This is a genomic window from Variovorax sp. FW301-JW7 (assembly GCF_058788795.1).
The window spans coordinates 54,817-276,732 of record NZ_JBYTBC010000006.1 but is presented as its reverse complement, the minus strand read 5'-3'; the positions used below and the strand labels follow the sequence as shown (position 1 = coordinate 276,732).

Annotated in this window: 204 protein-coding genes, 3 tRNA genes and 3 pseudogenes (2 of these 210 cut by a window edge); 95 read left to right on the top strand and 115 right to left on the bottom strand. The window is 69.6% G+C overall.

All coding sequences use genetic code 11. The features are described from left to right. Positions 1 to 231, bottom strand: the start of a protein-coding gene (gene gcl, locus AC3WQM_RS18655) for a glyoxylate carboligase (RefSeq protein ID WP_062473376.1). The gene continues 1,563 nt to the left of window position 1, outside the view; 231 of the gene's 1,794 nt are visible here — the first part of the coding sequence; it begins with the start codon at positions 229 to 231; the stop codon falls past the left edge of the window. Between the two features lie 111 nt (positions 232 to 342). Here gcl and AC3WQM_RS18650 point away from each other — a divergent pair, with 111 nt between their 5' ends. Then, complete coding sequence (locus AC3WQM_RS18650; protein WP_070062397.1) at positions 343 to 1,245, top strand: LysR family transcriptional regulator; 903 nt, start codon at positions 343 to 345, stop codon at positions 1,243 to 1,245. A gap of 158 nt (positions 1,246 to 1,403) precedes the next feature. Here AC3WQM_RS18650 and AC3WQM_RS18645 read toward each other — a convergent pair whose 3' ends face one another. Further along, positions 1,404 to 2,756 carry an LLM class flavin-dependent oxidoreductase gene (locus tag AC3WQM_RS18645; RefSeq protein WP_492680775.1) on the bottom strand — a complete coding sequence of 451 codons (1,353 nt, stop codon included), beginning with the start codon at positions 2,754 to 2,756 and terminating at the stop codon, positions 1,404 to 1,406. Continuing rightward, the gene (locus AC3WQM_RS18640) at positions 2,753 to 3,586 is read right to left on the bottom strand and encodes a MetQ/NlpA family ABC transporter substrate-binding protein (protein ID WP_492680773.1); all 834 of its coding nucleotides are present in this window, start codon (positions 3,584 to 3,586) and stop codon (positions 2,753 to 2,755) included. The genes AC3WQM_RS18645 and AC3WQM_RS18640 overlap by 4 nt, the downstream gene beginning before the upstream one ends. 132 nt (positions 3,587 to 3,718) lie before the next feature. Between AC3WQM_RS18640 and AC3WQM_RS18635 the strand changes: the two genes are divergently transcribed. Both AC3WQM_RS18635 and AC3WQM_RS18630 read left to right on the top strand, forming a co-directional pair. Further along, the gene (locus AC3WQM_RS18635; protein WP_492680771.1) at positions 3,719 to 4,420 is read left to right on the top strand and encodes an aspartate/glutamate racemase family protein; all 702 of its coding nucleotides are present in this window, start codon (positions 3,719 to 3,721) and stop codon (positions 4,418 to 4,420) included. Between the two features lie 4 nt (positions 4,421 to 4,424). Further along, positions 4,425 to 5,513: a serine hydrolase domain-containing protein gene (locus AC3WQM_RS18630; protein ID WP_492680769.1), complete on the top strand. Its 1,089-nt coding sequence runs from the start codon at positions 4,425 to 4,427 to the stop codon at positions 5,511 to 5,513. Positions 5,514 to 5,516: 3 nt separating this feature from the next. On the opposite strand, the gene AC3WQM_RS18625 is transcribed toward AC3WQM_RS18630, so the two are convergent. Next, positions 5,517 to 6,446: an alpha/beta fold hydrolase gene (locus AC3WQM_RS18625; protein WP_492680767.1), complete on the bottom strand. Its 930-nt coding sequence runs from the start codon at positions 6,444 to 6,446 to the stop codon at positions 5,517 to 5,519. 118 nt (positions 6,447 to 6,564) lie between these two features. Between AC3WQM_RS18625 and AC3WQM_RS18620 the strand changes: the two genes are divergently transcribed. The 4 genes from AC3WQM_RS18620 (at position 6,565) to AC3WQM_RS18605 (ending at position 9,205) form a co-directional block, all read left to right on the top strand. Further along, entirely contained in the window at positions 6,565 to 7,626 is a 1,062-nt protein-coding gene (locus tag AC3WQM_RS18620) for an aldo/keto reductase (protein ID WP_487848170.1), read from the top strand. Between the two features lie 17 nt (positions 7,627 to 7,643). Further along, positions 7,644 to 8,135 carry an aminoacyl-tRNA deacylase gene (locus AC3WQM_RS18615; RefSeq protein WP_369629714.1) on the top strand — a complete coding sequence of 164 codons (492 nt, stop codon included), beginning with the start codon at positions 7,644 to 7,646 and terminating at the stop codon, positions 8,133 to 8,135. 73 nt (positions 8,136 to 8,208) lie between these two features. Beyond that, entirely contained in the window at positions 8,209 to 8,844 is a 636-nt protein-coding gene (gene plsY, locus AC3WQM_RS18610) for a glycerol-3-phosphate 1-O-acyltransferase PlsY (RefSeq protein WP_070062403.1), read from the top strand. 7 nt (positions 8,845 to 8,851) lie between these two features. Further along, a complete protein-coding gene (locus AC3WQM_RS18605) occupies positions 8,852 to 9,205 on the top strand; it encodes a RidA family protein (RefSeq protein ID WP_070062404.1) in 354 nt (117 codons plus the stop codon). Between the two features lie 19 nt (positions 9,206 to 9,224). Here AC3WQM_RS18605 and AC3WQM_RS18600 read toward each other — a convergent pair whose 3' ends face one another. Both AC3WQM_RS18600 and AC3WQM_RS18595 read right to left on the bottom strand, forming a co-directional pair. Beyond that, positions 9,225 to 9,869 (bottom strand): retropepsin-like aspartic protease family protein, encoded by a 645-nt coding sequence (locus AC3WQM_RS18600; protein WP_492680765.1) that lies wholly within the window; start codon positions 9,867 to 9,869, stop codon positions 9,225 to 9,227. Between the two features lie 7 nt (positions 9,870 to 9,876). Beyond that, positions 9,877 to 10,362, bottom strand: a complete 486-nt coding sequence (locus AC3WQM_RS18595) for a YajQ family cyclic di-GMP-binding protein (protein ID WP_099791661.1) — start codon at positions 10,360 to 10,362, stop codon at positions 9,877 to 9,879. A 43-nt stretch (positions 10,363 to 10,405) separates the two neighbouring features. Between AC3WQM_RS18595 and murB the strand changes: the two genes are divergently transcribed. Beyond that, positions 10,406 to 11,458 carry a UDP-N-acetylmuramate dehydrogenase gene (gene murB / locus AC3WQM_RS18590; RefSeq protein ID WP_492680763.1) on the top strand — a complete coding sequence of 351 codons (1,053 nt, stop codon included), beginning with the start codon at positions 10,406 to 10,408 and terminating at the stop codon, positions 11,456 to 11,458. A gap of 4 nt (positions 11,459 to 11,462) precedes the next feature. Then, positions 11,463 to 12,296, top strand: a complete 834-nt coding sequence (locus AC3WQM_RS18585) for a glycine-rich domain-containing protein (protein ID WP_492680761.1) — start codon at positions 11,463 to 11,465, stop codon at positions 12,294 to 12,296. 100 nt (positions 12,297 to 12,396) lie between these two features. Here the strand turns inward: AC3WQM_RS18585 and argG are convergent, their stop codons facing one another. The 4 genes from argG to AC3WQM_RS18565 form a co-directional block, all read right to left on the bottom strand. Further along, on the bottom strand, positions 12,397 to 13,737 hold the full coding sequence (gene argG / locus AC3WQM_RS18580; protein ID WP_159273312.1) for an argininosuccinate synthase: 1,341 nt from the start codon (positions 13,735 to 13,737) through the stop codon (positions 12,397 to 12,399). Between the two features lie 15 nt (positions 13,738 to 13,752). Next, positions 13,753 to 14,079 carry a pyrimidine/purine nucleoside phosphorylase gene (gene ppnP / locus AC3WQM_RS18575; RefSeq protein WP_119553910.1) on the bottom strand — a complete coding sequence of 109 codons (327 nt, stop codon included), beginning with the start codon at positions 14,077 to 14,079 and terminating at the stop codon, positions 13,753 to 13,755. 126 nt (positions 14,080 to 14,205) lie between these two features. Continuing rightward, the gene (locus AC3WQM_RS18570; protein ID WP_492680759.1) at positions 14,206 to 14,823 is read right to left on the bottom strand and encodes a hypothetical protein; all 618 of its coding nucleotides are present in this window, start codon (positions 14,821 to 14,823) and stop codon (positions 14,206 to 14,208) included. A 58-nt stretch (positions 14,824 to 14,881) separates the two neighbouring features. Then, complete coding sequence (locus AC3WQM_RS18565; protein WP_492680757.1) at positions 14,882 to 15,235, bottom strand: ArsC family reductase; 354 nt, start codon at positions 15,233 to 15,235, stop codon at positions 14,882 to 14,884. Between the two features lie 36 nt (positions 15,236 to 15,271). On the opposite strand from AC3WQM_RS18565, the gene folC reads away from it, so the two are divergent. The 10 genes from folC (at position 15,272) to AC3WQM_RS18515 (ending at position 23,574) form a co-directional block, all read left to right on the top strand. Next, positions 15,272 to 16,579 carry a bifunctional tetrahydrofolate synthase/dihydrofolate synthase gene (gene folC / locus AC3WQM_RS18560; RefSeq protein WP_492680755.1) on the top strand — a complete coding sequence of 436 codons (1,308 nt, stop codon included), beginning with the start codon at positions 15,272 to 15,274 and terminating at the stop codon, positions 16,577 to 16,579. A 72-nt stretch (positions 16,580 to 16,651) separates the two neighbouring features. Beyond that, positions 16,652 to 17,527 (top strand): SPOR domain-containing protein, encoded by an 876-nt coding sequence (locus AC3WQM_RS18555; RefSeq protein WP_492680753.1) that lies wholly within the window; start codon positions 16,652 to 16,654, stop codon positions 17,525 to 17,527. Between the two features lie 35 nt (positions 17,528 to 17,562). Then, positions 17,563 to 18,048, top strand: a complete 486-nt coding sequence (locus AC3WQM_RS18550; protein WP_492680751.1) for a CvpA family protein — start codon at positions 17,563 to 17,565, stop codon at positions 18,046 to 18,048. 12 nt (positions 18,049 to 18,060) lie between these two features. Continuing rightward, positions 18,061 to 19,563, top strand: coding sequence for an amidophosphoribosyltransferase (gene purF / locus AC3WQM_RS18545; RefSeq protein ID WP_489058104.1), 1,503 nt, complete (start codon positions 18,061 to 18,063; stop codon positions 19,561 to 19,563). 21 nt (positions 19,564 to 19,584) lie between these two features. After that, on the top strand, positions 19,585 to 20,808 hold the full coding sequence (locus AC3WQM_RS18540; RefSeq protein WP_492680749.1) for an O-succinylhomoserine sulfhydrylase: 1,224 nt from the start codon (positions 19,585 to 19,587) through the stop codon (positions 20,806 to 20,808). Positions 20,809 to 20,819: 11 nt separating this feature from the next. Continuing rightward, on the top strand, positions 20,820 to 22,208 hold the full coding sequence (gene gltX / locus AC3WQM_RS18535) for a glutamate--tRNA ligase (protein WP_492680747.1): 1,389 nt from the start codon (positions 20,820 to 20,822) through the stop codon (positions 22,206 to 22,208). 36 nt (positions 22,209 to 22,244) lie between these two features. Continuing rightward, positions 22,245 to 22,320, top strand: a tRNA-Ala gene (locus tag AC3WQM_RS18530). 51 nt (positions 22,321 to 22,371) lie between these two features. Beyond that, positions 22,372 to 22,447: transfer RNA gene (locus AC3WQM_RS18525), tRNA-Glu, on the top strand. A gap of 69 nt (positions 22,448 to 22,516) precedes the next feature. Next, positions 22,517 to 22,593 (top strand) — tRNA-Asp (locus tag AC3WQM_RS18520). A gap of 363 nt (positions 22,594 to 22,956) precedes the next feature. After that, the gene (locus tag AC3WQM_RS18515) at positions 22,957 to 23,574 is read left to right on the top strand and encodes a DUF4337 domain-containing protein (RefSeq protein ID WP_492680745.1); all 618 of its coding nucleotides are present in this window, start codon (positions 22,957 to 22,959) and stop codon (positions 23,572 to 23,574) included. Here the strand turns inward: AC3WQM_RS18515 and AC3WQM_RS18510 are convergent. The 5 genes from AC3WQM_RS18510 to AC3WQM_RS18490 all read right to left on the bottom strand — a co-directional run bounded on the left by AC3WQM_RS18510 (position 23,571) and on the right by AC3WQM_RS18490 (position 28,512). Further along, positions 23,571 to 25,337, bottom strand: a complete 1,767-nt coding sequence (locus AC3WQM_RS18510; protein ID WP_492680743.1) for a sensor histidine kinase — start codon at positions 25,335 to 25,337, stop codon at positions 23,571 to 23,573. The genes AC3WQM_RS18515 and AC3WQM_RS18510 overlap by 4 nt on opposite strands. 50 nt (positions 25,338 to 25,387) lie before the next feature. Next, positions 25,388 to 25,651 (bottom strand): hypothetical protein, encoded by a 264-nt coding sequence (locus tag AC3WQM_RS18505; protein ID WP_492680741.1) that lies wholly within the window; start codon positions 25,649 to 25,651, stop codon positions 25,388 to 25,390. A 76-nt stretch (positions 25,652 to 25,727) separates the two neighbouring features. After that, the gene (locus AC3WQM_RS18500) at positions 25,728 to 26,243 is read right to left on the bottom strand and encodes a hypothetical protein (RefSeq protein ID WP_489058110.1); all 516 of its coding nucleotides are present in this window, start codon (positions 26,241 to 26,243) and stop codon (positions 25,728 to 25,730) included. Beyond that, positions 26,233 to 27,183 (bottom strand): universal stress protein, encoded by a 951-nt coding sequence (locus AC3WQM_RS18495; protein ID WP_489058112.1) that lies wholly within the window; start codon positions 27,181 to 27,183, stop codon positions 26,233 to 26,235. The genes AC3WQM_RS18500 and AC3WQM_RS18495 overlap by 11 nt, the downstream gene beginning before the upstream one ends. Positions 27,184 to 27,480: 297 nt before the next feature. Beyond that, on the bottom strand, positions 27,481 to 28,512 hold the full coding sequence (locus AC3WQM_RS18490) for an AraC family transcriptional regulator (RefSeq protein WP_492680739.1): 1,032 nt from the start codon (positions 28,510 to 28,512) through the stop codon (positions 27,481 to 27,483). Positions 28,513 to 28,696: 184 nt separating this feature from the next. Here AC3WQM_RS18490 and AC3WQM_RS18485 point away from each other — a divergent pair, with 184 nt between their 5' ends. The 5 genes and pseudogenes from AC3WQM_RS18485 (at position 28,697) to AC3WQM_RS18465 (ending at position 33,826) form a co-directional block, all read left to right on the top strand. Further along, positions 28,697 to 29,491, top strand: coding sequence for an SDR family oxidoreductase (locus AC3WQM_RS18485; protein WP_369629700.1), 795 nt, complete (start codon positions 28,697 to 28,699; stop codon positions 29,489 to 29,491). A gap of 47 nt (positions 29,492 to 29,538) precedes the next feature. Further along, positions 29,539 to 30,786: a styrene monooxygenase/indole monooxygenase family protein gene (locus tag AC3WQM_RS18480; protein ID WP_492680737.1), complete on the top strand. Its 1,248-nt coding sequence runs from the start codon at positions 29,539 to 29,541 to the stop codon at positions 30,784 to 30,786. A gap of 13 nt (positions 30,787 to 30,799) precedes the next feature. Continuing rightward, positions 30,800 to 32,035: pseudogene (locus AC3WQM_RS18475) on the top strand (styrene monooxygenase/indole monooxygenase family protein); the annotation flags it as partial. A gap of 9 nt (positions 32,036 to 32,044) precedes the next feature. Beyond that, positions 32,045 to 32,533 (top strand): annotated as a pseudogene (locus AC3WQM_RS18470) (flavin reductase family protein); the annotation flags it as partial. Between the two features lie 51 nt (positions 32,534 to 32,584). Beyond that, complete coding sequence (locus AC3WQM_RS18465; RefSeq protein ID WP_492680735.1) at positions 32,585 to 33,826, top strand: dienelactone hydrolase family protein; 1,242 nt, start codon at positions 32,585 to 32,587, stop codon at positions 33,824 to 33,826. A gap of 21 nt (positions 33,827 to 33,847) precedes the next feature. Here the strand turns inward: AC3WQM_RS18465 and AC3WQM_RS18460 are convergent, their stop codons facing one another. Further along, a complete protein-coding gene (locus AC3WQM_RS18460; protein WP_492680733.1) occupies positions 33,848 to 34,924 on the bottom strand; it encodes a helix-turn-helix transcriptional regulator in 1,077 nt (358 codons plus the stop codon). Positions 34,925 to 34,983: 59 nt separating this feature from the next. On the opposite strand from AC3WQM_RS18460, the gene AC3WQM_RS18455 reads away from it, so the two are divergent. From AC3WQM_RS18455 to AC3WQM_RS18440, 4 genes are read left to right on the top strand one after another with little or no spacing between them, the layout of a single operon-like run. After that, positions 34,984 to 35,970, top strand: a complete 987-nt coding sequence (locus AC3WQM_RS18455; RefSeq protein ID WP_492680731.1) for a Bug family tripartite tricarboxylate transporter substrate binding protein — start codon at positions 34,984 to 34,986, stop codon at positions 35,968 to 35,970. A 13-nt stretch (positions 35,971 to 35,983) separates the two neighbouring features. After that, a complete protein-coding gene (locus AC3WQM_RS18450) occupies positions 35,984 to 36,688 on the top strand; it encodes an aspartate/glutamate racemase family protein (protein WP_492680729.1) in 705 nt (234 codons plus the stop codon). 40 nt (positions 36,689 to 36,728) lie between these two features. Beyond that, the gene (locus AC3WQM_RS18445) at positions 36,729 to 37,121 is read left to right on the top strand and encodes a Rid family hydrolase (protein WP_492680727.1); all 393 of its coding nucleotides are present in this window, start codon (positions 36,729 to 36,731) and stop codon (positions 37,119 to 37,121) included. Next, positions 37,118 to 39,469, top strand: a complete 2,352-nt coding sequence (locus AC3WQM_RS18440; protein ID WP_492680725.1) for a penicillin acylase family protein — start codon at positions 37,118 to 37,120, stop codon at positions 39,467 to 39,469. The genes AC3WQM_RS18445 and AC3WQM_RS18440 overlap by 4 nt, the downstream gene beginning before the upstream one ends. 42 nt (positions 39,470 to 39,511) lie before the next feature. On the opposite strand, the gene AC3WQM_RS18435 is transcribed toward AC3WQM_RS18440, so the two are convergent. The 5 genes from AC3WQM_RS18435 to AC3WQM_RS18415 all read right to left on the bottom strand — a co-directional run bounded on the left by AC3WQM_RS18435 (position 39,512) and on the right by AC3WQM_RS18415 (position 42,835). Continuing rightward, a complete protein-coding gene (locus tag AC3WQM_RS18435; RefSeq protein ID WP_095746312.1) occupies positions 39,512 to 39,871 on the bottom strand; it encodes a hypothetical protein in 360 nt (119 codons plus the stop codon). Positions 39,872 to 39,974: 103 nt separating this feature from the next. Further along, a complete protein-coding gene (locus AC3WQM_RS18430) occupies positions 39,975 to 40,358 on the bottom strand; it encodes a roadblock/LC7 domain-containing protein (RefSeq protein ID WP_062469906.1) in 384 nt (127 codons plus the stop codon). 51 nt (positions 40,359 to 40,409) lie between these two features. Beyond that, on the bottom strand, positions 40,410 to 40,934 hold the full coding sequence (locus AC3WQM_RS18425) for a GTP-binding protein (RefSeq protein WP_062469903.1): 525 nt from the start codon (positions 40,932 to 40,934) through the stop codon (positions 40,410 to 40,412). Continuing rightward, the gene (locus AC3WQM_RS18420; RefSeq protein ID WP_492680723.1) at positions 40,931 to 41,647 is read right to left on the bottom strand and encodes a hypothetical protein; all 717 of its coding nucleotides are present in this window, start codon (positions 41,645 to 41,647) and stop codon (positions 40,931 to 40,933) included. Before AC3WQM_RS18420 ends, AC3WQM_RS18425 begins: the two co-directional genes overlap by 4 nt. A gap of 348 nt (positions 41,648 to 41,995) precedes the next feature. Further along, entirely contained in the window at positions 41,996 to 42,835 is an 840-nt protein-coding gene (locus AC3WQM_RS18415) for a plasmid replication/partition related protein (protein ID WP_492680721.1), read from the bottom strand. 175 nt (positions 42,836 to 43,010) lie between these two features. On the opposite strand from AC3WQM_RS18415, the gene AC3WQM_RS18410 reads away from it, so the two are divergent. The 10 genes from AC3WQM_RS18410 (at position 43,011) to AC3WQM_RS18365 (ending at position 76,238) form a co-directional block, all read left to right on the top strand. Next, positions 43,011 to 43,544, top strand: a complete 534-nt coding sequence (locus AC3WQM_RS18410) for a sigma-70 family RNA polymerase sigma factor (protein WP_492680719.1) — start codon at positions 43,011 to 43,013, stop codon at positions 43,542 to 43,544. Positions 43,545 to 43,583: 39 nt separating this feature from the next. Beyond that, positions 43,584 to 43,832 (top strand): FecR/PupR family sigma factor regulator, encoded by a 249-nt coding sequence (locus AC3WQM_RS18405; RefSeq protein WP_492680717.1) that lies wholly within the window; start codon positions 43,584 to 43,586, stop codon positions 43,830 to 43,832. A 160-nt stretch (positions 43,833 to 43,992) separates the two neighbouring features. Continuing rightward, a complete protein-coding gene (locus tag AC3WQM_RS18400; protein WP_492680715.1) occupies positions 43,993 to 44,241 on the top strand; it encodes an MbtH family protein in 249 nt (82 codons plus the stop codon). Positions 44,242 to 44,246: 5 nt separating this feature from the next. Next, positions 44,247 to 44,993 carry a thioesterase II family protein gene (locus tag AC3WQM_RS18395; RefSeq protein ID WP_492680713.1) on the top strand — a complete coding sequence of 249 codons (747 nt, stop codon included), beginning with the start codon at positions 44,247 to 44,249 and terminating at the stop codon, positions 44,991 to 44,993. Continuing rightward, positions 44,971 to 45,672 (top strand): 4'-phosphopantetheinyl transferase family protein, encoded by a 702-nt coding sequence (locus tag AC3WQM_RS18390; protein WP_492680711.1) that lies wholly within the window; start codon positions 44,971 to 44,973, stop codon positions 45,670 to 45,672. The genes AC3WQM_RS18395 and AC3WQM_RS18390 overlap by 23 nt, the downstream gene beginning before the upstream one ends. Before the next feature lie 5 nt (positions 45,673 to 45,677). Next, positions 45,678 to 50,945: an amino acid adenylation domain-containing protein gene (locus AC3WQM_RS18385; protein WP_492680709.1), complete on the top strand. Its 5,268-nt coding sequence runs from the start codon at positions 45,678 to 45,680 to the stop codon at positions 50,943 to 50,945. After that, a complete protein-coding gene (locus AC3WQM_RS18380) occupies positions 50,945 to 57,991 on the top strand; it encodes an SDR family NAD(P)-dependent oxidoreductase (protein WP_492680707.1) in 7,047 nt (2,348 codons plus the stop codon). Before AC3WQM_RS18385 ends, AC3WQM_RS18380 begins: the two co-directional genes overlap by 1 nt. 5 nt (positions 57,992 to 57,996) lie before the next feature. Next, entirely contained in the window at positions 57,997 to 61,101 is a 3,105-nt protein-coding gene (locus AC3WQM_RS18375; RefSeq protein WP_492680705.1) for a non-ribosomal peptide synthetase, read from the top strand. Then, the gene (locus tag AC3WQM_RS18370) at positions 61,098 to 68,861 is read left to right on the top strand and encodes an amino acid adenylation domain-containing protein (protein ID WP_492680703.1); all 7,764 of its coding nucleotides are present in this window, start codon (positions 61,098 to 61,100) and stop codon (positions 68,859 to 68,861) included. The genes AC3WQM_RS18375 and AC3WQM_RS18370 overlap by 4 nt, the downstream gene beginning before the upstream one ends. Next, positions 68,862 to 76,238, top strand: a complete 7,377-nt coding sequence (locus AC3WQM_RS18365; protein WP_492680701.1) for an amino acid adenylation domain-containing protein — start codon at positions 68,862 to 68,864, stop codon at positions 76,236 to 76,238. A 92-nt stretch (positions 76,239 to 76,330) separates the two neighbouring features. Here AC3WQM_RS18365 and AC3WQM_RS18360 read toward each other — a convergent pair whose 3' ends face one another. From AC3WQM_RS18360 to fhuF, 6 genes are all read right to left on the bottom strand, one after another. Further along, entirely contained in the window at positions 76,331 to 78,778 is a 2,448-nt protein-coding gene (locus AC3WQM_RS18360; RefSeq protein ID WP_492680699.1) for a TonB-dependent siderophore receptor, read from the bottom strand. A 205-nt stretch (positions 78,779 to 78,983) separates the two neighbouring features. Next, positions 78,984 to 80,012 (bottom strand): FecR family protein, encoded by a 1,029-nt coding sequence (locus AC3WQM_RS18355; protein WP_492680697.1) that lies wholly within the window; start codon positions 80,010 to 80,012, stop codon positions 78,984 to 78,986. Beyond that, the gene (locus AC3WQM_RS18350; RefSeq protein WP_492680695.1) at positions 80,009 to 80,587 is read right to left on the bottom strand and encodes an RNA polymerase sigma factor; all 579 of its coding nucleotides are present in this window, start codon (positions 80,585 to 80,587) and stop codon (positions 80,009 to 80,011) included. Before AC3WQM_RS18350 ends, AC3WQM_RS18355 begins: the two co-directional genes overlap by 4 nt. Positions 80,588 to 80,748: 161 nt before the next feature. Continuing rightward, positions 80,749 to 82,068, bottom strand: coding sequence for a lysine N(6)-hydroxylase/L-ornithine N(5)-oxygenase family protein (locus AC3WQM_RS18345; protein WP_492680693.1), 1,320 nt, complete (start codon positions 82,066 to 82,068; stop codon positions 80,749 to 80,751). Further along, positions 82,055 to 83,161 (bottom strand): GNAT family N-acetyltransferase, encoded by a 1,107-nt coding sequence (locus AC3WQM_RS18340; RefSeq protein WP_492680691.1) that lies wholly within the window; start codon positions 83,159 to 83,161, stop codon positions 82,055 to 82,057. Before AC3WQM_RS18340 ends, AC3WQM_RS18345 begins: the two co-directional genes overlap by 14 nt. A 68-nt stretch (positions 83,162 to 83,229) precedes the next feature. Further along, positions 83,230 to 84,015 carry a siderophore-iron reductase FhuF gene (gene fhuF, locus AC3WQM_RS18335; RefSeq protein WP_492680689.1) on the bottom strand — a complete coding sequence of 262 codons (786 nt, stop codon included), beginning with the start codon at positions 84,013 to 84,015 and terminating at the stop codon, positions 83,230 to 83,232. Between the two features lie 162 nt (positions 84,016 to 84,177). Here fhuF and AC3WQM_RS18330 point away from each other — a divergent pair, with 162 nt between their 5' ends. The 3 genes from AC3WQM_RS18330 to AC3WQM_RS18320 all read left to right on the top strand — a co-directional run bounded on the left by AC3WQM_RS18330 (position 84,178) and on the right by AC3WQM_RS18320 (position 87,501). Beyond that, entirely contained in the window at positions 84,178 to 84,411 is a 234-nt protein-coding gene (locus tag AC3WQM_RS18330) for a hypothetical protein (RefSeq protein WP_492680687.1), read from the top strand. 85 nt (positions 84,412 to 84,496) lie between these two features. Continuing rightward, positions 84,497 to 86,176, top strand: a complete 1,680-nt coding sequence (locus tag AC3WQM_RS18325) for a cyclic peptide export ABC transporter (RefSeq protein WP_492680685.1) — start codon at positions 84,497 to 84,499, stop codon at positions 86,174 to 86,176. Between the two features lie 74 nt (positions 86,177 to 86,250). Then, positions 86,251 to 87,501: a glutamate carboxypeptidase gene (locus AC3WQM_RS18320; protein WP_492680683.1), complete on the top strand. Its 1,251-nt coding sequence runs from the start codon at positions 86,251 to 86,253 to the stop codon at positions 87,499 to 87,501. Positions 87,502 to 87,518: 17 nt separating this feature from the next. Here AC3WQM_RS18320 and AC3WQM_RS18315 read toward each other — a convergent pair whose 3' ends face one another. The 3 genes from AC3WQM_RS18315 to AC3WQM_RS18305 are packed head-to-tail and all read right to left on the bottom strand — an operon-like array spanning position 87,519 to position 89,919. After that, positions 87,519 to 88,223 carry a glutathione S-transferase N-terminal domain-containing protein gene (locus AC3WQM_RS18315; protein WP_307637852.1) on the bottom strand — a complete coding sequence of 235 codons (705 nt, stop codon included), beginning with the start codon at positions 88,221 to 88,223 and terminating at the stop codon, positions 87,519 to 87,521. Positions 88,224 to 88,277: 54 nt separating this feature from the next. After that, entirely contained in the window at positions 88,278 to 89,240 is a 963-nt protein-coding gene (locus AC3WQM_RS18310) for a TIGR03571 family LLM class oxidoreductase (RefSeq protein WP_492680681.1), read from the bottom strand. Positions 89,241 to 89,247: 7 nt separating this feature from the next. Beyond that, complete coding sequence (locus AC3WQM_RS18305; protein ID WP_492680679.1) at positions 89,248 to 89,919, bottom strand: TetR/AcrR family transcriptional regulator; 672 nt, start codon at positions 89,917 to 89,919, stop codon at positions 89,248 to 89,250. Positions 89,920 to 90,121: 202 nt separating this feature from the next. On the opposite strand from AC3WQM_RS18305, the gene AC3WQM_RS18300 reads away from it, so the two are divergent. From AC3WQM_RS18300 to AC3WQM_RS18290, 3 genes are read left to right on the top strand one after another with little or no spacing between them, the layout of a single operon-like run. After that, the gene (locus AC3WQM_RS18300; RefSeq protein WP_139702900.1) at positions 90,122 to 90,925 is read left to right on the top strand and encodes an SDR family NAD(P)-dependent oxidoreductase; all 804 of its coding nucleotides are present in this window, start codon (positions 90,122 to 90,124) and stop codon (positions 90,923 to 90,925) included. Between the two features lie 22 nt (positions 90,926 to 90,947). Next, complete coding sequence (locus AC3WQM_RS18295; RefSeq protein ID WP_492680677.1) at positions 90,948 to 92,081, top strand: DUF5938 domain-containing protein; 1,134 nt, start codon at positions 90,948 to 90,950, stop codon at positions 92,079 to 92,081. A 5-nt stretch (positions 92,082 to 92,086) separates the two neighbouring features. Continuing rightward, positions 92,087 to 93,631 carry an acyl-CoA synthetase gene (locus tag AC3WQM_RS18290; RefSeq protein ID WP_492680675.1) on the top strand — a complete coding sequence of 515 codons (1,545 nt, stop codon included), beginning with the start codon at positions 92,087 to 92,089 and terminating at the stop codon, positions 93,629 to 93,631. A 7-nt stretch (positions 93,632 to 93,638) separates the two neighbouring features. Here AC3WQM_RS18290 and AC3WQM_RS18285 read toward each other — a convergent pair whose 3' ends face one another. Both AC3WQM_RS18285 and AC3WQM_RS18280 read right to left on the bottom strand, forming a co-directional pair. Continuing rightward, positions 93,639 to 95,246, bottom strand: coding sequence for a class I adenylate-forming enzyme family protein (locus tag AC3WQM_RS18285; protein WP_492680673.1), 1,608 nt, complete (start codon positions 95,244 to 95,246; stop codon positions 93,639 to 93,641). Positions 95,247 to 95,361: 115 nt separating this feature from the next. Further along, the gene (locus AC3WQM_RS18280; protein WP_492680671.1) at positions 95,362 to 96,210 is read right to left on the bottom strand and encodes a hypothetical protein; all 849 of its coding nucleotides are present in this window, start codon (positions 96,208 to 96,210) and stop codon (positions 95,362 to 95,364) included. Positions 96,211 to 96,396: 186 nt separating this feature from the next. On the opposite strand from AC3WQM_RS18280, the gene AC3WQM_RS18275 reads away from it, so the two are divergent. Beyond that, positions 96,397 to 97,050, top strand: a complete 654-nt coding sequence (locus tag AC3WQM_RS18275; protein WP_492680669.1) for a DUF1345 domain-containing protein — start codon at positions 96,397 to 96,399, stop codon at positions 97,048 to 97,050. A gap of 6 nt (positions 97,051 to 97,056) precedes the next feature. On the opposite strand, the gene AC3WQM_RS18270 is transcribed toward AC3WQM_RS18275, so the two are convergent. From AC3WQM_RS18270 to AC3WQM_RS18260, 3 genes are all read right to left on the bottom strand, one after another. Beyond that, complete coding sequence (locus AC3WQM_RS18270; RefSeq protein ID WP_492680667.1) at positions 97,057 to 98,019, bottom strand: DMT family transporter; 963 nt, start codon at positions 98,017 to 98,019, stop codon at positions 97,057 to 97,059. A 76-nt stretch (positions 98,020 to 98,095) separates the two neighbouring features. Next, positions 98,096 to 98,593 (bottom strand): methylated-DNA--[protein]-cysteine S-methyltransferase, encoded by a 498-nt coding sequence (locus AC3WQM_RS18265; RefSeq protein ID WP_492680665.1) that lies wholly within the window; start codon positions 98,591 to 98,593, stop codon positions 98,096 to 98,098. Beyond that, positions 98,590 to 100,194: a DNA-3-methyladenine glycosylase 2 family protein gene (locus AC3WQM_RS18260; protein WP_492680663.1), complete on the bottom strand. Its 1,605-nt coding sequence runs from the start codon at positions 100,192 to 100,194 to the stop codon at positions 98,590 to 98,592. The genes AC3WQM_RS18265 and AC3WQM_RS18260 overlap by 4 nt, the downstream gene beginning before the upstream one ends. A 110-nt stretch (positions 100,195 to 100,304) precedes the next feature. Here AC3WQM_RS18260 and AC3WQM_RS18255 point away from each other — a divergent pair, with 110 nt between their 5' ends. Further along, complete coding sequence (locus tag AC3WQM_RS18255; RefSeq protein WP_492680661.1) at positions 100,305 to 101,687, top strand: phosphomannomutase/phosphoglucomutase; 1,383 nt, start codon at positions 100,305 to 100,307, stop codon at positions 101,685 to 101,687. A 7-nt stretch (positions 101,688 to 101,694) separates the two neighbouring features. Then, positions 101,695 to 103,089, top strand: coding sequence for a 3-deoxy-D-manno-octulosonic acid transferase (locus AC3WQM_RS18250; RefSeq protein WP_492680659.1), 1,395 nt, complete (start codon positions 101,695 to 101,697; stop codon positions 103,087 to 103,089). A gap of 132 nt (positions 103,090 to 103,221) precedes the next feature. On the opposite strand, the gene AC3WQM_RS18245 is transcribed toward AC3WQM_RS18250, so the two are convergent. The 4 genes from AC3WQM_RS18245 to AC3WQM_RS18230 form a co-directional block, all read right to left on the bottom strand. After that, positions 103,222 to 104,751, bottom strand: coding sequence for a TolC family outer membrane protein (locus AC3WQM_RS18245; protein ID WP_492680657.1), 1,530 nt, complete (start codon positions 104,749 to 104,751; stop codon positions 103,222 to 103,224). Positions 104,752 to 104,775: 24 nt separating this feature from the next. Continuing rightward, positions 104,776 to 105,129: a rhodanese-like domain-containing protein gene (locus tag AC3WQM_RS18240; RefSeq protein WP_492680655.1), complete on the bottom strand. Its 354-nt coding sequence runs from the start codon at positions 105,127 to 105,129 to the stop codon at positions 104,776 to 104,778. A 16-nt stretch (positions 105,130 to 105,145) separates the two neighbouring features. Then, positions 105,146 to 105,823 (bottom strand): protein-L-isoaspartate O-methyltransferase family protein, encoded by a 678-nt coding sequence (locus AC3WQM_RS18235; RefSeq protein ID WP_062469799.1) that lies wholly within the window; start codon positions 105,821 to 105,823, stop codon positions 105,146 to 105,148. A 94-nt stretch (positions 105,824 to 105,917) separates the two neighbouring features. Continuing rightward, complete coding sequence (locus tag AC3WQM_RS18230; protein WP_492680653.1) at positions 105,918 to 106,595, bottom strand: TetR/AcrR family transcriptional regulator; 678 nt, start codon at positions 106,593 to 106,595, stop codon at positions 105,918 to 105,920. 103 nt (positions 106,596 to 106,698) lie between these two features. Here AC3WQM_RS18230 and msrA point away from each other — a divergent pair, with 103 nt between their 5' ends. The 6 genes from msrA to AC3WQM_RS18200 all read left to right on the top strand — a co-directional run bounded on the left by msrA (position 106,699) and on the right by AC3WQM_RS18200 (position 112,677). Continuing rightward, positions 106,699 to 107,250 carry a peptide-methionine (S)-S-oxide reductase MsrA gene (msrA, locus tag AC3WQM_RS18225; RefSeq protein WP_070062460.1) on the top strand — a complete coding sequence of 184 codons (552 nt, stop codon included), beginning with the start codon at positions 106,699 to 106,701 and terminating at the stop codon, positions 107,248 to 107,250. A 58-nt stretch (positions 107,251 to 107,308) separates the two neighbouring features. Further along, positions 107,309 to 107,671, top strand: coding sequence for a hypothetical protein (locus AC3WQM_RS18220; protein WP_492680651.1), 363 nt, complete (start codon positions 107,309 to 107,311; stop codon positions 107,669 to 107,671). Between the two features lie 83 nt (positions 107,672 to 107,754). Next, complete coding sequence (locus AC3WQM_RS18215; protein ID WP_492680649.1) at positions 107,755 to 109,851, top strand: TonB-dependent receptor; 2,097 nt, start codon at positions 107,755 to 107,757, stop codon at positions 109,849 to 109,851. A 147-nt stretch (positions 109,852 to 109,998) separates the two neighbouring features. Then, the gene (locus tag AC3WQM_RS18210; protein ID WP_159270838.1) at positions 109,999 to 110,949 is read left to right on the top strand and encodes an AEC family transporter; all 951 of its coding nucleotides are present in this window, start codon (positions 109,999 to 110,001) and stop codon (positions 110,947 to 110,949) included. 133 nt (positions 110,950 to 111,082) lie between these two features. Beyond that, positions 111,083 to 111,466 carry a hypothetical protein gene (locus tag AC3WQM_RS18205; RefSeq protein ID WP_492680647.1) on the top strand — a complete coding sequence of 128 codons (384 nt, stop codon included), beginning with the start codon at positions 111,083 to 111,085 and terminating at the stop codon, positions 111,464 to 111,466. After that, positions 111,466 to 112,677, top strand: a complete 1,212-nt coding sequence (locus AC3WQM_RS18200; protein ID WP_492680645.1) for an OmpA family protein — start codon at positions 111,466 to 111,468, stop codon at positions 112,675 to 112,677. Before AC3WQM_RS18205 ends, AC3WQM_RS18200 begins: the two co-directional genes overlap by 1 nt. 7 nt (positions 112,678 to 112,684) lie before the next feature. On the opposite strand, the gene pdxH is transcribed toward AC3WQM_RS18200, so the two are convergent. Further along, positions 112,685 to 113,341, bottom strand: coding sequence for a pyridoxamine 5'-phosphate oxidase (pdxH, locus tag AC3WQM_RS18195; RefSeq protein ID WP_354343788.1), 657 nt, complete (start codon positions 113,339 to 113,341; stop codon positions 112,685 to 112,687). A gap of 29 nt (positions 113,342 to 113,370) precedes the next feature. On the opposite strand from pdxH, the gene AC3WQM_RS18190 reads away from it, so the two are divergent. After that, positions 113,371 to 113,940 carry a nucleotidyltransferase family protein gene (locus AC3WQM_RS18190; RefSeq protein WP_492680643.1) on the top strand — a complete coding sequence of 190 codons (570 nt, stop codon included), beginning with the start codon at positions 113,371 to 113,373 and terminating at the stop codon, positions 113,938 to 113,940. Positions 113,941 to 113,948: 8 nt separating this feature from the next. Here AC3WQM_RS18190 and AC3WQM_RS18185 read toward each other — a convergent pair whose 3' ends face one another. Together AC3WQM_RS18185 and AC3WQM_RS18180 are read right to left on the bottom strand one after the other, a co-directional pair. Next, a complete protein-coding gene (locus AC3WQM_RS18185) occupies positions 113,949 to 114,488 on the bottom strand; it encodes a superoxide dismutase family protein (protein WP_307696057.1) in 540 nt (179 codons plus the stop codon). Then, positions 114,485 to 115,189, bottom strand: coding sequence for a gamma-glutamylcyclotransferase (locus AC3WQM_RS18180; RefSeq protein ID WP_492680641.1), 705 nt, complete (start codon positions 115,187 to 115,189; stop codon positions 114,485 to 114,487). Before AC3WQM_RS18180 ends, AC3WQM_RS18185 begins: the two co-directional genes overlap by 4 nt. A gap of 135 nt (positions 115,190 to 115,324) precedes the next feature. On the opposite strand from AC3WQM_RS18180, the gene AC3WQM_RS18175 reads away from it, so the two are divergent. The 4 genes from AC3WQM_RS18175 (at position 115,325) to AC3WQM_RS18160 (ending at position 119,311) form a co-directional block, all read left to right on the top strand. After that, positions 115,325 to 115,873 carry an OmpA family protein gene (locus tag AC3WQM_RS18175; RefSeq protein WP_489058173.1) on the top strand — a complete coding sequence of 183 codons (549 nt, stop codon included), beginning with the start codon at positions 115,325 to 115,327 and terminating at the stop codon, positions 115,871 to 115,873. A gap of 200 nt (positions 115,874 to 116,073) precedes the next feature. Continuing rightward, positions 116,074 to 117,903: a phosphogluconate dehydratase gene (gene edd, locus AC3WQM_RS18170; protein WP_492680639.1), complete on the top strand. Its 1,830-nt coding sequence runs from the start codon at positions 116,074 to 116,076 to the stop codon at positions 117,901 to 117,903. A gap of 41 nt (positions 117,904 to 117,944) precedes the next feature. Continuing rightward, positions 117,945 to 118,580: a bifunctional 4-hydroxy-2-oxoglutarate aldolase/2-dehydro-3-deoxy-phosphogluconate aldolase gene (gene eda, locus AC3WQM_RS18165; RefSeq protein ID WP_390342293.1), complete on the top strand. Its 636-nt coding sequence runs from the start codon at positions 117,945 to 117,947 to the stop codon at positions 118,578 to 118,580. A 2-nt stretch (positions 118,581 to 118,582) separates the two neighbouring features. Beyond that, positions 118,583 to 119,311 carry a haloacid dehalogenase type II gene (locus AC3WQM_RS18160; RefSeq protein ID WP_492680637.1) on the top strand — a complete coding sequence of 243 codons (729 nt, stop codon included), beginning with the start codon at positions 118,583 to 118,585 and terminating at the stop codon, positions 119,309 to 119,311. Positions 119,312 to 119,315: 4 nt separating this feature from the next. On the opposite strand, the gene AC3WQM_RS18155 is transcribed toward AC3WQM_RS18160, so the two are convergent. The 9 genes from AC3WQM_RS18155 to AC3WQM_RS18115 form a co-directional block, all read right to left on the bottom strand. Further along, entirely contained in the window at positions 119,316 to 119,879 is a 564-nt protein-coding gene (locus AC3WQM_RS18155; protein WP_492680635.1) for a DUF1697 domain-containing protein, read from the bottom strand. A gap of 25 nt (positions 119,880 to 119,904) precedes the next feature. Continuing rightward, positions 119,905 to 120,318, bottom strand: a complete 414-nt coding sequence (gene gloA / locus AC3WQM_RS18150) for a lactoylglutathione lyase (RefSeq protein ID WP_139702878.1) — start codon at positions 120,316 to 120,318, stop codon at positions 119,905 to 119,907. Positions 120,319 to 120,375: 57 nt separating this feature from the next. Continuing rightward, the gene (locus tag AC3WQM_RS18145) at positions 120,376 to 121,056 is read right to left on the bottom strand and encodes a glutathione S-transferase family protein (protein WP_492680633.1); all 681 of its coding nucleotides are present in this window, start codon (positions 121,054 to 121,056) and stop codon (positions 120,376 to 120,378) included. Between the two features lie 101 nt (positions 121,057 to 121,157). Continuing rightward, complete coding sequence (locus AC3WQM_RS18140) at positions 121,158 to 122,414, bottom strand: hypothetical protein (protein WP_492680631.1); 1,257 nt, start codon at positions 122,412 to 122,414, stop codon at positions 121,158 to 121,160. 14 nt (positions 122,415 to 122,428) lie between these two features. Then, on the bottom strand, positions 122,429 to 123,112 hold the full coding sequence (locus AC3WQM_RS18135) for an ABC transporter ATP-binding protein (protein ID WP_492680629.1): 684 nt from the start codon (positions 123,110 to 123,112) through the stop codon (positions 122,429 to 122,431). After that, positions 123,109 to 124,794, bottom strand: coding sequence for an ABC transporter permease (locus tag AC3WQM_RS18130; RefSeq protein ID WP_492680627.1), 1,686 nt, complete (start codon positions 124,792 to 124,794; stop codon positions 123,109 to 123,111). Before AC3WQM_RS18130 ends, AC3WQM_RS18135 begins: the two co-directional genes overlap by 4 nt. Before the next feature lie 35 nt (positions 124,795 to 124,829). Beyond that, complete coding sequence (locus AC3WQM_RS18125; RefSeq protein WP_492680625.1) at positions 124,830 to 125,891, bottom strand: Fe(3+) ABC transporter substrate-binding protein; 1,062 nt, start codon at positions 125,889 to 125,891, stop codon at positions 124,830 to 124,832. 167 nt (positions 125,892 to 126,058) lie between these two features. Continuing rightward, positions 126,059 to 128,767 (bottom strand): phage head spike fiber domain-containing protein, encoded by a 2,709-nt coding sequence (locus AC3WQM_RS18120; protein WP_492680623.1) that lies wholly within the window; start codon positions 128,765 to 128,767, stop codon positions 126,059 to 126,061. Between the two features lie 60 nt (positions 128,768 to 128,827). Further along, positions 128,828 to 129,394: a PaaI family thioesterase gene (locus AC3WQM_RS18115; RefSeq protein WP_492680621.1), complete on the bottom strand. Its 567-nt coding sequence runs from the start codon at positions 129,392 to 129,394 to the stop codon at positions 128,828 to 128,830. Positions 129,395 to 129,469: 75 nt separating this feature from the next. Between AC3WQM_RS18115 and AC3WQM_RS18110 the strand changes: the two genes are divergently transcribed. The 4 genes from AC3WQM_RS18110 (at position 129,470) to AC3WQM_RS18095 (ending at position 133,535) form a co-directional block, all read left to right on the top strand. Continuing rightward, positions 129,470 to 129,925: a MarR family winged helix-turn-helix transcriptional regulator gene (locus tag AC3WQM_RS18110; RefSeq protein ID WP_307696068.1), complete on the top strand. Its 456-nt coding sequence runs from the start codon at positions 129,470 to 129,472 to the stop codon at positions 129,923 to 129,925. Positions 129,926 to 130,035: 110 nt separating this feature from the next. Further along, positions 130,036 to 131,352 (top strand): MFS transporter, encoded by a 1,317-nt coding sequence (locus AC3WQM_RS18105; RefSeq protein WP_492680619.1) that lies wholly within the window; start codon positions 130,036 to 130,038, stop codon positions 131,350 to 131,352. A 15-nt stretch (positions 131,353 to 131,367) separates the two neighbouring features. After that, entirely contained in the window at positions 131,368 to 132,792 is a 1,425-nt protein-coding gene (locus AC3WQM_RS18100; RefSeq protein WP_070062482.1) for an MATE family efflux transporter, read from the top strand. 35 nt (positions 132,793 to 132,827) lie between these two features. Further along, on the top strand, positions 132,828 to 133,535 hold the full coding sequence (locus AC3WQM_RS18095) for an SDR family oxidoreductase (protein ID WP_492680617.1): 708 nt from the start codon (positions 132,828 to 132,830) through the stop codon (positions 133,533 to 133,535). Between the two features lie 6 nt (positions 133,536 to 133,541). On the opposite strand, the gene AC3WQM_RS18090 is transcribed toward AC3WQM_RS18095, so the two are convergent. The 5 genes from AC3WQM_RS18090 to AC3WQM_RS18070 all read right to left on the bottom strand — a co-directional run bounded on the left by AC3WQM_RS18090 (position 133,542) and on the right by AC3WQM_RS18070 (position 138,344). After that, positions 133,542 to 133,868, bottom strand: a complete 327-nt coding sequence (locus AC3WQM_RS18090; RefSeq protein ID WP_492680615.1) for a hypothetical protein — start codon at positions 133,866 to 133,868, stop codon at positions 133,542 to 133,544. A gap of 113 nt (positions 133,869 to 133,981) precedes the next feature. Next, the gene (locus tag AC3WQM_RS18085; RefSeq protein ID WP_492680613.1) at positions 133,982 to 134,719 is read right to left on the bottom strand and encodes an aldolase; all 738 of its coding nucleotides are present in this window, start codon (positions 134,717 to 134,719) and stop codon (positions 133,982 to 133,984) included. A 44-nt stretch (positions 134,720 to 134,763) separates the two neighbouring features. Beyond that, positions 134,764 to 135,405 (bottom strand): 2-dehydro-3-deoxy-6-phosphogalactonate aldolase, encoded by a 642-nt coding sequence (locus AC3WQM_RS18080; RefSeq protein WP_492680611.1) that lies wholly within the window; start codon positions 135,403 to 135,405, stop codon positions 134,764 to 134,766. After that, entirely contained in the window at positions 135,402 to 136,313 is a 912-nt protein-coding gene (locus AC3WQM_RS18075) for a 2-dehydro-3-deoxygalactonokinase (protein WP_492680609.1), read from the bottom strand. The genes AC3WQM_RS18080 and AC3WQM_RS18075 overlap by 4 nt, the downstream gene beginning before the upstream one ends. 294 nt (positions 136,314 to 136,607) lie before the next feature. Further along, on the bottom strand, positions 136,608 to 138,344 hold the full coding sequence (locus tag AC3WQM_RS18070; protein ID WP_492680607.1) for an IlvD/Edd family dehydratase: 1,737 nt from the start codon (positions 138,342 to 138,344) through the stop codon (positions 136,608 to 136,610). Positions 138,345 to 138,492: 148 nt separating this feature from the next. On the opposite strand from AC3WQM_RS18070, the gene AC3WQM_RS18065 reads away from it, so the two are divergent. From AC3WQM_RS18065 to AC3WQM_RS18045, 5 genes are all read left to right on the top strand, one after another. Next, positions 138,493 to 139,236, top strand: coding sequence for a FadR/GntR family transcriptional regulator (locus tag AC3WQM_RS18065; RefSeq protein ID WP_489058195.1), 744 nt, complete (start codon positions 138,493 to 138,495; stop codon positions 139,234 to 139,236). A gap of 120 nt (positions 139,237 to 139,356) precedes the next feature. Continuing rightward, positions 139,357 to 140,742, top strand: a complete 1,386-nt coding sequence (locus AC3WQM_RS18060; protein ID WP_492680605.1) for an ABC transporter substrate-binding protein — start codon at positions 139,357 to 139,359, stop codon at positions 140,740 to 140,742. A gap of 43 nt (positions 140,743 to 140,785) precedes the next feature. Further along, positions 140,786 to 141,658 (top strand): carbohydrate ABC transporter permease, encoded by an 873-nt coding sequence (locus AC3WQM_RS18055; protein WP_489058199.1) that lies wholly within the window; start codon positions 140,786 to 140,788, stop codon positions 141,656 to 141,658. Beyond that, the gene (locus AC3WQM_RS18050) at positions 141,655 to 142,506 is read left to right on the top strand and encodes a carbohydrate ABC transporter permease (protein WP_489058200.1); all 852 of its coding nucleotides are present in this window, start codon (positions 141,655 to 141,657) and stop codon (positions 142,504 to 142,506) included. The genes AC3WQM_RS18055 and AC3WQM_RS18050 overlap by 4 nt, the downstream gene beginning before the upstream one ends. Positions 142,507 to 142,525: 19 nt before the next feature. Then, positions 142,526 to 143,596: an ABC transporter ATP-binding protein gene (locus AC3WQM_RS18045; RefSeq protein WP_492680603.1), complete on the top strand. Its 1,071-nt coding sequence runs from the start codon at positions 142,526 to 142,528 to the stop codon at positions 143,594 to 143,596. Between the two features lies 1 nt (position 143,597). Here AC3WQM_RS18045 and AC3WQM_RS18040 read toward each other — a convergent pair whose 3' ends face one another. Both AC3WQM_RS18040 and AC3WQM_RS18035 read right to left on the bottom strand, forming a co-directional pair. Continuing rightward, positions 143,598 to 144,641: an endonuclease/exonuclease/phosphatase family protein gene (locus tag AC3WQM_RS18040; protein WP_492680601.1), complete on the bottom strand. Its 1,044-nt coding sequence runs from the start codon at positions 144,639 to 144,641 to the stop codon at positions 143,598 to 143,600. A gap of 114 nt (positions 144,642 to 144,755) precedes the next feature. Continuing rightward, positions 144,756 to 146,564 (bottom strand): DEAD/DEAH box helicase, encoded by a 1,809-nt coding sequence (locus AC3WQM_RS18035; protein ID WP_492680599.1) that lies wholly within the window; start codon positions 146,562 to 146,564, stop codon positions 144,756 to 144,758. A 290-nt stretch (positions 146,565 to 146,854) separates the two neighbouring features. Between AC3WQM_RS18035 and ettA the strand changes: the two genes are divergently transcribed. Further along, positions 146,855 to 148,516 carry an energy-dependent translational throttle protein EttA gene (gene ettA, locus AC3WQM_RS18030; RefSeq protein ID WP_062475998.1) on the top strand — a complete coding sequence of 554 codons (1,662 nt, stop codon included), beginning with the start codon at positions 146,855 to 146,857 and terminating at the stop codon, positions 148,514 to 148,516. A 75-nt stretch (positions 148,517 to 148,591) separates the two neighbouring features. Here the strand turns inward: ettA and pabB are convergent. The 15 genes and pseudogenes from pabB to AC3WQM_RS17955 form a co-directional block, all read right to left on the bottom strand. Then, positions 148,592 to 150,348: pseudogene (pabB, locus tag AC3WQM_RS18025) on the bottom strand (aminodeoxychorismate synthase component I). Positions 150,349 to 150,368: 20 nt separating this feature from the next. Further along, complete coding sequence (locus AC3WQM_RS18020; RefSeq protein WP_492680597.1) at positions 150,369 to 151,751, bottom strand: TAXI family TRAP transporter solute-binding subunit; 1,383 nt, start codon at positions 151,749 to 151,751, stop codon at positions 150,369 to 150,371. A gap of 27 nt (positions 151,752 to 151,778) precedes the next feature. Further along, entirely contained in the window at positions 151,779 to 152,807 is a 1,029-nt protein-coding gene (locus AC3WQM_RS18015; RefSeq protein WP_492680595.1) for a P1 family peptidase, read from the bottom strand. A 97-nt stretch (positions 152,808 to 152,904) separates the two neighbouring features. Further along, positions 152,905 to 153,888 (bottom strand): acetyl-CoA carboxylase carboxyltransferase subunit alpha, encoded by a 984-nt coding sequence (locus AC3WQM_RS18010; RefSeq protein ID WP_489058212.1) that lies wholly within the window; start codon positions 153,886 to 153,888, stop codon positions 152,905 to 152,907. Positions 153,889 to 153,958: 70 nt separating this feature from the next. Beyond that, entirely contained in the window at positions 153,959 to 154,249 is a 291-nt protein-coding gene (locus tag AC3WQM_RS18005; RefSeq protein ID WP_492680593.1) for a copper-binding protein, read from the bottom strand. A gap of 37 nt (positions 154,250 to 154,286) precedes the next feature. Beyond that, positions 154,287 to 154,736, bottom strand: coding sequence for a DUF411 domain-containing protein (locus tag AC3WQM_RS18000; RefSeq protein WP_492680591.1), 450 nt, complete (start codon positions 154,734 to 154,736; stop codon positions 154,287 to 154,289). 31 nt (positions 154,737 to 154,767) lie between these two features. Beyond that, complete coding sequence (locus AC3WQM_RS17995; protein ID WP_492680589.1) at positions 154,768 to 155,280, bottom strand: cupredoxin domain-containing protein; 513 nt, start codon at positions 155,278 to 155,280, stop codon at positions 154,768 to 154,770. A gap of 32 nt (positions 155,281 to 155,312) precedes the next feature. Next, the gene (locus AC3WQM_RS17990; RefSeq protein ID WP_492680587.1) at positions 155,313 to 156,701 is read right to left on the bottom strand and encodes a multicopper oxidase family protein; all 1,389 of its coding nucleotides are present in this window, start codon (positions 156,699 to 156,701) and stop codon (positions 155,313 to 155,315) included. A 1-nt stretch (position 156,702) separates the two neighbouring features. After that, a complete protein-coding gene (locus tag AC3WQM_RS17985) occupies positions 156,703 to 158,079 on the bottom strand; it encodes a TolC family protein (RefSeq protein WP_492680585.1) in 1,377 nt (458 codons plus the stop codon). Positions 158,080 to 158,279: 200 nt separating this feature from the next. Further along, entirely contained in the window at positions 158,280 to 158,690 is a 411-nt protein-coding gene (locus AC3WQM_RS17980) for a hypothetical protein (protein WP_492680583.1), read from the bottom strand. Between the two features lie 40 nt (positions 158,691 to 158,730). Beyond that, on the bottom strand, positions 158,731 to 159,006 hold the full coding sequence (locus AC3WQM_RS17975; RefSeq protein ID WP_492680581.1) for a hypothetical protein: 276 nt from the start codon (positions 159,004 to 159,006) through the stop codon (positions 158,731 to 158,733). Then, entirely contained in the window at positions 159,003 to 160,007 is a 1,005-nt protein-coding gene (locus AC3WQM_RS17970; protein ID WP_492680579.1) for a glycerophosphodiester phosphodiesterase, read from the bottom strand. The genes AC3WQM_RS17975 and AC3WQM_RS17970 overlap by 4 nt, the downstream gene beginning before the upstream one ends. Next, entirely contained in the window at positions 160,004 to 160,585 is a 582-nt protein-coding gene (locus AC3WQM_RS17965) for a YceB family lipoprotein (protein WP_062475964.1), read from the bottom strand. The genes AC3WQM_RS17970 and AC3WQM_RS17965 overlap by 4 nt, the downstream gene beginning before the upstream one ends. Before the next feature lie 72 nt (positions 160,586 to 160,657). After that, positions 160,658 to 161,146 (bottom strand): GNAT family N-acetyltransferase, encoded by a 489-nt coding sequence (locus AC3WQM_RS17960; RefSeq protein ID WP_492680577.1) that lies wholly within the window; start codon positions 161,144 to 161,146, stop codon positions 160,658 to 160,660. Between the two features lie 20 nt (positions 161,147 to 161,166). Further along, entirely contained in the window at positions 161,167 to 161,664 is a 498-nt protein-coding gene (locus tag AC3WQM_RS17955) for a P-loop nucleotide/nucleoside kinase family protein (RefSeq protein WP_492680575.1), read from the bottom strand. A 526-nt stretch (positions 161,665 to 162,190) separates the two neighbouring features. On the opposite strand from AC3WQM_RS17955, the gene idi reads away from it, so the two are divergent. After that, a complete protein-coding gene (idi, locus tag AC3WQM_RS17950) occupies positions 162,191 to 162,736 on the top strand; it encodes an isopentenyl-diphosphate Delta-isomerase (RefSeq protein ID WP_492680573.1) in 546 nt (181 codons plus the stop codon). A 399-nt stretch (positions 162,737 to 163,135) separates the two neighbouring features. Then, positions 163,136 to 163,459, top strand: a complete 324-nt coding sequence (locus tag AC3WQM_RS17945) for a LysR family transcriptional regulator (RefSeq protein ID WP_492680571.1) — start codon at positions 163,136 to 163,138, stop codon at positions 163,457 to 163,459. Positions 163,460 to 163,474: 15 nt separating this feature from the next. Here AC3WQM_RS17945 and AC3WQM_RS17940 read toward each other — a convergent pair whose 3' ends face one another. The 9 genes from AC3WQM_RS17940 to AC3WQM_RS17900 form a co-directional block, all read right to left on the bottom strand. Further along, entirely contained in the window at positions 163,475 to 164,257 is a 783-nt protein-coding gene (locus tag AC3WQM_RS17940) for an amino acid ABC transporter ATP-binding protein (RefSeq protein ID WP_492680569.1), read from the bottom strand. Continuing rightward, entirely contained in the window at positions 164,241 to 164,894 is a 654-nt protein-coding gene (locus AC3WQM_RS17935) for an amino acid ABC transporter permease (RefSeq protein ID WP_095746234.1), read from the bottom strand. Before AC3WQM_RS17935 ends, AC3WQM_RS17940 begins: the two co-directional genes overlap by 17 nt. Before the next feature lie 17 nt (positions 164,895 to 164,911). After that, positions 164,912 to 165,574: an amino acid ABC transporter permease gene (locus tag AC3WQM_RS17930; RefSeq protein WP_062475944.1), complete on the bottom strand. Its 663-nt coding sequence runs from the start codon at positions 165,572 to 165,574 to the stop codon at positions 164,912 to 164,914. A 15-nt stretch (positions 165,575 to 165,589) separates the two neighbouring features. Continuing rightward, positions 165,590 to 166,387, bottom strand: a complete 798-nt coding sequence (locus AC3WQM_RS17925; RefSeq protein WP_492680567.1) for a transporter substrate-binding domain-containing protein — start codon at positions 166,385 to 166,387, stop codon at positions 165,590 to 165,592. After that, positions 166,384 to 167,142, bottom strand: coding sequence for a GntR family transcriptional regulator (locus AC3WQM_RS17920; RefSeq protein WP_492680565.1), 759 nt, complete (start codon positions 167,140 to 167,142; stop codon positions 166,384 to 166,386). Before AC3WQM_RS17920 ends, AC3WQM_RS17925 begins: the two co-directional genes overlap by 4 nt. Positions 167,143 to 167,230: 88 nt before the next feature. Then, the gene (locus AC3WQM_RS17915; protein WP_492680563.1) at positions 167,231 to 168,568 is read right to left on the bottom strand and encodes an MFS transporter; all 1,338 of its coding nucleotides are present in this window, start codon (positions 168,566 to 168,568) and stop codon (positions 167,231 to 167,233) included. A 46-nt stretch (positions 168,569 to 168,614) separates the two neighbouring features. Further along, on the bottom strand, positions 168,615 to 169,688 hold the full coding sequence (locus AC3WQM_RS17910) for an MBL fold metallo-hydrolase (protein WP_492680561.1): 1,074 nt from the start codon (positions 169,686 to 169,688) through the stop codon (positions 168,615 to 168,617). A gap of 44 nt (positions 169,689 to 169,732) precedes the next feature. Then, positions 169,733 to 170,506, bottom strand: coding sequence for an SDR family NAD(P)-dependent oxidoreductase (locus tag AC3WQM_RS17905; protein WP_492680559.1), 774 nt, complete (start codon positions 170,504 to 170,506; stop codon positions 169,733 to 169,735). Beyond that, complete coding sequence (locus tag AC3WQM_RS17900) at positions 170,503 to 171,003, bottom strand: ester cyclase (RefSeq protein ID WP_492680557.1); 501 nt, start codon at positions 171,001 to 171,003, stop codon at positions 170,503 to 170,505. Before AC3WQM_RS17900 ends, AC3WQM_RS17905 begins: the two co-directional genes overlap by 4 nt. A 142-nt stretch (positions 171,004 to 171,145) precedes the next feature. Between AC3WQM_RS17900 and AC3WQM_RS17895 the strand changes: the two genes are divergently transcribed. Then, positions 171,146 to 171,874 carry a Crp/Fnr family transcriptional regulator gene (locus AC3WQM_RS17895; RefSeq protein ID WP_492680555.1) on the top strand — a complete coding sequence of 243 codons (729 nt, stop codon included), beginning with the start codon at positions 171,146 to 171,148 and terminating at the stop codon, positions 171,872 to 171,874. A 25-nt stretch (positions 171,875 to 171,899) separates the two neighbouring features. Here the strand turns inward: AC3WQM_RS17895 and AC3WQM_RS17890 are convergent, their stop codons facing one another. Both AC3WQM_RS17890 and AC3WQM_RS17885 read right to left on the bottom strand, forming a co-directional pair. Further along, entirely contained in the window at positions 171,900 to 172,340 is a 441-nt protein-coding gene (locus AC3WQM_RS17890; RefSeq protein ID WP_489058233.1) for an OsmC family protein, read from the bottom strand. Positions 172,341 to 172,446: 106 nt separating this feature from the next. Further along, a complete protein-coding gene (locus AC3WQM_RS17885; RefSeq protein WP_492680553.1) occupies positions 172,447 to 172,821 on the bottom strand; it encodes a CHRD domain-containing protein in 375 nt (124 codons plus the stop codon). Positions 172,822 to 173,209: 388 nt separating this feature from the next. On the opposite strand from AC3WQM_RS17885, the gene AC3WQM_RS17880 reads away from it, so the two are divergent. Beyond that, positions 173,210 to 174,907, top strand: coding sequence for a long-chain fatty acid--CoA ligase (locus AC3WQM_RS17880; RefSeq protein ID WP_492680551.1), 1,698 nt, complete (start codon positions 173,210 to 173,212; stop codon positions 174,905 to 174,907). A 22-nt stretch (positions 174,908 to 174,929) separates the two neighbouring features. Here the strand turns inward: AC3WQM_RS17880 and AC3WQM_RS17875 are convergent, their stop codons facing one another. After that, positions 174,930 to 175,835 (bottom strand): AraC family transcriptional regulator, encoded by a 906-nt coding sequence (locus AC3WQM_RS17875; protein ID WP_492680549.1) that lies wholly within the window; start codon positions 175,833 to 175,835, stop codon positions 174,930 to 174,932. 102 nt (positions 175,836 to 175,937) lie between these two features. Here AC3WQM_RS17875 and AC3WQM_RS17870 point away from each other — a divergent pair, with 102 nt between their 5' ends. The 7 genes from AC3WQM_RS17870 to AC3WQM_RS17840 all read left to right on the top strand — a co-directional run bounded on the left by AC3WQM_RS17870 (position 175,938) and on the right by AC3WQM_RS17840 (position 183,341). Beyond that, the gene (locus tag AC3WQM_RS17870) at positions 175,938 to 176,687 is read left to right on the top strand and encodes an SDR family oxidoreductase (RefSeq protein WP_492680547.1); all 750 of its coding nucleotides are present in this window, start codon (positions 175,938 to 175,940) and stop codon (positions 176,685 to 176,687) included. A gap of 113 nt (positions 176,688 to 176,800) precedes the next feature. Beyond that, a complete protein-coding gene (locus tag AC3WQM_RS17865; RefSeq protein WP_070062515.1) occupies positions 176,801 to 177,304 on the top strand; it encodes a sigma-70 family RNA polymerase sigma factor in 504 nt (167 codons plus the stop codon). A 61-nt stretch (positions 177,305 to 177,365) separates the two neighbouring features. Then, a complete protein-coding gene (locus AC3WQM_RS17860; protein WP_492680545.1) occupies positions 177,366 to 178,412 on the top strand; it encodes a FecR domain-containing protein in 1,047 nt (348 codons plus the stop codon). Positions 178,413 to 178,482: 70 nt separating this feature from the next. After that, on the top strand, positions 178,483 to 180,972 hold the full coding sequence (gene fhuE / locus AC3WQM_RS17855) for a ferric-rhodotorulic acid/ferric-coprogen receptor FhuE (protein WP_492680543.1): 2,490 nt from the start codon (positions 178,483 to 178,485) through the stop codon (positions 180,970 to 180,972). A gap of 91 nt (positions 180,973 to 181,063) precedes the next feature. Continuing rightward, a complete protein-coding gene (locus AC3WQM_RS17850) occupies positions 181,064 to 181,366 on the top strand; it encodes a DUF3649 domain-containing protein (protein WP_492680541.1) in 303 nt (100 codons plus the stop codon). Next, positions 181,363 to 182,982, top strand: a complete 1,620-nt coding sequence (locus tag AC3WQM_RS17845; RefSeq protein ID WP_492680539.1) for a PepSY-associated TM helix domain-containing protein — start codon at positions 181,363 to 181,365, stop codon at positions 182,980 to 182,982. The genes AC3WQM_RS17850 and AC3WQM_RS17845 overlap by 4 nt, the downstream gene beginning before the upstream one ends. Then, entirely contained in the window at positions 182,979 to 183,341 is a 363-nt protein-coding gene (locus AC3WQM_RS17840; RefSeq protein ID WP_492680537.1) for a DUF3325 domain-containing protein, read from the top strand. Before AC3WQM_RS17845 ends, AC3WQM_RS17840 begins: the two co-directional genes overlap by 4 nt. A 2-nt stretch (positions 183,342 to 183,343) precedes the next feature. Here AC3WQM_RS17840 and AC3WQM_RS17835 read toward each other — a convergent pair whose 3' ends face one another. From AC3WQM_RS17835 to AC3WQM_RS17810, 6 genes are all read right to left on the bottom strand, one after another. Continuing rightward, a complete protein-coding gene (locus tag AC3WQM_RS17835) occupies positions 183,344 to 184,333 on the bottom strand; it encodes a Bug family tripartite tricarboxylate transporter substrate binding protein (RefSeq protein WP_492680535.1) in 990 nt (329 codons plus the stop codon). A gap of 62 nt (positions 184,334 to 184,395) precedes the next feature. Next, complete coding sequence (locus tag AC3WQM_RS17830; protein ID WP_489058245.1) at positions 184,396 to 184,752, bottom strand: cupin domain-containing protein; 357 nt, start codon at positions 184,750 to 184,752, stop codon at positions 184,396 to 184,398. Between the two features lie 18 nt (positions 184,753 to 184,770). Next, a complete protein-coding gene (locus AC3WQM_RS17825; protein ID WP_492680533.1) occupies positions 184,771 to 185,775 on the bottom strand; it encodes a quinone oxidoreductase family protein in 1,005 nt (334 codons plus the stop codon). After that, a complete protein-coding gene (locus AC3WQM_RS17820) occupies positions 185,772 to 186,680 on the bottom strand; it encodes a beta-keto acid cleavage family enzyme (protein WP_492680531.1) in 909 nt (302 codons plus the stop codon). The genes AC3WQM_RS17825 and AC3WQM_RS17820 overlap by 4 nt, the downstream gene beginning before the upstream one ends. Then, entirely contained in the window at positions 186,677 to 187,444 is a 768-nt protein-coding gene (locus tag AC3WQM_RS17815; RefSeq protein WP_095746212.1) for an SDR family NAD(P)-dependent oxidoreductase, read from the bottom strand. The genes AC3WQM_RS17820 and AC3WQM_RS17815 overlap by 4 nt, the downstream gene beginning before the upstream one ends. Before the next feature lie 22 nt (positions 187,445 to 187,466). Then, positions 187,467 to 188,333, bottom strand: a complete 867-nt coding sequence (locus AC3WQM_RS17810; protein ID WP_492680529.1) for a dioxygenase family protein — start codon at positions 188,331 to 188,333, stop codon at positions 187,467 to 187,469. A 130-nt stretch (positions 188,334 to 188,463) separates the two neighbouring features. Between AC3WQM_RS17810 and AC3WQM_RS17805 the strand changes: the two genes are divergently transcribed. Beyond that, the gene (locus AC3WQM_RS17805) at positions 188,464 to 189,495 is read left to right on the top strand and encodes a LacI family DNA-binding transcriptional regulator (RefSeq protein ID WP_492680527.1); all 1,032 of its coding nucleotides are present in this window, start codon (positions 188,464 to 188,466) and stop codon (positions 189,493 to 189,495) included. 96 nt (positions 189,496 to 189,591) lie between these two features. Then, positions 189,592 to 190,158, top strand: coding sequence for a thermonuclease family protein (locus tag AC3WQM_RS17800; RefSeq protein WP_492680525.1), 567 nt, complete (start codon positions 189,592 to 189,594; stop codon positions 190,156 to 190,158). Positions 190,159 to 190,189: 31 nt separating this feature from the next. On the opposite strand, the gene AC3WQM_RS17795 is transcribed toward AC3WQM_RS17800, so the two are convergent. Then, entirely contained in the window at positions 190,190 to 190,441 is a 252-nt protein-coding gene (locus AC3WQM_RS17795) for a hypothetical protein (protein ID WP_101489518.1), read from the bottom strand. A 22-nt stretch (positions 190,442 to 190,463) separates the two neighbouring features. Next, a complete protein-coding gene (locus AC3WQM_RS17790) occupies positions 190,464 to 191,810 on the bottom strand; it encodes an NAD(P)/FAD-dependent oxidoreductase (protein ID WP_492680523.1) in 1,347 nt (448 codons plus the stop codon). Between the two features lie 138 nt (positions 191,811 to 191,948). Here AC3WQM_RS17790 and egtB point away from each other — a divergent pair, with 138 nt between their 5' ends. Then, entirely contained in the window at positions 191,949 to 193,211 is a 1,263-nt protein-coding gene (gene egtB, locus AC3WQM_RS17785) for an ergothioneine biosynthesis protein EgtB (RefSeq protein WP_492680521.1), read from the top strand. A gap of 26 nt (positions 193,212 to 193,237) precedes the next feature. After that, the gene (gene egtD / locus AC3WQM_RS17780; protein WP_139705681.1) at positions 193,238 to 194,236 is read left to right on the top strand and encodes an L-histidine N(alpha)-methyltransferase; all 999 of its coding nucleotides are present in this window, start codon (positions 193,238 to 193,240) and stop codon (positions 194,234 to 194,236) included. A gap of 3 nt (positions 194,237 to 194,239) precedes the next feature. On the opposite strand, the gene AC3WQM_RS17775 is transcribed toward egtD, so the two are convergent. From AC3WQM_RS17775 to AC3WQM_RS17725, 11 genes are read right to left on the bottom strand one after another with little or no spacing between them, the layout of a single operon-like run. Continuing rightward, entirely contained in the window at positions 194,240 to 194,620 is a 381-nt protein-coding gene (locus tag AC3WQM_RS17775) for a GFA family protein (RefSeq protein WP_492680519.1), read from the bottom strand. A gap of 13 nt (positions 194,621 to 194,633) precedes the next feature. Then, entirely contained in the window at positions 194,634 to 196,097 is a 1,464-nt protein-coding gene (locus tag AC3WQM_RS17770; protein WP_492680517.1) for an NAD-dependent succinate-semialdehyde dehydrogenase, read from the bottom strand. Positions 196,098 to 196,109: 12 nt separating this feature from the next. Continuing rightward, positions 196,110 to 197,381 carry a 4-aminobutyrate--2-oxoglutarate transaminase gene (gene gabT, locus AC3WQM_RS17765; protein WP_492680515.1) on the bottom strand — a complete coding sequence of 424 codons (1,272 nt, stop codon included), beginning with the start codon at positions 197,379 to 197,381 and terminating at the stop codon, positions 196,110 to 196,112. Between the two features lie 37 nt (positions 197,382 to 197,418). Further along, positions 197,419 to 198,465, bottom strand: a complete 1,047-nt coding sequence (locus AC3WQM_RS17760; RefSeq protein ID WP_070062533.1) for an ABC transporter permease — start codon at positions 198,463 to 198,465, stop codon at positions 197,419 to 197,421. Then, complete coding sequence (locus AC3WQM_RS17755) at positions 198,462 to 199,970, bottom strand: sugar ABC transporter ATP-binding protein (protein ID WP_492680513.1); 1,509 nt, start codon at positions 199,968 to 199,970, stop codon at positions 198,462 to 198,464. The genes AC3WQM_RS17760 and AC3WQM_RS17755 overlap by 4 nt, the downstream gene beginning before the upstream one ends. Before the next feature lie 7 nt (positions 199,971 to 199,977). After that, positions 199,978 to 201,060 (bottom strand): TMAO reductase system periplasmic protein TorT, encoded by a 1,083-nt coding sequence (gene torT, locus AC3WQM_RS17750; RefSeq protein WP_492680511.1) that lies wholly within the window; start codon positions 201,058 to 201,060, stop codon positions 199,978 to 199,980. A gap of 49 nt (positions 201,061 to 201,109) precedes the next feature. Further along, positions 201,110 to 202,087 carry a 5-oxoprolinase subunit C family protein gene (locus tag AC3WQM_RS17745; RefSeq protein WP_492680509.1) on the bottom strand — a complete coding sequence of 326 codons (978 nt, stop codon included), beginning with the start codon at positions 202,085 to 202,087 and terminating at the stop codon, positions 201,110 to 201,112. Further along, complete coding sequence (locus tag AC3WQM_RS17740) at positions 202,077 to 202,976, bottom strand: 5-oxoprolinase subunit B family protein (RefSeq protein ID WP_492680507.1); 900 nt, start codon at positions 202,974 to 202,976, stop codon at positions 202,077 to 202,079. Before AC3WQM_RS17740 ends, AC3WQM_RS17745 begins: the two co-directional genes overlap by 11 nt. Then, positions 202,973 to 204,367 carry an acetyl-CoA carboxylase biotin carboxylase subunit gene (locus tag AC3WQM_RS17735; RefSeq protein ID WP_492680505.1) on the bottom strand — a complete coding sequence of 465 codons (1,395 nt, stop codon included), beginning with the start codon at positions 204,365 to 204,367 and terminating at the stop codon, positions 202,973 to 202,975. Before AC3WQM_RS17735 ends, AC3WQM_RS17740 begins: the two co-directional genes overlap by 4 nt. Before the next feature lie 11 nt (positions 204,368 to 204,378). Further along, entirely contained in the window at positions 204,379 to 204,627 is a 249-nt protein-coding gene (locus AC3WQM_RS17730) for an acetyl-CoA carboxylase (RefSeq protein ID WP_489058263.1), read from the bottom strand. A 43-nt stretch (positions 204,628 to 204,670) separates the two neighbouring features. Continuing rightward, positions 204,671 to 205,441 (bottom strand): 5-oxoprolinase subunit PxpA, encoded by a 771-nt coding sequence (locus AC3WQM_RS17725; protein ID WP_492680503.1) that lies wholly within the window; start codon positions 205,439 to 205,441, stop codon positions 204,671 to 204,673. Positions 205,442 to 205,675: 234 nt separating this feature from the next. Here AC3WQM_RS17725 and AC3WQM_RS17720 point away from each other — a divergent pair, with 234 nt between their 5' ends. The 4 genes from AC3WQM_RS17720 to AC3WQM_RS17705 all read left to right on the top strand — a co-directional run bounded on the left by AC3WQM_RS17720 (position 205,676) and on the right by AC3WQM_RS17705 (position 208,343). Further along, positions 205,676 to 206,602: a LysR family transcriptional regulator gene (locus AC3WQM_RS17720; protein WP_070062541.1), complete on the top strand. Its 927-nt coding sequence runs from the start codon at positions 205,676 to 205,678 to the stop codon at positions 206,600 to 206,602. Positions 206,603 to 206,741: 139 nt separating this feature from the next. After that, on the top strand, positions 206,742 to 207,026 hold the full coding sequence (locus tag AC3WQM_RS17715) for a DUF427 domain-containing protein (protein ID WP_056579293.1): 285 nt from the start codon (positions 206,742 to 206,744) through the stop codon (positions 207,024 to 207,026). After that, positions 207,023 to 207,772, top strand: coding sequence for a 2OG-Fe dioxygenase family protein (locus AC3WQM_RS17710; protein ID WP_062477608.1), 750 nt, complete (start codon positions 207,023 to 207,025; stop codon positions 207,770 to 207,772). The genes AC3WQM_RS17715 and AC3WQM_RS17710 overlap by 4 nt, the downstream gene beginning before the upstream one ends. 130 nt (positions 207,773 to 207,902) lie before the next feature. Beyond that, entirely contained in the window at positions 207,903 to 208,343 is a 441-nt protein-coding gene (locus AC3WQM_RS17705) for a universal stress protein (protein WP_056579296.1), read from the top strand. Here the strand turns inward: AC3WQM_RS17705 and AC3WQM_RS17700 are convergent. After that, on the bottom strand, positions 208,330 to 209,001 hold the full coding sequence (locus tag AC3WQM_RS17700; RefSeq protein ID WP_070062543.1) for an RluA family pseudouridine synthase: 672 nt from the start codon (positions 208,999 to 209,001) through the stop codon (positions 208,330 to 208,332). The two genes, AC3WQM_RS17705 and AC3WQM_RS17700, sit on opposite strands and share 14 nt — an antisense overlap. Positions 209,002 to 209,126: 125 nt before the next feature. On the opposite strand from AC3WQM_RS17700, the gene AC3WQM_RS17695 reads away from it, so the two are divergent. Next, complete coding sequence (locus AC3WQM_RS17695) at positions 209,127 to 210,323, top strand: MFS transporter (RefSeq protein WP_492680939.1); 1,197 nt, start codon at positions 209,127 to 209,129, stop codon at positions 210,321 to 210,323. Positions 210,324 to 210,326: 3 nt separating this feature from the next. Here the strand turns inward: AC3WQM_RS17695 and AC3WQM_RS17690 are convergent, their stop codons facing one another. From AC3WQM_RS17690 to AC3WQM_RS17680, 3 genes are read right to left on the bottom strand one after another with little or no spacing between them, the layout of a single operon-like run. Further along, positions 210,327 to 210,611 carry a 2Fe-2S iron-sulfur cluster-binding protein gene (locus AC3WQM_RS17690; RefSeq protein WP_492680501.1) on the bottom strand — a complete coding sequence of 95 codons (285 nt, stop codon included), beginning with the start codon at positions 210,609 to 210,611 and terminating at the stop codon, positions 210,327 to 210,329. Continuing rightward, a complete protein-coding gene (locus tag AC3WQM_RS17685; RefSeq protein ID WP_492680499.1) occupies positions 210,608 to 210,898 on the bottom strand; it encodes a VF530 family protein in 291 nt (96 codons plus the stop codon). The genes AC3WQM_RS17690 and AC3WQM_RS17685 overlap by 4 nt, the downstream gene beginning before the upstream one ends. Further along, positions 210,895 to 211,041: a hypothetical protein gene (locus AC3WQM_RS17680; protein ID WP_167395057.1), complete on the bottom strand. Its 147-nt coding sequence runs from the start codon at positions 211,039 to 211,041 to the stop codon at positions 210,895 to 210,897. Before AC3WQM_RS17680 ends, AC3WQM_RS17685 begins: the two co-directional genes overlap by 4 nt. 86 nt (positions 211,042 to 211,127) lie before the next feature. Between AC3WQM_RS17680 and AC3WQM_RS17675 the strand changes: the two genes are divergently transcribed. Then, positions 211,128 to 211,646, top strand: a complete 519-nt coding sequence (locus tag AC3WQM_RS17675) for a GNAT family N-acetyltransferase (RefSeq protein ID WP_062477596.1) — start codon at positions 211,128 to 211,130, stop codon at positions 211,644 to 211,646. Between the two features lie 89 nt (positions 211,647 to 211,735). Beyond that, complete coding sequence (locus tag AC3WQM_RS17670; RefSeq protein ID WP_492680497.1) at positions 211,736 to 212,653, top strand: DUF808 domain-containing protein; 918 nt, start codon at positions 211,736 to 211,738, stop codon at positions 212,651 to 212,653. Positions 212,654 to 212,670: 17 nt separating this feature from the next. Here the strand turns inward: AC3WQM_RS17670 and AC3WQM_RS17665 are convergent, their stop codons facing one another. Next, the gene (locus tag AC3WQM_RS17665; RefSeq protein ID WP_095948954.1) at positions 212,671 to 212,886 is read right to left on the bottom strand and encodes a hypothetical protein; all 216 of its coding nucleotides are present in this window, start codon (positions 212,884 to 212,886) and stop codon (positions 212,671 to 212,673) included. 136 nt (positions 212,887 to 213,022) lie between these two features. Between AC3WQM_RS17665 and AC3WQM_RS17660 the strand changes: the two genes are divergently transcribed. Continuing rightward, entirely contained in the window at positions 213,023 to 213,457 is a 435-nt protein-coding gene (locus AC3WQM_RS17660; RefSeq protein ID WP_492680495.1) for a hypothetical protein, read from the top strand. 77 nt (positions 213,458 to 213,534) lie between these two features. Then, positions 213,535 to 214,332: an enoyl-CoA hydratase/isomerase family protein gene (locus tag AC3WQM_RS17655; protein ID WP_341891515.1), complete on the top strand. Its 798-nt coding sequence runs from the start codon at positions 213,535 to 213,537 to the stop codon at positions 214,330 to 214,332. 16 nt (positions 214,333 to 214,348) lie between these two features. Here the strand turns inward: AC3WQM_RS17655 and AC3WQM_RS17650 are convergent, their stop codons facing one another. Next, positions 214,349 to 215,452, bottom strand: a complete 1,104-nt coding sequence (locus AC3WQM_RS17650; RefSeq protein ID WP_492680493.1) for a M14 family metallopeptidase — start codon at positions 215,450 to 215,452, stop codon at positions 214,349 to 214,351. 46 nt (positions 215,453 to 215,498) lie between these two features. Then, positions 215,499 to 216,821 (bottom strand): MFS transporter, encoded by a 1,323-nt coding sequence (locus tag AC3WQM_RS17645; protein WP_492680491.1) that lies wholly within the window; start codon positions 216,819 to 216,821, stop codon positions 215,499 to 215,501. Positions 216,822 to 216,949: 128 nt separating this feature from the next. Here AC3WQM_RS17645 and AC3WQM_RS17640 point away from each other — a divergent pair, with 128 nt between their 5' ends. After that, entirely contained in the window at positions 216,950 to 217,852 is a 903-nt protein-coding gene (locus AC3WQM_RS17640; RefSeq protein WP_492680489.1) for a LysR substrate-binding domain-containing protein, read from the top strand. Between the two features lie 15 nt (positions 217,853 to 217,867). Here the strand turns inward: AC3WQM_RS17640 and AC3WQM_RS17635 are convergent, their stop codons facing one another. The 4 genes from AC3WQM_RS17635 to AC3WQM_RS17620 all read right to left on the bottom strand — a co-directional run bounded on the left by AC3WQM_RS17635 (position 217,868) and on the right by AC3WQM_RS17620 (position 219,201). Continuing rightward, positions 217,868 to 218,179: a hypothetical protein gene (locus AC3WQM_RS17635; protein WP_492680487.1), complete on the bottom strand. Its 312-nt coding sequence runs from the start codon at positions 218,177 to 218,179 to the stop codon at positions 217,868 to 217,870. Then, on the bottom strand, positions 218,176 to 218,433 hold the full coding sequence (locus tag AC3WQM_RS17630) for a hypothetical protein (protein WP_492680485.1): 258 nt from the start codon (positions 218,431 to 218,433) through the stop codon (positions 218,176 to 218,178). The genes AC3WQM_RS17635 and AC3WQM_RS17630 overlap by 4 nt, the downstream gene beginning before the upstream one ends. Further along, positions 218,430 to 218,720 carry a hypothetical protein gene (locus tag AC3WQM_RS17625; RefSeq protein WP_492680483.1) on the bottom strand — a complete coding sequence of 97 codons (291 nt, stop codon included), beginning with the start codon at positions 218,718 to 218,720 and terminating at the stop codon, positions 218,430 to 218,432. Before AC3WQM_RS17625 ends, AC3WQM_RS17630 begins: the two co-directional genes overlap by 4 nt. A gap of 163 nt (positions 218,721 to 218,883) precedes the next feature. Continuing rightward, the gene (locus tag AC3WQM_RS17620; protein ID WP_307587522.1) at positions 218,884 to 219,201 is read right to left on the bottom strand and encodes a hypothetical protein; all 318 of its coding nucleotides are present in this window, start codon (positions 219,199 to 219,201) and stop codon (positions 218,884 to 218,886) included. A 200-nt stretch (positions 219,202 to 219,401) separates the two neighbouring features. Between AC3WQM_RS17620 and AC3WQM_RS17615 the strand changes: the two genes are divergently transcribed. Continuing rightward, a complete protein-coding gene (locus AC3WQM_RS17615; protein ID WP_492680481.1) occupies positions 219,402 to 221,507 on the top strand; it encodes a TonB-dependent siderophore receptor in 2,106 nt (701 codons plus the stop codon). A 55-nt stretch (positions 221,508 to 221,562) separates the two neighbouring features. Beyond that, a protein-coding gene (locus AC3WQM_RS17610; RefSeq protein ID WP_492680479.1) for a PepSY domain-containing protein crosses the window boundary here: on the top strand, positions 221,563 to 221,916 show its 5' portion. It continues 2,037 nt past the right edge of the window; 354 of the gene's 2,391 nt are visible here — the first part of the coding sequence; its start codon is at positions 221,563 to 221,565; its stop codon lies off the right edge, out of view.

Below are 221,916 nucleotides of genomic sequence, written 5' to 3'. Positions count from 1 at the left end.
GCCCGAGGTGCCGATGCACACGCCGATGTTGCCGGCCACGGCGCGGGTGTAGCCCTCGGCCATGTGCGAGGCGCCCTCGACGTGGCGCGCGAGGATGTGCGAGATGCTGCCGCGCTGGCGCAGGGCCGAGTACAGCGGGTTGATTGCCGCGCCCGGCACGCCGAAGGCCTGCGTGACGCCTTCTTTTTCCATCACCAGAACTGCGGCCTGGACCGCTGTCATCTTTGCCATTTGAAAGTCTCCTTGAGGTGGCCTCACTGTAGGAAGCGGGGGGCATTCCAAGAAGACGGCTGGGGACCATAAAACCTATTCCATGGCGGAATAACTGGCTACCATCCGGCCATGGACCGTCTATTGGCAATGGAAATGTTCGTGCGCGTGGTCGAGACGGGAAGCTTCTCGAAGGCGGCGCGCGAGTTCAACACCACGCAACCCACCGTGACCAAGCAGGTCGCGGCCACGGAGGCGCGCCTGAAGGTGCGGCTGCTCAACCGCAACACGCGCGGCGTGAGCCTCACGGAGCCGGGCGCGCTGTACTACGAGAAGTGCAAGACCATCGTGCGCGACGCCGAGGAGGCCGACAGCATCGTGCAGCTGCGGCAGAACCAGGCGCAGGGCCTCTTGCGCGTGGGCACGTCGGTGGCCTTCGGGCGGCGCGTGGTGGTGCCGCTGGCGCTGGAGTACATGCGCCGGCATCCGCAGGTGCAGCTGGACCTGAGCTTCGAGGATCGCTACGTCGACCTCATCGCGCAGGGCATCGACGTCGCGATCCGCATGGGCAAGCTGGCCGATTCGTCACTGGGCGCGCGCTACCTCGGCGCGAATCCGTGGGTCATGGTGGCGTCGCCGGCCTACCTGAAGAAGCACGGCACGCCCAAGCGCGCGCAGGACCTGAGCGCGCATGTGGCGCTGATCTACAGCAGCGTGGTGGGCGACGAGTTCTGGCGCATGCACACGCCCAAGGGCGATCCGGTGACGGTGCCGGTGTCGGGGCGCTTCCGGTCGAACAACCTGTCGGCGGTGCTGGCCGCGGCGCGCGACGGGTTGGGCATTGCGTTGATGCCGCGCTATGTGGCGAGCGAGTCGCTGGCGGCGGGGAAGGTGAACGCCGTCCTTGGGGACCATGCGCTGCCTGAGCAGGAGATTCACGCGGTCTTTCCTTCGCCCAAGTTGGTGCCTGGGAAGGTGTCGGGGTTCGTGGCGTTTCTGCAGGGGCGGTTTGATGAGGGGTGGTGGGACGCCTGACGGGGTTTGTTCAGGGCGCGTGCACAGGACATCGGGTACTCCCCTCCGCGAATGTCCCCCGGGGCTGCGCCCCTCCTCCTTGATTTCGCTGCGGGGAGCACCCAATGCCCTGCGCACAGGGCACGCTGTGGGTGTTCGCCCAGTGTGAACGGCGGCCGTCAGGCTGCAAGCCGTTGTGCCGCTCGCCCTGCAGGCCGGGCCAATCCCAGGTGATCGCGCAGCGTGCGCCCCTCGTATTCCGTGCGAAAGAGCCCGCGCTTCTGCAGGATCGGCACCACGCCGTCCACGAAGTCCTGCAGCCCGTGCGGCAGCGCATCGGGCATCAGGTTGAACCCGTCCGCCGCGCCACCCCTGAACCAATGCTCGATGTCGTCGGCGATCTGCTCGGGCGTGCCCACGATCACGCGGTGCCCGCCGCCGCCTGCGAGTTCGCGGATCAGCTGGCGCACCGTGTAGCCGTGCGTGCGACCGGCCGCGACCACGGCGTTGAAGAAGGTGTGGTTGCCGTTGCCATTGCCGGGCAGCGGCAGGTCGTCGGGCAGGCGCTCGTCGAGCTTGAGGCGGTCGGGCGTGATGCCCAGCGTGCCGGCCAGGCGCGTGAGGCTGTAGTCCCACGGGATCAGGTCGACCAGCGCATCGCGGCGGCGAAGCGCCTGCGCTTCGGTGGCGCCGACGATGGTGGTGAGGCCGGCCAGCACCTTCACTGCGTCGGGGCCGCGGCCCAGCTCGGCGGCGCGGGTCTTGAGGGCGCGTGCGTAGGCCTGCGATTCTTCGAACGATTGCGAGGCGGAGAACACGGCTTCGGCATGGCGCGACGCGAGCTCGCGCCCGTCGGCCGAGGCGCCGGCCTGCACCAGCACCGGGTGGCCTTGCGGCGGGCGCGGCAGGTTGAGCGGGCCCTGCACCGCGAAGTGCTCGCCGCGGTGCGCGAGGGCATGCACCTTGGCGGGGTCGATGAAGCGGCCGGCGGCCTTGTCGCCAACGAAGGCGTCGTCTTCCCAGCTGTCCCACAGCGCCTTGACGATGTCGGCGAACTCCGAGGCGCGGGCGTAGCGCTTGGCGTGGTCGGGCGTGGTGTCCAGGCCGAAGTTGCGCGCCGAGGGCAGGTCGGCCGTGGTCACCATGTTCCAGCCGGCACGGCCGGCGCTCACGTGGTCGAGCGTGGCGAAGCGGCGCGCGAGGTTGTAGGGCTCGTTGTAGCTGGTGGAGGCGGTGGCGATGAGCCCGATGTGCGTGGTCGCGGCGGCCACGCAGGCCAGCAGGATGGTGGGCTCCAGCGCGGTGATCGGGCGGAAATGGATCTGGTCGACGATGGCGGCGTTGTCGGCCAGGAACACGGCGTCGAGCTTGGCGGCCTCGGCGATCTGCGCGGTGCGGATGTAGTGCTGGATGTCGGCGAACGCCCACGGGGCGCTCTCGGGCAGGCGCCAGGCCGAGGGCACGAAGCCCGAATGCAGGATGTTGACGTTGAGGTGCAGCTGCCTGCGCGGCGCGGTGGTGTTGTTGCTCATTGGTTGAAATAGTCCGGCAGCCGGTAGCCCGCCCACACGGGGTTGGCCTTGAAGAACGTCTGGAACGCGGGCGACTGGTAGGCGGTGGCAATGTCCTTCGCGAACTTCGCGTGTTCGTTGCTGCGCTTGACGGCCACCACGTTGACGTAGGGCAGCGTCATGTCTTCGAGCTTCAGCGCCTCGGTGAGCTTCAGGCCCGAGGCCACGGCGAAGTTGCCCTGCACGGCCGCGAGGTCGGCATCGGCCAGCGAGCGCGGCGCCTGCGCGGCGTCCAGCGGCACGATCTTCAGCCGCTTGGGGTTGCTCGCGATGTCGCGCTCCGACACGCTCAGCGGGCTCACGCCCGGCTTGAGCGTGACCCAGCCGATGGTCGCGAGGATGTTGAGCGCGCGCGCCGCATTCACCGGGTCGGCGGGCAGCGTGACGGTGGCGCCGTCGGGCACGGCGTCGAGCGTCTTGTGGCGGCGCGAATACAGGCCCATGGGCGGCGTCGGCACGTGCACCACGGGCACGAGGTCGAAGCCCTGCTGCTTGTTGGTGGCGTTCAGGTACAGCGAGTGCTGGAAGATGTTGGCGTCGATCTGGCCGCGCTCCACGGCGTCGTTGGGCTGCACGCCCTGGCTGAACTCGACGTACTTGATGCTGTAGCCCAGCTTCTTCAGCTGGGGCTCGATGCCGTGGGTGAAGGCGTCGCGGTAGGGGCCCGGCATGAAGCCGACGCGCAGGTCGTCCGCGCGGGCGGGAGAAAGCAGCAGCAGGCTCAGTGCGAGCCCGCCGGACAGCGGGGCAAGGCGGCGCAGCCACGAGGGGGCGCGCGAAAGGGAAGGCATGGCGACAACTCCGGGAGACGGCAAGGGGAGTCGGGCACTCTAGGACGCAGGCCGCGCGCTGCGAACGAAGATTTGCGCGCTTGCATATCCGCAGGCCGGATAAACCGCGCCGGCTTTTGTAGGATGCGCCCCATGACCCTGCACATCGGAATCGTCGGCTGCTCCGCCGAAGGCGCGGCCCTTTGCTACAAGACCATCTGCATCGAGGGCGCGGCGCTGCTCGGCCCGCACGCGCACCCCGAGGTGTCGATGCACACGCCCTCGCTCGCGGAGTACACGCGCTGCCTGGACGCGGGCGACCTGGCGGGCGTGGGCGAGTTGATGCTCGGCTCCGCGCACAAGCTCGCCGCGGCGGGCGCGGATTTCCTGATCTGCCCCGACAACACCATCCACCAGGCCTTCGACCACGTGGCGCCGCGTTCGCCGCGGCCCTGGCTGCACATCGCCGAGGTGGTGGCCGACGAGGCCGTGCGGCGGGGTTTTCGCCGCATCGGCATCACGGGCACGCGCTGGCTGACCGACAGCGAGGTGTATCCCGAGAAGCTCTCGGCGCGCGGCCTCGAATATGTTCGCCCCACCGTCGAAGAGCGCGCCGAGATCGGCCGGATCATCATGGACGAGCTGGTCTGCGGCATCTTCAAGCCCGAGGCCGTGGCCACCTTCCAGCGCGTGATGCAGCGCCTGAAGGACGCCGAGGGCTGTGACGCGGTCGTGCTCGGCTGCACCGAGATTCCGCTGATCATGAGCGACGCGAATTCGCCGCTGCCGACGCTCGATTCGACGCGGCTCCTGGCGCGTGCGGCCTTGCGCCGCGCGACCGGTGGCGGCAAGTAAGCCGGTGCGCTTCTTCGCGGCCTGCCTCGCGGCGGTTTGCCTGCTGCTCGCAGGCGCATGCACGGCGCCTGCTGCCCGTCATGCAGACGAGGTCGTCTTTCCGCTCTCGTCGTGGGAGGCGATTCCCCGTTCGCAGCTGAGCACCGCGTGCAGCCGCGAGCTCGACGCAACCCGTGCGTATCTGAAGACCCTGGACACCACCGCCCTGATGGCGGTGCGGGACGGGCGCGTGCTGTTCAGCGACGGCCCGGTGGACGCCGTCAGCATCGTGTTCTCCGTGCGCAAGAGCCTGCTGTCCATGATGTACGGAAAGTACGTGGCGGACGGCACCATCGACCTGGATCGCACGCTGGCCGACCTGGGCATCGATGACCTCGGCGGACTGCTTGCCAGCGAGCGCGAGGCACGCTTGCGCGATCTGCTCACGGCGCGGTCCGGCGTCTACCACGCAGCTGCCAATGGCGGGGACGATCTTGCGTTCGCACCCGCGCGTGGATCGCAAGCGCCTGGCCGCTACTTTCTCTACAACAACTGGGATTTCAACGCCGCGGGCACCGCCTTCGAAAAACTGACCGGCCGCAGCATCTACCGGGCGTTTGCCGACGATCTGGCAGCGCCCCTGATGCTCGAGGATTTCGAGCTCGCCCGCCACCAACGCAGCGGCGACGGTGCGAAGTCCGCGCACCTGGCCTATCCGTTCTTCCTGTCGACGCGGGACATGGCGCGCCTGGGCCATCTGATGCTTCGCCAGGGCAACTGGCGCGGGCAGCAACTGGTGCCTGCGGCCTGGGTCACGCAGATCACGCAGCCCGCGACCCCGTCCGCGCAGATGCACCCGCCCCACGTGGCCAGGCGCGGGGTTGGCTATGGCTACCTGTGGTGGCTGCTGGAAGAGCCGTCGGACTCCGCGTTGAGTGGGGCGTACATGGCGTGGGGCGTGCACGGCCAGTACATCCTCGTGATCCCGCGGCGGCACATGGTGATCGCGCACAAGCGCCAGGTGCCGGTGGCGGGCAACTGGAACCCGAGCACGGTGAGACCGGAGGACTTCCTGCGCGCCGCCAGGCGGCTCGCATCGGCGCCCTGCGGCTGAGTTTCAATCGACCAGGAAGTCTTCGATCAGCTGCGCCACGCGCTGCGGCTGGTCGTGGTGCAGCATGTGGCCCGCGTCGTCGAGCTGCGCGATGCGCACCGAGGGCACGGACTTCAGCCGCTCGTGGAACTCGGCGAGCGTGTAGCGCGCCTTCCACCAGCTGTGCAGGCTGTCGTCCGAGGCCTCGACCATCAGCGTCGGTGCGGTGATGCGCGCATAGAGCGCGAGCGTTTCGTCGACGCGGAAGATGTTGGCGTTGATGATCTTGTGCGCGGCCTCGCCGAGGATCTGCCAGCGCGTGCTGCCGTCGGGCTGGGCCAGCGGCGCCGACCAGTGGCCGGCCAGCCAGTCGGCCTTGTCCTGCGTGAGGCGCGGGTTGGTCTTCATGAGGCGGCGCGCCACGCCGTCCACCGCCGAATAGCCTGCGAGCGCCTTCTCTCCGCGGTGCAGGCCCTTGAGCTCGTCGATCCACTGGCCGTAGCGCGCGGGCGCCTCGGCGGGCTGGCGCGCGGGCATGCCGAAGCCTTCGAGGTTGACGAGGCGGCGGATGCGCGCCGGGCGCACGCCCGCGTAGTGCATGGCGACGTTGCCGCCCATGCTGTGGCCCACGAGGTCGACCGGGCGGGCATCGTCACCTTCGCCGGCATAGTGGTCGAGCAGCCATTCGAGGTCGGCCAGGTAGTCGGGCAGCCAGTAGTTGTCGACGCCGCCGCCGTCGGTGAGGCCGAAGCCGCGCCAGTCGGGGGCGATGATGAAGCGGTCGTCCTTCAGCGCATCGACCACGAACTGCCAGGAGGCCGCCACGTCCATCCAGCCATGCACCAGCACCAGCGGCGGGCGCTCGCTCGACGGTTGCCCCCAGAGGCGGACGTGGTAGTTCAGGTTGCGCACGGGCACGAATTCGCTGCGCGAGGGGCGGAGGGCTTGGTACATATGGCGCTCGATGATACGGAGAGGCTGCGTCGCGCGCAGTCCGCCACAGGACAGGGCGGCGCTCGGTTTCTCGGGGCCGGGGCAGCGCCTGCCGCGCGGGCGCGCTAGCATTCCGCGCATGAAAAAGATTCCACTCGGTCAGAGCGACCTCCACGTCACCCCGATCTGCCTCGGCACCATGACTTTCGGCGAGCAGGTCGATGAGCCCACCGCCCACGCCGTCCTGGCCCGTTCGCTCGAGCGCGGCGTTGACTTCATCGACACGGCCGAGATGTACGCGGTGCCGGCAAGCAAGGAAACCTGCGGCGCGACCGAAACCATCATCGGGAACTGGTTTGCGGCCAACCCCGGCACGCGCCAGAAGATCACGCTGGCCACCAAGGTGGCCGGCCCCTCGCGCGGCATGCCCTGGGTGCGCGAAGGCACGGGCATGACGGCGGCCGACATCGAGGCCTCGTGCCACGGCAGCCTGCGCCGCCTGCAGACCGACGTGATCGACCTGTACCAGATCCACTGGCCCGAGCGCCACGTGCCGGTGTTCGGCAACATCCACTATAACCCCGAGAAGGAAACTTCGCAGACGCCGATCCACGACCAGCTCGAGGCGCTGGGCAAGCTGGTGAAGGCGGGCAAGGTGCGCACCATCGGCCTGTCGAACGAGACGCCCTACGGCGTGCACGAGTTCGTGCGGCTGGCCGAGCAGCACGGGCTGCCGCGCGTGGTGTCGGTGCAGAACGTCTACAACCTGGTGAGCCGCGCGCACGAGAACGCGCTCGACGAGACCATGCACCGGCTCGGCGTGTCGCTGCTGGCGTACTCGCCGCTGGCCTTCGGCCTGCTGACGGGCAAATACGACCAGAGCGGCATCGAGGGCCCCGACGCACCCAAGGGCGCGCGCATCTCGAGCTACGAGTCGGTGCGCAAGCAGCGCTGGGGCAAGCCCGACGCGCTGCGCGCGGCGCGGCGCTACAACCAGCTCGCACGCGACCACGGCCTGAGCCCCACGCAGCTCGCGCTGGCCTTCTGCTACACCAAGTGGCAGGTGGCGAGCACGATCATCGGCGTGACCTCGGTGGCGCAGCTCGACGAAGACCTGGACGCCTACGGCACCACGCTGTCGGCCGAGGTGCTGGCCGAGATCGACAAGATCCGCCTGGACATCCGCGACCCCGCCGCCTGACCCGAACAAGTGAGCAAGTGAGCAAGAAAGCCCACGTTTCCGAGACGCCCGCCACCCAGCTGCTGCGGGCGAACAAGGTCGCCTTCACCGAGCACCCCTACGAGTACCTGGAGCACGGCGGCGCCCAGCACAGCGCGCAGGTGCTGGGTTTCGATCCGTTCACCGTGGTCAAGACGCTGGTGATGCAGGACCAGGACGCCAAGCCGCTGATCGTGCTGATGCACGGCAACCGCACGGTCTCGACCAAGAACCTCGCGCGGCAGATCGGCGCCAAGTCGGTCGAGCCCTGCAAGCCCGAGGTGGCGCAGCGCCACAGCGGCTACATGGTGGGCGGCACCTCGCCCTTCGGCACGCGGCGCGAGATGCCGGTCTACATCGAGTCGAGCGTGCTCGAACTGCCGAAGATCGCGATCAACGGCGGGCGGCGCGGCTACCTCGTGGGCATCGATCCGCAGGTGTGCGTGACGCTCCTGGGCGCCAAGCCCGTGCAGTGCGCGCTGGCAGAATAGCCGGCGTTTGCTTTTTCCCGCCGGGCATGCAGGCCGGCGGCGCACAACAACAATCCGTTCCCCGGAGACCGCCTTGAGTTTCGATCTGCCTTCCCTCCTTGCCATCGTGGCGTCGTACCTGATCGGTTCGCTGTCATTTGCGGTCATCGTGAGCAAGTCGCTCGGCATGGCCGACCCGCGCAGCTACGGCAGCGGCAACCCCGGCGCCACCAACGTGCTGCGCTCGGGCAACAAGGGCGCGGCGCTGGCCACCTTGCTGCTCGACGCGGCGAAGGGCTGGCTGCCGGTGTTCCTGATCCGCCAGTTCGGCGCGCAGTGGGGGCTGGGCGAGGGCGTGGCGGCGCTGGCGGGCCTGGCGGCCTTCCTGGGCCACCTGTACCCGGTGTTCTTCAGCTTCCAGGGCGGCAAGGGCGTGGCCACGGCGGCCGGCGTGCTGGTGGGCATCGCGCCCTGGCTGGGGCTGGCCACGGGCGCGACCTGGCTGATCATCGCGATCTTCTTCCGCTACTCGTCGCTGTCGTCGCTGGTGGCGGCGTTCTTCGCGCCGGCCTACTACCTGCTGGGTGGCAACATTGCGTGGCCACTCGACCGCACGGTGCTGATTGCGATCATCATCATGAGTCTGCTGCTGATCTGGCGGCACCGCGAAAACATCCGCCGGCTCGCGGCCGGCACGGAGTCGAAACTCGGCTCGAAGAAAAAGGCTTGAACTCACCATGGCATCCATCACCCGCTTCCACGTCGGCCCGCGTCTGTCCGAGACCGCGGTGCACAACGGCACCATCTACCTCGCGGGCCAGGTGCCCGACGACACCACGCAGGACATTCGCGGGCAGACCGCCCAGGTGCTCGGCATGGTCGACCGCCTGCTGGCCGAGGCCGGCAGCGACAAGTCGCGCATCCTCATGACGCAGATCTTCCTGGCCGACATCGGCGACATCGGCGCCATGAACGAGGTGTGGGATGCGTGGATTCCGGCCGGCAACACGCCGCCGCGCGCGACCGTGGAGGCCAAGATGGCCAACGCGGCCTACAAGATCGAGATCGTGGTCACGGCCGCACAGGCCTGAGACCGGGGCGGGAGCGGTCTCAGTACCGCTTCTCGAGAATCATCTCGTCGGCGTCGCGCCGCATCGAGAAGCGGTTGAGAAAGCTGTTGCCCAGCAGCACGTACGGCATGGGCTGCTGCGAGACGATGGCGTCGATGTCGTAGACCTCGACGTCGCCCACGCGCACGCTCTGCAACCGCAGCCTGTAGCCCGCAGCGTTGCCGTTGGCCGTGCGCATCTGCACCGGCTGCCCCTTGCTGTAGTCGAGCCCGATGCGCTGGGCATCGACCGCCGACAGCGCGATGGTGGTCGCGCCGGTGTCGAGCATGAAGGTGACGGCGCGGCCGTTGATCTGGCCCTGCGTCATGTAGTGGCCCCGGCTGTCGGCCTGCAGCACGATGCGGTTGCCGCCGCTGCCGGCAATGCCGCCCCGGCCGATGCTCACGGGCGAATCCATGCGCAGCGAAAAACGCTTGCCCGCCGATTCGACCACCGCCTGGTCGGCCTGCAGCGACACCAGCTTGACGCCCTGGAAGGTTTCCCCGACCGCCACCGTCTTGGGCGGCGCGCCGTTCACGATGAGGATGGCGCGGCTGCCGATGGAGCCGGTCAGCGTGACCGAGTCGGCGGCGTGCGCCCCCATGGCCGCGACCGAGCACAGCGCCGCGACGAGGAGCGCCTTCATGCGCGGGTCAGTCGCGGAAGTTGTTGAAGGACACCGGCATGTCGGGCACGTCCTTCTTGATGAGGGCCATGGCGGCCTGCAGGTCGTCGCGCTTGGCGCCGGTGATGCGCACGGCATCGCCCTGGATCGCGGCCTGCACCTTGAGCTTGCTGTCCTTGATGATGCGGGTGATCTTCTTGGCCTGCTCGGTCTCGATGCCGTTCTTGATCTTGATGACCTGCTTGACCTTGTCGCCGCCCATCTTCTGGACGTCGCCCTTGTCGAGAAAGCGCACGTCGACGCTGCGCTTGGTGAGCTTGCTGCGAAGGATGTCTTCGACCTGCACGAGCTGGAACTCGGCGTCGCCGATCATGGTGATCTCTTTGTCCTTGAGCTCGACGGCAGCGGCGGTGCCCTTGAAATCGAAGCGTGTGCCGATTTCCTTGGCGGTGTTTTCCACCGCATTCTTCACTTCGGGCAGATTGGGCTCGCAGACGGTATCGAAAGACGGCATGGGCACTCCTGGACGCACGGGGACTGAATGCGACAATTCTCCCATGATCGTGGAGTCCAATGTCCCGCTGCAGCCCTACAACAGCTTCGGCATCGTCGCGCGTGCGCAGCACCTGGCGCGCATCGCCAGCGAGGCCGACCTGGCCGCGCTGCACGCCGACCCCTCCTGGCGCGACGAACCCCGTTTCGTGCTCGGCGGCGGCAGCAACATCGTGCTCACGGGCGACGTCAAGCCGTTGGTGCTGAAGGTCGAGATCAAGGGCCGCCGGCTGGTCGAAGAGACGCCGCGCGCCTGGATCGTCGAGGCCGGCGCCGGCGAAACCTGGCACGACACCGTCGAATGGATGGTGCGCAGCGGCTACCCGGGGCTGGAAAACCTGGCGCTCATTCCTGGCACGGTGGGCGGCGCGCCGGTGCAGAACATCGGCGCGTACGGCGTCGAGCTGCAGGACCGCTTCGATTCGCTCGACGCCTTCGACCTCGAAACCGGCCGCGCCTTCACGCTCGATGCGGCGCAGTGCGCCTTCGGCTACCGCGACTCGGTCTTCAAGCACGTGCGCAGCGGCCCGAACGATTTCGGCCTGGCGGGCCGGGCGGTCATCACACGGGTGCGTTTCCGGCTGCCCAAGCCGTGGAAGCCGGTGGTCGGCTACCTCGACCTCGAGCGCAAGATGGAAGAAACCGGCAATTTCACGCCGAGCGCGGTCGACATCTTCGAGTGGATCTGCGCCATCCGCCGCGCCAAGCTGCCCGACTGGCGTGTGCTGGGCAACGCCGGCAGCTTCTTCAAGAACCCGACGGTCACGCCCGAGCAGTGCGCCGACATCATCGCGCGCGACCCGAAGATCGTGCACTACCCGATGGACGACGGCAGCATCAAGCTCGCGGCCGGCTGGCTCATCGACGCCTGCGGCTGGAAGGGCAAGTCGGTCGGCAACGCCGGCGTGTACGAAAAGCAGGCGCTGGTGCTGGTCAACCGCGGCGGTTCGGCCAACCCGGTGACGGGCGGCGAGGTGATGACGCTGGCCAAGGCGATCCAGACCAGCGTGTACGAGCGCTTCGGCATCCGATTGGAGCCGGAGCCGGTGGTGGTCTGACGCGGTGGATCTCGACTTCCTGCACCTGAACTACCGCCGGCGCATCGCCGTGCTGGGCTGGGCGCAGCTTGTCGTCATCGTGGCGGGCATCGCCTCGGTGTTCCTGGTGCGGGCGGGCTGGTGGGGGTCGGTGCTGCTGATCCTCGCGGCCCTCTGCTTCGCGGTGCTCCTGAGCCAGATCGAACTCAGCCTGCGCCGCCAGTTCATCCGCGAGGCCCGGCTGCCGCCGTTCCTCATCGGCAAGCTGCGCGCGGCGCACCCGCAACTGAGCCGACGCGACGCCGAGCTGGTGCTGCGCGGGCTGCGGCAGTTCTTCATGGCGCACCTGCGCAGCAACCTCAAGTTCGTCGCCATGCCCTCGCGGGTGGTCGACACGGCCTGGCACGAGTTCATCCTGCACACGCAGGGCTACCAGACCTGGTGCCAGGCGGCCTTCGGGCGCATGCTGCATCACAGCCCGGCCGAGGTGCTGGGCCAGGACGCGCGGCGCAACGACGGCCTGCGCCGCACCTGGTACTGGGCCTGCAAGGAAGAAAGCATCGACCCGCGCAATCCGGCGCGACTGCCGCTGCTGTTCGCGCTGGACATCAAGTTTGCGATTGCGGACGGCTTCCACTACATCCCCGATTGCCGGGCGATCGAACGGGCGACCGGTTCCGACGCGCACTGCGGCTCGAGCTTCGGCGATTTGTCGTCCGACGGCGGCAGCTCGGGCGATGCCGGGGGCTTCGGCGGCAGCGAGTCGAGCGGGAGCGGCGATGGCGGCTCCAGCGACGGCGGTGGCGCGTCCGATGGGGGAGGTGGATGCGGCGGCGGGTGCGGAGGGGGCGGCGACTGACGCCGGGGCATTTCCCAAAGTCTCCCAAAGAAAAACGGGCCGCAAGGGCCCGTTTGTCATTGTTGCCCTTGCGCGTGGCAAGGGCAGGGGGATCGATCGATCAGCTGGCGTCGCCGTCGTTCGCCAGCTTCGGCAGCGAGGCGCCTTCGCCCGACGACAGCAGGCCCACGCGGGTGTAGATCGCCAGCTTCTCGCGCGTGTCGACGATGTCGAGGTTGCGCATCGTGAGCTGGCCGATGCGGTCCAGCGGCGTGAACGCGCCTTCGACCTTTTCCATGCTCAGGCGCTCGGGCTTGTACGTGAGGTTGGCCGATTCGGTGTTCAGGATCGAGTAGTCGTTGCCGCGGCGCAGCTCGACCGTCACTTCGCCGGTGATGGCGCGCGCCACCCAGCGCTGGGCCGTTTCGCGCAGCATGATGGCCTGCGGGTCGAACCAGCGGCCCTGGTACAGCAGGCGGCCCAGGCGGCGGCCGTTGTCGCGGTACTGCTCGATGGTGTCTTCGTTGTGGATGCCGGTGACCAGGCGCTCGTAGGCGATGAACAGCAGCGCCAGGCCGGGGGCCTCGTAGATGCCGCGGCTCTTGGCCTCGATGATGCGGTTCTCGATCTGGTCGCTCATGCCCAGGCCGTGGCGCCCGCCGATGCGGTTGGCTTCGAGGATCAGCTCGACCAGGTTTGTGTAGCGCACGCCGTTCAGCGCGACGGGCACGCCTTCCTCGAAGCGCACCGAGACGGTTTCGCGCTTGACTTCGACTTCGTCCTTCCAGAAGGCCACGCCCATGATGGGCTGCACGATCTGCATGCCGCTGTTCAGGTGCTCGAGGTCCTTGGCTTCGTGCGTGGCGCCCAGCATGTTCGAGTCGGTCGAGTAGGCCTTCTCGGACGACATCTTGTAGGCGAAGCCGGCCTTCTGCATGAATGCCGACATTTCGGCGCGGCCGCCCAGCTCGTCGATGAAGACCTGGTCGAGCCAGGGCTTGTAGATCTTCAGCGCCGGGTTGGTGAGCAGGCCGTAGCGGTAGAAGCGCTCGATGTCGTTGCCCTTGTAGGTGCTGCCGTCGCCCCAGATGTGGACGTCGTCTTCCTTCATGGCCGACACCAGCATGGTGCCCGTCACGGCGCGGCCCAGCGGCGTGGTGTTGAAGTAGGTCACGCCGGCGGTGGTCACGTGGAAGGCGCCGGCCTGCAGGGCGGCGATGCCTTCGTTGGCCAGCTGCGCGCGGCAGTCGATGAGGCGGGCGTTCTCGGCGCCGTAGAGCATCGCCTTGCGCGGGATCTCGTCGTAATCGGGCTCGTCGGGCTGGCCGAGGTTGGCGGTGTAGGCGTAGGGGACCGCGCCCTTGAGCTTCATCCAGTGCAGCGCCGCGCTGGTGTCCAGGCCGCCCGAGAAGGCAATGCCGACCTTCTGGCCGGCGGGAACGTTTTGGAGAATGGTCGACATGTCAGGGGTTCCGTTTCAACCGAAGTGGCAGATGTAGCTGTAGGGCTCGCCAGTCACGCGGATCTGGAAGCTGGAGTTGCCGGGGATGCTGAACTTCTGGCCGGGACCCGAGGCGATCCATTCGCTGGTGCCTGCGAGCTGGTATTCGCAGCTGCCGCCGGCGCCTTCCATGATTTCAGGCGCGCCGGTGTTGAAGGTGAGGGTGGAGGGCAGGATCACGCCGACCGATTTCTTGGTGCCGTCCGCCAGCGTGAGGTTGTGGCTCACGCACTTGCCGTCGAAATACACATTGGCCTTGGTGGCCACTGCGGCGCTGTTGATGGTGTCGGTAGTCGTCGTCATTGGATGGATGGCGCCGGCGCCTGCGCGTTCGGCGGATCGAGGGACGCGCCGCGGCAGCAGCACCCCCGGGGTTGGAGAAGCCCTCGATTTTAGGGGCTCGGCAGAGCCGGCCTGCCGTGGGGGAACTCAGTAGCGCCAGCCGTGGCGATAGCCGCCCCATCCGCGGTAGCCACGGTAGTAGCCGCCACCGCCCCAGCCGCGCGAATAGCCCAGGTTCAGCGAGATGCCGACCGGCGGGTAGACGTAGGGCTGCGCATACGGGTAGGGGTAGGCGGGCTGCACGTAGACGGGCGGGGCGTACACCGGGGCCGGCTGCACGTAGACCGGCGCGGGCGCGTTGGACACCACCACGCCGGGTTCGGGCACGACGCTGTCCCACGGGGAGTTGGCGCCTTGCTGGTACTGGTATTGCGCCTGCTCCGGGTACTGCGGGCCGTTGTTGGCCTCGACCGGGTAGGGCTGCAATTGCGACTGCGGCTGGACCGGCGCGGTGGTCACCCCGTACGCGCTGGCCTGGATCGGAATGGTGGCGCCCGGCCGGCTGCTGGTGCGGGTCGTGTACTGGCGGCCCTGGTATTCGTAGGTGACGTTGTAGCTGACGTCGCTGCCGGTCGTTTCGCGGATCGGCGTGGCGGAAATCACGCGCGCCTGGACCACTTGCTGGGCCTGCGCGACGCTGGCGCCCGTGGCCAGCAGGCCGGCCGCCGAAAGCCCCGTGAGGATGCGAAAAACGTGTCTGTTCATGGTGTTCTCTCCTGCAGATCGCGGTTGGAGGCCGGCCGGCGGGACGGGGTTCCGGGGTTTACACGGCGTTCACAGCCCAGCGATCGGCATCGAAACCAGTCGTTACGCCCGTCTTCGGGCCCCAATCGACCACCGGCCGCTTGATCAGGCTGGGGTTGGCCAGCAGCACGGGGCGGGCCGAGGTGGCGTCGACCACCGCGTCGCGGGTGGCCTCGTCGAGCTTGCGCCAGGTGGTGCCCTTGCGGTTCACCAGCGCCTCCCAGCCGGGGGCCTGGAGCCAGCGGTCGAGCTCGGCCTCGGGCACGCCCTGTTTCTTGAAATCGTGGAAGGCGTAGGCCACGCCATGGTCGTCGAGCCAGGCGCGGGCGCGCTTGACGGTGTCGCAGTTCGGAATGCCGTATAGGGTTGTCATGGCCGCCATGATGCCGTGAGCGGCGGGTCGGCGACAATGCCGGCCTCCATGGAAACCCTGAACGACTGGCTCGCGCGCGCCGAGCACCTTCATCCCGACAAGATCGAACTCGGGCTCGATCGCGCCAAAGAAATGGCGCAGCGTCTGGGCCTGCGTTTCGACTGCCCCGTCATCACGGTGGCGGGCACCAATGGCAAGGGTTCGACCTGCGCCATGCTCGAATCGATCCTGACGCACGCGGGCTACCGCACGGCCGTGTTCACCTCGCCGCACCTGGTGCGCTTCGAGGAGCGGCTGCGGCTCAAGGGCGAGGCGGTCGATGCTTCCAAACTGATAGCAAGCTTCGAGGTGGTGGAAAAGGCGCGCGGCGACATGGCCCTGACCTACTTCGAGTTCACCACGCTCGGCATCCTGCATTGCATGATCCAGGAGAAGCCCGATGTGGCGATCCTCGAGGTCGGCCTGGGCGGCCGGCTCGACGCGGTGAACATCGTCGACGCCGACTGCGCGGTCATCACCAGCATCGACCTGGACCACATGGAGTACCTCGGCCCCGACCGCGAAAGCATCGGCTTCGAGAAGGCCGGCATCCTGCGCGCCGGCAAGCCCGCCATCGTGAGCGATCCGGTGCCGCCGCAAAGCGTCATCGACCACGCCAACGCCATCGGCGCCGACCTGTGGCGCTTCGGGCACGACTTCAACGTCTCGGGCGACAAGCAGCAGTGGGGCTGGTCGGGCCGGGGACGGCGCTACAGCGGGCTGGCCTACCCGGCGCTGCGCGGCGCCAACCAGCTGCTCAACGCGGCGGGCGTGCTCGCGGCGCTCGAAGCGCTGCGCCCGCAGCTGCCGATCACGGCGCAGGCGGTGCGCAACGGGCTCGCGATGGTCGAGCTGCCGGGCCGCTTCCAGATCGTGCCGGGCGAGCCCACGCTGGTGCTCGACGTGGCGCACAACGCCCACGCCGTCGCGGCGCTGGCCGAGAACCTCGACGCGATGGGCTTTTCGCCCACCACGCACGGCGTGTTCGGCGTCATGGCCGACAAGGACCTCGCGCCTATCCTGGCGCGCATCGGGCCGCTGATCGACCGCTGGTACTTCACCGACCTGCCCACGCCGCGCGCCGCCAAGGCGGCCGATCTGCTGGCCGCGTGGCAGGCCCAGAACACGCGCAAAGACGCCTCGGGCAGCGTGCACGCGAGCCCGATGGACGCCCTGCGCGCGGCCATCGAGCAGGCAGGTGCCACTGATAGAATCGTGGTCTTCGGATCGTTCTTCACCGTGGGTGGCGTCCTCGAAAACGGCACTCCCCGGCTGCAAGCCAAACACCTGCTGCCAGGCGGCTGATCGTCGGGCTGTCCACACCCCTCCGACACCATCGGGCACCACCTCGCTGCACTCCTCCAGGGATCGAACTTCATGGCGTTTTTCAAGTTCCGCGCGCGCGGCCCACAAGGCAACGAAGGACGCAGCGCCCCCGCGGCGGTGCCGGCGGAAAGTGTCGAAACCATGCGCCGGCGTGCGCGCCATCGGCTGCTCGGCGCGGCGGTGCTGGTGCTGGTCGGTGTGATCGGCTTCCCGCTGTTGTTCGACACCCAGCCGCGACCCGTGCCGGTCGACATCCCGATCGAGATTCCCGACCGCAACAAGGCCAAGCCGCTGCCCGTGCCCGCCACGCCGGCACCCGCAACGAGCAGCGCGCCTTCGTCGTCGTCCGACGGCAGCTCCCGCGTGGCGGCGGCCTCGTCGGCCGGCGGCATGATCACCGAGACCGCCGACGGCACCGTGATCGAGCCGGGCGCGACGGTGCCCGCGACTCCGGCGGCGCCCAAGCCCGCCGTCGAGCCGAGGAAGCCCGAACCCAAGCCGGAACCCAAACCTGAGCCGAAGCCTGAGCACAAACCGGAACCCAAGCCAGAGCCGAAAAAGCCTGAGCCGAAGCCCGAAGCCAAGCCGAAGCCGGAACCCGCCAAGCCCGCCGCGAATGCCGACGACGGCGCCCGTGCCCGCGCGCTGCTCGAGGGCAAGCCGCCCGCCGCCGCGACCAAGCCGGCTGCCGACGACAACGGCCGCTTCGTCGTGCAGGTCGGTGCCTTTGCCGATGCCGACAAGGCGCGCGAAGTGCGCCAGAAGCTCGAGCGCGCCGGCCTCAAGACCTACGTGCACGTCGCCAAGACGGCCGACGGCGAGCGCACGCGTGTGCGTGTCGGGCCGTTCGCCTCGCGCGCCGAGGCCGAGAAGGCTGCGGACCGGGTCAAGGGCTTGTCTTTGGCCGCGGCCATCCTCACGTTGTAAGCACCGTCATCGCCCGCTGCCTGTAGTTCATTGCCGTGGCCCTGCTCGACTGGATCGCCATCGCGCTCATCGTGCTGTCGATGCTGTTCGGGCTGGTGCGCGGCCTCGTGTTCGAAGTGATTTCGCTGATCGGCTGGGTGGCCGCCTTCATCGTGGCCCAGTGGGTGGCCTCCGACGTGGCGGCCTGGTTGCCGTTCGGCGACCTGCAGGCCACCTGGCGCTACCCGCTGGCCTTCGTGCTGGTGTTCGTGGCGGTGGCGTTCGGCGTGGGGCTGGCGGCAGCCCTCACGCGCAAGCTGATCGCCGCGGTCGGCCTGCGGCCGGTGGACCGGATTTTGGGAGCAGCGTTCGGCGCGGCACGGGGGGCGGTGGCCCTGCTCGTGCTGGCGGTCGTTGTTCATTTGCTGGCGTTGAGCGACAGTGCCTGGTGGCACGAATCGCGCAGCGCCATTGTTCTCGATGCGGCATTGCAGGGCCTCAAACCCTCGCTGCCTGAAAAGTTGGCAAGCTACCTGCCCTGAGAGGAATCGTTCATGTGTGGAATCGTCGGCGTTGTCAGCAACGCACCCGTCAACCAGTTGCTCTATGACGCGCTGCTGCTGCTGCAGCACCGCGGCCAGGATGCGGCCGGCATCGTGACCTTGCTGGAACGCAAGTTCTTCATGCACAAGGCCAAGGGCATGGTGCGCGACGTGTTCCGCACCCGCAACATGCGCGCGCTGCCGGGCAACGTGGGCCTGGGCCAGGTGCGCTACCCGACCGCCGGCAACGCCTACAGCGAAGAAGAGGCGCAGCCCTTCTACGTGAACGCGCCCTTCGGCATCGTGCTCGTGCACAACGGCAACCTGACCAACGCGCACGCCCTGCGTGCGGAGCTGTTCTCCACCGATCACCGCCACACCAACACCGAGAGCGACTCCGAAGTGCTGCTCAACGTGCTGGCCCACGAGATCGAGCGTTCCTCGCGCGGCGTGCCGCTGCACCCGGCCGAGGTCTTCGCCGCCGTCAAGAACGTCTACAAGCGCCTGCGCGGCTCGTACGCCGTGGTCTCGCTGATCGCCGGCCACGGCCTGCTGGCCTTCCGCGACCCCTACGGCATCCGCCCGCTGTGCATGGGCCGCAACGCCGACGGCACCGTCATGGTGGCCAGCGAATCGGTCGCGCTCGAAGGCTCGGGCCACGTGTTCGAACGCAACATCGAGCCGGGCGAAGCCGTGTTCATCGACCTCGAAGGCAACGTGCACTCGATGCAGTGCGCCGAGGGCGCGTCGCTCAACCCGTGCATCTTCGAGTTCGTGTACCTCGCACGTCCCGACTCGGTGCTGGACGGCATCTCGGTCTACCAGGCGCGCCTGAACCTGGGCGAAACGCTGGCCAAGCGCGTGGTCTCGACCGTGCCGCCGAACCAGATCGACGTGATCATCCCGATTCCCGAATCGAGCCGTCCGAGCGCCACGCAGCTCGCGCACCTTTTGGGCATTCCGTACCGCGAAGGCTTCGTGAAGAACCGCTACGTGGGCCGCACGTTCATCATGCCGGGGCAGGGCGTTCGCAAGAAGTCGGTGCGCCAGAAACTCAACGTGATCGCCAGCGAGTTCAAGGGCCGCAACGTGCTGCTGGTCGACGACTCGATCGTGCGCGGCACCACCAGCCGCGAGATCGTGCAGATGGCGCGCGACGCCGGCGCCCGCAAGGTCTACCTGGCCAGCGCCGCACCGCCGGTGCGCTACCCGAACGTCTACGGCATCGACATGCCGACCAAGGACGAACTCGTGGCGCACGACCGCACCGTCGAGGAAATCCGCGAGCTCATCGGCTGCGATGCGCTGATCTACCAGGACGTCGACGCCATGAAGCGCGCCATCGGTTCGCTCAACCCGAAGCTCGCCGGTTTCGACGCCTCGTGCTTCGACGGCGTGTACGTGACGGGTGACATCGACACCGAGGCCATCTCGCGCATGAACGGCAACCGCCCGCGCATCGAGGAAAACGAAGAAGACGCTTCGCGCCTCGCCCTGCCGAACCCCAGCGAGTAAGAGAAAGAAGAGAGGGCCGACGTGAGCGACAACGAACGCACCCTGCCGCCCGGCCTGCACCGCGACACCCTCGCGCTGCGCACCGGCCTGGCACCCAGCCAGCACGGCGAGCACTCGGAGGCCCTGTTCCTCACGAGCGGCTTCGTGCAACCCGACGCCGAAACCTCGGCCCGCCGCTTCGCCGGCACCGAGGCCGGCTTCACCTACTCGCGCACGTCGAACCCGACGGTCGCCAGCTTCGAGCAGCGCCTGGCCGCGCTCGAAGGCACCGAGGCCGCCATCGGCGCTTCGACCGGCATGGGCGCGATCCTCATGATGTGCATGGGCCTGCTCAAGGCCGGTGACCATGTGATCTGCTCGCGCTCGGTGTTCGGCTCCACGCTGAACCTGTTCGGCAAGGAGTTCGCCAAGTTCGGCGTCGAGACCACCTTTGTCTCGCAGACCGATGTGGCCGAGTGGCGCACCGCGCTCAAGCCCAACACCAAGCTGCTGTTTGCCGAGACGCCGACCAATCCGCTGACCGATGTCTGTGACATCCGGGCGCTGGCCGACCTGGCGCACGGTGCAGGTGCGCTGCTCGCGGTCGACAACTGCTTCTGCACGCCGATCCTGCAGCGCCCCACCGAACTGGGCGCCGACCTCGTCATTCATTCGGGCACCAAGTACCTCGACGGCCAGGGCCGCGTGATGGCCGGCGCGATCTGCGGACCGTCGAAGCTCATCGTCGACGTCTTCGGCCCCGTGGTGCGCACCGCCGGCATGGCGCTGTCGCCGTTCAACGCCTGGGTCGTGCTCAAGGGCATGGAGACGCTGGGCGTGCGCATGCAGGCGCAGTGCGCGAACGCGCTGGCCGTGGCGCAGTGGCTCGAAACGCAGCCCGGCGTGGCACGCGTGTACTACCCCGGCCTGGCTTCGCACCCGCAGCACGAACTGGCCATGCGCCAGCAGTCGGGCCTGGGCGGCGCGGTCGTGTCCTTCGACGTGGTCGGCAACGACCCCGAGACGGCGCGCGCCAATGCCTTCCACGTGATCAACAGCACGCGCGTGGTGAGCATCGCGACCAACCTGGGCGACACCAAGTCGATCATCACGCACCCCGGCACCACCTCGCACGGCCGCCTCACCGAGGCGCAGCGCCAGGCCGCGGGCATCAGCCAGGGCCTGGTCCGCTTCGCGGTCGGCCTGGAATACATCGACGACATCACGGCCGATCTTTCGCGCGGCCTGAGCACCCTGACTTCCTGATTCTTCATTTCATGACCGGCAAAGTTCGCACCCGCATCGCACCGTCTCCCACCGGCTTTCTGCACCTGGGCACGGCGCGCACCGCACTCTATTCGTGGGCCTACGCGCGCCACCACGGCGGCGAGTTCGTGCTGCGTATCGAGGACACCGACGTGGCCCGTTCCACGCAGGACTCGACCGACCAGATCCTCGCGTCGATGCACTGGCTCGGCCTCGACTACGACGAAGGCCCGATCTACCAGATGCAACGTCTCGAGCGTTACCGCGAAGTCATCGCGCAGATGCTCGCGGCCGGCACGGCCTACCACTGCTATTGCACGCCGGCCGAACTCGACGAGATGCGCGAAGCGCAACGTGCGCGCAACGAGAAGACGCTGTACGACCGCCGCTGGCGCCCCGAGCCAGGCAAGGTGCTGCCACCCGTGCCCGAGGGCGTGCCGCCCGTGGTGCGCTTCTGCAATCCGCCCGAAGGCGACGTGACGTGGAACGACCTCGTCAAGGGCGAGATCACTATCAACAACCGCGAGATCGACGACCTGATCATCCTGCGGCCCGACGGTGTGCCCACCTACAACTTCGCGGTGGTGGTCGACGACTGGGACATGGCCATCACGCACGTGTTCCGCGGCGACGAGCACATCAACAACACGCCGTGGCAGATCAACATCTTCCGCGCGCTCGGCGCACCGCTGCCGCAGTTCGGCCACGTGCCTGTGATCCTCGGTGACGACGGACAGAAGCTCTCCAAGCGCCGCGGCGCCGTGAGCGTCACGGCCTACGAGGACAACGGCTACCTGCCCGAAGCGATGCTCAACTACCTCGCGCGCCTCGGCTGGAGCCACGGTGACGACGAGTTGTTCACGCGCGAGCAGATGGTGAGCTGGTTCGACGGCACGCACCTCTCGAAGAGCCCCGCGCAGTGGGATGCAGCCAAGCTCGCGTGGGTGAATGCGCAGTACATCAAGGCCAAGAGCGGCGATGAGCTCGCACCGCTTGTTGCAGCGCAGTTGCAAAAGCGAGGCATCGTTGCCGATGAGCGTCTGCCTGCGATCTGTGCGCTCTTCAAGGACCGTTGCGATACGACAGTGGCGCTCGCTGGTTGGGCTGCAGCGTTCTATGCGGACATCGAAGTGACCGATGCAGACCGCGCGCAGCACATCACCGATGCAGTGAAGCCTGCAATCGCAACGCTCGTTGAAAAATTGATGACGGTCGCCTGGGAGAGGGCCGAAATCGCAGTTATGATCAAGGAAGTCCTCGCGACACACGCGCTGAAAATGCCCGTGTTAGCGATGCCAGTACGAGTGCTTGTGATGGGAACATCGCAGACACCGTCCCTCGATTCAGTGCTCGAAATTTTTTCCCGCGAAAAAGTTATCGAGCGATTGAAAAAGGCCTGAAAAATCGGGCTATAATTCGAGGCTCGACACCCACACGGGGGTATAGCTCAGCTGGGAGAGCGCTTGCATGGCATGCAAGAGGTCATCGGTTCGATCCCGTTTACCTCCACCATCAAAGTGTCGAGTAGGTTAGAGATGCTGATCGCAGCACGTCCAAGGTTTTGACCCTATCGTCTAGAGGCCTAGGACACCACCCTTTCACGGTGGCTACCGGGGTTCGAATCCCCGTAGGGTCGCCAGTTTCACTTCGGTGAAGTCGGCACGAGTCGTCAACACTCGGTTCCGCAAGGAACGAACGTTGTCTACCAGGAGTGGTAGTTCAGTTGGTTAGAATACCGGCCTGTCACGCCGGGGGTCGCGGGTTCGAGTCCCGTCCACTCCGCCAGTATTTGGAGCTTGCTCCAGCAAAAAAGCCACCTTCGGGTGGCTTTTTTGTTTTCCAGCGCGGTTGGGGCTTGATGGCCCGAATGCACTCCAGCGCTTACGGCGGTTGCCCGTGAGCCGAGCGGAAAAAATCTTCTGTGCGACGAGAGGTCCGACGCGGGCGAGCCCTGCGCAGATCGTGGATTTCTTGGTTGGCCGTGCTGGTCTGGATGTTGGCCGCCATGCCCCTGGAACCACGGCGCACCGGCATCCTGCATGCGCATCCGCAGAGCCGACAGGACTTTCCCCGGGCCATCGACGCGTGAAGTCCGGGCATACTCGCGCGCCCTCCGGGTTTCTTTTCCACAACTCCAAGAAGAACTTCATGTCTGGACACGGTTTTCACGTGCATGGCCCGCACGATCACGAACTCGAACATGCCGCTTCCGGCGGTCACGACCACGGCCACGGCGATGCAGCCTCTTCAGGCAAGGGCATGAGCACGACGGGAAAGATTGCTGTGAGCACCGCGGCCATTGCGACCGCGGGTGCGATCTTCGCGTACATGGGCGGGGCCACGCAGGCCAACGCCGGCCTCTACAAGAACAACGCGGCCATCAAGAAGACCGAGGCCTCCAATCAATGGAATTACTTCCAGTCGAAGAGCACCAAGCAGGCGCTGGCGGAGTTCGCACGCGACACCGCCACCGACGACGGCCGCCGTCAAGGCTGGCAGGTGAAGGTCACTCGTTATGAGCAGGAGAAGACCGAGATCCAGGCCGCTGCCAAGAAGCTCGAGGACGAGGCCAGCCGCTGGGACGCGCAATCCGAGACCCAGATGCACCAGCACCACCGCTGGGCGCAGGCCACCACGGTGCTGCAGGTCTCCATCGCGCTGGCGGCCATTGCGCTGCTCACCCGGAAGAAATGGCTGGAGCGCGCCATGTACGGCGTGGCCGTCGCAGGGATCGCGATCGGCGCGCTGGCGGCGCTGCACATCTAGGACTCGCGGGGGCGATTCACGAGCGCGTGAATCCCGCGAAAGTCCAGCCGTTCCAGCAGGTCCAGAAGCAGGGCCATGAACGCAGCGTAGGTGGCTTCGTCGGCGTGGCGTTCGATCCAGTGCTCGATGTCTGTGACGCGGCCCTGAAGCGCCAGGGTGGCGAGCTCGTCCAGCGCGTGATCCTCCGGCATGACATGTCGAGGGATGGCAGGCATCGGTGACGGCTCGCCGGGCTCTGTCTCCCGCTGCGCGACGAGAGGCCAATCCGCGTCGGATGCATCGACCGGCACCGACAGCGCGAAGGAGAACGTGGCGCCCTGGCCGGCCGTGCTGGCCACGCCCAGCGTTCCACCCATGGCCGAGACGATGCGCTGCGCGATGAACAGGCCCAGTCCCGTGCTGCCGCTCGCGGCGTGCATCTGCTGGAAGGCGCCGAAGATGTCGACGTTTCGGCTCATGTCGACGCCGATCCCGGTGTCACTGACCGCGAAGCTCAAGACACAGGCGCGACCCTCGGGCCGGGCCGTGACCGACAAGGTCACCACGCCGTCGCGCGTGAACTTGGCGGCGTTGGACAGCAGGTTCAGCAGCACCTGCTGCATGCGCTTTCCGTCCAGGCCGATGTGCCGGGGCATTCGCTCGGAAGGGTGATAGCGAAAGCGGTTGTTCTGCTGCGCGCACAGGGCGACGGCGTAGTCGGAAATGTCGTCCAGCAGGTGCGGCAGGTCGGTGGTGACGGGGCGGACCGTCAGCGGTTGAAGCTCCGCCTTGGCGTACTCCAGCAGTTCGTCGATCAGGTGGAGCTGGTACTTGACGCTGCGCTGGATGGTCAGCAGGTGCTTGCGCTGCTTGTCGTGCGCATCGGCGAGCAGGAGAGACGCGTACCCGCCGATCGTCGCAAGCGGTGCGCGCAGGTCGTGGCCGATGTAGCCCAGGATCTCGACTTTCTGATGGGACTTGGCCTCGATGTGGGCGAGGGCCGCGCGCAGATCGGCATGCAAGGCGGCGGCGTGCATGTTGCCGAACGCCAGCGCGTAGCCGATGTGGGTCAGTTTCAAGCCGAAGGCCAGCAGGGTCTGGAAACTCCCCGATGCCAGAAAGTCCTGTGGCACGGGAAAGAAGGGGGTGCCGGCCAGGCGTGCACCATGAACCAGCAACGCCAGCCAGGCAACGACGACCACTTCGGGATTGATCTTCCTCCCGCGCCCACGACCCATCGTGCACAGTGTCTGGAGGGTCATCAGGGCGATCGCGGACTGGGCCGCGCCGTACACGTAGACACGCGCCGAGGTGTCGTAGGTGACATAGGAGAAGCAGGCCAGCAAGGTCATTTCCACAGCCACGACCCCTGCCATCCAGGGCAGCCACGCGCGGCGCCGATCGAAGAACAGGCAGATGCCCACGTAGAGCAGAACCGAACTCAGTGTCGTGAGGAAATTCCCGAGGAGGATGGAGAAGAAGTCCGGGATTCTGTCCCGCAGGATGAACAGCAAAGCGCCGATTCCGAAGACAAGGAAGCCGACGCCCCAGAACACCAGATAGCGTGCGCGTCCCTTCGCCCACAGCGCCAGCATGCCGGCGGCAAGGACGAACTCCACCAGCGCCGTGAAGAACGCAGCAGTTCCCAGATTCAAGTTCATTTGGACTTTGATCGACGCCTGGCGACGGGCGTCGCTCCGATGGGAGCCTGATTCTGCGGACGATCTCGTCAGCCGCCTTTGCCTGGCGGTGCGCCGGTTTTGATCGGGGGCCTGTTCGGTCATTGACCGATCCGCGCCTGCCCTGGCTGCGGAAATTCAGGCGCAGTGCAGCGCTACCCCAGCAGCAGGACCTGCGTGCCGTTGGAGGCCACCATCACGCCCGGCGACGCCGCATCGATCTCGATGCGGATGCCCATGTGCAAGGCCGGGTCCAGGGGGCGCTGGCGGCCCACGTTGAAGAGCGCCACGTCGCGCAGGTAGGTGTCGTGCTGCGCCAGGTTCAGCACGAACTTTTCCGGATAGGCGCCGGTCGCGCTCAGGTGGTCCGAGAATTTCTCGGTCATCGTGACGAAGAGGAACAGCGGGTTGTCGGCCATGCCGCGAATCTAGCTGCGCTGCACGCAATCCGACTCCCGGGTTTGTGGGAGGGGAAGAGGTGCCCGGCCGAAGCCCTCAGGCCATCCCGTAGCGCAGCAGCCAGTTCCAGATCACCGCCGACCCGTTCGACATCGCCAGCGCCGCCTTCGCGTAGCCCATGAGGTCGGCCAGCCGCACCTCGGCGCGGATCACGACGTCGTGGCGCTGCAGGTCTTCCTCCTTCACGTCCGCGCGCCGCCGGTCGAGCTCGTCGCGCAGCACGGTGGCGTAGGCGCGCGGGCTCTTCAGGCGCAGGAACATGATCGGCTCGACCACGGCGTCGAGCGCGGGATCGACGAAGGTATGGATCTCGGGATCGCGCGACACGACCTGGTCGCCGTGCGCGTCCCGGATGAGCTGCTGGGCCTCTTCGAGCGAGGCCTCGTTCGCCGCATAGATCCGGCCGCCGCGCCCTTCGCAGATGAAGATGTACTGGTCGGGGCGCGAGAGCCAGTCGACCGGCCCGCGCTGGGCGAAGACGGCCAGGCCCTCGGCACCGGGCAGCAGCGACTGGCGCAGCGGGTACTTGGTGAGGGGGTCTTCAGCGAACATCTTGCAGCTTCCCCGACATGACGACCGGCGACGCGTCGGCGCGTCGGTCGGAGGGCACCACCAGCACGTCGCCCGTGGCCCAGCACAGCACACGCTGCGCGACGCTGCCGAACAGGAAGTCGGCCAGCGGATGGGCGCGGCGCTTGCCGACCACGAGCAGCTCGGCGCGTGCATGCTGCTGCTGCACCGTGGCCTGCCGCGCCGGGTCGCCGCGGCCGATGGCCGACAGCACGCGGTTGCGCCGTGCGCTCGACGAATCGGTCAGCGAGAAGAGTCGCTCGCGCGCCTGCCGCATGCTGTCGTGGCGGTAGGTCTTGATCGCGTGGTCCGACACCTCCGCATAGCGCAGCTTGCTTTCGTGCATCGTGTTGAGCGCATGGAACAGCTCCAGCGCAGCATTCGGGTCCAGCCCGTGGGCCAGGCTCACGAGCTCGCGCGAGGCGGGCGTGAAGTCGACGGCCACCAGGATGCGGCTGTACCGCAGACGCGTGTCGAGCCGCGTCACGAGCGCCGGGCAGCGCAACTGCCGCAACAGGCGCTCCACGGGCTGGCCGGTGAAGAAGGCGCCGGGCGAGCGGTCGCGTTCGTGGCTCAGCACCACGAGGTCGACGTAGCGCGCCTCGTCCACGATCTGCGCGAGGCCGCCGCTCGGTCCCGCGACCTGCTTGACCAGCACGTCGAAACGCGAGGCCATGGTGCGGGCCAGGCCTGCGAGTGCGGTGGCCGCTTCGGCGTGTGCAAGCGGCGCGAGGTCCGCGGGCGCGTACACGAGCTTCAGCAGCGCGCCATGTTCGGCTGCGAGCAGGGCGGCCCGTTCGACCGCGCGGTTGCCGCGTGCCGTCAGATCGGTGACGGCGAGGATGGATTGAAAAGAAGGCGTGTTGGATGCGACGCCGCCGCCGGGAAGCACGTGCTCCCGCTGAACCTGATGGTGATGCATGACGCACTCCAGTCGAACGCGACCCCGGAGGACGGGGGCGCAGCCGCGCGGGGCGGGTGCCCGGCGGTCGATGGTTTGCGCTGAAAAGAGAGAAGGGAAAGAGGCGGACCGCCGGGCTCAGGAATGTGCGGGCGTCTGCTGGGCCGCCGCTGTCATCCACGCCAACGCAGGCGTGCAACCGCCGGGGCGGGACGTCAAGGTGTGGAGGGAAGGCTGGGCGTTCATGCCGCAGAGTCTAGGCCAGATGCGTGCAGATCCGGTCAGTACCCGCACGATCCTTGCCAGATTGCGGACCCATCACGCCCGGCTTTGTTGACAGGTGTCTTCTTCGGGCGCGCAGCGCGCACGCGTTTCCGACGGCCGCTCGCCGAAGCGCGCTCGGTACTGCGCCGCGAAATGGCCCAGGTGAAGGAAACCGTATTTCTCCGCCACGTCGCGCACACCGGTGCGCGTGGACGCGGCCTGCAGTTCGGCGCGCACCCGGTCCAGCCGCAGCTCGCGCAAGAACTCCATCGGTCCCTGGCCCGCATGCTGGCGGAACGCGATCTGCAGGGCGCGCGCGCTGCAGCCGGCCTCGCGGCACACGTCGGCCAGCGACAGCGGCTGCTCGGCGTGCGCGGCCATGAACTCCTGCGCCTTGCGCACCGCGCGCGGCAGCAGGTGGCGCTGCGCGTCACCGGCGAGCGCGCGTGAGTGGTTGTGGCCGGCCGACATCAGCAGGCTCGACATCAGGTACTCCTCGGCATGCTCGGCCAGGCGCCCGCCGCCTTGCAGCGCATTGCCGGCGTCGAGCGTGAGCCGCAGGTAGTCGATGAAGTGCACCAGCGGCGCGAGCGCGGGGTTGTCCAGCGGCACGCCGAGGTCGAACACCAGGTGCTGGCGCACGGGCGCCTGCAGCAGCGCCTCGAGCCGCGACAGCAGTGCCGCGCGCGCGATGCGCACGATCAGGTGCGGGCTGTCGTCGGCCCAGCGCATCGACAGCAACTCGGTGGGCGAGGGCAGCGAGGCGACGCGCGGCGTGGCTTCGACCTGCTGGCCGCCGCAGCGGATGTCGGCGCCGCCGCGCAACGGAATCTGCAACAAGAAGAAGTCTTGCAGGTAGCCCGGGTCGATCTGCACGCCGGGGCCGTACTGCACGTAATTGAGGCTCACGTCGCGGTGCAGGCGGGCGCTGTGGTGGCAGGCGTCCAGTTCGGTGCGCGGGCGCAGCATCGTGAGGCCGTGGGGGCAGAACACGCGGGCCACGCTCTCGCGCGCCTCGTCCATGTCGTGGCTCTCGAACAAACGGTAACGCTGCAGCGGCAGCCGGGGGGCGGTGGCGGTTTCCATAGGGAAGCGGGCAGACCGTAGCAAAAAGCCTTCCAGCCCACAATTCGGGCCGTCCCTTGGACCCCCCGAAAAAACCTGCGCGGCAGGGACAGCGCCTGCGTTTTCCGGATCGGCCGGCGAGGCCCGGCGCTCTACCTTTGGCCCATTCGCCGAACCGGCGATTCAACCGAGGAGAGCAAGCGTCATGTTCAAGGGACTCGAAGGCAAGAGCGCCATCGTCACGGGTGGTTCGACATTGATAGGCGCCGGCGTGGTGCGCGCCTTCCACGCCGCGGGCGTGAAGGTGGTCATCGCCGACATCGACGCCGACAAGGGCCAGCCGCTGGCCGACGCGCTGGGCGCCGGGGTGCGCTTCGTGCGCACCGACATCACCGACGACGCCCAGGTGAAGGCCTGCGTCGACGAGGCCGCCGCCCGCCACGGCGGCGTGCACTTTCTGGTGAACCTGGCGTGCTCGTACGTGGACGACGGCTTCAAGTCGCCGCGCGCCGACTGGCTCACCTCGTTCAACGTGAACGTGGCCAGCGCCGTGGCCATGCTGCAGGCGGCGCACCCGCACATGGTGGCGGCCGGCGGCGGGGCGGTGGTCAACTTCACCAGCATCTCGTCGCGCGTGGCCCAGACCGGGCGCTGGCTCTACCCCGTGAGCAAGGCCGCGATGGCGCAGCTCACGCGCAACATGGCGATGGACCTCGCCCCCGACCGCATCCGCGTGAACAGCGTTTCGCCGGGCTGGACCTGGTCGGCCGTGATGGACCAGCTGACCGGCGGCGACCGCGCGCGCACCGACCGCGTGGCCGCGCCCTACCACCTGCTGGGGCGCGTCGGCGACCCCGACGAGGTGGCGCAGGTGGTGCTGTTCCTGTGCTCCGAGCACGCGAGCTTCGTCACCGGCGCCGACTACGCGGTGGACGGCGGCTACTCCGCCATGGGCCCGGAGCAGGCCGTGCCCGCGATTCCCCGCCTGATGGAACCCTGATCGGCATTGACAACAACACCACGAGACAACGAAAGAAGGAGCAAGCCATGAAGCGAATCGCCATCGTCGGCGCAGGCCAGTCGGGCCTGCAACTGGGACTGGGCCTGCTGGACGCGGGCTACGAGGTCACGATGTACAGCAACCGCACGGCGGACGACATCCGCCACGGCAAGGTCATGTCGAGCCAGTGCATGTTCCACACCGCGCTGCAGGTCGAGCGCGACCTCGGGCTCGACCATTGGGCCAGCGACTGCCCCACGGTGGACGGCATCGGCTTCGCCGTGCCGCACCCCGAGCAGAAGGGCGCCAAGGCCATCGAATGGGCGGCGCGGCTGAACTCGAGCGCGCAGTCGGTCGACCAGCGCGTGAAGGTGCCGGCGTGGATGACGCTGTTCCAGCAGAAGGGCGGCGAGCTGGTCTTCAAGGACGCGGGCATCGACGACCTCGAGGCCTGCACCCGCAGCCACGACCTCACGCTGGTGGCCAGCGGCAAGGGCGAGATCTCGAAGCTCTTCGAGCGCGACGCCGCCAAGTCGACCTACGACCAGCCGCAGCGCGCACTGGCGCTCACCTACGTGAAAGGCATGCGCCCGCGCACGCCGTACTCGGCCGTGTGCTTCAACCTGATTCCGGGCGTGGGCGAGTACTTCGTGTTTCCGGCGCTCACCACCACGGGCCCGTGCGAGATCATGGTGTTCGAAGGCGTGCCCGGCGGCCCGATGGACTGCTGGTCCGACGTGAAGACGCCGCAGGAGCACCTGGCGCGCAGCAAGTGGATCCTCGACACCTTCACGCCCTGGGAGGCCGAGCGCTGCGCCGACATCGAACTCACCGACGACAACGGCATCCTCGCCGGCCGCTTCGCACCCACCGTGCGCAAGCCGATCGCCACGCTGCCCTCGGGCCGCAAGGTGCTCGGCCTGGCCGACGTGGTGGTGCTCAACGACCCGATCACGGGGCAGGGCTCGAACAACGCGGCCAAGTGCGCCGACACCTACCTGAAAAGCATCCTGGCGCGCGGTGAAGGCGCGGCCGATGCGCCGTGGATGCAGCAGACCTTCGACCGCTACTGGTTCGGCTATGCGCAGTGGGTCACGCGCTGGACCAACATGCTGCTCGCACCGCCGCCGCCCCACGTGCTCAAGCTGCTCGGCAGCGCGGGCGCCGTGGCGCCGATGGCCAGCGCCATTGCCAACGGCTTCGACGATCCGCGCACCTTCTTCCCGTGGTTCGCCGACCCGCAGGAGGCCGACCGCTACCTCGACACCTGCGCGGCCGCCGCGGCGGCTGCGTAGGCGGAGCCAGCGCATGACACGACGCGTGGCCATCGTCGGCGCCGGCCAGTCCGGCATGCAGCTCGCACTGGGCCTGCGGGCCAAGGGGTACGCCGTGACGGTGTATGCGAACCGCACGGCGCAGGAGATCTTCGACGGGCCGGTGATGTCCAGCCAGTGCATGTTCGAGACCGCGCTGCAGACCGAGCGCGAACTGGGGCTGGACAGCTGGGCCGATACCTGCCCGGTGGTCGAGGGCATCGGCATGTCGGTGCGCAGCCCCGAGGGCCAGCGCGCCATCGCGTGGGAGGCGAAGCTCGACGGCCCCGCGCAGTCGGTCGACCAGCGCCTGAAGATTTCTGCGTGGATGCAGCTCTTCGAAGCGCGCGGCGGCCGTCTCGTGCACCAGGACGCCGACCTCGACACGCTGGAAGACTGCGCGCGCACGCACGACCTCGTGGTCGTCGCGAGCGGCAAGGGCGAGATATCGGCGCTGTTCCCGCGCGATGAAGCGCGCTCACCCTTCGACGCGCCGCAGCGCGCGTTGGCGCTCACCTACGTGAAGGGCATGCGCCCGCGCGAGCCGTTCGCGGCCGTGAGCTTCAACCTCATTCCGGGTGTCGGCGAGTACTTCGTGTTCCCGGCGCTCACCACCAGCGGCCCGTGCGAAATCATGGTGTTCGAAGGCGTGCCCGGCGGCCCGATGGATTGCTGGGACGACGTGAAGACGCCGCAGGAGCACCTGGCGCGCAGCAAGCAGATCCTGGCCACCTTCCTGCCCTGGGAGGCCGAGCGCTGCGAACACATCGAGCTCACCGACGACCATGGCGTGCTGCGTGGCCGCGTCACACCCGTGGTGCGCCACCCGGTCGCCACGCTGCCTTCGGGCCGCCAGGTGCTGGGCCTGGCCGATGCGGTGGTGCTCAACGATCCGATCACGGGGCAGGGCTCGAACAACGCGGCCAAGGCCGCCGACATCTACCTCAAGCGCATCCTCGAACATGGAGACGCGCCCTTCGACGCCGCATGGATGCAGGAGACCTTCGACCGCTACTGGGAAGGCTATGCCCGCTGGGCCACCGACTGGACGCACAGCCTGCTCACGCCGCCCGCGCCGCACCTGCAGAAGCTGCTGCAGAGCGCCACGCACAGGCCGGCCGTGGCGAGCGCGGTGGTCAACGGCTTCGACGACCCGCGCAACTTCGCGCCTTGGTGGTTCGACGCGGTCGAGGCCGACCGCTTTCTCGAAGCGAAGGCGCGCGAGGCCGCGGTCGATCGCTTCGACCGGCGCGACTTCCGCAAGGCGCTCGGCCAGTTCAGCACCGGCGTCACCGTGATCACCACGCGCGCGCTCGACGGGCGCCGCGTGGGCATGACGGCCAACTCGTTCTCGTCGGTGTCGCTCGATCCGCCGCTGGTGCTGTGGAGCCTCGCGCGGCAGGCGCCCAGCGTGGCCGACTTCACCGGCGCGAGCCACTTCGCGATCAACGTGCTGGCCGCGCCGCAGCATCATCTGTCGCGCCAGTTCTCGACGCCGCAGGCCGACAAGTTCGGCGGCGTCGACTGCTGCGAGGGCACGGCCGGCGTGCCGCTGCTCAACGGCGTGCTCGCGCGCTTCGTGTGCCGCAACGTGCGCCAGTACGACGGCGGCGACCACCTGATCTTCATTGGCGAGGTCGAAGGCTACGAACGCTTCGACGGCGAGCCGCTGGTTTTTCACTCGGGCTACTACCAGGTCACGACGCGCCATCCAGAATGCGTACAGTGAGCCCCTGGTTCCCCACGTCCACCTTTGAGCATTGAACGGAGTCACACACCCATGCAGAACAAGGCATCCACCTCCTCGTCGCAAGACATCCGCATCCAGGCCGCCGACGGCAGCGGCAGCTTCGGCGCCTACCTGGCCCTGCCGCGCGGCGGCACCGGCCCGGGCCTGGTGCTCGCGCAGGAAATCTTCGGCGTCAACAAGACCATGCGCGATGTGGCCGACTACTACGCCGAGGAAGGCTACGTGGTGCTCGTGCCCGACCTGTTCTGGCGCCAGCAGCCCGACGTGCAGCTGGGCTACACGCCCGACGACTGGCAGCGCGCCTTCGCGCTGTACCAGGGCTTCGACGAAGCGCTCGGCATGCAGGACATGCAGTCCGCGATCACCGCGCTGCGCCAGCGCCCCGAGGTGCCCGGCGGCAAGGTCGGCGTGCTCGGCTTCTGCCTGGGCGGGAAGCTCGCCTACCTGGCGGCCTGCCGCACCGACGCGGATGTGGCCGTCGGCTACTACGGCGTGGGCATCGACGCCGCGCTCGACGAGGCCGACCGCATCCGCTGCAAGCTGGCGCTGCACGTGGCCGAGCTCGACGGTTTCTGCCCGCCCGAGGCGCGCGACCGCATCGTGCAGACCCTGCGCGGCCGGCCGAATGTCGAGGTGCATGTGTACCCCGGCGTCGACCACGCCTTTGCGCGCGTGGGCGGCGAGCACTTCCACCGTGCCTCGGCGCTCATGGCGCACGAGCGCAGCGTGGCCGCGCTGAAGGCGGCCATCGGCCCGAACTACGACCTGGCCGCGCTGTGGGACAAGCACTGCGAGTACGAGTTCGGCACCCGCAACGTCGACGACACCATGGGCACCATGGTGGCCGAGCCCTACGTCAACCACATCCCGACCATGACCGGCGGCGTGGGCTACAAGAACCTGCATGCGTTCTATACGAACCACTTCGTCAACAGCAACCCGCCCGACACCTCGCTGGTGCCGATCTCGCGCACCGTGGGCGCGACGCAGGTGGTCGACGAGATGCTGTTCTGCTTCACCCACACCACCGAGATCCCGTGGATGCTGCCCGGCGTGGCGCCGACCGGAAAGCGCGTGGAGATCCCGCTGCTCGCGGTCATCAAGTTCCGCGGCGACAAGCTCTACCACGAGCACATCTACTGGGACCAGGCGAGCGTGCTGGTGCAGGTGGGCCTGCTCGACGCGGCGCTGCTGCCGGTGGCGGGCGTGGAAACGGCGCGCAAGCTGCTCGACGAGACGCTGCCGTCGAACACGCTGCTGACGCGCGCTTGATGCGCCCGCGCGGCTGATCCCTCAGGCGCCGCTGTTGGCCGGTGGCGCCTGCTGCAAGCGGTAGTCGCGCGGCGCCATGCCGTGCTGCTTGCGGAATGCCGCGGTGAAGCGGCCGTGGCATTCCCACCCCGCCTCGGCCGCGATGGCCTGCACGCTGAGCTGCGTGTCGCGCAGCAGCCGCGCGGCCAGCGCCAGCCGCTCGGCGACGAGCAGGCCGTAGACCGTCGTGCCCTCGGCCTCCTTCACATGGGCCTGCAGCCGCGTGGCGCGCAGGTCGAGCCGCTGCGCGAGCGCGTCGACCGTCCACGCCTGCGCCGGCGCTTCGCCGAGCAGCGCGCGCAGCCTGCGCACCGTCTGTGCCGCTGCGCTGCCGTGGGTGTCTTCCGAACGTGCCGGGCGCAGCAGCTGCGCCAGGTCGAGCAGCACGCAGGTCAGCAGCTCGGTCGCACGCGCGTGGAACAGCGGCACGAAGGCCGGGCGATCGGAGGGCTCGTCGCCGATGCGCGCCAGGCAGTCGCGCACGCGCGGCGTGAGCGCCGCGTTGCACAGCACCCGGCCGTCGTCGCGCTCCACCAGCTCGCTCATCTGCCGCGCGGGCAGCCGAACGCCCAGCGCATGCAGCCAGCGCGGCAGCAGGTCGCGCCGCAGGCGGAACTGCACGAAGTTGTTGCGGCAGGCGCCGGGGATGTGGATCAGGTAGCCGCCGTCGCGGTTCGGCGTGCGCAGCAGCGCGCGGTCGACGCGGAAGTCGAGCGGCCGCCCTTGCGCGCTGCCGATCTCGCCCGTGACGTGGCCCGAAAGAAAGAAGGTCAGCAGCAGCTCGTTGCCGGGTGCCAGCTGCACGTGCAGGTCGTCGTTCAACCTGAAATCGAAATACAGCGCGCTCGCGCCTTCCCAGGGCGTGGTGCGCAGCCGCAGGATGCGGCCCCCGTCGTCGGGCCAGCGCACCTCGCGGCTGGCGCCGTCGTGCAGGGCCGGCAGCGCTAGCGGTCGATCGGCGGGCAGGCGGATCAGCGCGGCGTTGAAGTCGTCCTCGCGCAGCGCGGCGGCCGTGAACGGCGAAGGCTGGATCGGCACAGTCTGCGATGGGATCGGCATAGAAAACCCTGACAGGCGGCGTTAGCGTTGCAACACTTTGGTTTGAACGGAGTTTATGGATGAATGCTCGACGTGTCTGCCGGTTTCTGGGGCTCCTGGCGGCCCTCGCCGCGGGGTGCCTGCCGGCGCTTGCCGGTGCGCAGAGTGCCTGGCCTTCGCGGCCGATTCGCCTCGTCGTGCCCTTCGTGGCGGGCGGCGGTGCCGACGTGGCCGCGCGGCTCATCGCGGCCAAGTTGCAGGTGCAGCTGGGCCAGCAGGTGGTGGTCGACAACAAGCCGGGCGGCAACACGCTGATCGGCGCGCAGGAGATCATGAAGGCCCAGCCCGACGGCTACACGCTGCTGTGGTCCATCGACCAGACCTTCGTGCTCAACCCCTCGCTGTACAACCGGCTGCCCTACGACCCGAGGAAAGACTTCACGCCGGTGGCACTGGCCATCACCTCGCCGACGGCCGTCATCACGCGCACCCAGGCGGGCAGCGTGGGCGACGTGCATGAGCTGGTGAAGCGCGCCAAGGCCGCCCCCGGCAAGATCAACATCGGCGCCGCCGCGATCCTGTCGCAGATGGCGCTGGAAGAGTTCAACCGCAGCGCCGGCATCGAGACCACGCGCGTGCCCTACAAGGGCAGCGCCGAAGTGGCGCAGGCCACCATCGCAGGCGACATCGACGCCGCCTTCGACGGCATGGCGCCCTATGTGCAGTTCGTGAAGGCGGGGCGCGCGAAGATCCTGGCCGTCACTTCGGCCAGGCGCTTCTCGGGCCTGCCCGACGTGCCCACGCTCGACGAGCTGGGCTACAAGGGCGTCGACTTCTCCGTGTGGTTCGGCGTGGTCGGCCCGGCCGGCCTGCCGCCCGAGATCGCGAAGCGTGTGAGCGACGGCGTCGACTGGGCGATCCGCCAGCCCGACGTGGTCGAGAAGCTGCTGGTGTTCGGCTTCGAGCCGGCGGCGCAGAGCAGCGCAAGCGCACTCAAGGGTCGCATCGACAGCGACCTGGTGCGCTACAGCCCGGTGATCCGCAAGCTCGGCTTCAAGCTCGACTGACAGGGTGCGCGCCATGATGAAAACCGCGGGCCTGATCGGAGGCGTCGCGTGGCCTTCCACGCTCAGCTACTACCGCTTGTTGAACGAGCACATCCAGCGCGAACTCGGCGGCCTGCACTCGGCCCGCTGCGTGATCGTGAGCCTGGACTTCGCCGGCGTCATCGCCGCCATGACCGAAGGGCGCCGCGACGATGCACGCGCCCAGATGGAAACCGCCGCGCGCCAGGCCCGTGCAGCCGGTGCGGAACTCATCGCGATCCTGGCGAACACCGGTCACTTCGCGGCCGACGCCGTGCAGGCCGCGGCGGGCGTGCCGCTGGTGCACGTGGCGCGCGAAACCGGTGACGAGATCGCGTCGCGCTTCCCGTCGATGCGCCGCCTCGGCCTGCTGGCCACCAGCTTTGCACTCGACGCGCCGTTCTTCGGCCAGATGCTGGGGGAGGGCGCGGGCTTCGAACTGGTGCTGCCCGATGCGGCGCAGCGGCGCACGCTCGACGCGGCGATCTTCGGGCCGCTCGCGCGCGGCGAGGTCAGCCCGGCCGACGCGGCCGTCATCTCGACGCTGTGCAACGCGCTCGTGGCGCGCGGGGCCGAAGGCATCGTGCTGGGCTGTACCGAGCTGAGCGCCGTGAAGCCCTGGATCGCCTGCACCGTGCCGCTGTTCGATTCCACCGACATCCACGCCCGCGCCATCGTGCGCGAGATGACCCGGGCCTGATTCCATTTCCACACACAGAGAACGAAAGAGAGACCACCGCATGCAGACCGCCGACTTCCCCTTGCCCTTTGTCAATGCGCCCTACAGCCGCGCGATGTTCGACGACGAGTGGATCTTCGTCTCCGGCACCATCGGCATGGACTACGACACGCAGACGCTCGCCGTCAGCGCCGAAGACCAGACCCGCCTGATGGTGCGCAACATCGAGAAGTACCTGGCGGCCTGCGGCGGGCGGCTCGAGCAGGTCATCAACTACACGCTGATCGTGGCCGGCGCCGAGCACCTGGGCGCGGTGGTGAAGACGCTGTCGGAAGTGCTGCCCTGCAAGCCGACCGGCACCGCCATGCTGGCCGGCATCGCCGTGCCGAAGGCCTGGGTGGAGATGCAGGTGATCGCGCGCAAGAGCCAGCCGGTGGTCGGGGCCAGGCCATGACACCGCGCGCCAGCGGGTTGCTGCGCGCGGGCTTCTGCGCGCTCGCCTGTGTCGTGGCCGGCTGCGGCGGCGACAACGGAGGCGGTGGCGGCTTCTTCGGTGGGTTGGCGGTGACGCCGCCACCCACACCACCCGCGTCGAACGACACCTACAGCGCCGAGGTGCGCTGGACGCAATACGGCCTGCCGCACATCAAGGCCAACGACTACGCGGGCCTGGGCTACGGTCATGGCTACGCCGTCGCGCGCGACCACCTGTGCCTGCTGGCCGACCGCGTGCTCACGCTGCGCGGCGAGCGCTCGGAACGCTTCGGCCCGGACGGCCTGGCCACCGTGGCCTTTCTGCAGATTCCCAACTTGGACAGCGATCTGTTCTATCGCGTGCAGCTGTCGGACGACGAGGTCGAGACCGCCTGGCAGGGCCTGTCCACCGATGCACGCCAGCTCGCGCAAGGCTATGCCGCCGGCTTCAACCGCTGGGTGCGCGACCTGCCGCCCGAGGCGCGCCCCGCCGCCTGCAAGGGCCTGGCGCTGCCGCAGATGGAAGCCAGCGATGTGGTGCGCGCCACGATGCAGGTGGGCTCGCTGTGGAAGGCCTTGAGCGTCGCGGCGTACGCCTCGGCATCGAACTGGGACCAGCTGGGCGCGCCACCCGTGGCGAAGGCCAAGGGCGACCGTCCGCCGACGCAGCGCATGGCCAGCAACGCCTGGGCCTACGGCGCCGAGGCCACGGGAACGAACACCTCGATCATGGTCGCCAACCCGCACACGCTGTGGCAGGACCACTGGCTGCTGATGCACCAGATGCACCTCACCATTCCCGGCGAGATCGACGTGATGGGCGCCGACTTCCTGGGCCTGCCGCTGCCGCTGTCGGGCTTCACGCGGCACCTGGCCTGGAGCATCGAGGCGCCCTCGACCGTGACCTATCCGCTGCTGGTGGCGCTGGACGTGAAGCCCGGTGCGAAGCCTTCGTACACGGTGGACGGCGCACCGCGCGAACTGACGATGAAGACTGTCGCGCTGCGCGTGAAGCAGCCCGACGGCAGCGTGCGCACGCAAAGCCACAGCCTGCCGTACTCGCACCTCGGACCGCTGTACCGGTTGCCGGCGGAAGCGGGCCGCCCCGCCGGCTGGCATGCCGTGACCGACCCCAACGTGGCGAATGCGCGCGCGCTGGACCAGATCCTCGCCGTGGCGAAAGCGCGCGACATCGGCGGCTTCGAGCAGGCGGTGGCGCGCAACCGCGGCATCACCGCGCACCTGATCGCGGGCGACAGCCAGGGGCAGGCGATGTACATCGAGTCGGGCCCGTTGCTCGACATCGGCGATGCCGCGTTGCGCGACTGCGCCGTCGTGCCACCGCCCGACGACGCCACCGTGCCGGGCGCACTCGACGGTCGCCGCAGCGCCTGTGCCGTGCGCGATGCCGACGGCCGGCCGCGTCTGGCACCGGCCTCCCGCCTTCCGGCGCTCGCCACGCGCGGCATCGTGCAAAACGCCAACGACAGCTACAGCCTCTCGCTGGTGGGGCGCCAGCTCGATGGCTACCCGCTGCTGCTCGGCAGCGCGAAGGCTGCGCCCAGTGCGCGCACGCTGATGTCGCAACGGCAGATCGAAGACAGCCTGGCCGATGGCCGCATCGATGTGGCCGAGGCCACCGACATGGTGTTCGGCAATCGCAACTACCTGGCCGAGACCATGCTCGATGCCGTGCTGGCCGCCTGCACCAGCGCCAAGGGCGATGCCACGGTGCAGCGCGCCTGCGGCATCCTGGCCGCGTGGGACCGGCGCCACAACGTCGACAGCCGCGGTGCCTTGCTGTTCACCGAGCTGGGTCCCCGGCTCGACAACGTGCCCGGCCTGTATGCCCAGCCCTACGACCCGGCACGTCCGTTTCGCGTGCGGCCGGTGTCGTTGGCGGCGGGCGTGACGGCGGGCATCGTCGCGGCGCTGCGCGACACAGCGGATGCGCTGGCAGCACTGGGGCTGCGTGGCGACGAACGGTGGGGTGACATGCTGGCGCGGCCCACGCCGCGCGGCCGCGTGCCGCTGCATGGCGGACCGGGCGGGCAGGGCGTGCTCAATGCGCTGGAGGGCGCGCCGCTCACGAAAGACGGCTACGGCGACATCATCGCCGGCACCTCGTACGTGCATGTGGTCACGTGGGCGCAGGGCAAGCCGGTGGCGCGCGTGATGGTGGCGGGCGGGCAGTCGGGCGATCCGGCCTCGCCGCACCACGACGATCAGCTCGAATTCTTCTCGCGCAAGCAGCTGGTGACGCCGCCCTTCACCGAAGAGGAGATCGCGGCCGACCCGAAGCTGGAGCGGCGCACGTTGCGCGAGTGACGGTGTCGCCAGGCCCTGGGTGGGGCCTGGCAACGACGCCGCTCAGACCGTCATGCCTTGTTCGACGTCGAGCGTCTTGCGGCGCGCCATGGCCAGGTTCGACTTGGTCTTGTCCAGCACCAGGTAGACGAACAGGCCTTCCTTCTTCTGCATCGGGCGGATGATGTGGTACTGCTTGCCGAGCGTGATCAGCATGTCTTCGATGCTGTCGTTCAGGCCCAGGTCGCGCATGGTGCGCAGCTTGGCGCGGACCACTTCGGTGTTGCCGGCGGCGGCCACCTCGAGATCGACGCCCGAGCCGATCTGGCCCAGGATCATGCCGCTGCTCGAATCGACCAGCGCCGCGCACAGGGCGCCGTCGCAGGTCATCAGGTCGTCCATGGATTGCTTGATATTTGCCATCGAAATCTTTCCTAGTCCTCGCCCCTGAAAGTCGGCGGCCACCCGGGCGAAGGGAATGGGCGGCTGCCGGTGTCGAATGGGTGTGGTGGGCCGATGCCCGTCGTCAGGCGTGCTGCAGCAGCTGCGTCGCCTGCTTCGCGAAGTAGAGGACCTGGCCGATGATGGCTTCGCGGCTGGTGACCACGCTCACGATCAGCGTCATCTCGGGATGCCGCGCCTGCAGCATGAGGATGTGGCCGTGCGTGGCCTCGATCGCCACGTTGTCGCAATGGCCCAGCTGGCTTTCCTCGCCGGCCACGGCGCCCAAAGCGGCGAGCGAACTGGCGATGGCCGACAGGCGCGCGACCTGTGCGGTGTTCTCGACGCGCGCGGCCAGCTCCAGGCCGTCTTCGGTCGAGATCACCACGGCCTTCACGCCCTTGATTTCCCGCATCAGGGTGTCGATGGCCGATTCCGCTGCAAGCCTGATTCTTGGAGTGATGTTCATTGCTGCTTGAATGGAATGAGAAGGAGAGAAAGAGAAAAAAGCGCCGTGTCGTCAGACCTCGAGCTGGAGCAGGAGCAGTTCCAGCAGCTGCACGACCTGCTGCGCATCGGTGACGTTGGCCGGCAGCACCGGGCACACGACGCCCTTGGCCTCCATGCGCCGGGCGTAGGCGTCGATGCCGGGGCTCGGGTGCGTTTCCATGCGGCCCACCGCCACCACGCAGGCGGTCTGCGCGATGAGTTCGGCAAAGCCGTCCAGGTAGATGTCCAGGTCGGCCAGCGGATCGGGGCGACTGTTGTCCACCAGGATCACCACGCCGAGCGCGCCGCGCCCCAGGATGCGCCACATGAAGTCGAAGCGCATCTGGCCGGGCGTGCCGTACAGGCGCAGCTTCTCGCCGTTGTCGAGCGTCAGTTCGCCGTAGTCCAGGCCGACCGTGGTGGTGGCCTTGGCGACCGAGGTGTCGCTGTTGCGCACGTCGGTGCTCACGGGCGGGATCTCGCTCACGCCGGCGATGGCCGTGGTTTTGCCGGCGCCCATGGTGCCGGTGAAGAGGATCTTGTGTTCTACGGTCATTGAGGGCCTGACGGCAGCAAGCCGAGTCGGTTCCTGATGCGTGCCAGCAGGCCGGGCTGCACGGTGTCGCGGGCGGGTGCCGGGAAGCGGCTGTCGGGGAAGACGCTGTCGGGGGCCGAGGCGGCCACAAGAACGCCGGGGCTGGCGGCGCGTTCGAGCAGGCCGGCGCGCTGCAGGTCGGCCAGGAAGTCTGCGCACTCCTGGCGCGTGGCGGGCGAGCGCTGCTGCAGCGACAGCACCGACGCCGGCCGGTTGGACATCAGCGTGGCCAGCCGCAGGCGGATCGGCGCTTCGAGCACCGCCGCGGGCGGCCAGCGCAGCATGCGGAATTCCTCGTGCTCGCCGATCGGCACCTCGGTCACGGCCAGCCCCAGGCCGCGGGCGTGGACCACCATCGCGCCGAGGCGGTTGAGCGCGACTTCCAGCGCATCGGTGTGCAGCGGCAGGGCCAGGAAAGGGCCGCGCTGCGGGTCGGCATGGGCGACGGTCAGCGTGGGCACCGCCGGTTGGGGCGAGGTGGCTGCAAGGGCAACCTGTTCGCCGACGACCCGCAGGTCGGCCTGTTCGGCCTTCCACGACCAGTTCTGGTGCGTGCGGTGGTCGAGCAGCCGGATCAGCGACTTGAGCAGCACTTCTTCCCGGTGCGCCAGTCCCTCGACGCTGTAGCTCAGCAGGGCGCGTTGACTTTTGGGAACAGTGTTAACGGCCGTCATGCAGCCTCCGCAAAGCGAAGCCCGTCAGCCGACCGCTGCGGGGCATTGCGTTCAACCGCATCGAAAACACCGATTGGGGGCGGCATCGCCGTTCTTTTTGCAACTTAAGCACTCACTGTAGGAAGTTGGACGGTGACGCCGTCCGCAACGCTGGCTTGGAGAACTAAAGTGTTTGTTTGTAGGTGGCGTCAAAAATATAACACTTGTTGCAAATAAAAACACAAGATTACGAACAACTGTTTTCAGTGGGTCGCGGACGCGACAAAGCCTCGCGGGCCGCAGCGCGGCGCGCGAGGTTTCAGGGGGCGGTGAAAGAGGCGGGCGCGCGGAACGGCGCCCGCCGGGGCGTCAGTGCGCCAGCTGCGCCTGCAGCGCGGCCACTTGCCGGCGCAGGTCCGCGTTTTCGGCCGTGAGTTCGGCCACGCGCTGTTCCAGTTGCTGGACAGCGTCGAGCGACGACGGTTCGGCGCCTTCTTCGGTTTCAGGTGCGGCCTCGCGCGGCTTGCGCTTGGCTTCGCGCACGCGCTTGGCGGCCTGCTTGAGTTCGTCCTTGCCGGCGTTGGCGGCTGTCACCTGCTCTTCGGCGGGCAGCGAGGCGACGGCCGCGGCCGTGTTGATCGAGATCACGCCCGATTTCACGGCCGCCACCAGCTCGGGCGCGGCCTGCTTCTGGATCTTCTCGATCATCGTGACCTGGCTGCTGCTCAGGCGCGCGGCGCGGGCGATGGCCTCGCGGCTGTTCAGCGGCACGGGCGGCGGCAGGGCTTCGTCGGAAGCGGGAGTGGAGGTCGAAGCGGGCGCGTCGTCGACATCGAAGGGCGGATCGTCCGCCGTGGTCGGGGTGGTGACGGTGCTGCGGGCGCGGCGCTCGTCCACGATGTCCTTCTTGCGCAGGGCCAGCACGCCGCGCAGGTAGTCCGAGATGCTGCGGCGGCCCAGGTGCTGGTCGATCATCCACAGGTGCACGTCCTGCAGCGTCTTGAAGCGCGTGTTCTGCACCGTCTGGAACGGCAGGCCGTGCTTCTGGCAGATGCCGTAGCGGTTGTGGCCGTCCACCAGCACGTCGCCCCACAGCACCAGCGCATCGCGGCAGCCTTCGGTGAGGATGCTGCGTTCGAGGGCTTCGTACTCCTCCGGCGTCAAGGGATCGATATAGGCTTTGAGTTCTTCGTTGACGACGATGTTCATGGGTACGGGAGCAATGTAAGGGGCGGAATTTTAGGTGTCTCGGTTTCGGCCGCTCAAACGTCTAGACAGGGAGAGAGACGGAAAGGCGCCACTGGGAAAAACAGGGCTCTCTTGCGTCATCAAATGGTAATAGTTCTTATTTGTATCTTTGCCCTTGAACACTTCAGGAGTACCCATGGATCTGTCGCTTTCCCCGTCCGCGCCCACGCTGGGGGAGGTCTTCATCGCGAACCGTGCCCAGCTCCAGCGCGTCGCGCAGAAGATCGTCCGCACTGTTGACCTCGCAGACGAAGTGCTGCAGGACGCCTACCTGAAGCTCGCCGACGGCGCTTCGGTGCGCGATGTCCGCAAGCCGCTCGGCTATTGCTGCCAGGTGGTGCGCAACGTGGCGGTCGACTACCACCGCCACCATTCCGTGGAGGCCAGCTACCGCACCTACTGCGACGACGTCGAACTCGTGAGCCCGCCCAGCAGCAACGACGCACCCGACCGCGTGCTCGGCGGCCGGCAGGCGCTGGTGGCCATCGACCGCGTGCTCGAAGCGCTGCCGCCACGCACCCGCCTCGCGTTCGAACTCAACCGCCTGAGTGGCCTGACCCAGCGCGAGATCGCCACGCGCCTGGGCTGCTCCGCCACGCTCGTGAACTTCATGATCAAGGACGCCGACGCCGCCCTCGAAAGCTGCCGCTACCTCGTGCAGGCCGCCTGAGTTTTCCGACGCACCGCATCGGCGCTACGATGGCCGCCGATGAGCAGCAGTCCCAACGACAAGCAAAGCGATCCCACCTGGCAGACCGCCTGGGCGTGGGTCCGTCGTCAGCACGCCGGCGAGGGCGCCCTCGACGCCGCCGCGAGCGCCGAGCTCGCGCACTGGCTCGCCGCCGACCCCGCGCACCGCCAGGCCTACGACGAAGCGGCCCGCCTCTGGTTGCTCGTGGGCCTCGTGCCGCCCGCGCACGACGTCCCTTCGCCGGACGCCGAAGACGCGGCCCGCTGACCGACTTCCTCTTTTTTTTCGCAGCTCCTACAGCGGCCCTCGCCGAGGCGCAGCCGTGTGCGGCTTTCATGCACAGAGGACTAAACACCCGGCCTCGCGGCGCGTCTTGTATCGCAAGGGCAAACCCTGCCCGCCATTGCACTTACCAAGAGGACCGCCCATGTCTACCAGCTGTTTCGACCGCGAGGACGAGACCTTCATCGTGCTCGTCAACCACGAAGCGCAGTACTCCATCTGGCCGCACTGGAAGGCCGTGCCCGGCGGCTGGCGCACCGTCGACGGCGTCAAGGGCGACAAGAAGACCGTGCTCGACTACGTCGAAGCCCAGTGGACCGACATGCGCCCCAAGTCGCTGCGCGACTGGATGGCCGCGCAGCAGCCAACCGACAACGCCTCCACCTCCGCCTGACGCGCATGCAGGCCTCGCTGCCCCTGCTGTGCCTGCCCTGCGCAGGCGCCAGCGCCACCATGTATCTGCGCTGGCGGCGTGCGCTGCCGCGCTGGATCGAGGTCGTGCCGGTCGAGCTGCCGGGCCGCGGCGGGCGCTTGGGCGAACCCTTCGTCGACGACTTCGTCCGCATGGTCGCGCAGCTGTGCGCCGAGCATGAAGGCGTGCTGCGCGGGCGCTACGCGCTCTTCGGCCACAGCATGGGAGCCTTGCTGGCCTGGGGCATGGCGCAGCACCAGCGGCAACAGCAGCGCCCGCTGCCGAGCGCGCTGATCGTCTCCGGCAGCGCGGCGCCTTCGCAGCGCGACCCCGACCGCTTTCTCGACATCATCGACGACGCGGCCCTTGTCGCCGACCTGCGCAAGCAGGGCGGCACGCCCGACGAACTCTTCGACAGCCCCGAGCTGCTGCGCATGACACTCGACACCCTCGGCGCCGACTACCGCCTGTGCCGCAGCTTCGTGCACGCCGACCCTGCGCCGCTGCTCGTGCCGCTGCATGTGCTGGCCGGCCGCCAGGACGACATCGCCCCGTGGCGCATGCAGGCCTGGGCCGCCGAGACCGCGCACGCGCGCTTCACGCTCGAGGGGTTCGAGGGCGGCCACTTCTTCATCCGCCAGCACGAGACCTCCGTGCTGGCTGCGCTGGCGCGGCACCTCGCGCCGGCGCTGATGGCGGCAGGAGGCGTCGATGCGGCTCGTGCCCTGGCATGACCCCTTGCCGCCGGGCATCGCGTTGCACCGCCTGGACCTGGACCTCGCGGTGGAGGACGGCGATGCCTGGTCCGACCTCACGCCCGACGAGCGCGCACGCGCGACTCGCTTCGCCCGCCGCGCCGACCGCGTGCGCTTCGCCCACACCCGCGCCGCCGTGCGCCGCCTGATCGCGCAGCGCCTCGCCTGCCGTCCGGCACAGGTGCCGTTGCGCGCCGACGCACACGGCAAGCCCTTCGTCGAAACCGGCAGCGACAACGCCGCACCCCTCTTCAACATCTCGCACGCCGGCGACCACGCGCTCATCGCGCTGGCCGATCCGGCGCGCGTGCGCTGCGTGGGCGTGGACATCGAGGCCTGCGCGCGCGACCTCATGGCCGACGCCGACGCGCTGCTCGCCATGGCCTTCACCGCGCGCGAGCAGCGCGAGATCCGCAGCGACGCCGACCTGCCACGCGCCTTCTACCGATGCTGGGTCGGCAAGGAAGCTGTGTTGAAAGCCGCCGGCGTCGGCATGGCCGAGCACCTGCAAAGCGTCGGCATCCACCCCGACGCCCACGGCGCGCTCGCCGTCGACTGCGCCGTGCCCGCGTGGGCCGGCATCGAAGCGATGGCGCTGTCCGCGCCGCCGGGCTACGCCGCCGCGCTGGCCTGGCACACCAAGGAACAACCCCTGTGAATCCGATGCATCCCGTGGACTTCGTGACCCATCTGCGTGGCCTCGCCGCGCAGCGCCCCGACGACATCGCATTGATCGCCATCACCGACCGCGATGGCGCCGCACTCGACACGACCATCCGCTACCGCGCCCTCGACGCGCGCGTGCGCGGCCTCGCGGCGCACCTGCAGCTGGCCTTCGCGCCCGGCGGCCGTGCGCTCATCATGCTGGACAACAGCGACGACTACGTCGTGAGCTTTTTCGCCTGCCTTTACGCGGGCCTCGTCGCCGTGCCGGTGTTCCCGCCCGAGTCCACGCGCAAGCGCCACCTGGGCAAGCTCGAGGGCATCGCCGCCGACGCGGGCGCCTGCTGCGTGCTGACCCACGCCGCCATCCGCGACGCGATGGCGGGCGTGGCCGACGCCTTCGCGCGGGCCACGCTCATCGCCGTGGACGAGATCGACGCCGCCGGCGCCGACGCATGGCGCCCGCACACGCCGGCCGCGTCCGACATCGCCTTCCTGCAGTACACCTCCGGCTCCACCTCGGCGCCCAAGGGCGTCATGGTCACGCACGCCAACCTGATGGCGAACATGCGCGCGATCGAAGAGGGCCTTTCGGTCTGCACGAGCGACACCTTCGTCACCTGGCTGCCGCTGAACCACGACATGGGCCTCATCGGCGGCCTGCTGCAGCCGATGCACCGCGGCACGGTCGTGGCGCTGATGTCGCCGCGCTACTTCCTCGAGCGTCCCGTGCGCTGGCTCGAAGCCGTCTCGCGGCTGCGCGCCACGGTCAGCGGCGGGCCCGACTTCGCCTATCGCCTGTGCCTGGACCGCGTGTCCGACGCGCAGTTGCAAAGGCTCGACCTGTCGTCCTGGCGCCTCGCGTTCTCCGGCGCCGAGCCGGTGCGCGCCGACACGCTGCGGTCGTTCCAGCAACGCTTCGCGCCCGCGGGCTTTCCGGCCGAAGCGGTGTACCCCTGCTACGGCCTGGCCGAATCGACGCTGTTCGTCACGGGCGGACACCGCGGCGCCGGCATGGTTGCGCACGCCTTCGACAAAGCGCGCCTGGCGCAAGGCGCCGTGGTGCGCGACGAGGGCGGCGCCATGCTCGTGGGCTGCGGCCGCAGCGTCACGCACCATGCGGTGCGCATCGTCGACACCGCCACGCTGACCGCCTGCGCCGACGACGGCGTCGGCGAAATCTGGGCTTCGGGCCCGAGCCTGGGCAGCGGCTACTGGAACAAGCCCGAGGTGTCGCAGAAGACCTTCGTCGAGCACGAGGGCACGCGCTGGCTGCGCACCGGCGACCTGGGCTTCGTGCACGACGGCCAGCTCTACGTGGCCGGCCGCATCAAGGACATGATCATTGTGCGCGGCCACAACCTGTATCCGCAGGACATCGAGCGCGAAGTGGAGCGCGAGGTCGAGGCCGTGCGCAAGGGCCGCGTCGCGGCCTTTGCGGTCGAGGGGCCGGAAGGCGAGGGCATCGGCCTCGCGGCCGAGGTGTCGCGCAGCATCCAGAAGCTGGTGCGGCCCGAGGTGCTGGTCGAGGCACTGAGCGCCGCCGTGAGCGAGCAGTGCGGCGAGCCGCTGTCGGTCGTGATGCTGCTCAACCCGGGCGGCATGCCCAAGACCACGAGCGGCAAGCTGCAGCGCGGCGCTTGCCGCCAGGGATGGATCGATCGCACGGCGGACGCCTATGCGATCTACGCCCACGGCGCGTTCGTGCTGGGCGGCAGCGCCCCCGCAGTCGACACATCCGAAGCCGCACTCGACGAGGTCGAGCAGGCCCTCGCCACGATCTGGCACGAGGTGCTGCGCCGCCCCGCCGAACGGCCGCTGGCGCGCGACGCGCACTTCTTCACCCACGGCGGCAACTCGCTCGCCGCCACGCAGGTGGCCGCGCGTGTCGGCGAGCGCTGGGACATCGACTTTCCGCTGCGCGCGCTGTTCGAGCAACCGCGCCTGGGTGACCTTGCGCGCGAACTGCGGCGCGTGCGGGCGCTCGGCCAGCGCCGCGCGCACCAGCCGATCCCGGCCCTGCCGGCCGAGCGCCGCACGGGTCTGCTCGCGCTGTCGCATGCGCAGGCGCGCCAGTGGTTCCTCTGGCAGCTCGATCCGCAGAACAGCGCCTACCATGTGGGCGTGGCGCTGCGCCTGTCGGGCGTGCTGGATGCCGACGCAATGAAGGCGGCGCTCGAAGGCCTGCTCGCGCGCCATGAGAGCCTGCGCACCGTGTTCCGCACCGCGGCCGACGGCACGGTCGGGCAACAGGTGCTGCCGGCGGCGCCGCTGGCGCTGGCCCACATCGACCTGCGCGCGCTGCCGGACAGCGACCGTGAAGGCGCCGCCGCCGCACAGGCGCGCGCGCTGCAGGCCGAGCCCTTCGACCTCGCAGCCGGCCCCGTGCTGCGCGCCGCCTGGCTCCAGCTCGGCGACGCGCACCACATCCTCGCGATCGTCACGCACCACATCGTGTCCGACGGCGCCTCGCTGCAGGTGCTGCTCGACGAGTTCGGCGTGGCCTATGCGGCGCACGCGAAGGGCGAGACGCCGTCGCTCGCCGCACCGGCGATCCAGTACGGCGACTACGCCGCGTGGCAGTGCGACTGGCTCGCCGCGGGTGAAGCCGAACGCCAGCTGGCCTACTGGCGCACCCAGCTCGGAAGCGACCACCCCGTGCTGGCCCTGCCCACGGACCGCCCCCGTCACGCGGTCGCCAACTACCGCGCGGCCTCGCATGCCTTCGACCTCGACGCGGCCCTCGTCGCCCGCCTGCACGCCACCGCGCAGGCGCATGGCGCCACGCTGTTCATGGTGCTGCTCGCGGGCTTCCAGGCGCTGCTGCATCGCTACACGGGTCAGCCCGATGTGCGCGTGGGCGTGCCGGTCGCCAACCGCCACCGCCCCGAGACCACGGGCCTCATCGGCTTCTTCGTCAACACGCAGGTGCTGCGCGCCACGCTGAACGGCCGCACCCCGTTCGCGCAACTGCTCGCGCAGACCCGCGAGGCCGCGCTCGGCGCGCAGGCCCACCAGGACCTGCCGTTCGAACAGCTCGTGGACGCCCTGCAGCCGCAGCGCAGCCTGAGTCACAACCCGCTGTTCCAGGTGATGTTCAACCTGCTGCGCGAAGACACGGCCGTGCTGCGCGGCCTGCCGGGCCTGGCGGTCGACGAGTACCGCATGGACGACAGCGCCGCGCAGTGCGAACTCGCGCTCGACATCCGCGAGCGCGCCGACGGCCAGGTGCGCGCCGTCTTCACCGCGGCGGCCGAGCTGTTCGACGAGGAGACCATCGCGCGCATGGCCACGCACTACCGCGCGCTGCTCGACGTGCTGACCGCCGACCCGGCCCGCGCCATCGGCGATGCGCCGTGGCTCGCTGCAGAAGAGCAGGCGCAATTGCACGCCTGGGGCACGGGTACATCGTCCGCATTGGCTGCGACGCCCGCGCATCGCCTGTTCGAAGCGCACGTCCGCCGCGCACCCGATGCCATCGCGTTGATCGCAGGCGACACCGAACTGTCCTACGCCGCCCTCGACCGCCGCGCCAACCATATTGCGCACCGCCTGCTGTGCCACGGTGTGCGGCCCGACACGCCAGTCGCCGTGGCCGTCGATGCCCCGATCGATCGCGTCGCCAGCCTGCTGGCCGTGCTGAAAGCCGGCGGCACCTACCTGCCGATGGACCCGTCGCACCCGCCGCAGCGGCTGTCGGAGTTGCTGGCCGGCAGCGGCGCCGCGCTGCTGCTGACGGGCAGCCGCAGCTCGGTGACCGGACCCGTCACGCGCATCACGGTCGATGACGCATCGCTCGACGACGAACCGGACGAGGCCCCGCAAGTCACGCTGCACGACCACCACCTGGCCTACGTGATCCACACCTCGGGCACGACCGGTCGCCCCAAGGGCGTGGCGGTCGCGCACGGCGCGCTGTCGATGCATCTCCAGGCCATGGCCGAGGCCTGCGGCTTCACGGCGAGCGACCGTTCGCTGCAGTTCGCGCTGCCGCACGTCGATGCCGCCATCGAACAGTGCCTGCTGCCGCTGACCACCGGCGCCGCGCTGGTGCTGCAGCCGCAGTGGTGCTCGCTCGCCAGCGAACTCGACGCCCTGTTGCAGCGCCACCGCGTCAGCGTGGTCGACCTGCCGCCGGCCTACGCGCGCCAGCTGCTGCAAGACCAGCCGCCGTTCCACCACGCCGTGCGCCTCGCGCTCTTCGGCGGCGAGGCCTGGACCGGCGAAGACCTCGCGCTGATCCGCCGCGTGCTGCACCCGGCACGCGTCGTCAACGCCTATGGCCCGACCGAGGCCGTGATCACGCCGACCCTGTGGTCCGCAGGTGCCGAGGCCATCGTGCAAGGCTACGCCCCCATCGGCCGCCCGGTCGGCCGCCGCACGGCCCATGTGCTCGACGCCGACCTGCAGCCTGTGCCGCAGGGCGTGCCCGGCGAGCTGTACCTTGGTGGCGACGGCCTGGCGCGTGGCTACCTCGGGCGTCCGGCCCTGACGGCCGAGCGCTTCGTCGCCGATCCGTTCGATGCGGCGGGCGGTCGCCTGTACCGCACCGGCGACCTCGTGCGCTGGTGCGCCGACGGCCAGCTCGAGTACCTCGAACGGCTCGACCACCAGGTGAAGGTGCGGGGCTTCCGCATCGAGCTCGGCGAGGTCGAGGCGCGCTTGCGCGAACAGCCCGGCGTGCGCGAGGCGCTGGTGCGCCTGCACGAGGGCGCAGCCGGCCCGTTGCTCGTGGCCTACGTCGCACCGGCGGCGGGCGCATCGCTCGACGCGATCACGCTCAAGACGCAGCTGGCGCAGGCGTTGCCTGATTACATGGTGCCGTCCGCGTTGATGGTGCTCGACAGCTTCCCGCTCGGTGCCAACGGCAAGGTCGATCGCCGCGCGCTGCCCGCACCGGCGGCCGCCGGCACGCCAGGCTACGAAGCCCCCCACGGTGACGTCGCGCAGACGCTGGCCGCGATCTGGGCCGAGCTGCTCAAGGTTGCTCAGGTCGGCCTGCACGACAACTTCTTCGACCTCGGCGGCAACTCGCTGCTCGTGATCCGCATGCACCGGCTGGTGGAAGACCGCCTGCAGCCGGGCCTGGCGGTGGTCGACCTCTTCAAGTACCCGACCGTCGGCGCGCTCGCCCGCCACATCGAGCAGAAGGAGCGCGGCCCCGCCGCTGCCTCCGCCACCGACGACGCCGCGCAGGCGAAACAGCGCGCGCAGCAACAGCGTGCGGCCCTGCTGCAACGCCGCCGACCCACGGAAAGAACCCTCTGATGCACGCGCAAGACGACACTCCGCTTTCTGCCCCCGACACCACGGGCCTCGAGATCGCGATCGTCGGCATGGCCGGCCGCTTTCCCGGCGCGCCCGACGTGGACGCCTTCTGGCGCAACATCCGCGACGGCGTCGAGTCGGTCACCGTCTTCAGCGACGACGAACTGCGCGCGCGCGGCGTGCCCGAGCGCGCACTGGCCGACCCCGACTACGTGAAGGCCGGCGTGCTGTTCGACGGCTTCGACCGCTTCGACGCCGGCTTCTTCGGCTATTCGCCACGCGAGGCCGAGCACCTCGATCCGCAGCAGCGCATCTTTCTCGAATGCGCCTGGGAGGCGATGGACCATGCGGGCTGGCCGACCGGCCAGAAGGGCGGGGCGCCCGTCGGCGTCTACGCGGGCGACGGGCCCAACCTCTATCTCATGAAGCACCTGCTACCCGCCTTCGGTGTAGATGCAAGCACCGGCATCGCCGACATGCTGGGCCTCATGAGCGGCAACTCCGCCGGCTCGCTGTGCACGCGCGTGGCCTACAAGCTCAACCTGCGCGGCCCGGCCCTGAGCGTGCAGACCGAATGCTCGACCTCGCTGGTGGCCGTGCACCTGGCCTGCCAGGGCCTGCTGAGCCACGACTGCGACATGGCGCTGGCCGGCGGCGTGTGGCTCAACCTGCTGCAGGAGGGCGGCTACCGCTACCAGAACGGCGCGATCCTCTCGCCCGACGGCCATTGCCGCGCCTTCGACGCCCGGGCCGCGGGCACGGTGATCGGCAGCGGCGCGGGCATCGTCGTGCTGCGCCGGCTGGCCGACGCGCTGCGCGACGGCGACACCATCCACGCCGTCATCAAGGGCACGGCCGCCAACAACGACGGCGCCGACAAGATCGGCTTCACCGCACCGAGCGTGCAGGGCCAGGCCGGCGCGATCCGTGCGGCGCAGCTGATGGCCGACGTGCCCGCGCACACCATCGGCTATGTCGAGGCGCACGGCACGGGCACCACGCTGGGCGACCCGATCGAGCTGGCCGCGCTCACGCAGGCCTTCTGTGCCGACGGCGGCGATGGCGGGCGCTGCGGCTACTGCGCCATCGGCTCGGTCAAGACCAATATCGGCCACCTCGATGCGGCAGCCGGCGTGGCGGGGCTCATCAAGGCGACGCTGGCGCTGCGCCACCGCACGCTGCCGCCGAGCCTGCATTTCGAGCAACCGAACCCGCAGATCGATTTCGCGAACAGCCCGTTCCGCGTGAACACCGAGGCGCAGCCCTGGCCCGAGGGCGACACGCCGCGCCGGGCGGGCGTCAGCTCCTTCGGCATCGGCGGCACCAATGTGCACGTCGTGCTGGAAGAGGCGCCGCCCGTCGCTGCGTCCGAATCAACGGCAGGCTGGCAAGTGCTGCCGCTGTCGAGCCGCAGCGCGACCGCAACGCGGCAGGCCGCGCAGCAACTCGCCGAGCACCTGCGCGCGCACCCCACACTGCGGCTCACCGACGTCGCCCACACCCTGCAGGCGGGCCGCCGCGTCTTCGAGCACCGCAGCGCCGTGGTGGCCGACCATGCCGAAGGGGCCGCGCAGCTGCTCTCGGCGGGCGAAGGACTGGCCGTGCGCGCCGCGCCCGCGCAGGCGCCCGAAGTGGTCTTCCTCTTCCCCGGCGGTGGCACGCAACACTCGCAGATGGGCCGCGCGCTCTACGAGGACGATGCCGCCTTCCGCGACGACATCGACCGCTGCTGCGCGCTGCTGCAACCCGAGCTGGGCTTCGACCTGCGCACCGTGCTGTTCCCCGCGCCCGGCGGCGAAGCCGAGGCCGACGCGCGGCTGTTCGACATCGCGCTCGCGCAACCCGCGCTCTTCGTCGTCGCGTACGCGATGGCGCAGTGGTGGATGCGCCGCGGCGTGCGGCCCGCGGTGATGATGGGCCACAGCCTGGGCGAGTACGTCGCCGCCTGCCTGGCGGGCGTGTTCCGCCTCGAAGATGCACTGCGCGTCGCGGCCCTGCGCGGGCGCCTGCTGCAGTCGATGCCGCCCGGCGCGATGACCGCCGTGCCGCTGTCGCAATCCGCGCTCGCGCCCTTCCTGGCGCCGGGCTGCGACCTCGCCGCCGCCAACGCCGAGCAGCTGTGCGTGATCTCCGGCCCGCGCGAAGCGGTCGAGGCCGCCGAGGCGCGGCTGCGCGCGGCGGGCCACCTGCCGCGCCGGCTGCATGTGTCGATCGCCTCGCACTCGGCGATGACCGAGCCGCTGCTCGCGCCGCTCGAAGCGCTCATCGCCTCGGTGCCGCGCCGGCCGCCGACGATCCCCTTCGTCTCGAACGTCACGGGCCAGCTCATCACGCCCGAAGAGGCCATGAGCCCCGCCTACTGGGCGCGCCACCTGCGCGGCACCGTGCAGTACGCCGACGGCGTGAGCACCTTGCTGCAGGTGCCGGGCCGCGTGCTGCTCGAAGTCGGTCCCGGCGAAACGCTGGCGGGCCTGGCGCGCCAGCATCCGCTGGCCGACACCGCCGCCGGCGTGCTCGCCAGCCAGGCGCACCCGCAGCAGCAGGCACGCAATGCGCAGCAGATCGCGCAGACGCTGGCGCAGCTGTGGGTGGCGGGCGTGGACATCGACTGGGCCGCCTGCCGCGCGGGCGCCGCGCGTCGGCGCGTGCCGCTGCCGGCGTATCCGTTCCAGCGCCGCCGCTACTGGGTGGAAGCGCCTGACGCCGCAAAGGCGGTGCAACGCACCAACGCCGACGCGTTCTACGTGCCCTCGTGGCAGCGCACGGAGCCGTTGGTGCTCGCGCCTTCAAGCGATGCCGACGGCTGCCTGCTCGTGCTCGGCGACAGCCGCAGCCTCACGGGCCACCTCGTGCGCCAGCTGCGCGCGCAGCGCCGCACCGTCGTGCTGGCCGAGCGCGGCAGCGCCTTCGCACGCACGGGCCACGGCCACTGGACGCTGCGCCCCGGCGCGCGCGACGACCACGCCCGCCTGCAGAGCGAGATCGCGGCCGACTTCGGTGCCATCACCGGCGTCTATCACCTCTGGAGCCTCGACGAAGCGCTGCCCGCGCAGCAGTCGCAGGCCGAGCTGCTCGAACGCAGCTTCTTCAGCCTGCTCGCGCTCGTGCAATCGCTCGAAGCCGGCGACCGCACACTGCCGCTGGCCGTTGTCGCCAACCAGCTCGAAGACGTCACCGGCACCGAGCCGCTGTTCCCCGAGAAGGCCACGCTGCGCGGCATCGGCAAGGTGATCGGCCAGGAGTACCCGCGCGTGCATTGCCGCGTGATCGACGTGGTGCTGCCCGCGCCCGAAAGCGATGCCGAAGGCCGGCTGGTCGCGCAGATCGTGGCCGAGGCCGCGGCACTGCAGGCCGAGCCCGGCGAGCCGCTCGTGGCCTGTCGCGGCGCGCACCGCTGGATCAAGACCTACGAATCCGCGACGCTGACCGCTGCCGCGCAGCCGCGTCTGCGCCGCGAGGGCGTCTACCTTGTCACCGGCGGTCTGGGCGGCGTCGGCCTCGCGCTGGCGAAGCACCTGGCCGTGCAGTGGCAGGCGCGGCTGGTGCTGCTGGGCCGCACCGCGCTGCCGTCGCGCGCGGAATGGCCGGCGCTGGTGGTGGCCGACAGCACACCCGCCGATCTGAGGGCGCGGCTGCAGCAACTGCTCGAACTCGAAGCGCTCGGCGCACAGGTGCTCACCGTGTCGGCCGACGTGTCCGACGCCGACGTGGTGCGTGCCGCCCTCGCGCAGGCCAATGCCCGCTTCGGCCCGCTGCACGGCGTCGTGCATGCCGCCGGCGATGCGGGCGGCGGCATGATGGCCGGGCGCACGCGCGCGCAGGTCGACACCGTGTTCGCGACCAAGGTGCGCGGCACGCGCGTGCTGTTCGACGCGCTGCGCGGCCAGCCGCTGGACTTCGTGCTGCTGTGCTCGTCCATCTCCAGCGTGGCCGGCGGCCTGGGCATGAGCGACTACGCCGCCGCCAACGCCTACCTCGACGCCGTGGCCGTCGCGCACGAACGGCTCGGCGCGTTCCCGGTGTTCTCGGTCAACTGGGACGCCTGGCGCGGCCTGGGCATGGCCGCGCACATGGACGTGCCCGACGACATCGGCATGGACGGCCCCGAGGGCGCGCGCGTCTTCGAGCGCATCGTCAATGGCCCGGCGCGGGCGCAGACCGTGATCTCGACCACCGACCTGGCCACGCGCCTGGGCCCGCTCGACAACGGCATGCTCGACCTGCTCGGCGACGAGGCACCGGCCGCCGCCGCGGGCGCGGCCCATCCAAGGCCCGCGCTGCAGACCCCGTTCGTCGCGCCGCAGGGCGAGGTCGAGACCGCGCTCGCCGCGCTGTGGACCGAGCGCCTGGGCATCGCGCCCATCGGCGTGGACGACAACCTGTTCGAGCTCGGCGGCGATTCGCTCGTGGCCATCCAGCTGCTGTCGCGCGTGCGCAAGCGCTACGCGACCGAGCTGCACCCCAGCGAATTCTTCAAGGCGCCGACCATCGCCGGCCTGGCCGCGCGGCTCGGTGTCGCCCCGGCCACCAGCGCGCCGCAGCGCAGCGCGATGGAGATCACGCCCGTCGCGCGCGGCGGTGCGCTGCCGCTGTCGCCGATGCAGCGCCGCCTCTGGCTGGTCGACCGCCTCACCGACACCGCGAACCGCAGCGGCCGCGCGGCCTACAACATGTCGGCCGGCCTGGCGCTGCACGGCGAGCTCGACATCGGCGCGCTGCGCGCCGCCATCGACGCCATCGTGGCGCGTCACGAGGTGCTGCGCACCGTGTTCACCGAAGACGACGAGGGCGAACCCATGGCCGTCGTGCGCCCCGGTGCGCCGCTCGACATTCCCGTCATCGCACTCGACGACGGCGCGCGCTACGGTCAACTTTTCGACGAGCTGGCGCGCGCACCGCTCGCGCTCACCGAAGGGCCACTGATCAAGGCCACCGTCGTACGCATGGCCGCGCGCGAGCATGTGCTGGTGCTCGTGGTGCACCACATCGTGTTCGACGGCTGGTCGATTGCCGTGTTCGCACGCGAGCTGGCCGCGTTCTACGAACACGCGCGGCGCGGCCAGCCGCTGGAACTGGCGCCGCTGCCCGTGCAGTACGCCGACTACGCCGTCTGGTATGCGCGCGCGCTGGCCTCCGACGGCTTCGCGCCGAAGGCCGCGTTCTGGCGCGAGCGGCTGGCGGGTGCGCCGCAGGCCTCGGGTATCAAGCCCGACCACCAGCGCCCGGCCGTGCCCACGCACGCCGGCGATTCGGTGCGGCTCACGCTGTCGCCGGCGCTGTCGCAGTCGCTGGCCGCGCTCGCGCGGGCGTCGGACACCTCGCTCTTCACGCTGCTGCTGTCGTCGTTCTTCCTGTTCTTCCACCAGGCCTCGGGCGCCGACGACATCGCCATCGGCACCGACGTCGCGGGCCGCGGCCACCCGGACCTCGAAGGGCTGCTCGGCTTCTTCGTCAACGTGGTGCCGCTGCGCTCGCGCCGAGCGAAGGCAGGCGCCGACTTCGCGCAATGGCTGGCCGCCACCAAGGCCGACACCCTGGCCGCGATGGACCACCAGGACGTGCCTTTCGACCGCATCGTCGAGCTGTCGGGCGTGCCGCGCGCACGCGACCGCAACCCGCTGGTGCAGGTGCTCTTCGTGCTCCAGAACACGCCCGAGATCCGGTTCGCCATCGAAGGCGCCGAGGTCGAGGTGCTGCCCCAGCAGATGAACGAATCCAAGTTCGACCTGGCGGTGTTCGCCAGCGAACACGACGGCGCGCTCACCGCCGAGTGGGTGTTCGCCACCGACCTCTACCGGCGGGAGACCGTCGAAACCTTCACCGCTTCGTGGCACGCGCTGCTGGAGCGGATCGTCGCCACACCCGGCCAGCCGATCGACGCGCTGGCCCCCATGCCCTCGCAGGAATCCATCGCCATGACCCACGCGCCCAACGTCCGCCCGGCCTCGAAACTGGACAACAAGCTCGGCAAACTCGGAAAGCTCGACGCCCTGGGCGCCGGCCGCGCCCCCGTGCGCGCCGCTGCGCGGCCCGCCGTGCAGACCTCGTTCCTCAAGCCCGGCGCCGAATTCCCCATCGTGCTGCAAGCCACCAGCCCCGAACTCGACACCGTGGCCTGGGCCAAGGGCCAGGCCGACTACATCGAGATGCTGGTCGCCAGGCACGGCGGCATCCTGTTCCGCGACTTTGGCCTGAAGACCCCGCAGGACTTCGAGGCCTTCGCCGAAGCCATCGAGCCCGAGCTGTACGGCAGCTACGGCGACCTGCCGAAGAAGGAGGGCGGCAAGAAGACCTACCGCTCCACGCCGTACCCCGAGCGCCAGATGATTCTGTTCCACAACGAGAGCGCGCACCTGGACCGCTGGCCGCGCAAGCAGTGGTTCTTCTGCGAGCTGCCGTCGCCCGTGGGCGGCGCCACGCCCATCGTCGACTGCCGCGAGATGCTGCGCCGCCTGCCGGCCGAGGTGGTGGCCGGTTTCGAGCGCAAGGGGCTGCAGTACGTGCGCACCTTCACGCCCGGCCTGGACGTGAGCTGGCAGGATTTCTACAAGACCGACCGCCGCGAAGACGTCGAGGCGCGCATGGCCGCCGCCGGCATCGAATGGCGCTGGTTCGACGGCGACACGCTGCAGACGCGCACCCGCTGCCCCGCCGTGATCCGCCACCCGCTGACCGGCGAGCGCGTGTTCTTCAACCAGGTGCAGCTGCACCACGTCGCCTGCCTCGAGCCGCAGGTGCGCGAAGACCTGCTGGCCATGGGCGGCGTCGAGCGCCTGCCGCGCCACGTGACCTACGGCGACGGCTCGCCCATCGCCGACGAAACCATGGACATCGTCGGCGAGGCCTACGAGGCCTGCGCCGTGCGCTTCGACTGGCGCCAGGGCGACGTCGTGATGCTCGACAACATGCTCGCGGCCCATGCACGCGACCCCTTCGAGGGCCCGCGAAAGATCGTGGTGGCGATGGGTGCGATGTTCGACCGCGCCGCGCTCGACGACGGCGCGCGCGGCGCCGATGCCCGCCTCGCCGACGCGCAAGGCGCATGACTGAAATGACGACCATGACCGACCACTTCGACGACACCACCTTCCCGCTGAGCCCCGAACAACGCGCGGTGCCGGCCGACGCGCCGCGCCTGCTACTGCGCGCCGACATCGAGGGCGGGCTCGACGCGGCGCGCCTGCGCGACGTGGTGGCGCGCGTACTGGGCGCGCACGGCGCGCTGTGCAGCGCCATCCGTGCGGTGCCGGGCTACCGCGGCCTGCGCCAGCAGTACACCGACGGGATGACGCCGCTGGCCTGGGCGAACGCAGACCTGCGCGATGCGCCTGAAGCTGCCTTGGCCGAATGGCTGGCGAACCTGCAGGCCGCGCCGCTGGACATCGCGCGCGGCGAGATGGTCCATGCCGGGCTCGCGCGCACCGGTGAGGCGCGCCACACGCTGGCGCTTTCCGTGCACGCCTGGGTCGGCGACCGCGGCAGCCTGCAGCACCTGTTCGACCAGATCGCCACGGCCTTCGTGGACGCGAACAGCTTCGATGCCGCTGAGGTGTTCCCGTATGCACGCTTCGTGACCTGGCGCCAGGACCTGCTCGACGGCGAAGACGCCGCCGAGGGACGCGCCTACTGGCAGCGCTACCTCGCGCAGGCGTCCTCGCTCACACTGCCGCGCCTGGTCGGCCGGCAGGCTGCCGCCTCCCAACAGGCTGCGCGTGTGCGTGCCGACGAATCCGTCGACGCCACTTTCGCAGGCCGCATTGCCGCCTGCGCCGACACACTGGGCGCACAGCCCGACACGCTGCTGCAGGCCGTCTGGTGGCTGCTGATCGCGCGGCTGGACGGCACCGGCCGTTTCATCGCTGGCTGGCAGCACGACTGCCGTCGCGACTACCCGCCGATGCAGGGTGCGGTCGGCGTGTTCGACAAGGTGCTGCCGCTCATCGTCGAGACCGCCCCCGAGACGCGCTTTGCCGATTGGTTCGACAACGTCGACGGCACGCTGGCCGCGCATGTCGAGGCGCAGGAATACTGGGCCGTCGAGGCGCCGCCCATCGCCGCGCACCTCGCGGTCGGCTTCGCGTGCCACGACCGGCCGCACCGCCACGGCATCGATCCGCAATGGCAACTGGCTGCGCTGCCGGGGCCGTTGCCGGCTTTCGAACTCGCCCTGCAGGTCGCATGGGGCGCGGACGGTGCCGCGCTCTCGGTGCATGCCGATGCCGCACGCCACTGCGAGGTGGCGGCGCAGCGCCTGCTGATGCAATACCTCTGCCTGCTGGACGCCATCGTCGAACGCCCCGACGCCGCACTCGGCGCGTTGCCGCTGGTCGGTGCGCGTGAGTGCGAGTTGCTGCTGCAGTCGCAGGAAGCCGTGGCCGATGTCGGCACGCAGACGGTCACGCAGCGCATCGCCCACTGGGCCGTCGAGACACCCGACGCGCCCGCGCTCGAAGCGGGCGAGCAGCGCCTGAGCTACCGCGAACTCGACCAGCGCACCAGCCGCGTCGCCCGCTGGCTGCTAGGGCAGGGCGTGGTGCCGGGCACCATCGTCGCGCTGAACCTGCCACGCGCGCTCGACCTGCCGGTGGCGATCCTCGCCGTCTGGCGCGCCGGCGCCGCCTACCTGCCGCTCGACCCCGACTGGCCCGAGGCGCGTCGCGCGGCGGTGCTGGCCGATGCGAAACCCATCTTCACCATCGACGCGGCATTGCCCGATGTGAGCACGTTGCTCGACGCGGAAGTGGCATCGCACATCGCCGCACCGAGCGACCTCGCCTACGTGCTCTACACCTCCGGCTCCACCGGCACGCCCAAGGGCGTGGCCGTCGAGCAGGGCCAGCTGCAGAACTACGTGGCAGCGGCTTCGGCGGCGATGCAGCTCGACACCTGCCGCCGCTGGGCGCTCACCAGCTCGGTCGCGGCCGACCTGGGCAACACCGCGCTGTTCGGCGCGTTCCACAACGGCGCCTGCCTCGTCGTGGCGGCGCCGCACGAGGCCAAGGACGCCGAGGCCTTCGCGCGCTTCATGCGCACGCATGCCATCGACGCGCTGAAGATCGTGCCCTCGCACCTCGAAGCGCTGCTCGAAAGCGCCGCGCCCTGCCTGCCGCGCACGCTGGTGCTGGGCGGCGAGGCCGCGCCGCGCGCGCTGGTCGAGCGCATCGCGCAGCTGGCGCCGCAGTGCGCCATCTACAACCACTACGGGCCGACCGAGGCCACGGTCGGCGTCATGGTGCATGCCGTCGAACCCGGCGCGCCCGTGCCCGGGCAGCTGCCGCTGACGCGCGTGCTCGCGAACAACCGCGTGCGCGTGCTCGATGCGTCGCGCGGCCTCGTGCCGGCGGGTGGGCTGGGCGAGGTCTACATCGGCGGTGCGCAGCTGTGCCGAGGCTACCTGAATCGCGCGAACGCTGACGTGTTCGTCGCGGACCCGTTCCGCGCCGGTGAGCGTCTCTATCGCACGGGCGACCTCGCGTGGGTGCTGCCCGAAGGCGGCCTGAGGCTCGCGGGGCGTGCCGACCACCAGGTGAAGGTCCACGGCTACCGCGTGGAGCCGGCCGAGGTCGAGGCGGCGCTGCTGGCGCGTCCCGGTGTGCGCCAGGCGGTGGTGCTGGCCGTGCCCGATGCGGCCGGTGCGACCACGCTCGCCGCCTTCTTCGTCGGCGACAGCGAGGCGGCCGACGGCCGCGCGCTGCGCGAGCAACTCGCCGCGTTGCTGCCCGCACACATGGTGCCCGCGAGCTGCACGGCCGTGAGCGCCTTCGCGCGCCTGCCGAACGGCAAGATCGACCGGCTCGCGCTGGAGGCCTCGGCCCCGGCCGAAGCGCCACGGCGCGCAGTGACGGCGCCGCGCGACGCGCTCGAAGCGCTGCTCGCCGACGGCATGGCCACGCTGCTGGGCAGCGGCCCGGTCGGCGTGGAAGACGATTTCTTCGAACTCGGCGGCCACTCGCTGCAGGTCATCAAGCTGGTGGCGCGCATCCGCAAGCTGCTGCAGGTCGAGGTGGCGGCCGGCGTGGTGTTCGACCACCCGACACCCGCGGCGCTCGCCGCTGTGCTGCGCGAGGCCAGCGCCGACGCGGTCGCACTCGAACGGCTGGCGCAGACGCACCGGCAGCGCGACCTCGCCGACGAATCCGTGGGCGAGGCCGCATGAGCATCGCCATGGACGAGATCACCCGCACCGTGCACGACGGCCAGGCGGTGCCGCTGTCGTATGCGCAGGAGCAGCTGTGCTTCCTGCAGAAGCTCGAGCCCAGGCTCACGGCCTACAACCTGCCGCGCGTGTTCCGGCTGACCGGTGCGCTCGACGTCGATGCGCTGGAACGCGCGTTCCAGGCGGTCGTTGCGCGCCACGCGATCCTGCGCACGCACTTCGTCGAGCACGACGGCGTGCCGATGCAGGTGGTGCAGGCCGAGGTGCCGTTCGCGCTGGAGCGCATCGACCTCTCGGACCAGGGCGCCGAAGCGCAGCAGGCCGCGGTTGATGCACTCGTGCGCCGCACCGCGACGCATGTGTTCGACCTGGGCCGCGCGCCTGCACTGATTGCACGGCTTGCGAAGCTCGCCGACGACCGGCATGTGCTGACCGTCTGCCTGCATCACATCGTGTCCGACGCCCGGTCGAACCCGATCCTGGCGCGCGACCTCGGCGCGGCCTACGCGCTGGCGCTGCGCAGCGACGGCCCGGTGCAGCTGCCGCCGCTGCCCGTGCAGTACGCCGACTTTGCCGTGTGGCAACGCGCCCGCGTGCAGGGCGGGGCGCTCGCGCCGCAGCTCGACCACTGGAACCGCCACCTCGGCGATGAGGTGCCGTCGCTCGACCTGCCGACCGACCGTGCGCGCCCCGCGCAGCAGACCTTCGCCGGCACCGCGCTCGGCTTCGAGCTGCCGCCGGCTCTGGCGGCGGCGCTGCAGGCCTTTTGCCGCGCCGAACGCTGCACGCCGTTCGTCGTGCTGCTCGCGGCCTGGCAGGTGCTGCTGTCGCGCTGCAGCGGGCAGGACGATTTCGCCATCGGCGTGCCCAATGCCGGCCGTCACCGCGAGGAGGTGCAGGACCTGCTGGGCTTTTTCATCACGACCCAGGTGTTCCGCGCGCGGCTCGCTCCCCGGCGCACGCTGCGCGAGGTGTGCCGCCAGGTGCGCGCCGATGCGCTCGCCGCGCTCGACCATGCCGACCTGCCGTTCGAGGTGCTGCTGGCCAGCCGCAAGGACCGCCGCGACCCCGCACGCAGCCCGCTGTTCCAGGCCATGTTCGGCGTGCAGATGGCCGGCGAGGCCGTCGCGCTCGACTTCGCGGGCGTGCGCGCCGAGCTGCAAGAGTTCGACGACGCGGGCGCCAAGTTCGACCTGTCGCTGGACTTCTACATCGACCCGCAAAGCGTGCGGGGCCGGCTCGAATACAACACCGACCTGTTCGACGCCACGACCGCGCAGCGCCTGGTGCGCGCCTACCAGCGCGTGCTGCAGGCGATGTCGGACGACCCTGACCGCGTGCTCGCGAACCTCGTGCTCACCGATGCGGACGACGAGGCGCGGCTGCGTGCGTGGAGCGAGAACCTGCCGCACCGCCCGTACACGCAGCCCGTGCACCAGAGGATCGAAGCGCAGGCGCGCGAGCGGCCCGAGGCGGTCGCGCTGGTGTTTGGCGACACGGTGCTGCGCTATGGCGAACTCGACGCGCGCGCCAACGCGCTGGCCCACCGCCTGATCGGTCGGGGCGTACGGCCCGACATGCCCGTGGGCATCGCCGCCGAGCGCAGCCTCGAGATGGTCGTGGGGCTGCTGGCGATCCTCAAGGCCGGCGGCGCCTATGTACCCATTGACCCCGAGCTGCCGCGCGAACGCATCGCCTACATGCTCGAAGACAGCGGCGTGACGCTGCTGCTCACGCAATCGCACCTGCGCGAGGCGCTGCCGGTGGCGGCGCATGTGCAGTTGCTGGCGCTCGATGCGCTCGACCTGTCGGCCGAATCCACCGCCTGCCCGCAGGTCGCACTGCATGGCGAGAACCTCGCCTACGTGATCTTCACCTCGGGCTCCACGGGCCGTCCCAAGGGCGCGGCCAACCGCCACAACGCCCTCTACAACCGCCTGGCTTGGATGCAGGACGCCTACGCGTTGAATGATGGCGACACTGTGCTGCAGAAGACGCCGTTCGGCTTCGACGTGTCGGTGTGGGAGTTTTTCTGGCCGCTGATGCAGGGCGCGCGCCTTGTCGTCGCTGCGCCCGGCGATCACCGCGAGCCGGCTCGCCTGGTCGAGTTGATCCGCGCGCACGGCGTGACCACGCTGCATTTCGTGCCCTCGATGCTGCAGGCCTTCCTGGCGCACGAGGGCATCGAGGCCTGCACCAGCCTGCGGCGCATCGTCTGCAGCGGCGAGGCGCTGCCGGCCGAGGCGCAGGCGAAGGTATTCGAGCGCCTGCCGGGCGCGGGGCTCTACAACCTCTACGGCCCGACCGAGGCGGCCATCGACGTGACGCACTGGACCTGCCGCGCCGACGGCCTGAACCATGTCGCCATCGGCCGGCCCATCGCGGGCTGCAGGACCTATGTGCTCGACGCGGGCCTGAACCCGGTGCCGCCAGGCGTGGGCGGCGAGCTGTACCTGGGCGGCATCGGCCTGGCGCGCGGTTACCTGCACCGGCTGGGCCTCACGGCCGAGCGTTTCGTCGCCGACCCCTTCAGCGACAGCGGCGAGCGGCTGTACCGCACGGGCGACCTCGTGCGCTGGCGCGACGACGGCCAGCTGGTTTACCTGGGCCGCATCGACCACCAGGTGAAGGTACGGGGCTTTCGCATCGAGCTCGGCGAGATCGAGGCGCAGCTGCTGGCACAGCCGCAGGTGCGCGAGGCCGTGGTGGTGGCCGACGAAGGCCCCGGTGGCACGCGGCTGGTGGGGTACGTGTCGCCGCAGCCCGGTGCGGCGGTGGACGTGGCCGTGCTCAAGGCGCGCCTGGCCGAGGTGCTGCCCGAGTACATGGTGCCGTCGCTGCTGTGCGTGCTGCCGGCCCTGCCGCTCAACGCCAACGGCAAGATCGATCGCAAGTCGCTGCCCAGGCCCGAGCGCGGCGGGGCGCAGGCCTACGAAGCGCCCGAGGGTGCGGTCGAGCAGGCGCTCGCCACGGTCTGGGCCGAGGTGCTGGGCCTGCCGCGCGTGGGCCGGCAGGACAACTTCTTCGAACTCGGCGGCGATTCGATCCTGAGCCTGCAGATCGTGTCGCGGCTGCGCACGGCCGGCTGGAAGCTCACGCCGCGCCAGATGTTCGAGCGCCAGACCGTCGCCGGGCAGGCGGCCGTGGCCGAGCCCGTGGACGCTGCGGTGCAGGCCGAGCAGACCGCAGCCGAAGGCCAGGTGCCGCTGCTGCCGTTCCAGGCCGCGTTCTTAGAGGCCGACATGCCCGAGCGCGATCACTGGAACCAGTCGCTGCTGCTGCAGGGCCGCGAGCCGCTGGCGGTGCCCGCGCTCGAAGCCGCGCTGGCGGCCGTGGTGCAGCACCACGACGCCTTCCGTCTGCGCTTCCATCGCGCGGCCGATGGCCGCTGGCGGCAGGCCTACGAGGCCCTGCCGGCGCGCTGGCGCGAGGAATGGCTCTGGGTGCGCGATGCAGCGAACCCCGCGCAGATCGCCGCGCTGTGCGACGAGGCGCAGCGCAGCCTCGACCTCGCGCACGGGCCGCTGCTGCGTCCGCTGGTCATCCGCCTGCCCGGCGGCGACTGGCGCCTGCTGCTGGCCGCGCACCACCTCGTGGTTGATGGCGTGTCGTGGCGCATCGTGCTCGACGACCTGGCCGCCGCGTACACACAGTGCCGCGATAGCCAACCGGTCGCGCTGCCGCCGAAGAGCGCCAGTTTGCAGGCCTGGGCGCGCGCGCTGCAGAGCGAGGCTGCCGCGATGGATGGCGAACTCGCGCACTGGCAGGCCTTCGCCGACGTGCCGGTCGCGCTGCCCTGCGCGCGGCCCGAGGGCGTGAACACCGTGGCGCGCCGCGCCAGCATCGCGTGGCAGCTCGACCGCGCGCGCACGCAGGCGTTGCTCAAGGTTGCGCCTGCCGCCTACCGCACGCAGGTCAACGACCTGCTGCTCACGGCATTGGGGCGCGCGCTGTGCGGCTGGAGCGGGCATGCGCAGCTCGCGATCCTGCTCGAAGGGCACGGCCGCGAAGACATCCTGCCGGTGCAGAAGGCGCTCGACCTGTCGCGCACCACGGGGTGGTTCACCAGCCTGTTTCCCGTGCGGCTCGATCCGCTGGGCGCGTGGGGCGATGCGATCAAGCGCGTGAAGGAAGACCTGCGCCGCGTGCCGCAACGCGGGCTCGGCCATGGCGTGCTGAGGCACCTGGGCACGGACGCACAGCAGCAGGCGCTGCGCGCATTGCCGCGGCCGCAGCTGGTCTTCAACTACCTGGGGCAGGTTGATGGTGCAGCAGAGGCCGTGTGGTCGCTCGCACCTGAAGACGCGGGCGAGCCGGTCGCCGCGAGCGCACCGCTGCTGCACGAATTCAGCGTCAACGCGCAGGTGCGCGACGGTGCGCTGCAACTGACGGTGGACTTCAGCGCGGCGCGGCATGCGCAGGAGGACGTGCAGGGCTGGGTGAACCGCTTCGGCGACGAACTCGAAGCGCTGATCGCGCACTGCACCTCGGGCGCTTGCGGCGTCACGCCGTCGGACTTCCCGCTGGCCGGGCTCGACGCCGCGCAGCTCGACGCGCTGCCGCTGCCCGTGGCGCAACTCGAAGACCTCTATCCGCTGTCGCCGATGCAGTCCGGCATGCTGTTCCACAGCCTGGTCGATGCACAGGGTGAGGCCTACGTCAACCAGCTGTGCATGGACATCGACGGCCTCGATGCCGAGCGCTTCCGCGCCGCATGGCAGCGCGTGCTCGCGCGCCACGAGATCCTGCGCAGCGGCTTCCTGGCTGACGGCGCCACGCCGCTGCAATGGGTGGTGCGCGCCGCCGAGATGCCGTGGGCCGTGCAAGACCTGCGCGAGAGCGTCGACGTGCCAGGTGCACTGGCGCGGCTGGCCGCGTCGCAGCGTGCGAGCGGCTTCGACCTCGTGCGCCCGCCGTTGATGCGCATCGCGCTGGCCCGCACGCAGGCGCAGCGGCACCACCTTGTCTGGACCTACCACCACCTGCTGCTCGACGGCTGGAGCGTGGCGCAGCTGCTGGCCGAGGTGCTGCGCAGCTACGCGGGGCAGGCCGGCGAGCCCGCGCCGGGGCGTTTCCGAGATCACATCGCGTGGCTCGCAACGCGCGACGCGCAGGCCGGCGAGGCGCACTGGCGCAACGTGCTGGCCGGTGTGGAAGAACCGACGCGCCTTGCCACGGCGCTGGTGCCGCCTGTCGCACCGCGCCCGGGCAAGGCCCGCCAGCGGCTGGCCTTCGACACCGAAGCCACGCGCGGCCTGCGCGAAGCCGCGCGGGCCGCGCACGTCACGCTCAACACCGTTGTGCAGGCCGCCTGGGCGCTGCTGCTGGGCCAGCGCACGCGCACCGGCACCGTCGTGTTCGGCGCCACCGTCGCTGGCCGCAGCGCCGAGATGCCGGGTGCCGAGCGCATGCTGGGCCTGTTCATCAACACGCTGCCCGTGGTCGCGCGCCTGCGGCCCGGCCAGCCCGTGGGCGAATGGCTGCGCGAACTGCAGGCGGCGCAGGTCGCGTCGCGCGAACACGAGCACACGCCGCTGCACGAGATCCAGGCCTGGGCTGGGCGGGGCGGGCAGGGCCTGTTCAACACGCTGGTGGTGTTCGAGAACTACCCGGTCGATGCGGCCTTGCGTGGCGATGCTGCGGCCGGCCTGAGCTTCGGCGCGGTGCACACGAAGGAAGAAACCTCGTACCCGCTGACGCTGATGGTGCATGACGATGCAGCGCTGCACATCGACCTCGTGCATGCGCTCGACGTGTGCGACGAGGCGCAGGCCGCCGCGCTCGTGGGCCAGTTGCGTGCGGCGCTGCTGGCGTTGGCTGGCGATGCGACGCAGGCCATGGGTCGACTGACGCTGGCCGATGCGGCCGAGCGCGAGCGGTTGTCGTGCTGGTCACGCGGCGCATTCACGCCGCAAAAGGTCGTGTCCGTCCACCACCTCATCGAACAGCAGGCGAAGGCGAACCCCGACGCGCTGGCACTCGTCACGGCCGAGCATCGCCTCACCTACGCCGCACTCAATCGCCTCGCCAACCGCTGGGCCCACCGCCTGATCGCGCAGGGCGTGCGGCCTGACATGGCGGTCGCGATCGCGGTCGATCGCTCGGCCGAGACCGTCGTCGGCCTGCTCGCCGTGCTCAAGGCTGGCGGCGCGTACGTGCCGCTCGACCCGGCGTTCCCGACCGAGCGGCTGGCCTACATGGTCGAGGACAGCGGTGCCTCGCTGCTGCTCACGCGCCGCGCGTTGATGCCCCGTTTGCCCGACGCAGCGAGTGTGCAGCGGCTCGCCTTCGACCTCGACGCGGCCGACGACGGCATGGCCGCCTGGCCCGACCACGACCCGGCGGTGCCGGTGCATGGCGAGCAGCTGGCCTATGTGCTCTACACCTCGGGCTCCACCGGCCGCCCCAAGGGCGTGGCGATGCGCCACGACGCGGTGGCGCGTCTCATCGCGTGGCAGCTGCAACGCCTGCCGGGCGCGAGCCGCACGCTGCTGTTCGCCTCGCCGTGCTTCGACGTCGCGTTCCAGGAGATGGTCAGCGGGCTGGCCGGCGGAGGTTGCCTCGTGCAGACCACCGACGCGCAGCGGCTCGACCTCGATGCGCTCGAGGCGTTGGTGCACGGAGAAGGCGTCGAACGCATGTTCCTCACCTTCTCGGTGCTGCAGCATTTCGCCGAACAGTCGCTGGCCTCGGGCCGTCGGCTGCCGGCGCTGCGCCAGGTCGTCACGGCGGGCGAGCAGCTCAAGCGCACGCCCGCGCTGGCCGAGTGGCTGGCGCGCGAATCGCAGTGCCGGCTCATCAACCAGTACGGGCCGACCGAGACGCACGTGGTGAGCGAGCTCGTGCTCGACGGCGCGGGCGATGAAAACCTGCCACCCATCGGCACGCCCGCATCGAGCGCACGCCTGCATGTGCTCGATGCGCATCTGAACCCCGTGCCGGTCGGCGTAGCCGGCGAGCTGTGCGTCGGTGCCGAGGTGCTGGCGCGCGGCTACCTGCGCCGGGCCGGCCTGACGGCGCAGCGCTTCGTCGCCGACCCGTTCGATGGGCACGGTGGGCGGCTCTACCGCACCGGCGACCTCGTGCGCTGGCGCGATGACGGCCAGCTCGAGTACCTCGGCCGGCTCGACCACCAGGTGAAGGTGCGGGGCTTTCGCATCGAACTCGGCGAGGTCGAGGCGCAGCTGCTCGCGCAGCCCGGTGTGCGCCAGGCCCTGGTGCTGGCGCAGGAAGGGCCGGGCGGTGCGCGGCTGGTGGCCTATGCGGCCGGCGCCGAAGGCCAGCCGCTGCGTCCCGCGGCGCTGCGTGCGGGGCTGGCGGCGGCGCTGCCCGACTACATGGTGCCGAGCGTCATCGTCGCGATGCCGCAGGGGCTGCCGTTGAACGCCAACGGCAAGATCGATCGGCAGGCGCTGCCACCGCCCGAGGCCGCGGAAGAGCGTGCCCACGTGCCGCCGCAGGGCGCCACCGAAGCCGCGCTGGCCGGCCTCTGGGCGCAGGTGCTGGGGCTGTCGCGCGTGGGGCGCGGCGACAACTTCTTCGAGCTCGGCGGGCATTCGCTCGCGGTGCTCAAGCTGCGCCAGCAGGTCAAGGCGCAGATGGGCATCGACCTGCCGCTGCAGCGCTACTTCGAGCTGCCCGACCTGGCGGCGTGCGCGCAGGCGCTCGACGCGCAAGGGCCGGCGCAGGCGCAGCAGGCCGCGCAGGCCGAGAGCGATCTCGATCGCATGGATGCATTGTTGGAAAGTCTGGGGGGTTGAGTGAGCAGTAGCGAACGCAGTAGGGCCATCGCACAACGGCTGGCGGGTTTGCCGCCGGCGCGGCAGAAGGAATTCATCGCCGCGTTGCGTGCGCAGGGTATCGACTTCGGCCGCCTGCCGATCGTGCCCGACCCGGCCGCCGTGCCCGGTGCGCCGCGGCCTGCGTCGTATGCGCAGGCGCGCCAGTGGTTCCTCTGGCAGATGGACCCCGAAAGCACGGCGCAGCACATCACGGCCGCGCTCACGCTGCATGGCGCGCTCGACCATGCGGCGCTGCGCGCGAGCCTGCAGGCGCTGGTGGCGCGGCACCCGTCACTGCGCACGCGCTTCGGCGTGAGCGACGACGGCGTGCCGCAGCAGACCGTGTCGCCCGAGGCGGTGCTCGACCTGCGCGAAGCCGATCTGCGCGCCCACCCCGCGCAGGTGCGCGACGAGGCTGCGCGCCTCGTGCGCACGCCCTTCGATCTGTCGCGCGGCCCGCTGTTGCGCGTGGGCCTGCTGCGCACCAGCGAGACCGCGCACCTGTTGGTGCTGGTGATGCACCACATCGTGTCCGACGGCTGGTCGATGCAGCTGCTGGTCGACGACTTCGGCGCGCTGTACCAGGCCCATTGCCACGGGAACGCCGCCGCCGTGCCGCCCGCGCCCGCCCTGCAGTACGCCGACTACGCCGCTTGGCAGCGCCACTGGCTCGAAGCAGGCGAGGGCGAACGCCAACTCGCCTACTGGACCGAACGCCTGGGCGGCGAACAGCCGCTGCTGCAACTGCCTGCCGACCGCGCGCGCCCGCCGCAGGGGCCGTACCTGGCCGCACGCCACCGGCTCGACCTGCCGGGCGAACTGGCACAGGCGCTGCGCCGCCGCGCGAGCGCCGAGGGCGCGACGCTCTTCATGGTGCTGCTGGCCGGCTTCCAGGCGCTGCTGCATCGCTACACGGGCCAGGGCGACATCCGGCTCGGCGTGCCCGTGGCCAACCGCGACCGGCCCGAGACGGCCGGCATCCTCGGCCTGTTCGTCAACACGCAGGTGCTGCGCGCCGAACTGGCCGGCCACACCACGCTGGCCCAGGCGCTGGCACAGGCACGCGAAGCGGCTCTGGGCGCGCAGGCGCACCAGGACCTGCCGTTCGAACAGCTGGTCGAGGCGCTGCAGCCCGAGCGCAGCCTGAGCCACCCGCCACTGTTCCAGGTGATCTTCAACCACCGGCAGCAGGACCTGGGCGCGCTCGACCGGCTCGAAGGCCTGCGCATCGAACCCTGCGAACTCGACGAACAGGCGGCGCCCTTCGAGCTCGCGCTCGACACGCTGGAGCAGGCCGACGGCACGCTCGGCCTGAGCTTCACGTATGCCCGCGCGATCTTCGAGCCCGCGACCATCGAACGCATGGCCGCGCACTACGTTGCGGTGCTGCGCCAGCTGGCCGACGACCCCACGCGCACGCTGCGCGAGGTGGCGCTGCTCAGTTCGCAGGAGCATGCCCAACTGCGCCAATGGGGCGAGGGCCAGGACACGGCCTGGGACGAGGTGCCCGTGCACCGCCTCGTCGAGCGCCAGGCCGCGCTGCGGCCCGAGGCCACGGCGCTGATCGTCGATGGCGTGCCGATGAGCTTCCGCGACTTCGATCGGCGCGCCAACCGGCTCGCCCACGCCCTCATCGCGCAGGGCGTGCAGCCCGAGGACCGCATCGGCCTCGCAGTGGAGCGTTCGCCCGAGATGGTGGTGGCGCTGCTCGGCGTGCTGAAGGCGGGCGCGGCCTATGTGCCGCTCGACCCCGACTACCCGCCCGAGCGGCTGGACTTCATGGCGGCCGACAGCGGCGTGCGGCTGCTGCTCACGCAGGCGCGCGTGCGGGAACGGCTGGGCGCATCGATGCAGGCGCTGCCCGCGCTGCTGCTCGACGGCGGCGTGCTCGACAGCGGGCCCGAAGACGCACCCGATGTCGCGGTGCATCCCGAACACCTGGCCTATGTGATCTACACCTCGGGCTCCACCGGCCAACCCAAGGGCGTGGCCGTGGCGCATGGCCCGTTGAGCATGCACATCCAGACCATCGGCCGCGCCTACGGCATGACGCCCGAAGACCGCGAGCTGCAGTTCGCATCGATCAACTTCGACGGCGCGCACGAGCGCATCTGGACGCCGCTGGCCTTCGGCGCCACGCTGATGCCGCGCAGCCAGGAGCTGTGGACCGTGCACCGCAGCCGCGAAGAGATGCGGCGCCACGGCATCACCGTCGCCTGCTTCACGCCGGGCTACCTGCAGCAGATGGCCGACGAACTCGGCGAGGAAGGGCGCGTGCCCACGCTGCGTTCGTACACCGTCGGCGGCGAGGCCATGGGCCGCGTGGCCTGCGAGCGCGTGATGCAGACCTTGCAGCCGCCGCGCCTCATCAACGGCTACGGCCCGACCGAGACGGTGATCACGCCGACCATCGCCAAGGCCTATGCCGGCACCGCCTTCGACGCGGCCTACCTGCCCATCGGCGCGCCCGTGGGCGACCGCCGCGCCGTGGTGCTCGACACCGACATGAACCTGGTGCCGCCCGGCATGGCCGGCGAGCTGTACCTGGGTGGTTCGGGCCTGGCGCGCGGCTACCTGAACCGCGCCGGCCTGAGCGCCGAGCGCTTCGTGGCCGACCCCTTCGACACCGCGGGCGGGCGCCTGTACCGCACCGGCGACCTCGTGCGCTGGCGTGCCGACGGGCAGCTCGAATACCTGGGGCGGCTCGATCACCAGGTGAAGGTGCGCGGGTTCCGCATCGAGCTCGGCGAGGTCGAGGCGCGTCTGCGCGCGCAGCCCGGCGTGCGCGAGGCCGTGGTGGTCGCGCGCGAGCGTGCAGGCGGTGCGCTGCTGCTGGCCTACGTGTCGAGCCTCGACGCGCAACGCCCGGTCGAGGCCTTCACGCTGCGCGACGGGCTGGCACAGGTGCTGCCCGAGTACATGGTGCCGTCGGCGATCACCGTGCTCTTGGCGCTGCCGCTGAACGCCAACGGCAAGGTCGACCGCGCCGCGCTGCCCGAGCCCGTGTTCGCTGCTACAGCCGACAGTTGGGAAGCGCCGCAGGGCGCGGCCGAGGAGGCGATGGCCGCCGTGTGGGCCGAGGTGCTGGGCGCGCCCCGCGTGGGCCGCAACGACAATTTCTTCGAACTCGGCGGCCATTCGCTGCTGGCCATGCAGCTGCTCGAGCGGCTGCGCCGCCAGGGCTTCGGCGCGCAGGTGCGCACGCTGTTCCAGAACCCGCGCTTCGCCGACTTCGCGCGCGCCACGCTGGAGGCCGGCGCCTCGCCGCGACCGGCGCCGGTGGTGCCCGACAACGCGATTCCCGAAGGCTGCACACGGCTCACGCCGCAGATGCTGCCGCTGGTCGCGCTCGACGACGCGCAGCTGCGCCGCATCGAAGCCGCCGTGCCGGGCGGCGCGGCCAACATCCAGGACATCTACCCGCTCGCGCCGCTGCAGGAAGGCCTGCTGTTCCATCACCTGATGCAGGCCGAGGGCGACGTCTACGTGCAGTCGCTGCAGATGCGCTTCGACAGCCAGGCGCGGCTGAACGCGTTCATGGACTGCCTGAACCGCGTCATCGCGCGCCACGACATGCTGCGCACCGCCGTGCTGTGGGAAGGGCTGGCGGAGCCGGTGCAGGTGGTGCACCGCCATGCACCCGCCGAGATCGAATGGCTGCCGATCGACGCCGCCGCAGGCGATGTCGCCGCGCAACTCGAGGCGCATGTTCGCCCCGGCCACTACCGCCTCGACGTGCGCCGCGCGCCGATGCTGCGTGCCATCGCCGCGCACGACGCAGCGGGCGGCGGCTGGCTGTTGCAGTTGCCGAGCCACCACCTGGCGCTCGACCATGTGTCGCGCGACCTGCTGGTCGAGGAGATCACGCTGCTGCTGCAGGGCCGCGCCGACGCGCTGCCCCCACCCGTGCCGTTCCGCAGCTTCGTCGCGCAGGCGCGGCTCGGTGCCGACGTGAGCGAGCAAGAGACCTTCTTCCGCCACATGCTCGGCGACGTGCGCGAACCGACCGCACCCTTCGATTTGTTCGATGCGCGCGGCGACGGCACGGCGGTGGAAGAAGCACACCTCGAACTCGACGCGGCGCTGGCGCAGGCCGTGCGCACGCAGGCGCAGCGCAGCGGCGTCAGCGCGGCCACGCTGTTCCACCTGGCGTGGGCACTGGTGCTGGCCAAGACCACGGGCAAGGATGACGTGGTGTTCGGCACCGTGCTGTTCGGCCGGCTCGCGGGCGGCGAGGGCGCGGGGCGCGCGCTCGGCATGATGATCAACACGCTGCCGCTGCGCGTGACGCTGGGCCGCAGCCATGCACTGGCCTGCGTGCGCCAGACGCACGCCGCGCTGGCCGGCCTGCTGCACCACGAGCACGCGAGCCTGTCGCTCGCGCAGCGCTGCAGCGCGGTGCCCAAGGGCACGCCGCTGTTTTCGACGCTGCTGAACTACCGCTATGTGGCGCAGGCGCCCGAGGCGGGTGCCGATGCCGGCGGCTGGGAAGGCATCGAGACGCTCGGCGCGCAGGAGCGTTCGAACTACGCCTTCGCGTTGTCGGTGAACGAACGCGCCGACGGCTTCGCGCTGACCGCGCAGGTCGATGCGGCGGTGGGCGCCGCGCGCGTGTGCCAGTACATGCACGATGCGGTGCGCCGCGTGGCCGACGACCTCGCGCAGGCGGCCACGCACCCCGTCGTGGCCTTCGATCTGCACACCGCCGACGAGGCACAGCGCCTGCAGGCCTGGGGCGAGAACACGCCCGCCTACCAGGACACCGCACCGGTGCATGTGCTGGTGGCACGCCAGGCCGCACTGCGGCCCGAGGCCACCGCGCTGATCTTCGGCGACCGCACGCTGAGCTACGCCGCGCTGGAGGCGCGCGCCAACCGAATGGCGCACCACCTCGTGCGCGCGGGCGTGCGGCCCGAAGTGCGCGTGGGCCTCGCGGTGCGGCGTTCGGCCGACATGGTCGTGGCGCTGCTCGCGATCCTGAAAGCGGGCGGCGCCTACGTGCCGCTCGACCCGGCGTACCCGCCGCAGCGGCTGGCCTACATGGTGGAAGACAGCGGCGTCGCGCTGCTGCTGGCCGACGATGCCGTGGTGCTGGAGCGCATCGGCATGCCCGGCGTGAAGGCGCTGACGCTCGACAGGCTCGACCTGTCGAACGGCCCGTCGCACGATCCCGGCGTGGCCGTGCACCGCGACCACCTGGCCTATGTGATCTACACCTCGGGCTCGACCGGCAAGCCCAAGGGCGTGGCCGTGGCGCACGGCCCGCTGGCCATGCACGTGCAGTCCATCGGCGAGGCCTACGGCATGACGCCGGAGGACCGCGAGCTGCAGTTCGCGTCGATCAACTTCGACGGCGCGCACGAGCGCACCTGGGTGCCGTTGGCCTTCGGCGCGGCGCTGATGCCGCGCGACGAAGAGGTCTGGCCGGTGGAGCGCACCTGCGCTGAAATCGCGCGCCACGGCATCACCATCGCCTGCTTCACGCCCGGCTACCTGCACCAGATGGCCGAGCTGATGGGCGAGGCCGCGAGCCGGCTGCCGATCCGTTCCTACACCGTGGGCGGCGAGGCGATGCCGCGCACCAGCTTCGCGCTGGTGCAGTCGGTGCTGAAGCCGCCGCGCATCGTCAACGGCTACGGGCCGACCGAGACCGTGATCACGCCGATGATCGCCAAGGCCGCGCCGGGCGAGGGCTTCGACGCGGCCTACATGCCCATCGGCCGCCTCGTGGGCGACCGCACGGCCTATGTGCTCGACGGCGCCATGAACCAGGTGCCGCCCGGCGTGGCCGGCGAGCTGTACCTGGGCGGCGACGGCCTGGCGCGCGGCTACCTGCAGCGCGCGGGCCTGAGCGCGGAACGCTTCGTGGCCGACCCCTTCGGCGCGCCGGGCGGCCGGCTCTACCGCACGGGCGACCTCGTGCGCTGGGAGGCCGACGGGCAGATGGCCTACCTGGGGCGCATCGACCACCAGGTGAAGATCCGCGGCTTTCGCATCGAGCTCGGCGAGATCGAGGCGCAGCTGCTGGCGCTGCCGCAGGTGCGCGAAGCCGTGGTCGTCGCCAGCCAGGGCGTGGGCGGCGCGCGGCTGGTGGCGTATGCGTCGCCGCTGGCGGGCGAGCGCATCGAGCCGGCGCGGCTGCGCGCCAGCCTCGCGGCGCTGCTGCCCGAGCACATGGTGCCGGCCGCCATCGTCGTGCTCGATACGCTGCCGCTGAACATGAGCGGCAAGGTCGATCGCCATGCGCTGCCGGCGCCGGTGTTCGCCGGTGGCGACGGCTACGACGCGCCGCGCGGCAGCGCCGAGCAGGCGCTCGCGCGCATCTGGTCCGAGGTGCTGGGCGTGGCACGCGTGGGCCGCGACGACAACTTCTTCGAACTCGGCGGCGATTCGCTGCTGAGCCTGAAGGTGATGGCGCAGGCACGGCGCCTGGGCCTGCCGGCGCTCGACCTGAAGCTGCACGACTTCCTGCGCGCGCCGACCATCGCGGGGCTGCTGGGCGGGCGTGCCGATGCGCCGCCGCTGGTGGCCCTGAACGCCGTGGTGCCCGGTGCGGCGCCGCTGTTCTGCCTGCACGCCGCGCTGGGCACGGTGTACGACTACGCGCCGCTGGCGCGCCGCCTGCAGGGCGTGCGCACCGTGTACGGCCTGCCGTGCCGCATGCTCGCCGATCCCGCGCATCGCGACGTGTCGCTGGCGCGCATGGCCGACGACTACGCCCGCATGCTCCGTGGCGTGCAGCCGCAGGGGCCGTACCACCTGCTGGGCTGGTCGCTCGGCGGTGCGCTCGCTGCGGCCGTGGCCGCGCGGCTCGAGGGCGAAGGGCAGGCGGTGGCGTTCCTCGGCCTGGTCGATCCCTACGTGCCCGAGCCCGACGCGCCCTTGCAGACGGTGGACGACGACGGCCGCCGCGACTTCGCCGACTTCGTCGCCTCGGCCTGGCCGGCGGCGCGCCTGGACGGGCTGCTGGACATCGACGACTTCGTCTGCGACGAGGCGACGGTCGCTGCACTGATCGCCCAGGCGCGTGCCAAGGCGCAGGCCCGTGGCGATGCACTGGAGATGCCGGCGCACGCGAACCTGCCCGACGACGAGCTGGCTTGCATCTTCCTCGTGAGCCAGCAACTGAAGGCGATCGAGACCGAGGCACTCGTGCCGCTGTGCTGCCACGCCGAGTGCTGGTGGATCGCGCGGCGCCCGGCGGCGGACCGCGCCGCGCTCGCGCTGCAACTGGGGCGGCCGGACCTCGCGAGCGCCGCGGCGCTCGACGAGGACCACCACGCGATCCTGCGCAGCCCGGTGTTGTTGACGCAACTGGGCGAGCGATTGGGCGAGGCCGAAGCCCTCGCGGCCTGAAGCGCGGGCATAAAAAAACGCACGACCCGGAAGCCGGGTCGTGCGTCAAGGGCACCTTCTGCCGGTGCCGCCCTATTTCAATCCGTCGGGTGTCAGAGCTTGTAGCTGAGCTTCAGCCAGGCGTTGCGCGGGTTGCCTTGCGTGTAGCCGTTGTAGGCGCCCAGGCCGTTGTAGTAGCGCTTGTCGCCCAGGTTCTCGATGTGCAGCGAGGCGCTCAGGCGGTTGTTGATGTCGTAGCGTGCCATCAGGCCGAACAGCGTCAGGCCGCCCTGCGAGGCGCGGCCGAGTTCGTTGAACTCGTCGTAGTAGATGCCGCTCTGGTAGCTCACGCTGCCGCCGACGGTGAGCTTGCTCCACTCACCCGGCAGGCGGTAGCTGGTGGCCACGCGGAACAGGCGGCGCGGATACTGCGGGTTCAGCAGCACGCCGTCGGCATCGCGCTTGGCGTGGTAGGTGTAGCCCGCGAGCATCTGCAGACCCGGCAGCACCTCGCCGGCGGCGGTGAGCTCGAAGCCCTTGCTCTTGGCGCCCTGCACCGCGCGGTACGGAATGCCGCCGTCGGGCAGCAGCGAGCCGGCGCCGGTGTCGATCACGGCGAGGTTGGTCTCGCGCGTCTTGAAGATCGCGGCGCTGGTGTTGAGCTTGCCGCCGAAGTGCTCGCCCTTCAGGCCCAGCTCGATGTTCTTGCCGCGCTGCGGTGCGATGAGCGAGTTGTTGCGGTCGCGCACCGTGTTGGGCTGGAAGATGTCGGTGTAGCTGCCGTACAGCGAGAGTTCCTTGCTCACGTCGAACACCACGCCCAGGTAGGGCGTGACCACGCCGTTTTCGCGCATCGAACTCACACCGGTGCGCCGCCAGGTGGTCCAGTCGAGCGTGGACGCGTCGGACTTGTACCAGGTGCCGCGAGCGCCGACGATGAGCGACAGCGGCTCGGCCAGCTTCAGGCGGGTCGAGGCGTAGATGGCTTTCTCGGTGGTGTTCAGCGGCGCCGTGTACAGCGGGTACGAGAAGGAGGTCGGCTCGGGGAAGCTCTGCAGCTGGTAGAAGTTCAGCGGCCGGCGGTCGATCGTGCGCGGCACGGCGCCGCGGGTGTACACCGTGGCGTCGTAGGTGTTGTAGCTCATGCCCACCACGGCCTCGTGCGTCTGGCCGAAGGCCTCGAACGGGCCCTTCAGGTGCACGTCGAGGGCCTTGTTGGCGCCTTCGGCGGGGTTCTCGCGGATGTCGATGGTGGAGGCGCCGGTGCGCGCGTTGATCGCGCGGTAGATGCTCAGGTCGCCCGAGGCGCGCTCGCGCTTGCTCTTGAGGTAGCTGGCGTCCACCTTCAGCTGCCAGCCCGCGCCCAGGCGCTGGTCGAGGTTGGCGAACAGCTTGTCGGAGTACATGTCCCAGTAGCTCCACGGCGCGCTGGAGTTGAACGAGCGCGGCAGGTTGGTGCGCTGGCCGTTGCTGAAGAACAGCGGGCTCTGGCCGTAGTTGGCGCCGTCGATGGCGGTCTTCTGGTGCTCGAAGCCCACCGACAGGCGCGAGCCTGCCGCGAGGTCGACTTCGAGAATGCCGTACAGCGCGTCTTCGCTGCGCTTCTTGTTCTCGATGAAGCTCTTGCCGTCGGTGCGCGAGGCCATGAAGCGGCCGCGCACGGTGCCGTCGGCGTTGAGGGGGCCGCCCACGTCGATCTCGGCGTTGGTGCGGCTCCAGCTGCCGATGCCGCCGGAGATGTGGCCGGCGAATTCGGAGGTCGGGCGCTTGCGCACGAGGTTGATGGCTCCGCCGGGCGAGCCCACGCCGTTGAGCAGGCCGGCCGCGCCGCGGATCACTTCGACGCGGTCGTAGAAGGCGGTGCTGACCATGCTCGACTCCCCGGCCACGCTGTTGAAGCCCAGCGTGGGCACGCCGTCGATCATGGTGCTCAGGGCGAAGCCGCGCGAGGAGAAGGTCACGCGCTCGTCGTTGCGGTCGGCCACGATGCCGGGCGTCTGGCGCAGCACGTCTTCGAGGGTGACGAGGTTCTGGTCGTCGATCTGCTGGCGGCCGATGACGCTGACCGACTGCGGCGTTTCGCGCAGCGACAGGTCCATGCGCGTGGCGCCGGCGGCGGCGCGCGTGGTGTACGAGCCCGTGCCTTCGGTGGTGCCGTCGGTGGAGGCCTGCGCGGCCACGGTCACGGCCGGCAGCGTGGAAGCGCCGGCCGTAGATTGGCGCTGGATGGTGACGCGCGTGGGGCCGTTGCGCACCGCCACGAGGCCGCTGCCGGCCAGCAGTCGGTCGAGCGCCTGCTGGAAGCTCAGGCGGCCCGACACGGCAGGTGCGGCCAGGCCCGAGACCACGTCACCGGCGGCGAGCACCTGCACGCCGGTCTGGCGCGACAGTTCGTTGAGCGCGGCGCCCAGCGGCTGGGCGGGGACGTTGATGTCGCGTGCTTGTGCAGCGGCCTGGTCGGCGCCCTGGGCGGCGGCGAGGCCGCTCCAGCTGGCAAGGGCGGTTCCGAAGGCAGCGGCAAGCGCGGCGCTCAGGAGTCGGTGGCGAGGCGAGAAACGCATGGGTGAAGGCTCCAGACAAATGAATCGGTGCGGCATGAAAACCGGGGCGCGCCGCAGCCGTCGATCGGATGCGGGGTGCTTCTGGATGTAAGACGTTTGAACTCGAAAAAGAGAGACAGGCCCGTGACAAGGCATCGGCCGCGGCATCGATGCGGGCCGAAAACGAGCGAGAAAAAGGAGCGGCGCGCCGGCGGGCACGCCCGGGTCAACGCGCCTGCAGGCGCACGCTGCCGTCGGGCCGGGCCACCGCCACCAGCGGCAGGATGGCCGGCAGCGCGTCGAGCAGGCCGGCCGAGTCGTTGGTGCGAAAGCGCCCCGAGAGCCGCATCGCGTCGATGCGGGCGTCGGCGCCGACGATGGGCGCGCTGCGGTAGCTGTTGACCGCGGCAAGCGCGTCGCCCAGCGGCGTGTTGTCGAACATCAGCCAGCCGTCGCGCCAGGCCGAGAGGGCGGCGGTATCGGCCTGGCGCACCGGGTCGGCGTGGCCGTCGCGCACCTCGAGCATGTCGCCGGCGCGCAGGTCGACCACTTCGCCGCTGCGTTCGGTGCCGGCGTGGCGCAGCACCTGGACGCGCACATGGCCGTGCTCGACGCCCACGGTGATCGGCCCGCCGCGGTCGCGCACGGTGAAAGCGGTGCCGACCACTTCGATGATCGCCTCGCGCGTGCGCACCACGAAGGGACGGTCGGCGTCGGGCGCCACGTCGAAGCGGACCTCGCCGCGTGCCATGTCGATCATGCGGCGGCGGCGGTAGAGCGTGACGTCGACGGCGCTCTGGGGCGCGAGGTCGAGGCGGCTGCCGGCCGAGGCATCGGCGGCATCGGCCAGCGTGACCTTGAGCATCCGCGCGTTCGGCGTGCGGTATGTCGCCTGGAACACGGGCTGCTGCCAGTACCACTGCACGCCGCGCCCCGCGACCACGCCGGCACCGAGCAGTCCGGCGACCGACAGCAGCAGCTTGCGGCGCGAGGGGTTGCGCGGGGCCGGTGCGGGCACGGGTTCGTCGAAGTGCGCGCGCAGGTCGTCGGCCATGCCGCCCAGCGCGTTCCAGCGCTCGCGCGCCTCGCGCACGGCGGCGGCGTGTTCGGGCGAGCGCGTGCGCCACTGGTCGAGCGCGAGCCGGGCGCCGTTGGCGGCCGGGCTCGGCGGCGCGATCTCGTCCTCGACGATGAGCGCGAGCGCGCGTTCGATCAGCCGTTCACGCGGAACGACCGCTGTGGCCGCACGGCTCATGAAAGGTCTTCGGCCAGTGCTGTGTCGAAACCGGCGTGGCTGTTCACCGCCTGCGGCTCGATCAGTTCATGGCGCAGCTCGGCGAACACGCGCGAGCAGTCGATGGTGGCGCGCAGCAGGTGCTTGGCGACCGCCATCTCGGTGATGCCCAGGCGCTGCGCGATCTCGGCGCGCGAGTGGCCGTAGGCGCGGAACAGCAGGAACACCTCGCGCCGGCGCGGCGGCAGCTGTTCCATGGTTTCCACCACGCGGCGCAGCACGCGGTGCTGGGCCACGACGTATTCGGACGAGGGGGCGGTGAGGTGCGTGCCCACGACGGCATGCGAGACGGCCCACTCTTGCGCGACCTTGCGGTGGCGCGCTTCGTCGATGCACAGGTTGCGCGCCACGCGGAACAGCAGGGCACGTGGCGACTCGATGGCGGCGCCGTCACGCAGGCCGAGGGTGTGCGTGTACACCCGCTCGAAGCTGGACTGCGCGATGTCGGCCGCATGGTGCGGGTCGCGCAGGTCGCGCGTGAGCTGCCGGCGCAAGTCCGCGTAGTGAGACACAAGTTCCTGGACGAGGTCGCGCATCCGGCCGCCTTCTCGCAAGCATCGACAAAGGACCCCTGGGCCGATGGCTGGTGCGCGCCGGTGAATAAGGAGGCGAGGGCGCTGGCTTCGGTGACCCCGGGGATGGGGTGAATAAGAACTATTCTTATTGAGTGTAGCACCGAAGCCTTGCGTTTCCGTGGCTAAACCACGGGCGCGGCGTGGGCGGGGCGCTCCGCGGATGGCACCTGCGGGGCCTGCGTCGTGTGCCGCGGCGTGGCGTTCAGCAGCGCCTGGCCGATCTCGTCGGAGCGGATGGCGGTGACCGACAGCAGCGTGTCGCTCAGGCCGTGGCTGGTCTCGCAGGCGCCCTGCAGGAAGATGCCCGGGCGCAGCGCCGGCGTGCCCTGCACGCGGTAGTCGCGGTCGACCGAGAAATCGCCCAGGTAGGGCGCCAGCGGTGCCAGCAGCGTGCGGTGCGCGTCGCGCGCGTAGCCGGTGGCGAGCACCACGGCGTCGTAGGCCTTGTCGTGGCGCGCGCCGGTGTTCAGGTCGTGCAGCGACAGGTGGATGCCGTCCTGCGCGGCGCGCACGGCCGACACCTCGTGCCGCCGCAGGAAGCTGTGGCGCGTCGAGCCGGCCACGCGCTGGCGGTAGAACACGTTGAAGATCTGCTGGATCAGCTCCAGGTCGGGCGCGGCGTAGTTGGTGTGCCAGAACTCCTCGAGCAGCTCGGCGCGCTCGTTCACCGAGCGGTTGAACACGAAGTCGGTGAAATCGGTGTTGAAGATCTCGTTCACGAACGGGCTGTCGTCCGAGGGCTTGATGGAGCGCGCCCGCATGATCAGGTCGATCTGCGGCTTGGCCGGGTGCGACTGCAGGTCCATGAAGATCTCGGCCGCGCTCTGGCCCGCGCCCACGATGGCGATGCGGTCGGCGCCGGGATGGCGGGCGATGGCCTCCAGGTAGGTGCTCGAATGGAACACGCGGCCGTCGTCGCGCAGGGGCTGGAAGCGCGCCGGGATGTTCGCCACGCCGCCCACGCTCACCACCAGGTTGCGCGCCAGGCGCTCGCGCACCGCGCCGTTGGCGTCGCGCGAGCGCACGCGCAGCAGCGAGACCTCGTTGCCCTTCATCTCGGGCACCACCTCGAACACGGCCTCGCCGTAGGCGCAGCGGTCTTCGAACTGCGCCGCGGCCCAGCCCAGGTAGTCGTTGAACTCGTGGCGGCTCGGGAAGAAGGTCTTGAGGTTGATGAAGTCCTGCAGGCGCTGTTTCTCGTGCAGGTAGTTCAGGAAGGTGAAGCGGCTGGACGGATTGCGCAGCGTGGCCAGGTCCTTCAGGAACGAGATCTGCATGTGCGCGTTGTCCAGCAGCATGTTGCGGTGCCAGACGAAGCCCGGCTGCTTCTCGATGAACAGCGCATCGACGAAGTGGCCCTTCTGGCGCTTCTCGTCGAGCGCGATGGCCAGTGCGATGTTGGACGGGCCGAAGCCGACGCCGATCAGGTCATGGATTTGCATGGATGTCCTCCAGGGATGGCTCGTGTCGACGAGCCGGGGCCGGCGAAGCGGCGGTGGGGTCGGCGCGCGGAATCCACAGCGCCTCGCCGAAGAAACGCTCGCGCCACAGCACGCCCAGCAGGGCGCGCTTGTGCGGAAAGTCGAACTCCTTCACATGGGCGTAGCCGCAGCGGCCCAGGCTCCGGATCATTTTTTCGTTGTCGGCGCGCGGCTCGATCACCAGGCGCTGCGTGCGCGGGTCGTCCAGGAAGAGGTAGTGCGACACCGACGGCATCCAGGCCGTGAGAAAGGGCTTGCCGCGAAAGCGCGCCTCGCCCACCAGCGCATGCCAGCCGCGGTCGTGGTCGGCCGCGTCGTAGAACGGTGCGATGCGGTCTTCCCTGGCCCAGTAGGCCTCGAAGTAGCCGAAGGCCTCGCCATCGAAGCGGCCGACGAGGCCGGTCACGCGCGGGTCGGCCGCGATGCCTTCCAGGTACTGGCGGTGGCGCGCGAGGTCGCCTTCCTCTTCCCAGAAATGGGCGACCACGGGGTCGTTCATCCAGCGGTGGAAGGCGGGGAGGTCGCGTTCGATGTCGACCGTGTCGAGCGTGAGCGTCTTACCCAGCCACGGGATGTGGCGGCGGTACACCGTGCCCTGCGGCTTGGCGGGGCGCAGCGGATGGCGCTTGCCCTGCGTGACGACGAAGCGCTGCGCGAAGGGCTCGCGCGGCTGCGGCAGCCAGGCGCGCGGCCATTGCCAGAAGGCCTCGCGTGCGATCGTGGGCAGCGCGCCCTCGGCCGGCGTGACGATGCCCGCGTCCACCAGACGCGTGCCGGTCGGCAGCGGCGATTGCAGCGCGAGCTGCCGCGCGGCCGGGTGGCGCTGGAAGGCCGCCTCGATTGCCGCCAGCAGGTGCGCTTCGTCAGGCTCGCCCGCGCAGGCGCCCAGCCATTCGAGGCGCGGCGTGCCGGGCTGCGCGCGCAGGGCCCAGGTGCTGCCGTGGCGGTCGCCGTCGAGCGGCGTGACCTTGAGCGCGGTGCCTTCCAGCCGGACGTCCAGCACCCGGCCTTCGGGATGCGCGTGAAAGCGCCATGCAGTGTCGTGGGCGGCCAAGCAAAACCTCCGGGGTGTGGTCGATGTGTGTGGGATGCAGAAGGAAGACGCGGGCTGCGGCCGGATGTTTAGTCGGCGGTGCTTGCGCAGCGCTCCCGCTCGAACTCGGGCGAGAGCGGACACGCGCCGCAGTAGCCCAGCCGCGGCACGAGGTAGTAGAGGCAGCACTGGCGGTGCAGCGTGACGGGCGGCGCGCTGCGGTCGGCCACGCGCACGCCGCGGCGCGCGGGCATGAACATCGGGTTGTCGCGCGCCTGGCCGCACGGTTGCGGCCAGGTCGAGCGGTGCAGCAGGTGGTCGAGGTCGGCGGCCACGGCGGGCGCCTGGCCGCTCATGCGCAGGCCTTCTTCGAGCACCGGCTCGAGGTAGCGCACGGCGTTGCCCCAGAGGATCTTGGGCGCCAGCCGCGTGAGCTGCGTCAGCCGCGCGAACAGGGGCGCGAGGTGCGTCCACAGCAGCACGTCGTAGCGCGCCGCCGTATCGGTGCCGGGGCGCGGCGTGCCGAGCTCGACGATGTGGAAGCACTCCGGGTCGCCGTCTGCATCGTCGAGCGACACCCAGACCTGCTCGGGCCCGACCGGAAAGCCGTGCTGCAGCAGGCTCGCCGCGGCGGCCACGGGCGGCAGCAGCGCGTGCAGGTAGTTCATGCTCCAGGCGGACGCGACCGCGCGCAGGTCGCGCTCCGGCATGTTCAGCGTGCGCGCCTTCAGGCGCAGCAGCGCCAGCAGGCGCGGCGGGTCGGCCAGCAGGTCGGCCACGCGCACGGCGTCGGGCGGCGGGTGTGGGGCGCAGGCCAGCGTTTCGCCGTAGGGCGCCCACTCGCCCTGGAAGATCGGCGCGAGCAGCGGGATCACGGGGCGGGGCCGAAGGTGGCGTGAAGAAGAAGGCGCACAGGCATGCAGCAGAAGACGCGCCGGCGGGCCGGAAATTTAGTCCGCACGAGGCCCGCACCTAAACAGCGTGCCCCACGGAGCGTCTACTCACTCATTGACAGCAGTGCAGGCGTGCGAATCCCCATGAGCTTCTTGAGACACCGTCCCTCCGATCCGGCCTTCAGCATGGCCTGGCGGCTTTTTCGCGAGCTGCACGACGCACCGTCGCCCGAGCGCGCCGAGCAGCTCGTGGCCTGGCTCGGCCAGGACCCGGGCCACGTGCGCGCGCTCGACGAGGCCCTGACGCTGTGGGCGCTGGCGGGCGCCTCGGTGGTGGAGGCCGCGCGCGAGGCGGGGGCGCAGCCGCTGCTGCAATAGGCGCCGCGCCTTCCTGCTAAACAAGCAGGCGCGCCGAACGTCATTGCAGGGAGCCCGTCTCCCTTTGCAACGAACCGTCCGCCGCATGAACCTCACACCCGCCAGCGCCCCCGCGTCCGAACTCGTCCGGCTGTTGCGGCCCTACTTCCCGTGGATCGCGCTGTCGACCGTGACCGGCATCGGCGCGGGCATCGCGACCGTCGCGCTGCTGGCGACCATCAACCAGGTGCTGCATCGCCCCGGCGGCCTGGCCGGCGGGCTGCTGCTGACCTTCATCGGCCTGTGCGTGGTGGCGCTGGTCGGGCGCGCCACCTCCGACATGTCGAACAACGTGGTCGGCCAGCGGCTCGTGGCGCAAGTGCGCAAGAGCCTGGCGCTGAAGATCCTCGCGGCGCCGATCGATGCGCTCGAGCGTTACCGCATGCACCGCCTGATGCCCGTGCTCACGCAGGACGTCGACATGATCAGCGACGTGGCCTTCATGCTGGCCTCGACCATGATCGCGCTGGCCGTTTCCCTTGGTTGCATGGGTTACCTGGCGTGGCTTTCGCCGCCGCTGTTCGGCCTGCTGCTGGGGGCGCTGCTCGTGGGCATCACCGTGCAGAGCCTGGCGCATGCGCGCGGCATCTCGGGCTTCTTCAAGGCGCGCGAGCAGGAAGAGGCGCTGCACAAGGCCTACCGCGGCATCAGCGAAGGCGCGAAGGAGCTGCGCATGCACCGCGCGCGCCGCGCCAAGGTGTACGAGCAGCAGGTGGCGCACACGGTGGAGCGCATCCACGACATCAATCGGCGTGCCATCAACATCTTTGTGCTGGCCTCGTCCTTCGGCTCGGCGCTGTTCTTCTTGCTGATCGCGCTGATCCTCGGCTGGGCCGCGTTCCGCGACACCGCGCCCGTCGTGCTCAGCGGCTTCGTGCTGGTGCTGCTGTTTCTGAAAGGCCCGCTCGACCAGGTGGTGGCGGCCCTGCCGCACCTGGGGCGCGCGAAGGTGGCGTTCGAGCGCATCGGTGACCTGTCGGCCCGCTTCGCCACGCCCGAACCGCACCTGGACCTGCACGCGCCGCCCGCCACGCCGGTGCTGCACGACGCCATCGAGCTGCGCGGCGCGCGCTATGCGTTCCCGGCGGTGGAGGGCGCGGAGCCCTTCGTGCTCGGCCCGGTGGATTTGCGCATCGGCCGCCGCGAGATCGTCTTCGTCGTCGGCGACAACGGCTCGGGCAAGACCACGCTCATCAAGCTGCTGCTGGGCCTGTACGCGCCGGTGGATGGCGAGCTGCTGCTCGACGGCAAGGCCGTGACGCCGCAGACGCGCGACGACTACCGCCAGCTCTTCACCACCGTGTTCTCCGACTTCTACCTGTTCGAAGACCTCGTGGCCGGCGAAGAGGGCGGCCACCAGGCGCTGCCCGAAACCGCCTTGCCCTACCTGCAACGGCTGGAGATCGCGCACAAGGTGTCGGTGAAGAACGGCGCCTTCAGCACCACAGACCTCTCGACCGGCCAGCGCAAGCGGCTGGCGCTGGTGCATGCGTACCTCGAAGGCCGGCCGGTGCTGGTGTTCGACGAATGGGCCGCCGACCAGGACCCGGCCTTTCGCCATCTGTTCTACACCGAGCTGCTGCCCGAGCTGCGCGCCAAGGGGCACTCGCTGGTGGTCATCTCGCACGACGACCGCTACTTTCACGTGGCCGACCGCATCGTCCACATGAAGGCCGGGCGCATCGCGCAGGCCACCGAGGCGCCGGCGCCGAGCCTCGCGGCTTGACCCGTTCGCGAAGCGGGTGCTAGCGTGGGGTTCGCTTCGAACGAACCTCCACAACAGAAAGAACAGGCTTCCTCATGCACCTTCGCTCCACCCCGCGTTCATGGACGCGCGTCGCCTGCCAAAGCGCCGTGCTGGCCAGCGCCTTGCTCGCCGTCAACGCCATGGCCCAGAAGCCGCACCAGGGCGTGCTCGACGCCGCCACGCAGCAGAAGGACGAAACGCTGCAGCTGCTGGAGCGCATGGTCAACATCGACTCCGGCTCGACCAACACCGAAGGGCTGGCCAAGGTGCGCGAGATGGTGGCGGACGAACTGCGCAAGCTCGACGCGCGCATCGAGAGCTTTCCCGCAGAGCCGCACCCGGGCACCAACCTGGTCGCGACGCTCACCGGCCAGGGCAAGAAGAAGATCCTCATCCTGGCCCACATCGACACCGTGTTCAAGGACGGCACGGCTGCGGCCAAGCCCTTCTACATCAAGGACGGCCGCGCGTACGGTCCCGGCGTGATGGACAACAAGGGCGGGGTCGTGGCCGGTCTGCAGGCGCTGAAGATCCTGCAGAAGATCGGATTCAAGGACTACGGCCAGATCACCTTCCTGATCGACACCAACGAAGAGACGGGTTCGGTCGGCACCAGCGCGCTCATCGAGCGCGTGGCCAAGCAGCACGACGTGGCGCTGAACCTGGAGCCGGGTCGCCCGGCCGACGGCCTCGTCGTCGAGCGCAAGGGCTCGGCCACGGCGCTCATCGAGGTGAAGGGGCTCGCATCGCATGCGGGCGTCGCGCCCGAGGCGGGCCGCAACGCGGCGATGGAAGTGGCGCACCAGGTGCTGCAGCTGTCGAAGGTGGCCGACGCGGCGAAGAAGACCACCGTCAACTTCACGGTGCTCACGGCCAACGGCCCGACCAACGTGATTCCCGCGTCGGCCAGCGCCAAGGGCGACGTGCGCGCCGCCACGCCCGAGGAGCTCGACCGCGTCGAGAAGGACCTCACGCGCATCGCGCAGAACAAGCTCATCCCCGAGACCGAGGTGCGTGTGCGCCTTGTGCGCGGCCTGCCGCCGATGCCGCGCTCGCCCGCGTCGGACAAGCTGGTGCGCATGGCCGAGGGCATCTATGGCGAGATCGGCAAGAAGCTCACCATCGAGAGCAGCGGCGGCGCCGCCGATGCCAGCCTCGTGGCCGGTGTCGGCGTGCCTGTGCTCGACGGCTTCGGCATCGTGGGCGGCGGCATCCACACGCCGGAGGAATACGCCGAGGTCGAGAGCGTGGTGCCGCGGCTTTATCTGCTGTCGCGGATGCTCATGGACCTGAGCGCGAACTAGGGGCTGCTGCCGGGGCCTCAGCCCCGCTTCGGAATGCCCAGGCCCTTCACCACCGCCGGCCGCGCCACGAAGGCCTCGAGCACGCGCGCGACGTTCTTGAACTCGCTGAAGCCCACGAGGTCGCCGGCCTCGTAGAAGCCGATCAGGTTGCGCACCCACGGGAAGGTGGCGATGTCGGCGATGGTGTACGTGTCGCCCATGATCCATGCGCGGTCGGCAAGGTGCTTGTCGAGCACGCCGAGCAGGCGTTTCGATTCCGCCACGTAGCGGTCGCGCGGACGCTTGTCTTCGTAGTCCTTGCCGGCGAACTTGTTGAAGAAGCCGAGCTGGCCGAACATCGGGCCGATGCCGCCCATCTGGAACATCACCCACTGGATGGTCTCGTAGCGGGCCGCCGCATCCTTGGGGATGAACTGGCCGGTCTTCTCGGCGATGTACAGCAGGATGGCGCCCGACTCGAACAGCGCCAGCGGCTGGCCGCCCGGGCCGTTCGGGTCGAGGATGGCGGGGATCTTGTTGTTCGGGTTGAGCGACAGGAACTCCGGCGACATCTGGTCCTGGGTCTCGAAGCTCACGAGGTGCGGCTCGTAGGGCAGGCCGGTTTCCTCCAGCAGGATCGACACCTTCACGCCGTTGGGCGTGGGCAGCGAGTACAGCTGCAGGCGCTCGGGGTGCTGCGCGGGCCATTTCTTCGTGATGGGGAAGTGCGAGAGATCGGTCATGGGGAAAGTCCTTGGAATAGGGGCGACAACGGCGAGCGCCGGATTCTGCCCGGCTCAGGGCGGCGGTGTGCGCGCATGGCCTTGCAGGCGCGGCAGCACCTCGCGGCCGAGCTCGTCGACGATGTCCTGTGCGGGCCGCGGGCTGCTGCGCGCGAGGTTCAGCAGCACGTGGGCGACGCCGGCGTCTTCCATGCGGTCGAGGTAGTCGACGAGCGCATGGCGTCCGGCGCGCAGGCCGAGTTCGATGGGCTCGGCGGGCGCGTCGGCATCGTCCAGCAGGTCGAGCTGCAACGACTGAACGAAGGGCTTGGCCTCGCCGCCCGCGCGTTCGCGCAGCGCGGTCTGCCACAGGCCGATGCGGCCCTGCTGGCGCGCTTCGTCGCGGTGGTAGGTGGCCCAGCCGTCGGCGTGAGCGGCGGTCCATTGCAGCGACTGGCGCGCCGAGCCCACCACCAGCATGCCGATGCGCGCGGCGGGCGCCGCCATGAGGTCGTGGCCGCCGGTGGCTTCGTGCAGCGCGGCGCGCTCGTGCGCATCGGGCGAGAGCGCCGAGCGCACGAGGTTCCAGCGTTCGCGGAAGACGTCGCCGCGCAGCGCGATGTCCTGCTGGAAGATGGCGAACTCGGCCTCGCGGTCGCCCGAACCCAGGCCGAGGATGAAGCGGTCGTTCGACAGGCGGTTGAGCGAGAGCGCGGCCTTGGCCACGTGCAGCGGATGGCGCAGCGGCAGCACGGCGGCGGCGGTGCCGAGCGCGATGCGCTGCGTGGCGGCGGCCAGCGCGGTGAGCCAGATGAAGGGCTCGTCGAGCACCGCGGTTTCTTCGCCCTGCGGCAGCATCACGGGCACGTCGCGCGTCCACAGCGTGGCAAAGCCGAGCGTGTCGGCCAGGCGGGCCAGTTGCAGTTCGATCGCGGGGGCGGCCATCGCGCCGTGCGGGCGCGCCAGCGGTGTCATCAGGCCCAGGGTGAGGCGCCCGGCGAGCAGCGTCTGCCGGTAGGCGGTGTTGAACGGCGCCATGGCGGCGTCAGGCGCGCCGCTTGCGGGAGGGCGGCGCGGCGGGCGCTGCGAACAGCCGCTCGATCGATTGCCGCACGTCGGCCTGCATGTCGGCGATGGCCTTGGTGTCGCCCGAGAGGTGCTTGAGAAGCGCCTGCAGGAACAGCCCGTCGAAGAGGGCGTAGCAGGCCGAGGGCGGCAGGCCGGGGGCTTGCCCCGAGAGTTCGGCGAAGCGGCTCATGATGCGCCAGATCATGTCTTCGAGGCTCTTGTCGATCTGCACCACGTCGTCGTGGAAGGCCGCTTCGAACAGCGCCTGCGAGCGCAGGTCGTACCAGAGACGGTGCACGTGGCCTTCGCCCTGCAGCGTGTCGCCCAGGCTCTGCAGGAAGCCTTCCATGAGCTCGTCATACGTTGTGGCGGTGTCGACCGCGTGGTCGTAGCGCGTGACGCAGCGCGCCTTGTACTGCTTGACGCTGCAGACGATGAGGTCGACCTTGTCGCTGAAGTAGTAGTGCAGCACGCCATGCGAGAACTCGGAGTTCTGCGCAATCTCGCGCAGGCTGGTGCGTGCGTAGCCGAGCGTGGCCAGCGTGGTGAGGGCGGCTTCGCCGAGCTCGGCACGGCGCTGCTCGAACTTGTCGGCCGGCGCCTTCTGCACCCGTCCGGCGTGCTTCTTTACCCGTGAATGAGTGGTCATTTCTAGCCAGGCCGCAGAGTGCCGGCCGCTGTGTTTCCTGGTGATTGCAAACCATAGCACGCGGCGTGGGAAATTCCTCCTACGTGCATTCCAGAGGCATTTTACGAAATCTGGGCAGTCGTCAAAAAAATTCTTGACACTCGTCAAGTCGATTCCTAGCATGGCCGCTCCATCTCATACACATATCCACAGGAGACAAGTGATGGCCAAGTTCGACTTGACGGGGCGCAAGGCCCTGGTGACGGGTGGTGCGCGCGGCATCGGCGCGGGCATCGCCCAGGCGTTGGCGCAGGCGGGTGCGTCGGTGATGATCGGTGACGTGCTCGCCGATCTGGGCCGCGAGACCGCGCAGCGGCTCTCCGCCGAAGGGGCGAAGGTGGGCTTCGTCCCGCTCGACGTCACGAAGGACGGCGACTGGGCGGCTGCCACCGAAGCCACGGTGAAGGCCCTCGGCGGCTTCGACATCCTGGTCAACAACGCCGGCATCGAGATCACCTCGCTGGTGGTCGACGTCGACGGCGACGACCTGCGCCGCATGCTCGACGTGAACGTGGCCGGCACGCTGCTGGGCATGAAGCACGCCTTTCGCGCGATGCGCCCCGGCGGCAGCGCGGGCGGCGGCGGGGCGGTGGTCAACATCGCCTCGGTCGCGGCCACCATCGCCTTTCCCGCCATCGCCGGCTACTCGGCGACCAAGTCGGCGGTCGACCGCGCCACGCGCGTGGCGGCCATGGAGTCCGGCAAGCTGGGCTACGGCGTGCGCGTCAACTGCATCTACCCCGGCCTCGTGCCCACCGACATGGGCATGAAGCTCGCCAACGACATCGTGGCCGCGGGGCTGGCGCCCAGCGTCGAGGCCGCCGTGGGCGACGTCATCGGCCAGACGCCGCTGGGCCGCCTCGGCGAGATCGGCGACATGGCCGACGTGGTGGTCTTCCTCTGCTCCGACGCCGCCCGGTTCATCACTGGCGCGGGCCTCGCGGTGGACGGCGGCATGGGCATGTGAGCGATCAACCAGGAGAGAAACAATGAGCAGCAAGAAGAAACCCGTCATCGTCTACGGCGCCTCCGGCTACACCGGGCGCCTGGTCTGCGAGTACCTGCGCGAGTACCACATCCCCTTCATCGCAGCAGGCCGCAGCGCGGAGAAGCTCGAAGCGGCGATGAAGTCGAACGTGCCCGGCATCGAGACCGCCGACTACGAAGTGGTCGAGGTCGCGCACACGGTCGAGGCGCTCACCGAGCTCTTCAGCGGCGCCTCGGTCGTGCTCAACACGGTGGGGCCGTTTGCCAAGTTCGGCCCCGAGGTGGTCGATGCCTGCCTGGCCGCCGGCTGCCACTACACCGACACCACCGGCGAGCAAGACTGGCTCATCACGCTCGACCAGAAATACGGCGCCAAGTTCGCGGCAGCCGGCCTGCTGCTGTCGCCCGGCCTGGCGCAGATGTACACCACCGGCGAAATCGCGGCGCAGCTGTGCCTGGAAACGCCCGGCCTGGACACGCTCGACATCGCCGTGTTCTGGGGCGGTAGCCCGACCATCGCGTCGACGCAGACCATCCTGGTGAACGCAGCCACGTCGAAGGCCTTCTACCTGGAGCAGAACCAGTACGTCGAATGGCAACCCGACGCGGGCCTGTACCACCTGTCGATTCCCGGCCAGCATGAAGCCGCGCTGGCATTGCCCTGGGGCGGCACCTCGCACCCGGTGTGGTTCAAGCGCGACCCGCGCGTGGCCAACGTGAAGGTGCTCGGCGGCGTCTTCAACAAGCCGCTGATGCTGGGCGTGCCGCAGATCGTGGCCGCCGCGCTCAAGGCCACCGAAGGCATGAACGACGAAGACCGCTATGCGGCGCTGGCCCAGACGGCCGCGGGCGTGATGAACACCATGCCGCCGCGCGAGAACCCGCGCATCAACAAGTCGGTCGATTCGGTGCATGCCTCCGGTCCGCTGGGGCGCGCGCATTGCGTGATCTTCGGCAACTGCAACTACAAGCAGACCGGCCTGCTGCAGGCCTATGCCGCGGCTTCGCTGCTGCAGCAGGCGCCGCGCCGCGCCGGCTTTGCCTCGGGCTGCCAGGCCTTCGGGCACCGCGAGCTGCTGGGGGCGCTGCGCAGCTTCGGGCTGGTGCAGGAACCCGTGCTCACGCGGATGGGCTGACGCGCATGCGCCTCGTCGACTACCTCGACAAAGGCGCCCAGCAGGGCGCCGATTCGCCGTGCCTCACCATGGGCGACGCCGACGTGAGCTACGGCCAGGTGCAGCGCATCAGCTGGCGCGTGGCGCGCGGCCTGCAGCGCGCGGGCATCCAGCCCGGGGACAAGGTGGCGGTGCTCTCGAGCAACGACGCCCTGGCCTTCGCCACGGTGTTCGGCATCTCGCGCGCCGGTGGCGTGTGGTGCCCGATCAACCCGCGCAACGAAGCCAGCGAGAACGCCTTCGTGCTCGACGCCTTCGATTGCGCCTGCCTCGTGTTCCACAGCAACTACGCGCCCATGGTCGATCAGATGCGCGCGCAGCTGCCGAAACTGAAGGCGCTGGTGTGCCTCGACCAGCGGCAGGCCTTCGCGCCCGCCATGGACGAATGGCTCGACGGGCTGGACGATGCGCCGATCGACATCGCACCGCCCGACGACGTGGCCATGATCGCCGGCACCGGCGGCACCACCGGCCAGCCCAAGGGCGTGATGCTCTCGGGCGGCAACCTGGAGGCCATGTCGGCGCTGACCCTCATGGGCTACCCCTTCGAGGGCCGGCCCGTGTACCTGGCGCTCGCACCGCTCACGCATGCGGCCGGCGTGCTGTGCCTGCCGGTGATGGCGCTGGGCGGGCGCGTGGTCATCATGCCCAAGCCCGACCTGAGCGAGTTCCTCGCGCTCATCGAGCGCCGGCGCGTCACCCACACCTTCCTGCCGCCGACGCTGATCTACATGCTGCTGCAGCACCCCGACCTGGCGCAGACGAAGCGCGACTCGCTGCAGTGCTTCTGGTACGGCGCCGCGCCCATGTCGGCCGCGCGGCTCGAAGAGGCGCTCGACAAGATCGGCCCCGTCATGGCTCAGCTCTTCGGCCAGACCGAGGCGCCGATGATGGTCTCGATGATGCCGCCGCGCGACCACTTCAATGCCGACGGCTCTGTGGCGCGCCAGCGCCTGGCCTCGGCGGGGCGGCCCGGGCCGCTGGTGCAGGTCGGCATCATGAACGGCGAGGGCGCCTTGCTGCCCACGGGCGAGAGCGGCGAGATCGTGGTGCGCGGCTCGCTCGTGATGCGCGGCTACTACAAGGACCCGAAGGCCACGCAGGAGGCCTCGCGCCACGGCTGGCACCACACGGGCGACATCGGCTACCTCGACGGCGACGGCTTCCTGTTCATCGTCGACCGCGCCAAGGACATGATCATCTCGGGCGGCTTCAACGTCTACTCCGCCGAGGTGGAGCAGGTGCTGATGCAGCACCCCGACGTGCAGGACAGCGCCGTCGTCGGCCTGCCCGACGAGAAGTGGGGCGAGCGTGTGGTGGCCGTGCTGCAGCTGCATGCGGGCCGCAGCGTGGATGCCGAGGCGATCAAGACTTTCGTCAAGTCGCGCATCGGCAGCGTGAAGGCGCCCAAGCAGGTCGAGGTGTGGGCCGACCTGCCGCGCTCCAAGGTCGGCAAGGTACTCAAGAAGGAAGTGCGGGCGTCGCTGCTGCAGAAACTGCAGTCGCCCTGATGCGGGTTCAGTCGCGCTGGTAGTGTCCCTGGTGCGCCTGGCGCAGCTCGAACTTCTGGATCTTGCCCGTCGAGGTCATCGGCAGCGCGGGCAGGAAGACGATGTCCTTGGGCACCTCGAAGCCGCCGAGATGTTCCTTGCAGTGCGCCGTGAGCGTGGCCTCCGAAAAGTCCGCCGGCGCATCGGGCCGGCGTGTGACGAAGGCCGTGATGGCTTCGCCCCAGCGCTCGTGCGGCAGGCCGACCACCGCCGCATTGAGCACGGCCGGGTGGCGCAGCAGCACCTCCTCGACCTTGAGCGAGGGCACGTTCTCGCCGCCCGACTTGACCATGTCCTTGAGCCGGTCGAGAAAGATCAGCTGCCCGTCGTCGTCCAGCTTGCCCAGGTCGCCCGAGTGATGCCAGCCGAAGCGCTGCGCATGCGCCGTGGCCTGCGGGTCCTTGTAGTAGCCGAGCATCACGTTCGGCCCGCGAAAGACGATCTCGCCGACCTGGTTCGGCGCCAGCAGCTCGCCCTCGTCGCCCATCACCGCGACCTCGTTCACCAGCGTGCCCACGCCCCAGTACGAGCCGAAGCGCTCGCGCTGCTGATGCGTCTCGAAGATGGTGGCGCCGGGGTACATCTCGGTCTGCCCCGAGGCCAGCGCGAAGTTCGGGCACAGCGCATCGAGCAGGCGCAGCAGCAGCGTGCGCGACATCGGCGCCATCGCATACACGCACAGCCGCAGGCTCGACAGGTCGCGCGACTCGCGCTGCGGGTGGGCCAGCAGCGCGCCGTACATCATGGGCAGCCCGACCGTCACGGTGATCCTATGGCGCTCGATGGCGGCGAGCATCGCGCCGGGGTCGAAGCCGCGCAGGATGACGTTCGTGCCGCCCACCGCAAGCACCGACATCAGCACCGTGTGCTGCCCGCAGTGAAACAGCGGCAGCACGTTGCTCCACACATCGTGGTGCGCGGGGCCGCCGCCCCATTCGAGCATGTTGCTCTGGAGCACCGAGTGCACCGACGCGTGCGAATGCATCACGCCCTTCTGCCGGCCGGTGGTGCCGCTGGTGTACATGATGAGCGCGAGCTGGTCGCTGTCGATGGCCACGTCGGGCAGCGTGGCCGGCCCTTGCGCAATGGCCTGCGCCACGGTGGGCACGCCGGGCGGCGGCGTATCGCCGTCGAGCACGCACAGCAGCGGCGAGACACCCGCCGTTTCCAGCAGCTGGCGCAGTTCAGGGCGCGTGTGCAGCGCGGTGTCGATCACCAGGTGCCGCGCCTCGGCGTGTTCGAGGATGTAGCCGATGGCGTCGACCGCGAGCGCCGTGTTGATCGGCACCCACACGAGGCCGGCCTTCTGGATGCCGATCAGCGCGACCACCATCTCGATCGAGTTGTTGCACAGCATGGCCACGCGCTCGCCAGTGGCCAGGCCCAGGCCCAGCAGGTGGTGCGCGAAGCGGTTCGATGCGGCGTCGAGCTCGCTGTAGCTCATGCGGTGCTCGCCTTCGATGAGCGCGGTGCGCGCACCGAAGCGCCGCGCGCTGCGGTGGATCACGTCGCCCAGCGCGATGCGGGCGATGCGTTGGAAGGAGGAGGGCGTGGGCTCGGTACGGGCGGCGGGCATGGGGGCGTGTCTCCGGTCGTTGGGGGTGTTCGATCGGAGCGCAGACTAAGACCGGCACCGCCTGCCGGTCTTGCGAAGAGTGGCTATGCGGCGCCGGCCACCCGCCGGGGCCGCGTCAGAAGTGGGCCTTGAGGAAGGCCGAAGGCCCCTGCAGCCGCACCTTGAGGCGCGAATCGGCGAAGCCGCCCTCGCGCGTGAGGTCGATGTTGGTCACGCCATACGACAGCACCAGGCCCACGTTCTTCACCGGAAACCACTCCACGCCGGCTGCGGCGTTGTAGATGTTGCCGTGGAAGCGGCCGCTGCTCTTCCACACGCCCGAGGCGTCGGCGAACAACCGAAGGTCGGGCGTGATCGCGTGGCGCACGCCGACCTCGAGCAAGGGCGCGATGGCGTTGTCGCTCGAGCGCTCGCTGACCGAACGCACCTGTCCGTTCACGCCGACCAGCGCGCTGGCACCGAGCGTCGCGCGGTAGTAGGCCGCGCCGGCGCCCAGGCCGAAGACGGTGTTGCCCGAACCGAGCCACCACTTGTAGGCGAGCTTGGCGAAGTCGAGCTGGGCCGAGAGGTTCGCGTTGCCGATGGCGCTTAGCGAGCCGAAGCTGCCGAACGAGGTGTTGCCCGCCACCTGTCCTTCGTAGTCGCGCTTGTAGCGGTAGTAGTCGAAAGACAGGCCCTGGCTGTCGCCGATCAGCACGTCGGCCGAGATGCGCGGCATGGTCACACGGCCCGGCTTGAGCTCGTTCGAGCGCAGCACGCCGTAGGGGGTTTCGACCGAGGCGCTGAACTTGGGATCGGCACTGAAGGCCCCCACCGAGAAGCTGAAACGGTCCAGCGCCGGCGAGGGCTCGGCCGCAGCAAAGGGCGCGAAGCAAAGAAGGGAGAGGGCGCCGGTTCCGGCCAGGGCGCCCAGGGCGCCGAATCTCGCGGTCCGGTCGAACGGACGCGAACGAAGCAACAGCATGAAAGAAATCCTTCGGGTGAAAGATGCCTCGGGCATGTGCATGGCGCGATGCCTCCGGGCTGAGGCTCCCTGAAACCGCATCACCTTAGTGAAGGGGCGCTGCGCTGCGCATGCGCCGTTGGCCGATGTGCCTGTAGGAAATTGCCGATCGCGCGCCGATGCATGCCGCGGCGCTACAGTCCGCCCATGCGCGAACACCTCTCCACCACCACCGGTCCCCAACGTCTTCTCTACGGGGCCGCGGCAGCCGTCGCGGTGGCGCTCGTGCCCTGGCCAATGGGCCTCACGGCGCGCGCGCTGGCCGGCTGGTGCGCGGGCGTGGCGGTGTACCAGCTGCTCAGCTGGTGGCTGGCCGAGACCTTCGACGCCCTGCGCACGCGCGAGCGTGCGCAGCAGCTGGACCAGCCCAACGTCGTGATCCTGGTGTCGATGCTGGTGGCGGTGGGCGTGAGCGTGGTCGCCATCGCAATGCTGCTGCAGCAGGTGCGCCAGCTCAGCGGCTGGGCGCGCGGCGCGCACGTGGCGCTGGGGCTGGTGGCGCTGGCGGGTTCGTGGCTGATGATGCACACGATCTACGCCTTCCACTACGCGCACCGCTACTACATCGACCGCAAGGACAGTGCCTCCGACGGCGGGCTCGACTTTCCGGGCAAGGAAGCGCCCGACTACTTCGACTTCATGTACTACGCCTACGTGATCGGCATGACCTCGCAGGTGTCGGACGTGCAGGCCACCTCGCACGAGATGCGGCGCATCACGCTGGTCCACAGCGTGCTCGCCTTCGCCTTCAACATGCTGGTGCTGGCCCTGTCCGTGAACGTGGTGGCCGGCGTGGTCTAAGAAGGCTCAGCCCGCGGCCTTGCGCAGCGACGGCAGCTTGACGACGCCCGTCGACAGCGCCACACCGCACACGATCACGAAGGCGCAGATCAGCATCCACTGCGTGATCTGCTCGCCGAGGAACACGGCGCCGTAGAACAGCGCGAACACCGGTACGAGGAAGGTCACGGTGAGCGCGCGCGCCGGGCCGGCGCGTTCGATGAGCCGGAAGAACAGGATGTAGGCCACGCCGGTGCAGGCGATGCCCAGGGCCAGCAGCGCCAGCCAGGCGCGCAGGCTGGGCATCTGCGCGGGCCAGAGCCAGATCGCGGGCAGCGCGAGGAACAGGCTGGCGCCGATCTGGCTGCCGGTGGCCGTGGTCAGCGCGGGCACGCCGGACAGGTGGCGCCGCGTGGCGCTGGCCGAGATGCCGTAGCACAGGCAGGCCGCCAGGCAGGCCAGCACGGCCCACAGCGCGGCGTGGTTGCTGGCGCCGGCATGCAGGCCGGCGCTGCGGCTGGCGAGCATCGCGACGCCCGCGAAACCGATCACCAGGCCGACGAGGCGCGAGCCGTTCGGCCGCTCGCGGAACCAGGCCCAGGCCACCAGCGCGCCGAACATCGGCGTGGTGGCGTTGAGCACCGCCGCCAGGCCGGTGTTGATGGTCAGCAGCGCGAAGCAGAACAGCGCGAAGGGCATGCCCGAGTTGAAGATGCCGACCGTGAGGCTGGCCTTCCAGTGCTTCGCGATTGACGGCCCCTGGCCGCGCAGCAGCGCGATCGGCAGCAGGAACAGCGCCGCGATGACCACGCGCACGGCGGCCGTGGGCAGCGCGCCGAACTCCGCCGCGCCGATGCGCATGAACAGGAAAGAGGCGCCCCACAGCGCGCCCAGCAGCACGAGATCGACGAGCCACGCCTTCGGTGCGAGCGCGGCGGGAGCGGGCGAAGGCGAAGGGGCGACGGTGGTGTTGTTGTTCGTTGTGGTCATGCGTCTCTTTGGGGAATGGCGCGGCGCCACATCGAGGGGATGTGGCGCTGCGCCATGGGCGGTGTTTTCTTCTGTCTTACTTGCCGGTCTCGAGTTCGAGCAAGGCGGTCTTGCGCTCGAGCCCGCCAGCGTAACCGGTCAGCGAGCCGTCTGCACCCAGCACCCGGTGGCAGGGCACGATCACGCTGATCGGGTTGCGCCCGACCGCCGCGCCGACCGCGCGCACCGCGGCCGGGTTGCCCACGCGCTGGCTCAGCGCGCCGTAGGTCGTGGTCTCGCCGGCCGGGATGGCCAGCAGCGCCTGCCACACGCTCTGCTGGAAGGCGGTGCCGTGCGACAGGTCGAGCTGCATGTCGAAGTGGCTGCGGCGGCCCGCGAAGTAGTCGCGCAGCTGCGCGGCGGCCTCGACCAGCGCGGGGTGGTCGTCTTTCGTCTGCCAGCCCGTGGTGTCGGGCCAGTGGCGCTGGTGGTCGAACCAGACGCCGGCCAGGCCCTGGTCGGTGGCGGCCATCGTGACGCCGCCCAGCGGCGTGTCGGTGTGCGAGGTGTAGATGACGGTGCGCTTGAATTTCATGGTCTTTCAGGCACGGGGCCTGCCGTTGCGAGGTCGGAAGAAGTGGCGGTCGGCGCGGCGGCCGATGCCGGTTCGGAGGGCGCGGGCGGCGTGTGCCAGGCCCGCAGCACCGCATAGCTGCGCCAGGGGCGCCAGGCCTGCGAGGCCTCGCCCGCGGCGCGCGCGGTGGTCACACCCAGCGCCTTCTGCAGGGCCACGTCGCCGGCGGGAAAGGCGTCGGGCCAGCGCAGTGCGCGCATCGCGATGTACTGCGCGGTCCAGGCGCCGATGCCGGGCAGTTCCTGCAGCGCCGCGAGGGTGGAGGGCACGTCGGCGCCCGCATGCAGCGCCAGCCGGCCCGAAGCCACTTCGCGCGCCACGGCCTGCAGCGCGGCCTGCCGCTGGCGCACGATGCCCAGCTGCCCGAGCGCATCGCCGCTGGCCGCTGCGAGCGCGGCAGGCGTGGGGAACAGGCGGGTCAGGCCGTCGATGGGCGTGTCGATCGGGTCGCCGAAGGCCTCGACCAGCCGCGAGCCCAGCGTGCGCGCCGCGGCCACGGTGATCTGCTGGCCCAGCACCGCGCGCACTGCGAGCTCGAAGCCGTCGACCGTGCCCGGCACGCGCAGCCCGTCGCCGTGCGGAAAGGCGGCGTGCAGCGCGGCGTTGATGGCCATCGGCTCCGCGTCGAGGTCGAACAGCGCGCGTGCGCGGCTGATGACGATCGGCAGCACCGCGGCCAGTGAATCGCTCACGGCCAGCAGCACCTGCTCGCGTTCGAGGTCGAAGCGCAGCTGCAGCCAGCCGGCGTGCGTCTGCCCGCCCTGCTGCACGCGCAGAGTGCGCGCCAGGCGCACATAGGTCGGCGTGCTGCCCTTGGCGGGCTCCTTGCCGTCGGCGGTGTGCACGGTCTCCACGCCGCGCAACGCGCGCCGCGCGAAGAAGCCGAGCATGGCGTTCGCGTCGTAGGGCGGGCGAAAGCCCAACCGCACTTCAATCGCCTTGCCTTCGCCGCCCTCGGCGCCGCCCGCACGGCGCAGCGCGCTCGGGTTGAGCCCGTAGTGCTCCACGAAGGCCGCATTGAAGCGCCGCACGCTCGCGAAGCCGCTGGCCAGCGCCACCTGCGTCATCGGCAGGCGCGTATCGGCGATCAGTTGCTTGGCGGCCAGCAGGCGGCGCGTCTGCAGGTACTGCAGCGGCGACACGCCGAACTGCGCCTCGAAGATGCGCCGCAGGTGGCGGTCGCTCACGCCCAGACGCGCCGCGATCTGCGCTGCGCCGGGGCCTTCTTCGGACCAGGCATCGGGCTCGTCGATGAGCCGCGCCGCCTGCAGCGCGAGGATGCGCGAGGCATCTTCGGTCGACCAGCTGGCCGCGCGCGGTGCCAGCTCGGGCCGGCAGCGCAGGCAGGGCCGAAAGCCCGCCGCCTCGGCTTGGGCCGCGTGGCGGAAGAAGCGGCAGTTCTCGCGCCGCGGCAGCTTCACGCGGCACACCGGCCGGCAGTAGATGCCGGTGGAGGTCACGGCCGTGAAGAACGAGCCGTCGAAGCGCGCGTCGTGCGTCTTCATCGCCAGGTAGCAGGCGTCGCTCTCGAGCACTTCGGAGGGGGCGTGGGCGGTAGACATGGGGAAATGATACGGTTTCGACTCGTTTCAACTGGCCGTTTTCGGACATCGATGTCTACAACGCGTTGCCTACAATGCCCGACTCCGAACCAACAGTGACCCCGCCCTTCATGCAGCTCAGCGCATCGATCTTCAAGGCCTATGACATCCGCGGCGTCGTGCCCCTCAGTCTCGATGTCGAAGTGGCCGAGGCGCTGGGCCGTGCCTTCGGCAGCGCAGCACGCGCGGCCGGCGAGACCGCGGTGGCCGTGGGCCGCGACGGCCGCCTGTCGGGCCCGGCGCTGGTGGACGCGCTGATCGACGGCCTGGTCGCCACCGGCGTCGAGGTGATCGACATCGGCGCGGTCACGACCCCGATGCTGTACTTCGCGGCCCACACGCTGTGCACCAGCGGCATCCAGGTCACGGGCAGCCACAACCCGAAGGACTACAACGGCTTCAAGATGGTGCTGGCCGGCCGCGCGATCTACGGCGACGAGATCCAGGGCCTGCGCAAGACCATGGAAGACGGCAGCGCCACGCTGGCGCCCGGCGGCAGCGTGCGCAAGGTCGACGTGACCGAGGCCTACGTGCAGCGCATCGTGGGCGACATCAAGCTGGCACGCCCCATGAAGATCGTGGTCGATTCGGGCAACGGCATCGCGGGCGCGACCGCGCCGGCCATCTTCCGCGCCATCGGCTGCGACGTGGTCGAGCTGTTCAGCGAGGTCGACGGCAACTTCCCCAACCACCACCCCGATCCGAGCAAGCCCGACAACCTCCGGGACCTGATGGCCGAACTGGCCAAGGGCCAGGCCGAGCTGGGCCTGGCTTTCGACGGCGACGGCGACCGCCTGGGCATCGTCACGAAGGACGGCCAGAACATCTTCCCCGACCGCCAGATGCAGCTCTTCGCGCAGGACGTGCTCTCGCGCATGCCCGGCGGCACCATCGTCTACGACGTGAAGTGCTCGCAGCGCCTGGCGCCGGCCATCGAGGCCGCGGGCGGCACGCCGATGATCTACAAGACCGGCCACTCGCTCATCAAGGCGAAGATGAAGGAAATCGATTCGCCGCTGGGCGGCGAGATGAGCGGCCACATCTTCTTCAAGGAGCGCTGGTACGGCTTCGACGACGGCACCTACGCCGGCTGCCGCCTGCTCGAGATCCTGAGCAAGCACCCGGACGCGAACGCCGTGCTGAATGCGCTGCCCACCAGCTTCTCGACCCCCGAACTGAACGTCGCCTGCGCCGAAGGCGAGCCGCACGCGCTGGTCGCCCAGCTCGTGCAGAACGCGCGCTTCGACGCGCCCGCCCAGGTCTCGACCATCGACGGCCTGCGCGTGGACTGGCCCGATGGATTCGGGCTGATCCGCGCTTCCAATACCACCCCCGTGCTGGTGCTGCGCTTCGAAGGCCAGACCGAGGCGGCGCTCCAACGCATCGAGACCGAGATGCTTGCGGTGCTGCGGACGGTCAAGCCCGACGCCACGCTGGCCGCTGCTGCCCACTGAAGAACCTGTGCGTTCCCTGCTGCTTCGCCTCTACGGCGTCTTCACCACCGCCGTCCAACCGCTGGTCCGCCGCAAGCTGCGCCGCCGCGCCGTCGCCGAGCCCGGCTATGCCGTGGCCGTCGAGGAGCGCTTCGGCCACTACGACGACGCCACCACCGGCTTTGCCCAGTGCTGGGTGCATGCCGTCTCGCTGGGCGAGACGCGCGCCGCCGCCATCCTGATCGCCGAGCTGCGGCGCCAGTACCCGGGCATTCCGATCCTGCTCACGCACGGCACCGCCACGGGCCGCGAAGAGGGCGCCAAGCTGCTCGAGCCCGGCGACACGCAGGTCTGGCAGCCGTGGGACACGCCGGGCGCCGTCGCCCGCTTTCTCGACCGCTTCCAGCCGCGCATCGGCGTGCTGATGGAAACCGAGGTCTGGCCCGAGATGGCCGCCGCCTGCGCCGAGCGCCGCATTCCGCTGGTGCTGGCCAATGCGCGGCTCAACGAGAAATCGCGCGCCGCGGCCGAGCGGCTCAGCGGGCTGGCGCGGCCGGCCTACTCGGCGCTCACCGCCGTCTGGGCGCAGACCGAGGCCGACGCGCACCGGCTGGTGTCGCTGGGCGCCAAGGTGGCCGGGATCTACGGCAACCTCAAGTTCGACGCCACGCCCGACGCGCGGCAGCTGGCCACGGCCGTCTCGCTGCGCGAGCACCTGCCGCGCCCGATGGTCGTGCTGGCCAGCTCGCGCGACGGCGAGGAGCGGCTGCTGCTCGAGGTGCTCAAGCGCTTCGGCGCCACCTCGCCGGTGCCGCCCGAACAGGGCGCCATTCGCTCGATCGCCAAGCGCGTGCACGACGTGCAATGGATGATCGTGCCGCGCCATCCGCAGCGTTTCGACGAAGTGGCGGCGCTCATCGAGGCCGAAGGCTTCGCGGTGGCGCGCCGCAGCGCGGCCGGCCAGCCGGCCGAGGCCGAGATCTGGCTCGGCGATTCGCTGGGCGAGATGGCGCTGTACTACGGCCTGGCCGACGTGGCCTTGCTCGGCGGCAGCTTCGAGCCGCTGGGTGGGCAGAACCTCATCGAGCCGGCGGCCTGCGGCTGCCCGGTGGTCATGGGCCCGTCGACTTTCAACTTCGCTGAGGCGGCGCAGCTGTCGCTCGCGGCAGGCGCGTCGCTGCGCGTCGAGGGCATGGAGCAGGCCGTGACGGCCGCGCTCAAGCTGGTCGAGAACCCGGAGCGCCGCGCCGTGATGGCGCAGGCCGCGCTGGCGTTTTCGTCGTCGAACCGCGGGGCGGCCGAACGCACGGCCGCGGCGGTGCTGGCGATTGCGCAGGCGGCGGAGCCGGTGACGACGCCGGTGGCCGGTAACGACAGCGCGCCGCCGCCCGAAGCGGCGCGGGCCGAACCGACGCTGGACTGACTTGGTGTTGGCTCCTTCCCCCTCTGGGGGAAGGCTGGGATGGGGGCAAGCGCCCAACGAGCGCTGCAATGGCTTCGAGGCCGTCGTGCCCCCACCCCGACCCTCCCCCAGCGGGGGAGGGAGAAAAACCAATCAGCGCACCGGCGGATTCAGGATCACCGGCGGCGGCGGAGCCACCGGCATCGTCGGCGCGGGCGGGTTGAACGGCTGCACCGGAACCGGCGGCACCACCGGAATGGCGGGCGGCGTGACCGGCACCACGGGCGCACCCGTGGTCGCGGCAGGCACCGCCGGCGTGGCGCCGTTGCGTGCCAGCGTCGCGTTGATCGCGTTCATGTCGTCGGTGGTCAGCGTGCCGTTGGCCTGGCGCAGCTTCAGGTTGCCCAGCAGCACGTTGTAGCGCGCCTGCGCCAGGTCGCGCTTGGTCTGGAACAGCTGGCTCTGCGAGTTGAGCACGTCAATGTTGATGCGCACGCCCACCTGGTAGCCCAGCTTGTTGGCGTCGAGCGCGCTCTGGCTGGAGGATTCGGCCGCTTCGAGCGCCTTCACCTGGCCGGCGCCCGACACCAGTCCGAGGTAGGCCGCGCGCGTGGCCTGCGCCACGCTGCGGCGCGTGCCGTCGAGCACGCTGCGCGACTGGTCTTCGAGGGCCAGCGTTTCCTTGATGCGGTTCTCGGTGGCGAAGCCCGCGAACAGCGGCAGGTTGAAGGTGACGCCGACCGTGGCGGCGTTGACGCGCGTGCCCACGGTGCTGGTGCTGGTGCCGGTCGGGTTGCGCGTGACGTTGTAGCCCAGGTTGGCGTCCAGCGTGGGCTTGTGGCCGGCCTGCGCCTTCTGCACTTCGAGCCCCGCCACGTCCAGGCCCAGGCGCGCCTGGCGGATCGCCGGATGCACCTCGTCGGCCTGCGCCACCCAGGCGTTGATGTCGGCGGGCTGCGCGGTCGGCAGCACGACCGGCGCGGCCAGCGGCACGGGCACGCTGCCCGGGCGGCCGACCAGCTGGTCGAGCACCACCTTCTTGACCTGCAGGTCGTTCTCGGCGGCGATTTCCTGGGCAATCACGAGGTCGTAGCGGGCCTGGGCCTCGCGCGAGTCGGTGATGGTGGAGGTGCCGACCTCGAAGTTGCGCTTGGCCGAGGCCAGCTGCTCGGCCACGGCGACCTTCTGCGCGCGCACCAGGGCCAGGCTGTCCTGGCTGGCGAGCACGTCGAAGTAGGCCTGGCTCACGCGCACGATCAGGTCTTGCTCGGCGATGGTGAGCACCGCCTGCGCCACTTCGGCCTGGCGCTTGCCCTGCTCGTAGGTGGCCCAGTTGGCGGGACGGTACAGCGGCTGCGTGGCGTTGATGCCGACGTTCTGCGTGGTGAAGTCGCGCGAGGCGCTGCTGCCGCGGCCGGTGCCGGTCAGGGTGTCGATGTCCAGGTCGCTGCGGTTCACGCCCGCGGTGAGCCCGACGGCCGGCAGGATGCCGGCCTTGGCCTGTGCGGCACGCGCCAGGTTGGCCTCGTACTGGGCCCGCGCGCCCTGGTAGGTGGCGTCGAAGCCGCGCGCGGAATCGTAGAGTTCGTTCAGTGTCTGGCCCTGGGCCGGCAGGGCGAGCAGGCTCGCAATGGCGCTTGCGAGGGCTGCGGAAAGTGGCAGAAGCCGGGGCCTGGGAGGCATTGAACGTCCTTGGGAGGGAAAGAATCAGTAGCGCGGCACGCTCGGGTCGTGCTGCGCGGACCAGGCGTCGATGCCCCCCGCCACGTTGGCGAGCGAGTCAAAGCCGTTCTGGTGCAGAAAAGCGGCCACGCGCTGGCTGCGGGCGCCGTGGTGGCACAGGCAGGCGATGCGCGGCGCGGGCTGTCCGTCGCCGGTGGCGAGTTCGGCCAGCCGGCCGGGGATCTCGTTCATCGGGATCGCGACCAGCGTGAAGCCCTGCGGCGCGACGCTCGCCGTCTGCAGCTCCCAGGGCTCGCGCACGTCGAGCAGCACCGGGGCGGCGTCGGCGTCCTGTGCGAACCAGGCGGCCAGGTCGGCGGGGCGGACTTGATCGATCATTCGGTGGGCCGCTCGATCAAAAGGCGAAGCGCGAGGGCTCGGGGAAGTTCAGCAGGCGCGGCGCCACGGTGTCCCAGGGCTGGATCGTCTCCCACTTGCTTTCGCTGGTGCGGGTCACGAAATGGGCGCGCATCATGGGCTCGTCGCCGACGATGGCCGACAGGCGGCCACCGACCTTGAGCGAACCGAGCAGGTTCTGCGGAATGCGCGCGACCGAGCCGCTGAGCACGATCACGTCGAAGCTCGGGCCGCTGGCCAGCGGCACGGCGCCGTCGGCGTGGCGCACTTCGACGTTGGTCACGCCGTTGCTGCGCAGCGTCTCGGCGGCACGGGCGGCCAGCACGGGGTTGATCTCGAGCGACAGCACCTGGGCCGCGCGGGCGCCGAGCAGGGCGGCCATGAAGCCGGAGCCGGTGCCGATCTCGAGCACCGATTCGTGCTTCTGGATGTGCAGGTCCTGCAGCGTGCGGGCCTCGACTTTGGGCGACAGCATGAATTCGCCGGGCACCGAGCCGTCGAGCAGGGGCAGTTCCATGTCGAAGAAGGACAGCGTGCGGTGCGCGTCGGGCACGTAGTCTTCGCGGTGAATCTCGGCCAGCAGCTCGAGGATGTCCGACTCCAGCACGTCCCAGGGACGGATCTGCTGTTCGATCATGTTGAAGCGCAAGCGCTCGAGGGTGGGCGTGGGGTTCATGGCGTGGCTTTCCTTGAAGGCTCTGGACGGGACAAACCTTCAATTTTAGGTCGCGCCGATGACGCCACCGCGCCAGTCGGCCATCCGATGGCCGTCATGCGGGGCTCCCGGGGCGCACGCAGAGACCGTAAAGCACGGTTTCGGCCTGGGTGGCGATGAATTTTTCGGGGTCGAGCGTGCTCACGCCGTCGACGCAGACCATGGCCGAATGCTTCCAGAGCATGAGAAACACCATGGGGGCGACCACCGAATAGATGGCGTGGTCGATGTCCATTTGCACGAACTCGCCGCGGTCGATGCCGCGCTGCAGGATGCGGCGCAGCAGGTCGTGGCCGGGGCGCACCACCTGCTGGCGGTAGAACTCCGCCAGCTCGGGGAAATTGCCGCCTTCGCTCATCATCAGCTTGGTCAGGCCCGAGGCCTTGGTCAGGCCGACGCGCTCCCACCAGACGTTCATGCAATAGCGCAGCATCTCGGCCGTCGTGCCCTCGAAAGCCTCGAACTCGGCGTTCCACTCTGTGAAACGGCCGCCGAGGTTTTCGATCACCACGGCCTTGAACAGCTCTTCCTTGCTCGGAAAGTACAGAAAGAGGGTGCCCTTGGACACGCCGGCGCGGGCCGCCACTTCTTCCGAGCGCGTGGCGGCAAAGCCCTTTTCGACGAACAGGTCGAGCGCCGCCGCCAGCAGCTCGCCCGGACGCGCCTCCTTGCGCCGCTCGCGCTTGGACGGCAGCGGGCAGAACTTGTCGACGAGGGAGCGGGGGGAGGCCATGGTGTTAATGACTGACGGGTTAGTAATGTAGTGACCGGCATCCGGCCCGTCAAGCCGCGACAATACCGGTCCCCGCTTTTTCCAACCCACCCGGAGCCGCGCCATGTCTTCCTCACCGTCGCCCACCGAAACCATCGTGCTCGGCGGAGGCTGCTTCTGGTGCACCGAGGCGGTGTTCGACCGGGTGCAGGGCGTGCTGGACGTCGAATCGGGCTACAGCAACGGCCAGACCCTGAACCCGAGCTACGAGCAGATCTGCACCGGCCGCACCGGCCATGCCGAGGTCGTGAAGCTCGAGTTCGACCCGGCGCAGATCAGCCTGCGCGAGCTGCTCGAGATCTTCTTCGTGGTGCACGACCCCACCACGCTCAACCGCCAGGGCAACGACGTCGGCACCCAGTACCGCAGCGGCATCTACACCACGAGCGACGCCCAGAAAGAGGTCGCCGACTCTGTCATCCGCGAGATCGAGGCCAGCAAGACCTACAGCTCGCCCGTGGTGACCGAAGTGGCCCCGCTGGCCAACTACTCGACGGCCGAGGCCTACCACCAGGACTACTTCCTGAACCACCCGAACCAGGGCTACTGCGCGTTCGTGGTTGGCCCGAAGGTCGAGAAGTTCCAGAAGACCTTCGCCTCGCGCGTCAAGGCCTGATCCTTCGTTTTTCACCAAGCCCCCTGTGTCCGCCACCCTGCGCCAGACCCCGACCCGCTTGACGCACGCCACCCGCGCGCTTGTCGTCGCGCTGGCATTCGCGCTCTGGTTCGCGGGCACGATGGGGCTGATGCACCGCTCGCTGCACGTGCCGGGCCTGCCCGCCGCTGCAGCGGCGGCGCAGGCACAGGCCGCGCACCGGCACGACAGCAGCCACACGCTGGCCAGCCTCTTCGGCGTGCACGACGACGCCGACTGCCGCCTGTACGACCAGCTCGCGCACGGCACGGGCGTGCCCGGCGTGCCGCTGGTGGTGCTGCCGATGCTGCTGCCGGCGGCCACGTTTGCTTATCTGCAGGGCGAAGCCATCGCCCGCTGGGTCGCGCTCTTCGACGCGCGCGGCCCGCCGTCCACTCGCTGAATCCCCCGTGTTCCGGTTGCCGCACCCCTTCGGGCGGGTGAGGGCGGCCGGTCGTTCCCCGATTCAACGAGTGTTCTTTCTTCATGACCCCCCAATTCCGTCGCAACGCCATCGGCGCTGCCGTTCTTTCGCTCGCCTCGGTGGCGAGCCTGGCCCAGACCGCCGACACCGTCGCGGCCCCTGCTGCTGACGCCGCCAGCCTGCGCGAGGTCACCGTCACCGGCAACCCGCTGGGCGCGAGCGACCTGATCGCGCCGACCACCTCGCTGTCGGGCGACCAGCTGCTGCTGCGCTCCGAATCGACGCTGGGCGAAACGCTGAACAACCTGCCCGGCGTGAGCAGCAGCTACTTCGGCCCCAACGCCAGCCGCCCCAGCATCCGCGGGCAGGACGGCGACCGCATCCGCATCCTGCAGAACGGCGGCGGCGCGCCCGACGCCTCGGCGCTGAGCTACGACCACGCGGTGCCCGTCGACGCGCTGGTGACCGAGCGCATCGAGGTGCTGCGCGGCCCTTCGGCGCTGCAGTACGGCGGCAGCGCCGTGGGTGGCGTGGTCAACGTGATCGACAACCGCATCCCGACCGAGCCCTTCAACGGCTTCGGCGGCCGTGCCGATCTGGGTTACGCCAGCGGCAACAAGGAAAAGAGCGGCGGCGTGCTGCTCGAAGGCGGCAACGACCGCTTCGCCCTGCACGTCGACGCCTTCAACCGCGACTCGAAGGACGTGGCGGTGCCGGTCGAGCTTGAATGCAGCAAGCCGGGTCGCCCCTGGCTCGCGCGTCGCATCTGCAACTCCGCCAACGAGGCGCACGGCGGTGCCGTGGGCGGCACGCTGTTCTTCAGCCAGGGCTGGATCGGCGCCTCGGCCAGCACCTACCGCAGCAACTACGGCACCGTGGCCGAGGACGACGTGACCATCGGCATGAAGTCCGACCGCTACGCGCTGGAAGGCGAGTGGCGCCCGGGCGGCTTCATCCGCAGCATCCACGCCAAGGTGAGCCGCACCGACTACCGCCACACCGAGTTCGAGGGCCGCGAGGCCGGCACCACTTTTTCGAACCTGAGCAACGACCTGCGCATCGAGGCGCGGCACGAGAAGATCGGCAACCTCGAGGGCCTGGTCGGCTTCAGCCGCGAGACCAACCGCTTCGCCGCCGACGGCTCGGAGGCCTTCGCGCCGCACAGCCGCACGCGCTCCAACGCGCTGTTCCTGCACGAAGAGCTCGGCACCTCGTGGGGCCGCCTGAGCTTCGGCGCACGCACCGAGAAGGTCACGGTGCGCTCGCTGGGCTACCCCGACGACCTGTCGGTGACGCGCTTCGCCATCGGCGAGCGCAGCTTCAACCCGCACAGCGCGGCGTTCGGCGCGCTGGTCAACCTCACGCCCCAGTGGCAGCTGACCTCGAACCTGGCCTACACCGAGCGCGCACCGAAGGACTACGAACTGCTCGCCAACGGCCCGCACGTGGCCACGGCGGCCTGGGAGGTGGGCGACCCGAACCTGGGCAAGGAAAAATCCACCGGCTTCGACCTGGGCGCGCAGTGGAAGTCGGGCCCGAACACGGCCCGCGTGAACGCGTACGTCACGCGCTTTCGCAACTACATCGGCCTGACCGCGTCGGGCCGCACGCTCGACGAGGAAGGGCAGGTCGTCACCGACCCCGAAGCGACCGACACGCTGGCCGAGTACCGCTACGGCGGCATGCGCGCGCGCTTCACCGGCATCGAGGCCAACGGCAACCTGCGGCTGCTGGGCAGCGACGGCTTCGCGCGCATGGCCGACGCGGGCACGCTCGACCTCGAATGGCGCGGCGACATCGTGCGCGCGAAGAACCTCGACACCGGCGAGCCGCTGCCGCGCATCGCGCCGCTGCGCCTGGGCGCCACGCTGGCCTACGGCAACGGGCCGTGGACCGCGCGCGTCGGCTTCGACTACAACGCGGCGCAGCGCCGGGTGCCGAGCGTGGGCGCGCGCGAGACGGACGCGTACACGCTGTGGAACGCGTCCATCAGCTACCGCATGAAAGTGCAGCGCGCCAACCTCACCTGGTACGCGCGCATGGACAACATCGGGAACACGCTGGCCTACACGCCGACCTCGATCCTGACGACCACGGTGTTCCCGAAGGCGCCGCTGCCGGGGCGTTCGCTGAAGGTGGGTTTGCGCGTCACGTTCTGATCGCGGTGTTTCTCCCTCCCCCGCTGGGGGAGGGCAGGGGTGGGGGCTCGCGGCCTGTGATGAGGCCACGGCTTCTGCAAGCGCCGCTTGCCCCCATCCCGGCCTTCCCCCAGAGGGGGAAGGAGCAAGGCAGCTTATCCTCGCCGGGTGAATTCGTTCGTCATCTCCTCCCTGCTGCCCGTCGTTCTCCTCATTGCCGCCGGCTACCTCGCCGGACGGCGCCGGTGGATCGGCGGCAATGCAGTGAAAGACCTGTCGAACCTCATCTTCCTGCTGCTCGCGCCCGCGCTGCTGTTCCGCGCCATGAGCACGGTGCACGTGCAGCAGCTGAGCCTGAAACCCGTGGCGGCGTACTTCATCGCCTCGGGCCTGCTGTTCGCGGCCACGCTCGCGTGGCGCGGCTTCAACCGCACGGGCGCGGTGCTCGCGCTGGCCAACACCTACAGCAACACCGTGATGATCGGCATCGCGCTGATCGGCCTGGCCTACGGCGAGCCCGGCATGGTGGTGCTGCTCACGCTGATCTCGCTGCATTCGCTCGTGCTCATGACCAGCGCCACCGTGGTGCTCGAGCTGGCCGTGGCGCGCGAGCATGCAGCGGTGGATGGGGCGCAGCGCCGCTCCATGGCGCGCACCGTGCTTCGCGCGCTGCGCAACGCCATCATCCATCCGGTGCCGCTGCCCATCATTGCGGGCCTGCTGTTCGCGCAGACGGGGCTCGTGATGCCCGAGGTGATCGACAAGCCGATCCAGCTGCTGGGCCAGGCCTTCGGGCCGGTCGCGCTGGTGATGGTGGGCATCACGCTCGCGCTCACGCCCATCGGGCGCCACTGGCGCGGCGCGCTGGTGCAGGCGCTGGTGAAGAACCTCGTGCACCCGCTGCTGGTCGCGCTCATCGGCTGGCTGCTGGGCGTGCGCGGCATTCCGCTCACCGTGATGGTGGTGGCGGCGGCGCTGCCCATCGGCGCCAACGTGTTCCTGTTCTCGCAGCGCTACCGCAGCGCCGAAGACCTGGTCACGGCCAGCGTCGCCGTGTCGACCGTGCTGGCGTTGGGCACGCTCACCCTGGTCATGGTCTGGGTGCAGTGGTTGCCCTGACGGCCCCCATTTCTTCCGCGCCTTTCGCGAACTTTTGCCCGACTGAACGACAGCGCTAGCCCTATGCCGTTTGGCAGGGGTGGCCGTTTGGTGGGCTGGCGCGCGGCGTTCGCGCCCCTACATTTGCCGGCTGATGACGATCTACCCGGCGCGTGTTTCGCCCCTTGCCCTTGCAGTGACGGCGGTGGTCGCGACGGTGATCGCGCTGCACGGCGCGCGCGCGCATGCGGCGGGCGAGGCCAAGCCATGCCGCACGCCCTGCCTGGCGGTTCCTGTGCCGGCGGAGGCACCGCCGGCCAAGGAAGCGGAGCCCAGGCCCGCCGTCGTGCGGCCGGCGCCGAAGCCGCGCCCGCAGATCACCGCCACCGCAGCGCCGGCCCCGGCGCCCGAGGTGCATCGCGAACCCGCCGAGCGGCGCCCCGCGCCCTCCAAACGCTGCAGCGAGATCAACATGCGCGCCGCCGTCGGCGAGCCGCTGTCGGACCAGGACATGACCATTTTGAGGAGCCAGTGCTGATGACCACGACCAAGAACACCGCCGTCCCCCGAGCCTTGTGGCGCGTGCTGGCGCTGTGCACCGCCGCGCTGCTGGCCGCCGCCTGCGCGCACCGCCCCGCGCCCAGCAGCGCCATGCCCTTCGACCAGGCCGTCACCCAGGCGGTCGACGACCTCATGGTGCAGACCCAGAAGCTGCCGGCCTTCCTGGCCAAGGTGGAGTCGACGCTGACGCAGCGGCGCATCGTGATCGACCCGCTGCTCGAAGGCGCCAGCGGCCAGCAGACCGAGGTGACGCGCGTGGCCGAGCAGCGCATCGTGCAGCGCATGCAGGCGCAGTTCAAGCAGTTCACCGTGACGCCGTTCAACGCCAACGAGATCGGCAACGCGCAGTACGTGCTCAACGGCACGCTGGTGCGCGACAAGGACGCCTCGGGCGCGCCGTACCGGCTGAACCTCGCCATGACCGAGATCAAGAGCGGCATGGTGATCGCGCAGTCGGTGGCGCGCATCAGCGATGCCTCGCTCGACACGCGGCCCACCGCCTTCTTCCGCGACAGCCCCGTGAACGGCAAGGACCGCGGCGTGGAGGGTTACATCCGCACCGCCGAGACGCCGGCCGGGCAGGCCGCCGACGCGCTGTACCTGGAGCGCCTGCCGACCGCCACGGTGCTGCAGGAGGCCACCGCCGCCTACGAGGCCGGCCGCATGAGCGAGGCCCTGAGCCGCTACGAGGCCGCGTCGAAACGCGCCGACGGCCAGCAGCTGCGCATCTACAGCGGGCTGTACCTCACGCAGTCGCAGCTGGGCCGCACGGCCGATGCCGAGCGCACTTTCGGCACGCTGGCGCGGCTGGGGCTCGAGAGCAACAACCTGAGCGTCAAGTTCCTGTTCAAGCCGGGCTCGACCGACTTCCTGGCCGACCCGAAGATCAGCGCGGCCTACCCGATGTGGCTGCGCCAGATCGCGCGGCAGGCGGCGCAGATCGATGCGTGCGTGGTGGTCACGGGCCACACGAGCCGCACGGGCTCGGAGGCGGTCAACGAGCGGCTGTCGCTGCAGCGCGCGACCAGCGTCAAGGCGCGGCTGGTGGGCGAGGCGCCGCCGCTGTCGAAGAAGCTGCGCGAAGCCGGCATGGGCTTTCGCGAGAACATCGTCGGCACGGGCGCCGACGATGCGAGCGATGCGCTGGACCGGCGCGTCGAATTCAAGGTCGCAACTTGCGAGGCCTGAGCCAGGGTCAGGGCGCGAGGCGTTCGCGCACCCAGTCGGCACCTTCGAGCCGGTAGCGCAGCCGGTCGTGCAGCCGGCTCTTGCGGCCCTGCCAGAACTCCCAGCGGTCGGGCACCAGCCGGAAGCCACCCCAGTGCGGCGGACGCGGCGGCGAGAGCAAGTGCCTGGCGGCGTACACGGCGGCGTTCTTCACCAGCACGTCGCGCCCGCTGATCACTTCGCTTTGCGGGCTGGCCCAGGCGCCGATGCGTGAATCGAGCGGGCGGCTGGCGTAGTAGGCGTCGCTTTCCTCGGCGCTGACGCGTTCCACGCGGCCTTCGATGCGCACCACGCGCTCCAGCTCGACCCAGTGGAACTGCAGCGAGGCATACGGGTTGCCCGACAGCTCGCGGCCCTTGCGGCTGTCGTAGTTGGTGTACCAGACGATGCCGCGCGCGTCGTAGCCCTTGATCAGCACGATGCGGCTGGACGGCCGCAGGTCGCTGCCCACGGTGCACAGCGTCATCGCGTTGGGCTCGGGGATGTGCGCGTCGACGGCCTCGGTGAGCCAGCGCTCGAACTGCTGCAGCGGGTCGGCGGCGCTGCGGGTCTCGTCGAGCTCGGCGCGCTCGTAGCTCTTGCGCAGCGCGGCCAGCGCGTCCTTGGAAAGAGGAGAAGAAGTCATGCCGGGATTGTTGCGCACATACTCGGCCCATGACGACGACAGAGGCGAACTCCCCGACCGTGATCGTGCTGGCCTCGGGCCGTGGCGAGCGTTTCATCGCGGCCGGCGGCATGGGCTCCAAGCTGAAGGCGCTGTTGGCGGGCCGGCCCGTGCTCGAGCGCACGCTCGACGCGGTGCGCGCGAGCGGCCTGCCGTGGCACCTGGAAGACGCCGGTCACCCCGGCATGGGCGACTCGATCGCCGCCGCCGTGCGCGCCACGCCCGACGCCGCGGGCTGGCTGATCCTGCCGGGCGACCTGCCGCTGGTGCAGCCCGCGACGCTGCGGGCGGTGGCCGCAGCGCTCGGCGGGCGGGTGAGTGCCGTGCAGCCGCAGTACCGCGGCGAGCGCGGGCACCCGGTGGGCTTTGCGGCGGGCTGCGGGGCGCAGCTGGCGGCGCTGGAGGGAAACCTGGGCGCATCGTCCGTCCTGCGGGCGATGCGTGCCATCGATGCGGTCGTCGACCTGGCGGTGGACGATGCCGGCGTGGTGACCGACATCGACACGCCCGAGGCCTTGGCGCGGGCCGAGGCGCTGTGGCAGGCGCGCGCGGGCGCCTGACGTCTGGCTCAGCCCTTGGGTACGACCGCGCAGAGCACGCGCGGGCCGGAGTTGCCTGCGGGTTGCGTCGTGAAGTCGTCACGGTCGCGGTGCACCACGAGGGCACGGCCGCGCACGTTGTTGGCGGCGCCGTCGGTCAGCGAGATCGCATGGTTCTCGACGCTGAAGCGCGCCACGCCGCTGGCGTCGGCCACGAGGCTGGGCAGTTCGCCGGCGTGGCTGCCGGGCGCGGAGAACTTGCCGTGCGTGCCGCCGGCCGGGTTGAAGTGGCCGCCCGAGGCGTTGCCGTTGTCGCCGCAGTCGCCCTTTTCGTGGATGTGGAAACCGTGCTCGCTGCCCGGCGCCAGGCCGCGCACCTCGCCGGACACGCGCACGCCGTGGTCGAGCGCAGTGAGCGTCACCGAGCCGCGTGCCGGGTTGGGCGTGACGGCCGCGGTCGGCGTCAGCTCGACCGTGGTGCTCGGCTTGCCGCCCATGCTGCCGCAGGCGGCGAGCACGGCGGTGGCGAGGAGGGCGGTGCCGGTGGCGAGGAGGCGGCGATGGTTCATGGTTTTTCCTTGTCGAACGATGCGGAAGAAGAGGGTGAATTGTCGGAAGACCCCGGAACATATACCGGAGCCGGCGGCGCGCCGCAATCGGCCGGTGCCGCGACAGGGGCTTCGGACGGCGCATCGGTGGTGGCCAGCGCCACCAGCCGGGCCAGCGCCGCGTCGTGGATCGCGTGGCGCTGCAGCTCGAGCAGGGTCTGGCGCGCGTAGTCGAGCGAGCTGCCGTAACGGCCCACGGCATTCGCGAAGATGTGGCGGTAGCGCTCGTCGCTGAGCTCGCCCGTGAAGTTGGGGCTGCGCCGCGACAGCGTGAAGGCCAGCGCGCGCACCGGCCCTTCGGCGGTGCCGCATTGCAGCCACTTGGGGTCGTACACGCCGGTCGGCATCTCGCGCAGCCACAGGCGCTTCAGCGTCTCCAGGCCCTCGGCCTTCGGCACGCGGAACACCACGCCCCGGCAGCTGCCGCCCGAGAGCAGGCCGAACACCAGGCCCGGCGTCTGCACGCTGCCGCGGTTGACCCGGCTCCACATCTTGAGCGCGCGGTGCCAGCCCTGCACTGTGGCCGCGCGCCGTTCCGCAAAGCCGAATTCGGGCCGCCAGATCAGCGAGCCGTAGCCGAACAGCCAGAGATCGTCGCGGCCGCCCCAGTCGGCGATCGCGCGTTCCAGCATCGGCTGCGGGTCGCGCAGCGGACGGGGCATGGGGTCCAGCCCCGGCGGACCGAGGTCCGGCGCGCCGGCTGACACGGGGGTGTCGGAGGGGGCGCCTACAATTTCGTGATCATGGTTCACCGCACCATTATTTACCGACCCCTTTCCTACGGAGTTCGCGCTTCCATGAACAACGACGACAGCCAACAGAATTTCGCCCTCGGTTTCCTGGTGGCATTGATCGCGCTCGTGATCATGTTCGTGATCGGCGTCGCCTTCTGGCACAAGGGCCTGGGCGCGACGGCCGCGCACGCCAAGCCCGCTGTCGCGGCTTCGGCAGCGGCGCCGGGCGGCGCGGTGCAGGTGACCGAAGTCACCGAGACCGTCACCGTGGTGATCCCCGACGGCGCCAGCATCCGCGTGGTCGGCGGCGTGGTGAACTTCTACTTCGCGACCGGCAGCGCCGACCTCGCACCGGGCGCCGCCGAGGCGCTGGCCCTGGTCATCAAGGGCGTCGAGGGCGGCCGCAAGGCGGTGGTCTCGGGCTTCCACGACACCACCGGCGACGCCGCCGTCAACGAGGAACTCGCCAAGAACCGCGCCCAGATGGTGCGCGAGGTGCTGACGGGCCTGGGCGTGCCGGCCGAGAAGATCGACCTGCAGAAGCCCGCCGTCACTGCCGGATCGGGCAACAACGCCGAGGCGCGCCGCGTCGAGGTCCGGCTGGTCGACTGAGCGATCCGGCCTTCCGCATCCCCCAGCAAAAAACCCGGCATGGCCGGGTTTTTTTGTGCCTGCACGCCGCCGGTGGCATGTCCGACTGATTTCGTATCGTTCTGCGGCCTGATTTCATCAGGGTTTTGCGCTCGAGTTGGTACGATGGGCCTCCAGGCCCCCAGTCGCGCCGGCGACACGCAGCAAGAGCCAACTTCCCCATGAGCAGCACACACCCCACCGTCCGCGACGTCACCGATCGCATTCGCGCGCGCAGCCGCGACACGCGCAGCACCTACCTCACGCGCCTGGCCGAGATCCGCGCCCGCGACCGCGGCTCCGACCGCATGGGCTGCGCCAACGTGGCGCACGCCGTGGCCGGCATCCCGGCCAACGACAAGTTCAAGGTGGTGGCCGAGCGCGCGCCCAACCTGGGCATCGTCACCGCCTACAACGACATGCTCTCGGCCCACGCGCCGTACCAAGGCTACCCGGACATCATCAAGCACGAGGCCCGCCGCCACGGCGCCACGGCGCAGGTCGCGGGCGGCGTGCCCGCCATGTGCGACGGCGTCACGCAGGGCACGCCCGGCATGGAGCTGAGCCTGTTCAGCCGCGACCTGATCGCCATGAGCACTGCCGTCGCGCTCACGCACGACATGTTCGACGGCGCGCTGATGCTCGGCGTGTGCGACAAGATCGTGCCGGGCCTCTTGATCGGCGCGCTGCATTTCGGCCACCTGCCCACCGTCTTCGTGCCCGCCGGGCCCATGCCCTCGGGCCTGTCGAACACCGCCAAGTCGAAGGTGCGCGAGCAGGCGGCGCAGGGCCTCGTGGGCCGCCAGGGCCTGCTCGAGGCCGAGATGGCGGCCTACCACACGGTCGGCACCTGCACCTTCTACGGCACCGCCAACAGCAACCAGATGCTGCTGGAGGCCATGGGCCTGCACGTGCCCGGCACGGCTTTCATCCAGCCCGGCGATGCCATGCGCGAGACGCTCACGCGCGAAGCGGTGCGCTCGGTGCTCGGCAAGGCCAGCGACACGGCCTTCAACTGCCCGCCGATCGGAGAGATGGTCGACGAGCGCTGCATCGTCAACGCCATGGTCGCGCTGCTGGCCACGGGCGGCTCCACCAACCACCTGATCCACTGGGTGGCCGTGGCGCGCGCCGCGGGCATCCTCATCGACTGGGACGACTTCTCCCAGCTGTCCGACGTGGTGCCGCTGCTCACGCGCGTGTACCCCAACGGCAGCGCCGACGTGAACGAGTTCCAGGCCTGCGGCGGTCCGGGCTTCGTGATCGGCGAGCTGGTCGAGGCCGGCCTGATGCACGCCGACGTGCTCACGGTGCGCGCCGGCGGCATCCGCGAATTCGCGAACATCCCGTCGCTGGCCGGCGAGAGCACGCTGCAATGGACGCCCGCTGCGCCGCTGCAGAAAGAAGCCGTCACGCGCCCGGTGGCCAGCCCCTTCAGCGCCACCGGCGGCCTCAAGCTGCTCAGCGGCAACCTGGGGCGCAGCGTGATCAAGGTGTCGTCGGTGCCCGACGACCGCCACGTCATCGAAGCGCCCGCCCGTGTGTTCGACTCGCAGGCCGCGCTGCAAAAAGCGTTCACGGCCGGCGAGCTGGAGAGGGACGTGGTCTGCGTGGTGCGCTGGCAGGGCCCGCAGGCCAACGGCATGCCCGAGCTGCACAAGCTCACGCCGCCGCTGTCGGTGCTGCAGGGCAAGGGCTTCCGCGTGGCACTGGTCACCGACGGCCGCATGAGCGGTGCCTCGGGCAAGATCCCGGCCGCCATCCACGTGTCGCCCGAAGCCGCCGCCGGTGGCCCGCTGGCCAAGGTGCGCGACGGCGACCTGATCCGCCTCGACGCCGTAGCGGGTACGCTCGCCGTGTTGCTGCCCGAAGACGAATGGGCCGCGCGCGAGACCGCAACGCTGTCCGACGCACAACGCATCGCGGACGGCCACGGCCTGGGCCGCGAACTGTTCGCCGGCATGCGCCGCAACGCACTGACCGCCGAAGAGGGCGCCTGCACCTGGATGTGACGGGGCCCACGCGGGCCGCAAGAAATTTTTGGAGCCATGAGATGACAGACAGACTCACCCCCCTCGACGTGATGCGCGACGCACCCGTCATTCCGGTCATCGTGCTGAACGACGTGAAAGACGCCGTGCCCCTGGCGCGCGCGCTGGTCGCAGGCGGCATCCGCATGCTCGAAGTGACGCTGCGCACGCCGCAGGCGCTGCAGTGCATCGAAGCCATCGCCAAGGAAGTGCCCGAGGCCGTGGCCGGCGCGGGCACCATCCGCAGCGCGGCCGATGCGCAGGCCTCGGCGCTGGCCGGTGCGAAGTTCGGCGTGAGCCCGGGCTACACGCGCGCGGTCGGCAAGGCCTGCCACGACCTCGGCCTGCCGCTGCTGCCCGGCGTGGCCACCGGCAGCGAGATCATGACGGCGCAGGAAGACGGCTACACCCAGCTCAAGTTCTTCCCCGCGCTGCAGGCCGGCGGCCTGCCGATGCTCAAGGCCTGGCAGGGTCCGTTCGGCGACGTCACCTTCTGCCCCACGGGCGGCATCCATGCGGGCAACGCGGCCGAGTTCCTCGCGCTGTCGAACGTGGCCTGCGTGGGTGGCTCGTGGATCGTGCCGGCCGACGCCATCCGCGAAGGCAACTGGGCATTGATCGAGCAACTGGCGCGCGCCGCGAGCCAGCTGCCGCGCTGAGCATGTCGGCCGATTTCGACACGGGCGACCTCAAGGTCATCGCGTTCGACGTGTTCGGCACGGTGGTCGACTGGCACAGCGGCATCGCGGCCGAGGTCGAGCGCGTGCTGCCCGGCGTGGACGGCGCGGCCTTTGCGCTGGCCTGGCGCGCCGGCTACCAGCCCGCCATGAAGGCCGTGATGGAACGCATCGCGGCCGGCGAGGGCGGCTTCACGCTGCTCGACGAGCTGCACCTGAGCATGCTCGAACAGGTGCTGCACGACTTCAGCCTGGCCGACCAGCTCGACAGCGCCGCCAAGCGCGACCTGAGCCGCGCCTGGCACCGCCTGCCGGCCTGGCCCGATGCGGTCGAGGGGCTCACGCGGCTCAAGAAGAAATTCACCATCTGCACGCTCTCCAACGGCAACATCGGCTTGCTCACCGAGATGGCCAAGCGCGCCGGCCTGCCCTGGGACTGCGTGCTGTCGGCCGAGGTGTTCAAGGCCTACAAGCCCGACCCGCGCACCTACCTCGGCGTGGCGGGCGTGTTCGACGCGACGCCGGGGCAGGTCATGCTCGCCGCGGCGCACCACGACGACCTGGCGGCCGCGCGCGTGTGCGGCCTGAAGACGGCGTACATCGAGCGGCCCCACGAGTTCGGCCGCAAGCAGCCGAAGGACGTGTCGCCGCAGCCGGACAACAACCTGCATGTGCGCGACATCGTCGCGCTGGCCGACCGGCTGGGCTGCTGATCGATCAGTCGGCGATGAGCTTTTCCACCGTGCGCAGGTTGCGCGTGGTGGTGCTCGACTTGTAGCGGGTCTTCGCGAGCACCTTCGCCACCGGTGTCTCCAGGCTTTCGCCGCGCGGGCACTGCCAGTACAGCACGCCATCGCCGCGCACCAGCTGCTCGACCTTGGCATCGACCGTGCCGGCCTTCTCGATGATCTCGTCGAGCATCGCGGCATCCGAGCCGAACACGAGGTACGGATGGTGCGTGTCGTCGATGCGCTCAAAGGGATAGCCCGCCGCCATGTCGGCCACCTGCCGCTGCGTGAGCAAGACGATCCACGCCTCGTAGCCGAAGCGCTGGCGCAGCGCCTGCTCGATGCGCGTGCGCAGCGCGGCGGCATCGGGCGCGTCGGTGTCGAACAGCACGTTGCCGCTGGCGAGCACCGTGCGCACCGCGCCGAAGCCGAGTTCGTCGACGAACAGCGCCTTCAGGTCGGCGCTCTTGATCGTGATGCCGTTGACGTTCACGCCGCGCAGCAGGGCGACGTAGCGCGTCAGCGGCGCTTGCTTCTTCTTCGGGCTTGCCATGGCGTGGGGTGCGGCCCGAAACGGCTCAGCGCAGGCCGCCGCCCGACGCGTTCTCGTTGCGCTGGATGAGCTCGATCTTGTAGCCGTCGGGGTCCGTCACGAAGGCGATCACCGTCGTGCCGCCCTTGACCGGGCCCGCCTCGCGCGTCACGTTGCCGCCGGCGGCCTTGATCTTGTCGCAGGCCGCGTAGGCGTCGGGCACGCCGAGCGCGATGTGGCCGTAGGCGGTGCCGAGTTCGTAGCTCTCGGTGCCCCAGTTGTAGGTGAGCTCGATCTCGGCCTGGTCGGGGTTGCCGTTGCCGTAGCCGACGAACGCGAGGCTGTACTTGTACTCGGGGTTTTCCGACGTGCGCAGCAGCGTCATGCCGAGCACCTGCGTATAGAAGTCGATGGAGCGCTGGAGATTGCCAACGCGCAGCATGGTGTGGAGAAGTCGCATCTCGTGGGTCGTGTCGTTATGGGGGATGGCGCTATTGTCGTCCTCTGCTCCCGGCGATCAAGCCGCCAGCGTCAGCAGATGCGCCTGGTGCTTCTTCAGGAAATCCATCAGGTGCCGCGGGTACTCGGGCACCACCGCCGCGCGCACGCTGGGGCGCGCCGCCAGCGCATGGCGCCAGGCATTCACCTTGGGCAGCGCGTCGAACAGGTGCGAGTCGCTGATCGCGTCGAACACCTCGAAGTAGCGGAACACCGGCGCGAACACCGCATCGACGAGGCTGAAGGCTTCGCCCGCGAAGTAGGGGCCTTGCCCCAGCGCGGCTTCGACGCGTTCGAACTTGGCGGCCAGCGCCTCGCGCTTCTGCGCGAACACGGTGGCATCCTGCGTGGTCTCGTAGCCCCACAGGTCGACGAGGATGGCCGAGCCGAACTCCATCCATGCGCGGTGCTGCGCACGTGCGAGCGGGTCTTCGGGGTGCAGGCGGGCGCCGGGTTGCGTCTCCTCGAGGTATTCGCAGATCACGTTGCTCTCGAACAGCACGGCCTCGGTGCCGTCGGGGCGCTGCACCTTCAGCAGCGGCACCTTGCCCAGCGGCGAGATATCGAGGAACCACTGGGGCTTGTTCGCGAGATCGATCACGACGCGCTCGAAGGGCACGTTCTTCTCGTGCAGCGCGATGGCGGCGCGTTGCACATAGGGGCACAGCAGGTGGCTGACGAGGGTGAGGGCCTGGGTCATGGGGCGTTCCGTCTTCGAAGAAATGGGTGGTCGGATCGCCGCGATTCTTGCGGTCCTGAACAACCTTTTCTGGAAAAGCCCATTCGGGCGCCGCCCGGGTGCTACGGCTTAGGAAAAAGGTACGCGCTGGCCGCAGGCTTGAGAAGGGGCTTGAGTTCGGTGAACGGCAGCGCCACCGTGGTGCCGAGGCAGGCGCCGAGCGCATGCGGCACGCCGCTGACCGCGACGGCCAGCGCATCGCGCCCGCGGGTGCGCTCGAAATGCAATGCCAGGTACTCGGGCCACACCTCGTCGCAACCCGTGTAGTGCTGCGGGTCTGCGGCGGCTGCGGATTCGGGCCCGCGCCCCTGTGCTTTCAGCTTCTTCCCGATCAGCGCCATGAGCGTCTTGCTCGGCACGAACCCGTCCGGTGTCTGGGTGAACGCGCGGAACAGGCGATCGAAGTCGAGGTACTCGCCACGGACCAGGTCGAGTGTGTAGGGCGCGTAGTGGTTGTGGGGATGGGCGCCGCCGCAGTCGGCGCTTCCCGATTCGACGACGCTCATCAGCGTCGGGCTGAGAAAGGTGACGCGCACCGATTCCGCGTCGTAGTTTCCCAGCGAGCCGGCCGCCGGATGCGTCTCGGTGTAGAGGGTGGCCTTGCATTCGAGCGCGGCGAGGCTGAGCTGTCCGTGCCTGCGCGCGAGGATGGCGTTGACCTTCTCGACCACGCGCGCATTCGGGTGTCGCGTGAGCCGCGGATAGGAAAAGCGCGTGCGCGGATCGATGACCATGCGCCATGCCACCGCTCCGCTGACGTGCTCCGCTCCATGCTTGAGCGATGTCTGCAGCTTCAGGTGGTCGTAGGGTGCCGTCTCGATGGAGATCGGCGCGTCCGAAGCCGCGCCGGTGGTGTTGCCTGGCGGGATGGCGCGCGTCACTGGTGCGGTTGCGCCGGGATTCTGGTCCGGGTCGTACTGGCGAACCTGTCGAAGCTCGAACGCGACGTTCTGCTTGCCGGGGCCGTCGCTCCAACTTCCGGCAAAAGTGCCGTCGATTACCTGGCCGCGCCATGTCGGACCCGGCTGTCGGGTCTGCGCGTCTTCGAACAACGGCGCGTTGCCGCCTTGTGCCGCGCGGTACATCGCCTCGCCCTGGATCGGGAGGGCTTCCACGAGCTTCGTCACCGGCCCGGAGAGCGGAATGTCGACACCGTGGCGGCGATAGAAATACCGCCCGCCACCAGTGGCATTCATTTCGAGCACGACCTCGCTGGTGCCGAGGGTGCCTTGGTAGACCGTGCGGACTTCCGCCAGGGCCGGCATCGCCGACCCGAGCAATGTCGCCCACGCGAGGAGGAGTCGGGTCGCCTTGCGCATCGGAGTGCCTCCCGCTACGAGGCCGTCTCGAGCCAGTGCGTGATCCGCCCGTTATGCATCACGCCGATGCGATCGGCCATCGCATGCGCCTCGGCCTCGTTGTGCGTGACCAGGATCGCGGTCTGGCCGGCCTTCTTCAGGATGCCGCGCACCTCGGCGGTCAGGCGCTCGCGCGTGCCGCCGTCGAGGTTGGAAAACGGCTCGTCCAGCAGCAGCAGGGCGGGCGAGGGCGCCAGCGCGCGGGCCAGTGCGATGCGCTGCTGCTGGCCGCCCGACAGCTCGTGCGGGTAGCGCTCGCCGGCCTCGGCCAGGCCGACCAGCGCGAGCATCCCGGCCACGCGTGCCTGCTGCGCCGCGCGGCCCAGGCGGCGCAGGCCGAAGGCCACGTTCCTGGCGGCCGACAGGTGCGGGAACAGCGCGTACTCCTGGAACATCATGCCCACGCGCCGCTGCTCGGGCGGCAGGTGCTTCTGGGGCGACGACAGCAGCGCGTCGCCGAGGCGGATGGTGCCGGCGCGCACGGGCTCGAAGCCGGCGATGGCGCGCAGCACCGTGGTCTTGCCGCAGCCCGAGGGGCCGAACAGGCAGGCGATCTCGCCCGCGGGCAGGTCCAGCGAGAAGCCGTCGACCACCGTGTGCGGGCCGCGCGGCGTGTCGTAGGCGAGCTGGAGCGAGTCGAGATGAAGCGGGGAACTCATGCGGGGTCCGTGTCGGGAGGTGTCGCCGCCGGCGTCGTGCCGAGCTGGTTGCGCGCCAGCAGCACCACCGGCAGCAGGCCGGCGACCACGATGGCCAGCGCGGCGATCGCGCCTTCCTCGTAGGTGCCGCGCGCGGCCTCGGCGTAGAGCCAGGTGGCGAGGGTGTCGAAGTTGGCCGGTCGCAGCAGCAGCGTGGCCGGCAGCTCCTTCATGGCGTCGACGAAGACCAGCAGCGCGCCCGCCGCGATGGCGGGCTGCAGCAGCGGAAGGTGCACGCGGCGCAGCGTGCCGCCGGTGGTTTCGCCGAGCAGGCGCGAGGCCTGCTCGATGGCCGGCGGAATGCGCGCCAGCCCGGCCTCGATGCCGCCCACGGGCATCGCAAGAAAACGGATCGCGCAGGCCATGACCAGCACGATGCCCGCGCCCATCAGCGGCAGGCCCTGCCAGCCCATCGCACCGGCCAGCGCCGCGTCGAAGGCCAAGGCCGGCGTCAGCAGGCCGATGGCGAGCACGGTGCCCGGCACCGCGTAGCCCAACGTAGCCGCGCGCGCCTGCCAGCGGGCGCGGTTGAGGCTCGTGCCCTGGCTGCGCGAGGCCCAGGCCACGACCAGCCCCGCCGCCACGGCCACCACCGTCACGCCGGCCGCCAGCGCCAGCGTGTTGCCCAGGCTGGCCACGAGGCCCTGCGAAATGCCGCCGCCCTGGTGCAGCCGCTTGCCGCTTTCCCAGACCAGGTACAGCGCGGGCGCGACAAAGCCGATCAGCACCGGCAGCCCCGCCGTCGCGGTCGCCGCCCAGGCCGCGCCGCCGTGCAGGCGCCGGGGCTGCACCGCGCGCATGCGCTGCGCGGAACCGAAGCGCTGGTGCTGGCGGCCGTTGCGTTCGAGCCAGACCAGCGCCACCACCACGAACAGCATCGCGCAGGCGATCTGCGCGGCGCCGGCCAGGTCGGAGCGCGTGATCCAGGTGGTGTAGACCGCCACCGTGAGCGTGTTCACGCCGAGGAATTCGGAGGCGCCGATGTCGTTGAGCGTCTCGAGCAGCGCCAGGCTCAGGCCGACGGCCAGCGCCGGCCGTGCCAGCGGCAGGGCCACGCGAAAGAAGGCGCCGCGCCGGTTCTCGCCCAGCGTGCGCGCCGCTTCCAGCAGGTGCGCCGGCTGGGTCATGAACATCGCGCGCGCCGTCATGTAGACATACGGGTAGAGCACGAAGCCCAGCACGAAGATCGCGCCCGGCATCGAGCGCAGGTCGGGCAGGCGGAACTGGCGCGGGCTGTCGAAGCCCAGCATCCAGCGGATCGCGCCCTGCACGGGGCCGATCGGGTGCAGCAGGTCGAGGTAGGCGAAGGCGACGATGTAGGTCGGCATCGCCAGCGGCAGCAGCAGCGCCCAGTTGAGCACGCCGCGGCCGGGAAAGTCATGCGCCGTGACCAGCCAGGCGCAGCCGGTGCCGATCACGAGGACGAGGGTGCCGACGCCCGCAAGCAGCAGCGCCGTGTTGAGCGCCGCCTGCGGCAGCACGTGCGCGAACAGCGGCCCCCAGTGGCCGACGCCCGAGCCGAACGCGAGCCAGGCCAGCGTGAGCACCGGCGCGAGCACGCCGAGCGCGATCAGGAACGACGCGCAGCGCCACGCCGGGCCCGCGGCGCGCAGGCCCGGCGGCTGGCGCCGCGAAATCAGCATTCAGTTGCCGGCAAGGTGTGCCCGGCCATGCAAGGTCACTGGTCGAAGCCGACCTTGTCGACGAGGGCGCTGGCCTGCTTGCGGTACTTGGCAATCTCGGTCAGCGGCAGCGGGTCGACCTTCAGCTCGCCGATGGACTGGCCGATGATCGGGTCGAGGGCCACGCCCTTGCGCACCGGGTACTCGTAGTTGGCGTCGGCGTACAGCGCCTGGGCCGGTTCCGACACCAGGAACTCGAGCAGCTTGACCGCGTTGGCGCGCTGCGGCGCGTTCTTGGCCACGGCCGCGCCGCTGATGTTCACGTGCGTGCCGCCGCTCTTGGCGTTGGCGAAGGTCGGGCGGATCACCTTGATGGCGTCGCCCCACTTGCGCGCGTCGGTGCCTTCCTTGGCGCTCTTCATCTGGCCCACGTAGTACGAGTTGGCCACGCCGATGTCGCAGATGCCGCCGAGGATGTCGCGTGCCACGTCGCGGTCGCCGCCGGTGGCCTTGCGCGCCAGGTTGCCCTTGACGCCGCGCAGCCACTGCTCGGTCTTGGCCTCGCCGTCGTGCGCGATCATCGCGGCCACCAGGGCCGTGTTGTAGGGGTGCTGGCCGGCGCGGATGCAGACCTTGCCCTTGTACTTCGGGTTGGCCAGGTCTTCGTAGCGGAAGCTGGTCAGCGGCTGGTTCTTGTCGGCGTACAGCACGCGGGCGCGCAGCGAGAGCGCGAACCATTGGCCGTCGGCACCGCGCAGGTTGGCCGGAATGGCCGACTCGAGCGCAGCCGATTTCACCGGCTGCGTCACGCCGCCTTCGACGAGGTCGACGAGGTTGCCGATGTCCACCGTCATCAGCACGTCGGCCGGCGAGCGCGCGCCTTCGGCCTTCACGCGTTCCAGCAGGCCGTCCTTCACGAACACCGTGTTGACCTTGATCTTGCTCTGCGCGCTGAACGCCGAGATCAGCGGCTGGATCAGCGCCGGCTCGCGGGTCGTGTAGAGCGTGAGCTCGTCATTGGCGGCGTGCGCGGGCAGGGCGGTGAGGGCGAGCCAGGCGGCGGAAACGCCGAGGAGGGCGTGCGCCACGCGGCCCTGGGGGCCGGAACGGTCGGTCATGAAGGATCCTCCAGGTGCGGTGAGGTGTTCTAGGAAAGGCATCGGCGACGGCGGGTGCGTCGCTGATGAGAACAATTATCACTGACGGGGAGGGGTGGGTTTTCCTTTTGGCTTACAGCTTGAGGGCCTACTGCGGCGCGTTGGCGTTGCTTCGGGCCTGGGTGTCGCTAGGCGGTCAAGGCCACGACTTCCGCGTCGGTCAGCTTCTGCGGCCGATATTGCACCGATCGGACATGAAGGAAGGGCTGGTTGCCGCCAGTGGCCAGGTTCCCGATGCCCAGGAAGTTCATGGGCGGGACCGTCGTCATGGCCGCCTTGAACAACTGGCCGTTGCATCCGTAGCGAAGGCCGTCGGTGCCATAGCTGACCGTGGTCTTGACCGGGCTTCCAACGGGGGTGCCGAGGAGGCCGACCGCCACCGTGCTCGGGCCTGACACGCCATTGGCGTTGGAGTAGGCATAGGCCGAGCCCGTCGCGTTGAATCCGATGCCGACGCGATTGGCAATGGCGGAGCCGATTTCGATCAGGTTTCGAGTTGAAGCGTCACCGTCTCTTGGTCGTCCGAACTCCATGAAGAGGGTGCCTTCGGCGGCATTGCACCAGCCCTTGGCCGTGTCGACGCGAACGAGGTCGCCGGTGCGCGTGGTGGCGGCCGAGGTTGCGGTGTCTGCTTGGCGGGTCGTTGCGGCTGATGTCGATGCGTCTGCTGCCCGCGTCACCGTCGCGGTCGTTGTCGGGATGTAGCTGGTCACCACAGGCCCCTCTTCGACCTGGCCCCTGCAGAACCATACTGTGAGGTCGCTGGTGAGCGCTCCGCTCGTGTGAACGACGGGGTAAATCCCGCCGGATGCAGCCGGGGCAATGTTCTGAGTGGCCGCTCGAGCGAAGCGGTCCACAAACTGAGAAGAGTTCACACTGTTGATTGGAAAGCCGCCCATCCCAGATGAGCCGGTGTAGTACACGTTGATGGCTTCGCTTCCGGTCAACGGCCTGCTCAGCTTGACGTGGGCACTTGTCGAGTAGGCCGTTCCGACAGTGACGTTCGCGCCGACGCCGGCGCCACTTTGTGCACGGCTGCCCGAATAGCCCAAGGCGCTAGCCGATGTGAACGTGACAGCGACGCACGCTTCTCCGTCAACCGTCGTACTGGCCACGACAGGGGGAGTGGTTCCTCCTGCAATGCCTGCCGCGATCTGGCTGCCCAAGAGCAAGTTCGTGCTCTGCCACTCCACCATCAGCCACGGCGCAATGGTCAGGTCGGCCGGGTTGTAGGTCATCCGAGCGACGCCAGCGGCAGCAGTCTTCATCGTCCCCGTCGAGTCGAAATAAGTCCCGACGGACGCACGGCCTGTGAACGTCTCGGTGCTCGGGATGTAGCTGGTGGCGAACGCGCCGGCTTCGAGTTGAGCACCCCAGGCGAGGCAGGCGCCATTGTCTGATCGAGCACCCGAGGCCACTGCGTAGCAAGTCAGCGTATCGCCGACCGTGATTGGCATGTTCGATGTGTAGGTGCAGCGAAACCAGCCCCCACCGACGTCCCGCATTTCCCAACCTACACCCGAGATTGATGGTGTCGGGCTGTGGAGGTTCACGCTCCCAGGCACCCCGTTTGTCGCTGTCGTGTTGTTTCGCAGCAGCACGTCGATGACGGCTGTTCTCGAAACATTCTTGAGATACACCGAGTAGGTCATCACTGCCGCAGTAGCAGCAACAGACAGGAAGTTGGGCGAAGTGGCCGCTCCAGAGAATGCGACTGCGCGGAGCGTGCCGTCCGGTGCCGTCTTGCCAGTGTTGCGCACCATTCCTCCGCCCGACCACAGGTGCATGTCGCTGCTCTTGGCCAAGATGTTCGTGCGCTGCTCTTCCACCATCAGGACAGGCGGCAGCGTCAGGTTCGACGGCTCGTAGCTGTTGCGCGCAACGCCTGCGGCCGCATAGCGCAGGATGCCCTTGGTGTCGCAGTAGCTGCCGATGGATGCCCGTGCGGTGACCCCGTCCAAACTGGGGATGTAGGAGCTGGCGAACGCCCCCACTTCGAGCTGCGCACCCCAGATGTAAATGCCGGCGTTGCCATCCCCTGGGCCGGTGTTGCCTGCAGACGACCCGGGGTAGATGCACGTTCTGATCGATGTGGTTGCATCGGTCGTGAAAGCGATCTCGACCCTGCACCAGCCATTGCCGACATCGACAACTCTCTTGGAGACCTCGACAAAACCTCCGGTGGCAGGGCCAGGCAAAGCGGTCGCCGTCAACAGATTGAAGGGGATGCTGATGCTGCCGGTGGTTCCCTTCGCGTAGAGCCATCCGGCGGACGATCCTGCGGCCTTCGCATAGACCGAAAAGGCGTAGGTGATCGGCGTCGCTGCCTTTGCGTCCTCTCGAAGGAGGTTTCCGGTGCCTGCGTTCACGCCGTTGAAGAGGGTCAGCTTGCAAGCGTCCCACCGTCCATTCGGCGCCTGGGCGGCGCCAGGCACGACGGTCACGCTGGCCTTCACCCAGGCCGGGTTTTCGAACCGAGACGAAAACGGCAGCAAGTTCGTCCGCGCGTTCTCAATGAGCAGCCCCTTCGCCACCTTCGTGATCGGATCGAAGTCGAAGCGCGGCGTGGCACAGGGCTCGATGAAGCCTTGGGCGTTGACGCGAGAGCCGTTCGTGCCGCCCGCATAGGTGAACAGCTCGGCAAAAGTCTTTTCGGTAAGTGTCGTTGTCATCTGGTTGGGTCCTCTGCGGGCTGCCTTGCGCGAACGCAGGCGGTGCCTTCGGGTTCGGCGACGAAGGGTTCCGTCGCCGGCCAGCCCATGGCGGCCATGGCAGTCTTTTCCTTGGTTGGCGATGACGACTTTCTCGCCGAACGCCCCAACGAAAAAGGCCGACATATGTCGGCCTTCAGAGGAGGGCGGGGCGCCCTGCAGATCAGCGAAGACGGGGGCTTCGCCTCACCGCCCCGCCGGCACCTCGAACACCAGGCACGTCGTCGTCGCATGCGCGTACAGCGTGCCGTCCGCCCCGACCAGCCGCGCCTCGGCGGTGGCGAGTTGCTTGCCGCAGTGGATCACCTTGCCCTCGGCGCGCACGCGCTGCACCTTTGGCGTGAGACCCTTGACGTAGTTCACGCTGAGCTCGGCCGTCGTGTACGCGCGACCGGGCGGCATCATGGTGTGGACCGAGCAGCCCAGCGCCGAGTCGAGCATCGTGGCGACCCAGCCGCCGTGGATGGTGCCCAGCGGGTTCAGGTGCTGGGGCAGCGGCGTGCCCTGGAAGATGGCGATGCCCCGGCTGACCGAGACGATGGTGAAGCCCAGCGTCTTGGCGATGGCGGCGTAGGGAATCTCGCCGTTGAGCATGGCCTGCATGACCTCCAGGCCGGTCTTGCCGGCGACCTGCTCGGGGCGTGCGAGCCCGGGGCCGGGACCGTTCTCGAGGCGCTCGGCGATTTGCCGTTCTTCGGCGATCCATGCGTCGAGCAGATGGGAAGGGGTGTCGGTGAAAGCTTGCTGCGTCATGCCTGTGTTCCTGCTGGGGGCTTTGCGGGGAGGGGTTGATTGCATATGCAATAGTTGCACATACAATAATACCCCATGGACACACCCACCCAACCCCGCGGCTGCACCAGCTTCAAGACGCGCCAGCTGATGCGCCGCCTGACGCAGCACTACGACGCCGAGGTGTCGCGCAGCGGCCTCAAGACCACGCAGTACTCGCTGCTGTCGCACCTCAAGCGCCTGGGCCCGATGCGTCCGGTCGACCTGGCGGGCGAACTGAAGATGACCGCGTCCACGCTGAGCCGCAACCTGCAGCCGCTGATCACCGCGGGCTGGGTGGCGCAAGTGGCGGGCGCCGATGCGCGCAGCCGGCTGGTGTCGCTCACCGACGCCGGCGATGCCAAGTGGCGCGAGGCGCAACAGCACTGGAAGACGGCACAGCTCAAGCTCAATGCGCTGCTGGGCGTGGAGCGCGTGCTCGCGCTGCATACGCTCATCGACGAGTCGCTCGCGCTGCTGGGCACGGGCGAGCCGGTCGACGTGCAGGACTGACGCTCCCACCCCCTTTTCAACGAACACGTTCCGCGCTCCTGAAGCCGCGCGGCCGGATTCCCTGTCTCTTCGTTTCTCCCCCGACCCATTCCAACAGTTCCAGAGGTCCCATGTTCGCCACCCACGTCTCCGCATGGCTGCAGCGCCGCGGCATCCACTACGGCTGGATCGTCGCCGCCGTCACCTTCCTGACCATGCTCACCATGTCGGCCGCGCTCGGCCTGCCGGGCGCGATGATGAAGCCGCTCGGCGAGGAGTTCGGCTGGAGCACCGAGCAGATCTCGTCCGCGCTCGCGCTGCGCTTTGCGCTGTTCGGCCTCATGGGCCCGTTCGCCGCGGTGCTGATGGAGCGCTACGGCCTGCGCGCGGTGATGTGCGCCGGCCTCACGCTGGTCGGCCTGGGCATGGCGCTGGTCACCACGGCCTCGCAGCTGTGGCAGCTGTTCGTGCTGTGGAGCCTGATGCTCGGCCTGGGCACCGGCATGACGGCGCTGGTGCTGGGCGCCGTGGTGGCCAACCGCTGGTTCGTCGCGCGGCGCGGCCTGGTCGTGGGCATGCTCACCGCCAGCGCGGCCACCGGCCAGCTGGCCTTCCTGCCGCTGGCGGCCTGGATGATCGAGCACTGGGGCTGGCGCTCGGCCATCGTGCCGATCGTGATCGGCAGCGTGGTGATCGCGCTGCTTGCGCTGTGCCTGGTGCGCAACCGGCCGTCGGACATCGGCCTGCTGCCTTATGGTGAAGCGCCCGGTACGCAGCCGGCGCCGGCGCCCGCCTTCACGATGAACTTCGCCACGCCGTTTCGCGTGCTGCGCGAGGTGGCGACCAACCGCACCTTCCTGATCCTGGCCGGCACCTTCTTCATCTGCGGCCTGAGCACCAACGGCCTGGTGCAGACGCACTTCATCTCGCTGTGCGGCGACTACGGCATGAGCGCCGTGCCGGCCGCCTCGGTGCTCGCGATGATGGGCGCCTTCGACTTCGTCGGCACCATCCTGTCGGGCTGGCTCTCCGACCGCTACGACAACCGCAAGCTGCTCTTCTGGTACTACGGCCTGCGCGGGCTGTCGCTGTTCTGGCTGCCGCATTCGGAGTTCACGATCTACGGCCTGGGCCTGTTCGCGATGTTCTACGGCCTGGACTGGATCGCCACCGTGCCGCCGACCGTCAAGCTCGCGGGCGCCGCCTTCGGCCCCGCGAAGGTCGGGCTGGTGTTCGGCTGGATCTTCGCGGCCCACCAGCTGGGCGCGGCCACCGCGGCCTACGGCGCCGGCTTTGCGCGCACGCTGCTGCTGACCTACACGCCCGCGCTGTACACGGCCGGCGCGGCCTGCCTGCTCGCGGCGGTGATCGTGATGGCGATCCGCCGCCCCGCCAAGACCGCCGCTGCACCGGCCGCGGCCACCACCAACGCCGCCGCACGCGCCTGACCGCCGGAGACCCGCATGACCACCACGCAACAAGCGAACGGCGACCTCGACCCGCGCACGCGCCGCCTGCTCGAGGCGCCCATCATCCCCACGCTGCTGCGGCTGGCCGCGCCCAATGTGCTCGTGATGCTGGCGCAGGCCTCCGTCGGGCTCATCGAGACCTACTTCGTCGGCAAGCTCGGCACCGACGCGCTCGCCGGCATGGCGCTGGTGTTTCCCATCGTCATGCTGATGCAGATGACCTCCAGCGGCGCGATGGGCGGCGGCATCGCCTCGTCGATCGCGCGTGCGCTGGGCGCGCGGCGCCGGGGCGACGCCGATGCGCTGGTCTGGCATGCGGTGGTCATCGCGATCGGCTTCGGCCTGTGCTTCACGCTCGCGCTGCTGCTGGGCGGACGCTGGCTCTACGGCGTGATGGGCGGCACCGGCGCGGCGCTGGAAGCCGCGCTCACGTACTCGAACTGGGTGTTCGCGGGCGCGGTGCTGGTGTGGCTCTTCAACTCGCTGTCCGCCATCATCCGCGGCACCGGCAACATGGCGGTGCCGGCCAACGTGACGGTGGTGGGCGTGGTGTTCCTCATTCCCGCATCGCCGCTCCTGATCTTCGGCATCGGGCCGTGGGGCGGCATGGGCATCGCGGGCGGGGCGCTGGCGTTGCTGCTGTACTACCTGCTGGGCTCGCTCGCACTCATCGCCTACCTGCGCTCGCCGCGCAGCCTGCTGCGCCCCACGCTGGCGGCGTTCCAGATGCGCTGGCCGCTGTTCCGCGACATCCTGCGCATCGGGCTGGTGGGCACGGTGTCGACCGTGGCGACCAACCTGTCGATCGGCATCGCCACCGCGCTCACCGGCCATTTCGGCGCGGGCGCGCTGGCCGGCTACGGCACCGCGTCGCGGCTCGAGTACCTGCTGGTGCCGCTGGTGTTCGGCCTCGGTGCGCCGCTGGTGGCGATGGTCGGCACCTGCATGGGCGCGGGGCTGCGCGAGCGCGCGCTGCGCGCCACCTGGGCCGGCGCGGCGCTGGCCTTCGGCATGGCCGAGGTCATCGGGCTGGCCGCGGCGCTGTTCCCGCGTCCGTGGCTGATGCTGTTCGGCCACGACCCTGTGATGCTCGAGACCGGCGCACACTACCTGCGCGTGGTGGGACCGCTGTACGGTTTCTTCGGTGTCGGGCTGGTGCTGTACTTCGCCTCGCAGGGCGCGGGCCGGCTGCTGTGGCCGGTGCTCGGCAACATCGCACGGCTCGCCGTGGCGGGCACGGGCGGCTGGCTGGCGCTGCGCTGGGGCGGCGGGCTCACCGGCGTGTTCGCGGCGCAGGGCGTGGCGCTGGTGGTGTACGGCATCGTCATCGCCTCGGCCATCGCGGGCGGTGCGTGGTTCGGCCGCGTGGGCTGGCCGCGCACGACCCAGGGGCTGCTGCGCCGCGTGGCGCAGGCCTGAAGCGCTCGCTTTTTCTTTTCAACGAAAGGCTCGTCATGCAGATCAAGGATTCCGTCGTCTTCATCACCGGTGCCAACCGGGGGCTCGGCCTGGCGTTCGCCAAGGCGGCACTCGCGGCCGGCGCGCGCAAGGTCTACGGGGCCGCGCGCGACCCCAAGAGCATCACGCTCGCGGGCGTCGTCCCCGTGGCGCTCGATGTGACGCAGCCCGCGCAGATCGAAGCTGCCGTGCGTGCCTGCGGCGACGTGACGCTGCTGGTCAACAACGCGGGCATCTCGCGCGGATCGAGCTTCCTGGGTTCGGCCGATGCGGTGGCCGCGGCGCGCGCCGAGTTCGAGACCAACTTCTTCGGTCCCTGGGCGCTCACGCAGGCCTTTGCGCCGGTGCTCGCGTCGAACGGCGGCGGTGCGGTCCTCAACGTGCTGTCGGCCCTGGCCTGGACCACGTTCCCCGGCGTGGCGACCTACAGCGCCACCAAGTCGGCGGCCTGGTCGCTGAGCAACGGATTGCGCAACGAACTGGCGGGGCAGGGCACGCAGGTCACGAGCCTGCACGTGGCGCTCATGGACACCGACATGGCGGCGCGCCTGCCCGGTCCCAAGACCTCTCCCGATGACGCTGCGCGCCAGGCGCTGGCGGGCGTGGAAGCGGGGCTGCCCGAGGTGCTGGCCGACGAGGTCACGCGCCAGGTCAAGCAGAGCCTGTCGACCGAGCGGCCCGCGTATGCGAGCCCGCCGGTCTGACGTGCGTCAATAGCGGTAGGGGTTGTTCGGGCGACGGTCGTAGCGGTTGGGCACACCGTCACCGTCGTTGTCCCGGCGGCCGTGGCGGCGGTCGTCCCAGCCGCGACGGCCATGGTCGTAGTAACCGTGGCGGCGCGGACCTTCGTAGTAGCGCGGGTGGTAGTGGCGCGGGGGCGGCGGCGGGGCGTAGTAGTGATGGCGCGGCGGCGGCGCGGGCGTCACGTACACCTGGGCCTGGATGAACGGGCCGCCGGCCCGGGCATGGGCGGGTGCGGTGAGGGCGGCCAGCGAGAGCAGGGCAGCGGCACCGAAGGCGAATGTCAGCTTTTTCATGGCGACTCCTGGGGAGTGATTGCGATGCCCCATCGTCACGTCATTGTGTGAAGTTCTTGTAAGCCGCAAGCGAAATCGCATGAAGAGCTGTAAGCCGCTGCGCGCACGCCTTTTCAGCGTTGCGGGGCCGGCAGCATGCGCCGCAGGGCTTCGAAGAACAGGTCGGACTGTTCCCGCTCGCCCTGGATCTGCGCCGCCACGTGCGCGGCCAGCTTCACGTTGACGGGCACCAGCGGGCGCCCGGTCGATTGCGCGATCACCTGGTGCAGGCAGGCGCGCTCCAGGTAGTACAGGTCGTCGTAGGCATGGGCGATGGTGCCGCCCGCCACGATCACGCCGTGGTTCGCGAGAAAGGCCACGTCCTTGCCGGCCATGGCGCGCGCGATGCGCTCGCCCTCGGCGTCGTCGAGCGCCAGGCCGTTGTACTCGGCGTCGATGGCGATGCGGTTCATGTAGCGCATGGCGTTCTGGCTGGCGGTCGGGTCGAGCGCGCGGTCGACCGTGAGCGTCAGCGCCGTCGCGTAGGGCATGTGGCAATGCAGCACCACGGCGTGGCCCGTGAGGCGGTGCACCGCGCCGTGGATGAAGAGGGCGGTGGGCTCCACGCGGTGGCGGCCCGCGAGCACTTCGCCGTGCACGTCGATCAGCACGATGTCGTCGGGGCCGATCTCGCTCCAGTGCAACCCGCGCGGGTTGATCAGGTAGCGGTCCTGCGCCCCCGGCAGCAACACGCTGAAATGGTTGCACACACCTTCGGACAGCCCATGGTGGGCCGCGGCGCGCAGCGCGAGCGCGAGGTCTTCGCGCAACTGGCGCACGGCGGGGCTGGCGTATTCGGAATCGGCGGACATCGCGGGGGTCTCCTTCTTTCTTGTGGTGGATGGGTCTTGTCGGATCAGGCGCGGACCAGCTCGGCCCAAGCCGCCACGAAGCGGTGCGCGTCTTCGCGCACCGCGGCGGCGGTCTTGCCGGGCTTGTAGAGCGACGAGCCGATGCCGAAGCCGGCCGCGCCGGCGGCACGCCACGTGCCCATGTTGTCCGGCGAAATGCCACCCACGGGCATCACGGGCGTGCCGGCCGGCAGCACCGCGAGCAGGGCCTTCACCACGGCGGGCGAGGCCAGCTCGGCCGGGAACAGCTTCAGGCCCGTGGCACCGGCCGTGAGCGCGCCGAAGGCCTCGGTCGGCGTCATCACGCCGGGCAGGCAGACCAGACCCAGGCGTGCCGCCTCGCGGATCACTTCCGCGTTGAAATTGGGCGACACGATCAGCTCGCCGCCGGCCGCCTGCACCTCGCGCACCTGCCTTGCTTCAAGCACCGTGCCGGCGCCGACCAGTGCGGTGGGAAAGCGCTGGCGCATCAGCGCGATGCTCTCCAGCGGCTGCGGCGAATTGAGTGGCACTTCGAGCAGCCGGAAGCCGGGCTCGACGATGGCGTCGCCCACGTCGGCGGCTTCGGCGGGCGAGAGGCCGCGCAGGATGGCCACGAGCGGCAGGGCCTGCATCGCGGCGTTGAATTTATCGAGGGGCGTGGTCATGGGGCGGGTGTCCTGTCGGTGTCGAGGAAGCCGGACAGCGTGTGCAGTCCGGCCCAGGTGGCTTCGGCGCCGAGCGTGCGCGTGGCGACGCCGGTGGCGCGCAGGGCCAGGGTGTAGCGCTGAGTGAGGGCCGAGGAGCCGATCAGCACGACCTCGCCGACGGCCTGCACGGACTGCGTGCGCAGTTCTTCGCCGATGAGCAGGCCCGAGAGGTAGCTCGACAGTTCTTCCTTGGGCATGCGCTCGAACAGCGCGAGCGTGCGCGTGCCGAAGGCGTTGTGCAGCAGGCCGTGGCCGTTCTCGGAGCGCGTCACGCCTTCGAGGAATGCGGCTTCGTCGAGCGGCGCGGCCGCGTCGAGCGTGCGCCCCAGGATCGAGTGCTGGCTCAGCAGCGCGTAGAACTCGCCCGTCATGTAGGTGCGAAAGCCCGCGACGCGGCCCTTCTTGACCGTGGCCCATTTGTTGTGGGTGCCGGGCAGCACGAAGACGCCGTCGTCCAGGCCGGTGATCGTCATGGCGCCGAGGATCTGCACCTCTTCGCCGCGCATCACGTCGGGCACGCCGGCGTGCTCGTCGCTGAGGCCGGGCACGATGGCGATGCGCGCGCCGGGGATGGCGTCTGTGGCGATGATGCTGCGGCCTACTTCGACGCGGCCTGCGGGGCAGGGGCAGTAGGGCGCTTCGACCCAACCCTGCTTGCTGCCGGCCATGCCGGAGATCAGGCAGCGCGTGTCTGCCAGGCGCATCCAGTCGCCGAACAGCGACTCGAACACGGCAGGGAAGCCGCCCTCGGGCACGGTGAGGATGCCGCGGGCGTCGCTGCGTTCTTCGATGACTTTTCCACTCGGGTCGAGCAATGCGCCGCGTAGCGAGCTTGTGCCCCAGTCGATGGCGATGAGTCTTGTCATGTCTGTCGTCTGTTGCGTTTCGAGAGCTTGTTCGGGGTGCGTGCACAGGACACCGGGTACTTCCCTTCGCGAATGTCCCCCGCTTCGCTCCTCCTTGATTTCGCTGCGGGAAGCACCCGGTGCCCTGTGTACGAGGGCACGCTCTGCGTTTTGCAGCCGATCAACGACTGCTCTGAACCCGCTCACGTCGATGGGGTGCCTTGCGCAGCGAAATCAAGGAGGAGCCCGAAGGGCGGGGGACATTCGCGGAGCAAGGTACCCCGTCGACGGGAGCGCGCCCTGGATCTCTCCAAATCAGTGATTGTCTCGCGGCACAAAAGCCCCACGGCGACCACGCAGAAAGTCCAGGTCCGCTCCCTGGTCAGCCTGCAGCACCGTGTCGACGTACAGCTTCCAGTACCCCGAGTCGAGCGGTGCCTTGGGCGCCACCCACTTCGCGCGGCGCTTCGCCAGTTCTTCATCGCTCACATGCAGATGCAGCTTGCGGTTCGGCACGTCGAGCTCGACGATGTCGCCGTCCTGCACCAATGCCAACGGGCCGCCTGCAGCCGCTTCAGGCGCGGTATGCAGAACAACGGTGCCGTAAGCGGTGCCGCTCATGCGCGCGTCGCTGATGCGGACCATGTCGGTGATGCCCTTGCGCAGCACCTTCGGCGGCAGCGGCATGTTGCCGGCCTCGGCCATGCCAGGGTAGCCCTTGGGGCCGCAGTTCTTGAGCACCATGATGCAGTGCTCGTCGATGTCCAGATTCTCGTCGTCGATGCGCCTGTGCAGGTCGTCGGCGCTTTCGAACACCACCGCGCGGCCCTTGTGCACCAGCAGCTCGGGCGTGGCCGCGCTGGGCTTGATGATGGCGCCGTTGGGCGCGAGGTTGCCGCGCAGCACGCAGATACCGGCCTTGTCCTTGAAGGGCTCGGCCTGAGTGCGGATGACCTGCGAGTTGTAGTTCTCGGCGTCCTTCACGTTCTCCCACACGCTCTGGCCGGTGACGGTGAGGATGTCCTTGTGCAGGTGGTCGGCGATTTCCTTGATGACCACCGGCAGGCCGCCCGCGTAGCAGAAGTCTTCCATCAGGAACTGGCCCGAGGGCTGCAGGTTCACGAGGCAGGGCAGGTCGGCGGCGAGGCGGTCGAAGTCGTCGAGCGTGAGGTCGACACCGATGCGGCCTGCAATGGCCAGCAGGTGGATCACGAAGTTGGTCGAGCCGCCGATGGCCGCGTTGACCTTGATCGCGTTCTCGATCGCCTGGCGCGTGAGGATCTTCGACATGTTCATGTCTTCATGCACCATGTCGACGATGCGTCGGCCCGCCTGCCGCGCGAGCACGTTGCGGCGGCCGTCGACGGCGGGGTAGGCCGCATTGCCCGGCAGGCCGATGCCCAGCGACTCGACCATGCTGGCCATGGTGCTCGCGGTACCCATCGTCATGCAGTGGCCGTGGCTCCTGTGCATGCAGCTCTCGGCCTCGAAGAAGTCTTGCAGCTTGAGCGTGCCGGCGCGCACCTGTTCGCTCATCTGCCACACACCGGTGCCCGAGCCCAGCTCCTGCCCGCGCCACTTGCCCGAGAGCATCGGGCCGCCCGACACGCCGATGGTCGGCAGGTCGACGCTGGCCGCGCCCATCATCAGCGCGGGCGTGGTCTTGTCGCAGCCCATGAGCAGCACCACGCCATCGAGCGGGTTGCCGCGAATGCTTTCTTCGACGTCCATGCTCGCGAGGTTGCGATACAGCATGGCGGTGGGGCGCAGGAGCGTTTCGCCGAGCGACATCACGGGGAACTCGAGCGGGAAGCCGCCGGCCTCGTACACGCCGATCTTCACCTGCTCGGCGAGCGTGCGGAAGTGCGAGTTGCAGGGCGTGAGTTCGCTGAAGGTGTTGCAGATGCCGATGACCGGGCGACCGTCGAACTGGTCGTGCGGCACGCCCTTGCCCTTCATCCAGCTGCGGTAGATGAAACCGTCGCGGTCGTTGCGGCCGAACCATTGCTGGCTGCGCAACTCACCTGATTTTTTCTTGGGAATCGTGCTCATGGGGTTTGTCTCCAACTGCTGATTTTGTGGCGGCAGACCTCAGGGTTTGTCCTGCCGAAATGCAATTTCAATCATCATATGATAAGCGTGGAGAGCCTGCCAGAGCCTGAATTTTTGGAACGGCGGGATACCGAAATTCACATCGCACATGATCAAGAACATCCATGGCCGCACCCTCGAACTGCTCGGCGAAGCCGTGGTGGCGGGGCGCTATGCGATCGGTGCGTCGATCCCCGCGGAGCCGTTGCTCGGCGAAGAACTGGGCGTGAGCCGCACGGTGGTGCGCGAGGCCATCAAGTCGCTCGCGGCCAAGGGCCTGGTCTCCACCGGGCCGAAGGTCGGCACGCGCGTGCTGCCGCAGGACAAGTGGAACTGGTTCGACCCCGACGTCATCACCTGGCAGTCGCGCGCGGGCCTCACGCCCGAGTTCCTGCGCGACCTGCAAGACCTGCGCCGCGTGGTGGAGCCGGCGGCCGTGCGCCTTGCGGCTGAACGCGCGGGCCCGAAAGACATCGAGGAAATCGAGCGTGCCTACGCGGGCATGAAGGACGCCGTCGAGAACGGCGGCGACTACGTCACCTTCGACCTGCGCTTTCACACCGGCCTGCTCAGCGCCGCACGCAACCGCATGCTGGCGCAGATGAGCAAGGCGCTGAGCGCGCTGCTGCGCACCAGCTTCGAAATCTCGACCGCCAAGCCCGACGGCCCGGCGCTGTCGCTGCCGCTGCATCGCGCGGTGCTCGACGCGGTCATTGCGCACGACCCGGCCAAGGCCGAGCGCGCGGTGATCCGGCTCATCGACGGTGCGCGGCAAGACATCGAGGACGTGCTCGGCTCGCGCCGCCGCCTGCCCCGGTTGAGCCGGCCGCCGCCCCGGCTCAAGGCCAGCTAGACCGTGCGTCGGGCGGGCAGGGTGCCCGTCGGCGGCGCAGGCCCCGTTTCGCATCTGAGGTTCTTTCACCCACGCTCGCGTTCCGAGCATTTCCCACCCGAGAAGAAGGAGACAGACACCATGAAACTCGTCAAGTCGCTCATCGCGCCGACGCTGGTCGCGCTGGGGTTGTTGGCGTCGGCCAGCCCGGCCGCCGCGCAGGAAAAGCTCACCGTCTGGTGGGTCAAGGGCTTCTACAAGGCGGAAGACGATGCGCTCTTCGCGGCCATCAAGAAGTTCGAGGAGAAGAACAAGAACGTGAAGATCGAGCTGTCGCAGTACCCGGTGCAGGACATGATCCCCAAGACCGTGTCCGCGCTCGACTCAGGCAGCCCGCCCGATGTGGCGTACGCCGACGTGTACGACTTCCAGGTCACTGGCAAGTGGGCCTTCGACGGCAAGCTCGAAGACATCGGCAGTGTGCTCACGCCCATGAAGGACCGCTTCGCGCCCAACACCATCGAGACCACGAACCTCTACAACAACCAGACCAAGACCAAGGCCTACTACGCCTTCCCGATCAAGCAGCAGACGATGCACATCGAGTACTGGCTCGACATGCTCGCCGAAGCCGGCTTCAAGGAAAGCGACATCCCCACCACCTGGAACGACTACTGGTCGTTCTGGTGCGAGAAGGTGCAGCCCGCCAGCCGCAAGGCCAGCGGCAAGCGCAACTTCGGCATCGGCATGCCGATGGGCGTGGATTCGAGCGACGCCTTCTATTCGTTCCTGACCTTCATGGACGCCTACAACGTCAAGCTGGTGGACGACAGCGGCAAGCTGCTGGTCGACGACCCGAAGGTGCGCGCCGGCCTCATCAGCGCCATGACCGACTACACCAAGCCCTACCTCACGGGCTGCACGCCGCCGTCGTCCACGAGCTGGAAGGACCCGGACAACAACGTTGCGTTCCACAACAAGACGACCGTGATGACGCACAACGCGACCATCTCGCTGCCGGCCAAGTGGCTGGACGATTCGAACAACGCCACGCTCACGCCCGAGCAGCGTGAAGAAGCCCGCAAGAACTACACCGAGCGCATTCGCACGGCCGGTTTCCCGAGCAAGCCCGACGGCGGCAAGATGGTCTACCGCACGGCGGTGAAGACCGGCGTGGTGTTCAAGGACGCGAAGAACAAGGCGCGCGCCAAGGAGTTCGTGGCCTTCCTGCTGCAGGAAGAAAACCTCACGCCGTACGTCGAGGGCTCGCTGGGCCGCTGGTTCCCGGTCACCAAGGCCGGGCAGGCCAGCCCGTTCTGGCAGGCCGATTCGCATCGCAAGTCGGTGTTTAACCAGTACGCCGCCGGTACCGTGACCTTCGAGTTCACCAAGAACTACCGCTTCACCGTGATCAACAACGAGAACGTCTGGGCCAAGGCGATGAGCCGCGTCGTCACCGACAAGGTGCCGGTGGACAAGGCGGTCGACGAGATGATCGCGCGCATCAAGACGGTGGCGGCGCAGTAAGCCAGCGGCACGCGGCACCATCTTCACCAACGGGGGCAATCGCATGAGCACCACCACCACCGCGCCAGGCCCGGCGCCTGTTGCCAACCTTGGAGCGCGGCATGCGCGCTGGCAGTTCTGGGGCGCGGTGATGGTCGTGCCCTACCTGCTGGTGTTCGTGGTGTTCGTGCTCTACCCGGTGGGCTACGGGCTGTGGCTCGCGCGCCATCCGCAAAGCTACGTCAAGCTGGTCGAAGACCCGATCTTCTTCCGCTCGGTGATCAACACGGCCATCTTCCTGGTCGTGGCGATCAACCTGAAGATGCTCGTGGCCCTGGTGCTCTCGGGCTTCTTCGTCACCTCGCGCTGGTGGATCAAGATCGTCTCGGCGATCTTCATCCTGCCGTGGGCGATGCCGTCGATTCCGACCATCCTGTCGTTCCGCTTCATGCTCAACCCCGAGTGGGGCGTGATCAACACCACCATCTTCCGCCTCACGGGCGCCGATGGTCCCAACTGGCTCAACGACCCGACGCTGGCGCTCGGCTTCGCGATGCTGGTTCATATCTGGAAGTCGCTGCCGTTCTGGACACTGATCCTCGTGGCGGGGCGACTGGCCATTCCCACCGAACAGTACGAGGCCGCGTCGGTGGATGGCGCTTCGTCGTGGCAGAAGTTCCGCTTCGTGAGCTGGCCCGCGCTCAAGACGCTCTACGTCACGTCGCTCATCCTTTCGATGATCTGGACACTGGGCGATTTCAACAGCGTGTATCTGCTCACCGGCGGCGGCCCCGCCGACCTGACGCACGTGCTGGCCACGCTGGGCATCCGCTACCTGCGGCTCGACCAGGTCGACCTGTCGATGGCATCCATCGTCGTCGCCATGCCGTTGGTCTTGCCCTTGGTGTACTTCATGATGAAGAGGCTCTCGAAATGAAACGCTGGACCCCCAAGGCCATAGCGACCGAGGCCAAGCTGCTGCTCATCGGCCTTCCGGTGCTGCTGTGGACGCTGATTCCGGTCTATCACATGGCGTTGTTCGCCTTCTCGTCCAAGGACTCGGCCACCTCCGGCCACCTGTGGCCGACCAAGCCCACGCTGGCCAACTTCAGCACGGTGTTTCACCAGAAGCATTTCTATCTCGACCACTTCTGGGTGCAGCTGGGCAACTCGCTGGTCATCGCGCTGTCGGTGGGCGCCATCACGTTGTTCGTGGCCACTACGGCTGCGTTCGCGATCAGCCGGCTGCGCGTGCGCGGCGGGCGCACGGTGATGAACCTGGCGCTGTTCACCTACTTCATCCCCGCGGCCTTCCTCGCGGTGCCGATGTACAAGACCATGGGCAACTACGGCCTGCTCAACAGCCAGTGGGCGCTGATCCTGGCCATGGTGACCATCGCCTCGCCGTACTGCATCTGGGTGCTCAAGCAGGCGTCGGACAAGCTGCCCTACGAACTCGACGAGGCCGCGCGCATGGACGGCGCCTCGCCGCTGCAGCTGTTCCGCCTCGTGTACCTGCCGCTGATGGTGCCTTCGCTGGTGGCGGTCGGCACGTACTCGCTGCTGCTGGCGTGGAACGAATACCTCTACGCCTTCCTGCTGCTGTCGAACGACAAGAGCGTGACGCTGGCGGTGGCGCTGGGCAACTTCCTGTCGGCCGACGATTCGCCGTGGGAGCTGCTGATGGCCACGGGCCTCATCTACGCGCTGCCGCCTGCGGCCATCTACTACACCTTCAAGCGCTACATGGTCGGCGGTCTGACGGCTGGCGCAGTCAAGAGCTGAACGATTTCAGGGACAAAAAATGGCCTCCGTATCCTTTCGCAATATCCAGAAATCCTTCGGCAAGACCCAGATCATCAAGGGCCTGGGCTTCGACATCACCGACGGTGAATTCGTGGTGCTGGTCGGGCCTTCGGGCTGCGGCAAGTCGACCTTGCTGCGCATGCTCGCGGGCCTGGAAGACATCAGTGGCGGCGAGATCATGATCGACGGGCGCGTGGTCAACGACCTCGAGTCGAAGGACCGCGACATCGCCATGGTGTTCCAGAGCTACGCGCTGTACCCGCACATGACGGTGGGCGAGAACATGGGCTTCAGCCTGCGGCTGCGCAACGCCGAGAAGTCGGTGACGGACGAACGCGTGGCGCGCGCCGCGAAGATCCTCAACCTCGACGCATTGCTCGGGCGCTACCCGCGCGAGCTGTCGGGCGGCCAGCGGCAACGCGTGGCGATGGGCCGCGCCATCGTGCGCGACCCGAAGGTGTTCCTGTTCGATGAACCACTGTCGAACCTCGACGCCAAGCTGCGCGTGGCCATGCGCGCGGAGATCAAGGCGCTGCACCAGCGCCTGAAGACCACCACCGTCTACGTGACGCACGACCAGATCGAGGCCATGACCATGGCCGACCGCATCGTGGTGATGCACGACGGCATCGTCGAGCAGATCGGCACGCCGCTCGACCTGTACGACCGCCCCGACAACCTGTTCGTGGCGCAGTTCATCGGCTCGCCGTCGATGAACGTGATCGAGGGCACGGTGCGCCGCGTGGGCGGCGAATGCCATGTCGAGGCGCAGGGCGCGCGCTGGCCCGTGCCAGCCGGCACGTCGGCGCCCGACGGCCAGCCGGTGCACTACGGCGTGCGCCCCGGCGACATCACGCTCGGCGGCGGAGCGAACAGCGTGGCTGCCAAGGTGATCGTGGTCGAGCCCACGGGCGCCGAGACCGAGCTGCTGGTGCAGGTGGGCGAGTCGAAGCTGGTGCTCGCGGTGCACGGCCGCGTCGATGCGCGGCCCGACGAAACGGTGCAGCTCGCCATCGACGCCGAGAACGTGCACCTGTTCGACCGCCAGACCGGCCGGCGCATGGGGTGATTCAGTCGGTGCGCAGGCGCAGCAGCGCGCGCACGAAGCCGTGGTCCGAGCGCGAGCGGTCGCGGCCTTCGTGCAGGTGGTCGTTGAAGTAGTCGACGCGGCGCACGTCGCCCAGGCTGTGGCGGCTGCTGGCGACGAACTCCTCGCTCACGAGGATCTGGTCGAGCACATCCGGGAACCCCTGGTGGATGTGCGAATAGGCCACGTCCTTCTTCAGCGCCGACTCGCCCTGCATCTCGTAGGCGTTGAACAGCGCCACGTCGCGCGCGGCCTTGTCGTAGGCCACCTCGGAGGTGGCGGCCACCAGCTGCGTGGTCACGCTGTGCGGGTTGTCGTTGAAGTCGCCCATCACCACCAGCGGCACGTTGGTGCCCTGCAGCAGGTCGATCACGATGCAGCGCAGGGCCGCGGCTTCGGCACCGCGCATCAGCAGCGAGCGCAACGAGGCCATGGCGCCGATCTTGCGGTCGTCGCGGTCTTCCAGGTGGTTGCCCTGCGCGTCCTGCAGGAACTTGGGGCGCTTGGACTTCAGGTGCACCGTCAGCACATGCACCAGCTGGCCGTGCTTCATGCGCACGGTGGCCAGCAGGGGCGGGCGCTCGAAGCGCGTGTGCGCACCGATGCCCGGCACCTCGACGCCGAAGCCCGGGGGAAAGTCGACGAAGGACTGCACGCTGTCCACCTGCAGCCGTGTGACGATGCCGACGCGCGGCGTGCCCTGCGCACCCGGCCGCCCGGGCGTGCCCGGCGGGCTGCCGGGCGGCGGCGAGTTCTCGGCGCCCGGCACCGAGACGAAGTCGTAGCGCAGGCCGCTGCGCCCGATGGCGGCCTTCAGCGCGGCCTCGTCCCACACCTCCTGCACCGCGAGCACGTCGGCGTTGAGCGCGTGGATGCGCTCGCCGATCCAGTCGATCTTGCGTTCGTATTCGCGCTCGTTGTAGGCGTCCTGGTTCTCGTAGTACACGCGGTTGGGGTTCGCGAGGTTGAGCAGGTTGCAGGTGGCGACGAAGAGCGTGGCGTAGTTGGGCGGGAGGTAGGAGGGCATGGCCCGCACATTGTGTCCTGAGACGGTGCAAACGACCCTGCCGCGCCGGCCGCACCGGCAGAAACGAAAAAGGGCACCGAAGTGCCCTTTGTGGAATCGACGCGTGTGTGCGTTTCAGCGACCGAACGAACGACCGCCGCCGCCACCGCCGGAGCGGTTGCCACCACCACCGCCGCCGTAGCCGCCACCACCCGAGCGGCCACCGCCACCCGAACGGTTGCCGCCGTAGCCGCCACCGCCGCCGCCGCCCGGGCGACCGCCGCGACCGCGACCACCCATGTGGTCGACGCTCGTGCGCAACGGGTCCGGCTGGCCGGCCGCACCGCCGCCTGCGACGGCTTCAGCGCGCAGGTGCGCGACCTGGTTGGCTTGCGTCGGGCTGTGGCTGTTGCCGTGATGGCGCGGTTGGCGCTCTTCGTGGGGCGTGTGGTGATGCGGCTGCTGCGGTGCGCGCGGCTGGCCTTGCTGCGGGCCGCGGCCCTGTGCGGGACGGGCTGCGCCCTGGCCACGCGGGCCCTGGCCCTGGCCTTGGCCGCCACCGTTGGCATTGCGGCCTTGACCGCCGCCCTGGCCGCCGCCACGGCGCTGACCGCCGCCATTGCCGCCGCCACCACCGCCGTTGCCGCCACCCTGGCCGGCCTTGTTCTCGCGGATGCGCGACATCATTTCGGTGCGGGCGGCCTTGGCGGCTGCCTGCATGACTTCGCGGCTCGGCGGACGGCCGGCGCCGCCCCAGATCGTCTGGCGACCCATGGCGATCGGCTCGGCGCGTTCGCCTTCTTCAGGACCGAAGCCCTCGACCTTCTGCACCGGGATCGTCTGCTTCGTGAAGCGTTCGATTTCCTGCATGAAGCCTTCTTCGTCCAGGCACACGAAGCTCACGGCCTCGCCGCTCGAACCGGCGCGGCCGGTGCGGCCGATGCGGTGCACGTAGTCTTCGCTGACGTTCGGGATTTCGTAGTTCACGACGTGCGGCAGCTCGTCGATGTCGATGCCGCGGGCCGCGATGTCGGTGGCCACCAGCGCGCGGATGTCGCCGCTCTTGAAGCCGGCCAGCGCCTGCGTGCGGGCGCTCTGGCTCTTGTTGCCGTGCAGCGCCATCGCCTCGATGCCGTTCTTGGTGAGGAACTCGGCCACGCTGTTGGCACCGAACTTGGTGCGCGTGAACACGAGCACCTGGCTCCACTTGTGCTCGTTGATGATGTGCGCGAGCAGCGCCTTCTTCTTGCCGCGGCCCACGGGGTGGATCACCTGCGTGATGCGCTGCACCGTGGTGTTGCGCGGCGTGACCTGGATGCTCTGCGGGTTCTTGAGCAGCGAGCCGGCGAGGTCGCGGATCTCGTCGCTGAAGGTGGCCGAGAACAGCAGGCTCTGCTTTTCCTTGGGCACCAGGGCCAGGATCTTCTTCACGTCGTGGATGAAGCCCATGTCCAGCATGCGGTCGGCTTCGTCCAGGATCAGCATCTGGACCTGGCTCAGGTCGAGCATGCCCTGCTGCTGCAGGTCGAGCAGGCGGCCGGGGGTGGCCACGAGGATGTCGACGCCCTTCTTGAGCTTGCTGATCTGCGGGTTCATGCCCACGCCGCCGAAGATCACGGTGGAGTCGAGCTGCAGGTATTTGCCGTAGGTGCGCACCGACTCTTCGACCTGGGCCGCGAGTTCACGCGTGGGGGTCAGCACGAGGGCACGGATGCCGATGCCGCCGAACTTGTTGGTGGCGCTGCGGCTCATGGTGAGCTTGTGCAGCATCGGCAGGGTGAAGGCCGCGGTCTTGCCGGTGCCGGTCTGGGCGCCGCCCAGCAGGTCGTGGCCGTCGAGGACCACGGGAATGGCTTGTGCCTGGATGGGCGTAGGGGTGTCGTAGCCGTGTTCGAGCACAGCCTTCAAGATGGCCGGAGCCAGCTTCAGTTCGTCAAAATTCATTGTGGAAACAACAAGCGCCATACACGGCGCAGTGGCATCGGCCCGCCAGGCGTCGTTTGGATGACGCCGAGCCAGTCAAGGCAGATGAAGGTCAGGGGTGGGAGCCGGAAAACCCGTTGTGATAAGGGGTTTCTTCGTCCCCGGCAGAGAGCCGGTTTGCGGGCAACTGGACCCGGCAACGAGGACTATTGTCGCATGAGTCGATAATCATGGGTTCGCCGCGCCCGGATCACTGTCCGGACGACCGTGCTTTTACGCAAATCCCAAGCTACCGAGGTAACCATTCACAGATGGCTCAATACGTCTATTCGATGAACCGCGTCAGCAAGACCGTGCCGCCCAAGCGGCAGCTCTTGAAGGACATTTCGCTTTCTTTCTTCCCCGGCGCCAAGATCGGTGTGCTCGGCCTGAACGGCTCGGGCAAGTCCACGCTGCTCAAGATCATGGCGGGTGTGGACAAGGAATTCGAGGGCGAGGCCCTGCCCATGCCGGGGATGACGATCGGCTACCTGGAGCAGGAACCCAAGCTCAACGCCGAGCACACGGTGCGTGAATCGGTCGAGGAGTCCATGGGCGCGGTGTTCGCGGCCAAGGCGCGCCTCGAAGAGGTGTACATCGCCTACGGTGCGGAAGACGCCGACTTCGACGCGCTGGCGGCCGAGCAGGCCCAGCTCGAAGCCATCATCGCCACCGCCGGCACCGATTCCGAGCACCAGCTGGAAATCGCCGCCGACGCGCTGCGCCTGCCGCCGTGGGACGCCAAGATCGGCCTGCTGTCGGGCGGTGAAAAGCGTCGCGTGGCGCTGTGCCGCCTGCTGCTGTCCAAGCCCGACATGCTGCTGCTCGACGAACCGACCAACCACCTGGACGCCGAATCGGTCGAGTGGCTCGAAGTGTTCCTGCAGCGCTTCACGGGCACCGTGGTGGCCATCACCCACGATCGCTACTTCCTGGACAACGCCGCCGAGTGGATCCTGGAAATGGACCGCGGTCGCGGCATTCCATGGAAGGGCAACTACAGCACCTGGCTCGAGCAGAAGGGCGAACGCCTGGCGCAGGAGCAAAAGAGCGAAGAAGCCCACGCCAAGGCCCTGAAGAAGGAGCTGGAGTGGTCGCGCCAGAACCCGAAGGCACGCCAGGCCAAGAGCAAGTCGCGCCTGGCCCGCTTCGAAGAGCTGAGCGACATGGAATACCAGAAGCGCAACGAAACGCAGGAAATCTTCATTCCTGTAGCGGAGCGGCTGGGCCAGCAGGTGTTCGAGTTCCACGGCGTCAGCAAGTCTTTCGGCGACCGCATGCTGATCGACAACCTGAGCTTCACCGTGCCGCCAGGCGCCATCGTCGGCATCATCGGCCCGAACGGCGCCGGCAAGTCGACGCTGTTCAAGCTGCTCGCGGGCAAGGAAAAGCCGGACACGGGCGAGGTCGTCATCGGCCAGACCGTGAAGATGGCCTTCGTCGACCAGCACCGCGACGAGCTGGCGTCCGACAAGACCGTGTGGGAAGACATCTCCAACGGCCTGGACATCATCAACGTCGGCAAGTTCCAGATGGCCAGCCGCGCGTACGCGGGCCGCTTCAACTTCAACGGCGCCGATCAGCAGAAGAAGGTCGGCACGCTGTCGGGCGGTGAACGCGGCCGTCTGCACCTGGCCAAGACGCTGATCGCGGGCGGCAACGTGCTGCTGCTGGACGAACCGTCGAACGACCTGGACGTGGAAACCCTGCGCGCCCTGGAAGACGCGCTGCTCGAGTTCGCCGGCACCGTGATGGTCATCAGCCACGACCGCTGGTTCCTCGACCGCATCGCCACGCACATCCTGGCCGCCGAAGGCGACAGCCAGTGGACCTTCTTCGACGGCAACTACCAGGAGTACGAAGCCGACAAGAAGAAGCGCCTGGGCGAAGAAGGCGCCAAGCCGAAGCGCATGCGCTACAAGGCACTCAAGTAAGACAGGACGCAGGCGGCTTCGGCCGCTTCGACGACCAGAGCGCGCGGTTCCGCAAGGGGCCGCGCGCTTTGTCGTTCAGGGGGCGTCGTGGCCGACGAGGTCGGCGTCGAGCCAGCCGCGCAAGCTGTTGACGAAGGCGAGGGCTTCGACGCGGGGCAGGTCGTCCACGCGCACGATCGCTTCGGTCAGTTGCCCGTCGCGCAGCCGGCGCGCGCGGCCGATGCCGTCGAGCAGGCCGCAATGCAGCGGCGGCGTGACCCAGCGGCCGTCGAGCTGCAGCGCGATGTTGCCGCGCGTGCATTCGGTGATCTCGCCGTCGCGGTTCCACAGCAGCGTGTCGAACACGCCGGGCGCAGTCGGCGCGAAGGCCTCGTAGTGCGCGCGGCGCGTGGTCTTGAAGCGCGAGAACTCGCTGTCGGCCTCGTCGAAGGCGCGCGTGGCCAGTTGCAGGCGCACGCGCGGTGGCGCGGCGTCCATGGCGAAGGCTTCGGCGCGCGGTTGTCCTTGCGCATCGAGCAGCAGGCGCACGCGCCATGTGCCTGCGGCATGCGCTGCGCGCAGCTGGTCCAGGCAGGCCGCCACTTGCGCTTCGTGCCACGGATAGCCGAAGTGCGCCGCCGCACGATGCATGCGGGCCAGGTGCGCGGGCGCATCGCGCAGCGTGCCATCGGCCAGCGCCAGGGTTTCGAGCAGCTCGAAGGAGGTCATGGTTGCGAAGATACCGCCGCGCCGAGAAAGGCGCGCTTGTGCCGCCACTCGTCCCACTCCGCATCCGCCTGCGCATCGGCTGTGATGCCGCTGCCGATGCCGCAGCGCGCGGCGTTGCCGCGCAGCGTGACGGTGCGGATCGGCACGTTGAAGGTCGCGTGCCCGCCGGGCCGCACCACGCCCACGGCGCCGCAGTACACGCCGCGCGCGTCGGGCTCCAGCGCGCGGATCATGCGCATGGCGCTCACCTTGGGCGCGCCCGTGATGGAGCCGCAGGGGAACAGCGCCGCGAACAGGTCGGCCAGCGTCGTTCCTTCGCGCAGCCGGGCCTCCACGTCGGAGGTCATCTGCCACACGGTGGGCAGCGCCTCGGTGTGGAAAAGGCGCGGCACGCGCACCGAGAAGGGCTGGGCCACGCGCGAGAGGTCGTTGCGGATCAGGTCCACGATCATCACGTTCTCGGCGCGCTCCTTGGGCACGGTGCGCAGCCGCAGCGCGTGGGCCGCGTCCTCGGCGGGCGTGGCGCCGCGCGGCGCGGTGCCCTTCATGGGGCGCACGAGGATGTGGTCGCCGTCGCGGTCGAAGAAGAGCTCGGGCGACACCGACAGCACCTGCTCGTCGCCGGTGTCGATGAAGGCGCCGTAACCGCTGGGCTGCGCCCGCCGAAGCGCGTGGAACCAGGCCTGCGCGTCGCCGTCGAAGGCCGCGCGCAGCGGCGCCGTGTAGTTGAGCTGGTACAGCACGCCGTCGGCGATGGCGCGGTGGATCGCCTGCATGCTGCGGTCGAAGGCTTCACGCGAGAGGTCGGCCGTCCACGCGACGGGCGCCACGGCGGGCGCCGGCGCGTCGGGCCATGGCAATGCCTCGTCATGCACGCCGAACCAGGCCAGTGGCCCGTCGGGCGCGTGCACCTCGAAGGCCGCATCGAACGCCGCGGCGGCCTCGTAGCGCAGGTGGCCGACGCACCAGCGGCCTTCGCGGGCCAGCGCCTCGACGGCGTCCAGCACGGGGCGCACCTCGTGCGGCGCATGGGCGACCAGCACGCGCACGGGCGCACCGAAGGCAGCGCGCAGCCGGGTCGCCCCGTCGGTGCGCGGGTCGGCGAAATCGATCAGCGTGGACAGCAAGCGCGCCCGGTCCCTGGTCAGGTGGCCGCGCGGACCGGCGCGGCGGCGGCTGCTGCGCCTGCCGAGCCCGCGAGCGCCCGCTTGCGCACCGCGTAGATGTTGTTGCGCAGCGCGTAGAGCTCGTCGGCGTACGACAGCGGCACCGCCACCTTGTTGACCACGCGGTCGAGCGCGTCGAGTTCTTCCAGCAGCTTGTCGCGCTCGGCCTGGCTCTGGCGCCCGTCCACCTTGGCCTCGATGTCGCGCAGCCGCGCGTACCAGCGGAACACGCGCCGGCGCACGCGGAACTGGTACAGCGGCGGGATCACACGGCTCAGCGGCAGCATCAGCACCAGCATGCCGCCCAGCACCAGCCACATGCGCTCGACCAGGTTGCTGGCCCAGAACGGCAGGTAGCGCTGCCAGAACGGCGGCGTGCCGTTGATGGCGCGGTCGCCCTCGGGGCTCACGGGCAGTTCGCTGGTGCGGGTGTTGGGGAAGTCGCGCGCGCGGTTGAACCAGCCGGCGTCGCTGTGCACGGTCTGCGCGGCCTGCGCGAACAGCTGGCGCAGGGCCGGGTGGGTCTCGTCCCGCGACAGCAGCGAGGTGGTGGCGGCGAGCAGCGACACGTCGTGCAGCGGCAGGTCTTTCGACAGATCGACCACGCCGCGCGGCAGCGTCACGGCCGACAGGAACGGAAAGCGCCGCGTGTAGGCCTCGGCCTGGCCGAAGTCCATGAGCTGGATGTCGCCCGCGCGCAGCAGGCGCTGCACCTGCGGCGACTGCGGTGCCGAGAACAGCACGATGGCGTCGAGCAGCCCCGCCTGCAGCGCCTCGGCGGCGGCGGCCTGCTCGAGGTTCGACAGCAACAGGTCGTCGGGCCCGAGCCGGTTGGCCTTGAGCAGCCGCTCCATGATCTCGGGCAACCCGCTGCCGGGCAGGTCGACGTTCACGCGCAGGCCGCGCAGCTGCGTGAGCGAGGTCAGGGTGCTGGTCTTGCGGTCGATCTTCTGGGCGCTGTCGGTGCGGTAGAAGAGCCAGATCGGCTCGAAGAACAGCGCGCCCAGTGAGCGCAGGCCGGCCTCTTCGTCGGCCACCGGGTCGGCGCTGCCGCCGCGCACGAAGGCCACGTCGGCGCCGCCGCTGCGCAGCAGCTGCAGGTTCTCGGTCGAGCCCGAGGTGGCCTTGAGCTCGACGGTGATGCCGCTGTGCTTCAGGGCCTCGGCGTAGCGCTTGCCGAACTGCGCATAGGCGCTGCCCGTGGGGCCGGTGGCAAGCGTCACGTGCTTGGGCGGCTGCGGCTGCAGCCACCAGTAGGCGGCCACCAGCAGGCCGATGACGATGAACACGATCGGGCCGGCCGAGGCGATCAGGTCGCGGATCGACAGCAGGATCAGCTTCAGGGTGCGGGGAAACGCCATGGGGTGCCTCGTCGTGCGGTGCGCGCGTCAGCCGCGCGGTGCGGCCAGGTCGGCGGCGCAGGGAATGTGCAGCTCGCCCGCGGTCACCGCGCGCGCGGCGCGCACCGCGCGCACGGTGGCGATGGCGGTGGCTTCGGCGGCCATGGTGCTCAGCACGGTCATGCCGGGCGCATCGCCTTCGAGCGGCACGCGACCGGTGGCCAGTGCGAACAGCGTGTCGCCGTCGCTCATGGTGTGCACCGGGTTGATGGCGCGCGCCAGGCCGTCGTGCGCCACCATGGCGAGCCGGTTGGCCTGCACCTTGGTCAGCACCGCGTCGGTGGCGATCACGCCGATGGTGGTGTTGGTGCCCGCCAGCAGCGGCTTGGGCAGGTCGCCGCGCAGCAGCGCGCGGCGCGTGTCGAGCAGGGCGGAGCCGTCCTCGGTGCGCGCACCGGCCACGGGCAGGGCGGTGTCGGGGTCGATCACGTCGCCCAGCGAATTGACCGCGATCAGCGCGCCGACCGTGACGCCGCCCACGGTGACCGAGGCGGTGCCGATGCCGCCCTTCATCGCGCGGTGCACGCCGAAGAGCTTGCCCACCAGCGCGCCGGTGCCCGCGCCCACGTTGCCTTCGGCGGGCGCGTCGGTCGAGGCGGCTTCGCAGGCGGCGTAGCCCGCGGCCGCGTCGGGGCGGATGCGCGCGTCGCCCATCGGCAGGTCGAACAGCACGGCGGCCGGCACGATGGGCAAGGTGCTGAAGCGCACGTCCATGCCGACGCCGCGCTCTTCGAGCCAGCGCATCGCGCCCTCGGCGGCGGCCAGGCCCCAGGCGCTGCCGCCCGTGAGCATGACGGCGTGCACTTCCTGCACGAGGTTGCCGGGCGAGAGCAGGTCGGTCTCGCGCGTGCCGGGCGCGGCGCCGCGCACATCGACACCGGCCACGGCGCCGTCGCGCGCAATGATCACGGTGCAGCCGGTGGGGCGGCGGGTGTCGGAGAAATGGCCGACTTCGATGCCGGCAACGTCGGTGATGGCACCGGCGCGAGAAGAGGGGGAAGAAGACGCAGCGGACATGGCGGCCGATTATGGGACCGCGCCTTCGTCACCGTCGCCCCGGCAGTTGCAAGAAGTAGTTTCTTCTGTCGTCGGCGCCAGTGCCCGTCAATGCCCGTCAGCGACCGCTTGCGCTGGCCTTGACGTCCATGAAGCGCCCGTAGCTCTGCAGTTTTTCGTAGCGCTGGTCGAGCAGCGCCTGGGGCTTCAGGTCGGACAGCTGCCGCAGCGCGTCGCCCAGGGCGCGCTTGAGCGAGGCCGCGGCCTGCTTCGGGTCGCGGTGGGCACCGCCGACCGGTTCGTTCACGATCTTGTCGATCAAGCCCAGCGCCTTCAGCCGCGGGGCGGTGATGCCCAGTGCCTCGGCGGCGTCTTGCGCCCGTTCGCTGGTCTTCCAGAGAATCGACGCGCAGCCTTCGGGGCTGATCACCGAATACACGGCGTATTGCAGCATCAGCATCTGGTCGGCGACGGCAATGCCGAGCGCGCCGCCGGAGCCGCCTTCGCCGATCACCGTGGTGATGATCGGCACTTCGAGCTGCGCCATTTCCAGGATGTTGCGGCCAATGGCTTCGGACTGCCCGCGCTCCTCGGCGTCGATGCCGGGGTAGGCGCCCATGGTGTCCACGAAGGTGAACACAGGCAGGCCGAATTTTTCGGCCGTCTTCATCAGGCGCAATGCCTTGCGATAGCCCTCTGGCTTGCACATGCCGTAGTTGCGCAGCACGCGCTCGCGGGTGTCGGCACCGCGCTGGTGTCCCAGCACCATGCAGGGCGTGCCGTTGAGGCGGGCCAACCCGCCCACCAGTGCCATGTCGTCGGCGTAGTGGCGGTCGCCGTGCATCTCCACGAAGTCGGTGAAGATGGCCTGGATGTAGTCGAGCGTGAGCGGGCGTTCGGGGTGCCGCGCGATCTTGAAGACTTGCCAGGGCGTGAGCTCGCCGTAGATGTCCTGGGTGAGCTGTCGGCCCTTCTTGTCGAGCTGGTCGATTTCCTGGGAGATGTCGACCGCGGAGCCTTCCTGCATCGATCGCAATGCCTCGATTCTTGATTCGAGTTCCGCGATGGGTTGTTCGAAGTCGAGATAGCTGCGTTTGGGCAAGTTCTGTTCCTGTGTCCGGCGTTTTCGTCGCCGCATTCTAGGGATGCGGCGACGGGCTCCCCGGCCGGACTCAGTTCGCCGGGTCGATCGACAGCACGGTCAGCGCGCCATCGACCTTGTCGACCGTGAAGCGCACCTTGTCGCCGGCCTTCACCTTGGCCAGCAGGGCCGGGTCTTTCACGCGGAAGACCATCGTCATGCCGGTCATGTCGAGGTTCGGGATGTCGCCGTGCTTCAGCGTGATCTTGTTCGCTTCGGTATCGATCTTGCGCACTTCGCCGTCGACGGACGGCAGCGCGGCCTGGGCAAAAGCGGCGGCGGCGAGCAGGGCGGCCGACAGGGCAGTGAGAAGTCTTTTCATGGGAAATGTCCTTTCGATGGGTGTTCGGGGAGGGGCTTCAGCGATAGCTCTGGAAGACGCGCGTGCTGCCGTCGGCCAGCACCAGCAGCACGTCGTAGGCGTCGCGCTGGTCGCCGTAGGCCGGGCCGTCCATGCCGGGCGAGCCGATGGGCATGCCCGGCACGGCCAGGCCGATGGCCTTGGGCTTTTCCTTCAGCAGGCGCTGCATCTCGCGCGCCGGCACGTGGCCTTCGATGGCGTAGCCGCCGACGCGGCCGGTGTGGCACGAACCCAGCTTCGCCGGAATGCCGAGCCGCTCGCGCGCCGGGCCGTTGCCCTCGTCGTGCACGCGCGTGGCAAAGCCGTTCTTGTTGAGGTGCTTGACCCAGTCCTGGCAGCAGCCGCAGTTCGGGTCTTTCCAGATCTCGACCATCGGCGCGGCGGCCTGCGCGGCGAGCGGCAGGGATGCGGTGGCGGCGGCGAGTTTCAGGAGGGTTCGTCGTTGCATGGTCAGGTTCCTTTCATGCGATTCATCGGATTCACTTGGACGGGGCGGCTGCGGCGAGCACGCGCACGCGGCCGGCCATGCCGAGTTCGTAGTGGTCCTTCACGAGGCAGGCGAAGTCGAAATCGCCGGCGCGGTTGAAGGTCCAGATCAGTTCGCCGGTCTTGCCCGGCTGCACATGCGCCATCCAGGGCTCGTCGTGCTCCATGCCGGGGTGCTTCTTCATCATGGCGGCGTGGTCCTCGATGACGGCGGCGGTGCCCAGCACCAGCTCGTGCAGGTCCTTGCCGCGGTTCTTCAGCCGCAGTCGGATGGTGTCGCCTTCGCGCACTTCGAGGACCGAGGGCGTGAAGGTCATGTCGTCGGCCATCGCGATGTCGATGGTGCGCTTCACGGCGCTGGCCTTGCCGGCGATGCCCCAGGCTTTCTGCTCGGGCGCGAGCGTGGCGGTGCCGGCCTTGGGTGCGTGGCTTTCGTGGGCTGTGGCGAACGTGGTGACGGCCGCCAGTGCGATGCCGGCGACGAGGGGTGAGAAACGGGTGTTCATGACTGGAATTTCAAAAAGTTGGATCGATGCGATCAGTGGTTGTGGGCCTCATGGCCCGAGGGCTTGCGCACGGTGGCGCTGCCGCTGTCGGGGCTCGCGGGCGCGGCGCTCGTCTTGCGCGGCGCCACCGGCGCACCGCTGGCCGACACCTCGCGCGCGACCGTGCCGGCCGGGTGCTTGAACCAGCCCGGGTCGCGGTAGTCGCCCGGCTTCTGGTCGCGCCGCACCTTCAGCAGCGTGAACATGCCGCCCATCTCGGCCGAGCCGAAGGGGCCGGTGCCGGTCATCATGGGCACGGTGTTGTCGGGAATGGGCATTTCCATCTCGCCCATGTCGGCCATGCCCTTGTCGCCCATCACCATGTAGTCGGGCACGAGCTTCTTGATCTTCTCGGCCACGCCCTTGTGGTCCACGCCGATCATGGTCGGCACGTCGTGGCCCATCGGGCCCATCGTGTGGTGCGCCTTGTGGCAGTGCAGCGCCCAGTCGCCTTCCTCGTCGGCAATGAACTCCATCTGCCGCATCTGGCCCACCGCCACGTCCACCGACACCTCGGGCCAGCGCGCGGTGCGCGGCACGGGGCCGCCGTCGGTGCCCGTGACCTCGAACTCGTGGCCGTGGATGTGGATCGGGTGGTTGGTCATCGTGAGGTTGCCCGCGCGGATGCGCACGCGGTCGCCACGGCGCACGTTGAGCGTGTCGATGGCCGGGAACACGCGGCTGTTGAAGCTCCAGATGTTGAAGTCGGTCATGGTGTTGACCTTGGGCGTGGCGCTGCCGGGTTCCACGTCGAAGCTGCCGAGCAGGAAGCAGAAGTCGCGATCGACCTTCTCGATCAGCGGATGCTCCGCCTTCGGGTGCGTGACCCAGAAGCCCATCATCCCCATCGCCATCTGCACCATCTCGTCGGCATGCGGGTGGTACATGAAGGTGCCGGGGCGGCGCGCCGTGAACTCGTAGACGAAGGTCTTGCCCGGCGGAATGTGCGGCTGCGTGATGCCGCCCACGCCGTCCATGCCGTTGGGCAGGCGCTGGCCGTGCCAGTGCACGGTGGTGTGCTCGGGCAGCTTGTTGGTCACGAAGATGCGCACGCGGTCGCCCTCGACCACCTCGATGGTCGGGCCGGGCGACTGGCCGTTGTAGCCCCACATGTTGACCTTGAAGCCGGGCGCCATCTCGCGCACCACGGGTTCGGCGACGAGGTGGAATTCCTTGACGCCGGCGTTCATGCGCCAGGGCAGCGTCCAGCCGTTGAGCGTGACGACGGGGTTGTAGGGCCGGCCGTTGGGCGGCACGAGCGGCGGCGCGGTGGCGGTCGATGCCTGCGTCACCGGCTCGGGCAGCGCGGCCATGCTCACGCGGCTCACGGTGGTGGCGGCCACGGCCGTGGCGGCGCCCGCAAAGAAGTTGCGACGGTTCATGTCAGTGGCCTCCCGCCGCAGGTTCGTTGGTGGCCGCGGTCTGCAGGGCCGTCATGCCGCCGGGCGAGCTGCCCGTGAGCACCAGTTGAAGGTCGGTGTCGGCCAGCCAGAAATCGCGCTGGGCTTCCATGCCGGCGTTCACGGCGAGCATGCTGGCGCGCGTTTCGCCGAGCAGCTCCCACACGCTGGCGAGCATGCCGTTGTAGCGCAGCACCATCTCCTCGTTGACCTGCTTGCGCAGCGGCAGCACCTCGTCGCGGTAGCGGCGCGCCAGGGCGTAGGCGGTGTTCCAGCCCTGCCAGGCTTCGCGCGCCTCGCTGGCCGCGAGCACGCCCACGTCGCGCACGCGCGCGGCCGACTGCAGGTACTGCGCCTCGGCGCGGCCGTTACGGGCCTGGCCCCAGTCGAAGATCGGAATCGGCAGGTCGAGCTCGAAGCCGCGCGTGGTCGATTTCGAGCGATCGGCATCGTTCTCGAAGGTGGTGTTGCGCACCACGCCCAGCTCCATGGCATTGATCACGCTCGTGGCGTGCGTCAGGCCGAGCGAGCCGGCCACGGCCGTGTTCTGTGCCTGCGCCGAGCGCACGTCGAGCCGGTCGCGCAGCGCCAGGGCCTGCACGTCGCCGAGTTCGGGCGCGGCCTTCGGCAGCGGCGGCAGGCGGTCGGGCAGGGTGTAGGCGGTGCGCGTGCCGCTCAGGCCCAGCAGGCGCGTGAGCTGTTCGCGGCTGGCGACGGCCGCCTGTTCGGCGCGTGCGAGCTGCGCGGACGCATCGGCCAGCAGCAGCTGTTCGCGTGTGCGCTGCAGCGCGCTCCAGTTGCCGACCTGGGCCATGCGGTGCGCCAGTTCGGCGCCGGCCTCGGTGGCGTCCTTCGCGTCGCGCAGGTAGCTCACGCTCTGCTGCGCGGCCACCGCGCGCACCCAGGCGCGGCGGGCGTCGGCGGCCAGCAGCAGCACGCTTTGCGCGGCCTGCAGCTTGGCGGCCTCATGCCGCTGGCCGGCCCAGCGCGCCTGCCACGGCAGCGTGAGCAGGCCCACCACGTTGAAGCTCAGCATGCGCTCGAACTCGCGCTCGCTGCCCTGCGCCAGACGGCTGAAGGACAGCACCGGGTTCGGCAGGCTCGCGGCCTGCACGCGGTCGGCGTCGCTCAGTTGCAGCGTGGCAAAGGCGTCCTGCACGCGCGGGCTGTTGACGAGCGCGATGCGCACGGCGGCTTCGGCGTCCAGCGGCTTGGCGAGCAGCGCGTCGACGCTTTGCTGCGAGGCGTCGTCCGGCTTGCGCTGGGCCGCGGCGCCCGCCATGAGCGGGTTGCCGTCGACCAGCGCCTGCACGTCGCCGGCGCCGCCGTCGGGTGCCAGGCTGGCGCAGCCGGCGAGCACCAACGCAGCGGTCAGCGCGGTGGCGGTTCGGAGGAATGAAAAGTGACTTTTTCGCCCGGGGGGCGGGCTATCTGTTCGATAGCGGGGGATGCCGGCATACGGCCGGCGAGCAAGGGAATTCACGAGCGATCTCCATGGGCAATACGGCGAACGCTGCGAGCCGAGAAGGGCTCACTGCGGACGGACTACGGGCAGGAAGATCAGGAAATGGGCGGCTTGAAGCCCAGGACGGGCTCGGCGCTGGCAAAGCGGGCCGCGTGCGCGGCCGGTGGCGCCTGGGGCGCCGCATGCGGGGTGTCGACCAGCGGCATGCCGCCGAGCGCCACCGTGTGGCAGACCTGGCAGGCGACACAGGTGCCGCAGTTCGCGTGGTCGGTGCCGTGGGACTGCTGCGAATCGCCGCTGCTGCCGTGCATGGCCGCCATGTCGTGGCCGGTGTCGGCCTCCATGGTGGCTTCATGGCAGTGCGATTCGGCGATGCCGGTGGCCGCGGCCACCACCGCCTCGGCGGCGGGCAGCGAATGCCGCACCATCTCGAGCGCCATGGCGTCGCCGAGCCAGCCGCGGATGGGCAGCAGGGCGATCATGAGGGCGAGCAGCAGGGTGCGCATGGTTGGGCGCGATGATAAACCGGGGCGGGGCGTCAGTGCCTCAAGACACCAGCTGGCCGCGGGCCTTGTCGACCCACACCTGCAGGTTGTCGAGCAGGTCTTTCTGGCTGAACGAGCAGCTTTCCTCGCTGAAGAGCGCGCTCGATTCGAGGCGGTCCAGCAGGTTCAGCAGCACCTCGCCATAACGCGGCGGCAGGGCGCCGAGCAGCTCGGTGCTGGCGCGCGCGGCCGTGGAGAGCGTGGCGACAGAGCCGCTGCCGCCTTGCAGCGCGGCGATGCCCGAGGCGATGGTGTCGAGTTGCGTCACGGAGCTCATGAGGTGGCCTTCGCTGGTGGTGGCAGTGCCAGCCCGCGTTCGCGCATGAGGTCGCGCAGCACGTCGGGGTAGTCGGTGATCAGGCCGTCGGCGCCCGCGTCCATGAGTCGGACCATGTCGGCGCGCTGGTTCACGGTCCAGGGCACGACCTTCATGCCGAGCTTCTGCGCCTCGCGGATCGCGGGGGCGCCCAGGTCGGCGTGCGCCGGCGACCAGATCAGCGGCCCGGTCGATGCACCGGCCGCGGCCTTCACGAGCTGCGGCACCGAGGCGAAGTTCGCGGCGGCCAGGCCGGCGGTCCAGCGGCTGTCCTTCAGCGTGCGGGGCGTGGTGAGGTAGGCGCGCGACAGCTGCGGCGCGAGCTGGCCGACCAGCGCGAGCGTGCGCCAGTCGAAGCTCTGGATGGTCACGCGGTCGGCCATCTTCGCCTTGTCGATCTCGGCCAGCAGCGCGCGCACCATGGGTTCGGGTGCGGCCGTCTCGTCGGGCTTGGTCGGGTCGATCTTGGTCTCGATGTTGAAGTGCACCCGTGCGGCATCGGCGCCCCGCGCCTGCACCTGCGCGAACAGCGCGGCCAGCGTGGGAATGCGTTCGCCGTCGCGCGGCTGCTGCAGCGCGAACTGCTTGCCGTAGTTGCTCTCGGGGTTGAGGCGGCCCACGTCGTAGGTCTGCAGCTGCGCCAGCGTGAGCGAGCGCACGGACGGGGCGGGTTGGGCCGTGAGCCAGGCACCGCGCGCGTCGCGCGTGTGGTCGGCGTTGAGCGCCGTGTCGTGCGACACCACCACCACGCCGTCGGCCGTGAGCCCGATGTCGAGTTCGAGCGTGGTCACGCCCAGATTCATTGCGTTCGAGAACGCGGCCAGCGTGTTCTCGGGCGCCAGGCCGCGTCCGCCGCGGTGGGCCTGCAGGTCGAAGTGCTGTTTCACCTTGGGGGCGACAGCGGCACAGCCGGCGCCGACGAGCGCAGCGGCGATCAGGAGAAGGACGGCGCGATGTTTCATTTGAGTTGCACCTTGATGCCGTTGTCTTGCACCGTGATGTCGCCCACCTCGTAGGTCTTGCGCCCGACCGTGAGTTCGTCGGCTGTGAAGCTGCGCAGGATCTGGCCCTGCAGCAACTCTTGCGCGACCACCGCGCCGACCTTCTGCAGGCGCTCGGCGTCGCGGCCTTCCACGCCCTGCAGTTCGAGCCGCTCGGCCTTGGGCTGATCGAGCCGCAGCGCGCGTGCCGCCGCGTCGTAGCGCAGCGCGCTGCTCACCGACACCACGCCCTGCACCGGCGAGGCCGCCAGCAGCGGGCTGGCGATGGTCAGCGTGGCCGTGATGGCCGCGCGGTTGGCGCGCCCGTCCAGGCCCAGTTGCGGGTCGCGCAGCCCGACCATGAAGATCTCGGCATAGCGCTCGGCCACCGGAAAGCGCTTGGCGATCTGCGACTGCAGCTCCTCGCGCGTGGCGGTGTACTCGTTGGTAAAGAAGTTGAAGCCGGCCAGCGCCGCGAACGGCGCGGGCAGGGCGGCGGCGCCCAGCAGCGCGCGCAGCACGCGACGGCGGAAATGAGAGGGCGGGATTCGGTCGGTCATGGAGCGTGCGAGCTTGCCACAGGCGATGAGGTTCCCGCCAGCGCCGAAGGGGCGCGTCGGCGTGTCGGACGGTCAGCCGTTCACGCGCAGTTCGTAGCGCGCAAACGTCCCGCCGCGCAGGTCGATGCAGCTGTGCAGCGCGAAGCCGAAGCCTTCGTACAGCGTGCGCAGCGCGGCGCGGTCGGCCACGCAGTCCAGCCGCAGCCAGGGGCGCCCGAGCGCGCGGGCGTGGTCGCGTGCATGGCCCAGCAGCGCGCGCGACACGCCCCGGCCGGCCCAGGCGCGGCGCACGGCCAGCTTGTGCACGAACAGCGCGTTGCCGGGCGCGATCTCGGGCCAGAACGACGGGTCTTCCAGGTCCAGGCGCATCACGCCGGCCCAGTCGCCGTTCTCTTTGGCCACCACGTAGCGGCCGGCGTCGGTGTCGCGCTGGATGCGTTCGAGGCCGGTGTCGGCGGCGCTCCAGAGCGGGCGTCCGCCCTCGGCGAGCCATTGCGCGGCTTCGGTCAACACGGCCGCGACGGCGGGCGCTTCGGTGGAAAGGGCGGGTTCGATGTGCATCGGCGCGCAGCTTACCGGTGTCAGGTGTGGCGGATCACGTGGAAGCCTTCCTCGGCCGTGGGCGGCACGAAGTGGCGGGTGATCAGGTCGAACTGCGCGTCGGAGGTCTCGAACGGGTGCTCGCCCGCCGCGTTGCGCGCCCGCAGCCGCGCCTTGCAGATGTCGTCCGGCACGTCGAGAAAGTGCAGTTGGTGCGCCGCGCCGGCCTGCTCGAAGAGGCCGCGCGCCCAGGCGCGGTGGCTCACGGTGTTGGCCGGAAAGTCGAGCACCACCGACACGCCGGCGCCCAGCAGCGCGCAGACATGCTCGCCCATCGCCTGCTTGAGCCGGTCCGCGGCGCGCACGTAGTCGGGCAGTGCGTGGATTTCGCCGGGGTAGAGCGCGGCGAGCCAGGTGTCCTCGCTGATGCACACGGTGGCGGGCGCCTGGGCCAGGCGCCGGGTCAGCGTGGATTTTCCGGCGCCGATCTTGCCGCAGACCATGTGGAGCACGGGCGGTGGGGGTGGTGTCGATGTCATTCGGTCTCCTGCGGGTGGGGGAACAAACCCCGGGAGACGGACAAGAAAAACCCGCCTCCTGGGGCGGGTTGCATGGCGTGGTTTCGAACCGTGCGCTAGCTCACCCGCTCTCGCGAGAGCGGACGAATGATCGATGCGGTGCGAAGGCGGGCCATGGAGGTCGAGGGTAACCCGGCGCGGGGTTTGCGGGGAAGCGGCGGCGATCACGTCTTTGCCGACTGCACCCCATTGACCGGGCAACGGCGCGAACCAGGAACCACGGTTTGAAATGCGCCGGAAATTCCTTTCGGACAGGTCGGGTGCATTTGTGAATTCAATTTGATATTTTTGTTATCTATATAATTATTTGTGTTTATTCAATTTTCTATATTCCGCATCGATGTAATTAATTAGAACTAATTTGAATTTCCTATTAAGGGGAATAAAAAAATACGTGATAAAGAAGCGAGCCGATTTTTTCAAGGCCACCAGGCCACGGAAATCGGTGGGCCGAGAGGCTTTCCGGCCCGCACTTCGGGAGCACCTCATGGACGAATTCCTGATCGCCGTCGATGCCGAAGACCGCCCCCTGCACGCGGTCGAGAAGATGAACGCCCACCGCGAAGGCATCCTGCACCGGGCGTTCTCGATCTTCCTGTTCGACACGCAGGGCCGGGTGCTGCTGCAGCAGCGCGCGCTGGGCAAGTACCACTCGCCCGGCCTGTGGAGCAACAGCTGCTGCGGGCATCCACGCCCCGGCGAGGCAACCGACGCAGCCGCCCTGCGGCGGCTGCACGAAGAGCTGGGCCTGCGGTGCGCGCTGCAGCCGGTGACGGCCTTTCTCTACCGGGAGGCGGTGTCCGCGGAACTGGTCGAGCACGAGTACGACCACGTGTTCGTCGGCATTGCGCACGACCTGCCGCAACCCGACCCCGGCGAGGTGCGCGCGTGGCGATGGTTGGCGTTGCCCGACCTGCACCGCGAATTGGCGCGGGCCCCGGCGCACTTCACGATCTGGCTGCACCGGATCGCCGAGCGCTTCGGGCCGGAAGGCCTGGGGTCCTGGCAGGAACGCGCGTTGGCGACGGGGTGACGCACGCTGGGCTACGGGCTCGCAAGGCCTACCGGTTTCCGTTGCTTTGCGTCCTCATTGCATGTAGCTCCAAAGTTCTATATCAGAAAATTTCTCTTTAACGAGAACATTTATTGCACTAAATTATCAATTCGCTCCCGGCGATGCCTTACAAGCCGGGAAGTCGGGTAATTCAAGGATTTGATGAGAAGGAATCACCTCTGTTGAATTGATGGGATCCGTGGTTGTGCATCCGTAGTCATGGGAATTCATGCAATGAGAATTCCCCGTTGCGTGGCCTTCTCGCCATTCGATGCGATTGAATTGCTTTGAAAGAAGGCAGACATGAAGCAGAAGAGCGAACAGGCCGCGGTGTACCCCTGCACGTCCACAACAGCCCCCGGCTGAGAGGTGGCAGCGGTGTTGCGCATCACCTTCCGGCAGCTGGAGGCCTTTCACTGGGCCGCGACATTGGGCTCCGTCAACGCGGCGGCCCGCCACCTCTTTGTCAGCCAACCCGCCATCACGGCCCGCGTGAGGGAGCTCGAAGGCATCCTCGGGCACGCGCTGTTCGCGCGCAGCCAGCAGGGCGTGCAGTTGACCGCGGCCGGCTGCGAACTGTTCCAACAGGTGCAGGTCGTGTTGCAGGCCGGCGAAGAGGTCGAGCGGCGCGGCGGGCGGTCTCTGCCGCCGCAGGCCGCCGGCCTGCTGTGCGGCATCGACGAATCGCAGCAGCGCCTGTAGCCCGCCAGGGCCGGGTCAGTCGTGCAGCGACGAGAGGAACTGCTTCAGCTCCGGTGTCTGCGGCGCGCCGAACAGCTCCGCCGGCGGACCCATCTCGTGCACGCGGCCCTGGTGCATGAAGATCACGCGGTCGCTGACCTTGCGCGCAAAGCTCATCTCGTGCGTGACCATCAACAGCGTCATGCCCTCGTCGGCCAGCGACTCCACCACGCGCAGCACCTCGCCGACCAGCTCCGGGTCGAGCGCCGAGGTGATCTCGTCGCACAGCAGCACGGCCGGTTCCATCGCGAGCGCGCGGGCGATCGCCACGCGCTGCTGCTGGCCGCCCGACAGTTGCTCGGGCATCGCATCGAACTTCTCGGCCAGGCCCACGCGCTCGAGCAGCTTGCGCGCCTGCGAAGCCGCTTCCGCCTGCGAACGCTTTTTCACCAGCGTGGGCGCCAGCATCACGTTCTTGCCGACCGTGAGGTGCGGGAACAGGTTGAAGCCCTGGAAGATCATGCCCACGCGCTGGCGCAGCGTGCGCATGGCCATCGCGCTCTCGTGCAAGAGCGGCTTGCCGTCGACCGTGAGCGCACCTTCCTGGAACACCTCGAGCCCGTTGATGCAGCGCAGGAGCGTGCTCTTGCCCGAGCCGCTCTTGCCGATGATGGCGATCACCTCGCCGCGCTTCACGTCCAGGTCGATGCCCTTGAGCACCTCGTTCGTGCCGTAGGACTTGCGCAGCGCCGTGATGCGCACGATGGGCGCGGCGAACGATGCGGCTTCGGGTTGGGTTTGTTCAAGCACGGCGGCCATGGGTCTTCCTCTCGAGGGTCTTGGCGTACAGGCTCACGGGGAAGCACAGCACGAAGTAAAGCAGGGCCACGCAGCTGAACACCACGAAGGGCTGGAAGGTGGCGTTCGAAATCATGCTGCCGGCCTTGGTGAGTTCGACAAACCCGATCACCGACGCCAGCGCCGTGCCCTTGATCACCTGCACCAGGAAACCGACCGTGGGCGCGATGGCGATCTTCACGGCCTGCGGCAGGATCACGTGGCGCATCTGCTCGCCGAAGCTCAGCGCCAGGCTGCCCGAGGCCTCCCACTGGCCCTTCGGAATCGAGGCCACGCAACCGCGCCAGATCTCGGTGAGAAAGGCGCTGGTGTACAGCGTGAGCGCCACGCTCGCGGCGGTCCACGCCGACACGTCGATGCCGAACAGCGCGATGCCGAAGTAGGCGAGAAACAGCTGCATCAGCAGCGGCGTGCCCTGGAACAGCTGCACGTACAGGCCCACGGCCCGCTGCGCCGCCTTGCCGCCGCGCAGCCGCGCGAACAGCAGCAGCGCGCCCACGATCCCGCCGCCGACGAAGGCGATGAGCGAGAGCACGACGGTCCAGCGCAGCGCCATCAGCAGGTTGCGCAGGATGTCCCACAAAGAAAAATCGACCATGGTGCAGGGCCTCGCGTTCAGCGGCCGAAGAAGAAGCGCGGCCCCGCCCACTGGAGCAGGCGGCGCAGCGCCACGGCCAGCGCCAGGTAGATGAGCGTGGCGACGATGAAGGATTCGAAGGCGCGGAAGTTGCGGCTCTGGATCAGGTTGGCCGCATAGCTCAGCTCCTCGGTCGAGATCTGCCCGCACACCGCCGAGCCCAGCATCACGATGACGATCTGGCTCACCATCGCGGGCCACACCTTCTTGAGCGCCGGCGGCAGCACCACGCGCAGGAACACCTGCGCCTTGCTGAGCGCCAGGCTCACGGCGGCCTCGATCTGCCCCTTGGGCGTGGCCTCGATGCCGGCGCGGATGATTTCGGTGGAATACGCGCCCAGGTTCATCACCATCGCGATCACCGACGCCACCTCGGGCGAGAGCTTCACGCCCGCGGCCGGCAGCCCGAAGAAGATGAAGAACAGCTGCACGATGAAGGGCGTGTTGCGGATCAGCTCCACGTACGCACCCACGAGCGCGCGCAGCCACGCCGGCCCGCCCGAACGGGCCCACGCGCACAGCGTGCCCACGGCCAGCCCGAGCACGGTGCCCACGGCCGTGAGGCCCAGCGTCCATGCCACGCCGCGCAGCAGCAGCGGCCACTCGGCGAGCACCGCGCCGAAATCGAATTCAATGCCCATGGCCGCGCCTTTGGCTCAGACCGGCAGGTCGCCAGCGGCCTTGCCGAGCCACTTCTTGGACATCGCGTCGAGCGTGCCGTCCTTCTTGGCGGCGGCAATGATCTCGTTGACCCGGGTCTTCAATGCGGTCTCGCCCTTGGCGATGCCGATGAAGCAGGGGCTGTCCTTCAGCAGCAGCTTGTACTCGGCGCTCACCTTCGGGTTCTTCGCGAGCATGTCGCCGGCCACCGCCGCGCTGGTGGCGAGGGTCTGCGTCTGGCCGGCCACGAAGGCGGCGATCGTCGCGTTGTTGTCCTCGAAGCGGCGGTAGTCGACGTTCGGCGGCGCCACCTTGTTCAGTTCCTGGTCTTCCATGGCGCCGCGCGTCACGGCGACGGTCTTGCCGGCCATGTCGGCGAAGCTCGTGAGCTTCATGCTCTTGGCCGCATACACGGCCTGGAAGAAGGGCGCATAGGCCGCGCTGAAGTCGATCACCTTCTCGCGCTCGACGTTCTTGCCGAGCGTGGAGATCACGAGGTCGGCCTTGCGCGTCTGCAGGTAGGGAATGCGGTTGGCGCTGGTCACCGGCACCAGCTCGACCTTCACGCCGAGCTTGGCGGCGATGAGCTGCGCCATCTCCACGTCCAGGCCCTGCGGCTGCATGTTGCGGTCGACCGAGCCGTACGGCGGGTAGTCGGTGGGCACGGCGATCTTGATCGTCTTGGCCTTGAGCACGTTGTCGAGCGCGTTCTGCGCCTGGGCGGCGCCGGTGGCGGCCAGCAGGGCGACGCTGGCCAGCGCGAGGGCGAGGCGGCGGGAGGCGAAAGAGGTCATAGCAGGGCTCCTAGGTAGGTCGATGAATCGGTGGTGGCGTCGTCGGCGGGTGCGGCCTTGCGGCGGCGCTTCGGCGCGGGGGTGTTGTTCAGCGGTGCCAGCGCATCGCGCAGCTGCGCGAGCGGGTCGGCGGGCGCCTGCACGCGCAGCGCCGACTGCACCGTGCCGATGTGCGCGGCCATCAGCGCCTCGGCGGCGGCGTGGTCGCCGCGCTCCAGCGCCGCGACGATCTGCACGTGGTCTTCGCACGACTGCACCGCATCGTGCGTGCTCTGGTAGAGCATGGCGATCAGCGTGGTGCGCGCGGTGAAGTCGCGCAGCGTGTCGGCCAGCAGCGTGTTGCCCAGGCACTCGGCCAGGCACACATGGAAGTCGCCCAGGAGGAAGCTGCGGTGGCCGACGTCGCTCTCTTTCAGTGCGGCCTTTTCACGCTGAAGGTGCGCCTTCAGCTGGCGCAGGGCGGCCTTGTCGATCTTGTCGGTACTTCGGATGAGCCCGAGCTCGATCACGCGCCGCGCCTCGAAGGCCTCGCGCGCCTCGTCCTGCGAGGGCTCGATGACGAACCAGCCGCGCCGCGCGCTCACCGTGACGATGCCGCGCGCGGCCAGCCGCGTGAGCGCCTCGCGCACGATGGTGCGGCTGCAGTCGAACAGCATCGCCAGCGGCTGCTCGCCCAGGCGCGCGCCGGGCGCGAGCTTCTGCGCCATCACCGCTTCGACGATGCGTGCACTGATTTCGGATGCGGAGATGGCCATAGGCCTGCATATCAGCAGCTTCCGTGCCAACTGGTATGCAAGCCGTGTGCACCGAAATGGGCCGGCCGCGGTGCGCCGGCGGTGCGCGCTACCGTTTGCCGAGCGCGCTGCGGGGCAGGGCCAGCAGCATGAGCAATGCCGACAGCACCAGCGCACCGCTCAGCACATACAGGCTGGCCGTGAAGCCGCCCGTGAGCGTCTTGAGCGCGCCCACCATCATCGGCGCCACCAGCCCCGCGCTGCCGCCGATGGTGCTGATGAGCGCAATGCCCGCCGCCGCGGCACTCTTCGACATGAAGCTGCCGGGAATCGCCCACAGCACGGTGAAGGCGCTCGAGATGCCCATCGACGCCAGCGCCAGGCACAGCACGGCGGCCACCGGGCTGTGCATGAAGAGAGTGGTCAGCGCCAGCCCGGCTGCGCCCGCGAGCGCGCCCAGCGCGAAGTGCCAGCGGCGCTCCTGGTGCCGGTCGGAGTGGCGCCCCACGACGATGTTGGCCGCGATGCCGGCCACGGCGGGAATCACCGAATAGAAGCCGATCTGCAGCACGCTGAGCCCCATCGACTTCAGGATCGTCGGCTGCCAGAACGACAGCGCGTAGATGCCCAGGATGATCAGGAAGGACATGAAGCCGATCAGCCACACGCGCCCGTCGCGCATCGCCGCGCCGAAGGTGTGGCGCCCGGCGGCGCCGTGCGCGGCCTGGTCCTCGGCCAGCAGGTGCGCCACGCGCTGCTTCTCGGCCGCCGACAGCCACGGCGCCTGCGCCGGGCTGTTCGACAGCGTGCGAAAGGCGATCACGCCCAGCAGCACGCTCGGCAGCCCTTCGAGCAGGAACAGCCACTGCCACCCGCGCAGCGCGAGCACGCCGTCCAGGTAGGTCATCGTGAGCCCGGCGATCGGCCCCGCGACGATGGGCGCCGCGCCGAAGGCCATGAAGAAGAGCGCGGTGGCCTGTGCGCGGCGGCGCGAGGGGAACCACAGCGTCAGGTAGAACAGCACGCCCGGCGCGAAGCCGGCCTCGAACACGCCGATGAGAAAGCGCAGCACGTAGAACTGCGTGGGCGTGGTGGCGAACATCATCGCCGCCGAGGCCAGGCCCCACAGGCCCATGATGCGCAGCAGCGTGGCGCGCACGCCGATCTTCGCGAGCATCAGGTTGCTCGGGATCTCGCACACCGCGTAGCCCAGGAAGAAGATGCCGGCGCCCAGGCCGAACACCGCATCGCTGAAGCCCAGCTGGTCCTTCATCTGCAGTTGCGCGTAGCCGACGTTGGTGCGGTCCAGGTAGTTCAGCACGTAGCAGGCGCACAGCAGCGGCATCAGCCGCCAGGTGATCTTGCGAAAGAGCGCGGCGTCGTCGCGCGCATCGGCCGAGGCCGGTGCGTGCGCGCCAGCGGCGGCGTCGAGGGTAGCGGTGTTCATCGGTGTGTCTCCTTTTCTTTTTGGTCGTGGTGCGCGTGCCGTCGGGTCAGGCCCGAACGAGCGCGCCGAAGCTGGTTTCGCCCCACAGGTGGCTCGTGGGCGCGCCGGGAAACAGCCAGTGCGGCGAGCACTCGGCCGACGGCACCACGTTGCTGAAGCCGTGCAGCGCCGAGGTGCCCGCGAGCGTCTTCTCGAGCACCATCGACAGGTACTGGTCGTTGCTGCTTTCCTGCGTGTTGCCGTTGAGGATCACCTCGGCGCCCGTGGCCTGCGCATAGCGGCGGATGCCGTTGTGGCGCGACTGCAGCGGCGCCCAGCTGTCGGCCGACACGCCGTTCTCGCTGCTCACGCGCAGGCCGTCGCCCGTGCGGTACACCAGCGAGTGGTTGCCTTCGGTGTGCCCCGGCGTGTGCACCAGCGCGACGCCGGGGCCGAGCTGCAGGCTGCCGTCGAAGGCGACAACGCGCTCGGCCGGAACCCCGTCCAGGCCGTGCGGGCAGTACCACTCGGCCTGCACCGGCAGCAGGCCCTGCACGTTCGCGAGCTCCTGGCGGTGCACCAGCAGCGTCGCGTTCGGCAGCAGGCCCGGCGCGTTGGCGCTGCCGAGCCAGCGGCGCACGTCCTGCGTGTGCAGGTGGTCGTAGGTGATGTGGTCGATCTGTTCGGGCGCCACGCCGCAGCCGGCGAGCGCCTGCAGCACGGTCTGGTAGACCGGCGCGATCGCCTTGTGCAGGAACTTCGGTGTCTGGTCGCTCAGGCGCTTGAAGTAGGGCGTCTCGTTGCCGGCCTCGAAGTCGGCCGGCGTGAAGAGCAGCGTGCGCAGCCGGCCTTCGAAGTCGTCGTACTGGACGAGCACCGTGCGCGCCAGCAGATGCACCATGTGCGGCTTGAGCAGCTGCTGCGAGTACACGCCGGTGAAGGCGAACCACGCGGGATACGGAATGCGCAGCAGGTTGAAGCTGCGCGCGAAGTGCACCGGCGGCGCGTCGAGCAGCCGCTCGCGCAGGGCTTCGGCGCCGCGGCGGATGGCGCGCAGGCGGTCTTGCGGCAGGGCGGCGTGGCGCGTGCCGTCGAGTTCGGTGATCTGCGCGAAGCCGGTGGGGTCGGGGTCTCGGGTCATGGGGGTCTCCTGTGTCTGGATGCGTGGGCTTGTGGGTTCGTCGCTCAGTACATCGAGCGCCCACCGGAGATATCGAACACCGCCCCGGTGCTGAACGAGCACTCGTCCGACGCCAGCCACGCGGCCATCGCCGCCACCTCGTCGACCTCGACAAAGCGCCCCATCGGCACGCGCGAGAGCAGGGCGGTGCGCAGCTGTTCGCGGTGCTCGGCAGGCACGCTCGCGAAGACGGCGGTGTCGGCCGCCGAGGGCGTGATGCAGTTCACCAGCACGCCCGACGACGCCAGCTCCTTGCCGAGCGACTTGGTCAGCGCGATGAGCCCGGCCTTCGAGGCCGAGTAGGCGGCGTTGAAGCCGTTGCCTTCCTTGCCCGCGACCGAGGCGATGTTGACGATGCGCCCGCGCCGCTGCGCGAGCATCAGCGGCGCGAGGGCACGGCAGCACAGCCAGGCGCCCGTGAGGTTGATGTCGAGCACGTCGCGCCATTGCGCGGGCGTGTGCTCCCACGCGGGCACCGTCGGCCCCAGCACGCCCGCGTTGTTGACGAGCACGTCGACGCGGCCGAAGCGTTCCTGCGACTGCACAGCCGCACGGGCGATCTGGTCTTCGTCGCGCACATCGACCAACGCTGTGACCACGGTGCCCAGCGGCGCCAGTTGCGCCATGGCATCCGCCAGCGTTGCGGCCTCGACGTCCCACAGCGCCACGCTCGCGCCGTTCGCGAGGCAGCGCCGCGCGATGGCCAGGCCGATGCCGCGTGCACCGCCGGTCACGATCGCATGGCGTCCTTCGAGTGGCCGGGCGAGCGCGTCGGTCATGCCGTGGCGGCCTCGGCCCGCGGGGCGGTTTGGCCGAGCAGGTCGGCGACCAGGCCGCCCACCATCTCCGGGGGCACGCCCACGAGCAGCTGGCGCAGCATCGTCAGCGTGTCGAAGTACACGCGCTCGCACACCAGCCGGTCGCCCTCGAAGATGAAGAAGGCGTTCATGCGGCAGCGAAAGCTGTTGCCCGTCGGCGGCAGGCCCTTGAGTGGGCCGCGGTGCGTGCCGAGCAGCCAGAACTCCACGATCACCGAATCGTCGGCATGGCGCAGCTGGATGATCTCGTGGCGCTGGTCGGGGAAGGCGCGGCGCGTGTCGGTGTAGTACTGGCGCACGTCGGCAATGCCGTCATGCACCTCGCCGCTGGGAATCAGCTCGTAGTGCGGGTGCGGAAAGGTGCCGAGCACCGCGTCGAAGTCCTGGCGGGTCTCGTCGGCGAAATGGTCGAGCACGAGGCGCTCGCGGCGGGCTTGCAGGTCGGTCAGTGTGGTCATCGGGGTGTGCTCCATGCGACAGGGGTGACGGGGGACATCGGGTTGCCGCGAATGCGTCGACCCGGGTGGCCTGCGTACTATCGACAGCCCCTCGAAGCCAGACTGTCCGGTGTTGGCAATCGAGGCCCCGGACAAACCCGCGATGCCACGCTCTTCCCCTTCTGCCAGCGCCAGCCCCGACGAGCCGGACGTGCAGCCTTCGCCCGTGCACAACAGCGACATGCGGCTGGCCGACGATGTGCAGCAGCGCCTGCTCGCGGTGGCGCACCGGCGCACGCTGGTGCGCGGCGAATCGCTGTTCCACAAGGGCTCGTCGCCCGACGCGCTGTTCGGCGTGGTCAGCGGCTCGTTGCGCGTGAGCGTGGTGGCGTCGGGCGGGCGCGAGGCGGTGATCGCGATGCTCGAGCCGGGCCACTGGTTCGGCGAGGTCTCGCTGCTGGTGGGGCGCGAGCGCGTCTACGACACCTGCGCGGTCGACACCACCGAGATGGCCGTGGTCGCGGCGGCCGACTTTCACCGGCTGGTGGCCGACCATCCCGACGTGCACATGGCCTTCACCCGGCTCGTGTGCCTGCGGCTGCGCCAGGCGCTGGCCTGGATCGACGACGTGATCCTGATGCCGCTGCCCGTGCGGCTGGCGCACCGGCTGCTCACGCTGGATGCGCGCGCGATCGCGCCGGCGCAGGACGGCGGCGGCACGCTGCTGGGCGTGTCGCAGGAAGACCTGTCGTTCATGCTCGGCGTGTCGCGCCAGAGCGTGAACCGCCAGCTCAAGCTGTGGGAGGAAGACGGCACGCTGCGCGTGCGCTACCGCAGCATCGAACTGCTCGACCGCGCGCAGCTGGAGCGGCACGCGGCCACGCCGCGCTGAACGCGGCGCGCATGCTGGTCGGCGGTCAGCCGGCCAGCGTTGCCTTCAACGTGATCTCGGGCACGCTCGCCAGCGCCTTCGACAGCGGGCAGCCGGCCTTGGCGGCGGCGGCGATTTCCTGGAACTTCGCTTCGTCGAGGTTCGGCACGGCCGCGTCCAGTTCGAGCTGGATGCGGTCGATCTTGAAACCAGCGCCGTCCTTGGCCAGCCGCACGGCGGCCTTGGTGTCGATGCGCGTCGCGGTCAGGCCCGCCGCTTCCAGCGCGAAGGCAAAGGCCATCGTCAGGCAGGCCGCATGGGCCGCGCCGACGATTTCCTCGGGGTTGGTGCCGCGCTTGTCGTCTTCGAAGCGGCTGGCGAAGCCGTAGGGATAGTCTTTCAGGGCGCCGGTCTCGGTGCTGACCAGGCCTTTGCCGGTCTTGCCGGCGCCTTCCCAGTGAACGCTTGCGTGCTTGTCTGCTGCCATGGCTATTCCTTCAGTCGGGGTGGGGGTTGCTCGGAGGGAGAACCGCAGGTATCGCCCCGAAAGTCGCCGCTGTCTGTAGTCGCAGAGCGCATCGCACGCGGCGACGTCAGCCGCCGTGCACGCCCCAGGTGCTGCGCTTGAGCTGGCCCCGGACTTCGCCGCCCGGCCAGGCCTGCGTCGATACGCTGACATACCAGAGGCCCGCCATCAGGTCGGCCATCTGCGCGGGCGTCAACCGGCTCGTGCCGGTCCGTTCGTAGCCGGCGCCGGTGCCGTCGTTGCGCGGCTCCCCCTCGCTGGGCAGCGGCAGCTGGATCGCCAGCGGGCCGTTGCTGCCCGTGGCGGCGGGGCCGTAGAAGCCGACGATCGTCGCCGGTCCGCTCAGGCGCGCGGCGTTCACGCGCCATTCGAACACCCCGGTGGCCAGCGTCAGCGTACCGGCTGCCGAGCCGCCGGCCTTGCCCTTGTGCGGCGGGACCACGTCCTCGGTTCCGAGCCAGCAGTCAGCCACGAACCATGTCGGCGGTTCCTTGGACGGCGGCTCCGTCGGAGGGGCCGACATGCCGAACCGGGGGACCCGCGAGCAGCCCGCCGCGGCCAGGGCGGCCAGTGCGGCACCGAAGAGGGCGATGCGTCGGCGCAAGGTGGGGCGGGCGGGATCGGGCATGGCAGGCACAGGTGAAGCGGAGCCCGCACGATAGCCGACGCGCCTGTGCCTACCCGACGTACGAAGAATGGGCGTCGCCAAGGTGACGCCCCGGGGGCTTCCCCGATGGGAGCGGCGGCCGGTGCGGCTTAGGCTGGCGCATTGCGCCTTTGTCGCACCGCTTTCCTTCCCCTCTCCTTCCTCCTTCGCCTGTTCACAGACCATGCAACCACGCCCGCATTACAAGTTCTGGCCCAAGCGCCTCCCGCATTCGATCACCGTCCCCGCGACCTCGCTGTGGCACAACCTGGCCACCTCGGCGGCGCGCTACCCCGACAAGGCCGCGCTGGTCTTCTTCGGCCGCGTGCTGAGCTACCGCGACGTGGCCGACCAGGTCGAGCGGCTGGCCGGCACGCTGCATGCGCTGGGCGTGCAGCGCGGCGACCGCGTGGTGCTGAACATGCAGAACTGCCCGCAGCTGGTGATCGCGCATTTCGCGATCCTGCGCGCCAATGCCGTCGTGGTGCCGGTCAACCCGATGAACCGGGCCGAAGAGCTCAAGCACTACATCGTCGACCCCGACGCCAAGGTGGCGATCACCACCGGTGACCTCGCGGCCGAGCTGGCCAAGGCCAGCGACGCGCTGCCGCCCGAGCAGCGCCTGTCGCACCTCATCGTGAGCCAGTTCACCGACGCCTTCGATGCGAACGTGACCGGCGACGACGCCCCCGCGCCGGCCTGGGCCGACTGGCTCGGCACGCGCCACCCGCTGCCCGCGCTGGCCGACGGCCAGGTCATGGCGTGGACCGATGCGCTCGCGGCCGGCCACGCGGCGCCCGCGCACGTGGTGGGCGCCAACGACATGGCGCTGCTGCCCTACACCAGCGGCACCACCGGCCTGCCCAAGGGCTGCGTGCACCACCATTCGAGCCTCATGCACAACGCGATGGCCGGCCAGCTCTGGGGCCAGGCCACGTCGGAGGCGGTGGTGCTGGCCGTGGTGCCGATGTTCCACATCACCGGCGTGGTGAGCATGATGCACACCTCGATCCTCGCGGCGGCCACGCTGGTCATCATGCCGCGCTGGGACCGCGACGTGGCGGGCCGGCTCATCTCGCGCTGGAAGGTCACGAGCTGGACCAACATCCCCACCATGGTCATCGACCTCATGGCCAGCCCCAACTTCGCGAGCTACGACCTCACGAGCATGACCCACATCGGCGGCGGCGGCGCCGCCATGCCGCAGGCCGTGGCGCAGCGCCTGTTCGAGCAGTACGGCCTGAAGTACCAGGAAGGCTACGGCCTCACCGAGACCGCCGCGCCCTCGCACACCAACCCCTCGGACCACCCCAAGCAGCAGTGCCTGGGCATTCCGTTCATGAGCACCGACGCGCGCGTGGTCGACCCCGACACATTGCAGGAGATGCCCATCGGCGAATCGGGTGAAATCATCATCCACGGCCCCGAGGTGTTCCAGGGCTACTGGAAGCGCCCCGACGCCACCAAGTCCGCTTTTGTGGAGTTCGAGGGCAAGCGCTTCTTCCGCTCGGGCGACATGGGCCGCATGGACGAGGAGGGCTACTTCTTCATCACTGACCGCTTGAAACGCATGATCAACGCGAGCGGCTTCAAGGTGTGGCCGGCCGAGGTCGAGCTGCTGATGTTCCGCCACCCCGCGATCCAGGAGGCCTGCGTCATCTCGACCAAGGACGACTACCGCGGCGAATCGGTCAAGGCCGTGGTGGTGCTGCGCGCCACGCACAAGGACACGACCGAGCAGCAGATCATCGACTGGTGCCGCGAGAACATGGCGGTCTACAAGATTCCGCGCAAGGTGGAGTTCGTCGATGCGCTGCCCAAGAGCGGCAGCGGCAAGGTGATGTGGCGCCTGCTGCAGGAGAAGGAAGGCACGGCGGCCTGATTGTCACCTGCGCCGCTGCGGGCTACAGCTGGCGCGCGTAGCGCCCCGGCGCCTGGCCCACATGACGGCTGAACGCCGTGCTGAAGGTGCTGGCCGAGCTGTAGCCGACGCGCGCGGCCACCTCCGCCGGCGCGCAGCCGCCGCGGCGCAGCAGGTCCTTGGCGAGCGCCATGCGCCACGCCAGCAGGTATTCCATCGGCGGCAGGCCCACGGCGCGCGAGAAGCGCTCGAAGAAGGCCGAGCGCGAGAGCGCGGCCTTGCCGGCGAGTTCTTCCACCGTCCATGAACGCGCGGGGTCCGCGTGCATGTGCCGCACGGCGGCGGCCAGCCGGCTGTCCGCCAGCGCGCGCAGCAGCCCCGGCGGCGCGCCTTCGCCGGGCGCCGAGCGCAGCGCCTCGATCAGCAGCACCTCGACCAGCCGCCCGAGCACGAGGTCGCGCCCCGGCCGCTGCGCCATCGACTCTTCGCGCACGAGCTGCACCAGCAGCGACAGCCGCGCGACGCCGCGCATGTGCAGCACCGAAGGCAGCAGCGACACCATCAGGGCCGCGTCGGGCGAATCGAAGGCGAAATAGCCGCCGAGCATGCGCACGTCGGGCGGGCCGTTCCGGTCGCCGTGGCGGACCTCGTTGTGTGCGTCCTCGCGCGCCGCCTGCTCATGCGAATCGAGAAACACCGGCGGCGCCGGCGTGCGCCCCGACAGCGTGAAGCCGGGCGTGGCCGGCATGAGCAGGAAGTCGCCGGCGGCCAGCGCCAGCGGCGGCTGGCCGTCGACCGCCAGGATGCACTCGCCCTCGAGCATGGTGCAGAAGCTGGGCTGGCCGAAGGCCGTGTAGCGCACGGCCCAGGCGCCGGCGCCCGCGATCACCTTGGAATACACGGCGCGCGGGCGAAGCAGCGCGATGACCTCGGCCAGGGGATCGGCCATGGCTGGACTCCTGCAAAAGAAATGGCGACGTTCGATGGTAGCAAGTCCGGCCGGTCGTCCCTATCGTTGGGGCTCTTCATCACCCACCACCAAGGACCCCCATTGAAAACCGCACTGATCACCGGCTGCTCTTCCGGCTACGGCCTGGCCACCGCGCGCCACTTCCACGCCCAGGGCTGGCGCGTCGTCGCCACCATGCGCACGCCGCGCGACGACCTCTTTCCCGACGCGCCGAACCTGCGCGTGCTGCCGCTCGACGTGACGCAACCCGAGAGCATCGCCGCCGCCATCGAGAACGCGGGCCCGATCGACGTGCTCGTGAACAACGCGGGCGTCGGTCTTTTCGGCGCCTTCGAGGCCACGCCCATGGCCACCGTGCGCGAGGTGTTCGAGACCAACACCTTCGGCATGATGGCCATGGCGCAGGCCGTGCTGCCGCAGTTCCGGGCTCGGCGCTCGGGGGTGCTGGTCAACGTCACCTCGACCGTCACGCTCGCGCCGATGCCGCTGGTGGCCGCGTACACCGCGAGCAAGACGGCGATCGAGGGCTTCACCGCCTCGCTCGCGTTCGAGCTGGCGGCGTTCGACGTGCGGGTGAAGCTGGTCGAGCCGGGCTACGGGCCCGGCACGCGGTTCACCGAGAACGGGGCGCAGCGCATGCAGGGCCTGATTCCGCCGGACTACGCAGCGCTGGCGCAGGGCGTCTTCGCGGCGCTGGGCAACCCCACGGCCGTGACCACGGCGGCCGACGTGGCCGAGGCCGTCTGGCGCGCCGCGAACGACACGGGGGCGACGCTGCGCTATCCGGCGGGTGCGGACGCGGTGGCGCTCGCGGCGGCTCGGCCGACCTGAGCCACGCTGTCCGCTGGGCGGACAGGACGGGCAGGGCGGCACTGCGGCCTTTTTGCTTAAAATGAGAATAATTCTTATTTGTAGGCGGAGCCCCCGCCGCCGTGCCGCCCGCCATGTCCGCTGCCGAAGCCGCCTTCCAGCAAGTCCACACCCTCTATAGCGACCACCACGGCTGGCTGCAGTCGTGGCTGCGCAAGAAGCTCGGCAATTCGTGCGACGCGGCCGACCTGGCGCAGGACACCTTCGCGCGGCTGCTGACGGCGCGCAACCCCGAGGTCATCGTGCAGCCGCGCGCCTACCTCACGAGCGTGGCGAAGAACATCCTCGTGAACTGGTACCAGCGCCAGGCGCTGGAGCGGGCCTACCTCGAGGCGCTGGCCGTGATGCCCGAGCCCGAGGCGCCGTCGCCCGAGCAGCGCCTGGTGATCCTGCAGACGCTGCACGAGATCGACGCCATGCTCGACGCCCTCAAGCCGCTCGCACGCCGGGCCTTCCTGCTGTCGCAGCTCGACGGCATGAAGTACGAGGACATCGCGCGCGAGCTGGGCGTGTCGCTGGTCACGGTCAAGCGCTACATGCAGCAGGGCTTCCGGGGCTGCCTGGCGGTGATGGCATGAGCGCCGCGCCGGGCCGCCCCAAGCAAGCGCGCGCCGAAGTGCGAAGCACGAAGGCATTCTGATGAGCGCGATGAATTTCGAAACGTCAGCACTTGCGCCTCGCGTGCTCGACGAGGCCGCCGAATGGCTGATGCGGCTGCACGACAGCGCCGTCACCGACGAAGACCGCCGAGCCTGCGAACGCTGGCGCCAGAGCCACCCCGACCACGCCCGCGCCTGGGCGCGCGCCGAGCAACTGATGAACAAGCTCGGCGGCCTGCCGCCGGCGCTGGCGATGTCGTCGCTCGCGCGACCTGCGCGCGGCAACGCGAACAACCGCCGCGCCACCCTCGGCCGATTGGCCGCGCTGCTGGCGGCCGTGCCCGCCGGCTGGCTCGGCTGGCAGGCGGTCGAGATGGCCGACGAGCGCGGCTGGATGGCCGGGCACCGCACCGCCACCGGCGAGCGCCGCGAACTGCGGCTGGCCGACGGCAGCCGCCTCACGCTCAACACCGCCAGCGCGGTCGATGTGCACTTCGACGGCACGCAGCGCCGCGTGGTGCTGCAGGCGGGCGAGATCTTCATCGCCACCGCGCCCGACCCCGCCGCCGCGCACCGCCCGTTCCGCGTGGCCAGCGCCGGCGGCACGCTGGAGGCCCTGGGCACGCGCTTCAGCGTGCGCAAGGAGGCGGGCGGCGTCACCCACATCGCCGTGCTCGAAGGCGCGGTGCGCATCACGCCCGAGCGCGCCGCCGCGCGCGTGCTGCCGGCGGGGCAGCAGGCCCGCTTCACGGCCGACGGCATCGACGACTTCCGCCCGGCGGACGCCTCGCTGCTGGCGTGGACCCAAGGGATGCTGCTCGCCGACGGCATGCGGCTGGCCGACTTCGCCGCCGAGCTGTCGCGCTACCGCCCCGGGCTGCTGCAGTGCGACGCGGCGGTGGCCGAGCTGCGTGTCTCGGGCGCCTTTCCGCTGGCCGACACCGACGGCGTGCTGCGCATGCTGGTGTCGACCTATCCGGTGGATGCGGCCACGCGCCTGCGCGGCTACTGGGTCACGCTCGTGCCGCGCGCGGCACCCGAAGAAGGCGCGGCGGGCGCTTCGAAAAATATATCGATCCGGGGGTGAGACTTTTTTTCGTTTCGGCTGGCAAGGAGGGTGAAGAACTCACCGTTGCCCAACCGAAAGGCCCGTCTCCATGTCTGCATCCCGCCCGTCCGCCTTGCGCCCGTTCGCAGAGCGCCGCCTGAACACCGTCCTTCGCCATGCCCTGGTGGCACTCGCCCTCGGCGGCCTGGCCGGCGCGGGAGGGCCGGCCTTCGCGCAGGCGTCGTCGTCGTCACTCGACGCCGCCGCGTCCCGCGCCTACGACATTCCCGCCGGCCCGCTGGGCCGCACGCTCGCGACCTTCGCGGCCGGCAACGGCATCGCGCTGTCGTTCGACCCCGCGCTGACGCAGGGGCGCAGCAGCCCCGCGGTGTCGGGCCGCTACACCGCGCGCGAAGCCATCGAGCGCCTGCTCGCGGGCAGCGGCCTGCAGGTGGTGGCGCGCACCGATGGCAGCTACACGCTGAACCGCCGCGAGGCCGGCACACCCACCGCCGGGCACGCGGGGCAGGGCGGCATCGACACGCTCTCGCCCGTCACCGTCACGGCCGAGGCCGACCGCAGCGGCACGACCGAAGGCACCGGCGCCTACACCACGCGCGCCACGGCGGCGGCCACGGGGCTGGCACTGTCGCCGCGCGAGACGCCGCAGTCGGTCACCGTCATCACGCGCCAGCAGATCGACGACCAGAACCTGCTGTCGCTCGGCCAGGCCATGCAGAGCGTGCCCGGCGTGTTCTCGGTGAGCTCCGACAGCGACCGCACCGACCTGTACGCGCGCGGCTTCTACATCGACAACTACCAGTACGACGGCGTGCCGACCACGGTCACCACCGACTTCTTCGGCGCCTCCACCAACGCCCCGGTGCTGTACGACCGCATCGAGGTCGTGCGCGGCTCGACCGGCCTGCTCACCGGCGCGGGCAACCCCTCGGCCTCGGTGAACCTGGTGCGCAAGCACGCCGACAGCAAGGTGTTCGCCGGCAACGCGTCGCTCGCGCTGGGTTCATGGAACCTGCGCCGCGGCACGGTCGACCTGCAGACGCCGGTGACGAAAGACGGCCGCGTGCGCGCCCGCCTCATCGGCATGACGGAAGACCGTGACTCCTTCATCGACATGTACCACGGCCGCAAGCACGTGCTGTACGGCGTGGTCGATGCCGACCTCACGCCCAGCACCACGCTGAGCGTGGGCATCGAGTCACAGGCCACGCGGCCCACCTCGTCGACCTGGGGCGGCCTGCCGCTGACCTTCAGCGACGGCACGGCCACGCGCTGGGACCGCTCCAAGACCGTCGGCACACCGTGGACCCACTGGGACACGACCACCACCACCGCCTTCGCGAACCTCACGCACCAGTTCGACAACGGCTGGAAGTTCAAGGCCAACGGCTCGCACCGGCAGAGCAGGCAGAACGCCAAGCTGCTGTACCTGTACGGCGACCTCGACCGCCTCACCGGCACCGGCCTGGGCTCGCTGCCGGGCTACTTCGAACACCAGTTCCGCCAGAACAGCCTCGACCTGCAGGCCACCGGCCCCTTCACGCTGCTGGGCCGCACGCACGAACTCGTGGTGGGCGTCAGCAACAGCCAGTCGCGCTACGTGGAGGCGAGCCACCCGCGCACCAGCGCGTTGCCCGACACCGGCAACTTCTACGACTGGAACGCCGCGTCGTACCCCGAGCCGGGCTGGGACCCGCTGAAGGTCTCGGCCATCACCAAGACGCGCCAGACCGGCACCTACGGCGCCGCGCGCCTGTCGCTGGCCGATTCGCTCAAGCTCATCGTGGGCGGGCGCCAGAACAGCTGGCGTTCCCCGCGCCTGACCGCCGACGCACCGGCCACGCGCAAGCACGAGGTGTTCACGCCCTACGCGGGCCTGGTGTACGACCTGAGCGAGAACTACTCGGTGTACGCGAGCTACACCGACATCTTTCAGCCGCAGAACTACCGCGACGCCAGCGGTGCGTACCTCGACCCGGTGACCGGCAAGAGCTACGAGATCGGCCTCAAGGGCGAGCACCTGAACGGCAAGCTCAACACCTCCATCGCCGTCTTCCGCGCCGAGCAGGAGAACGTGGCACAGCGCGACGGCACGAAGCTCGTGCCCAACTCGAGCGAAGGCGCCTACTACGGCGCACGCGGCGTGACCAGCAAGGGCATCGAGCTGCAGGTGTCGGGCGAACTGGCCCCGGGCTGGCAGCTGAACGCGGGCATCGCGCGCACGCTGGGCCGCGAAGGCAACGGCAACCGCATCAACACCGCCATGCCGACCACGCAGGCCACGCTGTTCACCACCTACCGGCTGCCCGGCGCGTGGCACCGGCTCACGCTGGGCGGCGGCGTCAACTGGCAGAACCGCACCTCCTACGCCTACAGCGTGGGCGATGTCGACCTGCGCTACCAGCAGGGCTCGCGCGCCGTCGTGAGCCTGATGGCGCGCTACGCCTTCACGCCCAAGCTGGCGCTGCAGCTGAACATCGAGAACCTCTTCGACAAGAAGTACTACAGCAACATCGACGGGCAGGCCTACTTCGGCACGCCGCGCAACGCGGTGGCGACGCTGAGCTATGCGTTCTGACCGGGAAAGAGCGGGGGGCATGACCCTTTTTTCGTTCTCGTTTGTCATGTAGGGGAGGGGCGCATGTCCGCGCCCCGTTTTCCGGTCCCCGATGAACACCCGCACCTCCTCCTTTTCTCCCGCCCTGCGGCTGCTGTCCCGCGTCGCGGCCGCCGTGTTCGGCGGCTACGCGCTGGCTTCGGCCGCCGCCGTCTTCCTGGCCGCCGTGCTGCCGGCCGGCCCCGCCGAGGCCGCGCTCGGGGGCATGCAGTTCAGCTTCGCGGTCTACACCGTTGCCGTGATCTGGGCCTTTGCGCCCGTGTCGCTGCGGCGCGCCTGGGCCGGCCTGCTGCTGCCCGCCGTGCTGCTGGCCGGGCTCGGCCTGGCACTGCGCGGCGCGGGAGGCGGGGCATGAGCACGAAGAAAGCCAAGGCGCCGTCGCAAGGGGGCTTTCGCCAGGCCCAGGCCTGGCTGCACACCTGGTGCGGCCTGTGGTTCTCGTGGCTGCTGTTCGCGGTGTTCCTCACCGGCACGCTGGCCGTGTTCGACGAGCCCATCACCCACTGGATGACGCCGGAGCACCACGCCGAGGAAGCCGCCGCCGCAGCCAGGAAGGGCGAGCCCACGGCCGACCGCGCGCAGCGCCTGGCCTGGGGCATGGCCTACATGGCCGAGCACCACCCGGGCGCCTCCATGTGGGAGCTGTGGCCTTCGGATGCGCAGGGCGGCGGCGAGCTGCGCGTGTTCTGGTTCGACGCCAACCGCCAGTACGCGGGCATCGCGCTCGATCCCGCCACCGGCAAGCCGTTGAAGGAAGACGGCGGCCACGCGGCACGCGCCACGCTGGGCGGTCACCACTTCGTCGACTTCCATTACGAGCTGCACGCCGGCACCGTCGGCCTGTGGATCGTCGGCATCGCCGCGATGGCGATGCTGGTGGCGCTGGTGTCGGGCGTCATCACGCACAAGCGCATCTTCAAGGACTTCTTCACCTTCCGGCCCAAGAAAGGCCAGCGCAGCTGGCTCGACGCGCACAACGCCGTGGCGGTGCTGACCTTGCCCTTCCAGTTCATGATCGCCTACACCGGTCTCGTGATCTCGGGCACCAGCTTCATGCCGGCCCCCAAGGTCTTGCACTACGGCACCGGCCCGCAGGCGCAGGTGCGCTTCGCGGCCGAGCTGGGCGACGGCGACAAGCCCGCCGCTACCGGCCGCGCGATGCCTGTGCCCGTGCTCGAACCCTTCGCGGCGCGCGGCCAGGAACGCATGGGCCAGCCGGTGCGCGCGGTCGTCATCGACCACCCGGGCGACGCGGGGGCGCGCATCGGTGTGTACGGATGGAACGGCGACGACGAATCCGCGCGCCGGCTCAGTGCCACCACCGGCATGGTGCAGTTCTCGGCCGCCACCGGTGAGGTGCAGCGCGTGCGCCTGCCGGGCGCCGCCGACGGCGGCGCGGCCATGCTCGCGCAGTCGGCCATGGGCGGGCTGCACATGGTCACCTTCGGCGGCTGGCCGATGAAGTGGCTCTACTTCCTGTGCGGCCTCGCGGGCACCGCGATGATGGGTTCGGGCGCCGTGCTGTTCATCGTCAAGCGCCGACAGAAGCATCTGGGCGAGTTCGGCGGCGCGACGGCGCGGGTCTACCGGCTGGTCGAAGCGCTGAACGTCGCGGCCATCGCCGGGCTGGCCATCGCCTGCGTGGGCTACCTGTGGGCCAACCGGCTGGTGCCGGTCGGCATCGGGCACCGCGCGGACCGCGAACTGCAGGTCTTCTTCGCGCTGTGGGCGCTGGCGCTGGTGCATGCCTTCGTGCGCCAGCCGGCGCGCGCGTGGCGCGAGCAGCTCGGTGCGCTGGCCGCGCTGTGCCTGCTGTTGCCGGTGCTCAACGTCGTGACCACGGGCGATCACTTGCTGGCGCAGTTTCTGCGCAGTGATTGGGAAAGCCTCGGCGTCGAACTGGGCGTGGTGGCCTTCGGGCTTGCGGCGCTGGGCGCGCTGCGCCATCTGCTGCGGAAGGCGGCGCGATGACGACGGCATGGGCTTCGTTGCTTGGCCTGGCGCTGGCGCATGCGGGCATGGCGTGCCTGAGCTTTGCCATGGACCGGCACCACGAGCAGCTGACGCGTGGGCGCGAAGTGCCTGCGCGACGGCGCACGGGCTTGCGCGTGATCGGTGCGTTGCTGCTCGTCGCCGCCGTCGTACCCTGCGTGCTGGCCTGGGGCCCCACGGTCGGGACGGTCGCGTGGCTGGGCTTCCTGTCGGCCGGTGCGTTGCCGGTGGCCTTGCTGTTGCCGTACCGCCCGCGCGCCGTGGCGTGGGGCGCCGGTGCTGCCGCCGTGGCCGGTGGTGCGGGGCTGGCGCCGGTGCTGGCGGCGCTGCTGCGCTGAGGTCAGTCCACCTTGATGGCCGCGGCCTTGACCACCTGCTGCGCCTTCGCGGTCTCGTCGGCAATGAACTTGTTGAACTGCGCGGAGGGCATGGTGAAGGGCTCGGCGCCGAGCTTCTCCAGCCGCTCCTTCAGTTCGGGCGCGACCATGATCTTCGCGACCTCGGCCTGCAGCCGTTCCACCACGGGCTGCGGCGTCTTGGCGGGCGCGAACAGGCCGACCCAGAACAGGTAGGCCGAGCCCGGCACGCCGGCCTCCACGGTGGTGGGCGCATCGGGCAGGGCGGACGAGCGGCCGGCGGTGCCCACGGCCAGCGCCTTGAGCTTGCCGCTCTTGATCAGCGGCAGCGCCGACACCATCGGCGCGAAGAACCAGTCGACGCGCCCGGCCATCACCTCGGTCATGGCTTCGGGCGTGCCGCGAAAGGGCACGTGCTGCGCATCGACGCCGGCCGCGAGGCGGAACACCTCGGCGTTCATGTGCGTGGCCGAGCCGTTGCCCGCGGAGCCGTAGTTCAGCCCGCCCGGTTTGGCCTTCGCCTTGGCCACGAGGTCTTTCACGTCGGTGAAGTGCGAGGGCGCGGTCACCAGCACATTGGGCAAGCTGGCCATCGGCGTCACGCCCGTGAAGTCCTTCAGCGTGTCGTACGACAGGCCCTTGTAGATCCACGGGTTCACGAGGTGGCCGGCCGAATGCACCAGCAGCGTGTTGCCGTCGGCCGGCGCCTTGGCCGCGATGGCCGCGCCCAGCGTGCCGCCCGCGCCGGGGCGGTTGTCCACGATCACGCTGGTGCCCAGCGCGGGCCCCAGCTTTTCGGCGACCAGGCGCGCGACGATGTCGGTGCCGCTGCCCGCCGTGAAGGGCACGACCAGCTTGATCGGTTGCGTGCCCGGCCAGGCGCCTTGTGCATGGGCGCCGCCGAGCGTGCAGGCCGCGAGTGCCGCGGCGATCGTGAGCGCCTGTCGGCGGCTCCAGGGGAATGTCTTTTTCATGCGTCTTGTCTCCGTTGATTTGTTGGTGCGAGCGATGAATGACTGGCTGGGAAAGGAGGGCGTCAGGCGGGCGGTGCGTTCGCCATCACCAGCGCCACCAGCACCGGGCGGTTGCTGCGGTTCTCGAGCTGGCGCTTCTCGCCGGGCGCGAAGCGGCAGCTGTCGTAGGGCAGCAGCACGTCTTCCTGGTGCGCGCCGTCGAGTTCGCCGACGATGTGCAGCTCGCCCTCGAGCACGAGGTAGAGCTTCTCCATCGGCGAGCCGTCCAGCCCGGTGCGGCCGCCGGGCAGGATCTGGCTCATGCCCATCCACATCTGCGTCGAGGGGCCGGCTTCCTTGCCCTGCAGGCGCAGGCAGCGCATGTCGAAGTGGTTGGGCGCCTCGTAGTGCGGCGCCTCGCTGAAACGGGTCACATGCATGGTGGGTGTCCTCGAGGGTCAGGGGCGCAGCACGACGCGGTCGGTGCTGCCCGACAGCACCAGCCGGTAGGCATCGATCGCTTCGTCGAGCGCGAAGTGGCGTGCCACGGGAAAGGGTTTCAGCGTGCCGCGCTCGAAGCCCTCGCGCATCGCGTCGAGCTGCGCGGTGGAGGCCACGCAGTCCATCGCCAGCGAGTCGATGCCCACGTAGGTGTGCATGCCGCGGTAGAACGCGAAGATGTCGAAGGGCACCGCGCGGTCGTGCGTGGCGATGAAGATCTGCGTGGCCCCCTTGGCCATCGCCTTGTTGGCGGCCTCGAAGTAGGCGCTGCCCACGGTGTTGTAGACGATGTGCGCGCCGCGTCCGTCGGTGAGTTCGCGCACCTGCGCGCCCACGTCGGCGTGGTGGCGCGCATCGACCACGTCGACCGGCGCGCTCGCGAACCCCGCGAAGGGCCCCGGGCCGCGCTGCACCGCGATCACGCGCGCGCCGGCCTGCGCGGCCAGTTGCACCGCCGCCTGCCCGACCTTGCCGTTGGCGCCCAGCACCAGCACCGTCTGACCCGCCTGCGGCATGCCGCTGCGCCGGAAGCCCTCGTAGGCCGTGACGAAGGGCACGCCCACCGCGCCGGCCTCGTCCATCGAGATGCCCTGGGGCTTGGCGCGCAGGGCCGCTTCGGGCAGCACCAGGTAGCGCGCATGCGAGCCGTCGCGCGTGATGCCGACATCGCCGCCCGAGCCGTAGACCTCGCGGCCGATCCATTCCGTGGGCCCGCTCACGACGGTGCCCGCGAAGTCGCGGCCCGGTGTGCGCGGCCAGACGGCCTGCGGCATCAGGCCCAGCGCAGCCTTCACGTCGCTCGGGTTCACGGCGGCGGCGGCCACGCGCACCACGGCATGGCCAGGCGGCGCCACGGGCTTGGGCTGCGGCGCGGCCTGCAGGTGGAGCGCCTCGAGGTTGGCGGCCTTGCCGTTCACGCGCAGGGCGCGGGGCTCGTGGAGTTCGTGGGTGAGGGCGCTCATCGTGCGGCTCCCTGAACGGCGCGGGTGTCGGCCAGCCCCAGCATCGCGCGGGCCTCGCGCGGGTTGGCGACCTCGCCGCCCAGGCTGCGCAGGATGTCGCGCGCCTTCGCCACGAGCTGCGCGTTGCTCTGGGCCAGCACGCCTTTCTCAAGATAGATGTTGTCTTCCATGCCCACGCGCACGTGTCCGCCCAGCAGCCACGACTGCGCGACGATCGGGAACTCCGTGCGGCCGATGCCGAAGGCGCTCCAGAAGGCGCCGCGCGGCAGCAGGTTGCGTGCATAGAGCAGCGTCTCGGGCGTGGGCGCGAAGCCGTACTTCACGCCGAGCACGAAGGTCCACATGGCGGGCCCGTCGAGCGTGCCGTCGGCGATGAGGTCCAGCGCCAGGTGGATGTCGCCCGAGTCGAAGATCTCCAGCTCGGGCTTCACGCCGGCCTCGCGCATCACCTTCGCCATGCGGCGCACGTTCTTCGGCGTGTTGATCACCACGTCGGGGCCGGAGTTCATGGTGTTGAGGTCGAGCGAGCACACGTCGGGCCGGATCAGCGCGATGTGCTCCACGCGCTTCTCGGGCGGCAGCAGCGTGGTGCCGGGCGCGGCGATCTTCGGGTCGTCCTCGCTCGGAATGAAGCGCCCGCCCGGCCCGGTCGTGAGGTTCACGATCAGTTCGCGGTTCTCGCGGCGGATGCGGTCGACCACCTCGCGGTACAGATCGACCTCCATCGAGGGCTTGCCCGTCTCGGGGTGGCGCACGTGGATGTGCACCTGCGCCGCGCCGGCTTCGGCGGCGGCCAGGCATTCGTCGGCGATCTGCACCGGCGTGATCGGCAGGTGCGGCGTCTGCTCGGGCTTCACGAGGTTGCCCGTGACGGCGCAGGTGATGAGCGTCTTCGGGTTGTTCACAGGTGGCGCCCTCCGTCGACCACGATGCGCGTGCCGGTGACGAAGCGCAGCGTGGTGGCCAGCGCTTCCACGGTGGCGGCCACGTCGTCGGGTTTGCCGATGCGCCCCAGCGGCGTGGTGCTGGCCATCTTGTCGGCGAACTCGGCGCCGCGCCCAGGCACGAAGCCCGACTCGACCGCGCCCGGCGACACCGACACGACGCGCACCGCCGGCGCCAGCGCCTTGGCCAGCGCATCGCCCACCACGTCGAGCCCGGCCTTGGCCGCGACGTACGCGAGGTTGCTGCCCACGCCCGTGAAGCCGGCGATGGACGAGATGTTGACCACCAGCCCGTCGCCGGTGGCCTTGAGCATCGGCGCGAAGGCGCGGATGGTGGCGAACACGCCGCGGAAGTTGGCGCGCAGCAGGTCGTCGATGAGTTCGTCGGTCAGCGCGTCGAGGTCGCCGGCCGGCACGGGCTGCGTGTGGCCCGCGCTGTTGACCAGGATGTCGCAGCGCCCGTGCGCGGCCTTCACCTCGGCGGCGGCGGCCTGCAGGCTCGGCGTGTCGACGATGTCGGCGCGGATCGCGCCGTGGCGCTGGCCGCTGTCCGAGGGCAGGGCGGCGGCGCGCGCGGCGGCGTTGTCGTCGCCACCGCGGTGCAGCAGCACGCAGGTGGCGCCCAGCGCGGCCAGCCGCGTGGCCGTGGCGTAGCCGATGGCGCCGAGGCCGCCGGTGATGACGGCGATCTTGCCGTGGAGTCGGGATTGGGGATCGAAGCTCATGGGATGAAGGGAAGTTGCGGAATCAGGGGATCGGCGGGCGGGGGAACTTCATCTCGCCGGGTTCGAGCTGGAAGTCGTACTGCAGCGTGGCGCTACCGCCATCAGGCGCGAGCGCGAAGCGGCCGATGAGTTGGCGCGTCACGCCGAAGGTCGGGTCGCTTTCCAGGTTCTCGTCGTCGTCGGCGAACACCTGTGTGACCAGCACCTTGTGGCCCGGCTTGCTCAGCATGAAGTGCAGGTGCGCAGGGCGGTTCGGGTGACGTTGCTGCGCGCGCAGCAGCACGCCGCAGGGCCCGTCGGTGGGCACCGGGTAGCCGGCGGGGCGCACGCTGCGGAAATGAAAGCGGCCTTGCGCGTCGGTGGTGAAGCGCCCGCGCAGGTTCATGTCGTCCTGCTCCGGGTCCTGGTTCTCGTAGAGCCCGACCGGCGAGGCCTGCCACACGTCGACCGTGACATCGGCCATCGGTTGCCCGCCCAGGTCGCGCACCGTGCCCGTCACCGCCAGCGGCGTGCCGGGCGTGCCCGAGCGCGCGATGCTCTCGCCCGCCGCGCAGGCCGGCGAGTTGGCGCGCCAGAAGGGGCCCAGCAGCGCGGCCGGCGATTCGCCGTGCGGGTCCTGGTTGTTCTGCAGCGCCACCACCGTGGACACGCCCAGGATGTCGGCCGCCAGCACCACCTCATTCTTGGTCTCGCCCGTGGCGTGGCCGATGGCAACGATGAATTCGAGCGCCTGCTCGAACTCCTCCTCGGTCAGCTTCACCTCCTGGACGAAGGCGTGCAGGTGGCGCGTGAGCGCGTCCATCACGGTGCGCAGGCGCGGATCGGGGGTGCGTTTCATGGCGTCGAGCGCAAAGCCGAGCACCGAATCGGGGGAGGTGGCGATGTTCATCTGCAATCCTTGCAATCGTTTGCATTATCTTAAGACAGATTTCGGAAAAGTAAAATGCTGGGTATCCGGGATGCCAGAATGGGAATTCACCAACCATGGCGTACCGGATGCCCAACAATCGTTTGCACCAATGAGCACCCATCCCCCTTCCAGCCCCGTCACCATCCGCGACGTCGCCCGTGCCGCCGGGGTGCATGTGTCGACCGTGTCGCGCGCGCTCAGCCCCGAGAAGCGCTCGCTGATCAGCGACGAGGTGCTGCGCGTGGTCGAGGAGGCCGCGCAGCGCCTGGGCTACCGGCCCAACCGCGCGGCCTCGGCGCTGCGCACGGGCCGCACCCACACCATCGGCGTGCTGGTGCCCGACATCACGAACGCGGTGTTCCCGCCGATCCTGCAGGGCATCGAGGCCAGCGCGGCGGCACGCGGCTACTTCGTGTTCGTCACCAACGTGGTCGACCCGGCGCTCGCGCGGCCGGTGCTCGAGCGCATGCTGGCGCAGCGCGTGGACGGCGTGATCCTGGCCACCGCCACGCGCGACGACCCGCTGGTCGACTTCGTCGCCAAGGCCGGCATGACCGCGGTGCTGGTCAACCGCGCCGACGAGACCGGCCGCCTGCCCGCCGTGGTGAGCGACGACCGGCTGGCGATGAAGCTCGCGGTCGATCACCTCGTGGGCCTGGGCCACAAGCGCATCGCGCACCTGGCGGGGCCGCAGACCATCCCGACCGGCGTGGGCCGCCTGCTGGGCGTGGAGCAGGCGCTGCGCGACCACCGCATGAAGCCGGCCCGCATCGTCGAGTGCACGAGCTACAGCCGCGAGGCAGGCGCGGTCGCGATGAAGCAGATGCTTGCGGCCGGTGCCGCGCCGCAGGCCGTGGTGTGTTGCAACGACCTCGTGGCGCTGGGCGCCTACGACGCGCTGCGCGAGGCAGGCCTGCGCGTGCCGAAAGACATTTCGATCACCGGCCACAACGACATGCCGCTGGTCGACATGGTCGATCCGCCACTCACCACCATCCGGCTGCCGCACCGCGAACTCGGCTGGCGCGCGGCCGAGATGCTGTTCGAGGAGATCGACGGGCAGGCGCTCTCGGCCTCCACCGTGGTGCTGCGCCCGGAGCTGGTGGTGCGCAAGTCGACGGCCGCGCCGGCCGCGCGCTGAACAAAGACGAAAACAAATGCATCCGCAGGGCGGCGCGCACACTTCGCACCGAGAATCGTCGGCCATTCCCGGCCCCGTGTTCCGTTCCCTTTCCGCATGCGCTTTCGTCCCGTCTTCCTGCTTCTTTCCCTCGGCCTTTCCCTCCCGCTGCTGACCCACGCCGCGTCGCCGCGCACCTGCCTCGTCGTCGGCGTGAGCGACGGCGACACGCTCACCGCGCGCTGCGGTCGCAGCGGCGCCTACGAGCAGGTCAAGGTGCGCATCGCCGCCATCGACGCGCCCGAGAAAGCGCAGCCCTACGGCCAGCGCAGCCGCCAGGCGCTGAGCCGCCTGTGCTACGCCGAGAAGGCCGTCATCACCGAGCGCGACACCGACCGCTACGGCCGCACCGTGGCCGACGTGCGCTGCAAAGGCGAAGACGTTGGCCGCCGCATGGTGGCCGAGGGCTGGGCCTGGGTGTACGACTACCACGGCATCGCGAAGAAGCGCGGGGGCGACCTGTTCCGGCTCGAGGCCACGGCGCGTGCGCAGCACCTGGGCCTGTGGGCCGACACGGCGCCGACGCCGCCCTGGGACTGGCGCCGCGACCGGCGGGAGCAGCCGCGCCATGGTGGCGGCAGTTCGCAGCCGTGGGGCGACGTGCGCTTCGAACCCTTGTCATGAGCGCCTGACGGCGCCTCGCGAAATCAATGGGTCAGCAGTGGCCCGAATACCAGCAGCGCACCTCGGGCATGAACAGGCCCCAGACGAAGCTGATGGCGCACACGATCAGCATCAGCAGCGCGAACATGCGCAGGCCCTCGGCGCCCCAGCGCGGCGCGAAGATGCTCACGAGAAAGCCCGACAGGAAGGTGCCTTCGAGCCAGGCCGCGCCGCCCCAGCGCAGGATCCAGAGCCAGAACAGCGCATCGAGCGCATGAAAGACGACCCACCAGAGCAACGTCATCGCGCGGCGTGAGGGTGCTTGTCTACGACTCGCTGCGGCCTTGCACGTCGGCCACCACGCGCGCGTTGCGCTGGAAGCTCCAGTAGGCGCTGGCCCAGTCCCACATCACGACCACGCGGTTGCGGAAACCGATGAGGAAGTACGCGTGCGCGAACAACCAGAACAGCCACGCGGGCCGGCCGCTGAAGCGCAGCGGGCCGAAGGGCGTGCCCAGGTCGACCACGGCCGAGTTGCGCCCGATGGTGGCCAGGTTGCCGTAGTCGGCGTAGCGGAATGGCACGGTGGGCTGGCCCGCCAGGCGGCGCAGGATGTTCGCCGCCGCCGCGCGGCCGGCCTGCTTGGCGCCGGGCGACACGCCGGGCACCGGCTTGGGCGGCTTGCCGGGCGCGTGGCTCATGGCGGCGGCCAGGTCGCCCACCACGCTGATCTCGGGGTGGGCCGCCAGGCTCAGGTCGGGCTCGACCTTGATGCGGCCCGCGCGGTCGCACTCGACGCCCGTGGCGCTGCCGAGCAACCGGCCCAGCGGCGAGGCCGCGACACCGGCCGCCCACACCACGCAGCTGCTGGGAATGCGGTAGCTCTGCAGCGGCGTGCCGTCGGGGCCGCCGCCGGTCTGCACTTCGAGGCCGGCGTTGTCGATGGCGGTGACGCGCGCGTTCAGTCGCACTTCCACGCCGAGCCGTTCCAGTTGTTCGAGCGCCTTCTGGCTCAGGCTTTCGGGCATGGCCTGCAGCACGCGCGGGCCGCCCTCGACCAGCAGCACCTGCGCGCTGCCGGGGTCGATGCGGCGGAACTCGCCGGCGAGCGTGTGCTTGGCGATCTCGGCCAGCGTGCCGGCCATCTCGACGCCGGTCGGCCCGGCGCCGATCACCACGAAGGTGAGCAGCGCGCGGCGGCGCTCGGGGTCGGCGGTGGTCTCGGCCGTCTCGAAGGACATCAGCACGCGGCGGCGGATCTCGAAGGCGTCGGCCAGCGTCTTCAGGCCCGGCGCGGCGGGCGCCCATTCGTCGTGCCCGAAATAGCTGTGCGTGGCGCCGGCCGCCACGATCAGGTGGTCGTAGGCCACCTGGCTGCCGTCGGCCAGCTGCACCGTGCGCGCGGCCGGGTCGATGCCCGTCACCTCGGCCAGCAGCGTGGTCACGTTGGACTGCTTGCGGAACAGGGCGCGCACCGGCGCCGCGATCGACGGTGCCGCGAGCCCGGCGGTCGCCACCTGGTAGAGCAGGGGTTGGAACAGGTGGTGGTTGGTCTTGTCGATCACCGTCACATCGACGTCGGCCCGCTGCAGCTTGCGCGCTGCCTCGAGTCCGCCGAAACCGCAGCCGATGATGACAACGTGGGGCCTGGCCGAAGGAGAGGGGGTTTGCATCGTCCGAATCATACGCAGCGGGCCGGGGCGCCCAGGCGCAGGACGGGCTCCCGCGGCGGCGCGGCGGCGGCGTCTTGTCCTACGTGCCTTTGTCGCCGGTATGGGCTAAAACTTCCGGCTCACCCGACTGGAGACACCATGACGTTTTCCCGGCCGATCGCCCCCGCGGCGAGCGCCTTGCGCGAGCAATTTCGCATGGTGCGCGCCGCCAGCCTGGCGCTGGCCGCGCCGCTGTCCGCCGAGGACCAGTGCATCCAGTCGATGCCCGACGCCAGCCCGACGAAGTGGCACCTGGCGCACACGACGTGGTTCTTCGAGACCGTGCTGCTGCAGCCGCATGCGGCGGGGTACCGACCCTTCGATGCGCGTTTTCATTACCTCTTCAACTCCTACTACGAGGCGCTCGGTCCGCGTCACCCGCGGCCGCAGCGCGGCCTGCTCACGCGGCCCTCGCTCGACGAAGTGCATGCCTACCGCCGCCATGTCGACGAGGCGGTGCTCGCGCTGCTCGCGGCGCCGGAGGCGCTCGACTGGACGGCCATCGAGGCCATCGTCGCGCTCGGGCTGAACCACGAGCAGCAGCACCAGGAGCTGCTGCTCACCGACATCCTGCATGCGCTGTCGTGCAACCCGCTGCTGCCGGCCTACAAGCCCGCGAGCGGCCCCGCACGGCGGCTGGCCGCCGTGCCGGCCGAGGTGCGCTGGCTGGCACAGCCGGGCGGCACGGTCGAGGTCGGGCATGCGGGTGAGGGCTTCAGCTTCGACAACGAGACGCCGCGCCACGCCGCCTTGCTGCGCCCCTATGCCATCGCCGACCGGCTGGTGAACTGCGGCGACTACGCGCAGTTCATCGCCGACGGCGGCTACCGCCGGCCCGAGCTGTGGCTGTCCGACGGCTGGGCCACGGTGCAGGCGCAGGGTTGGCGCCACCCGGCCTACTGGCTCGAAGCCGACGACCCGCGCATCGCCACCCTCGGTGCCGGCGGCCCTGCCGCGCCCGGCGGCTGGCAGGTGTTCGGCCTGCACGGCGTGCGGCCGATGGAGGCCGACGCACCCGTGTCCCAGCTGAGCTTCTACGAGGCCGCCGCGTACGCCGAATGGGCCGGCGCTCGGCTGCCCACCGAGTTCGAATGGGAGGCCGCCTTCGACGCGCCCGGCATCGCGCAGATGAGCGGCCACGTCTGGCAATGGACGCGTTCCTCGTACGACCCCTACCCGGGCTTTCGTCCGCTGCCCGGCATCGCGGCCGAATACAACGGCAAGTTCATGGTGGGCCAGCTGGTGCTGCGCGGCGGCAGCGTGGCCACGCCGGCCGGCCACACGCGGCCAAGCTATCGCAATTTCTTTCCGCCGGCGGCACGCTGGCAGTTCTCGGGGCTGCGGCTCGCGAAAGACCTTTGACCGACACCTCGATGGAGCCGAGCACCATGCGCAATCCGACCGCCCCGTTCGCCCTCGCCAGCCACCTGCAGCGACAGGAGGCAGCGACCCCGCCCGACACCGCCCCGTGGTCCGAGTTCGGCCGCGCCATGCAGGCTGGCCTCGCGCGCACGCCGCGCCACATCTCGCCCAAGTTTTTCTACGACGTGGCCGGCTCGCAGCTGTTCGACCGCATCTGCGAGCTGCCCGAGTACTACCCCACGCGCACCGAGCTGGGCATCCTGGGCGCCTGCGCCGGCGAGATCGCCGCGCAGATCGGGCCGAACGCCGAGATCGTCGAGTTCGGCGCGGGCTCGCTCACCAAGGTGCGGCTGCTGCTCGACGCGCTCGAATCCCCCAAGCGCTATTTGCCGATCGACATCTCGGGCGAGCACCTCGAAGCCGCGGCGGCGCGCCTGAAGGCCGACTACCCGGCGCTCGCGGTGCAGCCCATCGCGGCCGACTACACCATGCCGCTCGTGCTGCCCGCGCCGATGGCCGGGGCGGGCCGGCGCGTGGGCTTCTTCCCCGGTTCGACCATCGGCAACTTCGAGCCCGACGAGGCGCTGGCGTTTTTGCAGCTCGCGGCGCGCATGCTGCGCGGCGGCGGCCTGCTCATCGGCGTCGACCTGGTGAAAGACCCCGACCGGCTGCACGCGGCCTACAACGACGCGCAGGGCGTGACGGCGGCGTTCAACCTCAACCTGCTGCGGCGCGCGAACGCGGAGCTGTCGGCCGACTTCGACCTCGACGGCTTCTCGCACGCGGCCTTCTACAACGCACCGATGCGCCGCATCGAGATGCACCTCGTGAGCCGGCGCGCGCAGAGCGTGCAACTGCGCGGCGAGCGTTTCTCGTTCGAGGAAGGCGAGACCCTGCACACCGAGTACTCGCACAAGTTCACCGTCGAAGGCCTGCAGGCCCTGGCGGTGCGCGCGGGCTTCCGCGTCGGGGCGGTGTGGACCGACCCCGAGCGGCTGTTCAGCGTGCACTGGCTCCTGAGCTGAGCCTCAGGACAGGTCCGCGCCGTTCACGAGCCTGACCGGCACGCTGGCCAGGTCTACGCCTTCCAGGCAGCGCGCATTGATGGCCCATCCCGTGAACGGCAGCTTGCCTTCGGCCGTCTCTTGCGCGGTCGGCGCGCTGGGAACTCGGAACGGCATGATTCCGCAGGTGGGGCAGAAGTAGTCCCGTGCGGTCCGTGTGTGCCATTCATAGACCGTGAGGTCTTCCAGCGGCGTGAGCAGGCGAAGCGCCGATGCGGGCACACGGTGAATCAGCGCGCCCCGGCGCCGGCACACGGAGCAGTTGCAACTGCGGACATGGTCGAGGTCGGTGTCCACCTCGAAGCGGCACGCGCCGCAATGGCAAGCGCCTTGGTACGTGGGCACGGGCAGCGCGTTCCTAGCTGTCCAGCCCCGCCAGGCACACGTACTTCACTTCGAGGAAGTCGTCGAGCCCGTATTTCGAGCCTTCGCGCCCCAGCCCCGACTGCTTGACGCCGCCGAACGGCGCCTCGGCCGTCGACACCAGCCCGGTGTTCACGCCCACGATGCCCGATTCGAGCGCCTCGGCCACGCGCATGATGCGGCCGATGTCGCGGCTGTATAAGTACGCGGCCAGGCCGAACTCGGTGTCGTTGGCTGCGGCGATGGCTTCGGCCTCGGTGTCGAACGCGAAGATCGGCGCCAGCGGGCCGAAGGTTTCCTCGCGCGCGAACAGCATGTCGGGCGTGGCGCCGCCGATCACGGTCGGCTCGTAGAACAGGCCGCCCAGCGCATGGCGCTTGCCGCCCGCGAGCACGGTGCCGCCCTTGGCGACGGCGTCGGCCACGTGCTCCTCGATCTTCTCGACCGCCTTGGCGTCGATCAGCGGGCCCTGGTTCACGCCGACCTCGGTGCCGTTGCCGACCTTCAGCGCGTTGACCTTGGCCACGAGCTTCTGCGTGAAGGCTTCCAGCACGCCGCGCTGCACGTAGAGGCGGTTGGCACACACGCAGGTCTGGCCGGTGTTGCGGTACTTGGACACCATCGCGCCTTCGACGGCGGCATCCACATCGGCATCGTCGAACACGATGAAGGGCGCGTTGCCGCCGAGTTCGAGCGACAGCTTCTTGATCGTGTCGGCCGACTGCTTCATGAGCGTGCGGCCCACCTCGGTCGAGCCGGTGAAGGTGAGCTTGCGCACGATGGGGCTGCGCGTCATCTCGCCGCCGATCTGGCTGGCCGAGCCGGTGAGCACCGACAGCAGGCCCTTGGGCACGCCCGCGCGTTCGGCGAGCACGGCAAAGGCCAGCGCCGAGAACGGCGTCTGCGTGGCCGGCTTCACGACCATGGCGCAACCGGCCGCGAGCGCGGGCCCGGCCTTGCGCGTGAGCATGGCGGTGGGGAAGTTCCAGGGCGTGATGGCGGCGGTGACGCCCACGGGCTGCTTGAGCGCCAGGATGCGGCGGTCGGCCTGTGGCGCGGGAATGGTGTCGCCGTACACGCGGCGCGCTTCTTCGGCGAACCACTCGATGAAGGAGGCGGCGTAGGCGATCTCGCCGCGGCTCTCGGCCAGAGGCTTGCCCTGCTCGGCGGTCATGATCAGCGCGAGGTCGTCCACGTTCGCCAGCATCAGGTCGTTGAGCTTGCGCAGGATGGCCGAGCGTTCCTTGGCGGGCACCTTGGCCCAGGCCTTCTGCGCCTTCTCGGCGGCGGCGATGGCGCGCACGGTTTCCTCGGTGCCGCACATGGGCACGGTGCCGATCTGCTCGCCGGTGGCGGGGTTGGTGACGGCGACGGTGGTGCCGTTGTCGGCATTCGCCCAGGTGCCGGCGATGCAGGCCTGCTGGCGCAGCAGGGTCGGGTCTTGGAGTTTCAGTGGCATGGGTGGTTTGTCTCAGGCTTGCAGGGCGGCGGCGAGGATGTCGAGGCCTTCGCCGAGCACCGCGTCTTCGATGGTCAGGGGGAACAGGAAGCGGACCACATTGGCGTGCACGCCGCAAGTCAGCAGCAGCAAACCCGCGTCGCGCGCTCGGGTTTGCACCTGCTTCGTGAACTCGGGGTCGGGCGCGCCGTCGGCACCGGCGAACTCGACCGCCACCATCGCGCCCAGGCCGCGCACGTCCGCGATCTGCGGCACCTTCGCGCGCAGCCCCTCGAGGCGCGCCTTGAGCCGGTCGCCCAGTATCTGCGCGCGCTCGCACAGGCGTTCGGCCTCGATCACGTCGAGCACCGCATGCGCCGCCGCGATGGCCAGCGCGTTGGCGGCGTAGGTGCCGCCGAGGCCGCCGGGCGCGGGCGCGTCCATGATCTCGGCGCGTCCGCACACGGCCGACAGCGGCGTGCCGCCGGCCAGGCTCTTGGCCATGGTCGTGAGGTCGGGCACCACGTCGTAGTGATCCATGGCAAACCACTTGCCGGTGCGCGCGAAGCCGGTCTGGATCTCGTCGGCGATCAGCAGGATGCCGTGGCGGTCGCAGATCTCGCGCAGCGCGCGCATGAAGGCGGGCGGCGCGGCGTAGAAGCCGCCTTCGCCTTGCACCGGCTCCAGGATGATGGCGGCCACCTGCTCGGGCTCGATGTCGGCCTTGAACAGCTTGTCGATGGCGCGCAGTGAGTCGTCCACCGACACGCCGTGCAACGCGATCGGCGCGGGCACGTGGAAGATGCTGCCGGGGAAGGGCCCGAAGCCGGTCTTGTACGGCACCACTTTGCCCGTGAGCGCCATGCCCATGAAGGTGCGGCCGTGAAAGCCGCCGCCCAGCGCGATCACGCCGGGCCGGCGCGTGGCGGCGCGTGCGATCTTGATGGCGTTCTCGACCGCCTCGGCGCCGGTCGTGAAGAAGGCGGTCTTCTTGGCGTGGGTGCCGGGCGTGAGGCGGTTCAGGCGCTCGGCCAGCGACACCACGCTTTCGTACGGCACCACCTGGTAGGCCGTGTGGGTGAAGCGATCGAGCTGCGCGCGAATGGCCTCCACCACGCGTGGATGCCGGTGGCCGGTATTGAGCACGGCGATGCCCGAGCCGAAGTCGATGTAGCGCCGGCCTTCGACGTCCCACAGCTCGGCGTTGAGCGCGCGCTCTGCATAGATGGGAAAGCCGATGCCGACGCCGCGCGGCGTGGCGGCGATGCGGCGCGCGTCGATGGCGGCGTTGGTCTTGGTTGTCATGCGAGATTCCTTCGTTGCTTGTGTTGGGGTGTGAAGCTCAGTGGCTGCCCGGCGCCACCATGCGATGGCGGATCTGGTCGGCGACCACGGCCACGATCAGCAGGGCACCCAGCACCACCATCTGCAGGTACGAGCCCACGCTGGCCAGGTTCATGCCGTTCTGCACCAGGCCGATGAAGATCGCGCCCATCACCACGTTGGGCACGCGGCCGATGCCGCCGCGCAGGCTCACGCCGGCGATCACGCAGGCGGCGATCGATTCGAGCGCCACGGTGCCGCCGAGGTTGGCCTCGCCGGTTTCCACGCGCGCCGTGAGCAGCAGGCCGCTCACGGCCGCCAGGCCCGCGCACAGCAGGTAGGCCATGAGCAGCACGCGGCGCGTGTCGATGCCCGAGAGCGCCGCGGCCTTGGCGTTGCCGCCCACCGCGAGCAGGTGCGTGCCGGTCGGCAGGCGGCCCATGAGCACGCCCATGCCGGCCACGCACACGGCCGTCACGAGGATCGGCACCGGCACGCCGAGCACGGTGCCGAAGCCGAACAGCTCGCTGAACTGCGCCGGCATGCCCGACACCGGCACGCCGCCCGTGAGGAACAGCGCAAAGCCGAAGCCGATCGACTGCACGCCCAGCGTCACGATGAAGGGCGACACGCCGATCACCGCCACGCCGAAGCCGTTGACCAGGCCCACCACCAGCCCGGCAAGCATCCCGCAGGCGCAGCCCACGAGCACCACCATCCAGGCCGCGTCCGGAAAGGCTGCGCCCAGCGCCTGCATGGCGAGCGCGGAGACCACCGAGGTGATCGCCATCACCGTGCCCACCGACAGGTCGAAGCCGCCGGTGACCAGCGCCAGCATCTGGCCCAGCGACACGAGGATCAGATAGACCGACTGACGCAGCAGGTTCACCAGGTTCTGCACGGTGAGGAACTGGTCGGACAGCGTGGCGAACACCACGCAGGCGATCACCAGCATGAAGGGCAGCACGCCCAGGCGCAGGAAGAGGCTGCGCAGCAGGCCGAGGGCGCGCCCGGCCAGGCCGGGCGTGGGAGCCGCCGGGGCGGCGGTGAGTGAGGGCGAAGTCATGAGGGGTGGTTCTCGCTGGGGCCGAAAAACAGGTTGAGCACGGCGGTTTCCTGGATGGCGTCGCCGTGCAGCTCGCCGGCGATCTCGCCGCGGCACATCACGTACACGCGGTGGCTCAGGTGCAGCACCTCGGGCAGGTCGGACGAGATCACGACCACCGCGGCGCCGCCTTCGCAGAGCTTGCGGATCACCTCGTACAGCGCGCTGCGGGTGCCGACGTCGACGCCGACCGTGGGTTCGTCGAACACGTAGAGCGCGGCGTCGCGCGTCATGCCCTTGCCGAACAGCACCTTCTGCTGGTTGCCGCCCGAGAGCAGGCCCACGGGCCGTTCGAGGTTGCGCGGCGCGAGCTCGACGCGCTCGGCGGCCGTCGTCGAAAGCCGTCGCCCGAGGCGCTTGCGCAGCCAGCCGCCGCGACCGCGCAGCGGTCCGTGCACCAGCGGCAGCGTGATGTTGGCGCGCGACGTGAAACCGAGCACCAGCCCTTCGCCCTTGCGGTCAGGCGGCAGGTAGAACAGGCCCTCGTCGAGCAGCTGGCGCACCGTCGCGCCGGTGCGCGGCCGGCCCTTGAACAGCACGCGGCCTTCGCTCACGGGGTCGAGCCCGTAGATCGCGCGGAACAGCTCCGACTTGCCGCAGCCCACCAATCCGGCCAGCCCGACCACTTCGCCGCGCCGCACCATGAGGCTGGCGTTGCGCACGCCGTTCGGCGAGGCCAGCCCTTCGACCTGCAGCACCACCTCGCCGGGGTTGGCGGCGATGCGCGGGTAGATGTTGTCGATGGCGCGCCCGCTCATCAGCTCGATGAGCCGGTCGGCGCTGGTCGCATGCGCGTCCACGGTCGTGACCTTGCACCCGTCGCGCAGCACCGTGATGCGGTCGGCGATCTGCGCGATCTCCTGCATGCGGTGCGAGATGTAGACGATGCCCACGCCGCGCGCCTTCAGCCGCGCCACCAGTTCGAACAGGCGCTGCGTCTCGGTGTCGGTGAGCGAGGCGGTGGGTTCGTCCAGGATCAGCACCGACACCTCGCCGCGCAGGCCCTTGGCGATCTCCACCATCTGCTGCTGCGCGCGCGTGAGGCCCGCCACGGGTGCGTCGACGTCGATCTCGAAGCCCAGGTCGGCCAGCATCGTGCGGGCGCGTTCGCGCACCGCCGCGCGGTCGAGCAGGCCGCCCTGGCACGGCTCCTCGCCCAGGCTCAGGTTCTGCGCCACCGACAGCGTCGGGATCAGCGAGAACTCCTGGAACACCGCGCTGATGCCGTGGCGCCGCGCGTCGTGCACGTTGGCGAACTTCACCGGCGCGCCGTGCATGCGGATCTCGCCCGCGGTCGGCACGTTGGCGCCGGCCAGCAGCGAGATCAGCGTCGACTTGCCGGCGCCGTTCTCGCCGAACAGCACATGCACCTCGCCGGCGCGCAGCTCGAAGTCCATCGCATCGAGCGCGAGCACGCCGGGGTAGCGTTTGCCCAGGCCGAGGGTCTGCAGCAGCACGGGAGCCATGGCCGGCCTACTTGACCTCGAACACCGGCTTGAAGCCGGTCGGCGGCAGGATGTCGGCCTGCTTCACGGTCTTGATGTTGCCGGCGTCGACCACGAAGATCTTCGGGCCGACGTGCTTCACCACGTCCTTGTTCTCCAGCAGGCGCACGGCCTGGTCGACCGCGATGCGGCCCTGGATCACCATCGAGTCGGCCGGCGCGGCCACGATGCGGCCCTTCTGGATGCCTTCGTACACGCCCGGCGTCATGTAGAAAGAGAGCACCTGCACCTTCTTGTCGAGGTTGCGCGCGCGCAGGATGCCGGTGGCAGCCTCGGCGGTCACTGCCGTGCCGGCGACGTAGGCGAGGTCGGGGTTGCCCTGCAGCACGTCTTCGACCAGCTTGGCCTGCGCCTCCTTGCCTGTGTCGCCGTACTTCGGGTCGAGCACCGTCACGGCGCTGCCCTTGATCGCTTCCATGAAGCCCTTGTGCGCGGCCTCGACCCAGCCCGCGCCGGCCGGGCCGGGGAACCAGCCGACCTTCACCGGCGGCGAGCCGGCCGGGTGCTTCTTGGCGAGGTATTCGCCGGTCGATTGGCCCATCGTGTAGAACGACACCAGCGACTTGGCCGACAGGTCGGGCGAGCTGATGCCGTTCACGAGGTCGATCACCGGCACCTTCTTGGCGGCCGTGGCCTTGATGACGTTGTTGAGCCCGTCGCCCGAGATCGCGCCGATGATCACCGCGTTGACGCCGCGCGCCACGCAGTCCTCGATCTGCGAGACCTGCTTGCTCAGGTTGGTGTAGCCGCCCGCGTCGACCACCTGCAGCTTCACGCCCAGGCGGCGCGCTTCCTCGATCACGCCGTAGTCCACGCCGAGCCAGTAGGCGTCCTTCATGTGCGGGAACGACACGCAGATGTCCCACTTTTTCGACGCCTTGGCCAGCGGCGTGTAGTCGATGGGTTTCTTCGTGCCCTCGGCCGAGAAGGCGGGCTCGGTGGCCTCGGCCTTGTAGGGAAACCAGTCGGCAGCCGAGGCCGGGGCGTGCCACGCCAGGGCGGTGGCGAGCGAAGCGGCGATCAATGAAACGCGCAGGGGCGAGCTGTTCATGAAGAACTCCTTGGGTGACAGCGGTGAAGAAAAGGGGGAAGGGAACGCGTCAGGCCGCGAGTGCGGCCCGCAGGCGGTCGAGCCGTCGTCGGCGTTCGGCGCGGGCTTCGAGTGCCTGCGCCATGTCGACCTCGACGAAGCGCGCCTTGTGGTTGGGCTGCATCTGGGCGATGAGGTCCATGTCGGCGCTGATGACGGTGCCGACCATCGCGTAGCCGCCGCCCGACACCGCGTCGCGGTGCAGGATGATCGGCTCGCGCCCGCCCGGCACCTGGATGGAGCCGTACGGGTAGCCCGCATCGACGATGTTCGACGGGTCGTCGCCCGCGCCGAAGGGCGGCGTGCGCTCCTGGAACTTCAGCGGCGTGCCATGCTTGTAGCGGTAGCCGATGCGGTCGGCCTCGGAGCCGACGGTCCAGGTGTCGGCGAAGAAGCTGTGCACCGACACCTCCTGCAGGCGATGGAAGTAGATGCCCGGCAGCACGCGCAGGGCCACTTCCTTCTCGAGCACCGGCAGCAGCGCGGCATCGACCGTGCGGCCTGCGCGGGCGCCGGCAGCGGGCGTGCCCACGGGCAACTTGTCGCCGGCCAGCAGCTTGCGGCCGTTGAAACCGCCGAACGCACCCAGGCCGTAGGTCGAGCGGCTGCCCAGCACCACGGGCACGTCGATGCCGCCGGCCACGGCGATGCACATGCGCGCGCCGAGCTTCATGAAGTCGAAGCTCAGCTTGTCGCCGGCCTGCACCGTGAAGGATTCATTGCGCGGCATCTCGTTGCCGTTGAGCTTGATCTTCGCGTCGGCGCCGGTCACGGCCACCAGCGTGGGTGCGTCGAACTGCAGCTCGGGCCCGAGCAGCGTGCTTTCGATGACGGCCGCGCCTTCGTCGTTGCCCACCAGCAGGTTCGCGAGCACCAGGCTCTGCTGGTCGAGCGCACCCGACAGCGGAATGCCCAGGTGGTAGTAGCCGGGGCGGCCGGCGTCCTGCACGCTGGTCGCGAGGCCGGGCTTGAGCACGTCAATCGCCATGGAGCACCTTCAGCAGTTGTTGGTTGTAGCCATCGGGGTCGGCCAGGAACTCGTTGAGCGAGAACGACACCGGCGCGATGCGCAGCGCGTAGGTGCCGGCCTCGACCTGCGCGACCTGGCGGTCGTACTCGGCGCGGTCGATGGGCTTCCACTTGACGATGTCGCCGGGCTGGAAGAACACCATCAGGTCCTTCAGGTACGACAGCCGCTGGGCCGGGTCGAAGATCGGTGCGGGCGTGACGCCGAACATCTGGTAGCCGCCCGCGCCGCGCACCGAGTAGATGCAGCTGAAGCAGCCGCCGTGGCCCAGCGTGAGCTTGGGCGTGTCGGTGCGCGGGCTCAGGTACTTGGGCACCTGGATCTGGCGCTGGCGCTCGACCATCTGGAACAGGAAGGGCAGGCCGGCCACGAAGCCGACCATCGACACGAACCACGGTGCCGACGAGTGCGCCTCGATGAAGGCCTCGACCGAGGCGTGGCCGTTGATGCGCGCGGCGTACTCGATGTCGGTGCTCGACGGGTCCTGGTGGCGCTCGCGAAAACGCATCAGCGTCTCGTGCGTCCACGGGTCGTTGTAGAGCACCGGGATCTCGACGATGCGCGTCTGCATCTGCAGGTCGGCATCGCCCAGGCCCGCTTCGATCTCCTTCAGCGTGGCGAGCAGCGCGTCGGGCGCGATCGCATCGGGGTCGAAGCGCACGAGGTAGGCGGCGTTGGCCGGACAGATCTCGGTCACGCCGGGCAGCGCGCGGCGGCGCAGCGCGTTGCAGATCGCCATGCCCTTGAAGAAGGCGGGCAGCGACATCTCTTCGCTGATCTCGACGAACAGATGCTCGTCGCCGCCGAAGCTGTAGCGGGCCTGGGCGGGGAGGGTGCTTGCAGAGCTCATGCGGCCACCTTCAACAGAGGAGGCGCGTCGGCGAGTGGATTCGCCGCGAGCCAGGTTTCGAGAAAGCCGGTATGGAACTCGGCCTTGGCGACATCCGCGTCTTCGCACAGCGCGCGGTGCAGCGGGATCGTCGTGTGGATGCCGTCGACTTGCAACTCGTCGAGCGCACGCCGCATGCGGGCCAGGGCACTGGCGCGGTCGGTGTCGTGCACGATGAGCTTGCCGAGCAGCGAGTCGTAGTACGCGGGCACGGTGTAGCCGGGGAACAGGAAGGTGTCGAAGCGCACGCCCGGGCCGCCCGGCACCACGAGCTGCGACACGAGGCCGGGGCTCGGCATGAAGTTCTTCGCCGCGTTCTCGGCGTTGATGCGCACCTCGATGGCCGCGCCGGTCAGGCGGATGTCGTCCTGCTGCAGGCGCAGCGGCTGGCCCAGCGCGATGCGCAGCATCTCCTTCACGAGGTCGACGCCGGTGACCATCTCGGTGATGGGGTGCTCGACCTGGATGCGCGTGTTCATCTCGATGAAGAAGAACTCGCGCGTGTCGTCGTCGTACAGGTATTCGAGCGTGCCCGCGCCGCGGTAGGCCACGGCGCGCGCGAGCCGCAGTGCCGATTCGCACAGCGCGGCACGCGTGGCCTCGCTGATGGCGGCCGAGGGCGCTTCTTCCCAGACCTTCTGGCGGCGCCGCTGCAGCGAGCATTCGCGCTCGAAGCAGTGCACCACGCGCTCGCCGTCGCCCAAAATTTGCACCTCGATGTGGCGCGCCTGGCGGATGAAGCGTTCGAGGTACACCTCGCCGTTGCCGAAAGCGGCCTGCGCTTCGGCGGTGGCGGTGGCGAACTGTTGGCGCAGCTCGGCCTCGTCGTGCGCCACGCGGATGCCGCGCCCGCCGCCGCCGGCCGAGGCCTTGATCATGATCGGGTAGCCGATGTCCTTCGCGACTTCAACGGCGGTGTCGGGGTCGGTCACCACGCCCGCGCTGCCGGGCACGGTGGGCACGCCGGCGCGCAGCGCGGCGGCGCGTGCCGCGGCCTTGTCGCCCATGGTGCGGATCGCGTGCGGCGTGGGGCCCACGAACACCAGGCCCGCGGCCTCGACGCGCTCGGCGAACGCGGCGTTCTCCGAAAGAAAACCGTAGCCCGGGTGCACCGCGCCGGCGCCGCTGTCGGCGGCGGCCTGCAGGATTGCGTCGATGCTCAGGTAGCTCTTGGTGGCGTGCGCCGGGCCGATGCGCACGGCCTTGTCAGCCATGCGCACCGCGAGGCTCTGCGCGTCGGCGTCGCTGTAGACGGCGACGGTCTTCAGCCCTAGCTCTTTCGCGGCGCGGATGATGCGCACCGCGATCTCGCCCCGGTTGGCGACCAGCAGTGTGTCGAATGCGGCGGTCATGGGCGGTTGCCTCAGGCCGTTTCGATGACGGCCAGCAGCTGGCCCGGATCGACCGGCTCGCCGTTCTCGACGGCGAAGCGGGCCAGGCGCCCGGCCGCGTCGGCCGTGACTTCGCTGAACTGCTTCATCACCTCGACCAGGCCGAGCACGTCGCCCACGGCCACGGTGTCGCCTTCGGCCTTGAACGGCGGCGCGTCGGGCGCCGAGCGGCGGTAGAAGGTGCCCGGCAGCGGGCTCAGGACGTCATGGGTAGCGGGCATCGGTGCACTCCTGGAACAAGATCAGAAACAAGAAAGAAAACGCTCAGGCCGCCAGGCCTGCAACTTCGATGCCGTTGTCGGCAAGGGCGCGCCGCGTGGTCTGCACGAGCGCGAGCGCGCCGGGCGTGTCGCTGTGGATGCAGACCGAGTCGAAGCCGATCGCCATGTCTTCTCCTTCGACCGTGCGCACCACGCCCTCGGTGCAGGCACGCAGCACCTTGGCGGCCACGGCTTCGGGGTCGAGCGCGCCGACGCGGCGCGTGAAGACGATGGAGCCGCTCAGGTCGTAGTCGCGGTCGGCGTAGAACTCGCGCACCACCGGCTGGCCCAGCTCGCGCGCCACCTGGAAGGTGACGGACGATTCCATGCAGAACAGGCGCAGCGTGGGTTCGATCTGCTGCAGCGCGGTGACGAGGGCGCGCGACAGCGCCTCGTCGCGCGCCGCATGCATGTAGAGCGCGCCGTGCGGCTTGATGTGCTGCAGCGTCATGCCGGCCAGGCGCGCGAACTCGCGCAGCGCACCGAGCTGGTAGACCATGTCGTTCACCAGCTCGTCGGCCGGCGCTGTGATGTGACGGCGCCCGAAGCCCACGAGGTCGCGAAAGCCCGGGTGTGCGCCGATGCCCACGCCGTGTTCGCGGGCCAGCAGCACCATCCTGCGCATGATGTTCGGGTCGCCGGCATGGAAGCCGGTCGCGATGTTGGCCGAGCTGATCAGCGGCATGAGCTGCTCGTCAACGCCGTCGCCGATGGTCCAGGGGCCGAAGCCTTCGCCCATGTCGGAATTCAGATCGATCCGCGTTGTCTTCGTCACGTCGTCCCGCCTTTGTGTGGTGCGCATCGCCAAGGGGGCGATGCAGGTTGGCGCGAAGGTTAGCCAGCAGTCGAAAGGCCGAAAAGCATTGTTTTCAGGCGGCCCGATATCTGAAAAACAGATGCTGCAAGCCGCCGGATTGGGCGCTACGCTGGAGGGAAGCGATCGCGCGGTATCGGGTTTTCGCCCGAGGCGGGTGGCGCGTATCCGTAAATACCCTAGGAAGACGGCGCCATGTCCCTGACCCTTCGCCAGCTCAAGTACTTCTCGGCGGTGGCCGAGGTGGGGCGCATCTCGCACGCGGCGCTGCAGCTGAACATCTCGCAGTCGGCCGTGACCACCGCCATTCGCGAGCTCGAGGAGCTGATGGGGCAGCAGCTCTTCGAGCGGCACCCGCACGGCGTGGAACTCACCAAGGCCGGGCGCCGCTTTCTCAGCCACGCCTACGCGGTGCTGTCGGCGGCCGACGAAGCGGTGCGCATGCCGCACGAGGGCGAGAACGTCGAGGGCTCGCTCACCATCGCGGCCAGCTACACGGTGCTGGGCTACTTCCTGCCGCACCACCTGCAGCGCTTCGAGCAGCTGCACCCGCAGGTGACGGTGAAGGTGCACGAGGTGGCGCGCGAGGCCATCGAAGAAGGCCTGATCACGCAGCGCTACGACATCGGCGTGGTGCTCACCTCGAACGTGGTGCTGCGCGAGCTGTCGCTCGAAACTTTTTTCGGCTCGCAGCGCCGGCTGTGGGTGCCGGCCAAGCACCCGCTGCTGGACAAGGCCGAGGTGACGCTGGCCGACGTGGCGGCCGAGCCCTACATCATGCTCACCGTCGACGAGGCCGCGGCCACCGCGCTCAAGTACTGGAGCAAGACGCCGCACCAGCCGCAGATCCGGCTGCGCACGAGTTCGGTGGAAGCGGTGCGCAGCACGGTGGCCAACGGGCTGGGCGTGACGGTGCTGTCGGACATGGTCTACCGCCCGTGGTCGCTGGAAGGCAAGCGCATCGAGACCATCAACCTGCGCGACGCGGTGCCCACGATGAACATCGGGCTGGGGTGGAAACAGGGCGTGGAGTTTTCGCCGGCGATGACGGCGTTCCGCAACTATTTCCGGCAGCTGTTTCTCGAGCCGGCATCGGGGCGCACCGGGCGCGGTCGCGGCTGAGGTTGCGGGGGAAACCCTGCCGGCATCGGGCCGGGATGACCCGGCGCAAGGAAAGCACGTCGCGCCAGCGTCACAATAGCCGCTGTCCCGAGCGCGCAATGCGGCATCGGCACCTTGCACCTCCCCGGAGATCGATCCCATGAAAGCAACCTGGAACGGCGTCACCATCGCCGAAAGCGACGACACCGTGCTCGTCGAAGGCAACCACTACTTCCCGATGAGTTCGCTCAACCGCGACGTGGTCACCTTCAGCAACCACAAGACCACCTGCCCGTGGAAGGGCTCGGCGAACTACTACTCGCTGCTGGTCAACGGCGAGCTCCACGCCGACGCCGCCTGGTACTACCCCGACCCGAAGCCCGAAGCCGAGGAAATTCGTGACCGCGTCGCGTTCTGGAAGGACGTGAAGGTCAGCGCCCAGTGAGCACCGCCGCCTTCGCTCCCCCGTTCACGCCGCCGGCCGAACTGGCCGGGGCGCTGCGCGAGCACGGCTACGCGGTGCTCAGCCCGCAGGGCGTGTGCGACTGGCTCGGCGTGCCGCTGGCGCAGCTCGAAGCGCTGCACGCCGACTGGAACGACCTGCCGCCCGACGAGTACCTGAAGGACGGCGGGCGCTACCGCACGCGCCGCCACGCCTGCTTCACGGTCGAGGCCGACGCCACGCTGGCGCAGGTGCCGCACCGCGCGCACTGGCAGCCGGTCGAATACAACGCGCTGCACGGCGGCATGCAGCGCTGGTTCGCGCCGATGCTCGAGGCCACGGTGGCGCAGCCCGTGTGGCAGCGGCTGATGCAGCAGCTCGGCCAGGTCAGCAGCGACATGCGCGGCGCACCGCAGCGCTGGTTCGTGGAAGCGCACCAGTTCCGCATCGACACCGCCGGCGGCATCGGCCGTCCGACGCCCGAAGGCGCGCACCGCGACGGTGTCGATCTGGTGGCGGTGGTGCTGATCGGGCGCCAGGGCATCAAGGGCGGCGAGACGCGCGTGTTCGAGGCCAACGGCCGGCGCGGCGAGCGCTTCACCATGACCGAGCCGTGGACGCTGCTGCTGCTCGACGACGCGCGCGTGATCCACGAATCGACGCCGATCCAGCCGCTGGAAGAGGGCGGCGATGGGTGGCGCGACACGCTCGTGGTCACCTGCCGGTCTGAGGGTTTCCAGGGGGATTGAGATGCCTGCGGGCTTCGCTGGTCGGAGTCCTACAGGGCGGGTTCTGCATAGCGGTTAAATTCGGGGCCCGACCCGGTGCGAACCGGGTCCGTCAGTCTGTCTGTCTGCGAACGCTAAGCGAGGTCCCGCCATGTTCAATCACATCCTGGTCCCCATCGACGGCTCCGAAACTTCCATGCTCGCGGTCAGCAAGGCCAGCGGTCTCGCCCTGGCCTTCGGCAGCCGCATCACGCTGATCCACGTGATCGACAACTACCCCTTCATCGGCGTGGGCGCGGACTATGCGCTCGGCCAGAACGAATACCTCGCGGCGGCCACCGCCAGCGCCAATGCGGCGCTCGCACGCGGCGTGGCCGCCCTGGCGGCCGAAGGCCTGCACAGCGACCAGCGCGTGATCGACGGCCATGTGGTGCACGAAGGCATCGTGGACACCGCCATCGCCATCGCGGCCGACCTGATCGTGATGGGCTCGCACGGGCGCAGCGGCATCGAGAAACTGCTGCTGGGCAGCGTGACGCAGCGCGTGCTGCAGGACGCCACCATGCCGGTGCTCGTCGTCAAGGGCCGCTGAGCACGAAACCCGCCGCACGCTCGAAGTGCAAAGGCTCCCGCGTCGCGGGATGCACGAACCCCAACTCCCTGGCATGCAGCAGCAGGCGCGGCGCGCGTGCCTGCAGCGCGGCATCGCCGTACAACGCGTCGCCCAAAATCGGGTGCCCGATCGACAGCAGGTGAACGCGCAGCTGGTGTGAGCGGCCGGTGAGCGGCTCCAGCAGCACGTGCGTGGCCGCAGGGCCGCCGGGCGGCGACACGCTGCTCAGTGCGCGCCAGCGCGTGAGGCTGGGCTTGCCCGCCGGATCGATCTTCTGCAGCGGCCGGCGCGGCCAGTCGGCCATCAGCGGGGCGTCGATGAGCGACCAGTCATCGCGCTGCGGCATCACGCCGTCCACCACGGCTTCGTAGCGCTTGTGCACCTCGCGGTCGGCGAAGGCCGCGCTCAGGGCGCGCTGCATCTCCAGGCCGCGCGCCATCACCACGAGGCCGCTGGTGCCCATGTCGAGCCGGTGCACGATGAGCGCGTCGGGCCACTGGCGCTGGGCGCGCGCGCTCAGGCAGTCCTGCTTGTCCTCGCCGCGCCCGGGCACGCACAGCAGGCCGGCGGGCTTGTCGAGCACCAGCAGGTGGGCGTCTTCGTGGACGGGGAGCAGGTCGGGCGGCGAAGCGGTCATGGGGACAGCGAGTGTAGAGAGGCTCAGAAAGCCGGAAGAAGGCTGGGCTATCCTCGACCGATATGCCCGGCGCCGCTCCTCCCTTGTCTCCCACGTTCACCGACCTGAGGCGCGAGCGCCCCTTCATGCAGTTGTGGGTGGCGCGCCTCTTCGGCACCGCCGCCTCGCAGATGATGCTCGTGGCCATCGGCTGGCACATGTACGAGCTGACGGGCAGTGCGTGGGACCTGGGGCTGGTCGGGCTCTACCAGTTCGTGCCCGCGCTGCTGCTGGCGCTGCTGGCTGGCCACGTGGTGGACCGGCACCACCGGGGCCGCATCGTGGCGGTGTGCTTCGCGGTGCAAGGCACGGTGGCGCTGGCGCTGCTCTTCGCGGTGCTGCACAGGAACGACACGCGCGGGCTGCTGCTCGGGCTGTCGCTGGTGCTGGGCGCCGTGCGCGCCTTCCAGATGCCGGCGCAGCAGGCGCTCACGCCGCTGCTGGTGCCGCCGCTGCTGCTGTCGCGCGCGATGGCGTTCAGCTCGGCCGGCATGCAGGGCGCGATCATCGGCGGCCCCGCGCTCGGCGGGCTGCTGTTCGTGGCGGGCATGGCGGTGGTCTACGGCGCGAGCGTGCTGTGCTTCGCGGTGGCCTGCATGCTGGTGCTGCGGCTGCGCTACGACCACGCGCCGGCCGCGCGCGAGCCGGTCACCTTGGCCACGGTGTTCGCGGGCGTCAATTTCATCTGGAAGCGCAAGCCGGTGCTGGGCGCGGTGTCGCTCGACCTGTTCGCGGTGCTGCTGGGCGGCGCGGTGGCACTGCTGCCGATCTATGCCAAGGACATCCTGCACACCGGCCCCTGGGGCCTGGGCCTGCTGCGCAGCGCGCCGGCGGTGGGCGCGCTGGTGATGTCGATCGCGCTCACGCGCCGGCCGGTGGAGCGCAACGTGGGGCGCACGCTGCTGCTGGCCGTGGGGGCGTTCGGGCTGTGCATGGTGGTGTTCGGGCTGTCGAAGAGCTTTCTCGTCTCGCTCGTCGCCCTGGCGGTGTCGGGCGGGGCCGACATGGTCAACGTCGTGATCCGCCAGACGCTGGTGCAGCTGGAAACGCCCGACGCCATGCGCGGGCGGGTGAGCGCGGTCAACTCGATCTTCATCGGCGCGAGCAACCAGCTCGGCGAATTCGAATCGGGCGCGACGGCGGCGCTGCTGGGGCCGGTCGGCTCGGTGGTGCTCGGCGGCGTGGGGACGATGCTGGTGGCGCTGACGTGGTTCCGCCTGTTCCCGTCGCTGGCGCAGCGCGACCGGCTGGTGGTGGCGGCGCCGGCGTCGGCGCGGTCCTGATCGTCAGTCGAAGAGGGCGCGGGCCTGCGGCACGTCGAGCGTGAGGTCGCTCTGCGCCTCGGCCACGCACGGAAGAATCCAGCCGTCGATCTTTTCGTCGAAGCTCAGGCCCGGCCATTCGATGAGGTGGCGGCTCTCGCCTGAAAGCCGCCGGCAGATGCAGGTGCGGCAGGTGCCATTGCGGCACGAACTGGGCAGCTCGATGCCGGCCGCCTCCGCCGCATGCAGCAGCGTGACGCCCGCCTCGGCCTCGAATTCGAGGCCCGACGGTTCGAGACGGACCTTCATTGCGCGGGAGGGTCTTGCTGCTGTTGCTGCTGTTCGCGGCGTTGCTCGCGCAGCATGAAGAGGTACAGGCTCTCGACCTTGTCGCGGGCCCAGGGCGTCTTGCGCAGGAACTTGAGGCTGGACCCCACGCTGGGCTCGCTGATGAAGCAGCGGATCGGCACGAGGTGCCCCAGCTGCTCCCAGCCGTAGTAGTCGGCCAGCGCAGTCACGATGGCTTCCAGCGTGAGGCCATGCAGGGGATTGCGCGGCTGCGCCGGCTTGGGGGCGGGCGCGGGGACGTCGGTCACTTGTTCTTGAGCTTGCCGCGCGGAATCACTGCCGTGGTGACAGTGCGCACGGGCTCGATGCCGCCGGTGGGTGCCTTCGGCGGCGAGGTGTCCTTCTTCGGTTTCTTCGCTTCCTTGTTGGTGCGTTGCTGACCCTTGGCCATGTGCTTTCTCCAGTTGATACGTGCGGATGCGGGAGGAGTTTAGCGGTGCGGCGACAATAGCCGGTTCCACACGTTTTTCCGCTTTCATGTCCGATTACGAAGTTCGCCCCGCCACGATGCGCGACGCCAAGGCCGTCGCCGAAGTCCATGCCCTGTCTGCCAAGGCTGCCTACGAAGGCATCCTGTCCGAAGACGACCTGCGCGTGCTGGCCCCCGCCTCGCGCGAGGCCAAGTGGCGCGAGGCCATCGAGTTCAGCGAACCCCAGGTCCATGTGGTGACGCACGGCAGCGAGATCGTCGGTTTCGTGGGCTTCGACCGCTCGCGCGACCCCAAGACGCCGCCCACCACGGGCGAGATCTGGGCCATCTACGTCAAGCCCGAGCACTGGGGCAAGGGCGCCGGCGTGGCCCTGTGGGACGCCGCCCGCGAAGGCCTGGCCGAAGAAGGCTGCACCACGGTCACCATCTGGGTGCCGCTGCGCAACGACCGCGCCATGCGCTTCCACGAACTCGCCGGCTTCAAGCGCGAGATGAAGACCGCCAAGACCACCGCCCTGGGCACGGTGCGCGTCGAAGAGATCCGCCTGAAGCGGGCGGTGGACTGATCCACCCCCGGATGCCGCGTACGGTCTTCACCGGCGCGGCCATCGGCTGCGGATAAGCTCGCCGCTTCTTCCACAGCCCGACTTCGCCCATGGCCACCAGCCTGCTCCTGCTGCTCGACGACATCGCCACCGTGCTCGATGACGTCGCCGTCCTCACCAAGCTTGCTGCCAAGAAGACCGCCGGGGTGCTCGGCGACGACCTCGCGCTGAACGCGCAGCAGGTCACCGGCGTGCGCACCGAGCGCGAGCTGCCGGTGGTGTGGGCCGTGTGCAAGGGCTCCCTCGTCAACAAGGCCATCCTGGTGCCGGCCGCACTGGCCATCGGCACCTGGCTGCCCTGGCTGGTGACGCCGCTGCTCATGGTGGGCGGCGCGTTCCTGTGCTTCGAGGGCGCCGAGAAGCTGGCCCACAAGTTCCTGCACAAGCAGGAGCACGAGGCCGACACCGCGCGCCACCAGCAGGCGGTGGCCGACACCACGGTCGACGTGGTCGCGGTCGAGAAGGACAAGATCAAGGGCGCGGTGCGCACCGACTTCATCCTCTCGGCCGAAATCATCGCCATCACGCTGGGCACCGTGCAGGGCCAGCCGTTCACGACGCAGCTCAGCGTGCTGGTCGGCATTGCGCTGATCATGACGGTGGGCGTCTACGGCCTCGTGGCCGGCATCGTGAAGCTGGACGACGCGGGCCTGTACCTGAGCCAGCGCAGCAGCGCGGCGGCGCGCGCCCTGGGCCGCGGCATCCTGGCGGCGGCGCCCTGGCTCATGAAGGGCCTGTCGGTGGCCGGCACGGCCGCCATGTTCCTCGTGGGCGGCGGCATCCTGGTGCACGGCGTGCCGGCGTTCGGCCATGCGGTCGAAGACTGGGCCAAGGCCACGGGCGGCGTGTTCGGCACGCTGGGCTCGATGGGCGTCAATGCCGTCGTGGGCATCGTGGCCGGCGCCGTTGTGCTGGCCGTGGTGGAACTCGTCGGCAAGCTGCGCGGCAAGAAAGCCGCCGCGCACTGAGTGCTTGAAGCCGGACCTCAGCGGTCCGGCTTGCCGCGCTGGAACAGGCCGACGCCGACCAGCGCCACCCCCAGCGCGAGCGCGAACCAGCCGACGAGGTACGCGCCGGCCACCATGTCGAACCAGCGCGTGCCCTGCAGGAAGCGCGGCCCCAGCAGCACGGCGACGCCGATCAGGAGGCAGAGGATGCCGCGCTCGATGGTGCGCAGCTGTCGTTGGGGGCGTCGGGCCATGGGGGTCTTTGCAAGGGAAAACGGAAGCGGCCATTGTCCCGCGCCGCACGGGGAGGCCGGTGGCCGCCTGAAAACGTCGCGTGCGCGCATCGGTCGGCGCGCAAAAATGCTTCCAAACGTTGCAGAATCGCAGGCCATGCCATACCGCCACCTGCCCACCGGTTCCGCCTTCTTCCTCCCGCTCCGACGCGCCTGCGTGGGCGCCTCGCTGGCCCTGCTGGCCGCCACGGCCGTCGCGCAGCCGCTGCCCGACCCCGCCGGCTTTCCGCTGGACTCGGTCGGCTACCTCAACGAGGAGCTGCCGCGCATGGAAGCGGCCATCGCCGCGAAGGACCGCAGCTTCTTCCTCGGCGCGATGACGCGCATGGTGCAGTTTTCCGAGCGCTGGGGCTTCAAGGCCAAGGCCAACCCCGAACTGGCCGCCTACCCGATGTGCACGGCGGCCGTCATGGACTACGCGGTGGTCGGCATGTGCCGGCTCAACCCCGCCGACGATGGCTGTGAGCCGGGCCTGGTGCCGCGTTTCGATGCGAACGTGAAGCGCTGCCGCGAGCTGGCCGCGCAAAAATAGGCCTCCGGCCTTTCTTCTCTCCTTCATCGAACGAAGTCCCCGCGCCATGGCCGTGCGTGCGGGGCGGAGACACACGCATGGACTACACCCGCTACCAGACCCTCGCCCTCACGCGCCGCGGCGCGAACGGCGCGGTGCTCGACATCCAGATGCGCGCCGCCAACGGCAAGCTGCCCACGGCCGGCCATGACGGCCACCGCGAGCTGGCCGAGATCTGGCGCGACGTGGCGGCCGACGACACGGTGCGCTGCGCCGTGCTGCGCGGCGAGGGCATGGGCTTCTCGGGCGGCGGCGACCTGGGCATGGTGCAGGACATGACCACCGACGACACCGTGCGCCAGCGCGTGTGGAAGGAAGCGCGCGACCTGGTCTACAACCTCATCAACTGCGACAAGCCCATCGTCAGCGCCATGCACGGCCCGGCCGTGGGCGCGGGGCTGGTGGCGGGGCTGCTGGCCGACATTTCCATCGCCACGAAGAACGCGAAGATCGTCGACGGCCACACGCGCCTGGGCGTGGCGGCGGGCGACCATGCGGCCATCGTGTGGCCGCTCTTGTGCGGCATGGCCAAGGCCAAGTACCACCTGCTGCTGTGCGAGCCGGTGAGCGGCGAGGAGGCCGAGCGCATCGGCCTGGTGTCGCTGGCGGTGGACGAGGCCGACCTGCTGCCGCGCGCCTACGAGATCGCCGACCGCCTGGCGGCCGGCAGCCAGAGCGCGATCCGCTTCACCAAGTACGCGCTGAACAACTGGCTGCGCCAGGCCGGGCCGACCTTCGACGCCTCGCTGGCGCTGGAGTTCATGGGCTTTGCGGGCGCCGACGTGCGCGAGGGCGTGGCCTCGCTGCGCGAGAAGCGCGCGCCGAACTTCGGCTGAGCCGAAGTCCGCCGGCTCAGGCCTTGCTCAGCCCCTGCAAGGTCTGCAGCAGCACGACGCGGGTCTGCCCCAGCACCATGCCCTTCCACTCGTCGTTGTCGCAGTAGAACGCGTCGCGCAGGCGGCGGCGGATCTCGCGCTTCTGCGATTCGGGCGCCTCGGGGTGGCGGCGCAGCCAGGTGTCGGCGCGCAGGCGGTCGAGCACTTCCAGGTCGGGCAGCGTGCCGAATTCGAGGCCCATGGGCGCGACGCGCGCGTTCGGGCATTCGTCGTAGGCGGTCGAGATCACCGGGCCCGACACGTCGGCCGAGGCCGAGTCGCCCGCGAAGGGCGCGAACACGTCGGCGCCCCACCAGGCATGGGCCAGCGCGAGGTCTTCGGGCGTGTTGCGGCCCGGGTAGATCTTTTCGCCGTGGCCGTAGGGGCCCAGGCCCGTGTGCACGTCGATCCAGCCCAGGTGCGTGGCCGAGGCCGCGTAGCCGCGCAGGATCGCGCGGATGGTGCGGTTGCTCCACGACGGCGCGGTGCCGCCGTAGAAGAGGCCGTCGGGCGAGGTGTACTGCCCGCGCGTGACGGCCGCGCGGAAGGCAGTCATGCCGTGCGTGGCGATGTAGCTCGCCACGGCCGCGTCGTCGGCCGGCGTCGGCGGCCAGCTGGCGGGCAGCACCAGCGGCTCCACGTCGGCGTACTCGGCGTTCACCGGCAGCGGTGCGCTGAAGTCGATGTGGTTGCGGTTCAGGTCGATGTTGTCTTCGTTGGTGCGGTGCAGGTGCGAGAACCCATGCGGGTTCACCGCATGCACCAGCAGCAGCGCGACGCCCGCGCGTTCGAGGCGCGCGAGCAGGTCGGCGTCGTTCAGCGTGGCGACCTGCGCGCCCGAGCCGCAGAAGCCCTCGGGGCCGTGCGTGCCCGAGGTGACGAGCAGCACCTTCCTGGCGTCGGCCGCGCCGATCAGCGCGACGTCGGTGGCGAGTTCTTCGCCGAGCGCGCCGCGGTGCGTGGGGTGCACGAACGACTCGATGGTGGCGCCGCGCGCCGCTGCGGCCTCGAGGAACTTGGCGCGGGCTTCGACGTACGTGCCCGAGAAATGGCGGGTGGCGGCGGTGGCAGGCTGGGACATGGCGGGAAGATTCCTGTGCATGAAGGCGGGAAGGAGGAAGACGGTATCAGGCCGGCGCGTGGGCGTTGGCGGCGTCAATGTCGCGGCCGGTGTGGTCGCGCAACCAAAGGAGCCCGAGCAGCGACACCAGCGTCATCGCCACCAGGTACCAGGCCGGCGCGAGCTTGCTGCCGGTGGCGTTGACCAGCCAGGTGCTGACGAAGGGCGCGAAGCCGCCGAACAGCGCCACGCCCACGCTGTACACCAGCGACATGCCGCTGGCGCGCACGCGCTTGGGAAACATCTCCGGCAGCATCGTGATGCCCGGTACCGTCTGCACCACCAGGCCGATGCTCAGCACGCCGAGCACGGTGAACAGCACCACGGGCGTGGGCGAGGCGTTGAGCCACAGGAAGCCCGGATAGATCAGGATCGCCATCACGATGCGGCTCCAGAGGATGAGCGGCTTGCGGCCCACGATGTCCGACCACTTGCCCACGAAGGGCGCGAGCGCGAACGACAGCAGGCCCGTGAGCGCTGCGCCGAACAGCGCCACCGAGGGCGTGAGGCCCAGCTCGCGCACCGCGTACGTCGGCATGTAGAAGGTGACCACGTAGGCCGCCGTGGTGCCGCCCACCAGCGCGAGGATGGCGGCCAGCACCGTCCTGCCGTGCTGCGTGCAGACGATCTTCAGGCTGCTCTCGCGCGGCGCCTTGGCGTCTTCCGGCGTGATGTGCAGCGACTCCTCGAGGTGGCGGCGGATGTACATGCCCACCGGCGCGATCAGCATGCCGAGCACGAAGGGCACGCGCCAGCCCCAGCTCTGCATCGCCTCGGGCGTGAGCGAGAAGGTGAGCGCGCCCACCACCACGGCGCCGAGCATCACGCCCAGGCCCTGGCTCGCGAACTGCCAGCTCGCCATGTAGCCGCGGTTGGCGGGCGTGGCGTGCTCCACCAGCAGCGTGGTGGATGCGCCCACCTCGCCGCCGGCCGAGAAGCCCTGGATCAGGCGCGCCAGCACGATCACGATCGGCGCCGCGACGCCGATGCTCGCGTAGGTCGGCGTGAAGGCGATCAGCGCGCAGCCCAGCGCCATCAGGAAGATCGTGAGCGTCATGGCCTTCTTGCGGCCCGCGCGGTCGGCGTACGCGCCGATCACGATGCCGCCCAGCGGCCGCATGATGAAACCGACGCCGAAGCTCGCCACCGTCAGCAGCAGCTGGCCGTAGGAACTGAAGGTGGGGAAGAACAGCTTGCCGATCACCAGCGCGAGAAAGCCGTAGACCGTGAAGTCGAAGAATTCCAGTCCGTTGCCGATGGTGGTGGCCACGATGGTCTGGCGCCGGCGGGCCGGCGAGGAAGGCGAGGGCTGGGAAGCGAGGGTGTTCATGTGTCTCCTGTGTGTATCGGGGGCGCAGGCCGTGTGGGCCCGAACCGCGGCGGATGCTAGAGACTCGCCGCTGTCATGAAAAGACAATAATTGGGCGTCAACGATAACTTTTGGTTGTCACTCCAAAGATGAAACCCAATCAGTTGCATGCCTTCGTGGCCGTGGTCGAGCAGCTCAGCATCCGCGCTGCCGCGCGCGTGCTCGGCATTTCGCAGCCGGCCGTGACCAAGATCGTGCGCGAGCTGGAGCGCGAGGTCGGCGCCCCGCTGGTGGAACGCAGTGTGAAAGGCGTGCGGCTCACGCAGTTCGGCCTGGCCTTCGCGCCGCGCGCGCGGCTGCTGCTGGCCGACATGGAACGCGCCCGCGACGAGATCGCGCAGATCCGCGACGGCGCCACCGGCTCCGTCTCGCTGGCCGTGAGCGCCTCGTTCGCGCTCACCGTGCTGCCCGCCGCCTTCAAGGACTTCCACACGCGCCTGCCGGCGGTCGACGTGCAGTTCAGCGAGGCCGTGCTGCCGTGGATGCTCGCGCGGCTGCGCGACGGGTACCTCGACTTCGCGGTGGCCCACATCGTGCCCGGCACGCTCGATCCGCAGTTCGAGGCGCTGGAGCTGTTTCCGGTGCAGCTGGTGGTCGGCCTGCGCGAGCGCCATCCGCTGCGCAACGCGCGCTCGCTGAACGACCTTTATGCCGCCGAATGGGTCCTGCCGGGCGACGACCACGGCGGAACCAACGCCGTGGCGCCGCTGTTCACCCCGCTCGGGTTGCCACCGCCCACGCGCGTGCTGCAGGGCCACTCGGTCACCGTGGCGCTCGCACTGGTGGGCCACATGGATTTGATCGGCCTTTTTGTCGAGCCGCTGGCCGGGCTCAGCTTCAAGCGCCACGGCATCCGGCGCGTCGACGTGCGCGAGACGCTGCCGATGCTGAACGTGTGCGTGGTGCGCCGGCGCGGGCAGCCGTCGACGCCGGCGGCGCAGCACTTCATCGAGTGCATCCAGCGGGCGTCGGCGGCGGCGATGAAGGGGTAGCGGAGGCGGGGCGGCTCAAAGCCCGAACAGCAGCACCACAAGGGCAACGGTGGCGCCGAGGACCACGTAGCCGATGCCGGCCAGCAGCAGCGCGAAGCCGACGAGATAGATCACGCGCCGCCCCCAGTTCGGCGCGCTCGGCACGCAGCGCCAATAGACCAGCGCAGCCGCGAGGATCAGCACGCCCTCGATTGCGTGGGCGATGACGCGCGTGGCTCCGGCAGAGTGAAAGATCGACCGGTCCAGCCACAGGCCGAGGACTCCCGCGAGCGGGATCAAGGCGGCCCAGGCGAGCACGCCGAGCGCGAGCCGCCCCGCCGCCTTCATCGGATGGCCTCGCCCTTGAAGAAGTGAAGAGGCATCGGGCTTTCCCAGCCGGGCGCCTGATAGCCGGACACCCCGAGATCGGGGACCGAGCCCATCACGCTGCGCAGCAGCGCGGCGAGGTACGAACTGCTGTTGTATTCGCCGGGGTTCATCCGGTCGCCTCGCAGGCGTGCGGGGAAGCTGTAGGGAGACACGTAGCTCGAAAAATCCGTGGCGCGCCTCATCAGTGTGCGCGCGAACGCCTCGGGGCTCATGCCACCGGGCGGCCCAATGGAATCTTGACGACGACGTCGGTGGGCAGCGTGTTGGCATAGACGTTGGTTCCGATCCGCAACACGTTGTGCAACCCCGCTTCGCCCATCGTCGGTTGACCATCGATCACCGTGAGGCCCGAATAGGCGTCATCGATGACCAGCGAGATGTGCAGGCTCGGATAGGGGTTCCCTACAAGCCCGACAGGACCGGCCGCCACCCGGCCGTACAGCGTGAACGACGGCGCCGAGTGCTGCGCACGCCCCACCGAGTTTTCATTGGTGTTCATGACTTTCCTCCCTGATTGGCGTTTCGAAATGGAACGCTCTGGAGGCGATGCTAGGGGCGCGAGCGCCAAAACACTGTTGTCAAATGAGGCTTCCGCTCATCCGGGAGCCCTGCCGCTTCCGCGCACCGGAAGTGCCACCGGGCCAAGTCTCCATGGCCCCAGCTCAGCGCCTGAACGTCACCAGCATCGCGATGAGCAGTTGGACGCCGAAGGTCACGACGGCGCTGGCGACCACCAGCAGCACCACGAAGCCGACGAAGTAGGCCACGCGGCGGCCCCAGTGCGGCACGCTCGGCACGCCATACCAGTAGAGCAGTGCGGCCGTGCCGATGTTGAATGCCACGGTCACATACAGGATGACGGACGAGGCTTCGGGGGCGTCAAAGACCACCGCGCCCAGCCACAAGCAGAGAAGTCCCAGCAACGGGACCACGGTGACCCAGGCGAGCACGCCGAGCGCCAGGCGTCCGGCCGTCTTCATCGCAGGGCCTCCCGCCTGGTCGATGTTTCACTGGCAGTCATGAATTCCTCCTTGATGGCGTTTCGACATGGAACGCTCTGGCGCTCGATCCTATCGGCGAGTGCCATGAAACTGTTGTCAAATGAGAATTCCTCTCATTCATAATCCCTCCCGCTTCCGCACGCCGGAAGCGTCACCAGAAGAACACCCAAGGGATTTGAATGAAGAGAGTTTGTGTGGGCCTCGCGCTCGCCGCCGTACAGGCAGCGCAGGCGCAATCCGTGGCTGCCGCCGAAACGGGCGAACTGAGCACCGTCAACGTCGAGGCGTCGCGCGCCAACGGCTTCCTGGCCGAGACGGTCGAGGCGGGCACGTTCCGGGGCGCGTCCGTGATGGACGTGCCGGCCACGGTCAACACCGTGACGCGCGAGGTGATCGAGCTGCAGGGCGCCACGGGCGTGTACGACGTGCTGCGCAACACGGCCGGCGTGACGCGCCAGCAGAACGGCGGCGACACCTTCGACCAGCTCGTCATCCGCGGCATCGCCGTGGAGAACCGCACCAACTACCGCCTCAACGGTGCGCTCGCGATCCCCAACGTGTCCGAGATCCCGATGGAGAACAAGGAGCGCGTCGAGGTGCTCAAGGGCGCGTCGGCGCTGTACTACGGCTTCACCACGCCGGCCGGGGTGATCAACTTCGTCACCAAGCGCGCGGGGCGCACGCCCGTGACCTTGCTCGGGATGAGCGTCGACAACCAGGGCGGGTTGCAGGGCCAGGTCGACATCGGTCGCCAGTTCGGCGAGAACGACCAGTTCGGGCTGCGGCTGAACGCGGCGGGCGGCCAGTTGGGCTCGACGATCGACGGCGTGGACGGCAAGCGCAGCTTCGTCTCGGCCGCGCTCGATTGGCGCGTGAACCGGCGGCTCACGCTGAAGGCCGACATCGAGCACTACCGCAAGCGCATCACCGAGCAGGCCGGCATCGCGCGGCTCGCGGCCGTCAACGGCGTCATCGCGCTGCCGGCGCTGCCCGATCCGCACAAGCTGATCGCACCGCCCTGGGCCGTGTTCGAGGCCGAGGTCACCAACACGCAGCTGCGCGCCGACTACGCCTTGAGCGACAACTGGGCCCTCAGCGTGGAAGCCGGCCATTCCGAGGCCGAGCGTGACCGGCGCCTGGCGCAGTTCGGCACCTACAACGTGCGCACCGGCCTGGGCCGCCTCACGGGCAACGTGCAGCATCTGGAGCAGCGTTCGGACCTGCTGCGCGCCGAGCTCTTCGGCACCTTCGCCACCGGCGCGCTGCAGCATGAACTGACGCTCGGCGCGGCACGCAGCGACAAGACGCAGGCGCCCGTGTTCCAGCGCAACTACGGCGGTGCGACCACGCTGCAGAACCTGTACAGCCCCGTGCCCATCGGCGCGCTGGCGCTGAGCGCGATGCCGTCGCGGCCCACTTCGGGCGCGCAGGACAGCGAGGAGCTGGGCCTGTACGCGCTCGACCGCATCACCTTCTCGCCGCAGTGGCAGCTGGTGGCCGGCCTGCGCCACACGCGCTACCAGAGCTGGCAGGGCGCGAGCGCCACGCTGCCGGCCCTGGACTACAGCGTGCGCAAGACCACGCCGCTGGCGGCGCTGAGCTACAAGTTCACGCCCGAGCTCATGGCCTACGTGTCGTACTCGCAGGGCGTGGAAGAGGGCGAGGTGGCGCCGGCCGGCACCACCAACCAGAACACGCGCATGCCGCCGGGCGTGAGCCGGCAGAAGGAGGTCGGCCTGCGCTGGCTGACCGGCGGCGGCACGCTGCTGTCGGGCGCGCTGTTCGACATCGAACGGCCCGGCGCCTACACGGACAGCGCGAACACCTTCGTGGCCAGCGGGCGCCAGCGCTACCGTGGGCTCGAGGTGTCGGCGCAGGGGCGGCTCACGCCCGCGCTGGCGTGGCAGCTCTCGGGCCAGTGGCTCGATGCGGAGTTCCGCCGCATCAACGCGCAGTACGACGGCAAGCGGCCCGAGAACACGGCGCGCACCACGGCGAGCGCCTTTGTCTCGTACGACATCGCGGCGGTGCCGGGGCTGTCGGTCAACGGCGGTGCGTATTTCACGGGGCGCCGTCCCGTCGACGACCTGAACCAGGGCTTCATCGGCGGCACCACCGTCTTCGGCCTGGGCGCGCGCTACGTGGCGCAGCTCATGGGCAGGCGCACCACGTTCCAGCTGAACGTCGACAACGTGGGCGACAAGCGCTACTGGTCGGCGGCCGGAACGCGGCTGGCGGTCGGCACGCCGCGTACGATCAAGGCCCTGGTCAAGATCGATCTCTGAACCCGCGCGCCCCGCCTTGGCGGGGCTTCCTGTTTCTCGTTTTCTTCTGTTTTTCATGGCTTTGCTGCGACGCGTCTGGTTCCAGATCCATTGGTTCATCGGCATCACGGCGGGCAGCGTGCTGGTCGTCATCGGCCTGAGCGGGGCGACGCTGTCGTTCCGCGCCGAGATCACCGACCTGCTGAACCCGATCCCCGCGGCCTCGGCCGCACCGCAGGCGCCGCCCGCGCTGCTCGAGCGCCTGCAGGCGGATTCGCCGGGGCGCCGCATCGCGACGCTCACCGTGTTCGCCGAGCCCGGGCGCCCCGCGCGCGTCGGCTTCGCGCCGCCGCCCGGCCAGCGGCGCGGCGAGACGCGCTTCGCCGATCCCGCCACCGGCGCGCTGCTGCCCGATCCGGTGGGCGAGCAC

What these genes read in the sequence shown, in the direction of transcription:
- AC3WQM_RS17940 (WP_492680569.1), bottom strand. Translation starts at nt 164,257, where the DNA reads ATGGCCGCCGTGCTTGAACAAACCCAACCCGAAGCCGCATCGTTCGCC.
- gloA (WP_139702878.1), bottom strand. Translation starts at nt 120,318, where the DNA reads ATGCGACTTCTCCACACCATGCTGCGCGTTGGCAATCTCCAGCGCTCC.
- AC3WQM_RS18055 (WP_489058199.1), top strand. Translation starts at nt 140,786, where the DNA reads ATGAGCACCACCACCACCGCGCCAGGCCCGGCGCCTGTTGCCAACCTT.
- AC3WQM_RS18090 (WP_492680615.1), bottom strand. Translation starts at nt 133,868, where the DNA reads ATGAAAAAGCTGACATTCGCCTTCGGTGCCGCTGCCCTGCTCTCGCTG.
- AC3WQM_RS18435 (WP_095746312.1), bottom strand. Translation starts at nt 39,871, where the DNA reads ATGGCAAATATCAAGCAATCCATGGACGACCTGATGACCTGCGACGGC.
- AC3WQM_RS18510 (WP_492680743.1), bottom strand. Translation starts at nt 25,337, where the DNA reads ATGACCGAACAGGCCCCCGATCAAAACCGGCGCACCGCCAGGCAAAGG.
- AC3WQM_RS18175 (WP_489058173.1), top strand. Translation starts at nt 115,325, where the DNA reads ATGAACAACGACGACAGCCAACAGAATTTCGCCCTCGGTTTCCTGGTG.
- AC3WQM_RS18230 (WP_492680653.1), bottom strand. Translation starts at nt 106,595, where the DNA reads ATGGCCTCCCCCCGCTCCCTCGTCGACAAGTTCTGCCCGCTGCCGTCC.
- AC3WQM_RS17905 (WP_492680559.1), bottom strand. Translation starts at nt 170,506, where the DNA reads ATGACCGACGCGCTCGCCCGGCCACTCGAAGGACGCCATGCGATCGTG.
- AC3WQM_RS17735 (WP_492680505.1), bottom strand. Translation starts at nt 204,367, where the DNA reads ATGACCGCCGCATTCGACACACTGCTGGTCGCCAACCGGGGCGAGATC.
- AC3WQM_RS18635 (WP_492680771.1), top strand. Translation starts at nt 3,719, where the DNA reads ATGACCCTGCACATCGGAATCGTCGGCTGCTCCGCCGAAGGCGCGGCC.
- AC3WQM_RS18145 (WP_492680633.1), bottom strand. Translation starts at nt 121,056, where the DNA reads ATGACCCAGGCCCTCACCCTCGTCAGCCACCTGCTGTGCCCCTATGTG.
- AC3WQM_RS17730 (WP_489058263.1), bottom strand. Translation starts at nt 204,627, where the DNA reads ATGCCCGCTACCCATGACGTCCTGAGCCCGCTGCCGGGCACCTTCTAC.
- AC3WQM_RS18440 (WP_492680725.1), top strand. Translation starts at nt 37,118, where the DNA reads ATGACACCGCGCGCCAGCGGGTTGCTGCGCGCGGGCTTCTGCGCGCTC.
- AC3WQM_RS17815 (WP_095746212.1), bottom strand. Translation starts at nt 187,444, where the DNA reads ATGAGCTTCGATCCCCAATCCCGACTCCACGGCAAGATCGCCGTCATC.
- AC3WQM_RS18370 (WP_492680703.1), top strand. Translation starts at nt 61,098, where the DNA reads ATGAGCATCGCCATGGACGAGATCACCCGCACCGTGCACGACGGCCAG.
- AC3WQM_RS18600 (WP_492680765.1), bottom strand. Translation starts at nt 9,869, where the DNA reads ATGAAGGCGCTCCTCGTCGCGGCGCTGTGCTCGGTCGCGGCCATGGGG.
- AC3WQM_RS18015 (WP_492680595.1), bottom strand. Translation starts at nt 152,807, where the DNA reads ATGTCCGCTGCGTCTTCTTCCCCCTCTTCTCGCGCCGGTGCCATCACC.
- AC3WQM_RS17955 (WP_492680575.1), bottom strand. Translation starts at nt 161,664, where the DNA reads ATGACATCGACACCACCCCCACCGCCCGTGCTCCACATGGTCTGCGGC.
- AC3WQM_RS18315 (WP_307637852.1), bottom strand. Translation starts at nt 88,223, where the DNA reads ATGACCGATCTCTCGCACTTCCCCATCACGAAGAAATGGCCCGCGCAG.
- argG (WP_159273312.1), bottom strand. Translation starts at nt 13,737, where the DNA reads ATGTCGACCATTCTCCAAAACGTTCCCGCCGGCCAGAAGGTCGGCATT.
- AC3WQM_RS17690 (WP_492680501.1), bottom strand. Translation starts at nt 210,611, where the DNA reads ATGAAGGTCCGTCTCGAACCGTCGGGCCTCGAATTCGAGGCCGAGGCG.
- AC3WQM_RS17795 (WP_101489518.1), bottom strand. Translation starts at nt 190,441, where the DNA reads ATGACGTTGCTCTGGTGGGTCGTCTTTCATGCGCTCGATGCGCTGTTC.
- AC3WQM_RS18485 (WP_369629700.1), top strand. Translation starts at nt 28,697, where the DNA reads ATGTTCAAGGGACTCGAAGGCAAGAGCGCCATCGTCACGGGTGGTTCG.
- AC3WQM_RS17615 (WP_492680481.1), top strand. Translation starts at nt 219,402, where the DNA reads ATGAAGAGAGTTTGTGTGGGCCTCGCGCTCGCCGCCGTACAGGCAGCG.
- gltX (WP_492680747.1), top strand. Translation starts at nt 20,820, where the DNA reads ATGACCGGCAAAGTTCGCACCCGCATCGCACCGTCTCCCACCGGCTTT.
- AC3WQM_RS18505 (WP_492680741.1), bottom strand. Translation starts at nt 25,651, where the DNA reads ATGGCCGACAACCCGCTGTTCCTCTTCGTCACGATGACCGAGAAATTC.
- AC3WQM_RS18120 (WP_492680623.1), bottom strand. Translation starts at nt 128,767, where the DNA reads ATGTCGGCCTTTTTCGTTGGGGCGTTCGGCGAGAAAGTCGTCATCGCC.
- AC3WQM_RS17900 (WP_492680557.1), bottom strand. Translation starts at nt 171,003, where the DNA reads ATGACCACACTGACCGACCTGCAAGCCCGCCGCGAGCGCCTCGTGCTC.
- msrA (WP_070062460.1), top strand. Translation starts at nt 106,699, where the DNA reads ATGTCTTCCTCACCGTCGCCCACCGAAACCATCGTGCTCGGCGGAGGC.
- AC3WQM_RS18105 (WP_492680619.1), top strand. Translation starts at nt 130,036, where the DNA reads ATGTTCGCCACCCACGTCTCCGCATGGCTGCAGCGCCGCGGCATCCAC.
- AC3WQM_RS17980 (WP_492680583.1), bottom strand. Translation starts at nt 158,690, where the DNA reads ATGCGCACCCTGCTGCTCGCCCTCATGATCGCCCTGCTGCCCATCCGC.
- AC3WQM_RS18605 (WP_070062404.1), top strand. Translation starts at nt 8,852, where the DNA reads ATGGCATCCATCACCCGCTTCCACGTCGGCCCGCGTCTGTCCGAGACC.
- AC3WQM_RS18570 (WP_492680759.1), bottom strand. Translation starts at nt 14,823, where the DNA reads ATGAACAGACACGTTTTTCGCATCCTCACGGGGCTTTCGGCGGCCGGC.
- AC3WQM_RS17975 (WP_492680581.1), bottom strand. Translation starts at nt 159,006, where the DNA reads ATGAGCTCCGTGACGCAACTCGACACCATCGCCTCGGGCATCGCCGCG.
- AC3WQM_RS17740 (WP_492680507.1), bottom strand. Translation starts at nt 202,976, where the DNA reads ATGAGCTCTGCAAGCACCCTCCCCGCCCAGGCCCGCTACAGCTTCGGC.
- AC3WQM_RS18110 (WP_307696068.1), top strand. Translation starts at nt 129,470, where the DNA reads ATGGACACACCCACCCAACCCCGCGGCTGCACCAGCTTCAAGACGCGC.
- AC3WQM_RS17800 (WP_492680525.1), top strand. Translation starts at nt 189,592, where the DNA reads ATGCGCTTTCGTCCCGTCTTCCTGCTTCTTTCCCTCGGCCTTTCCCTC.
- AC3WQM_RS18360 (WP_492680699.1), bottom strand. Translation starts at nt 78,778, where the DNA reads ATGCGTTTCTCGCCTCGCCACCGACTCCTGAGCGCCGCGCTTGCCGCT.
- AC3WQM_RS18255 (WP_492680661.1), top strand. Translation starts at nt 100,305, where the DNA reads ATGCAGCTCAGCGCATCGATCTTCAAGGCCTATGACATCCGCGGCGTC.
- AC3WQM_RS17745 (WP_492680509.1), bottom strand. Translation starts at nt 202,087, where the DNA reads ATGGCGATTGACGTGCTCAAGCCCGGCCTCGCGACCAGCGTGCAGGAC.
- AC3WQM_RS18450 (WP_492680729.1), top strand. Translation starts at nt 35,984, where the DNA reads ATGATGAAAACCGCGGGCCTGATCGGAGGCGTCGCGTGGCCTTCCACG.
- AC3WQM_RS17755 (WP_492680513.1), bottom strand. Translation starts at nt 199,970, where the DNA reads ATGGCTCCCGTGCTGCTGCAGACCCTCGGCCTGGGCAAACGCTACCCC.
- AC3WQM_RS17865 (WP_070062515.1), top strand. Translation starts at nt 176,801, where the DNA reads ATGTCCGCTGCCGAAGCCGCCTTCCAGCAAGTCCACACCCTCTATAGC.
- AC3WQM_RS17805 (WP_492680527.1), top strand. Translation starts at nt 188,464, where the DNA reads ATGAGCACCCATCCCCCTTCCAGCCCCGTCACCATCCGCGACGTCGCC.
- AC3WQM_RS18465 (WP_492680735.1), top strand. Translation starts at nt 32,585, where the DNA reads ATGCAGAACAAGGCATCCACCTCCTCGTCGCAAGACATCCGCATCCAG.
- AC3WQM_RS18415 (WP_492680721.1), bottom strand. Translation starts at nt 42,835, where the DNA reads ATGAACATCGTCGTCAACGAAGAACTCAAAGCCTATATCGATCCCTTG.
- AC3WQM_RS18020 (WP_492680597.1), bottom strand. Translation starts at nt 151,751, where the DNA reads ATGGCGTTTCCCCGCACCCTGAAGCTGATCCTGCTGTCGATCCGCGAC.
- AC3WQM_RS18125 (WP_492680625.1), bottom strand. Translation starts at nt 125,891, where the DNA reads ATGACCGACCGTTCCGGCCCCCAGGGCCGCGTGGCGCACGCCCTCCTC.
- AC3WQM_RS17840 (WP_492680537.1), top strand. Translation starts at nt 182,979, where the DNA reads ATGACGACGGCATGGGCTTCGTTGCTTGGCCTGGCGCTGGCGCATGCG.
- AC3WQM_RS17990 (WP_492680587.1), bottom strand. Translation starts at nt 156,701, where the DNA reads ATGAACCGTCGCAACTTCTTTGCGGGCGCCGCCACGGCCGTGGCCGCC.
- AC3WQM_RS17810 (WP_492680529.1), bottom strand. Translation starts at nt 188,333, where the DNA reads ATGAACATCGCCACCTCCCCCGATTCGGTGCTCGGCTTTGCGCTCGAC.
- AC3WQM_RS18285 (WP_492680673.1), bottom strand. Translation starts at nt 95,246, where the DNA reads ATGCCCGCCGCCCGTACCGAGCCCACGCCCTCCTCCTTCCAACGCATC.
- AC3WQM_RS18650 (WP_070062397.1), top strand. Translation starts at nt 343, where the DNA reads ATGGACCGTCTATTGGCAATGGAAATGTTCGTGCGCGTGGTCGAGACG.
- AC3WQM_RS18420 (WP_492680723.1), bottom strand. Translation starts at nt 41,647, where the DNA reads ATGACGGCCGTTAACACTGTTCCCAAAAGTCAACGCGCCCTGCTGAGC.
- AC3WQM_RS18455 (WP_492680731.1), top strand. Translation starts at nt 34,984, where the DNA reads ATGAATGCTCGACGTGTCTGCCGGTTTCTGGGGCTCCTGGCGGCCCTC.
- AC3WQM_RS18445 (WP_492680727.1), top strand. Translation starts at nt 36,729, where the DNA reads ATGCAGACCGCCGACTTCCCCTTGCCCTTTGTCAATGCGCCCTACAGC.
- AC3WQM_RS17680 (WP_167395057.1), bottom strand. Translation starts at nt 211,041, where the DNA reads ATGGCCAAGGGTCAGCAACGCACCAACAAGGAAGCGAAGAAACCGAAG.
- ettA (WP_062475998.1), top strand. Translation starts at nt 146,855, where the DNA reads ATGGCTCAATACGTCTATTCGATGAACCGCGTCAGCAAGACCGTGCCG.
- AC3WQM_RS18180 (WP_492680641.1), bottom strand. Translation starts at nt 115,189, where the DNA reads ATGCCCCGTCCGCTGCGCGACCCGCAGCCGATGCTGGAACGCGCGATC.
- AC3WQM_RS18295 (WP_492680677.1), top strand. Translation starts at nt 90,948, where the DNA reads ATGAGCAGCAAGAAGAAACCCGTCATCGTCTACGGCGCCTCCGGCTAC.
- AC3WQM_RS18115 (WP_492680621.1), bottom strand. Translation starts at nt 129,394, where the DNA reads ATGACGCAGCAAGCTTTCACCGACACCCCTTCCCATCTGCTCGACGCA.
- AC3WQM_RS18075 (WP_492680609.1), bottom strand. Translation starts at nt 136,313, where the DNA reads ATGACAAGACTCATCGCCATCGACTGGGGCACAAGCTCGCTACGCGGC.
- AC3WQM_RS18385 (WP_492680709.1), top strand. Translation starts at nt 45,678, where the DNA reads ATGCATCCCGTGGACTTCGTGACCCATCTGCGTGGCCTCGCCGCGCAG.
- AC3WQM_RS18515 (WP_492680745.1), top strand. Translation starts at nt 22,957, where the DNA reads ATGTCTGGACACGGTTTTCACGTGCATGGCCCGCACGATCACGAACTC.
- AC3WQM_RS18375 (WP_492680705.1), top strand. Translation starts at nt 57,997, where the DNA reads ATGACGACCATGACCGACCACTTCGACGACACCACCTTCCCGCTGAGC.
- AC3WQM_RS18425 (WP_062469903.1), bottom strand. Translation starts at nt 40,934, where the DNA reads ATGACCGTAGAACACAAGATCCTCTTCACCGGCACCATGGGCGCCGGC.
- AC3WQM_RS18200 (WP_492680645.1), top strand. Translation starts at nt 111,466, where the DNA reads ATGACCACGACCAAGAACACCGCCGTCCCCCGAGCCTTGTGGCGCGTG.
- AC3WQM_RS18205 (WP_492680647.1), top strand. Translation starts at nt 111,083, where the DNA reads ATGACGATCTACCCGGCGCGTGTTTCGCCCCTTGCCCTTGCAGTGACG.
- idi (WP_492680573.1), top strand. Translation starts at nt 162,191, where the DNA reads ATGGACGAATTCCTGATCGCCGTCGATGCCGAAGACCGCCCCCTGCAC.
- AC3WQM_RS18095 (WP_492680617.1), top strand. Translation starts at nt 132,828, where the DNA reads ATGCAGATCAAGGATTCCGTCGTCTTCATCACCGGTGCCAACCGGGGG.
- egtB (WP_492680521.1), top strand. Translation starts at nt 191,949, where the DNA reads ATGACGTTTTCCCGGCCGATCGCCCCCGCGGCGAGCGCCTTGCGCGAG.
- AC3WQM_RS17660 (WP_492680495.1), top strand. Translation starts at nt 213,023, where the DNA reads ATGCCATACCGCCACCTGCCCACCGGTTCCGCCTTCTTCCTCCCGCTC.
- ppnP (WP_119553910.1), bottom strand. Translation starts at nt 14,079, where the DNA reads ATGACGACGACTACCGACACCATCAACAGCGCCGCAGTGGCCACCAAG.
- AC3WQM_RS18380 (WP_492680707.1), top strand. Translation starts at nt 50,945, where the DNA reads ATGCACGCGCAAGACGACACTCCGCTTTCTGCCCCCGACACCACGGGC.
- AC3WQM_RS18000 (WP_492680591.1), bottom strand. Translation starts at nt 154,736, where the DNA reads ATGCAACGACGAACCCTCCTGAAACTCGCCGCCGCCACCGCATCCCTG.
- AC3WQM_RS17645 (WP_492680491.1), bottom strand. Translation starts at nt 216,821, where the DNA reads ATGAACACCCTCGCTTCCCAGCCCTCGCCTTCCTCGCCGGCCCGCCGG.
- AC3WQM_RS17850 (WP_492680541.1), top strand. Translation starts at nt 181,064, where the DNA reads ATGAACACCCGCACCTCCTCCTTTTCTCCCGCCCTGCGGCTGCTGTCC.
- AC3WQM_RS18045 (WP_492680603.1), top strand. Translation starts at nt 142,526, where the DNA reads ATGGCCTCCGTATCCTTTCGCAATATCCAGAAATCCTTCGGCAAGACC.
- AC3WQM_RS18495 (WP_489058112.1), bottom strand. Translation starts at nt 27,183, where the DNA reads ATGCATCACCATCAGGTTCAGCGGGAGCACGTGCTTCCCGGCGGCGGC.
- folC (WP_492680755.1), top strand. Translation starts at nt 15,272, where the DNA reads ATGCCGGCCTCCATGGAAACCCTGAACGACTGGCTCGCGCGCGCCGAG.
- AC3WQM_RS17620 (WP_307587522.1), bottom strand. Translation starts at nt 219,201, where the DNA reads ATGAAGACGGCCGGACGCCTGGCGCTCGGCGTGCTCGCCTGGGTCACC.
- AC3WQM_RS17655 (WP_341891515.1), top strand. Translation starts at nt 213,535, where the DNA reads ATGGACTACACCCGCTACCAGACCCTCGCCCTCACGCGCCGCGGCGCG.
- AC3WQM_RS17925 (WP_492680567.1), bottom strand. Translation starts at nt 166,387, where the DNA reads ATGACCTCTTTCGCCTCCCGCCGCCTCGCCCTCGCGCTGGCCAGCGTC.
- AC3WQM_RS18270 (WP_492680667.1), bottom strand. Translation starts at nt 98,019, where the DNA reads ATGACCACAACGAACAACAACACCACCGTCGCCCCTTCGCCTTCGCCC.
- AC3WQM_RS17890 (WP_489058233.1), bottom strand. Translation starts at nt 172,340, where the DNA reads ATGGCAGCAGACAAGCACGCAAGCGTTCACTGGGAAGGCGCCGGCAAG.
- AC3WQM_RS18065 (WP_489058195.1), top strand. Translation starts at nt 138,493, where the DNA reads ATGATCAAGAACATCCATGGCCGCACCCTCGAACTGCTCGGCGAAGCC.
- AC3WQM_RS18060 (WP_492680605.1), top strand. Translation starts at nt 139,357, where the DNA reads ATGAAACTCGTCAAGTCGCTCATCGCGCCGACGCTGGTCGCGCTGGGG.
- AC3WQM_RS17675 (WP_062477596.1), top strand. Translation starts at nt 211,128, where the DNA reads ATGTCCGATTACGAAGTTCGCCCCGCCACGATGCGCGACGCCAAGGCC.
- AC3WQM_RS18390 (WP_492680711.1), top strand. Translation starts at nt 44,971, where the DNA reads ATGCGGCTCGTGCCCTGGCATGACCCCTTGCCGCCGGGCATCGCGTTG.
- AC3WQM_RS18275 (WP_492680669.1), top strand. Translation starts at nt 96,397, where the DNA reads ATGCGCGAACACCTCTCCACCACCACCGGTCCCCAACGTCTTCTCTAC.
- AC3WQM_RS18645 (WP_492680775.1), bottom strand. Translation starts at nt 2,756, where the DNA reads ATGAGCAACAACACCACCGCGCCGCGCAGGCAGCTGCACCTCAACGTC.
- AC3WQM_RS18155 (WP_492680635.1), bottom strand. Translation starts at nt 119,879, where the DNA reads ATGGCAAGCCCGAAGAAGAAGCAAGCGCCGCTGACGCGCTACGTCGCC.
- eda (WP_390342293.1), top strand. Translation starts at nt 117,945, where the DNA reads ATGACAGACAGACTCACCCCCCTCGACGTGATGCGCGACGCACCCGTC.
- AC3WQM_RS18620 (WP_487848170.1), top strand. Translation starts at nt 6,565, where the DNA reads ATGAAAAAGATTCCACTCGGTCAGAGCGACCTCCACGTCACCCCGATC.
- AC3WQM_RS18355 (WP_492680697.1), bottom strand. Translation starts at nt 80,012, where the DNA reads ATGAGCCGTGCGGCCACAGCGGTCGTTCCGCGTGAACGGCTGATCGAA.
- AC3WQM_RS17650 (WP_492680493.1), bottom strand. Translation starts at nt 215,452, where the DNA reads ATGTCCCAGCCTGCCACCGCCGCCACCCGCCATTTCTCGGGCACGTAC.
- AC3WQM_RS18345 (WP_492680693.1), bottom strand. Translation starts at nt 82,068, where the DNA reads ATGCAAATCCATGACCTGATCGGCGTCGGCTTCGGCCCGTCCAACATC.
- AC3WQM_RS18005 (WP_492680593.1), bottom strand. Translation starts at nt 154,249, where the DNA reads ATGAAAAGACTTCTCACTGCCCTGTCGGCCGCCCTGCTCGCCGCCGCC.
- AC3WQM_RS18260 (WP_492680663.1), bottom strand. Translation starts at nt 100,194, where the DNA reads ATGTCTACCGCCCACGCCCCCTCCGAAGTGCTCGAGAGCGACGCCTGC.
- purF (WP_489058104.1), top strand. Translation starts at nt 18,061, where the DNA reads ATGTGTGGAATCGTCGGCGTTGTCAGCAACGCACCCGTCAACCAGTTG.
- AC3WQM_RS17700 (WP_070062543.1), bottom strand. Translation starts at nt 209,001, where the DNA reads ATGACCGCTTCGCCGCCCGACCTGCTCCCCGTCCACGAAGACGCCCAC.
- AC3WQM_RS18185 (WP_307696057.1), bottom strand. Translation starts at nt 114,488, where the DNA reads ATGAACCATCGCCGCCTCCTCGCCACCGGCACCGCCCTCCTCGCCACC.
- AC3WQM_RS18400 (WP_492680715.1), top strand. Translation starts at nt 43,993, where the DNA reads ATGTCTACCAGCTGTTTCGACCGCGAGGACGAGACCTTCATCGTGCTC.
- AC3WQM_RS17960 (WP_492680577.1), bottom strand. Translation starts at nt 161,146, where the DNA reads ATGCACATCGAACCCGCCCTTTCCACCGAAGCGCCCGCCGTCGCGGCC.
- AC3WQM_RS18395 (WP_492680713.1), top strand. Translation starts at nt 44,247, where the DNA reads ATGCAGGCCTCGCTGCCCCTGCTGTGCCTGCCCTGCGCAGGCGCCAGC.
- AC3WQM_RS17665 (WP_095948954.1), bottom strand. Translation starts at nt 212,886, where the DNA reads ATGGCCCGACGCCCCCAACGACAGCTGCGCACCATCGAGCGCGGCATC.
- AC3WQM_RS18140 (WP_492680631.1), bottom strand. Translation starts at nt 122,414, where the DNA reads ATGCGCAAGGCGACCCGACTCCTCCTCGCGTGGGCGACATTGCTCGGG.
- AC3WQM_RS17705 (WP_056579296.1), top strand. Translation starts at nt 207,903, where the DNA reads ATGTTCAATCACATCCTGGTCCCCATCGACGGCTCCGAAACTTCCATG.
- AC3WQM_RS18215 (WP_492680649.1), top strand. Translation starts at nt 107,755, where the DNA reads ATGACCCCCCAATTCCGTCGCAACGCCATCGGCGCTGCCGTTCTTTCG.
- AC3WQM_RS17845 (WP_492680539.1), top strand. Translation starts at nt 181,363, where the DNA reads ATGAGCACGAAGAAAGCCAAGGCGCCGTCGCAAGGGGGCTTTCGCCAG.
- AC3WQM_RS17970 (WP_492680579.1), bottom strand. Translation starts at nt 160,007, where the DNA reads ATGAAACATCGCGCCGTCCTTCTCCTGATCGCCGCTGCGCTCGTCGGC.
- AC3WQM_RS18405 (WP_492680717.1), top strand. Translation starts at nt 43,584, where the DNA reads ATGAGCAGCAGTCCCAACGACAAGCAAAGCGATCCCACCTGGCAGACC.
- AC3WQM_RS18235 (WP_062469799.1), bottom strand. Translation starts at nt 105,823, where the DNA reads ATGAACCCCACGCCCACCCTCGAGCGCTTGCGCTTCAACATGATCGAA.
- AC3WQM_RS18410 (WP_492680719.1), top strand. Translation starts at nt 43,011, where the DNA reads ATGGATCTGTCGCTTTCCCCGTCCGCGCCCACGCTGGGGGAGGTCTTC.
- AC3WQM_RS18350 (WP_492680695.1), bottom strand. Translation starts at nt 80,587, where the DNA reads ATGCGCGACCTCGTCCAGGAACTTGTGTCTCACTACGCGGACTTGCGC.
- AC3WQM_RS18280 (WP_492680671.1), bottom strand. Translation starts at nt 96,210, where the DNA reads ATGCTGTTGCTTCGTTCGCGTCCGTTCGACCGGACCGCGAGATTCGGC.
- AC3WQM_RS17790 (WP_492680523.1), bottom strand. Translation starts at nt 191,810, where the DNA reads ATGCAAACCCCCTCTCCTTCGGCCAGGCCCCACGTTGTCATCATCGGC.
- AC3WQM_RS17640 (WP_492680489.1), top strand. Translation starts at nt 216,950, where the DNA reads ATGAAACCCAATCAGTTGCATGCCTTCGTGGCCGTGGTCGAGCAGCTC.
- AC3WQM_RS18460 (WP_492680733.1), bottom strand. Translation starts at nt 34,924, where the DNA reads ATGCCGATCCCATCGCAGACTGTGCCGATCCAGCCTTCGCCGTTCACG.
- AC3WQM_RS18100 (WP_070062482.1), top strand. Translation starts at nt 131,368, where the DNA reads ATGACCACCACGCAACAAGCGAACGGCGACCTCGACCCGCGCACGCGC.
- AC3WQM_RS17915 (WP_492680563.1), bottom strand. Translation starts at nt 168,568, where the DNA reads ATGAACACCGCTACCCTCGACGCCGCCGCTGGCGCGCACGCACCGGCC.
- AC3WQM_RS18080 (WP_492680611.1), bottom strand. Translation starts at nt 135,405, where the DNA reads ATGACCACGCCCCTCGATAAATTCAACGCCGCGATGCAGGCCCTGCCG.
- AC3WQM_RS17825 (WP_492680533.1), bottom strand. Translation starts at nt 185,775, where the DNA reads ATGAGCGCCCTCACCCACGAACTCCACGAGCCCCGCGCCCTGCGCGTG.
- AC3WQM_RS17935 (WP_095746234.1), bottom strand. Translation starts at nt 164,894, where the DNA reads ATGGTCGATTTTTCTTTGTGGGACATCCTGCGCAACCTGCTGATGGCG.
- AC3WQM_RS18035 (WP_492680599.1), bottom strand. Translation starts at nt 146,564, where the DNA reads ATGAATTTTGACGAACTGAAGCTGGCTCCGGCCATCTTGAAGGCTGTG.
- pdxH (WP_354343788.1), bottom strand. Translation starts at nt 113,341, where the DNA reads ATGACTTCTTCTCCTCTTTCCAAGGACGCGCTGGCCGCGCTGCGCAAG.
- AC3WQM_RS18130 (WP_492680627.1), bottom strand. Translation starts at nt 124,794, where the DNA reads ATGCTGATTTCGCGGCGCCAGCCGCCGGGCCTGCGCGCCGCGGGCCCG.
- AC3WQM_RS18565 (WP_492680757.1), bottom strand. Translation starts at nt 15,235, where the DNA reads ATGACAACCCTATACGGCATTCCGAACTGCGACACCGTCAAGCGCGCC.
- AC3WQM_RS18050 (WP_489058200.1), top strand. Translation starts at nt 141,655, where the DNA reads ATGAAACGCTGGACCCCCAAGGCCATAGCGACCGAGGCCAAGCTGCTG.
- AC3WQM_RS18190 (WP_492680643.1), top strand. Translation starts at nt 113,371, where the DNA reads ATGACGACGACAGAGGCGAACTCCCCGACCGTGATCGTGCTGGCCTCG.
- AC3WQM_RS18290 (WP_492680675.1), top strand. Translation starts at nt 92,087, where the DNA reads ATGCGCCTCGTCGACTACCTCGACAAAGGCGCCCAGCAGGGCGCCGAT.
- AC3WQM_RS18480 (WP_492680737.1), top strand. Translation starts at nt 29,539, where the DNA reads ATGAAGCGAATCGCCATCGTCGGCGCAGGCCAGTCGGGCCTGCAACTG.
- AC3WQM_RS18490 (WP_492680739.1), bottom strand. Translation starts at nt 28,512, where the DNA reads ATGGAAACCGCCACCGCCCCCCGGCTGCCGCTGCAGCGTTACCGTTTG.
- AC3WQM_RS17635 (WP_492680487.1), bottom strand. Translation starts at nt 218,179, where the DNA reads ATGAAGGCGGCGGGGCGGCTCGCGCTCGGCGTGCTCGCCTGGGCCGCC.
- AC3WQM_RS18085 (WP_492680613.1), bottom strand. Translation starts at nt 134,719, where the DNA reads ATGTCCGCCGATTCCGAATACGCCAGCCCCGCCGTGCGCCAGTTGCGC.
- AC3WQM_RS18310 (WP_492680681.1), bottom strand. Translation starts at nt 89,240, where the DNA reads ATGGCGCCGTTCAACACCGCCTACCGGCAGACGCTGCTCGCCGGGCGC.
- AC3WQM_RS17625 (WP_492680483.1), bottom strand. Translation starts at nt 218,720, where the DNA reads ATGAACACCAATGAAAACTCGGTGGGGCGTGCGCAGCACTCGGCGCCG.
- AC3WQM_RS18320 (WP_492680683.1), top strand. Translation starts at nt 86,251, where the DNA reads ATGCACCTTCGCTCCACCCCGCGTTCATGGACGCGCGTCGCCTGCCAA.
- AC3WQM_RS17760 (WP_070062533.1), bottom strand. Translation starts at nt 198,465, where the DNA reads ATGACTTCGCCCTCACTCACCGCCGCCCCGGCGGCTCCCACGCCCGGC.
- AC3WQM_RS17860 (WP_492680545.1), top strand. Translation starts at nt 177,366, where the DNA reads ATGAGCGCGATGAATTTCGAAACGTCAGCACTTGCGCCTCGCGTGCTC.
- AC3WQM_RS17720 (WP_070062541.1), top strand. Translation starts at nt 205,676, where the DNA reads ATGTCCCTGACCCTTCGCCAGCTCAAGTACTTCTCGGCGGTGGCCGAG.
- AC3WQM_RS17995 (WP_492680589.1), bottom strand. Translation starts at nt 155,280, where the DNA reads ATGAACACCCGTTTCTCACCCCTCGTCGCCGGCATCGCACTGGCGGCC.
- AC3WQM_RS18245 (WP_492680657.1), bottom strand. Translation starts at nt 104,751, where the DNA reads ATGCCTCCCAGGCCCCGGCTTCTGCCACTTTCCGCAGCCCTCGCAAGC.
- AC3WQM_RS18325 (WP_492680685.1), top strand. Translation starts at nt 84,497, where the DNA reads ATGAACCTCACACCCGCCAGCGCCCCCGCGTCCGAACTCGTCCGGCTG.
- AC3WQM_RS18430 (WP_062469906.1), bottom strand. Translation starts at nt 40,358, where the DNA reads ATGAACATCACTCCAAGAATCAGGCTTGCAGCGGAATCGGCCATCGAC.
- torT (WP_492680511.1), bottom strand. Translation starts at nt 201,060, where the DNA reads ATGAACAGCTCGCCCCTGCGCGTTTCATTGATCGCCGCTTCGCTCGCC.
- fhuE (WP_492680543.1), top strand. Translation starts at nt 178,483, where the DNA reads ATGTCTGCATCCCGCCCGTCCGCCTTGCGCCCGTTCGCAGAGCGCCGC.
- edd (WP_492680639.1), top strand. Translation starts at nt 116,074, where the DNA reads ATGAGCAGCACACACCCCACCGTCCGCGACGTCACCGATCGCATTCGC.
- AC3WQM_RS17670 (WP_492680497.1), top strand. Translation starts at nt 211,736, where the DNA reads ATGGCCACCAGCCTGCTCCTGCTGCTCGACGACATCGCCACCGTGCTC.
- AC3WQM_RS18240 (WP_492680655.1), bottom strand. Translation starts at nt 105,129, where the DNA reads ATGATCGATCAAGTCCGCCCCGCCGACCTGGCCGCCTGGTTCGCACAG.
- AC3WQM_RS17965 (WP_062475964.1), bottom strand. Translation starts at nt 160,585, where the DNA reads ATGACCGACCGAATCCCGCCCTCTCATTTCCGCCGTCGCGTGCTGCGC.
- AC3WQM_RS17895 (WP_492680555.1), top strand. Translation starts at nt 171,146, where the DNA reads ATGCCACGCTCTTCCCCTTCTGCCAGCGCCAGCCCCGACGAGCCGGAC.
- AC3WQM_RS18330 (WP_492680687.1), top strand. Translation starts at nt 84,178, where the DNA reads ATGAGCTTCTTGAGACACCGTCCCTCCGATCCGGCCTTCAGCATGGCC.
- gabT (WP_492680515.1), bottom strand. Translation starts at nt 197,381, where the DNA reads ATGACAACCAAGACCAACGCCGCCATCGACGCGCGCCGCATCGCCGCC.
- AC3WQM_RS17875 (WP_492680549.1), bottom strand. Translation starts at nt 175,835, where the DNA reads ATGGCCGATCCCCTGGCCGAGGTCATCGCGCTGCTTCGCCCGCGCGCC.
- AC3WQM_RS18070 (WP_492680607.1), bottom strand. Translation starts at nt 138,344, where the DNA reads ATGAGCACGATTCCCAAGAAAAAATCAGGTGAGTTGCGCAGCCAGCAA.
- AC3WQM_RS18300 (WP_139702900.1), top strand. Translation starts at nt 90,122, where the DNA reads ATGGCCAAGTTCGACTTGACGGGGCGCAAGGCCCTGGTGACGGGTGGT.
- egtD (WP_139705681.1), top strand. Translation starts at nt 193,238, where the DNA reads ATGCGCAATCCGACCGCCCCGTTCGCCCTCGCCAGCCACCTGCAGCGA.
- AC3WQM_RS18160 (WP_492680637.1), top strand. Translation starts at nt 118,583, where the DNA reads ATGTCGGCCGATTTCGACACGGGCGACCTCAAGGTCATCGCGTTCGAC.
- murB (WP_492680763.1), top strand. Translation starts at nt 10,406, where the DNA reads ATGATCGTGGAGTCCAATGTCCCGCTGCAGCCCTACAACAGCTTCGGC.
- AC3WQM_RS17695 (WP_492680939.1), top strand. Translation starts at nt 209,127, where the DNA reads ATGCAGTTGTGGGTGGCGCGCCTCTTCGGCACCGCCGCCTCGCAGATG.
- AC3WQM_RS17910 (WP_492680561.1), bottom strand. Translation starts at nt 169,688, where the DNA reads ATGACCCGAGACCCCGACCCCACCGGCTTCGCGCAGATCACCGAACTC.
- AC3WQM_RS17880 (WP_492680551.1), top strand. Translation starts at nt 173,210, where the DNA reads ATGCAACCACGCCCGCATTACAAGTTCTGGCCCAAGCGCCTCCCGCAT.
- AC3WQM_RS18305 (WP_492680679.1), bottom strand. Translation starts at nt 89,919, where the DNA reads ATGACCACTCATTCACGGGTAAAGAAGCACGCCGGACGGGTGCAGAAG.
- AC3WQM_RS17835 (WP_492680535.1), bottom strand. Translation starts at nt 184,333, where the DNA reads ATGAAAAAGACATTCCCCTGGAGCCGCCGACAGGCGCTCACGATCGCC.
- AC3WQM_RS18265 (WP_492680665.1), bottom strand. Translation starts at nt 98,593, where the DNA reads ATGAAATTCAAGCGCACCGTCATCTACACCTCGCACACCGACACGCCG.
- AC3WQM_RS18640 (WP_492680773.1), bottom strand. Translation starts at nt 3,586, where the DNA reads ATGCCTTCCCTTTCGCGCGCCCCCTCGTGGCTGCGCCGCCTTGCCCCG.
- AC3WQM_RS17630 (WP_492680485.1), bottom strand. Translation starts at nt 218,433, where the DNA reads ATGAGCCCCGAGGCGTTCGCGCGCACACTGATGAGGCGCGCCACGGAT.
- AC3WQM_RS18040 (WP_492680601.1), bottom strand. Translation starts at nt 144,641, where the DNA reads ATGCCCTCCTACCTCCCGCCCAACTACGCCACGCTCTTCGTCGCCACC.
- AC3WQM_RS18595 (WP_099791661.1), bottom strand. Translation starts at nt 10,362, where the DNA reads ATGCCGTCTTTCGATACCGTCTGCGAGCCCAATCTGCCCGAAGTGAAG.
- AC3WQM_RS17715 (WP_056579293.1), top strand. Translation starts at nt 206,742, where the DNA reads ATGAAAGCAACCTGGAACGGCGTCACCATCGCCGAAAGCGACGACACC.
- AC3WQM_RS17830 (WP_489058245.1), bottom strand. Translation starts at nt 184,752, where the DNA reads ATGCATGTGACCCGTTTCAGCGAGGCGCCGCACTACGAGGCGCCCAAC.
- AC3WQM_RS17920 (WP_492680565.1), bottom strand. Translation starts at nt 167,142, where the DNA reads ATGGCCATCTCCGCATCCGAAATCAGTGCACGCATCGTCGAAGCGGTG.
- AC3WQM_RS17930 (WP_062475944.1), bottom strand. Translation starts at nt 165,574, where the DNA reads ATGGGCATTGAATTCGATTTCGGCGCGGTGCTCGCCGAGTGGCCGCTG.
- AC3WQM_RS18500 (WP_489058110.1), bottom strand. Translation starts at nt 26,243, where the DNA reads ATGTTCGCTGAAGACCCCCTCACCAAGTACCCGCTGCGCCAGTCGCTG.
- AC3WQM_RS18555 (WP_492680753.1), top strand. Translation starts at nt 16,652, where the DNA reads ATGGCGTTTTTCAAGTTCCGCGCGCGCGGCCCACAAGGCAACGAAGGA.
- AC3WQM_RS18135 (WP_492680629.1), bottom strand. Translation starts at nt 123,112, where the DNA reads ATGAGTTCCCCGCTTCATCTCGACTCGCTCCAGCTCGCCTACGACACG.
- AC3WQM_RS17770 (WP_492680517.1), bottom strand. Translation starts at nt 196,097, where the DNA reads ATGCCACTGAAACTCCAAGACCCGACCCTGCTGCGCCAGCAGGCCTGC.
- AC3WQM_RS18625 (WP_492680767.1), bottom strand. Translation starts at nt 6,446, where the DNA reads ATGTACCAAGCCCTCCGCCCCTCGCGCAGCGAATTCGTGCCCGTGCGC.